We start from the raw sequence: 228944 nt of genomic DNA, 5'->3' as shown, positions 1-228944 counted from the left end.
CGGCCGCCCCGATCAGCAGGCGATCCTCGGCGAGCGAGGCCAGACGCAGCTGCAGGTCCTCCGTCGCGGCCGGCATCGCCTGCGCGCGCACGCGCGCGAGGAGGTCGTCGACGTCCACGTCGGCGATCGTCGCGAGGAACCCGCCGAGCACGACGACGGAGGGGTTCAAGACGTTCACGGCGTTCGCAAGGGCCGTGGACAGGATGCGACGCTGTCGCGCGACCTCCGCCGCGACGGCGGCGCGGGCATCGGGATCGGGCGGGTCGGCGAGGGCTGCGGCGAGGGTGGGCTCATCGGCGGAATCGAGACCCACGGCGGTCAGCAGCCGCGACCTGCTCACCTCGTCCTCGAGCACTCCGCCGTCGGCGAGCCGGTCGGCTCCGTCGGCGATGCCCGGGCGGTTCTGGCCGAACTCGCCGGCGTACCCGCCCGCACCGCCCACAGCGACGCCTTCGACGATGAGGCCGCCACCGATGCCGCTCGCGCCGCCGTTGAGGTACACGACGTCGTTCACGCCGCGCGCCGCGCCGAAGAGGTGCTCGGCCATCGCGCCGAGACTGGCGTCGTTGGCGACGCGGGTGCGGAGCCCGGTCGCCTCGGCGACGAGGTCGCCCAGGGGCACGTCGCGCCAGAAGAGGTGCGGCGCATCGCGCACCAGGCCATCGGAGGCACGAACAAGGCCCGGAACCGCGAGGCCGATGCCGACGATCGCGGCGTCGGCGAGCTCGTCGGCGCGCCAGGCCTCGAGGCGCGCAGCGAGGAGAGAGGCGGTCTCCTCGGGAGTGGGCGGCCGATCGACCTCGTGACGCTCGCGGGTCACGGTGGTCTGGTCGAGGCGGACCGCGGCGAGCGTGATCGCGTCGACCTCGGGGTTCACGGCGATCGCGACGACCCGCGGCGAGACTGCGACGATCGGAGAAGGACGACCCACCCGGCGGGCGGGGTCGGGAGCACGTTCGGTGACGAGTCCGCGTCGCACCAGCTCGCCGACGAGGTCGGCGATGGTCGAGCGATTCAGCCTGGTGGCCTCGGTGAGGCTCGCTCGCGACAGGGGGCCGGTGCGGTGCAGGAGCGTCAGGATCGTCGACAGGTTCCGCTGCCGCCCGCCGGGCCCGACCAGACTCATCGCTCCAGTGTAGAGAGGACGGTGCCCCGCGCCCGGAGGGACGCGGGGCACCGTGGTGCGTCTCAGCCCTGCATCCGCTCCCTTCGCCGCTGCACGAGGATGGCGCCGGCGAGGAGGGCGAGCAGGCCCGCCAGGCCCAGGCCGAACGGCAGGCCGCCACCGGTCGAGGCCAGCGGGTTGCGCGGGTCGCCCGACGCGCCGCCGTCCGAGCCGCCGTTCGCGGGCGGCGTGGTCGGCGTACCCGGCTCACCGGGCGTGCCCGGCTCGGTCGGGGTGGTGGGCCCACCGGGCGCGGTGGGCGTCGTGCCCTCCGCGGCGACCAGCTCTCCCACGCCCCAGCGGGCCGTGGACTGGTAGCCGGCGCCGGTCGGATCGGCCCAGTTGCGGATGCCGGTGCGCGCACCGTCGGAGGCGTCGTTGACCTGGAAGTCCAGACCATGGAACGTCCCCTCACCGCCCGAGTCGAGCAGGCTGATGCGAGCCTCGACGACATAGCCGCCGTCGACGGTGGCGACCTGGGACTCCACACGATTGCGCTGGAACGCCTCGTCGCCGGTTCCGAACGACACCGCACCGGCCGCGCTGATGCGGATCTGGGTGTCGTCGTAGCGGTACGAGCCGTTCTTGACGTTGCCGGCGTCGACGTAGATCTCCACCGAGTCCTGGATCCAGGGGTCCGAACCCGAGACATCCACCACCGGGTCGGCCACCTCGGCCAGGACGAACAGGGCGTTGTCCTGCCAGAGGGTCCGCACCGACGCGGTCGCGCCGCCCGTCCCCTCGACCTGACGGTCGGTGGTGACGGCGTTCGCGGCGGCCCACGCGTCATCCACCGCGCCGTCGATCGTCGGCGCATCGACCGCCTCGACGACCTCGACGAACGACAGCGGCTCGACGAGCGTGAGGTTTCCGAGCTCGCCGGCGGTGTTCCACCCGGCGGAGGCGTCGCCGTCGGCGATGCGCGCGTCGAAGCGGACCACGTCGCCGAGCGCCGCGTCACCCAGGGGCAGCGCCGCCACGATCCGGTAGCCGGTGTCGGTCTCGGTGACCGAAGCGCTCACGTCGCCCTCGCCGTCGCGGCCCACGACGTACTCCTGGTCGCCCACGGTGAAGCGGACGCCGTCGGCGTCATCCATCGATCCATCCGTCACCTCGACGAACGCGGTGAGGGTGCCGGGCTCCCAGCGCAGCTGGAAGGCACCGCTCTGCTCGATCGGCAGCAGCGGCAGACGGTCCCACTCGGCCGCGGTCGGTGCCGCGTCGTCGACCGGCACGGAGCCGCCGAACACGAACGCGCTGCGTTGGCGGGCGGGCAGTTCCTCATCGACGGCGCCGAAGAACGCGGGCTTGCCCTGGTAGGCATCGTCGAAGAGCAGTGGTGCGCCGTTCGCCGAGCGCCAGCTGCGGCCGTCGGTGAGACCCCACACGGTCACGCTGTAGAGCTCGTCGATGTTCTCGCGGAACACGCGGAACGCGTCGCGGTAGTAGTAGCCCTGCTCGATCAGGAGCGCTTCGCTGACGGGTGTCCCCGTGGTGACGTCCAGCTCGGTGACCACCTGCGTGACGGGCAGATCGGCGAAGGTGCGGATCGCCTGCTCCAGGGCCGAGACCGGCATCGCCAGGCTCACGTGGAACTGGTGTCCCACACCGTCGATCGGCACGCCGCGCGCGAGGAGCCGCTCGACGAGCGCGAGGTAACGCCCCTGCTTGCCCGACTGCTCGGTGTTGTAGTCGTTGATGAAGAGCGTCACCGGCCGGTCGACGCCGTCGGCGGCGTAGACCTCGTTGAACGCCTCATCGGCGTACTGGAACGACAGGTCGATGAACTCCTCGCCGAGGATGCGGTACCACTCGCTGCGGCGCAGGCCATCGGCGTACTCGGAGCCGTCGGAGACGACCTCGTTCACGACGTCCCATGCGTTCAGCGGGTTGGTGCCGCCGAACTCGCCGTACTCGGTGGCGAGCCACTCGGCGACGTTGAAGATGTGCTCGCGGAGGCGGTCGCGGAGGATCTGCTTGTCCGCGTCACTCGTGGTCAGCGGTGAGCCGTCGGCCGCCTGGAAGAAGAAGGCCGGGGTCTGGCTGTGCCACACCAGCACGTGGCCGTAGACCGCGAGGTCGTTGGCCTCGGCGAAGTCCATCAGCGCGACCGCTTCGGGGTTCGCGCGGAACTGGCCGTTCGCGTCGTACCAGGCCTCGGGCTTCATGTAGTTCTCGCCCGTGATCTGGTCGAAGTGACGCAGAAGCAGCTCCGAGGCGACGCCTGTCGTCTCCCGGCTGTCGATCGCCACGCCCACCGGAACGTCGAGGGTGTCCTGCAGCGGCGTGAGGTCCTGGATCTCGCCCGGCTCGGGCACGCTCACCTGGATGTCATCGAAGTACAGGTCGGAGGTGTTCGTGCCGTTGTAGTCGGTCTCGAAGTAGAGCAGACCCGTGTCGAACGCCTGGAGCGGGAAGGATGCCCGCACCTGGGTCCACCCCGAGTTGGTGACGTTCGCGAACTGCGCCAGCGTCGAGAACGTCGTCGCACCCTGGTAGTCGCGCTGCAGGCTCAGCCAGACCGGACTCGTCGGCTGACCTTCCCCGAAGCGCACCCAGGCGGTCACCTCGTAGGTGGTGTTGGCCTGAAGCTCGGCGATGTCGTGGCCGAAGCCCGATCCCTGCGAGGTGCGACCCGTCAGCGCCGCCGACTGGTTGCCCTGCTGAGCGTCGTCGGTGGTGAGCGTCACGGTCGGAGCGCCGCTGCCGCTGTCGCGCGGAACCCAGCCGCCCAGGCCCTCCTCGAAGTCGTTCGAGAGCGCGGTCGGACCCACCACCGGCGGGGTGCCCGGGTCGGTCGGGTCGGTGGGATCGGTCGGCTCGGTGTCGAGGGCCGTCACGACCAGGTCGTCGAGGTAGTAGGTGAACGTTCCCGAGTCGGCGCCGCCCGTGCCGATGTAGAGCTGGAGGCCGGGCAGATCGGCGTCGTCCGCAACGGTGTACTCGCCGCTGATGGTCGTCCAGTCCTCGGCGGTGGCGGTGGTCGGCCCGATCCACGTGTAGGTCGGCTTCATCACGAAGCGCGCCGACTGGTCGGCTGTGCCTTCGGCCAGTTTGATGCGCGCGGAGACGCTGTAGGTCGTTCCCGCCTCGAAGATCCCGGCGGGGCTCTGGATGCCGGTGAAGTCGTCGGCGCGGTCCGCGACCTGAAGGACCTGCGAGCCGTCGAGCTCGACCACGGAGAGTGTGTTCTCACCTCCTCCGCTGGCGATCCAATCGCCGGTCGTGCCGTCCTCGAAGTCGATCGAGGTGATGACGGTGTCGGCCGCGGAGGCGGCTGACAGGGGGGCGACGATCAGTGCGGCGGCTGCCAGGACGGCGGCCGCAGCGGATCGAGCACGATGTCGTCTCACGAATACGCTCCTTTGCGCGGGGGTTTTGTCGTGCTCGCAAACCTATGTGCGCAACAGAGCGGTGAGGGTCTTCCTCACGAAAACGTTACGAAACTCTCCACTTAAGTTTCGAGCGGTGCCGGAGCCGTGCTTTCGCGCACCACGAGGTGCGTCGCGAGGTCCATTCGGAACGTCTCGGGCTGGCCGCCCTCACCGAGTCGGAGTGCCAGGCGGGTCGCCTCCTCGCCCATGCGGCGAAGCGGCTGGTGAACCGTGGTCAGCTGCGGGCTGAACCACCGGGCGAGCGCGATGTCGTCGTAGCCGACGACCGAGAGGTCGGTCGGCACCTCCAGCCCGGCGCCGCGCGCCGCGGCGATGACGCCGATCGCCTGCAGGTCGCTGCCGGCGAAGATGGCCGTCGGGCGGTCGGGGAGGGCGAGCAGCTGACGCGCCCAGGTCTCACCGCCGGAGGGGTGGAAGTCACCGAAACGGACCCAGTTCGCGTCGACGGGAAGGCCCGCGGCGTTCATGGCCGAGCGGTATCCGTCGAGCCGGGCGTGCGAGCACATCGCGTCCGCGGGCCCGGTGATGGCGGCGATCCGCCGGTGCCCGAGCTCGATGAGGTGCCGGGTGGCGACGAGGCCGCCGGTCCAGTTCGCCGATCCGACGGCGGGCACGTCGGCGGCCGGATCTCCCGACGGATCGACGATGACGAACGGGATGCCGCGGCGCTTGAGCTTGTCGCGGTGGGCGGGTGCGAGGTCGGAGAAGACGAGGATGACGGCGGCGGGGCTCCGACGCAGGACGCCGTCGATCCACTCGTCGCCGGGGGCGTGGCGGTCGCCGCTGAGGGTGAGCACCGTCGACAATCCTGCCTCGGCCGCGACCGTCTCGACGCCGGTGATGAGGTCGGTCGACCAGCTCGGCTCGAGCTCGTGGAGGACGAGCTCGACGTACTCGCCGCGGCGGTTGCCGGTGCGGCGGGTGTAGCCGTGCTCGGCCAGGAGCTGCTCGATCCGCGCCCGGGTCGAAGACGCGACATCCGTCCGGCCGTTGAGGACCTTCGACATCGTCGCGATCGAGACGCCGGCCTCCTCGGCCAACTGGGCCAGCGTTACTCTCGTGGTGTCCGCCATGTCAGGAGTGTATTGCGAAAGTTTCGGAGCTGCGGCGACGTGGTGTTCACGGTGTGGACGTGGCATCCGATCTGGTATAGGTTGTTAACCGCAACATTTCCCCGCAAAGGAGCGCCATGCCCACCCCCACCCGCGCCGACAAGTTCTCGTTCGGCCTCTGGACCATCGGATACAACGGCACCGATCCGTTCGGCGGGCCGACCCGCCCGGCCCTGGACGTCGTCCACGCGGTCGAGAAGCTCGCCGAGCTCGGCGCCTACGGTCTGACCTTCCACGACGACGACCTCTTCGCCTTCGGCTCGAGCGACGCCGAGCGTCAGACGCAGATCGACCGGCTGAAGGGCGCGCTCGCCGACACCGGTCTCATCGTGCCGATGGTGACCACCAACCTCTTCTCCGCGCCGGTGTTCAAGGACGGCGGGTTCACCTCCAACGACCGTCAGGTCCGACGCTTCGCGCTGCGCAAGGTGCTCCGCAACATCGACCTCGCCGCCGAGCTCGGCGCGAAGACGTTCGTGATGTGGGGCGGTCGCGAGGGCGCCGAGTACGACGCGGCCAAGGACATCCGCGCGGCCCTGGAGCGCTACCGCGAAGCGGTCAACCTCCTCGGCGACTACGTCACCGACAAGGGATACGACATCCGCTTCGCGATCGAGCCGAAGCCGAACGAGCCCCGCGGCGACATCCTGCTCCCCACCCTCGGACACGCGCTGGCCTTCATCGACTCGCTCGAGCGCCCCGAACTGGTGGGCCTGAACCCCGAGGTCGGCCACGAGCAGATGGCCGGGCTGAACTTCGCCGCCGGCATTGCGCAGGCGCTGTACCACGGCAAGCTCTACCACATCGACCTCAACGGCCAGCGCGGCATCAAGTACGACCAGGACCTCGTGTTCGGTCACGGCGACCTGCACAACGCCTTCGCCCTGGTCGACCTGCTCGAGAACGGCGGCCCCGGCGGGGTGCCCGCCTACGACGGCCCGCGTCACTTCGACTACAAGCCCTCGCGCACCGAGGACGAGACCGGTGTCTGGGAGTCGGCCGCAGCCAACATGCGCACCTACCTGCTGCTGAAGGAGCGGGCCGCGGCCTTCCGCGCCGACCCCGAGGTGCAGGAGGCGCTCGAAGCGTCCAAGGTCACCGAGCTCGCCCAGCCGACGCTGAACGCGGGGGAGTCGTACGACGACCTGCTCGCCGACCGTTCGGCCTACGAGGACTTCGACGCGCAGGCCTACCTCGGCGGGCACGGCTTCGGCTTCGTCCGCCTGCAGCAGCTGGCCACCGAGCACCTGCTCGGCGCGCGCTGACCCGGTCACCGGACGCGCCCACCCACCGTCCACTCCCGCGAAAGTGCATCTGCGCGCCGAGGATGCGGGGTTACCCCGTATTCTCGGCGCCCAGAAGCACTCTCGCGGGGGTGGTGAAGTGAAGCGAGGAGAGCCATGGCGCTCGTGATGGGGGTCGACTCGTCGACCCAGTCGTGCAAAGTCGTGATCGTCGACACCGCCACCGGCGAGGTCGTCCGGCAGGGGCGCGCCGCGCACCCGGAGGGCACCGAGGTCGACCCGGGCGCCTGGTGGGAGGCGCTGCAGACGGCGATCGAGGACGCCGGGGGCATCGGCGACGTCGCCGCGTGGGCCATCGGCGGGCAGCAGCACGGCATGGTCGTGCTCGACGCCGAAGGACGCGTCATCCGACCGGCCCTGCTGTGGAACGACACCCGCTCGGCCGGCGCCGCGCGCGACCTCATCGCCGAGTTCGGCGCCGACGATCTCGCGCAGCGCACCGGGCTCGTGCCGGTCGCCTCCTTCACCATCACGAAGCTCCGCTGGCTCCGCGACGACGAGCCCGACAACGCCGCGCGCGTGGCCGCTGTGGCGCTCCCCCACGACTGGCTGACGTGGCGGCTGCGGGGCTTCGGCCCGGAGGGCGAGTCGCCGCGGGGTCCGGTTCTCGACGAACTCGTCACCGACCGATCGGATGCCTCCGGCACCGGGTACTGGGATCCCGAGACCGGCGGCTACGACCACGCTCTGCTCGAGGCGGCGCTCGGGCATGCCGCGCACCTGCCGAGGGTGCTCGGCCCGGACGAATACGTCACCGACGCCGACGGCCGCCGTGTCGGGGGCGGCGCGGGCGACAACGCCGGCGCCGCACTGGGGCTCGGGGCCGCACCCGGCGACGTGGTGGTCTCGATCGGCACGAGCGGCACGGTCTTCGCCGTCAGCGAGGAGCGCACGATCGACCCGACCGGCACGGTGGCCGGCTTCGCCGACTGCACGGGGCGTTTCCTGCCGCTCGTCGCGACCCTCAACGCCGCCCGCGTGCTCGATGCGATCGCGCGCCTGCTGGCCGTCGACCATGCCGAGCTGAGCCGCCTCGCGCTCGCCGCTGCGCCGGGGGCGGGCGGCCTCACCCTCGTGCCCTACTTCGAGGGCGAGCGCACCCCGAACCTCCCCGACGCCACCGCGTCGCTGGGCGGCATGACGCTCGCCTCCACGACCCGCGAGAACCTCGCGCGCGCGGCGGTCGAGGGGATGCTCGGAGGGCTTGGCGCCGGTCTCGACGCCCTGCGGGGCCTCGGCGTGCCGCTCCGGCGGGCACTGCTCATCGGCGGCGGCGCCCAGTCCGAGGCGGTCCGCGAGATCGCGCCCCTCGTCCTCGGCATGCCCGTCGAGGTTCCGGCGCCCGGTGAGTACGTCGCGCTCGGCGCGGCGCGGCAGGCTGCCGGCATCCGCTGATCGGGAGGGTTCCTCCCAGCCCGCTCAGAGCCGGCGTCCCTAGCGTCGCACCATGGACCCAGACCTCGGTGACGACGACCGCATCTCGGTGAGCCCGGCGGAGATGAGGGCGCTCCGCGACGAGATGCAGCGGTTCCTGCTGGAGTACCGCTTCGGCATGCAGGAGATCGAGACGAAGATCGCCATCCTCCGCGATGAGTTCCTCTACCTGCACGACTACAACCCGATCGAGCATGTCTCGAGCCGGGTGAAGTCGCCCGACAGCATCGTCGACAAGGTGGCGCGCAAGGGCATCGAACCCGAGTTCGCCGCCGTGCGCGAGCACATCACCGACATCGCGGGCGTCCGCATCACCTGCAGTTTCGTCACCGACGCCTACCGGCTGTTCGACCTGCTGACCCAGCAGGACGATGTGACCGTCCGCACGGTGAAGGACTACATCTCCGACCCGAAGCCGAACGGCTACAAGAGCCTGCACGCCATCGTCGAGGTGCCGGTCTTCCTCTCCACCGGTCGCGTGGTCGTTCCGGTCGAGGTGCAGTTCCGCACCATCGCGATGGACTTCTGGGCGAGCCTGGAGCACAAGATCTACTACAAGTACGACCGCCAGGTGCCCGAGGGGCTGATTGAGAGTCTGAAGGATGCCGCGGACACCGCGGCGGAGCTCGACGCACGCATGGAACGGCTGCACCGCGAGCTGCACGCGTCGCCCCAGCCCGCCGAGCCGACGCCTGCCCCGCACCGTGGCGCGCTCGCGGTGTGACAGCCGCGCCGCCCGACCCGGTCGCCGGGGGCGGGGCAGAATGGGGCGATGGCCGGTGACGACGCAGGCGGCGCGAGGCGCGGCGACGCCGACGAGCGCGACCCCGATGCCGATGAGCGCGACCCCGATGCCGACGAGCCGAAGACCGTCGCCGACGAGCTGGATGCCATCGCGGTCGAACTCTACGCCCTCCGTCCCGAGGAGTTCACGGCGGCGCGGAACGCCCGCGCCCAGGCGGCGCCGCGCGCCCTCGGTGCCCGGATCCGCACTCTCCGCAAGCCCGCGGCCTCGGCCTGGGCTGTCGATCTCCTCGCCAGGGAGGGTCTGCTGACCGACGTGCTGGAGCTCGCCGCCGCGCTCCGCGAGGCGCAGGACGACCTCGACGCGAAGGAATTGCAGCGTCTCGGTCGCGAACGTCGAGCCCTCGTGCAGGCGCTCGCCCGCCGGTCGGTGGCCCTTGCCGCCGAGCGCGGGGTCACCCTCAGCGGGGCGGCACGCGACGACGTCGCCGCGACGATCACCGCGGCGCTCCTCGACCCGCGGGCGGGAGCTGCCGTCGCCACCGCCAGGCTGATCCGACCCCTCGAGGCGACCGGGGTGGACCCGGTCGACCTCAGCGAGGCGGTGGGCGGCAGCATCCCGGGGGTCCCCGACGCTCCCGCCCGTCCGGCGCGGACGACCGACGACCTCGCCGCGCGGCGGGCGCGGAAAGCCGCCGAGCAGGCGGTGCGGGCTGCCGAACGCGGTGCGAGCGAGGCCGAGCGGGAACTGACGCGGGCGGAGGCACTGCTCGCCGCGGCGACCGAGCGCGAGGCACACCTGGCGGAACGGCTCGACGAGCTGCGCGCACAGCTCGCCCGCCTCGAGAAGGATGCCCGTGTTGCCGCCGACGCGCGCGAGGCGGCGGTCGACGCGCGCGTCGCCGCCGCCGAGCGCGCCGGCGACGCGCGTCGCGCGCTCGAGACGGCCCGCGACGCCCTTCCCCGGGACTGATCCGCGCTCTCCGCTGACGGACGACCCGTCGCTCGCTACGCTGAGCGACGTGAACGGGTTGGACATCGCCGCGGTGGTGATCGCGCTGGTGGCCGTGGGGGCGCCGCTGCTGGTGCGCGGCCTCAGCCGCTGGGTTGCGGTGCCCATCGTGGTGTTCGAGCTCCTCCTCGGGATCCTCGTCGGGCCGCAGGTGCTCGGCTGGGTCGGCGAGTCGGCCTTCATCGACTTCCTCAGCGAGTTCGGGCTCGTGGCGCTGTTCTTCATCGCCGGCTCCGAGATCGAGGCCAGCGCCCTCAGGGGACGCAGCGGCCGACTGGCCTGGCTCGGCTGGGCGATCAGCATCGCCGTGGGCGTCGGGATCGGCTTCGTCCTCTCCCCGGGTGAGGCGGGCGTCATCATCGGTATCGCGCTCGCCTCCACGGCGCTCGGCGCGCTCGTGCCGATCCTCCGCGACAGCGGCGATCTGCGCACCCCGTTCGGCCGATCGGTGATGGCGGTGGGAACCGTCGGCGAGTTCGGGCCCCTGATCGCCATCACGCTGTTCCTCGGCGGCCGCGACATCGGTACGGCGACCGTCGTGCTGCTGATCTTCCTTGTGGTCGCCGCCGGGGCGATGGTGCTGGCGTACCGGATGCCGCAGGGCCCGCTCTACACGGTCGTGACGGCCACGCTCCACACCTCGGGACAGTTCGCCATCCGGGTGATGTTCCTCATCATCGCCGCACTCGTCGTCCTGAGCGTCATCCTCGGCGTCGACGTGCTGCTGGGCGCGTTCGCGGCCGGCGTCATCTGGCAACTCCTCATGCGGGGGGCGGGGGAGAAGCAGCGCAAAGACGTCGAGACCAAGGTCGAGGCGGTGGCGTTCGGCTTCCTCATCCCGGTGTTCTTCATCGACACCGGCATCGAGTTCGACCTGGCGAGCCTCATCGCCGAACCGCTCCTCCTCCTCGCCGTTCCCGTCGCGCTGGTCGGATTGCTGATCGTCCGCGGGGTTCCGTCGATGCTCGCGGCGCCGCCGGGCTCGAGTGCACGCGACCGGGTGGCGACGATGTTCATGGGTGCCACCGCCCTGCCGATCATCGTCGCAGTCACGACCATCGGCGTCGACGAGGGCGTTCTCGAGGGTTCCACCGCCGCGGTGCTCGTCGGGGCCGGGATGCTCTCGGTGCTCCTGTTCCCCCTCCTCGCCGCCATCGCCCGCGGGAAGCGCGCGACCTCGGCCGGCGACAGCCTCGAGTGGGACTCCGCCCCGATGTCCGACACCGCGTGAGCGCCCTCGACGACCTCCTCGCGGGCGCCCGGGCCCGGCTGGCCGGGGTATCCCGCGAAGGGCTGGGGGAACTGCTGCCGCCGCGGCGGCTGCTCGGCGTCCTCCGCGCGCCCCGGATCGTCCGCAGGGGATCGGCCTGGCACCTCGGCACGCTCCTCCTCACCGACGACGACCTTCTCGTGACCGGCGACATCCTCCGCGCCCGCGCCGAGGTGCGCCGCGGCTTCACCGCGGAGTCGCAGCGGGAGCGCGCGCAGCTCGCGGCAGCCGCCCGGCGGGGAGGATTCGCCGAGGGCGAGACCGTTCACATCGGCTGGCAGCGGCTCGACCTCGACGCGATCGGCCGCGGCGCGGCATCCGGTCCGGTCAGGGTCGTGGACGGGGAACCACGCGTCCGGTGGAGCGCCGCCGGGGGGTACGTGCCGCTCGCCGGCTACCTCGACGAGCGGGTCGGGCTGCTCGTCGATCCGCCCGGCGGAGCGACCTGAGCGTCGCAGGGCGAATCAGGCGGCGGCGCCGAATCGGGCACCGAAGGCGGCGAGCAGTCGGGCCGGTTCGCTCACCGGGGTCGCGAGCACCCGGGCGGCGATGACGTCGTAGTCGCGGGCGTCGTAGTACCCGTCGTTGCGGTAGACCTGCATGCGTTCGGTGAACGCCCGGGGTGTCAGCTCGGGGTGGAACTGCGTGGTGTAGAGCCGGTCGCCCACCCGGTAGGCCTGCACGGGGCAGGCCTCGTTCGCGGCGAGGTGCACGGCACCCGGCGGCAGGGCGGCGGTGCCCTCCTTGTGTCCCGTAAGGGCGGCGAACGCGGGGTCGAGCGCGGCGAACAGCGGATCGTCCTGGGCGGCCGCGGTCACCGTCACGGTCGTCGGACCGGCATCCTCGGGGAACGCGCGGCTCACCTCGCCGCCGAGGAGCCGTGTGACCACGCTGATGCCGTAGCAGGTGAACATCGCAGCGAGCCCGTCGCCTCCGGCGGCGGCAGCGGCGACGCGCTCGAGGTCGCGTTCGACGCGGCGCTGCACGTCGGTCTTCGTCGACTCGGGATCGACGACGTTGAAGGGGCTGCCTCCCACCACGACGGCGCGGTAGACGTCCAGCGCGCCGTCGGGCAGGGGGGAGCGGACGAGATCGTGACGGTGCATCCGCTCGGGGCCGACGCCCATCGCCGCGCGGAACGACGCGTATTCGGCCTCCGCCGCCGCCTCCTGGGGCCGCGCGCAGAGGTAGAGCAGATCGGCGGAGGTCACCTGTGAAGTTTAGGTCGGGCTCGGATGTATCACACGCCCGGGTGGTGCCTCTGTTCGGGTGTGGCCACAATGGGCGCTATGACGCATGCTGACGCGGATGCCGGGGTCGACCCTGCCCGCCCCCTGCGTTGGGAGCTCGCCGCCACCCTGTTCCAGCGATGGCGCGGCGGCGACCGCAGCGCGATGGACGACCTCGTCCGACTCATGACCCCCACCCTGTGGCACGTCGTCCGCGCGTACGGCGTCGACGCGGCGCTCGCACAGGACGTCGTGCAGACGACCTGGCTGACCCTGGTGCGGCGCCACGAATCGATCGTGGAGCCGCAGGCGGTATCGGGGTGGCTGACCACCACCGCCCGCCGCGAGGCGTGGCGGGTCGGGCGCCAGCAGCGCCGGGCCGATCCCACCGAGGTCGACGACCTCGAGCCGCACCTGCCGACGCACGAGTCGGCCGAGCAGACCGCGCTCCGCGACGACGCGTCGCGCCGACTCTGGCTCGCCGTGAACCAGCTCAACGAACGGTGTCAGCGCCTGCTGCGGGTGGTCGCCTTCGACGAACGACCCGATTACGCCCGCATCGCGACAGACCTCGCGATGCCGATCGGCTCCATCGGTCCGACGAGGCAGCGGTGTCTCGGCAAACTGCGGGCGATCCTCGCAGAGGAAGGAGAGGACGGCAGAGATGACGACGGATGACTCCGCCGATGCCCGTCTGTTCGCGCGACTGCGCGCGGTGTGGGAGGAGGTCGACCCGATGCCCGCGGGCCTGGTCGACCGGATGGTCGCCGCCGTGGCGGTCGAAGACCTCTCGCGCGAATACGCGCTGCTGACGCTCGTCGAGGGTACGCTCGCGGCGACCCGCGGCGACACCGACACGGCCACGTTGCAGTTCAGCGACGGACGCACGAATGTGCTGCTGCACCTGTCGGTGGCCGAGGACGGCCGACGGCGCGTGGACGGCTGGGTCGACGCCCAACCGCTGTCGATCCGGCTCGTTCAGGACGCGCGGGAGTGGACGACGGATGCCGGCGAGCACGGCCGATTCGCCTTCGTCGACGTCCCCGCGGGCTTGACCCGCCTCCGCCTGTCGCTTCCCGCCGGGGCGGGGGAAGCCGACCCCCGCGAGTTCCAGACCCCGCAGTTCGAAATCTGATCCTGCTGCGCCGAATCGGCGCAGCCTCGCCCCTGATCGAGGAGACGCTTCACCATGGTCCGACCCGACGGAACACCCGACTGGCGCGATCGCGTCGACGCCGCCCGCCCCCGCGGGGTGCCCCTCGATCCCACGAGCGAGCGCGTCGAGGGCGTGCGGCCCTATCCGACCGCCTACGACCCCGATCACCTGCTCGTGACCGACGACGAGCTGCTCGACGAGATCCTCTCGATCCTTCGCGGCGCCGCGGGGGACTTCGGGTGGGGGGTTCGTCTGGAGACCGTGAGGGGTGAGCGCCTCACCGACGAGGCGGCGCGGGAGCGCGCGGGCACCGCTCGCCGCGAGCTCGGTCTTCCCCTCGTGCTCGTCGCCCGCATCTTCCCCGACCCGCAGCCGGATCGCGACGACGAGCCCGTTCCGCCCATCGACGCGTGGCGGCTGCTGCAGCGAGCGCGCGGTCGGTCCGACAAGGCGCTCCCAGGAGTGGGACTGGACCACATCATCTCCATCGATCCCTACGGATCCACCAATCCCTACGGCTCGACGAACCCGTACGGCTCCACGAACCCGTACGGCTCGACGAACCCGTACGGCTCCACCAACCCGTACGGGTCGACGAACCCGTACGGCTCGACGAACCCCTACGGGTCGACGAACGCCCCCGGACCCGGCTCCTACGCCTATCCGGGGTCGGGCGGCCGCGAGGTGGTCTCCTACATCGGCGACCCGCCCCGCCGCGACGACAACTCGATCCGGGGGCGCCGCCCCGTGGTCGCCTTCATGGACACCGGATGCGGGCGGCACGCGTGGCTGCCCGACAGCATCGTCGATCGTCATCTCCACAACGGCAGCGACCCGGTCGGCGTCGTGGGGGCGGCCACCGACCCCGAAGAGGTCGGCGACGTGTCAGGGCCCTTCGACGGATTCCTCGACCAGGCAGCGGGGCACGGCACCTTCGTCGCCGGGGTGATCCGCCAGATCGCCCCCGACGCCGATCTGATCTCCATCCGCGTCGCCGACAGCCAGGGCACCCTCCTCGAGGGGGAGTTCCTCGAGGCGGTGCGCGCGGTCGCCGAGCTCGTCATCCGCTACGCCCGCGGTGAGGGTGGCCGGCCGATCGACGTCCTCAATCTCTCGCTGAGCTACTACCACGAGACGCCCGAGGACGGGCAGTTCGACCAGACCCTGGTGACGTACCTCGTCGCCGCGCGCCGGCACGGCTGCGCGGTGGTCTGCTCGGCCGGCAACGATGCGACCGATCGCCCCGCGTTCCCCGCCGCGCTGTGGAAGTGGCCGGATGCCGATTTCACCGTGGAGGACCCCGATGACGCCGCGCCGCACCTGTCGGTCGGGGCGCTCAACCCCAACGGCAGGAGTGTCGCCCTCTTCAGCAACGTCGGCGACTGGGTCCGCGTGTACGCCCCGGGCGTCGCGGTGGTCAGCTCCGCGCCGCCGCTGAACGGCGGCATCCAGGCAGGCACGCGCAACGACCGCTACGGCCTCCGGCGCGAGACCATCGACCCCGACGACTTCACCGGCGGCTTCGTCATCTGGAGCGGCACCTCCTTCGCCGCCCCGCACATCGCCGGCGCGCTCGCCGAGATGGTCGGGGTGGGGCTCATGGACGGCTCCCTCGATGAGAGGCCCGGCCCCCGGGTGAAGGCGCTCCGCAAGGCCGGGGCGCAGCTGGAGAAGGAGTGGAAGGGCACGACCCGGGCACCCGCCTGAGTTCCTCGGCACGGGGCCGTGCGCAACGGCGGGGACCGGTAGCGACACGCCGCTTCGCGGCATCCGGAGTCGGCGTGCCCGCCCCTCGGTCCCGCCGCCCGGAACCCCTGCCCTGCGCCGAGATCGCGTCTGCGCCAAGATGAAGGGTGGCCACGAGAAGCGCCGAGGATCTGCACCGGCTCGCCGTCGAGCTGTGCATCTCCGGACGGTACGCGCGGGCCCTCTCGGTTCTCGCGCTGGCGACCGGCCGCACGGATGACCCCGATCTCCGTGCGCGCATCGAGGGCACCCGCGCGTTGGCGCTGCAGCGCACCGGATCGCCGTCCGAGGCCGAGGAGGTGCTGCGCGAGGCGCTGGCGGCTCGTGGCTTGACCGCACACACCCGCGCGATCCTCCGTGGCCAGCTCGGGGCTCTGGCGATGTACGGCGGACGACTCGATGAGGCCGAGCGCCTGTTCGGCGAGGCCGTCGAGGCGCTCGACGATACCGATCCGCTCGCCGCCGCCCGGGTGCGCATGAATCGAAGCCTCGGTCGGATGCAGCGGCGAGACCTCGAGGGAGCCGCGGCGGACGCGGAGTGGGCGGCCACCCGTTTCGCCGCCGCCGACCTCGCCACGGATGAGGCGCACGCCCGTCACAACCTCGGGTACATCGCCCTGCTGTCGGGCGACCTCGTCACGGCGCTCGAGGCGATGCTCATCGCCCGGCCCGCCGCAGCCACCACCCCCGTTGCGGGCGCGGTGGGAGACATGGACAGGGCCGAGGTCCTGCGCGAGGCCGGGCAGACCACCGAAGCGGAGCGACTGCTCGAGCGCGTCGCGGCGGTCTTCGGTGCCCACCGGATGCCCCAGTCGCGGGCGGAGGCGGAGTTCCAGCTGGCGCGATCGCTCCTCGCCCACGACCCGGAGCGTGCGCGGAAGGTCGCGCTCGCGGCATCCCGCAGATTCCAGCGGCTCGGGAACGACACCTGGGCGCACCGGGCCGAGGCCATCGGGCTGCGGGCCGGAATCCAGTCGCCGCGGCGACGCGCACGGGACGGGGTGGTAGAGAGGGTGGACACGCTGGCCACCGCCCTCGCACGGGAGGGCTTCCGAGGCGAGGCGACCGCGCTGCGCCTGACGGCCGCCGCCGCCGACCCGGCGCTCGACCGGCGCCCGGTCCGCCTCCGCGACGACGCCCCGCTGGAAGTGCGACTGATCGGTCACGAGGTCAAGACGACGCGTGCCGCGCGGCGCGGTCGCTATGACGACGTGCGCCGGCACGCCGCCCAGGGGATAGACACGCTCGCCGCCTGGACGGGTTCGTTCGGGAGTCTCGACCTGCAGACCTCGGCGGCGATGCACGGTGCCCGCCTCATGTACGCCGGTCTCGACGCCGCCCTCCGCTCCCGCGATCCGGAGATCGTGTTCGAGTGGGCCGAGCGCGCCCGCCACCTCAGTCAGCAGTCGACACCGCTGCGCCCGCCTCCCGATCCGGAGCTGGCCGCCGAGCTCGCCGAGCTGCGCACCATCCGGGCCGAACGTCCGGGCGCGGATTGGCTGGACGAGCCGCGTGCGGCCGAGCTGCGGGAGCGCGCGCGTCGCCGGCAGTGGGCCCACACGCGCGCCGGGGAGACGGCCGAACGCGCGACGCTGCCGAACGTACGCGACGCGCTCGACGCCGACACCGCCGTGCTCAGCTTCCTCTACACCGGCTCGCGCCTGGCCGTCCTGGTGTCCGACAGCGCACGCGACACCCTCGTCGCGCTGGAGGGTCCGGATCGGATCGGCGCTCTGCTCTCGGGCTTGCGGGCCGATCTCGACATGGCGGCGGCCGTGCGATCGGGGCCGCTGGTCTCGGTGGTCCAGTCCGCGCTGCAGACCAGACTCGCCGAGCTCTCCGCCGGCCTCCTCGACCCCGTGCTCACGCGCACCGATCGGCGTCGACTGGTGCTGACCGTCCCCGGCATGCTCAGCGGGGTGCCATGGGGGATGCTCCCGGCGATGGAGGGCCGCGTGTTCACTGCGGCGACGTCCGCGACCCGGTGGGTGCGGGCGATGTCCGGCACCGCGTCCGCGCCGAGCGCGTCGACCGCATTCGTGGTCGGGCCGGGGGTGCCGCGCGGTGAGGAGGAGGTGGCCCGGGCGCGGGTCGCGTGGCCGTCGGCCGCGACCCTCGTCGGCGCCGATGCCACGGTGCGCGGGGCGGCCCAGCTCGCCGCGTCATCCGGTGTCCTCCACGTCGCCGCGCACGGGCGCCACACGGCCGACAATCCGCTCTTCTCCGGTCTCGAACTCGCCGACGGCGTGCTCTTCGGCTACGACATCGACCTCATCCCCGAGGTCCCCCGCGTGGTGGTGCTCTCGGCGTGCGAGGTGGGGCGCTCCTCCGTGCGATGGGGGGAGGAGGCGCTGGGGATGACGCGGATCTGGCTTCACGGCGGAGCGGAGTCGGTCGTCGCCGCGCCCGTCCGGGTGGCCGACGACGATGCGTGCGAACTGCTGGCCGCGATGCACGAGGGTCTCGCGGCTGGTGAGGCACCCGCCGAAGCGCTCGCAGGAGCGGCCGCCCGGACGGGGATTCGCGCGCCGTTCCAGGTGCACGGCCGAGGATTCTGAAGAAGATCCGTCCGCGGTGTATCAGGGGCTCCGCGTGGGGCTCCAACACTGTGAAGCGGCATGAGTGCGGTCGGCCGAAGCCCGACCGGGGGGCACTCAGGATCTGCCGGGGGGCGCGCTCCCGCGGGGCGTGAGGATCCGTGCTGCTTCCAGGGGTGTCGCGGAGGTTTCGGTCCGCGGCACCCCTGCCTCATGTGCGCGAGGAACGGGCGCTGCGTCCGCGGACGATCCCGATGAATGTCTGGATGTGCGCGCCTGTCTCGTCGTCGACGTCGTCGACCGGCCAGGCCAGCCCGACGGATGACCGCGGGCCGTCGGTCAGCGGACGGAACGTGGCATCGCGGCGGTGATGCAGCCGGGCGAGCGACATCGGGACGATGACGATGCCGGCGCCGCTGGCCGCCGTGGCGATCGCCTCCGCCGTGTCGAGCGAGCCGCTCGAGGATGCCACGACGACGTCGGGGATCGCGATCCCGAGGACGTCGTCGGAGGGGATGTAGACCGTCTCGCCGGCCAGGTCGTCTGAGGTCAGCTCATCCGCCACGCTGAGGTGCGAGTCGGTCGACATGACGACGACCGGGACCTCCTCGTACAACGGGATGAGGTGCAGTCCGTCCCGGTCGAGGGGAAGGCGCACGAGCGCCGCATCGACCTCGCCGGCGGTGAGACTCCGTCGCTGCTCCGAAACGGCGACGGGAATCAGTTCGAGCGGGACCCGTGGCATCCGCTCTCTCCAGATGCCGATCCACTTTCCGGGGGTCGCCCCGGGAACCGCGCCGAGACGGAACGGACGGGCTGCCATGGATTCAGGCTAGCCGTGCCGCCGATGGGCCGCCGATCTCATGCGGCCAGACGGAAGCCTCGCCGGTCTGTCGCGACGCGCTCGCCGTCGGCGATCGTCTCGTCGTCACGGATGAGGGAGTTCACCGCGACCCGCGCGTTCGCGCCGATGTTCGTCCGGACGCCGATGCGGGCGCCGGCGCCGATGACGGCACCGGGACCGACGTGGGCGTGAGGTGCGATGTGGGCTTCGGGGCCGATGAGCGCCTCCGCCTCGATCCACGCACCGCGTCCGACACGAGCGCCGGCCGCGATCTGCGCACCGGGTTCGACGTAGGCGCCGGCTTCGACGATGGCAGTCGGGTGCACCTTCGCGCCGTGGGCGATCAGTCCGCGTCCGTTGACGTGCTTGCGGTAGCGGAGCGTCTCGCCCTGGTCGTTCTCGATGTCGACGTAGTTCTTACCCACGATCTCCTCCTTCAGCGCGGTTGTTGCGCCGAGTACAGATACAACCGATCCCTGCACAGATACATTCCCTCGCATCAGCCCGATTGGATGCAGGGGCTTGCAAAGTCTTCGTCGCAGAGGTACGCAGCGGATGGGAGGGCCGGCGACGGCGTGTCAGGTCTGGCAGACGGGGCACCAGAAGATGATGCGTTCCCGCGTCGGATCCGCCCCGAGTTCTCCGCCGCGGATCTGCGTGCCGCATCGTCTGCAGGGGCGCCCCTCCCGCCGGTAGACCCAGGTGCTCTGCCCCGGGCGGGAGTCTCCGGTGAACGTGCGACCGGAGCGATCGCGGTTGGCCCGGATCATCCGGGTCCCGACCTCGACGAGCGACGCGGTGTCGACCTCGGGCGCGGGAGTGGTGGGGAGGATGCCGCGGACGAAGAGGATCTCGTTGGCGTACTCGTTGCCGAACCCGGCGACGTTGCGCTGATCGAGCAGCGCGACGTGGATCTCGCGAGGGTCGGCGACGAGTCGCCGCGCGGCTTCGGCGGGGTCCCAGTCCTGCGCCAGGGGGTCGGGCCCGAGATGATCGACGAGCTCGCCCTCGCGCTCGGTCGGGACGACCGCGATGTCGGCCAGGTCGAATCCGACGGTGTCCCATTCGGTCGTGCCGACGATGGCGCGGGCCTTGTATCCGGGTTTACGCCAGCGACCACCCCGTCGGTACACATGCCACTCGCCCTCCATCTTGAGGTGGCTGTGCAGGGTCCAGGCGCCGATGCGGTGCAGGATGTGCTTTCCGCGGGGGACCACCGCGTGGACGACCTCGCCGGTGAGGTCGACGGTCGCGACCTGCGGGACCCGCAGATCGAACCGCGCCACGGGGTGGCCGGCGAGGGCTTCGTGCAGTCGACGCGCGGCACGGAAGACGGTGTCGCCCTCAGGCACGGCGCCCCGATCCCGCGGTGGCTGCCGCCGTGGCGCGACGGATCGTCAACCCGCGAGGGCTTTCGACGAAACCGGCCTCGCGGAGCGCGCCGCCCACGGGCGTACCGAGGACGAACGACCCGTTCACCTGCTCGATCGTGACCGTGTCGAGCCTGCGGGCCGTGATCGTCGCCGCGAGGTCACGCGTCGCCGCCTGCAGCGACGCGACATCCTCGGTGAAGGCGAGGGTGGATTTCCCGCCGCGCTCGACGTACAGCACGAGGCGTCCGTCGACGATGACCACGAGCCCCCCGGCTTTGCGTCCCGGGCGGTGGGAGACGCCCTCCACCCGCGGCCAGGGAAGTGCGGCGCCGTAGGGGTTGGCGGGGTCGGTCGCCGCGAGGGTGACCGCGGCCAGCGGCGGCGGATCGGCGACCGCCGCGAAGTGGCGGAGGCGATCCACCGTGCTCGACGCGGCGAACTGCGCGGCGCCGAGCTTCTCGATCACATACCCCCGGCGGCAGTGGCCCGCCTCCTCGAAACCCGCCAGCACCCGGTAAGCCTGCGCGAAACCGCCCGGCATCCCCTCGGACTGCACCGAGCCGCGGGTGACGACCCCGTAGCGGTCCAGGAGCAGGCTCGCCGCCGCGGTCGCGCGAAGCGCGGGGTCGGGCTCAGGGTCGGGGAGCAGAGACCAGCGTCCCCCGATCGCCGGCGGACGGGGCGGAGCCGACGGTGTCACGCGGGGAAGGGATGCGCCGCGGTACATCCGTGCGCGCGGCGCCCGTCGGCTCACGCGGTGCGCCTGCGAGCCGCCGGTGAGGAGGGTGCGGATCGGGGCGAAGGTGTCGTTGGTGACGCGCCCGGTCCAGGTCAGCGCCCAGAGCGCATCGATGACGGACTGCTCGTTCTCCGCGTCAGTCAACGCCCGCAGCTGTGCGGCGAAGTAGGCGCCCCCGGCTTCCAGCACCTCGATGATGCGTGCCTCCAGCGACCCTTCGGCGAGCTCGTCCTCCGCCGGCGCGAGGGTGAGAGCGACGATGTCGGCGGGATGCAGCGCGATCCACCCGTCGCGTCCGGGAAGCGACCCGTGGCCCGACCAGACCACCTCGCCGCTGGTGGTCAGTTCGTCCAGCAGGGCCGGGGTGTAGTCGCTGACGCGGGAAGGAAGGATCAGCGACTCCCAGGCGCTGGCGGGGATCGGCACCCCCGCCAACTGCTCGACCACGGCGGCGACGCCGTCGATGCCCTCCAGCGGGCGGGTGACGTGCTGCCACTCCGGGAGGAACCGCGCGAACGCATCGGGCGGCACGGGTTGGACGCTCCCGCGGATGGCGGCGAGCGAACGCATCCGGAGGCGTCGCAGCACCTCGCTGTCGCACCACTCCGCCTCCTCGGCGCGCCCGGTCCGGTCATCGCCGACGGGGAGGAAGAATCCGCTCGACAGGCGCCCCTGCGCCTCGAGGCGCTGGAGGGTGAGACGTGCCACGGCGGAGCCGATGCCCAGACGGGTCGCCACGTCGTCGGTGCGGAACGGCCCGTGTGTGCGTGCGAACCGCGCCACGAGGTCGCCGAGCGGGTCGGCGAGCGGCTCCAGGAAAGCCACCGGGATGCCGACGGGAAGAGCCACCCCCAGGGCGTCGCGGAGGCGGCCGGCGTCTTCGATGCCCGCGACGCGGGCGACGCCGCCGGTCGTGACCGGGATCGCGCGTCGCGCGTCGACGAGGGCGTCGAGGAGGGCCTGGGCGGTCCGGGCATCGGCGGGCGCGTCGCCGGTGTTTTCGTCCGTTCCGTGGTCCGACTGCAGCCGGGCTGCGACGTCATCCGCGTCGAGGGGGCCGAGGAGACGCAGCAGGTCTGCGACGCCCTCGATCCCCTTGACGCGGCGTTCGGGGTCGAGTCGCTGCACCTCGCGCTCGAACTGGGCGATGACGTGCGGGTCGAGGAGCTCGCGCATCTCGACCTTGCCGAGAAGTTCGCCGAGGAGCGCGGGATCGACCGACAGCGCGGCGGCTCGACGTTCGGCGAGGGGTGAGTCTCCCTCGTACATGAACGCACCGACATATCCGAAGAGCAGGTCGCGTGCGAACGGTGAGGGCTGGCTCGTCGTGGTCTCGATGAGACGGATCCGCCGATCGGCGATGCTCGCGGCGATGCGCAGGAGGGCCGGGAGGTCGTAGACGTCCTGGAGCACCTCGCGAAGGGTTTCGAGGATGATCGGGAAGGTCGGGTACCGACGTGCGACCTCGAGCAGCTGCGCCGCGCGCTGCCGCTGCTGCCAGAGGGGGCTCCGGCGGTTGGGGTTGGTGCGCGGCATCAGCAGCGCCCGCGCGGCGCACTCCCGGAACCGTGAGGCGAACAGCGCCGACCCGCCGACCTCGTCGGTGACGATCTGCTCGAGCTCGTCGGGCTCGAAGACGAAGAGCTCTGCGCCGGGCGGTTCCGCTGTGGCATCCGGAACCCGGGCGATGATGCCGTCATCGCTCGCGACCGCCGCTCCTTCGACACCGAGGCGCTCGCGGATGCGGGCGTTCACCGCGAGAGCCCACGGCGCGTGCACCTGCATGCCGTAAGGAGAATGCAGGATGACGCGCCAGTCTCCGACCTCGTCGCGGGAACGTTCGACGGTGAGGGTGCGATCGGTCGGAAGCGACCCGGTCGCCTCCCGCTGCTCGGCGAGGTAGGTGAGGAGATTCTGCTGCGCATGCGGGTCGAGGCCCGCGGCATCGAGGCGTGCGGCCGCCTTCTCGGGTCCTGCCGAGGTCACTTCGCGGGAGAACTTCCCCAGGGCCTCGCCGAGCTCGGCCGGGCGCCCGATCCCGTCGCCGTGCCAGAACGGCAGCTTGCCCGGCTGCCCGAATGCGGGCACGACGTTGACGCGGTCGTGGGTGATCTCGACGATGCGCCAGCTCGTCGTGCCCAGGGTGAAGACGTCGTTGACGCGAGACTCGTAGACCATCTCCTCGTCGAGTTCACCCACGCGGGCGTTACTGCTCTCGCCGGCGACGAACACTCCGAACAGGCCCCGGTCGGGGATCGTTCCACCGCTGGTGACCGCGATCCGCTGGGATCCAGGGCGACCGGTGAGCGTGCCCTGGTCACGATCCCAGACCACCCGCGGCCGGAGTTCGGCGAACTCGTCGGACGGGAATCGCCCTGCCAGGAGGTCGAGCGTAGCCTCGTAGGCGGAGCGGGGAAGGGTGCGGAACGGGGCGCTGCGCTTGACCGTCTCGAACCAGCCCTCCACGTCGATCGGCCCGAGTGCGCACGCGGCGACGGTCTGCTGCGCGAGGATGTCGAGCGGATTCTGGGGCACGGCGATCGCCTCGATCTGGCCGGCGAGCATCCGCTCGGTGACGATCGCGGTGTGCAGCACGTCGCCGCGGTGCTTCGGGAACAGCGCGGCCCGGCTCACCTCGCCCACCTGGTGACCCGCACGCCCGATCCGCTGCAGGCCGGATGCCGCCGACGGGGGAGCCTCGACCTGGATCACCAGGTCGACCGCGCCCATGTCGATGCCGAGCTCCAGGCTCGAGGTCGCGACCACGCACCGCAGCACGCCCGACTTCAGCTCCTCCTCGACCTGGGCGCGCTGCTCCTTCGACACCGAGCCGTGATGGGCCTTGGCGAGGACGGCGGGCGCGCCGGCCGACGACCCGGCCTGCGCCATCATCGCGGCGGGCACCGTCGGGTCGGGCACATCGACTCCGATGCGCTCGGCGTAGATCTCGTTCAGTCGTCCCGTCAGCCGCTCCGCCAGGCGGCGGGAATTGGAGAAGACGATCGTCGAGCGGTGGGAGAGGATACGGTCGACGATGGCCTCCTCCACGTGCGGCCACAGCGACCCCGTCCGCTCCTCCGGAGCGGAGTCGGGCGCATACCAATCGCCGGACGCGTCGCCGCCGTCATCCTGCTCCGGCGGTGCGCCCGGGGGTGGCGGCGGATTGAGCATGTCTTCGACCGGCACCACGACGCGAAGGTCGAACGCCTTCGTGGATCGTGGCGCGACGATCTCGACCGGCTGCGAACCGCCGAGGAAGCGCGCGACTTCGTCGATGGGGCGCACGGTGGCCGACAGGCCGATCCGCTGCGCGGGCGCGGCGTCGGCATCGTGGGAGCGTCGCAGCGCATCGAGGCGCTCCAGGCTGACCGCGAGATGCGCGCCGCGCTTCGTGGCGGCGACGGCGTGCACCTCGTCGATGATCACCGTGTGCACTTCGCGCAGGGTCTCGCCCGCCTGGCTGGTGAGCATCAGATACAGCGACTCGGGAGTGGTGATGAGGATGTCGGGGGGATCGGTCACCAGCTTCCGCCGGTCGCTCGAGGAGGTGTCGCCCGACCGCACACCGACGGTGACGTTCGGCACGGGATGACCGAGGCGCCGCCCCGACTGGCCGATGCCGACCAGGGGTGAGCGGAGATTCCGCTCGACGTCGACCCCGAGGGCTTTCAGCGGAGAGATGTAGAGCACGCGCGTCTGCGCCGGCGGGGCCGCACGGCCGCCGCGGCGGCGACCGCGAGCGTCAGCGGCGGTCTTCGTCGGCGCATCCTTCTCTCGGAAGATACGATCGATGGCCCACAGGAACGCCGACAGCGTCTTGCCCGACCCGGTCGGCGCCACCACGAGGGCGTGCTTGCCGCGGGAGATCGCGTCCCACGCACCGGCTTGGGCCGCCGTCGGTTCGGCGAAGGCGCCACGGAACCAGTCCTGGGTCGCAGGACCGAAGCGGCCGAGCACCTCGGGTGCTGCGACCGTCGAGGCGTCTCTCATCCCCCCATCTTCCCGCGCCCCTCCGACATCGGGGCGGGCTCGGCTCGTATCCGTCTCACGTGCCGTCGTCGGGATGCTCCACGGCCAGCTCCGTCTCCCGCACCGCCCCCTCGCGAAGCTCGAGCACGAGATCGACCCCGAGGCGGCGGAGGAAGTCGTCGTCGTGACTGACGATGAGCACCGCTCCGCGGTACGACGACAGTGCCGTGACGAGCTGGTCGACGGTGTCGAGGTCGAGGTTGTTCGTCGGCTCGTCGAGCACGAGGAGGTGCGGCGGCGGATCGGCGAGGAGCAGTCGGGCCAGCGCCACCCGGAACCGCTCGCCGCCGGACAGCGCGGAGACCGGCCTGTCGACCGCCGCACCCCGGATGAGGAAGCGGGCCAGACGGTTGCGCAGCTCCACCGTGCCCGTGTGCGGCGCCGACGCGGCGACGTTCGCGAGCACGGAACCGTCGTCGTCCAGCCCATCGACCCGCTGCGGAAGATAGCCGATCCGGTCGGTGTGAGGCTCGAGCCGGATGTCGCCGACGAGACCGCCTCCGCCCACCAGGCGCTCGAGCGCGGTGGTCTTCCCCGCACCGTTCGGGCCGATGAGGGCCACCCGCTCGGGCCCTTGAATGACCCACGAGCGCTCGGCGCCGGTGATCGTGGCGATCCGGCGTCCGGCTGCGACTCCCGGGTCGGGGAGGTCGATGCGCACCGCGTCGTCGTCGCGCACGCGCCGCCCCGCGGCATCCAGAGCGTCGCGTGCCGCCGCCTCGCGTTCGGCCTTCTCTCCGCGGAGTTTCCCGGCGGACACCTGCGCTGCGCGCTTGCGGGCACCCATGACGATCTTCGGCTCACGCTTCTCGGCGTACGCCTTCTGACCCATCTGCCTGCGCCGCGCGATCGTCGTCTCGGCCTCGATGCGCTGCCGCTTCTCGAGGCGCAGCGACTGACGGGCCGCGCGCTCGGCCTGGCGCGCCGCGCCCTGCTCCGCATCGAGCCAGTCCCGCCACTGCGAGTAGGGGCCGCCGAACACCGACAGGGTGTGCTCGTACAGCTCGGCGGTGTCGTCCATGCGCTCGAGCAGCGCGGTGTCGTGGCTGACGACGATGAGCGTTCCCCGCCAGTGTTCGACCAGGTCGTACAGGCGATGTCGCGCATCACGATCGAGGTTGTTCGTCGGTTCATCGAGCAGTGTGATGCCCGCGCCGCCGACGCGGAGGCCGGCGATCGCCGCCAGCACCGCCTCGCCGCCCGAGAGTTCACCGACCCGTCGGTCGAGCATGTCGGGCCGAAGGCCCGCCTCGGCGAGGGCGGCGTGACAGCGTGCCTCGATGTCCCAGTCGTCGCCGACGACGTCGAAGTGGCGCGGATCGACGTCGCCGGACTCGATGGCGCGGACGGCCGACAGCGTCGGGGCGGCCCCCAGCAGCGCGGCGATCGGCGTGTCGACGTCGAGCGTCACGCGCTGCGCGAGTGTCGCCACCTCTCCGTTGCGCTGGATGCGTCCGGCGGACGGGGTGAGGTCACCGCCGATCAGGCGAAGGAGCGTGGTCTTCCCCGTGCCGTTGCGCCCGACGAGGCCCGTGCGGCCTGAGGGGAAGGCGCCTGAGAGGTCGCGGAGCGCGACCGTGCCATCGGGCCAGTGGAAGGAGACGTCGTCGAGGACGACAGAGGGGTGAATGGATGACTGCGGCACGAGGCCTCCCGAGTGTCTGAGGGATGCACAGACACCGGGCGCCGGGATGCGGCAGAGAAGACCTGACGGATGCGGCGGGTCGACGGTGTCAGCGCGTGAACGCGGAGCCGTCGGATACCTTCACCGGTTTTCCTCACGTCGGGAACAGGACCTGAACACTGTAGCGGGTGGGGGCCGGGTGATCGCAAGGGCCACTTTCGATCGGGCACGACCCGTCGCAGAACGCTGCCTCGCGGCCGCCCGGGCCGCCGTTTTCTGACGGGTCGCGCGGCGCGCGGCGTCGCGCGTGGGCGTGGGAGCCAGGCCGCCCACGCGACGCACCGGAGGACAGCGACGCACCGGAGGAGATCGACGCACCGGAGGAGTCGACCAGTTTGTCGCATCCTCCCGTCCGCCGATCTCCTCCGGTGTGCGGAGCGGAATCCGTCCGCGGGGGGACGCGACGGCCCACGCGTCGCCGTACCGTGGCGCCATGACGCAGCACGGCAGCCACGAGAGTGGTCGACGCCCCGATCGGCGGGCGCTCGGGTGGTTCGGGGGCATCCTCATCGGGCTCGGCGTGGGTCTGGCCATCGGCCTGTCGCTCGGCAATGTCGGCGTGGGTGTCGCCGTCGGCGCCGGCATCGCGGTGGCGATGGGTTCGGCCTTCTCCGCCGTCCGTTCGCCCAGATCGGGTCGCCCCGATCGCTCGGACCGCCGCGACCGCTCGGGCGGAGGCGAGGCGGCGGGTGCCGGCGCCGCGGGTGCCGCGGGCGCGGATGACCGGCACTCCCGTGACGGGGTCTTCGACGGAGGCGGAGGGTTCGACGGAGGCGGCGGCTTCGACGGAGGCGGGGGCGGAGGCGGCGGGGACTGAGTCGCCTAGGTCGCCGGGTCGAGACGCTTCTCGAGGAACACCCGCACGTCCCGCAGCTCCTCCTCGGACACGCTGTGCGTGAGCCCCGGATAGAGCCGGCCACTCAGGTCGACGTGGTCGGGGAGCCACTGCGCGGTGTGCTCGACCAGCGCCGCGGGGATGACGTCGTCGCGTGACCCGCGGCCCCAGAACACGGGCGGCCGGCGCGCTGCGAGGGACGCATCGCCGGGCAGTGTCCCGGGTGCGACGTACCCCGATAGGTTCACGGCGAATGCGAAGCGCTCGTGATCGAGCCGCAGCGCCTGCAGCGCGACCGCGGCACCCTGGGAGAACCCGAGCAGGCCGATGCTCGTGGCCGGTGCGGCCGCAGCATCCAGCCATCGCAGGAGTGCCTGCGCGGCCACGGTGACCGATGCCGGGTCTCGCCCCTGGAGCCCTTCGATCGGGTACCAGGAGTATCCGGGCGAGGGCCACGGCGGAGTCAGCGGCGCGCGTACCGCGGCGACGACGAAGTCGGGCGGCAGGTGGGGCACGAGTCCGAACAGGTCGCGCTCGTCGGCGCCGTAGCCGTGCAGCAGCACCAGCAGAGGTCGCCCCTCTCGGTCGCTGGGCTCCGCTGACCACAGGGCCAGGTCGTCGGCGAGGGCGAGGGCGGCAGCGTGCTCGTCGGACATGCCGACATCCTTCCAGAGGCTCCCGACAGGCCGCCCCCCGGGCCCCCGCTCCTCGGCGATCGCGACGCCTCGGGGTATACATGACCTATGCCGGTGCGTACCCCAGATCCCGACCCGAGCGAGAACGACGACGCCCGCGGCGTCCGCCGCGATCCGCTCGACGGGCTGGGCGGGGGCTCGACGGGTTCGTCCGCCAACCCCGGATGGCTCAGCGACATCGAACTGGCCGAGGCCCGCCGACGGCTGCCGATGCTCTACGTCGAAGCCATTCCCGTCCGCACCGACGGGATGGGGCAGGTGATCCAGGTCGGCATCCTGCTGCGGGCGACCCCCGTCGGCGAGATCACCCGCTCGATCGTGTCGGGGCGGGTGCGGTACGGCGAAACGGTGCGCGACGCGCTGTTCCGCCACCTCGAGAACGACCTCGGTCCGATGGCCTTCCCGTTGCTGCCGCCGCAGCCCGTGCCCTTCACCGTGGCCGAGTACTTCCCCCTCCCCGGCGTCAGCGCGTTCCACGACGACCGGCAGCACGCGGTGTCGCTGGCGTTCGTCGTGCCGGTCACGGGCACCTGCGAACCGCGTCAGGATGCCCTCGAAGTCACCTGGCTCTCGCCCGACGAGGCGTCGTCAGACGCCGTCGCGGCCGAGATGGAGGGGGGCCGGGGAACCCTCATCCGCCTCGCGCTGGCGAGCGTGGGCGCGCTGCGCTGAGAGGGACGGATGCCGCAGAGCCCCCTCCTGGTCGACTTCGCCGTCGCGCTGCCGATCTCCGTCGGCATCGCGTATCTGCTCGCCCGCCTGATCCTGGCGATCTTCGGGCGCCGCCTGTCGCTGAGCATCACGGCGATGACGCTAATCTCGCTGCTCGGATTCAGCGTGGGGATCTTCCTGGCCGGAATGTTCCTCTACGGTCAGCGGCTCTGGATGCCCACCACCCTCCTCCTCACCTTCGGAACGAGCCTCGGGCTGTCGTTCCTCGTCGCGGCGATCGTCGCCCTCACGCAACGCGGGGTCGGCGACACCGATGTCTCGGCGGTGCTGCGCGCGGGGGAGTCGGAGCGCTCGGAGTTCAAGGAGACGGCGCGCTGGAACGTGCGCGAGAGCAAGAAGGATGCGCGGATGGAGCTCGCGATCGCCAAGACGATCGCGGCGTTCCTCAACAGTCGAGGCGGCGTCCTGGTCATCGGCGCGAACGACGCCGGTGAGGCGGTGGGACTCGATCGCGACCTCGCGACCCTCCGCACGCCCGACCACGATCGCTTCGAGCTGTGGCTTCGCGACATGCTCTCCACGACGCTCGGTCGGAACGCCGCGGCGCTCCCGCGCATCCGGTTCGTCAGCGTGCCCTCCGGCGGCCCCGTCGTCTGCGCGGTGGAGTGTCCGCCGTCGCCGAAGCCCGTGTTCCTCGCAGGAAGTGGGGGTGGTGCGACGACGGAGCTCTGGATCCGCGTGGGCAACTCCACCCGTGCGCTGCCGGTCGATGAGGCGCTGGAGTACGTTCAGCGCCACTGGCGCCCGACGCTCGCGTCGGTCTTGACGGGACGCCCCGCGGGCTGAGCGGAGGCCGCGCGCAATCTCCGCCTAACGGCGGAGGAACCCGCCGACACGCACACCTAGCCTCGAGAGATGACCGACACGAACCATCCTGAATCGCCCACCCAGATCGCGGTGTGGTACTTCGTCGGCGCGACGTTCGCCTTCTCGCTTCCGAACCTGTTCTTCCCCGACGCGGAGCTGTGGACCCGCATCCTGCTCTTCGTCGCGGGCATGGCGCTGATGATCGCCGGCGGATTCCGCCTCGCGCAGGAAGTCGGCGCGCGCCGCGGCGGGTCGAGGGGCGACGTGCCGCCGCCGCCCGCGACGGGGCCGTCCGGCGACTGAGGGCGACCCACCCCTGCGCGTCGTCCGGGTGCACCCGCTTGCGCCCAAAGCATGAACTATGCTTCACTATTCCCCGAAGGGGAGTAATCCTCGCGACGCATCGACAGTACGGTCACCCATGTGACCCGGTGCGCGGGCAACGGACGCCGATGAGACCTTCACGACACTCGTGGAGGTTCTCTCATGTCCGTCCCCCTCTGGGCGTGGTTCGTCGTCCTCGGCGTCATCGTCGCGATGCTCGCCGTCGATCTCGTCGCCCACCGCAAAGCCCACGTCATCGGCGTCCGCGAGGCCGCGGCCTGGTCGGTCGTCTGGGTGCTCTCGGGCATCACGTTCGGCATCGTCGTCTGGAACTCGTGGGGCGCGGAGTTCGGCCAGCAGTACTTCGCCGGCTACGTGATCGAGAAATCCCTCGCCGTCGACAACGTCTTCGTCTGGGCGATCATCTTCGCCGCGTTCGCCGTGCCCCGCGAGTATCAGCACCGCGTGCTCTTCCTCGGTGTCCTCGGCGCCCTCGTCTTCCGCGGGATCTTCATCGCCGCCGGCGCCGCGCTCATCGAGAACTTCTCGTGGATCCTCTACGTCTTCGCCGCGTTCCTCATCCTCACCGGCATCCAGATGATCCGCACCCGCAACGAGCACGTCCACCCCGAGAAGTCGCGGACCCTGAAACTCTTCCGCCGCTTCGTGCCCATGACCGACGCGTATCACGGGCAGCGCTTCCTGGTCCGCAAGGCCGGCGTGCTGCTGGCGACTCCGCTGCTGGCGGTGCTCGTGCTCGTCGAGGTGACCGACATCATCTTCGCCGTCGACTCGATCCCTGCGATCTTCGCCGTCACCAGTGAGCCGTTCCTCGTCTTCACCGCCAACGCGTTCGCGATCCTGGGGCTTCGGGCGATGTACTTCCTCCTCGCCGACCTCATCCACCGCTTCCGCTACCTCAAGATCGGGCTCGCGTTCGTGCTGGTCTGGGTCGGCGTGAAGATGGCCCTGCTCGACGTCGTGAAGATCCCGACCCTCGTGTCGCTCGCGGTCGTCGCCGCGATCATCGCGATCGCCATCACCGCGTCGCTCGTCGCGACCCGGGGACAGGGTCGCCGAGAGATCGAGGTCGAGTCGGCGGGAGCCTTCCGTCTCGCGACCGAGGAGGAGATGGCCGAACTCGAGCCGGTCTTCCGCTCGCGTCGCGCCCTGGCCGGGAGCCGGCGATGAGCGAGACCACCCGAACGCGCCGGCCCCGCGCGGCTCTCCTCATCGCCCTCCCGGCCCTCGGGCTCCTCGCCCTCCTGACCCTCGCATTCGTGAGCGGACCGGAGAGCAGGTGCGGCAATCCGTTCGGATGCGGCAGCGTGAGAAACGCGGGGGACTCCGACCTCACCGTGGTCGCCTTCGAAGCGGATGGCACGGAGCGGGGCACCTACGCCGTCGCGCCGGATTCGCGCGATCTGCTGCTGGGGGTCACGAATGAGGTCGCCGTGCCCGAGGCGTCCTGCCTCACCGTCCACGGCGGGCCCTTCTGGCTGGACCGTGTGCAGGTGCAGACCGCCGCCGACACGGCGCGAGTGCCGATCGACCACTGGGGCGCGCGCGTCGATCTCCAGGCCGGCGCCTGCGCCGACTGACGGCGCGGCGCGCCCCCGCCCCCCTCCCTCCCGCTCCCTTCCCGCGAGAGTGCATCTGCGCGCCGAGAACGCGGGGTCCACCCGCATCCTCGGCGCCCAGATGAATTCTCGCCGGGGGAGCGGGGAGGCGCGGAGGTGGGGGAGGCGGGGACGCGGGGAGGCGGGGGAGCGGGGAGGCGCGGAGGTGGGGAGGCGGAGGGAGGGGAGCGCGGAGGCGGGGAGGCGGCGCAGGGCGAGGGGGCCGGGGAGGCGGGGTTGGCGGGGGCGGGCGGCGCGCGACACAATCGAAGGATGGCAAGCGGCGGCTCGTGGACGTTCCTCACCCACCACGCGCACGTCCTCGTGGCCGTCGCCGACAACAACGACGTCACTCTCGCCGAGATCGCCCGCATCGTGGGGATCTCCGAGCGCTCGGCGGTGACGATCCTGAACGACCTCGTCGCCGAGGGCTACGTCGAACGCGAGCGCCGCGGGCGCCGCAATCACTACACCGTGCGCGGGACGCGGCCCCTGCGGCATCCGTCCAATGCCGACCACACGATCGGCGACCTGATCGGCGCTCTCAGCCGAGTCTCGATCAGCAGCGCATAGCCTGAAAGGGTGTTCGACAGTCCGTTGTCCGCCTCGGCCTACGAGGTGCTGCAGGTCGACCCGACCGCCGATGACGAGACCCTGCGCCGCGCCTACCGGCTGCGGCTGCGCCAGACCCACCCCGACACCGGCGGCGATGCCGCGGTGTTCGTTCAGGTGCAGCGGGCGTGGGAACTCGTCGGGACCGCCGAAGCCCGCGCCGCGTACGACCGCGGGCACGGATTCGGTGCCGAGCAGGCGCCGGAGTGGTCAGGATGGCGCCCGCCGGCGCCCCGCGCCGACACGCGTCCGCGCGCCCGCTCCTACGGGCACCCCGGCGGGTGGCGTCGCGAGCGGTACCTCACCCTCATCCGCGAATGGGTCGGACGAGGCGTCACCGTCGACGACCCCTACGACCCCGCGCTCGTCCGCTCCGCGCCGCACCACCTGCGCCGGCTGCTGGCCGACGCCCTCGCCGAGGAGGAGACCGCTCGCACCGTCGCCGACCTCGGCATGGGCTACACCGTGTGGCATGACGTCGCCGCCTCGGGTCGCGACGGCGACCCCGACGTCAAGCTCGATCACATCGTGCTGGGGCCCAGCGGACTGTTCGGCATCCTCTCGGAGGACTTCGGCGGCCCGGTCGGGGTGCGCCGGGGCGAGATCGTCGGCGAGGGGATCCCCGAGGGATCGGTCGCGGGGCTGCTCGCGCGCATGCGGGTGGTCTCCCGCGCGGCGAGGGTGAAGTTCACCGGGGCCATCGTGGTGCTCCCCGACGAGGACGTCACCGAGATGATCCAGGAGCTCGGCAAGGTCAAGGGCGTCCCCGTGGCGCTCGTCTCGCGCAGCGCCCTGGCCACGGTGCTCCGGCGCGGCCTGCCCGGTGCCCGCGCCATCGGCGGCACCGAGCTGTTCGAGATCCGCACCCGGCTCCAGCACACGGCGCAGTTCGTCTGAGCCCCGACGCCCCGGCGGGCCGACGGACCCGCCGCGCTCAGCCGGTCAGGCCGAACAGCTCCAGCGGATGCGTGAGCCGCCACCAGAACGACGGCTCCTCCACGTCCTGCGCGAGCTCGAGCCCGACGACGCTGTCATCGAGCGCCCCGGTCGCGGTGAGCGCGCCGACCGTGTCGCCTTCGGCGCGGAGATCGTCGAGGTCGAAGGTCGACTCGACGGTCGCCGTGCCGCCGTTCCACGCGATCACCGCGGCATCCGCGCTCGTCACGATCGGGACGTCCTCGCCCCAGGCGGTGCGGACGTACCCGGCCGTCGTGCCCGCCGGCGCCGCGACCGTCGGCTGCAGCTCGGCCTCGAGCTGGGCGTAGAGGGCGCGGGATGCTGCAAGGCGCGCCTCATCATCGGGCTGACCGAGGACGGCGGCGTAGAGGGTCACCGGCGTCTCGGCGACCGTGATGTTCTTCGCCGAGAGCAGGCTCCACCGGTCGAGGGTGCCGGTCTTGATGCCGACGACGCCCGGGTCGGCGAGGAGGCCGTTGGTGTTGGTCACCAGTCCCGCGCCGGGGATCTCGACGGCCTGCTTGGCGACGATCTCGGCGACCACGGGGTTGGCCAGGGCGCGCTGGGCGAGCGGGATGAGCGCATCGGGGCTGGCGCTGTTGCGCGCGTCGATGCCGGTGGGCTCGACGATCGTGATCCCGTCGATGCCGTGCCGGTCGAGCCAGCTCGCCGCCGCGTTGGCGAAGACCGCGTCGGTGGGATAGAGGTATGACGCGAGGCGGTCTGCGTAGTTGTTCGCGGATCCGATCAGGATCCCTTCGAGCATCTGGTACATCGACAGGGTGCCCCCGACGGGGACGTCGAGGGCGGATTCGCCGCCGGCGAGGTAGTCCCAGTACTCGTCGCTGTCGCGCCCGGTGAAGCGGAACTCCGGACCCGGCTCGCCCGGGGCCAACGGCAGCTCGTCGAGCACGACGAGGGCGGTGACGACTTTGGTGATGCTCGCGATGGCGTCGCGGTCTGCGCTGGAGGCCAGCGGTCCGCCGATCCCCTCGACGGCGACGGCGGCGCTCCCCTCGGCGGGCCACACCGGAGCCGCGGCGGGAGCTGCCGCCGGCAGCACCTGCACCGCCTCGACCTCGGGGGTCACGGCGTACAGCGGCCAGAGCCCGGTGGTCGCGGCGTAGCCGCCGAGGAGGCCGAGGATCACCGCGGCCGGGATGACGACGCCGGGGCGGAGGATCGAGCGGCGCGCGGCGCCGGCGAGCAGATCGGCGCCCACCGGCACATACGGCACACCCCCGCCGGAGAGGTCGGTGAACCCGGGCGGGCGGGCGAGGATCGCAGACTCGTCGACCCAGGTGAGGGCGGTGGGATGCCGCGACGCGGTGACGATCGCCGGTTCGGCCAGGCTCGATCTGGTGGGCGACGGCGCCGCGTCGCCCTCGGGGGCGGTCAGGACTCCGGCGTGAGACGGCGAGTCCGCAGCATCCGTCTCCCCCTGGTGCCGGCGCAATGCGCGACGCGTGAGGGGGCTCCGGTCGTCCTCCGCCATTCGCCTACGCTACAACGCCGACGGCGATATGATGATCGCCGAAACCACGGGAGTCCGGCGAGCCGGGCTGAGAGGGAGCGATTCGCGCTCCGACCGTCGAACCTGATCTGGGTCATGCCAGCGCAGGAAGGGAGTACTGATGCACACGCATACGTCCACGTCCGCGTCGTCGACCACCGGCACCGGGGGCGCTCACCGCTTCCGGTGGCGCGTCATCGACATCGTTATTGCCAGCGTCCTCGGCGTGGCCGCGGGTCTGGTGTTCCTGCTGTGGAACATCGCCTACCTCGGGCCGAGCAACTTCCTGAGCCCGCTCCTGCCGGGTCTGCAGGGCCTCCTCGACGGGCCGTGGCTGTTCGCCGGCGTGCTCGGAGCCCTCATCATCCGCAAGCCCGGCGCGGCGCTGTACACCGAGACGCTCGCCGCCGTGGTCTCGGCCCTCGTCGGCAACACGTGGGGCGGGTTCCTCACGATCGAGGCCGGACTCGTCCAGGGCCTGGGCGCCGAGCTGATCCTCCTGATCTTCTTCTACAAGCGCTGGAGCCTCCCCGTCGCGGTGCTGGCGGGCATGGGCGCCGCGCTCGCGGGCGGCATCAACAACCTCATCCTCTGGTACCCCGGCTCGGGGGGCCTGTTCATCACGGTGTACCTCGCCAGCACCCTCGTCTCAGGGGCGCTCATCGCCGGGGCGCTGTCATGGGTTCTCGCGCGGGGCCTTGCCGCGACCGGCGCTCTCGACCGCTTCGCGATCGGGCGCGAGGCGCGCGCGCGCGTCTAAACCGGTGGACTCGACCGGAACACGTCCGGGCGCGCTCGAGGCGCGGGGCTGGGGATGGCGACACGCCTCGCGCCGGGCGTGGGCGGTCACCGACGTGTCGCTGCGCATCGACCCCGGGGAGCGCGTGCTCCTGCTCGGTGCGTCGGGCTCGGGCAAGTCGACCCTCCTCCACGGGTTCGCCGGCGTCCTCGGCGAGGGGGAGGACGGCGAGCGCGCCGGCGACCTCTTCATCGACGGGATGCCGGCGGCCGAGGCCCGAGGGAGGGCCGGCCTCGTTCTCCAAGACCCCGACGCGCAGGTCATCCTCGCCCGCGTCGGCGACGACGTCGCCTTCGGCTGCGAGAACCTCGGCGTGCCCCGCGCCGAGATCTGGCCGCGGGTGCGGACGGCCCTCGACGCCGTCGGCCTGGAGGTGCCGCTCGACCACCCGACCAAGGCGCTCTCGGGCGGGCAGAAGCAGCGATTGGCGCTCGCCGGAGCGCTGGCGATGCGCCCCGGCATCCTGCTTCTGGACGAACCGACCGCCAATCTCGACCCCGCGGGCGTGGTCGAGGTGCGCGACGCGGTGGCGCGCGTGGCGGCCGAGACAGCGATGACGCTGGTGGTCGTCGAGCACCGGGTCGACGCATGGCTGCCGGTCGTCGACCGGGTCGTCGTCCTCGGGGGCGGGGGCGGGAGCGCCGGCGGGGGGATCGTGGCCGACGGTGCGCCCGATGAGGTGCTCCGGCGAGACGGGGAGGCTCTCGCCGCGCAGGGTGTCTGGGTGCCCGGGCGTCCGCCGCGGCATCCGGCACCGGCGCCCCTCCCGCCCGGCGACGTGCTCCTCGAGGCGGACGACCTCGAAGTCGCGCGCGTGCGCGACACGCCGGTCGCCCGTGTCCGCCGTGCGGTGGTCCGCGAGCGCGAGGTGCTGGCGATCACGGGGCCCAATGGGGTCGGCAAATCCACGCTGGGGCTGACCCTGGCGGGACTGGTGCCCGCGGCATCCGGTTCTCTCTCGGCGACCGAGACGCTCGCCGGCGGCGCGGGCACGACGCCCATCCGGTGGAGTTCGCGGGCACTTCTCACCCGGATCGGGACGGTGTTCCAGGAGCCCGAGCACCAGCTCCTCACCCGCACTGTGCGTGACGAGCTCGCCGTCGGGCCGCGTGCGCTCGGCATGGCCGCGCCCGATGTCGAAGCCCGCGTCGACGAGCTGCTGCGGCGGCTGCGGCTCGATCACCTCGCGGCGGCGAACCCGTACACGCTCTCGGGCGGCGAGAAGCGTCGGCTGACGGTGGCGGCGGCGATCGCGACCCGGCCGCGGGTGCTGATCCTCGACGAACCCACCTTCGGGCAGGACGCGCGCACGTGGAGCGAGCTCGTCGCTCTCCTCGCAGAGCTGCGCGATGCGGGGACGGCGATCGTGGCGATCACCCACGACCGCGAGGTGGTGCGGGCCCTCGGTGCCCGGGAGCTGGCGATGGGAGCGGGCGGATGACGCTTGAGCGCACCCGTGCGCGCACCGGCCCGGTCGCGGCGATCAGCCCCGTCGCGAAGCTCGGGGCCGCGGCCCTGCTGACCGTGCCGCTCGTCCTGACCCTCGACCCGGTGTCGGCAGGGGTGGCGCTGCTGCTGGAGTTCGCGCTCTTCCCGTTCGCGGGGCTCGGCTGGCGGGAGTTCTGGCGTCGCACGTGGCCGGTGTGGCTCGCCGCGCCTCTCACGGCCTTGACGATCGCGCTGTACGGCGAGACGTCGGGGAGGGTGCTGCTGGAGTTCTTCGTCGTGCGCGTCAGCGAGGGGTCGCTCGAACTGGCGTTCTCGACGATGCTGCGCGTGCTCGCCATCGCGCTGCCGTCGGTCGTGCTGTTCGTCACCGTCGACCCCACCGACCTCGCCGACGGGCTCGGTCAGGTGCTGCGGCTCCCGTCGCGCTTCGTGCTCGGGGCGCTGGCGGGGCTGCGCATGGTGGGGCTCTTCCTCGACGATTGGCGTGCGCTCGAGCTCGCGCGCCGCGCGCGCGGAGTCGCCGACCGCGGGCGGGTGCGGCGCTTCCTCGGCATGGCGTTCGCCCTGCTCGTGCTGTCGCTCCGCCGCGGGGCGACCCTCGCCACCGCGATGGAGGCGCGCGGATTCGGCGCGCCCGGCCGCCGCACCTGGGCCCGGGAATCGACGTTCGGGCGCCGCGAGTGGGCGCTGCTCGCCGTCGGCGCGGCGATCGGCGCGACCGCCGTCGGCGCGGCGGTCGTCGCCGGCACGTGGAACCTCATCCTCGGGCCGGGCTGAGGGCCGTGTTATTGGCGCGCTGCGGATCGGGTCGCCCGGAGCCGAGGCGCGTCCCTGCGCGGCAACGCCGTGGCGCCGGCTCATCGAGGTGGCGCAGATTGTCGGGTTGAGCGGCCAAGGTGACCATAGGCGCCACTTCCTTGGGGCGTCGCGGATCGAGGTGGCGCAAATTGTCGGGTTGGGCGGGCCAAGGCGACCATATGCGCCACTTCCTTGAGGCGTCGCGGATCGAGGTGGCGCAAATTGTCGGGTTGAGCGTCGCACGGCGACCATATGCGCCACTTCCTTGAGGCGTCGCGGATCGAGGTGGCGCAGATTGTCGGGTTGAGCGTCGCACGGCGACCATATGCGCCACTTATCTGCGGGCCACTGCACGCGGCATCGCTCCGCCGCGGCACCGCTCCGCCGCGCCGCCGCGCGACCGCTGCCCCCGCGCCACGCGCCCCGCGCTCAGCCCGCGTCGACCCTCAGGTACTCCTCGCGCAGCGCCGGGTAGTACGCGCTCCAGTCGACCTCCGCCACGTCACGCCCCTCGCGCGCCGCGACGAGCCGGTCGAGGTAGTACTCCCAGCCGGGGCCGATCGACCCGACGTCCTCGCCGGCGCCGAGCCGCTGACCGAACGAGAGCACGGTTTCGCCCTCGTCCTCCTTCAGCTCGAACCACAGGTGCCAGGTCCCCTCGCCGACAGCGGTGTCGGCGACGAGCCGCCGGGGCTTGTCGCACTCGCGGATCGTGAATGTCTCGGCCGGGACGTTCTCACCCTCGGCCGTCATGCGGAACATCACGTGTCCGTCGGCGGGGTCGCCCTCCCACGTGCCGATCCACCGCTCCAGCCGGTCGGCGTCGGTGAGATCGCGCCACACCTTCTTCGCCGGAGCGCGGAACGTGCGCCGCAGCACCAGGTGGCGCTCGCCGTCGATGGTCTCGACCGTTCCGGTCACCTGCGGGGTTTCAGTCATGTCGCGTTCCACAGCTCTCGGTAGTACGTCATCCGCTGCACGTCCGCGTCGATCCCATAGGCGGCGAGCAGCGTCCGGGTCCATCCTGGCCCATAGTTCCACTCCAGGCTCATCGCGGCGACCGCGAGATCCGCCCAGCGATCGGCGACGCCGAGCGCGCCGAGATCCACATGCCCCGACACGCTCCCATCGTCGGCGAGCACCGTGTTCGGGGCGCACGCATCGCCGTGGCAGACCGCGAGGTCATCTTCCGAAGGCGCGTTCCGCAATCCCTCGGGCAGCCGGATGCCGCGCCGCGCCGCCCTCTCGAAGCGATCGGCGATCCGCCACGAGAACGGACACTCCGCCACGGGCAGCCGATCATGCAGCGATCGGAGTCCCACCCCGATCGCCGTCACCGCCGTCGCGGCGCCGGCGATCCATCGCGGCGCGACGGCGCTCTCGCCGGGGAGCGCCGACGTGACGAGCCACTCCTCGACGTCGTCGCCGCCTGCGGCGATCACCCGAGGCACCGTGACGAAGCGGCCCGCCCACGCCAGCCGCTCGGCTTCCCCCTCGACGGTGGTCTCGTCGTTTCTCGGACCCCACTTCAGATACCGGATGCCACCGGGCCCCGTCGCACGGAAGGTGAGGCCGCCGATCCCATTCCGCCACACGGGTACGAGGGCGTCGCCTGCGGCGAGGGCCCGCACCCGCGCGGGCACGACCACCCCGTCCGTCGGAATCGACATGCAAGCCACCCTAGGCCCGCGGAGCTTTGGTACCCTGGTAGCCGCAACAAGGGGAGTACTCCCGTTTGCGGCGTGCCCGTCAATACGAATCCGATGCAGCGTTCCGGGCCGCCGACCCTTCTGGGCGGAGGAGACCTTGGGCGGTACGACGCCTACCCACCCAATCCCCTTGGAGCCCCTTCGTGGACGTTTCCCCCCTGATCTGGATCATCACGATCGCGGTCACCGTCGCCTTCTTCGTCTTCGAGTTCTTCGCTCATGTGCGAAAGCCCCATGAGCCGAGCATCGGCGAGTCGGCCCGCTGGTCGGCGTTCTACATCGGCCTGGCCCTCCTCTTCGGCATCGTCATCGGCGTCGTGTGGGGCTGGGACTTCGGCGGCGAGTACTACGCCGGGTACCTCACCGAGAAGGCGCTGTCGATTGACAACCTCTTCGTCTTCCTCATCGTGATGACCGGTTTCGCGGTGCCGAAGATCTACCAGCAGAAGGTGCTGATGATCGGCATCGTGATCGCGCTCATCATGCGCGGCGCGTTCATCGCCGTGGGTGCGGCCCTCATCGAGAACTTCTCCTGGATCTTCTACATCTTCGGAGCGCTGCTGCTGTTCCTCGCCTACCGCCAGGCGTTCTCGCACGGCGAGTCCGATCCCGCCAACGGCAAGTTCATGACGTTCGTGCGCCGCCACCTCCCGGTGAGCGACGAGTACAACGGCGACAAGCTCACCGTGAAGAAGGACGGCCGCCGCTTCGTCACCCCGATGCTGCTCGTGATCGTCGCGATCGGCTTCGTCGACCTCATCTTCGCCGTCGACTCCATTCCCGCGATCTACGGCCTGACCGAGCAGGCGTACATCGTCTTCGTCGCCAACGCGTTCGCGCTGATGGGCCTGCGTCAGCTGTACTTCCTCATCGGTGGCCTGCTCGAGCGCCTCGTCTACCTGGCACAGGGACTCGCGGTCATCCTCGCCTTCATCGGCGTGAAGCTGGTGTTCCACGCCCTGCACGTCAACGAGCTGCCCTTCATCAACGGCGGCGAGCCGCTGCTGTGGGTGCCCGAGATCCCCATCTGGCTCTCGCTGCTGTTCATCGCGGCCACCATCACCGTGGCCACCATCGCGAGCCTGATGAAGACGCGCAACGACCGCGAGGCGAAGGACCGCGACCGCATCGAGGGCGAGCCGGTCATCGCCGCCAAGGACGAGTCGCGCGGCTCGTGACCGCTCCTCGAACCCGTTAGCCTGGTGTCAGCGATACGGCGGTGACACTCAGTTTCACTCGAACTGACACGCCGTATCGCTGACCAGCTGGACGGTTCGAAGGAGAACGGCATGGAGATCTCGGGCGCAGCAGCCCTCGTGACCGGCGGCGCGAGCGGCCTCGGCCTCGCCACCGCGGAGCGCCTGGCACGAGCGGGCGCGGTCGTGACCATCGTCGACCTGCCCTCCTCGCCCGGTGCCGAGGTCGCGGCCCGCTTGGGCGGCGCTTTCGCCCCGGCCGACGTGACCGACCCGGAGCAGATCGCCGCCGCCGTCGCGACCGCGGCGAGCATCGGGCCCCTGCGGATCGTGGTCAACTGCGCAGGGATCGCCCCACCGGCCAAGGTGCTCGACCGCGACGGCCGGCCCACCCCGCTCGCCGATTTCGAGCGGCTCGTCCGGGTGAACCTCATCGGCACCTACAACGTCATCGCGCAGGGTTCAGCCGCCATGGCCCGCACCGAGCCCACCGCCTCGGGTGACCGGGGGGTCATCGTCAACACCGCCAGCGTCGCGGCATTCGACGGCCAGATCGGCCAGCCGGCGTATTCGGCGAGCAAGGGCGGGGTGCACGCGATGACCCTCCCGATCGCCCGTGAGCTGGCCCGTCACGCCATCCGGGTGGTCACGATCGCCCCCGGCATCATGGAGACCCCGATGCTCAAGGGCTTGCCGCAGGCGGCGCAGGACTCCCTCGGTGAGCAGGTGCCCTACCCGGCTCGGCTCGGCAGGCCCGACGAGTACGCCTCCCTCGTGCAGCAGATCGTCGAGAACGGCTACCTCAACGGCGAAACGATCCGCCTCGACGGCGCGATCCGGATGGCCCCGCGATGACCGCCCCCCAGGACAGCACCGCCGCCGAGGACAGCATCCTCTTCGCCGTCTCGGACGACGGCCTCGCGCGCATGAGGTTCAACCGGCCGGCGCGGCTGAACGCGATGGACTTCGCGATGGCCGAGCGCTGGCGCGAGATCGCCCACCGGGTGGCCGATGACCCGGGGATCACCGCGGTGATCCTGGATGCCGCGGGCCCGGCCTTCTGCGCCGGCGGCGACGTGGTGGCGATGTCGACCAGTGGGGCGACTGGCGACGACGTCACCGCCAGCGCCCACGTCATCCACGACGGCATCCGCACCCTCGCCCTGTCGGACACGCCGATCGTCGCCGCCGTGCAGGGCGCCGTGGCCGGCGGGGGGCTCGGACTGATGCTCACCGCCGACTACATCGTCGCCACCGATGCCACGCGCTTCGTCAGCCGCTATGCCAACATCGGCCTCACCCCCGACCTCGGCGTGACGACCCTGCTGCCCGCCGCGATCGGCCAGCGCCGCGCCCTGCAGCTGCTTCTGCAGGACCGCACGCTCACCGCCGAGGAGGCGCTCGAGTGGGGCCTCATCGCCGAGATCGTTCCGGCCCCCGATCTCGCGGCCCGTGCCGAGGCGATCGCGCGCACCTGGATCGGCGGCGCCACCGCGGCGTTCGGGCAGGCCAAGCGCCTGGTGCGCCACGGCGCTGATCGCCCGTTCGAGGTCAACCTCGACGACGAGGCCGCCACGATCGGCGCCCGGTTCGGCACCGAGGAGGCGCGCACCCGCGTCGCGGCGTTCGCCGCGGCATCCCGCTCACGATCCCGCTCGGAGGAGACCCGATGACCCTCGCCGGAAAGACCATCCTGATCTCGGGCGGCAGCCGCGGGATCGGCCTCGCGATCGCGCTGCGCGCCGCCCGCGACGGCGCGAACATCGCCCTGCTCGCCAAGACCGACACCCCGCACCCGAAGCTCGAAGGCACCGTGCACACGGCGGCGGTCGCGATCGAAGAAGCCGGCGGACGGGCCCTCCCGATCGTCGGCGACGTGCGCAACGACGACGACATCACCGAGGCGGTGCTGAAGACCCAGGGCGAGTTCGACGGCATCGACATCGTCATCAACAACGCCAGCGTCATCGACCTGTCGCCCTCCCTCGACCTCGCGGCGAAGAAGTACGACCTCATGCAGGACGTCAACGTCCGGGGCACCTTCATGCTCTCGCGGGCAGCGGCGCCGATCCTTCGCGAGGCGGCGAACCCCCACATCCTGTCGCTCTCGCCGCCCCTGAACCTCAGTCCCCGCTGGCTGGGCGCGCACACCGGGTACACGCTGGCGAAGTACGGCATGACCATGGCGACCCTCGGCTTCGCCGCGGAGTTCGCCGAGGCGGGGATCGCCGCGAACACCCTCTGGCCGCGCACGACCATCGCCACGGCCGCCGTGCAGTTCGCCCTCGGGGGAGAGCGGATGATGCGGGCCAGCCGCACCCCGGAGATCTACGCCGACGCGGCGTACGAGGTGCTGACGAAGCCATCCCGCGAGTACACGGGACAGACGCTCATCGTCGAGGACGTACTCGAAGCCGCCGGCGTCACCGACTTCTCGCGGTACGCGGCGGTGCCGGGCACCCCCGACTCGGAGCTGTTCCCCGACATCTTCCTCGACTGAGCGTCAGCGGAGGGGTTTGCGCAGGAACACCTGTTCGCTGCCGTCGCCGGGGACCCGCTGGGACTCGCGGTAGCCCTGCCGCTCGTACAGGCGGAGGTTCGCCTCGCTGAGCGAGCCGGTGAACAACTCGGCCTCGGTCGCGCCGGCGTCGCGGCCGCGCTCCTCGAGCGCGTCGAGGAGCCGTGAGCCCACCCCCTCGCCCTGCACATCGGGGGCGATGGAAATGCGGCCGATCAGCAGGAGCCGGTCATCGACCCGCGCCCGCGCGGCGCCGACCATGCGGGGGCCGAGGAGCGCGACGCAGCCGAGATTCTCGGCCAGCTCGTGCTCGACCTCCGCCAGCGTCTGGGTGAAGGGGGGCATCTCGACGCTGCCGTAGATCAACGCCTCCGACACGAAAGCCGCCCGCTGCAGGGTCAGCACCTCGCCGGCGTCGGTGGGAAGGATGTCGCGGATCGTCAGGTCGCTCACGTTCTCACGGTAGCCCGGGCTCGCTGTCGCGCCGCCCGGGCTTGACGCGGCTCCCGCGAGCGTCGCGGGCCACGACCCGTCAGAAACTGCTGCGTCGTGCGTCGCGACCCGTCAGTGGATGCGGTCCGCCGCGCGAGCAGGCGGCATCCGTCGACGGGTCGGCGCGCGTGGGGAGCGAACGTGCGGCGGCTCGCCGCGGGCGGCACGCGCGGGCGAGGGCGCGGATGACGCGCCGAGGGCGATCAGGCGGTGACGAGGCCGTGACGCACGAATGCGTTCCAGACGCCGTCGGCGTCGACGCCCGAGGTGACCTCGTCGGCGACCTCCTTCACCCGGTCGGGCGCGTTGCCCATCGCGATGCCGAGCCCGCAGACCTGCAGCATCTCGAGGTCGTTGACGCTGTCGCCGATGCCGATCGCGTCGGCGAGGGTGAGCCCCACGCGGCCGACGTGCTCGACGATCGCCGCACCCTTGGTCATGCCCGCGAGGCTCACCTCGCCGCCCGACTCGCCGAGATAGGGGATCGTGCCGGTGATGACGTGGAACCTCTCACCGAGTCCGTCGCGCACCCGCGCGAACGCGCCCGGGTCGCTGCCGAAAAAGGTCGCCTTGGCAACCGGCTCGCCCGCCGGGCGGGGGCGGGGCGCCATCCGCTCGGCGAGCTTCGCCATGTCGGCGGTCGCGGCGGCGTCGCGACCGGCCGCGATGTCGCCCTCGAAGAGCGGCCGCACGCGGGCGAGCAGACCCGGGCTCGCCCAGATGTCGTCATACCCCTGCAGGATGAACTCGATGTCGGCCGCCTCCAAGAACGACCGCACCTCCGCGACATCCGCTTCGGGCATGGTGTAGCTCGCGACAAGCTCGTCGCCCTGCTCGACGAAGCCGCCGCCCGCGGTGATGGCGCCGTCGAAGCCGATCCGCAGCACGCTGTCGGGGATCTCGCGACGCCCGCGCCCCGTGCACACATAGACGAGGTGCCCGGCTGCGCGGGCGCCGCGGACCGCCGCGATCGCCGACTCAGCCAATTGTTGATGGTGATCGACGAGGGTGCCGTCGACGTCGAGGAAGGCGATGCGGCGCGATGTCACCATTTCAGCGTGTCAGATCCGCCGTCGCCGTCGCCGCCGCATCCTCGGTCAGTGCCGCCCCGTTTCGTGCGGATGACCTCGCGATACCAGTCGAACGACTTCTTCCGGTACCGCTCGAGGGTGCCCGACCCGTCGTCGTTGCGGTCGACGTAGATGAACCGGCGGCGCGCCCAAAGCTCATGGATCTCCCTTGATCAGAGGGCGCCGGGGTTCCAAGCAGACCCGGTACCTCCCTCGACGCTAAGCGACCGGTCGGCCGAACGCTACTCGCGCGGCGCGCGCAGGTCGGTCCCCAACGCACGAAGAAGCGGCTAGCTCATGTGGTCGGTCGCGGAGCAGCACTTCGCATCATCTGAATCCTCCGTCCGACGAGATCTGCCGGGCAGTGGCCACATGCGCGCGGTTGCCTCGGATCACGATCTGTCTCGTATCTCTTGCCTTGCGCTACGCCCCCGGCACTCGAGACATGCGTATGCCCCGTGGCGGCCGTCAGAAAAAGGCGGCCAGCGCGTGTCGGAAGCTTTCGCTGTCGGCTCGGGTGCGCTCCGTGACGAGCAGCGTGTTTGGCCCGATCTTGTGAGTGTGCACTTCACGGCACGGGATCGTGACAATTCGCGTCAGCCCTGCGCGCCAGGCGGGGATCAGCGCATCGAGGTCGCGCCGCTCAGGGCTTTCTTCCAGGGCGCGTGGCCGAGAAGAGATGAACTCGTCCATGCCCTTCTGCTCCCACTTGCGGTAAGACGCGTCGGCGAAGGTATCGTGACCGAAATAGTCCCGGACGTCCGGTCCCACGATCTCCCTCAAGAGTGCGGCACGTTCGGGCGATCCGTCGATGGTCTCCTGGACGCGATCGAACAGCCGCGGGTCGGTTTCGCGCCCCACGTGGTCCAGGGCATTATGCCACACCTGCGGCCAGAGACGCTCCCAGTCGGCTCGCGTTGCAGCATCTGATGCGATGGATGCGTCGTCGGGGGTATCGGACAACAGCGGTGGCAGATTCGCGCCTTGAGGTTCCAGATGGTGCGCTTCCCTCAGCCACAGCAACTCGACCAGTGCATGAGGCCGCTCGTCCACGGTCAGCGTCATGTCATGCGGCCAAGGGTTGCCCGGGTCTGGATTGAGTGATCTCATCGCTCTAGCCCAACCCACGGACCCCGCGTGCGCAAGACGGTTGTTCAGGTGTCGTCGATGTCGACCAGCCACCCGGCGAGTAATCGAGCCCTCCGTTCGCCGGAGGCGCCGCTTATGCTGTCGCTTTCTGGTTGTGGCGTGGCTTCAACTGCCTGCGAAGTCAGCCCCACGCCGCGGGCGGGCTCCAGCGTGGCGGTGCCGGGTCGAGGCACGATCTCGACAACGTAACGCGACGGGCGCGAGCCAGCGAACACCCCGCCGCCAAGCTCACGGCGGACCATCGGCCAATCCTCACCCTCGGGGGGCATGACGGCGTCAGGTGGAGCGCCGTGGCCAGGACGACGCAACGACTGACGCTCTTCGACCTCGTGCGTGACTGCGTGTACGGCGGTCACGCGGCCGTGCACTCGATCGGTGAGTTCTTCTTCGTGGTGCGACTCGACCGCGTCCACCGTGGCGATTAGTGCCGAACCGAGCAGTTCGGCCAATGATGGATCCGGGGTTCGTGTGGCGACGCGTAGGTCGACCTCGTCGCCGACCGCAAATGCATCACCGCAGCACGCCCACTCCCACTCCGAGAGCCACACGCGGGTCATGCAGCCCAGGGTAGCGAGTGATGCCGCTTCCAATCTGTGCCGGACCGAACATTGGTCCCCAATCGCACGGCGAGGCCGATAGCTCGCGTGGTTGTCGCGGAGCAGCGCTTCGCATCATCTGACTCTTTGCAGGACCCGACCCGTGAGATCTGCAAGGCAGGAGCCACATGCGCGCGGATGACTCGGATCACGATGTGTCTCGTATCCCTTGCCTTGCGCTACATGCGACGTTTGCCGACTGGATCCTGAAGCAAGTCCAACAGCTACAAGGCGAATTGGCTGACCCGCCAGCCCGGTAGCGGATCGCGGGGCGGGACGACAGCGCCGAACGCCGACTGGTGGCAAATGCCCGGGGCCTTGGACGGAGCAGTTGGAATCAGCTCTGACCAGTTGCCGCCGTAGGTGCAAGACCTCCGATGGGTGACCCGGTTGGCCCGTTGATGTAGAGAAAGTTCCCCAGGATCCTGGCGGATCGTCCTTTGCTCAGCCAGGTGTCGATCCCGTCGCAGTCGGCCGTCGTTACTGACAAGAGTGTCAAAGTGATCTCACCCTCCGGGTCTTGAATCCACTCACCGCTTAGGTCGTTGCATCCGTCGGTGCCGACGAGCGTGCCATCCGGGAGGAATTCCAGGCGCGGGGCCTCGTCGGCGTCCGTTCCCCATTGGCCGACGGGGCTTAGTGGTGGTGGTGCCGCGGGAAGGTCACCCTGCGCGATTCGATCGTTTCGTTCGTACATCGGTGCAAGCCCGGACTGGACCAGGACACTCGTGACCGTCGCTGACGCCACAACCAGCACCACGGCAATGAGCCCAGCCCAGAACGTGGGCTTGCCGAGAAGTCGGAGCGCGATCGCGGCGCCTGCGGCGACGGCGAGGGAGACGGCCACTTCCCACGGGTACGCGGCACGCGCGGCGAAGATGAGATCCAGATCGCAGACGCCCTCGCAGCCGACCGTGCCGAACAGCTCAAAGATCTGCAGAAAGTGCACAAGCGCCAGAATGACCGGGACCGACAGCCACAGGCTGACCTCGAGCCCGCGTCGCTGCTGAACCGCCCCACGTGGGGGAAGTGCAGCCGGCTGCTGATACCCCGCAAAGCGCATGGGGCCGACGCTAACACCGCAGCAGCGGACCACCTTGCAAAGGCCAGTGCACCCACGCTGAGGGATCCGCATGCGTTCTTGAACGGGTGAAGTGGAAGGCGCGTGCAGGCTTCCGCACGAGATCGAATCTGCCTGGTACAGTCGCCGCGAGGTCAGGCCGCGGAGGAGTCGGGGTGACACGGTGGATGAGGATTGGCGCTTTGTCTTCAGTGATCCTCGGCCTGCCGGGAACGACGAAGAGGCAGGGGTTGCATCCGCTCTCGCGCAACTCAATCTCAAGCTGCATGCGATTCTCGCGACAACATCCCCATGTGAGCTCCCGACGCTCGCCGACGACATCGACCGGCTTGTGCGCGGCCTTTCTGACGCTGGGCTAACTGCCGACGAGATCGCTAACCAAACTACGATCCGCCCGGCCGCCGCCGCACACATCGCCGCAAAAGGAAGCATGCGCGACTTCCTGACCGCTCTTCCGGGCCCGGTGACTTGACCTCCGCTGCATGAGTGAGTCCATCGCGTGTACTCGTGACTGAATGGAGCATGGAATGACTTGGCAGACATTTTCCGGGGAGCCGAGTGATCAGGCCGCCGCGGCGCAGAGTGAGGGACCCGATCCTCAGCTTGAGTTGATTGTGAGAGTTCACCGGACGTCGGAAGGCGGCTCTGTGCTCACATGGTCGTACGCGGACGCCGCCACCGACTCAAAGGAGGATCTTCTCAACGCGGCACTGAACGCCGTGAGATCTGAGGCTTCGCGCATCGTAGGGCAGTGATCTGGCTCAACAACGCGACAAGCTCACTCGATTCCTCTCTCGGAGCAACTCAAACGGGTGAAGACGCACAACCCGCCCGGTGAGGATCGCACGGTGGGAGCGACGCGCGTGCGGACATCCTGTCCCGTATCCTTCGCCTTGCGCTACCTAGGGGGCCGTCCGGACATCAGTCCGATCAGTACATTCGGCAGAGGCAACGGGCAGCGCAGCGTCGACCACTCCGCCGAGCGCTTCGAGGACTGCAGCGAAGTCCAGGCCTCCGGTGCGAGCGATCGCAACTTCGACGGCGGGGTCGCGCCCGAAAGTCACCACACGCTGGAGATTGGTCTCTTGGGGCAGGGCAAGCCAGTCCGTGCCGCCCAGGTAGAAGCATGGGAGCTCGGATGGCCCAGGTGGCTTGACACCACAGGTGAGAATGATGGATACCGGATTACCCCATGCTCCGGTGGACTGTGCATCGGTCCACCGACGGTCTTCGTTCTCGACGCTGTCTGGCAGTGAAACGGTAACGCGGGCACAGTCAGGGCTGTTCGCGTTCTCCGCTGGCGTCAAGGAGACCGTGTTCGAACAACTGAGTAGCGGGGCCGACAGGGCAACCACAGCTAACGAGGTGACTGCACGAAGTCGATTTCGCCTGTTGCGAGCCCGCGTCATGGGACCGACCCTATCCAGCGGGGGTTCCCGGCCGCGACGACTGGTCCAGTCGTGGGTGCCGCATGTCGGCGAGGGGCTCGCAGCGAAGGCGACGTGTGTTGTTACACCTTGTTCTGCCACCTGTCTCGTATCCCTTACCTTGCGAGACGTCTCGTAGGTCCAATGCGGCATCCTCGTGACCCCGCGGAATTGACCGCAGGGCATCTCTCGGAACTATGTGTCGCAACTCAGCGAGACCTCTTCGGGTGGGCAAGTCCGATACGAGACACCGAAAGCATGAGGGTCGACCCCCTGTTCGAAGAAATGAGCCTTCCGTGAACCCGCGCCGCGCGCAGAATCCGGATGCCTCTCACAGGCCCACACCGTCCCACCACCGACGCCCCCGGGCGCTTCCCATGATGCCCCCGCTACCCTGGGACGGTGACCGAGAATCCTCCTGCCCGCGGCACCGCCGGGCCCGTCCGCCAGGTGCGGCCGCGTACCGAAGGGTGGAAGCAGCAGAAGGATGCCGACGGCCGCCCCCTCCTGCAGTTCGCCAGCCCCAAGCGGGGGAAGCCGCCGGTGCACCTGGCCGACCTCACCGCCGACGAGCGGGCCGCGAAGGTGACCGAGCACGGCCTTCCGGCGTTCCGCGCGAAGCAGATCGAGACGCACTACTTCCGCCACTACACCAGCGACCCAGGCGAGATGACCGACCTCCCGGCATCCGTCCGCGACGACCTCGTCGCCGGTCTCCTGCCGCCCCTTCTCACCGAGGTGCGGCGGCTGCAGACCGACCGCGGCGACACGATCAAGTTCCTCTGGAAGCTCCACGACGGCGCGCTCGTGGAGTCGGTGCTGATGCGCTACCCGGGTCGGATCACGCTGTGCGTGTCGAGCCAGGCCGGATGCGGCATGAACTGCCCGTTCTGCGCCACCGGCCAGGCCGGACTCACCCGCAACATGTCGGCGGCCGAGATCGTCGATCAGATTGTTCGCGCCAACCGCCTGATCCGCGAGGGCGGGCTCGGGAAGGCCGAGCACCCCGACGAGCGGGTGACCAACATCGTCTTCATGGGAATGGGCGAGCCCCTGGCCAACTACGCCCGGGTGATGCAGGCGGTGCGCGTCATGATCGACCCGCAGCGCGGGCTCGGCATGAGCGCGCGTGGCATCACGGTGTCGACGGTGGGACTCGTGCCGGCGATCCGGAAGCTCTCGGCCGAGGAGATCCCCGTCACCTTCGCGCTGTCGCTCCACGCCCCCGACGACCACCTGCGTGACGAGCTGATCCCGGTGAACTCGAAGTGGAAGGTCGATGAGGCGCTCGACGCCGCACGCGAGTACTTCGACAAGACCGGGCGCCGCGTCTCGATCGAGTACGCCCTGATCAAGGACATGAACGATCACGCCTGGCGGGCCGATCTGCTGGCCGAGAAGCTCAACGCCCGCGGTCGCGGCTGGGTGCACGTGAACCCCATTCCGCTGAACCCCACGCCGGGGTCGGTGTGGACCGCGTCGGAGCGGAGCGTGCAGAACGAATTCGTGCGGCGCCTGAACGCTGCGGGCATCCCGACCACGCTCCGTGACACCCGCGGCAAGGAGATCGACGGCGCCTGCGGGCAGCTGGTGGCCACCGAAGCGGATGTCGCGGCGGCCGCGTCGAACTGAGCGTCATCCACCGAACGGTGGATGACGAACCCACCGTCAGGTTGTCCTGGCAGGGCTCTGGATGCGGCATGGTCGGAGTATGACCAGTGTTGTCGAGGTCGAAGACCTCACCAAGACCTATCGCGGCGGCTTCCAGGCGCTGAAAGGCGTGAGCTTCGACATCCGCCGCGGCGAGACCTTCGCCCTTCTCGGGCCCAACGGCGCCGGCAAGAGCACGACCATCGAGATCCTCGAGGGCTACCGCGACCGCTCCGGCGGCGAGGTGCGGGTGCTGAACGTCGACCCCCGACAGGGTGATCTGCGCTGGCGGTCGCGGCTCGGGATCGTGCTGCAGAGCACCGGCGAAGCGCCGTCGGCGAGTGTGAAGGAGCTCCTGTCGCACTTCGCGTCGTTCTACCCCCGGGCGCGCAGTGTCGACGACGTCATCGAGGCGGTCGGGCTGTCGGAGAAGGCGAAGACACCGGTGCGCAAGCTCTCCGGAGGTCAGCGCCGCCGCGTGGACGTCGCCCTCGGGATCATCGGCTCACCCGAACTGCTCTTCCTCGACGAGCCGACCACGGGTTTCGACCCGGAGGCCCGACGGGTCTTCTGGGAGCTCATCCGCGGGCTCCAGCGCGAAGGGACCACGATCCTGCTGACCACGCACTACCTCGACGAGGCCGCCGAGCTCTCCGAGCGCGCGGCGATCGTCGTCGGCGGCAAGCTCGCCTCGCTCGGTCCCGTCGGAGAGCTCGGCGGCGCCGAGGCCCGCATCCCCATCGTCCGGTGGCGCGAGGGCGGGCAGCTGCGCGAGCAGCGCACCGACCAGCCGGGGCGCGTGGTCGCAGACCTGTGCGCCGCACTCGGCGGCGAGCCCGAGGCCCTCGAGATCGTCCGGCCGAGCCTCGAAGACGTCTACCTGTCCTTCGTGGAGGGCGAGGATGCCGCATCCGATCCCGACACCGAGATCGTCACGGAGGTGACCCGATGACCACCACCCGCGCGTCGCACAAGGTCTCGTTCGGCCCTGCTCGGACCGTTCGCCTCGGCCTCCGCCGCATCGTCTTCGAGGTGCGCGCCTATTTCCGCCAGGGCGACTCGGTGTTCTTCACCTTCCTCTTCCCGGTGCTGTTCCTGTTCATCTTCGCGGTGGCCTTCAGCAGCAGCACCTTCGGGCCGCCCTCCGACGAGGTCACCGCCGCCGGGTACTACCTGCCCGCGATGCTCGCGGCGGGTCTGCTGCTCTCGGGTACCCAGCTGCTGGCGATCGACATCGCGATGGAACGCAGCGACGGCACACTGAAACGCCTGGGCGGCATGCCCCTCTCGCCGGTGTCGTACTTCATCGGCAAGCTCGGGCAGGTGCTCGTCACCGGGGTGTTCCAGGCCGCCCTGCTCCTCGTGATCGCGGCGGTGTTCTTCGGTGTCGCCCTCCCGACCGATCCCGAGCGATGGCTGACGTTCACCTGGGTGTTCCTCCTCGGCGCCATCACCTGCGGTGTCCTCGGCATCGCCCTGAGCGCCCTGCCGCGCAGCGGTCGGAGCGCGACGGCCGTCGTCATCCCCATCGTGCTCGTGCTGCAGTTCATCTCCGGGGTGTTCATCCCGTTCGACACGCTGCCCGAGTGGCTGCAGAACTTCGCCGCCATCTTCCCGTTGAAGTGGATCGCCCAGGGGATGCGCTCGGTCTTCCTCCCCGAGGTCTTCGCCGACGCCGAGCCGGGGGGATCGTGGCAGCACCAGGAGACCCTCATCGCGCTTCTCATCTGGCTCGTGGTGGGACTCATCCTCGCCCGGCTGACCTTCCGCTGGATTCGCAGAGATGCCTGAATGAGCGCACCGGAGCGAACCGACGGGGCGGTCGGCGCGTGGGGCTGGGGGGTCTCTCTCGCCGCCGCCCTCGTCGCGTGCGCGGTCGCGGCCTGGGTGGCCGTCTCGCCCGGTGGCGAGTGGGGACTCTTCGTCGCGACGATCGCGATCGGCGCCGGATACCTGCTGCTCTTCCAGCTCGTGCTGCGCCGCATCCCGGCCGACACCCCGGGCGTGTGGGTCGTCGCGGTGGTCACGATCCTCGTCGCCGGGGGAATGACCGCCCTCGTGCCGAGCAATGCGGCCCTCCAGTTCTGGGCCTTCCCGGCGCTCTGGGCGCTGCAGTCGCGACTCGTGCCGACCCTGGCGCTGACCGCAGCCCTCACCGTGGCGGTGTTCCTGGGCTTCGCCGTCAGCACCGGCGACCAGCCCGGATGGCAGGTCACCGCCCTTCTCACCCAGGGGATCTCCTACGCCTTCAACATCGTCATGGGGCTGTGGCTGCGGCAGGTGTACCTCGTCTCCGAGGCCCGCGAACGCCTGCTCGCCGAACTCACCGCCGCGCAGGACCAGCTCGCCACCCTTCACCGCGAGGCCGGCACCGCAGCCGAGCGGGAGCGCATCTCCCGTGAGCTGCACGACACCATCGCCCAGTCGCTTGCAGGGGTGGTGCTGCTCGTGCAGCGCGCCCGGCGCGAATTCGCCGGGGGGACCCTGACGGACGACACCCTGCAGATCACCGAGGATGCCGCCCGCGCGGCCCTCACCGAGACCCGCACCCTCGTCGCGGGGAGCGCCCCCGTCGAACTACATTCGGGCGGGCTCGCGTCGGCGCTCAACACTCTCGCCGACCGCTTCCGTCGTGAGACCGGGCTCGAGGTCGCGGTCGAGGCCGATTCCGGTGTCGACGACGTGCTCGACCGCGAGCGCGACGTGGGGCTGCTGCGCTGCGCGCAGGAGGCTCTGGCCAACGTCCGCAAGCATTCCGGTGCCCAGCGGGTGCGCATCGCGCTCCGGCAGGATGACGCGGGCGCGGTGCTCGAGGTCGGCAACAACGGTCGCGGCTTCGATCCCCACTCGGCTCCGGCGGGATACGGGCTGCCGGGTCTCCGCGACCGCCTCGCCCTCGTGGGTGGGGCGCTGGAGGTCGACGGCACCGACGGGGCGGTGCGGTTGCGCGCCCGTGTGCCGCGGGGAGGAGACCCTGATCCGCATCCTGGTGGTCGATGACCACCCGATCGTCCGATCGGGGATCGTCGCCCTCATCGACGCCGCCGTCGACCTCGAGGTCGTCGGCACCGCCGACACCGGGGAGCGCGCCGTCGACCTCGCCGCCGCACTCGCGCCCGACATCGTGCTGATGGACCTCCGCCTGCCCGGCATCGACGGCGACGAGGCCACCGCCCGCATCGTCGAGGCGCTCCCCGCCACGCGCGTCGTCGTGCTGACCACCTACGAGAACGACGACGCGATCCTCCGTGCCATCGGCGCAGGCGCGAGCGGGTATCTGCTGAAGGCCGCGCCGGAGGCGGAGCTGCTCGCCGGCATCCGTGCGGTGGCGGGGGGCGAGGTCGCGCTCGCTCCGAGCGTCGCGAGGGTGCTCGTCGCACGAGCGACCCGTCCCGAGCGCCGGGACCCCGACCCGGTCGCCCTGTCCCCGCGCGAACGGGAGGTGCTGCGTCTCGTCGCCGAAGGGCTCAGCAACCGCCAGATCGGCCAGCGACTGCATCTCGGCGAATCGACCGTCAAGACCCATCTGCTGCATGTCTTCGGCAAGCTCGAGGTGAGCGACCGGACCCACGCGGTGATGCGGGCGATGGAGCTCGGTCTGCTCGGTCCGCCTGCCGACCCGCCTGACACCGCCGGTAAGCACTGACACAATCGACCTATGCCGACCTGGGTGAGCGTAGGCCTCCTCGCGATCGTCTTCGCACTCATCGCGACGTGGGTGTCGCGTCGCCTGCTCGACCGGAGGATCGGCGAGATCCGCGCGCTCATCCTCTCCGTGCTCGTCTTCCTCGTCAGCGCCCCGGTGGCGCTGTGGATGCTGCAGCGGTCGGGTGTCTACGACGCCGACTTCACCCTCGCCGTCGAAGGCTTCATCGCTCTGGCGTTCGTGGCTCTGACGCTCGGGTGGATGCTCGCGATCGTCGTCGCGGTCATCATGTCGGTGGAATTCCTGTGGCCCTCCCGCGGCTTCCGCAATCCCGTCACCGCCTTCCGTCAGGCTCTCCGGCGGCGCGACCGCGCTCGCCGCTACGCGCAGATCGTCGCCATCGGCTCGCGGCATGGTCTCGGTCTGTACCAGCGTCACCGGCGCGGCGACGGCGATGATCTACCGACGGCGCTCGTCGCCGCCCTGAACCAGGCGGGCGTGACCTTCGTCAAGCTCGGTCAAGCCCTCTCCACGCGCGAGGACGTCCTTCCGCCCGAGTTCGTCCGTGCCCTCTCGACGCTTCAGATGGACTCGACCGCCATCCCCTGGGCCGAGGCGGAGGCGGCGATCGCCGCAGAGCTCGGACGACCGCTGGCCGAGGTCTTCGCGACGGTGGAGGAGCATCCCCTCGCCGCCGCGTCGGTCGCGCAGGTGCACGCCGCCACGCTGCTGACGGGGGAGTCGGTCGTGGTCAAGATCCAGCGGCCGCGTGCGCGCGCGCAGGTGACGACGGATCTCGACATCCTCGAGCGGCTCGCCACCGACGCCGAGCGCCGGATGGAGTGGGCGCGCGCCTACGGCCTGCGAGCCCTCGTCGTGGAGTTCGCGCGGGCGCTGCGGGAGGAGCTCGACTACCGGGTCGAAGCGGCGAACACCGAGCTGCTGCGGGGCGCCATCGCGCGGTCGAGCGACGCGCAGCTGGTGGTCCCGCGGGTGTATCGACAGTTCACGACCTCGCGCATGCTCGTTCAGGAGCGCGTCGAGGGTACCCCGTTCAGTCGGCTCCTGCCCGGAGATCTCGACCCGGAGCGCGCGGTCGCCATCGCCGACCGCGTCGTGGACAGCGTGTTCGAGCAGATCGCGGTGCGCGGAATTTTCCACGCCGACCTGCACCCGGGGAACCTGGTGCTGCGCGAGGACGACAGCGTCGCCCTCGTCGACTTCGGTGCGATCGGCGTGCTGGAGCGCAGCATGCGCCATCTCCTCGTGCCCTTCCTCATCGCGATCCTCAACGAAGACGACGTCGCCGCCACCGATGTCGTCCTGCTGCTCTGCGCGCCGGATCGGGGGACGTCCGCCGACCGCGCCGCGCTGCAGCACGACATCGGCGTGGTGCTGACGCGGATCCACAACGGCACCGGCGACGAGAACGTCTTCCGCGCCCTCATCGACGTGCTGCGCGGGCACCGGCTGGCCATGCCGCCCTCCCTCCTCCTGGTCTTCCGAACCCTCGCCTCCCTCGAGGGCTCGCTGCGGCGGCTGCAGCCCGAGTACGACATGGTCGGTCACGCCCTCGAGCGAGCCCCCCACACCGCCCGGTTGATGAACACCCCCCGCGACCTCCTGCTGTCGGCGCAGTCCAACGGCGCGCTGCTCATCGAGCAGCTCCGACGCCTGCCCCGGCGCATGGAGAACGTCGGACGCTCCCTCGAAGACGGCACATTCGTCGTTCAACTGCGCCGCTTCTCCAACCCGACGGAGCGCAGCTGGCTCGACGGATTGCTCGGCCAGGTGACGGTGACGACCATCGGGATCGCCCTGCTCCTCATGGGCATTCTGCTCGCGGTCGCCGACGGCGGGCCCGAGCTGACGGCCGAAGTGGCCGTGTCGCCGTTCCTGGGGAGCCTCGTCGCCCTCGGCGGTTTTCTGCTGCTGCTGCGAAGCCTCCGGCGTGCCCTGCGTCTGCGTGGTGATGTGGCCGAGGGCGATGCGTCCGACGGCGAAGCCTGACGCCTCGCCGCGTCTTTGTCCAGGCCGGACGAGCGGAAGGTCCACGGCCTAGGGTGGGGAGCCCGTCCGCCCCCTGGAGAAGGAACGTCCATGAGAAGGATCCCCCTCGGCAGCATCGATGCGCCCAACGTCGTCCTCGGCATGATGCGCATCGCCGACAAGACCGACGATGAGATCAGGGCGCTGGTCGCCGCCGCCCGAGACGCGGGAATCGACTTCTTCGATCACGCCGACGTCTACGGCAACGAGCTGCACGGCTGCGAGGCCCGCGCCGCCGACGCGCTGCGACTCTCGCCGAGCGAGCGCGCGCAGGTCACGATCCAGACCAAGGCGGGCATCGTCCGCGAGGGGCCGTACTTCGACTTCTCCTACGACCACCTCGTCACCTCGGTCGAAGGGTCACTGAAGGCGCTGAAGACGGACTACATCGACATCCTGCTTCTGCACCGCCCCGATGCGCTCGTCGAGCCCGAGGAGGTCGCCCGGGCGTTCGACCACCTCGAGAGCGCGGGCAAGGTCCGCGCCTTCGGGGTCTCCAACCAGACTCCGGCGCAGATCGAGCTGCTGAAGACCGCCGTGACGCAGCCGATCGTGGCGAACCAGCTGCAGCTGTCGATCACCCACGCGCCGATCATCGCGCAGGGAGTCGCGGCGAACATGGCGGGCACCGAGCAGTCGGTCGTGCTCGACGGCGGCGGGATCGTCGACTACTGCCGCCTCCACGGCATCACCGTGCAGGCCTGGTCGCCGTTCCAGGCCGGCTTCTTCACCGGAACCTTCCTCGGTTCCCCCGAGTACGCCGAGCTGAACGCCGTCATCGACCGCCTCGCGAAGGTCTACGACGTGCCGGCCATCGCCATCGCCACCGCCTGGATCACGCGGCATCCCGCGAACATGCAGGTGGTGCTCGGCACCACCACCATCGAGCGCGTGCAGGGTGCCGCGCTCGGCTCCGACATCCCCCTCACGCGGGCCGAGTGGTACGAGCTCTTCCGTGCCGCCGGCTACCGCGTGCCCTGAACCCTCTCGAAGGAGGAACACATCGTGGTCGCATACCGCTATCTCGGAAACAGTGGACTGAAGGTCTCGGAGATCACCTACGGCAACTGGGTGACGCACGCCTCGCAGGTCGAGGACGACGCCGCCGTGAAGACGGTGCACGCCGCTCTCGACGCCGGCATCACCACCTTCGACACCGCCGACACCTACGCCAACACCGCCGCCGAGGTCGTGCTCGGGAAGGCGCTCGAGGGCCAGCGGCGGGAGTCGCTGGAGATCTTCACCAAGGTGTACTTCCCCACCGGACCCGGGGGGCCCAACGACACCGGACTCAGCCGCAAGCACATCATGGAGTCGATCAACGGGTCGCTGAAGCGCCTCGGCACCGACTACGTCGACCTCTACCAGGCGCACCGCTTCGATTACGAGACGCCGCTCGAGGAGACGTTCCAAGCGTTCGCCGACGTCGTCCGCCAGGGTAAGGCCCTGTACATCGGAGTCTCGGAGTGGACCGCCGAGCAGCTGCGCGAGGGTTACGCCCTGGCGAAGAGCCTCGGCATCCAGCTCATCTCGAACCAGCCCCAGTACTCGATGCTCTGGCGGGTCATCGAGGGGAAGGTCGTCCCCGCGTCGGAAGAGCTCGGCATCTCGCAGATCGTGTGGTCGCCGATGGCCCAGGGTGTGCTCAGCGGCAAATACCTGCCCGGCCAGCCGGTGCCCGAGGGATCCCGCGCGACCGACGAGAAGAGCGGTGCGCAGTTCATCAAGGGGTTCCTGCGCGACGAGGTGCTCGAGGCCGTGCAGCGGCTGAAGCCGATCGCCGAACAGGCGGGGCTCACGATGCCGCAACTCGCGATCGCGTGGGTGCTGCAGAACCCGAATGTCGCCGCGGCGCTCGTGGGGGCCTCTCGCCCCGAACAGCTCGCCGACACCGTCAAGGCTTCGGGGGTGACGCTCGACGCCGACACCATGGCGGCGATCGACACCGCGCTCGGCGGGGCCGTCTTCGCCGACCCCGAGCACACCTACGGGGTGTCGCCGAAGAAGCGCCTCACCTGATGCGCAGCGCCGGCATCCTCCTCTTCCGGCTCGGCGAGCACCCCGAGGTGCTCATCGCCCACATGGGCGGGCCGTTCTGGGCGAAGAAGGATGCCGGCGCATGGTCGATCCCGAAGGGCGAGTTCGGCGACGACGAGTCGCCGCTGGATGCCGCGCGGCGCGAGTTCCGCGAGGAACTGGGTGTCGAGGCGCCCGATGCCGACTACGCCGAGCTCGGCACCTACCCGTACTCGTCGGGGAAGCGGGTGACCGTGTTCGTCGGAGACGGCGCGGGGTTCGACGCCCCGACGTCGGGCTTCGGCGAGTTCGAGATGGAGTGGCCCCCGCGGTCGGGCAGACGGGCGATGTTCCCCGAGGTCGACCGGGCCGAGTGGGTGGGATTCGACCTCGCGCGGGAGCGCCTCGTGAAGGGGCAGCGCCCTGCGATCGACGCCCTGGAGGCGCGGCTCGCCGAGGTGTGACGCGCGGGCCGGCGGTCGCGCGCGCCGCGCACACGGCGCGGGGGCGGCGTGAGGACGGGCTACTGGGTGCCGGGCGCCGGGACGGCCGTGCGGGTGGGTTCGGGCTCGGATGCCGACGCGGGATCGACTCCCGGGCGCGCGACGACCTGCCCATCGGGCTCGAGCGTGTACCCGACGTAGGCGACCTCGCCGGGCGAGGCGGCGTCGAACTGCGGTGCGGGGAAGACGAGGGTCTTCGGCAGCGGGGCGAACCCCCAGATCGCCGGATCGAGGCAGACCGTAACCGCCGAGGGGCTGCTCTCCACGATCATGCAGAACCGGTCGTCCGCAGTCGGCCCCGCCCCGACGAGGCGGCCGTAGAGCGTGCCGTAGGGCCGGAACTGGTCGTACACCACGCGGGATGCGACGCCCTCCGCGCCCGGCAGGGTGAGGACCTCGTCCCGTTTTCCGTCGAAATAGAGCTCGTAGGGGTTCCGGTGAGGCGCGTCGTCGTCCCGCGCGAGGCGTTCCGCCGCGGCGTCGGCGGCATCCTGTCGGACGGCTGCGAGGTCGTCGCCCTCCGCCGGGGGCGGTCCGATGGTCGACGCGGCGAGCGCGGTGCCCGCGACCACCAGGGCGACGCCGCCGGCGACGAGCCACAGGGTCGACCGCCCGGTGGCGCGACGGGGGAGAGCGGATGCTGCTGTCGCAGCGTCGGCGCCGGGCTCGGCCTCGACCGGGTCGTCGACCGGGGTGCCGGTCGTGCCTGCGCCACCGGTCGTGCCTCCGCCGCCGGTCATGCCTGCGGCGCGACCATCCCCACCCGGCGGCGGCGCCGGCCGCGCTGCGGCGGCTTCCAACACGCGCAACCGGGCAAGCGCCGCGGGGTCGGTGTGGATGTCGGCGTCGGGGCCGTATGCCCGCCGCTGGAGCGCGCGCAGCTCGGCGCGCTCCTCAGCGCGCAGGCGGTCGGGCTCCTCTGCCACGGTTCCAGGCTAGAACCGCGGGCCCGCGTCGGGGCCGGTCAGCGTCCGTTCTTCGGCGCCGCCGCGACATCCAGCTTCGGATGAGAGCCCAGGGACGACCAGGCGCTCTCCTTCCCCTCGGCGGCGTGCTCGGCGGCGCGCACCGCGCGCTCGTCGGCCCAGGCGTTGAGCACATGACCGGAGTGGCCCCGCACGTGCTGCAGCACGACATCGGGGAGGCCCGCCGCGCGTCGTGCGTCGCGCGCCGCGATCAGCTGCTCGAGCAGGTCGCGGTTCTTCGTCGGCGACCCGGTCGAGGTCTTCCAACCGCGGCGGCGGTGGCCGTCCATCCACTTCGTGTAGGTGTCGATGGCGTACATCGAGTCGGCCTGCACGATGAGGTCGGCGACGTCACGGTGGTCCTCGATCGCGCGCAGGAGGCCGGTGAGCTCGCCGATGTTGTTGGTGCCGAGCGCGATCGACCCGGCGGCCCAGTGGCCGTCCTCGCCGACCCACGCCCAGCCAGTCGGGCCGGGGTTGCCCTTGCAGGCGCCGTCGGTGGCAACGGTGTAGCTGGTCACCCCGATACGCTACCCGGGCTCGCGCGTGCGCCCCACTCAGGGGAAGGCGAGGACCGTGTCGCCCCAGCTCTCCCGCAGTTTCTGATCGAGGTCGGGCACGACCCTGTCGACGGTCTCGATGACGAGGGTCGCCCGCTCAGCGGTGTCGTAGGGCGGCCAGGCTTCGGCGTCCGCGGCATCCGGAGCCATGCCCGCCGCGAAAGTGACCCACCGCTCGCGCATGCGCTCGGAGATCCGCTCGGCGTCGCGTCGCCCGCCGAGGCGGAAGGTGATGTCGGGGGAGTTCACACCGAAGGTGCCCCAGACGTATGCCAGCTCCGACCCGTGGGTCGCCCCGATGCGCAGCAGCTTCAGCATGGGGGTTGCGTGGTCGAAGCGATACAGCCAGGTCGGTGCGCGACGGCTGTGGCCCTCGGCGACCCAGAGCGTCGGCATGCGGAAGCCGATGTCGCGTGCGATGCCCATGCCGATGGCGTGATGGCGCACTCCCTCGTAGGCGGCGTGCACCTCGTCCCGCGTCGGCACCTCGAGCTCGGGGCGTTCGCGAGAGAGGTCGGCGATCATGCGGTCGATCGAGGCGTCGTCGACGGGGAGCAGGGGCGATTTCATCATGCGGAACAGCGACGCCTCGTCGCGGTTCGTGCCGATGAGGAGCGGCACCGGGTGTCCGTCGCCGCGCGCGAGCACGGCGGCGGGCGCCTCGGGCACGAGGTCGCCGTCGACGACGGGGGCGAAGGCGATGGTGCCCGGTTCTGCCTCGGGGGTCGCGGCGAACACCGCCATCTGCGCGGCGACGATCGCGGCGGGGTCTGCCGCCCGGAGCCCCGCGACGTCGGAGACGCCCAGCTGGGTGAGCATGCGATCGGCGACCCCCGCCGCACGTTCGGCGTCGTAGACGCTCGAGGCGGGTGAGGACTCGGCGATCGCCCGCCAGAACAGGCCCTCGGCGGCGGGGCTCGTGAGGAGGGTCGTGACGAGGCCCCCGCCGGCCGACTCGCCGAACACCGTCACGCGCTCGGGGTCGCCGCCGAAGGCGGCGATGTTGCTCTGCACCCACCGCAGGGCGAGAAGGATGTCGCCGAGCGCCGGATTGGCGGTGAACCCCTCGTTCGGGAACACCCGGGTGAGATCGAGGAACCCCAGCGCGCCGATCCGGTAGTTGATCGTCACCACGACCGCCCCGGCGCGCGCGAGCGCGGCGCCGTCGTACATCGCCTGGCTGCTCGCCCCGAAGATGTACGCGCCCCCGTGGAGCCACACCATCACCGGGGCGGGACGCCCGTCCGCGGCATCCGGACTCCAGATGTTCAGCGTCAGGCAGTCCTCGTCGGTGGGGGTGTCGTCGGGAAGCTTCACCGCCGGAGTGTGGCCCTGCGGGGCGGCGGGTCCGAACGACCGCGCCTCGACGGGGTCGGCCGACGGCGGGGCGGGTTCGGAGGGTCGCCACCGCCCGTCACCAGCGGTGGAGAGGGCGTAGCGGATGCCGCGCCAGCGGCGCCCTCCGCTGCTCAGGGCGTCGCCGTGGAAGACGCCCGCGGGCGCGGAGGCGATGGCCGTACCCGTCACGGGTGCTGTCATGGGGTCGGGCTCCTGCCGGTCGATTCCTGCCATTCGACGACGAGCTCCGGCATCCGCTTCTCGAGGTAGCGCAGGAACCCGGCGATGTCGCGTGCGCGTTCCACCGACGCCGGGGCGTCGGCGTTGTCGTCGGCGATCGCGTCGATGTCGTCGGCGAGCCGCCCGTACATGGGCGACTGCGAGATGACCATCGACCGCCAGCCGTCGTCGATGAGATCGAATCGGGCGATCCGTTCGCCGGGCCGCGAGAGGCGGTGCACCATGCGCATCGACTCGAGGTAGCGGACCGCGCCCGAGACGGCGGCGGGCGAGACGCCCAGGCGCTCGGCGAGGTCGGCGGCGGAGTAGCCCTCGTCGGGTGAGCCGACCAGGGCCATCATCACGCGGGCGGGCATGCGCGGCATCCCGGCCGCGGCCAGCATCGCCGCGGCCCGTTCCGCGCGCTCGACCCCCGGGTGGGATCTCTCGGCGTCAGCCACCCGTGGCAACCTCTCTGCGTCGCATGAGCATCACGCTCGACGCTACCCCGACGACGGTGAGGGCGACGAGCCACAGGCCGCCGTTCCACGAGACGCCGTCGGCGGCGGGGACGGGACCGGCGGCGAACGGTGAGAGCGAGATGATGTCGTCGTCGAGCCCGACGAGGGTGCCGAAGAGGGCGAGGGATGCCGCGGCGATGACCAGCACCCAGCCGAGCGTCGTGGTGGCGCGAGGGAGGACGGTGAACACCAGGGCTGTCAGCACCGGGAAGACGGCAGCGCCCGCGACCTGTCCGAGGCCCGCGATCGCGATGTCGCCGAGGAGCGCGGGGTCGCCGCCGCGCGCGAGCAGCGCACCGGCGGCTGTGACGGCGGCGACCGCGACGATGACGACGAGACCTGCGAGCGCCGTGGCGACGAACCCCGCGAGCCACATGGTCCGAGCGACCGGGGTGGCGAGCGTCTGCTCGGCGGTGCCGTGGACCTCCTCCTGCCGTGCGCGCTGCACGGTCTGCACGCCGAAGCAGGCCGCGAGGGTGCCCACCATCACGAAGAAGGTCACGAGCAGTCCCTGGTCCATCGACCCCTCCACCGCCATCCGGTCGAGGATCGCGGTGACGGCCGGATTGTCGGTGGCGAGTTCGTCGATGACGTCGCTGAGAGTGGTGGAGAGGGCCCCGACGGCGGCGGCTCCGATCGCCCAGGCCACCAGAGAGCCGGCGCTCAACCGGATGGCGAGTCCGAGCGGGTGGGAGAGCAGAGCGGATGCCGCGGCGCGGCCTGGCCTTGAGGCGATGACGCCCGCGCCGAGATCGCGCGGCGCCTGCAGCGCGGCGGCGAGACCGACCAGAGTTACCGCGACGACGGCGCCGAGGAGGACGGGGCGGACGTCGTCGTCCGCGAAGGCGCGCACGTTCTCGGCCCAGCCGAACGGAGAGACCCAGCTGAGCGCCGAGCTCTCGACACGGGTGAGGTCGTCGGAGGGTGTGCCGAGGGCGTTGCCGATGCCGGCGAGGAGGAAGGTGGTGAGGATCGTCGCCACCGAGGCGGAGTTGGCGGCCCGCGAGCTGCGGAACAGCTGCGCGCCGAGCAGCCCGACCCCGAGGAACACCGCCGAGGAGGTGGCGACCGCCGCGCCCACCGCGACGCTGCCCCGAAGGGGGAGCCCGGAGGCGAGGAACGCGCCCGTGATGGCGGCTCCGAGGAGGAGGCCGGCGAGCAGGCCGTGCACGACCGTCGCGACGAACGGTGCCCGGCGTGCGGCGGGTGTCGCCGAGACGGTGTCGGCGCGACCCGTCTCCTCCTCGGCGCGCGTGTGACGCACCGCCAGGAAGGCGGCCATCAGGCCACCCAGCAGAACGAGGAACGGCAGGATCGTGAAGACGAGGAACGCACCCTCGTCGGCACCCGAGGGCAGACCGCGGAAGAGCAGCACCACCGGGTTGGCGACCGCAAGAGCGAGGAGCGTCTGACGGTCGGCCTCGGTGCCGAACGCCTCGGCGACGCCCGCCGTGGCGGCGACGCAGAGCGCGGCTGTCGCGAGGATCCAGGCGAGCAGCTGCACGCCGTCGCGCCGGAGCCGTCGTCCGAGGAGGATCACGAGTGTTCCCGGCCGGCGGAGACGTCGTCGCCGTAGTGGCGGAGGAACAGGTCCTCCAGGCTCGGCGGTTCGATGCGGAGCCCTTCCACTCCCAGGCGGGCGAGCTCCGGAAGGGCGTCGGTGACCCGGTCGCTGTCGAGGGAGAAGCGGACGCGGCCGCCGTCGGACTCGAGATCGTGCGCACCGGGGATGGACGGCGGTGATCCGGCGCCCGCGGTGAAGGACACGGACGTGCGGGTGAGGTGGCGGAGCTCGGCGAGCGTGCCGGTCTCGACGATCCGGCCCGCGCGGATGATGGAGACGTGGTCGCAGACCTGTTCGACCTCGGGGAGGATGTGGCTGGAGAGCAGCACGGTCGCCCCGGCCCCGCGCACGCGCTGCAGCTCGGATCGGAACACCAGTTCCATGAGCGGGTCGAGGCCGCTGGTGGGCTCGTCGAAGATGTAGAGGTCGGCGGGGACGGCGAAGGCGGCGATGAGGGCGACCTTCTGCCGATTGCCCTTCGAGTAGGTCCGGCCCTTCTTGCGCGGATCGAACTGGAACACCTCGCACAGCCGGTTCTTCGCGGCGCGGTACCTTTCGTCGCGGCGGCCCGCCCCGCGCAGGCGACTGAGGAAGTCGATGGCCTCACCGCCCGTCAGGTTCGGCCACACGCTGACGTCGCCCGGGACGTAGGCGATGCGACGATGCAGCGCGCTCGCGTCGCGCCACGGGTCGCCAGCGAACACGACGGCCTCACCGGCCGTCCGGCGGGCGAGCCCGAGGAGGATCCGGATCGTCGTGGACTTCCCGGCACCGTTCGGACCCAGGAACCCGTGGACCTGACCGGCGGTCACGGTGAGGTTGAGTCCGTCCAGCGCTGCGACGCGGCCGTACCGCTTGGTGAGGTCCCGGGTCCGCACGATCTCCGTCATGCGCCCGACCGTACACGCGTTTCACGAATTTGTGAAGCATGTGTTTTGGGCGAGCGTGTGTATACCGGCGTCCGCCTTCGCGCGCCTTCAAGTGTGGTCTGCGGTGTGATCTGTATACACTGGCCATGGCCACAGGGAGGTGTTGTGCGAGCAAGCGATCGGGCGTACGCGACCCTCCTCGACGAGATCCAGCAGGGGGTCCTCCCTCCCGGCGCCGTGCTCGGCGAGGTGGAGCAGTCCACCCGTCTCGGCGTCAGTCGCACGCCGCTGCGCGAAGCGCTCGCACGACTCGTCGCCGACGGGCTCGTCGTGCAGCAGTCCCCGCGGATGACGGTCGTGGCGCCGATCGACGGGGACGACATCCGCGCCCTGTTCGAGGTGCGTCGCGCCCTCGAGGAGGCGGCGGTGCGCGCCGCCGCCCGCAGCCACCATCGCCGGCGTTTCGTCGAGCTGGCGCAGCGATTCGCCGACGTCGACGTCAGCAGTGCGGCCGCGCGCGACGAGTACTACGCCCTCATCGCGCGTTTCGACTCCGCCCTCGACGAGGCGCACGGCAACGACTACCTCGCCGCGGCCCTGCGGAACGTGCGCACGCACCTGGTCAGGGTGCGCCGACTGGCACGGGAGCATCCCGGCCGCCTCGCGGCATCCGTCATCGAACACCACCTCATCGCCCAGGCCATCGCGGACGGCGACGCCGATCTCGCCGCGCACGCGACCCACGTCCACCTGCACCACGCGCTCTCGCACGTGATCGCATCCCCCCGCACTCAGCAAGGAGCAGCATGACCGTCACGCACCACCTGCGCGTCCACCGCAGCGATGAGCACCTCGCCCGGGAGGGGCAGCTGGCCTGGCACATCGCCGAGGTCGCCGCCGACCCCGTGGAGGTCGACGCCGAGGCGACCGACATGGTCATCAACCGGATCATCGACAACGCCGCGGTCGCGGCCGCCTCGCTCACGCGGGCTCCCGTCAGCGCGGCGCGCCAGCAGGCTCTCGACCACGCCGTGTCGGTCGGAGGCGAGGGTGCGACGATCTTCGGCTGCGCGCTCGAGCGTCGCACGAGCCCCGAGTGGGCGGCGTGGGCGAACGGGGTCGCCGTGCGCGAGCTCGACTATCACGACACCTTCCTCGCAGCCGACTACTCCCACCCGGGCGACAACATCCCGCCGATCCTCGCCGTCGCCCAGCACGTGGGCGCCGACGGGCGGGCACTGCTGCGCGGCATCGCCACCGGGTACGAGATCCAGATCGACCTGGTGCGGGCGATCTGCCTGCACAAGCACAAGATCGACCACGTCGCCCACCTCGGGCCCTCGGCGGCCGCGGGCATCGGCACGCTTCTGGGCCTTCCCGTCGAGACGATCTATCAGGCCGTCGGCCAGGCGCTGCACACCACGACGGCGACACGGCAGTCGCGGAAGGGCGAGATCTCGACGTGGAAGGCGCACGCGCCCGCCTTCGCCGGGAAGATGGCGGTCGAAGCGGTCGACCGGGCGATGCGCGGCGAGACGTCGCCCTCGCCGATCTACGAGGGCGAGGACGGGGTGATCGCCTGGATGCTCGACGGGCCCGACGCGTCGTACGACGTGCCGCTTCCCGCGGCGGGCGAGCCCAAGCGCGCGATCCTCGACTCGTACACCAAGGAGCACTCGGCCGAGTACCAGGCGCAGGCCTGGATCGACCTGGCGCGCAAGCTCCACGGCGAGCACCCGGTGGTCGCAGACCCCGCGCAGGTGGAGTCGATCGTGCTGCACACCTCGCACCACACCCACTACGTGATCGGCTCGGGCGCGAACGACCCGCAGAAGTTCGACCCCACCGCCTCGCGGGAGACCCTCGACCACTCGATCCCGTACATCTTCGCCGTCGCGCTGCAGGACGGCGGGTGGCATCACGTCGACTCGTACACGCCCGAGCGGGCGGGGCGCGAGGACACCGTCGCGCTGTGGAGGAAGATCACCACGGCCGAGGATGCCGAGTGGACCCGCCGGTACCACTCCGACGACCCGAACGAGAAGGCGTTCGGCGGGCGCGTCGTGATCACGCTCACCGACGGCACGGTGATCGAGGACGAGATCGCGGTCGCCGACGCGCATCCGCTCGGGGCGCGCCCGTTCGTCCGCGAGGACTATGTGCGGAAGTTCCGGCTGCTCGCCGAGCCGGTGCTCCTTCCCGAGGAGATCGAGCGCTTCCTCGGCCTGGTCGAGCGTCTGCCTGAACTCACCGCCGACGAGGTGCGGCAGTTGTCGATCGTCGCCAAGCCGGGGGTGCTCGCCACCGCGCCGGCGCCGAAGGGCCTCTTCTGATGCGACGCTTCGTCGCGTCGCAGCGAGTCGCGGTCGTTGAGCGAGCGCAGCGAGTCGAAACGCCCGCACCCACCGGAGGCCGATGATGCTGTACTCCACCGTGCCGGCGCACGAGAAGCGTCGCGCGTTCCGCGAGCGCCTCGCCTCGGGTGAACTGCTGCGGTTCCCCGGGGCCTTCAACCCGCTGTCGGCACGCCTCATCGAGCGGAAGGGCTTCGAGGGCGTCTACATCTCGGGAGCCGTGCTCTCCGCCGACCTCGGCCTGCCCGACATCGGCTTGACCACCCTCTCCGAGGTGGCCGGCCGCGGCCAGCAGATCGCCCGCATGACCGACCTCCCGGCGCTGATCGACGCCGATACCGGCTTCGGCGAGCCGATGAACGTCGCCCGCACCATCCAGACCCTCGAAGACGCCGGCATCGCCGGCATGCACATCGAGGACCAGGTCAACCCGAAGCGGTGCGGGCACCTCGACGGCAAGTCGGTCGTCGATGAGGACACGGCGATCAAGCGCGTCCGCGCAGCGGTGGATGCGCGGCGCGACCCGGACTTCCTCATCATGGCGCGCACCGACATCCGTGCGGTGGAGGGACGGGATGCCGCGATCGACCGGGCACGCGCGCTCGTCGACGCCGGGGCGGACGCGATCTTCCCCGAGGCGATGCGCGACCTGTCGGAGTTCGAGGCGGTGCGGCGCGCGATCGACGTGCCGATCCTGGCCAACATGACCGAGTTCGGCAAGAGCGACCTCTTCTCCGTGTCCCAGCTGCGCGACGTCGGGGTGAACATCGTCATCTGGCCGGTGTCGCTCCTGCGGATCGCGATGGGTGCAGCGTCGCGGGCTCTCGATACGCTCGTGGACGAGGGGCACCTATCCTCCAGGCTCGGCGAGATGCAGCACCGCGCCGACCTGTACGACCTCATCGACTACGAGCAGTACGCCCATTTCGACCAGGACATCTTCACCTTCCAGATCGACCGATAGGAGATCGCGTGACCGACATCAAGAAGGGCCTCGCCGGCGTCGTCGTGGACTACACGGCGGTCTCCAAGGTCAACCCCGAGACCAACTCGCTGCTGTACCGCGGGTACCCGGTGCAGGAGCTCGCCGCGACCCAGCCGTTCGAGGCGGTGGCGTATCTGCTGTGGAACGGCGAGCTGCCGACCGAGGTCGAGCTCGCCAAGCTGCGGGCGACCGAGCGCTCGTACCGTGCCCTCCCCGCCGACGTGCGGGCCGCGATCGACCTGGTGCCCCTCGATGCGCACCCGATGGATGAGGTGCGAACGGCCCTGAGCCTCATCGGTGCCCGGGATCTGGCCGGAAGCGGCTCGGTTCTCGACGCGAGCGGTTCCGCGGAGGAGAACCTCTCGCGCAGCATCCGTCTGTTCTCCGTCCTCCCGGCCATCGTCGCCTACGGTCAGCGTCGCCGCCGGGGTCAGCAGCCCGTCGCGCCCCGAGATGACCTCGACTACGCGGCGAACTTCCTCTGGATGACCTTCGGCGAGGAGGCCGATCCGGTCGTCGTCGACGCGTTCAACCGGTCGATGATCCTCTACGCCGAGCACTCCTTCAACGCCTCGACCTTCACCGCCCGGGTCATCGCCTCGACGCTCAGCGACCTGTACTCGGCGGTCGTCGGCGCGGTCGGCGCATTGAAGGGCCCCCTTCACGGCGGCGCGAACGAGGCCGTGCTGCACATCTTCGACGAGATCGGCTCGGCCGAGAACGTCGTGCCGTGGCTCGACGCCGCGCTCGCCGAGAAGCGCAAGATCATGGGCTTCGGGCACCGCGTGTACAAGCGCGGCGACTCGCGGGTGCCGACCATGAAGGCGGCGCTCGACACCCTCGTCGCGCACTACGACCGACCCGATGTGCTCGCGCTGTACGAGACGCTCGAATCGGAGTTCGTCTCGCGGAAGGGCATCTACCCGAACCTCGACTACCCCTCCGGTCCCGCCTACAACCTGATGGGCTTCGACACCCTCACCTTCACACCGCTGTTCGTCGCCGCGCGGATCGTCGGGTGGACGGCGCACGTCATCGAGCAGCTGGGCGCCAATGCGCTCATCCGTCCCCTATCGGAGTACAACGGACCAAACGAGCGGCACATCGAGGGGTACGTGCCCGACGAGGCCGTCCTCGCCGCCGCCGACCGCCCGGAGGAGTCCGCCGGGTGAGCATCTGGTTCGGCGACGTCGCCGCGGTCGATCTCGACGCGATGGCGTCCGGCACGATGATCGAGAACCTCGGCATCGAGATCGTCGAGGTGCGAGATGACGCGCTCGTCGGCCGGATGCCGGTGGATCACCGCACCACGCAGCCGGCGGGTGTGCTGCACGGCGGGGCGTCGGTCGCCGTGGCCGAGACGCTGGCGTCGTGGGCGGGGTACCTCGCCGTCGACCGGGAGAAGTTCCACGTTGTGGGGCAGGAGATCAACGCCAATCATGTGCGTCCGGTCTCGTCGGGGTGGGTCACCGCCACCGCGTCGCCGGTGCATCTGGGCCGACGGGCGCACGTGTGGGAGATCCGGATCGTGGACGACGCGGACAGGTTGGTCTGCATCTCGCGGTGCACCCTCGCGGTGATCGAGCAGCGGAGCTCGTACGCCACCCCGGATCGGAGGCTGGCGCTGTGAGGTCGGCGGTGATCGTCGACGCGGTGCGCACGGTCGCGGGCCGCGGGAAGCCGGGCGGTGCGCTGTCCGGGGTGCATCCGGTGGATCTCGCCGCCGGGATGCTGAAGGGCCTGCTCGAGCGGAACGGGCTGGAGTCGGCGCAGGTCGACGATGCGATCCTCGGATGCGTGAGCCAGATCGGCGATCAGGCGATGAACATCGCCCGCCAGGCCGTGCTCGCGGCGGGGTTCGACCAGACGGTGCCGGCGACGACGATCGACCGGCAGTGCGGATCGAGCCAGCAGGCGGCGCATTTCGCCGCACAGGGCGTGATCGCCGGAGCGTACGACATCGTGATCGCCGGGGGAGTGGAATCGATGAGCCGCGTGCCGCTCGGGTCGTCGCGGCAGGGCGGATCCGTGGCATCCGGACTGCGTGCTCGATATCCCGAGGGTCTTGTGAACCAGGGGGTGTCGGCGGAGCTGATCGCGTCGCGCTGGGGGCTGTCGCGCGAGGAGCTGGATGGGTTCGCCGCCGAGTCGCACCGGCGCGCAGCGGAGGCCTGGGCGGACGAGCGGTTCGCATCGCAGGTGGTCCCGGTGGACGGCGTCGAGGCGACGGGCGATGAGACCGTTCGAGCGGGGACGACGCCCGAGAAGCTCGCGGGGCTCGCGTCGGCGTTCCGGACCGAGGAGCTGGCTGAACGCTTCCCGGAGCTGTCGTGGCAGATCACGGCGGGTAACTCCTCGCCCCTGACCGACGCGGCCTCGGCCGTGCTCATCATGAGCGAGGAACGGGCGAGGGCCTTGGGACTCACACCGCGAGCGCGTTTCCACTCGTTCGCGGTGGTCGGCGATGACCCGCTGATGATGCTGACCGGTCCGATTCCTGCGACGCGGCGGATCCTTCAGCGGAGCGGACTGTCGATCGACGACCTGGACGCGTACGAGGTGAACGAGGCGTTCGCGTCGGTGCCGCTGGCGTGGCTGGCCGAGATCGGCGCCGACCCGGCAAAGCTGAACCCGTGGGGCGGCGCGATCGCCCTCGGGCACGCGGTCGGCGCGTCGGGCACGCGGCTGCTGGGAACGATGCTGGCCTACCTCGAGGCAACCGGTGGACGCTACGGTCTGCAGACGATGTGCGAGGGCGGCGGCATGGCGAACGCGACGATCATCGAGCGGCTCGGCTGAGTCGCGCGGGGCGCTGCGGCCCGGTCGTTGAGCGAGGAGCGCAGCGACGAGACGAAACGCGGTGGGGGTGTCGTTTCGTCTCGCTCAACGACCGGCGTGCGCCCGGCGCCTGCGAGCATGGTCTCGTGGCGGCATCCGAGTACATCCGATCCCTCCGTTCGCGGATCGGTCACGATCTGCTCCTCCTACCCGGGGTCACGGCCGTCATCCGAGACGGTGGTCGGATACTGCTCGCCCGACACGCGCACTCCGGAGCGTGGAGTCTCGTCGGCGGAGCCGTCGAGCCGGGGGAGGAACCTCTTGAGGCCGTTCAACGGGAAGTGCGCGAAGAACTCGGCGCCGAGATCACCGTGACCGGCATCATCGGCGTGTACGGCGGTGAGCCGCTGATGGTCACGTACCCGAACGGTGACCGCGTCGGCTACGTGACGACGGCCTACGAGTGCGTGCTGCGGACGCCGCCGACGCCGGACGGCGTCGAGCTGACCGAGATCGGGTGGTTCGAGCGACGCGACATCTTTTCCCTCGATCGCCGCGGCTGGATCGACCGGGTGCTCGCCGACGTCAGGGGTTGAGGCGGTCGGTCTCGGCGATCAGGTCGAGGCGTGTGAGAAGGAGATCGCCCGAGCTCTCGATCGCGCCGAAGGCGTGCGCGGTGACGAGCATCGCGATGAGTGACACCGCGAGGATGGCCGGCAGCGCGTACCGTCGACGGATCGTCAGGCCGACCACGAGGACCGCCGTGAGGATCGCGATCGTCTGCCCCGCGACGGTCGCCGCGTGCATACGGAACGCCGAGTCGACGGTCAATGCCCCGTAGCCGTTGAAGATCGCCGAGATCGCGAACGGGATGACGAGAACGCCGACGACGAAGACGGTTGCGCGGCTGACGGGGCGCCGCGGCGCGGCGACGGCAGTCGGCTCGATCGTCGGCTGCTGCGTCATGGTGCGACCCTAGCCTCCGGGACCGTTCGAGTCACCTGCACAACTCCTCTCGCCCGCGCCGATCGATCGGCCAGGGGGCGTTTCCGCGCGGTCGAACGCGAAATCTGAGGAGTTATGCCGATGCCGCCGTCCCCAACTCCTGCAGAATCGGCACAGAACCCGGGGATTCGGGGCTCGGGGGCCTCAAGGGGCGTGGGTTGCAGGAGTTCGGGACGCCGCCCGTCCCGCGCAGCGACGGATCACACCCCAGGTAGGCCGTGGTGGGGCGTAACAGGGGATGACGATGGCGCGGGCGGGCCATCAGCGCTTGGTAGCGTTCCCGCATGCCCGACGCCGACCTCGACCGCATCGCCGCCGGCTACCGGCGGTTCGCCGACCTCGAAGCCCGCGGCACCTCGGCGATCTATGAGGAATGGGCGCGCGCGATCGCGGATGACCCCGAGATCCTCGCGCTCCTTGCCGAACTGCCACGGCGCAAGCAGCAGCCGCACCTGATCTTCGCGTGTGCGCGACTGCTGGGTGCTCCGGTCGGGCCGTTCGCACCGGTTCGAGACTGGATGATCGCCCACTGGCCGGAGCTCTGCGCGGAGGCGCTCGCGCGCGCGACACAGACGAACGAGGCGGGGCGCTGCGCTGTGCTCCTGCCCGTGCTCTCGCGACTGAACGGGCCGCTCGCACTCATCGAGGCGGGCGCTTCGGCCGGGCTCACCCTGTACCCCGACCGCTACAGCTACCGCTACGACACGGGCGCTCACATCCGTGAGCTTCATCCCGCCGATGGGCCGAGCAGCGCCATCCTCGAATGCACGATCGACGAGCCGAGCGTTCCCGAAAGGCTCCCCGAGATCGTCTGGCGAGCGGGCATCGACCTCAACCCGCTCGACATCACCGACCCCACCACCCTCATGTGGCTCGAGACGCTCATCTGGCCCGAGCACGATCACCGTCGCCGGCGGTTGGATGCCGCAGCGGCGATCGCCGCGGCCGACCCGCCGCACCTCGAGCAGGGCGACATCCTCGAGAGTGTTCCCGATCTCGTCGCCCGCGCGCCGCGCGGCGCCCGTGTGGTCGTCTATCACAGCTCGGTCGTCATGTACCTCGACGCCGAGCGTCGCGCCGCGTTCGCCGAACTCATGCGCAGCCTCGAGGACGTCACGTGGGTGAGCAACGAGGGGTCGGACGTCTTCCCGGAGATCACCACGAAGGCGAGGGTGGATGTCGGTGGACGCAACATCCTCGCAGTGAACGGAGAACCGCTCGCGCTCGCAGGCACGCACGGCCAGAGCTACGAGGCACTCCCCGGAGCAGTACTCAGGGCCTGAACCCCGCTCCCGCGGAGATTCGCGCTCACGAGGATCATCGCCGAGGAATCCATCCGCGCGAAGGCGAAAAATCCGCGCGAGCGCGCGCGCGGGATAGTCGCGAGCGCCGTCAGACCTTCGCGTCGGCCGCCCGCGCGTCTTCTCCGCGCCCGCGCACGAGCGACGGGACCCGGTGGTCGACGAGGGTGAGGATGATCGCGAGCACGATGCCGATCGCGAGCACGACCAGCGAGTTGACGATCGAGGCCGTCAGTCCGATCTCGGTGACGTCGAGGAACGGGTAGGGATACCACCCGGTCACCGCGCCGTGGATGAACGTGTAGACCAGCCACAGCACCGGCCAGATGAAGGCAAGAAGCGTCGTCCGCCACGCGATCCGGGGACGCGGGCCGAAGACCAGCCACCCGATGAGGGTCGCCCAGGGAGCGATGTAGTGGAAGCCGATCGTCGCGGCGAGTGCCCAGCCCTGCGGATCGACCAGTCGTGCGAGCACGGTCTCGTAGACGAGCCCGGTGATGATGATGCCGAGGAGCGCGTCCATGCGGAGTACCCGCCAGACCTTGCCGTCGCGGTGGACGTTCAGCATGAGGGCGATCGACGTCCCGAGCACGAACAGGTTGCTCTGGATCGTGAAGAAGCTGAACAACCGCACGAGCCGGGTCCCGATCGGCCCGGTCGCGTTCGATCCGGAGTTGGCATCCTGGCCCCCGGTGAGGATCAACACGATCTGGATCACCAGCGCGATCGCCACGACGACCGCTATCGCGCCGTACCAGGCCCGCGCGACCCGGACCTTCGTGCTCTGCGCTTGCTCAACCGTCACGGCCACGTCGTCCCCATTCCCGAAGCCATCCCCAGACCCCGGGCCAGCGTATCGACGCGGGCGTGTGAGAGGGGGGAGGTGGGGACGCGTTGTTATGGGGCGGGCCGGGCGTTTCGTCTCGCTGCGCCCGCTCAACGACCGGGGCGGGCGTTCCGTCTCGCTGCGCTCGCTCAACGACCGACCCCGCTGTAAGCGATTGCGGGGATACGGCAACAGACACCCAGCTACGCACGGAGATCCGCAACATTAAGGGATTCTCATGATGTAAGCGCTTGCAACTAGAGCGCTTTCCCAGGTACGGTCGCCCGGAGTCCCCCATCCGCACGTCGCCGTGCCGCCCCCTCAGGAGCCCCGTGTCGAAGCCGACCTCCTCCCGTGTCCGCCGCGTTCTGGCCGCCGTCACCGGCGCCACGCTCGTCCTCACCGGGAGCGTCGCACTGACGCCCGCGGCCACCGCCGCGACACCCCCGGAAGCCGGACGCACCGTCGCCCTCGTCGGGTCGCTGCAGTCCGAGCTGGGCTGCTCCGACGACTGGCAGCCCGACTGCGCCGCCACCGAGCTGACCCTCACCGAGACCGAGGGCGTGTACTCGGCCGAGTTCGAGGTGCCCGCCGGCTCGTACGAGTACAAGGTCGCGCTCGACGACGCGTGGGACGAGGCGTACGGCCTCGACGGCGGCGCCGACAACATCCCGCTCACCGTCGCCGGCCCGGCGACCCTGCGCTTCACCTTCGACGACACGATCGACCGGGTGGGCCTCGAAGCACTCAGCCTCCGAGGCGGCTACGAAGACGCGGATGACGCGCTCGTCGCGTCTCCGGTGCGCCAGCCCGGCAGCGACGAGCAGTTCTACTTCGTCATGACCGACCGGTTCGCCAACGGCGACCCGTCGAACGACACCGGCGGCTTCGAAGGAGACCGCCTCGCGACCGGGTTCGACCCGACCGACAAGGGCTTCTTCCACGGCGGCGACATCGCCGGTCTCCGATCGAACCTCGACTACATCGAGGGGCTCGGCACGAGCGCGATCTGGCTGACGCCGAGCTTCGCCAACCGTCCGGTGCAGGGCGAGGGCGAGAACGCCAGCGCGGGCTACCACGGCTACTGGGTCACCGACTTCACCCGCATCGACCCGCACCTCGGCACGAACGAGGAGCTCGAGGCTCTCATCGCCGAGGCCCACGACCGCGGCATCAAGGTCTACTTCGACATCATCACCAATCACACCGCCGATGTGATCTCGTACGAGGAGGGCCAGTACTCCTACATCGAACAGGCGACCTCGCCCTACCTCGATGCGGCCGGCAACGCCTTCGACCCGGCGGATTTCGCCGGCGGCGACACCTTCCCCGAGCTCGACCCGGCGACATCCTTCCCCTACACCCCGGTCATCGCCGAGGCGGACCAGAACGCCAAGACCCCCGCGTGGCTGAACGACCCGACGCTCTACCACAACCGCGGCGACTCGACCTGGTCGGGCGAGTCGGTCACCTACGGCGACTTCTCGGGGCTCGACGACCTCATGACCGAGCACCCGACCGTTGTGAACGGCTTCGTGCAGGTGTATCAGGACTGGATCGACCTCGGCATCGACGGCTTCCGCATCGACACCGCCAAGCACGTGAACTTCGAATTCTGGGAGACCTGGTCGCAGGAGGTCCTCGACTACGCCCACGCGCAGGGCAAGCCCGATTTCTTCATGTTCGGCGAGGTCTACGACGCCGACCCGGTGAAGCTCTCGCCCTACGTCCGCGACACCGACATGAACAGCGTTCTCGACTTCGCCTTCCAGTCGTCGGCGATCAGTTTCGCGGCGGGCAACAGCGCCAAGGGTCTGCAGAGCCTCTACGCCGGCGATGACCGTTACACCACGCCCGACAGCTCGGCCACCGCGCTTCCCACCTTCCTCGGCAACCACGACATGGGCCGGGTCGGCTACTTCCTGAAGAACACGGATGACGCGCTGGCGCGCGACCTCCTCGCCCACGAGCTGATGTTCTTCGGCCGCGGCCAGCCGGTGGTCTACTACGGCGACGAGCAGGGCTTCGCCGGCGCTGACCCCGGAAACGACAAGAGCGCCCGCCAGAGCCTCTTCGCCAGCCAGGTCGCCGAGTACCAGGAGCAGACGCTCCTCACCGGCGAGACCGCGGGCTCGGTCGACCGCTTCGACACCGACGCCCCGATCTACACCCACATCGCCGCGCTGTCGCAGCTGCGAGAAGACCACCCGGCGCTGTCGACCGGGGCGCAGATCGAGCGCTACGCCGACAACGGCGCGGGTGTCTACGCCTTCTCACGCGTCGACCGCGACGAGAAGACCGAGTACCTCGTGGCGCTGAACAACACCACGGCCGACAAGACCGTCGAGGTGACGACGTTGACGGCGGATGCCTCGTTCACCCCGATCTACGGCACCGACCAGGTCCTCACGACCGATGCCGCCTCGACGGCGTCGGTCACCGTCCCCGCCCTCTCGGCAGTGGTCTATCGCGCCGACGTGACCGTCACCGCCCCCGAGGCCGCACAGGAGATCTCGGTGTCTGCACCCGCCCCGGGCGCGGCGCTGACGGGTCAGGTAGCGATCGGAGCGGATGTCGCCGACGCGACCTGGCAGGAGACGAGCTTCGCCTGGCGGGTCGCCGGATCCGACGAGTGGACCTCGCTCGGCACGGCCGAGGACACCGACCCCCGCGTCTTCCACGACATCCGCGGCCTCGAGACCGGCACGCTGGTGGAGTATCGCGCGGTCAGCGTCGACGCCGCCGGCCAGCGTTCGGCTGCGTCGACCTACGCCTCCGTCGGCAACGCCGTGACGCTCGAGGCCCCCGAGGAGCCGGAGTCGCCGATCGACATGGTGACCGTTCCCGGCAGCCTCAACTCCGAGATGGGTTGCGCGGGCGACTGGGCCCCCGGCTGCGAGGCCGCGAAGCTCACCCTCGGCGCCGACGGCATCTGGAAGGGCACCTTCGACCTTCCGGCAGGGGACTACGAGTACAAGGTCGCCCTCAACGGATCGTGGGACGTCAACTACGGCGCGAACGGTGTGCTCGACGGGACCAACATCGCCATCACGCACGCCGGTGGTCCGATCACGTTCTATTTCGACCCGCGCTCGAACATCGTGCAGTCCACCGCCGAGGGTCCGATCGTGACGGTCCCCGGGTCGATGCAGGACGAGCTCGGCTGCGCCGGTGACTGGGCGCCGGACTGCCTCGCCACCCTCATGGCCGACGGCGACGGCGACGGCGTCTACGAGTTCACGACCGATCAGATCCCCGCCGGCGCCTACGAGGCGAAGGTCGCGCACGGCCTGAGCTGGGATGAGAACTACGGCGTCGGAGGCACGCCCGGGGGCGGCAACTACAGCTTCAGCGCCGCTGACGGCGAACTCATCGTCTTCCGCTACACCCTCGACACCCACCTGCTCGAGATCGAGGTGACGAACCCGCCGCTCGCGGGCACCGGTGAGCTCCGTGCGCACTGGATCGACGAGAACACCCTCGCCTGGCCGAGCGACCTCGGTGCGGACGCTGCTGACGCGACCTGGCAGCTGCACGCCTCGCCCGCGGCATCCCTCGCCCTGGAAGACGACGAGATCGTCGGCGGCGACGCCTTCGATCTGACCGTCATCGACGGCGGACTGACCGAGGGCCAGCGGGCGGCGTTCCCCGCTCTCGCCGACTTCGTCGCACTCGAGCTGTCGGATGTCGACGCCGCGGCGCTGCTGCAGGGGCAGCTGATGGTGTCGCAGCGGGGCGCCGACGGCGCGGTGACCGCCTTCACCGGCGTGCAGATCCCCGGCGTCCTCGACGACCTCTACGCCGGCGCGGTCGCCGACGTCGACCTCGGCGTGAGCTTCGACGACGACGTGCCGACCTTCCGCCTCTGGGCGCCGACCGCCCAGTCCGCGACCCTCCTCACGTGGGAGGCCGGCGGCGATGCGGCGGACGCCGAGCGTCACGAGGCCGAGTGGGACGCGGCATCCGGAGTCTGGAGCGTGAAGGACGGCAGCGACCTCGCCGGTGTCGAATACCTCTGGGAGGTCGTCGTCTACGCACCGTCGACCGGCGCGATCGAGACCAACCGGGTCACCGACCCGTATTCCGTCGCGCTGACCCTCAACTCCACCGCATCGGTCGCTGTCGACCTCGCTGCCGACGACTGGCGCCCCGAGGCGTGGGAGGAGACCCCGGCGCCGATCATCGACCGCCCCGTCGACCGTGCGATCTACGAGCTGCACGTGCGCGACTTCTCGATCGCCGACACATCGGTCCCCGAAGAGGAGCGCGGCACCTACCGGGCCTTCACGCGCGACAGCGCGGGCACCGCGCAGCTGCGCGAGCTCACCGACGCCGGCATCAACACCGTGCACCTGCTGCCGACCTTCGACATCGCCACGATCGAGGAGGACCGTGCCGCCCAGGCCCAGCCCGACTGCGACCTGGCGTCGTACGGACCCGCCGACACCGCCCAGCAGGCCTGCATCGAGGCGATCGCCGACGCGGACGGCTTCAACTGGGGCTACGACCCGTACCACTTCTCCACCCCGGAGGGGTCGTACGCCGTCGACGCCGAGGGCGGGGCGCGCGTGCACGAGTTCCGCGAGATGGTCGGCGCGCTGCACGGCATGGGCCTGCAGGTCGTGCTCGACCAGGTGTTCAACCACACCGCCCAGTCGGGGCAGGGGGAGAAGTCGGTGCTCGACAAGGTGGTGCCGGGCTACTACCACCGCCTGAATCTGGCCGGTGCGGTCGAGACCTCCACCTGCTGCCAGAACGTCGCGACCGAGCACGAGCTCGCCGAGAAGCTGATGGTCGATTCGGTGGTGCTGTGGGCCAAGGAGTACAAGGTCGACGGTTTCCGCTTCGACCTCATGGGTCACCACTCCAAGGCCAACATGCTCGCGGTGCGCGCCGCGCTCGATGAGTTGACCCTCGAGAAGGACGGGGTCGACGGTTCGGCGATCTACCTGTACGGCGAGGGCTGGAACTTCGGCGAGGTGGCGAACAACGCCCTGTTCGAGCAGGCCACGCAGGGCCAGCTCGGCGGCACCGGCATCGGCACCTTCAGCGACCGGCTCCGCGACGCCGTCCACGGGGGCAGCCCGGTGGCGGGCGAGACCGTGCAGCAGCAGGGCTTCGGCACCGGGCTCGGCACCGATCCCAACGGTGTGCCGATCAACGGCACGCCGGAGGAGGCGCTCGCCGACCTCGGGCTGCAGACCGACCTGGTGAAGCTGGGGCTCGCCGGCAACCTCCGCGACTTCACCCTCACCGACCACACCGGTGCGGTGAAGGCCGGCGACGAGCTGGACTACCGCGGGTCGCCCGCCGGCTACGCCGAGCAGCCCGACGAGATCATCACCTACGTCGACGCGCACGACAACGAGACGCTGTACGACCTGTCGGTGCTGAAGCTTCCGGCCGACACCGCCATGGCCGACCGCGTGCGCATGAACACCCTGTCGCTGGCGACCACCGCGTTCGCGCAGACGCCGTCGTTCTGGCACGCCGGCACCGAGCTGCTGCGCTCTAAGTCGCTCGATCGCAACAGCTACAACTCCGGCGACTGGTTCAACCGCATCGACTGGACGGGTCAGGAGTCGACCTTCGGCTCGGGCCTGCCGCGCGCGGCCGACAACGAGGACAAGTGGTCGATCATGACCCCGCTGCTCTCCGACCCGGCGCTGAAGCCCGCCGCTGCCGACATCGCCGCGGCCGAGGCATCCGCTCTGGATCTGCTGCGGACGCGTGAGGATGTCGACCTGCTCCGCCTCGGGTCGGCGGCGCTGATCCAGGAGAAGGTGTCGTTCCCCGGCAGCGGGCCCGAGGCGCCGGCGGGACTGCTGGTGATGCTCATCGACGACCTCCTGGGTGAGGACGTCGACCCCGAGCTGAGCGGGGCGCTGGTCGTCTTCAACGCATCGCCCGAGGCGCTCTCGCAGAACCTGCCCGAACTCGACGGGCGCGAGTTCGCCCTCGCGCCGACGCTCGCGGACGGCACCGACGAGGTCGTCAAGGGGACGAGCTGGGATGCCGCGACTGCGGCCCTGACGGTGCCGGCGCGCTCGGTGGCGGTGCTGGTCGAGGGTCAGTCGGACGACGGCTCGGGTGAGGAGCCCGGTGACGGTGACGGTGACGGTGACGGGTCGGGTGAGCCTGGCGCCGGAGAGGGCTCCGGCGACGGATCGGATGACGGCGGCGCGGCGAGCGGCGGCGAGTCGGCCACCCCGGGTGTGCTGGGAGTGACCGGTTCGGAGCTGCCGTTCGGTCTCGCCATCGCCGCGGTGCTTCTCCTGCTCGGCGGGGCGCTGCTGGTCATCCTCCGTCGTCGGACGACGGCGCGGAGCGACTGACCGCCCGTCACCGCGGACCACGTCGGGGTCGCGCAGGGTCTCACCCGAGATATCCCGCGCGACCCCGACATCGGCTTACGCCGGAAGCGGCGAACCGACCCGAACCAGATTGCCGTCGGGGTCGACGAGCGCGAACTCGACCAGGCCGTACTCGGTGGTGGCGGGCGGCGTGATGCGGTGGCCGGTCGCCGCGTCGGGAACGACATGCGCTCGCCACTGCTCGTACAGCGATTCGGCGTCGTCGACGTAGAGGTAGCACATGCTCGCCGTGGTCAGCGGGTCGAGCTCGGGGTCTTCCGAGAAGTGAAGCGCGATGTCGCCGCGCGCGAGGATCAGGTAGTGCCACTCCTCGGGGGGCCGTGATCCGCGATCTTCGAAGCCGAGCGCCTCGTAGAACCGCAGGGTTCGCCGCAGATCGCGGCTGAGCAGGATGGGGACGGCCGACTCGCGCACGACGCCAGGCTAGCGCCGCCCCGCGTCAGAAGCCGTCGAGCACCGGGCCGCCGAAGATCAACAGCGCCGCCGCGGTCACGGTGGCCAGGGTGGCCAGCAGCAGTCCGATGACGAGGACCGTGCCACCGATGGAGAGCAGGAAGGCCGTCGATTTACTCATACCTCGACGCTAGGAATCGGATGCCGCGACGGCATCGGCCCCGGGGTGTATCCCCGTCCCTCGCGAGGATGACCTTCGCCGGCCGCGCGGCCCGTCGCAGCTCGCTCCCGCCGCGACCCGTCGAAAAGTGCGGCTCGTCGCGGGTCACGCCCGCCGTTTCTGACGGCTCGCGAGAACCGGCGTGGTTCGCGCGGCTCGCTCCCGTCGCGACCCGTCGAAAAGTGCGGCCCGTCGCGCGTCGCCTTGGCGTTCTGGCCGTCATCCTGGGGTCGCGTCGTCGCGGCGCGACCGTCGAGGTCTTTCGGTCTTCGTGAGCCGTCAAGAAGTGCGGCTCGGAGGGCGCCGCACCAGCAGATCGTGACGGCTCGCGGCGGATCTGGTCGTCGAGCGGAGCGCCGAAGGACGAAGGCGCGGCCAGAGCCGGAAGCCGGAAACGCCGGAGGGCCCCCGGACCGTGGTCCGAGGGCCCGCCGCGTTGTGTGGGTTACTCGCCGGCAGGCGTCCGGCGGCGGAGGGCGAAGAGCACGCCGCCCGCGACCAGGAGCAGGGCCGCACCCAGAGCGGCGCCGAGCGGCAGCTCCGCGCCGGTGACGCCGAGCTGACCCGCGGTCGAGCCCGTGCCCGACCCGCTGCCCGTGCCCGATCCGCTGCCCGCGCCGGCGCCGGGGGTCGAGCCGCCGTCACCGGGCGCGGGGGTCTCACCCACGACCGCGCGGCCGAGCGGTGCCGGCTCGACGACCTCGAACTCCTCGAAGTACGCCACGGATGCCGCGAGGTCGACCTGACCGGAGTCGGCGACGTTCGTGCCCTCGGCCAGGGTGGAGAAGTTGTCTCCACCGGCCGCGAGGAACGAGTTCGTCACGATCGTGAACTCGTCGTCGGCGCCGATCGCCTCGCCGTTCAACGTCATCGAGAGGATGCGCGATCCGGAAGCGGCGTTCGGGTCGTACACGTAGGAGAAGCCCTCCGAGACGCCCAGGTGGAGCTTCGGCCGCGACGAGCCCTCGGGCTGCCACTGCTCCTCGAGCACCTGCTCGAGCTGCGCACCCGTGAGGGTGAGCGTGACGAGGGTGTTCGCGAACGGCTGCACGTTGGCGACGTCACGGTAGGTGACCGTGCCGTCCTCGCCGAACAGCAGATCGGCGCGGAGGCCGCCGGGGTTCATCAGCGCGATCTGGGCAGGGGTGCCCGCGTACGACTCGTTCGAGGTCGCCCACAGGTACATGTCGGCCACGAGGTTGCCGAGGGTCGACTCGACACCGCGGTCGTCGCCGGGAGGGGTGCCACCACGGAGGATGTCGGCCGTGATCGATCCGACCTCGACGCTGCCGAGCTCGTCGGCCACCTCGACGGCGTCGGCGACGATCGCCTCGACCTCGGCGTCAGCCGGGAAGAGCGGCGCGTCGTCCTCGCCGACGAGCGGCACGAGCGATCCGCCGATCGAGACGAGCTCGCCGGTGGTGCTGTCGACCGAGATGTCGAGCTTGCCGAGCATGGTGCCGTACTGGTTTGCCTGGATGACCGGGCGCTCCGTGCCGGCGACGCCGTTCACCGGCACCTCGCAGACGTAGGGCTGATGCGTGTGGCCCGACACGATCGCGTCGATCTCGGCGGAGGCACCCGTGATCAGCGCGGCGTAGTCGCTGTCGCCCTGCGCGATGGTCGCGCAGTCCTCGGTCGGCGCTCCGTCGTGAGTGAGGAGCACGATGACATCCGCGGCGTCGGCCGACGTGATCTCGGCGGCCACGCGGTTGGCGGCCTCGAGCTGGTCGCCGAACTCGATCTCGGTGATGCCGGCCGGGCTCACCAGGGTCGCGGTGTCGGCGGTGACGGTGCCGATGAAGGCCACCCGCACCCCGTCGACCTCCTCGACGACGTACTCCTGCAGCGCCGGCTCGTCGGTTCCCGCGAGGTACACGTTCGCGCCGAGCGCGTACGGCGCACCCGCCGCCTCGTCACCCTGCCCGTAGCGGGGGACGACACGGTCGACGAGGTCGGCGAAGCCGGCGTCGAACTCGTGGTTTCCCACGGCTCCGAGGTCGAGCCCCGCCTCGACGAGAGCGTCGATGGTCGGGTTGTCCTGCTGGATGAATGACGTGAACGTCGAGGCGCCGATCATGTCGCCCGAGGAGACGAACAGCGTGTTGGGGTTCTCCGACTCGAACTGCGAGACGGCGCCCGCGATCACCGCTGCCCCGGCCTCACCGCTGCCGAAATTCGGCTCGATACGGCCGTGGAAGTCGTTGATCGTCAGCACCTGCACGTCGGTCGTGGTGTCGAGCGTCGAGTCCACCGCATAGACGGTCGTCGTTCCCGAGACCTCGTTGCCGACCGCGAGGAGCGGAGCGCCGGTGGGGGAGTCCTCGGCGGCGATGAAGGCGATGCCCTCGGGGCCGAGGTCGCCCGCGGCGGCCAGGCCCGCGGCATCCGTCGCGTCTTCACCCGACACCGAGAAGTCGCGGTTGTTGAGGTAGGTGACGAACGAGGCATCCGTGGGGCTGCTCAGATCGAAGACCATGATGCCGCCGACGCGCTCGAGGCCGACGAACGCGTAGGGCACGCCGTCGATCTCGCCGACCGTGACGGCCTCGGGCTCGGGGCCCTTGGCGTCGCTGCGCGTGTCGAACTCGGACGCGCCGTGGTCGGAGTTGACGTTCGCCGGGAGGAGGTCGGCCGCGAGCTGCTCGAAGGCGTCGCCCGAGTCCCAGACGAGCTCGCCCGCGGTGCTCCAGATCGAGAACGACCGGGCGCCGTAGGAGTACAGCTCCTCGTAGCAGCCCTCGTCGGCGTTGAAGCCGTCCTCCCGCGACACCGCCAGGCGACCGAGGTCGGCCGCGCCGGTCAGCGAGGCGAGGGGACTGTCGGCGCAGACCGGACCGTAGCCGTCTTCCCCGAGGTTCCCCACGCGCGCCTCGTCGATGTATTCGCCCCACTCGCGGACGTCACCCTCGTTGGCGGTGACGAGGTAGGTCTGACCGCCGGCGACGTAAGAGTCGATGGCGTCGGGCATGTACATGCCGTTGAGCCCCGGGTAGGTGTCGATGTTGATCGCGGGGCCCTCGGCGGCTCCGTCGCGGTCGCTGGCGTCCAGGCCCGCTCCGTCGGCGCCGTGGTCCTTCGCGCCGAGCGGCACGACCGCCGACACGGTCGCCGAGGCCAGGTCGACGACGGCGAGCGAGTTCGCCTCCTGCAGCGTGACGTAGGCGGTGCCGCCGTCGACGGTGATGTACTCGGGCTCGAGATTGCGGCTCACCGGCAGGTCACCGGCGGGGTTCGGGCCGAACACCCGCACACCCTCGGGGAGGTCCATCGATCCGCCCTCCTCGAAGTCGTTGAAGTCGGCGGTGGCGACAGCGCCCTGCGCGGGTGCCGTCACGGTCCCGGGGAGGCTCACCACGCTGATCGACCCCTCGGGGTCGATCGTGAAGTCGTCGGAGGGCTCTCCCTCGTTGGCCGCGACCGCGTACGCGCCGTCGGCCGAGAGGGTCACCATGTCGGGGAGCGACCCGACGGTCACCGAGCCGAGCACGGCCGAACCGGCGTCGACGGCGTTCGCGTCGAAGAACAGCAGCGAACCGGCGTCGGTCTTCACCGGTGCCTCGAGAGCGATGACGCCCAGGCCGTCCTCGCGCACGGCCACGGAGTTCGCGACACCGGTCCCTGCGATCTCGAACTCCTTCGTGATGGCGGTCGGGTCGGAGTAGTCGAGCACGTCGACGGTCGTCGCCTCGGCGTTGACCACGAACAGGCGCTCGCCGTAGGCGGCGACGATCTCGGCGGCGCCCTCGTCGAAGACGCCGGTCTCGTACGAGCCGAGCGGCGTCAGCGCCAGCGCTGCGTCGTCGGCGGAGGTGGTGATCGGATCGGTGACGATGGCGCCGAACGCCGCGCCCGGCGCGAGCGCCAGGGAGCAGGCGACGGCCGCCGCGGTCAAGCCGGCCGCGGCGCGTCGATGAGATGAAGGCATGAATGTCCTCAGGTCGGGCGTGCCGGGGCGCACGCCTTTCGTGTCTAACCACGGCACGTTTCGAAGGGGTGAACCAGGCGGAAACAGCCAGATACTCAGTAGACCTCGTAAATACATGGATGTCCATCTAAAATGAGCAACGTGCCAAGGACGGCACGGAAGGAGCGGACGGATGTCGCAGACGATCACCTCTCAGGCACGCGAAACGCCGCCGCGGCCGCAGCCGGTCGCCATGACCGAGGACGACCGCGCCGCCATCCTCGAGGCGGTGCGCGACTTCGCCGCCACCGAGATTGCCCCCCACGCACTGGAGTGGGACGAGAAGAAGCACTTCCCCCGTGACGTCCTCGCCCGCGCCGGGGAACTGGGCCTCGGCGGGCTGTACGTCGCCGAGGACGTCGGCGGCACCGCCCTCGCGCGCGTCGACGCGGTGGCCATCGTCGAGGAACTCGCCCAGGCGGACCCGTCGATCGCGGCCTACATCACGATCCACAACATGGTGGCGTGGATGATCGACACCTACGGCACCGACGTGCAGCGCGAAGAGTGGCTCCCGCGGTTGACGGCGATGACCGATTTCGGCGGATACTGCCTCACCGAGCCCGGCGCCGGCTCCGATGCCGCGGCCCTCACCACCAGCGCCGTCCGCCAGGGGGACGAGTACGTGCTCACCGGGGTGAAGCAGTTCATCTCGGGAGCGGGCGAGGCGTCGGTGTACGTCGTGATGGCGCGCACCGGCGACCCCGGCGCGAAGGGCATCACCGCCTTCCTCGTGCCGGGTGACGCCCGCGGCCTGACGTTCGGGGCCAACGAGAAGAAGATGGGCTGGAACGCGCAGCCCACTCGTCAGGTGATCCTCGACGAGGTGCGCGTGCCCGCGGCGAGCGTCCTGGGGGAGGTGGGTCGCGGTTTCCGCATCGCGATGACGGCGCTCAACGGCGGCCGCATCAATATCGCCGCCTGCTCGCTCGGCGGCGCGCAGTGGGCGCTCGACCGCGCGATCCGGTACGTGCACGAGCGATTCACCTTCGGCGAGCCGCTCGCCGAGAAGCAGGCCGTCGTCTTCGCGCTGGCCGACATGGCCACGGAGCTCCGCGCCGCGCGCGCGATGGTGCGGGATGCTGCGCTGGCGCTCGACCGGCACGCGCCGGATGTGGCGATGCAGTGCGCGATGGCCAAGCGCTTCGCCACCGACGTCGGGTTCCGCGTCGCCAACGAGGCCCTTCAGCTGCACGGCGGCTACGGATATCTGCACGACTACGGCATCGAGAAGGTCGTGCGAGACCTGCGGGTGCATCAGATCCTCGAGGGGACCAACGAGATCATGCGGGTCATCATCGGCCGTGAGCTGCTGGAGGGATGACGGTGCGCGTCGCCTTCCTCGGTCTCGGCCACATGGGTGCGCCGATGGCCCGCAATCTCGCCGCCGCCGGGCATGCCGTCGTCGGCTTCGACGTCTCCGCTGCGGCGCGAGAGAGCTCGGCCGCGGCGGGTCTGCCGGTCGTCAACACCGCGAAGGAGGCCGTGGCCGCGGCATCCGTCGTCCTCACCATGTTCCAGACCGGCCGACAGGTCATCGACGCCTACGAGGGCGGACTTCTCGCTGCCGCCCCCGCCGGTGCGCTCTTCATCGACTGCTCGACGATCTCGGTCGAGGATGCCCGCACCGCGCACGGTCTCGCGAAGGCCGCAGGTCACCGGTCGCTGGACGCGCCGGTCTCGGGCGGCGTCGTCGGCGCCGAGAACGCCACCCTCGCCTTCATGGTCGGCGGGAGTGAGGATGACTTCGCCGCGGCCGAACCGCTGCTGTCGGCCACGGGACGCCGAGTGGTGCACTGCGGCGGCGCCGGCCTCGGACAGGCGGCGAAGGTCTGCAACAACATGATCCTGGCCGCCTCGCAGATCGTCGTCGCCGAGGCCTTCGTGCTCGGCGAGCGGCTGGGCCTGAGCCACCAGGCACTCTTCGACGTCGCCTCGAACGCGTCGGGCCAGTGCTGGGCGCTCACCACGAACTGCCCCGTGCCCGGGCCGGTGCCCACGAGCCCGGCCAATCGCGACTATCAGCCCGGGTTCGCCGGGGCGCTGATGGCCAAAGACCTCGGACTGGCCGCCGACGCGATCGCCGAGACGGGGGTCGACGCGCGCGTGGGCCTCCTCGCGCGCGATCTGTATCGCGCATTCGCGGACGGCCCCGGGGCCGGGCAGGATTTCTCCGGGATCATCTCGATGATCCGATCCGGCAGCGACGACCCTGGAGGACGAGGATGACCGAGTACAAGACGATTCTGGCCGAGACGCGCGGCCGCGTCGGGTGGATCACGCTGAACCGGCCGAAGGCCCTGAACGCGCTCAACACCACAGTGATGCGCGAGATCGTCGACGTGACGACCCGCTGGGATGCCGACGACCGCATCGGCGCGATCGTCGTGACGGGCTCGGAGCGCGCCTTCGCCGCCGGCGCCGATATCAAGGAGATGGAGGAGAAGTCGGGCCTGGAGATGCTCATGACCGATCACTTCGGCGGGTGGGGGCGCTTCGCGGCGCTGCGCACCCCCGTGATCGCCGCCGTCTCGGGCTACGCGCTCGGCGGCGGGTGCGAGCTGGCGATGATGTGCGACATCATCCTCGCCGCCGACACCGCGGTGTTCGGCCAGCCCGAGGTGAACCTCGGTGTGATCCCCGGCATGGGCGCGACTCAGCGACTGGTTCGTGCGGTGGGGCCCTACAAGGCCGCCGAGCTGATCCTCTCGGGGCGGAACATGACCGCCGACGAGGCGGAGCGGGCCGGCCTGGTGTCACGCGTCGTCCCGGCATCCGATCTGCTCGCCGAGGCCGCGGCGCTCGCCGAGCAGATCGCGGCGAAGTCGCTGCCGTCGCTGTACGCGGCGAAGGCGGCGCTGGATGCGGCGCAGGAGACCTCGCTCGCCGAGGGCCTCCGTTTCGAGCGGCAGGCCTTCGCCGCGCTCTTCGACACCGCCGACCAGAAGGAGGGCATGCGCGCCTTCCGCGAGAAGCGTCGGCCGGAGTTCGAGAACCGGTGAGCTACAGCGGCTCGGGGGTCGGCCGCGGGTCGTCGAAGTCGCCCGCGGCGCGGCGCATGCGGGCGATGATGGAGACGAGTTCGTCGGTGTCGTCGACGCTGAGCCCCGGCTCGGAGAAGACCTCGGCGTTGAGCGCAGCGGTCGCCCGCTCTGCCAGGTCGCGACCGGCATCGGTGAGGACCACGAGCGTCGCCCGACCGTCGACGGGATGCGGCTCGCGCCTGACGTACCCGTCGGCCTGCAGCCGATCGACCGTGTTCGTCACGCTCGTGGGGTGCACCTGCAGGCGGGCGGACGCCGAGGCCATCGGCATGCGCCCGGCGCGGCTGAAGCTCAGCAGAGTCAGCAGCTCGTATCGGGCGAAGGTCAGGTGGAAGGGCCGGAGCGCCGCATCGACCCGTGCGAGCATGAGTTGCTGGGCCCGCATGATCGAGGTGACGGCGGTCATGCCGGCAGCGGCATCTGTCCAGCCGTGCGCGAGCCACTGGCGCTTGGCTTCGGCGATCGGATCGATCGGCAGACGTCGGGCCACGGCGGCTCCTTCCCCTTACCACGGTACCGGGATCCCCGCCCCGGGCCCCGCTGTCCGCGGCATCCGCGGCAATAGACTCGACCAGACGGACAAGGAGGCTCCATGAAGATCGTGGTGCTGATCAAAGAGGTACCCGACACGTGGGGTGATCGGAAGCTGAGCCTGGAGACCGGGCTCGCCGAACGCGAGGCGAGCGAACGCGTGCTCGACGAGATCTGCGAGCGCGCGCTCGAAGTGGCGCTTTCGTACGCCGACGGGCATGAAGGCACCGAGGTCGTGGTGCTCTCGATGGCATCGGAGGCATCCACCGCGACCGTGCGGAAGGGCCTGGCGATGGGTGCCGCGTCGGCGGTGCAGGTGGTCGACGGTGACCTCCTCGGTGCCGACATGGGACTCACGGCTGAGGTGCTCGCCGCGACGCTGCAGCGTATCGGGTTCGATCTCGTCATCGCCGGCAACCTCTCCACCGACGGCTCGGGCGGAATGGTCCCGGCGATGGTGGCCGAGATCCTCGACGTGCCGAGCGCGACGAATCTGACCTCGGTCGAGATCTCCGATGACGCCGTCGAGGGAGTCCGCTTGAGCGATGCCGGGTCGATGCGGCTGCGGGCGGAGCTCCCGGCGGTGATCTCGATCACCGAGGCGCTCCCGGACGCGCGATTCCCGAACTTCAAGGGCATCATGGCGGCGAAGAAGAAGCCGTTCGAGACGTTGAGTCTCGCCGACCTCGGTCTCGACGCCGCCGAGCCCGAGGCGGCGCGATCGATCGTCATCTCGCTGGCCGAGCGGCCCCCGCGCGAAGCGGGCGTGAAGATCGTCGACGAGGGCGACGCGGGGCGGAAGCTCGCCGACTTCCTCGCAGAGAACCGGCTGGTGTGAGGGCGTGATGGCTGAATACGCGGATGACGCGATCCTGGTGCTGCTGGATGTCATGCCCTCGGGCGAGCTCGCCAAGAGCGCCGCGGGACTCGTCGGGGCGGCGGCCGCGGTGGGCACACCGGTGGCGCTCGTGGTGACGGACGACGGTGAGGCGGCCGCCGCAGCCGCCGCGGCGCTCGGCGCGGGTACGGTCCTCGTCGCCTCGCCCGGGGAGGGGCTCTCGGTCCCGGTCGTCGACGCGCTCGACGCCGCCGTGACAGAGGTGCGACCCGATGCCGTGCTGATCTCACACTCGGTCGAGGGCAGGGAGGTCGCGGCGCGGTTCGCCGCCCGGACGCGTGCGGGCGTGTGCGCCGACGCGGTCGGGGTCTCCCGCGACGCCGAGGGCGTCGTCGCGCACCACTCCGTGTTCGGTGCGACCTACAACGTCGATGCCGCCGTCACCTGGGGCGCGCCGGTGATCACTGTGCGGCAGGGTGCGATCGAAGCGCGCGCCGAGGCGGTGGCGGCCCCGGTCGTCGAGACGCTGACCGTGCCGGGATCAGGTCGGCGCGCAGCATCCGTCCTCTCCGTCGAGGAAGCCGTCGCCGCCTCGAGCCGACCGGAGCTGCGGGGAGCGACGAAGGTCGTCTCGGGCGGCCGGGGACTCGGATCGGCCGAGAAATTCGCGCTCGTGGAGCAGCTGGCCGACGTGCTCGGTGCGGCGGTCGGCGCGTCGCGCGCGGCCGTCGACGCCGGTTACGTACCGCAGTCGTACCAGGTCGGCCAGACGGGTGTGTCGGTCTCGCCGCAGTTGTATGTCGCGCTCGGCATCTCGGGGGCCATTCAGCACAAGGCGGGCATGCAGACGGCGAAGACGATCGTGGCGATCAACAAGGACGCTGACGCCCCGATCTTCGGGATCGCCGATTTCGGCGTCGTGGGCGACTTGTTCACCGTTGTGCCGCAGCTGATCGAGGCGCTCGAGGCGAAGAAGAAGGCGTAGCGCGATGGCGACATTTGCGCGGACCGTGCGCCGCGGCCTGCCTCGGGTTCCGGGCGGCGAGCCGTGGCCTCCTGCGGGGCAGGCGTCTCCGGTCGTCGAGGCGCCGCCGGTCGTCGAGGCAACGCCCGTCGTGCAGGCCACGCCCGCAACCCCTCCCGCACAGCGAATCGAAACGCCCGCCGACCCGTCAGAAAACGTCGCCCCCGCAGCATCCGGGCAGCAGGATGCGACGGCTCGCGAGCCGAGGAGGATGCGCCGCGGTCTGCCCCGGGTTCCGGGCGGCGAGCCCTGGCCGCCGGCGGGGGAGGTGAGTGTCGTCTCGAGCGCTCCGCACCCTCGCGGGGCGACGGATGCCGCCGCACCTTCTCCGGTCGGCCCGCAAGCAGAGCGAGCCGAAACGCCCGCCGACCCGTCAGAAAACGTCGCCCCCGCGGCATCCCCGCCGCATGAATCGACGGCTCGCGAGGGAGTGCGCGTTCGACGCGGGCTCCCTCGGGTCGCGGGCGGCGAGCCGTGGCCGCCGGCGGGGAAGGTGCGTGTCGTCTCGGGCGCCTCGCGCCCTCGCGGGACGACCGCCGACCCCGAGCCGGTCGCCCCGCGAGCGCAGCGAGTCGAAACGCCCGCCGACACGTCAGAGAACGTCGCCCCCGCGGCATCCGCGCCGCAGAAATCGACGGCTCGCGACGGTGACGCTCGCGTCCCCGCTTCGACCGCTCCCTCCGCATCGGCAGACAGTGCGGTCGCGACGGTCCCTGATGAAGCCCGAGCCCCGCTGCCGTTCACCCCGACCGTGTTCCCCGGTGCCGCAGCATCCGTTCGCCCGGCTCCCCCCGCCGAGGCTCGCCGCATCGGTCCGTACACCCCGTTCCAGTGGGCGGGGGTCGCCGCCGTCGGCGGCTTCACGCTGCTCGTCGCGGCGGGGCTCGTCGTCGTGATGGTGCGGTTCCTCCTGAGCGTCCCGCCCCTGCAGGGGTTCGTCGAGCAGTTCCCCGGCGAGTACCACCTGCCCGAGTGGGCGCCGGTCGGCATCCCCGCCTGGCTCGGCTGGCAGCACTTCTTCAACGTCTTCCTGATGGTGCTGATCATCCGCACCGGCCTCCAGGTGCGCACCGAGAAGCGGCCGACGGTGTTCTGGAGTCCGCGGGGCAACAAGCGCCGCAAGATCAGCCTGAACCTGTGGCTTCACCAGGCGCTCGACGTGCTGTGGGTGACCAACGGCCTCATCTACGTCGTCCTGCTCTTCACCACCGGCCAGTGGGTGCGCATCGTGCCGACGAGCTGGGAGGTCATCCCGAACGCGATCAGCGCGGGCCTGCAGTACCTCTCGCTCGACTGGCCGACCGAGAACGGGTGGGTCAACTACAACTCCCTGCAGCAGCTGGCCTACTTCGCCACCGTGTTCCTCGCGGCGCCGCTGGCCATCATCACGGGCGTGCGCATGAGCGGCTTCTGGCCGAAGAACGCCGAGCGCCTGAACCGGCTCTACCCGGTGGAATGGGCGCGGAAGGTGCACTTCCCCGTGATGCTCTCCTTCGTGGTCTTCATCATCTTCCACGTGACGCTCGTCTTCGCCACCGGGGCGCTGCGCAACCTCAACCACATGTACGCCGCGCAGGGATCGGTCGACCCGAACGCCTACGCCGACAACTGGGCGGGGCTCATCATCTTCACCCTGGGGGTCGGCGTCATCGTCGCCGGGTGGGTTGCCGCCCGGCCCCTGGTCGTCGCTCCCATCGCCCGCCTGTTCGGCACGGTGAAGAGCCGGTGAGAACCCCCGGGGGATAACCCCCACCGAAGAGTCCGGATGCCTCGGGCGCGCCGAACAGGCCGCAGTTCTACCGTGGGTGTCATGACCACAGCTCCTCTGACCCCCGCCGCACCGCGCGAGGCTCCCGGCGCCACACCGGCGCGCCCCGCGAAGACGAGATCGCAGATCGCCTCGCCCGCGCGCATCGCGTTCGCGATCGCCCATCTCGCGGCGCTCGGCGTGATCGGCTCCGCCCTCTTCGGCTTCCTCTTCTCGCTGCTCGGACTCGGACTCGGACTCCTCCTCGTCATCGGCATCGGACTGCTCTTCCTCGTCGGACTCGTGTACGTGCTCTTCGCACTGGGCTGGCTCGAAACCGCCCGCGTCGACGGCCTGTACCACTTCGGGCTCAGCCCGCGCCGCCTGCGTCGCAGCGGCAGGCCGGGCTTCGGCGGATGGCTCCGCTCCCTCGGCCAGCAGGCGATCGATCCGGGCATGTGGCGGGCGATCGCGAATCTCGCCGTCGCCACCCTGCTCGGCGGGATCGTGCTCTTCCTGTTCCAAGCGATCTCGAGCGGCATCGTCTTCACCTTCAGTCCGCTGTTCGCCGACGACGGCGTCCTCCGCCTCTTCGGCACGGGTTTCGTCGTCGCCAGCGGATGGGCGGCGCTCGTCGGCATCCTCGTCGTCATCCTCGCCGTCGGCGGCATCGTCGGCCTCGCGATCCTCCACGGGGTGCTCGCCCGGGCGATCATGGTGCCCTCCCGGGAGGCGCAGCTGGCGGAAGAGGCCCGCGCCTCGAACGCCCAGCGGGTCGGCGCTGTACGCGCCGCCGACCTCGAGCGCACGCGCATCGAGCGCGACCTCCACGACGGCGTCCAGCCACGGCTCGTGTCGGTCGGGATGACGCTGGGCCTCGCCCAGCAGAAGCTCGACACCGACCCGGCCGCGGCCAAGGAGCTCATCGCCGAAGCCCACACCTCGACGAAGGCCGCCATCACCGAGCTGCGACAGCTCGCCCGCGGCATCCACACCTCCGTCCTCGATGACCGCGGACTCGACGCCGCCCTCTCCGCGCTCGCGGCGCGCTCGGTCGTGCCGGTGCAGCTGGATGTCCGGATGGACGGGCGCTGCTCGCGCGACACCGAGGCGGCGGCGTACTTCGCGATCGCCGAGGCGCTCACCAACGCCGCCAAGCATGCGCGGGCCTCGGAGTGCCGCGTCGTCGTGCGGCTCCGCGATGAACCGCAGACGGGGTCGCGCACCCTGTGGGCCCGCGTCGAGGACAACGGCGTCGGCGGCGCACAGGTGATCGCCGGCGGCGGCATCGACGGCATCATCAACCGGGTCCTGGCGGCGGGCGGCACGGCGCGGCTCGACAGCCCCATCGGCGGACCCACCTCGGTGGAGGTGAGCATCCCGTGCGCATCCTGATCTGCGAAGACTCCGCGCTGCTGCGCGAGGGCCTCAGCCGGCTCCTCGCCGACGCCGGGCACGAGGTGGTCGCCGCCCTCCCTGACGCGGTGCTCCTCGACGAGACCGTCGACGAGGTCGCCCCCGACCTCTGCATCCTCGACGTCCGGCTCCCACCCACCTGGTCGGACGAGGGTATCCGCGCCGCCCTGTCGCTGCGGGCCCGGCTCCCGCAGCTGCCGGTTCTCGTGCTCTCGCAGTACGTCGAGGAGCGCTATGCCGCCGACCTCATCGCCGCCAGCGGCGGCGCCCTCGGCTACCTGCTGAAGGACCGTGTGGCCGACGTCGGCGAGTTCCTCGACGCGGTCGCCCGGATCGGCGAGGGCGCCACCGTCCTCGACCCCGAGGTGGTCGCGCAGCTGCTGGCCCGGCGGCGTGTGGACGAGCGGATGCAGCGGCTCACCGACCGCGAATCCACCGTCCTCGCGCTCATCGCCGAGGGGCGATCCAACCAGGCGATCGCCCGCACCCTGCACGTCAGCGAGGGGAGCGTCGAGAAGCACATCACGGCGGTCTTCCAGAAGCTCGACCTCGAACCCGACGACTCCGGCAACCGCCGGGTGCTCGCCGCCCTCGCCCACCTCGAACACGGCGGCCCTGCCGCCCCCGCACCCCGTCCGCCGAGCGGACCCTCCCAGACAGGAATGAACCGATGAGCACCGTCCCTCCGCCGCCGCCCGAGGCCGCCTCGCCCGCCCCGGCCGCCTCGCAGCCCACGCCCGACCCGGCCGCGCCCCGGTCGGCCGGGTCCCGGTCAGCCGCCCCCCGGGTGGTCGCGACCATCGTCGGCGCCTTCGGCGCCCTCGTCATCCTCGGCACCCTCGGTTCCGCAGCGGTCGGCACCGCTGCGGCCGCCGTCGGCGGAGGCGGGAGCGGGGTCGGCGGTTCGACGTCGGCCGACACGACCGGCGTCACCGAAGTCGAGACCGAGGTGGGAGCCGGGAGCCTGCGCATCGAGTTCGCCGACGTCGACGAGGCGACGCTCGAGGTGACCCGCGGGTGGGGCGCCGATCAGTGGCGCCTGGAGCGCGTCGAAGACACCATCCGGGTGTCCTCGCCCAACCGCTGGTGGGGCGGGTGGATGTTCGGCGAGCGCTCGGAGGCCGTGCTCACCCTTCCCGACACGCTCGACGGGATCGACGCCGCCCTGACGATGAACGCCGGTGACCTCCGCGTCGTCGACGGCGACTTCGGCGAGCTCGACCTCGAGCTCGGCGCGGGCAGCATCGACATCACCGGATCGGCCCGCGCGCTGGATGCGACGGTGTCCGCCGGGCAGGCCGATCTCGAACTGTCGGATGTCGCCGAGGCGAACGTCAGCGTCAGCGCGGGCGACATGGATCTCGTACTGACCGGCGCGCAGCCGGATGAGATGACATTCGACGTCAGCGCGGGACGGGTGACCGCGACCGTGCCCGAGGGCGAGTACGACATCACCTCGGAGGTGTCGGCGGGCGACTTCGACAACGGCCTCGGTTCGACCCCGGGCGCGCGCAGCACCGTCGAGGTGACCGTCACCGCCGGTCAGGTGGAGCTGCGCGCCGGCTGACGACCGGAGTCGCCCAGGGGTTCGCCACCGGCACGGCCGGCGGCGAACCCCTCGGCGTAGGCCTCGTCGGCCCCCAGCCGGAACATGTCGCGCTCGGACGGACGGACGATCGACCGGGCGCCGGGCAGCTCGAGGTCGCCGACCAGGTCGCCACGGCCGCGGACCACGGCGACGGGACGGCGGCCGACCTTCCCCTTCACGAGGTCCGCCGCGGCGCACAGCTCGTCGGCCACGCACGGCATGGTCACGGCGAGGGGCCGACCCTCGGCATCCGTCGTCCCCCGGAGGTCTTCGAAGACCCTCACCCCTCCGGCCCCGATGGCGTGGTCGGTCTGGCCCTCGCGCCACGCCCGGCCCAGGGTGTCGGACACGAGGACGCCCACGCGCACCCCGAGACGCGCTCGGAGGCCGGACGCGAGCTGCCGGGCAGAACGATCGGGGTCTTCCGGCAGCAGCAGCACCGTGCCCTCGGGGGTGTTGGACGCATCCACTCCCGCGGCCGCGGCGATGATGCCGAGCCGGTTCTCCACGATGCGGGTGACGTGCCCGCTCGGACCCTCCCGCCGCGCGACCACTCGGACCGACTCGGCGGTGATGGCGTCTTCGCGGTCGTCCGCGCGGACGAAGCGACCCTCGGCTTTCGACACGACCTTCGAGGTGACGACCACGATGTCGCCGTCCTCCAGGGTGTCGGCCGCCGCCGTCGCGATGATCTCGACGAGATCGACGCCGGTGGTGATCTCGGGGATGCCCTCCAGCGCCCAGACGCTCAGCACGGCGACGTCAGCGAACGAACCGGACCTCGGTGAGCGTCTCGCCGAGGAAGGGCTCGGTGTGCGAGGCGCCGTCGAGGGTGAACCCGTTGCGCTCGTAGAAGCGGTGCGCGCGCGGGTTGTCCTCACCCACCCAGAGGTAGAGCGGCTCGCCCTCCTCGACCGCGGCATCGAACAGCTTCTGGCCGATCCCCTTGCCGTGGTACGCGTCGAGGAGGTAGATGAAGTAGAGCTCGCGGTTGCGCGGTGCGTCCTTGTCGCGGGCGGGGCCCGAACCGACGAAGCCGACGATCTCCCCGTCGACCAGCGCAGCGCTCATCTTGAACTCCGGGCCCTGAACGGCCCAGTGGGTCCACAGTTCAGCTAGGCGGCGGGGCGAGATCTTCTCCAGCGCCGCTTTGCTGATCACGTGATCGTAGGTCTCATGCCAGCACGTGGCGTGCACCTGGCCGAGAGCGACGGCATCGACGTCTCGTACCGGCCGCACCACGACGTCCGTTCGCAGTTCAGCGTCCATGGCCAGACTCTACGCGCGGGTTCCGACGTCGCGAAATCGAGCGGGACGGCGAGAGAAAACTGTCGATGCCGCACAATCGAATCGGCGCGATCGCCGTTCCTGGCTACCATCCGAGACCGTGAACGTCCTCTGGCGCACCCTGCTCGTCCACCTCCTCGCGCGACTGCGCCTCCGTCGGGAAGGGCCGCTGACCTTCCAGGATGTCGGGCGCATCCGCCTGACCACCCTTCCCACCGACATCGACGTGCTGCGGCACATGAACAACGGCCGCTACCTGTCGCTGTTCGATCTCGGTCGCTGGGACCTCCTCGTGCGCACCGGCATGGTCGACGCCATGCGCCGGCACGGGTGGTATGGGGTCGTCTCGAGCGAGACGATCACGTTCCGGAAGTCGCTCGAACTGTGGCAGCGATTCGACCTCCAGACCCGGATGCTGGGCCACGACGACCGCGCGCTCTACCTCGAGCATCGGGCGCTGGTGGGCGGCGAGATCTACGCCCGGGCGATCATCCGCATCCGCATGCTCAAGCGTGCGGGAGGAACCCTCCCGCACCAGGAGCTATTCGCCGCGGTCGGTCGGCCGGAGGGGATGCCCGACGTCGAGACCTGGGTGCACGACTGGGCCGCGGCATCCGCTCTGCCCTCGACCCGGCAGTCCGCGCCCAGCGACTGGGGATGAGCCGGCCTACGCCTCGGGCTCGGGCACGATCGTGAGCCCCCCGGGCGAGTTCGCCGACTTCGACAGCGCGTCGAGCCATGCGGGGTTGAGCTTGGGCAGGCGGCTGCCGAAGTATTCGAACGCCACCGGGATGTTCGGGCTCAGCCACACCGAGGTGCGACCCATGCCGTTGCGGGTGGGATCGGTCCAGGTGAAGGAGAACTGCTCGCCACGGCGGAGCTTCGACCACACCACGGCCTGCAGGTGCGCGAGGACGCGATCGTCCAGCGCGACGGTGAGTTTGGAGTCGTAGGTCAGAGTTCCCATCCTGACCAGCGTAAACCGCCCGGCGGCGATCCTGGACGATTGCGCCGAAGGCCGGGGCGGAGCGGCATTATAAGCACACGAAACCCGTTTGTCTGGTGTTGCTCGGAAGAGGCGCGCTTGTGACCCTGGGAGACATGGACCCCTGTGCAACCCTCGCCACCGAGTTGCGCGCGGCCGTGCCCGCCGGCGGACTCTCGATAGAGTTCCAGCCGCTGTTCGATCTCGACGAATCCGGCCGACCGGCGCGCCCCGTCGCCGTGGAAGCGCTCTGTCGCTGGCCTCATCCTCGATTCGGCACGATTTCGCCCGTGCACTTCATCCCCCTCGCCGAGTCGCATGGCATCATCGCCGACCTCGGCGCCGCCGTGCTCACCCGGGCGGGCACTCAGGTCGCTGCGTGGCAGCGCGACGGGCACGACATCGGCCTGTCGGTCAACGCCTCACCGTCGGAGTTCTCGGCCGCGTGGGTCGACACGGTGGCCCAGCGCGCCGCCGACCTGGGCCTCGCACCGGGAAGCCTCACCATCGAGATCACCGAGTCGCCCGCGCCGCAGCTCATGCCGAGCGTGCTGGCCGTGCTCGAGCGCGCACGGGCCGCCGGCCTCGGCCTGTCGATCGACGATCTCGGCGCCGGTGACACCACGACCCCCATGCTCGACGCGCTGCCGCTCACCGAGGTGAAGATCGACCGCTCCTTGACCCAGCGGTCCGACGCCGTCGCCGACGAGGTGGTCGCCGCCGTCGTCGAGCAGGCGCGGCGCAACGGCTGGTCGGTCGTCGCCGAGGGGATCGAGACCGTCGACGACCTCGAGCGCTCTCGCCGCCGCGGGTGCCACCGCGGGCAGGGGTTCCTGCTCGGCAAGCCGATGCCGGCTGCCGAGCTCAACGACCTGCTGGGGTGATCAGCCTCGGGTGAGCAGCGGAGAAGGGCGCGCGGTCAGATCCCGCTGTAGTCGTCGATCACCATGTCGTTGTCGTCGTGAGCGTGGCCGTGGTCCGACGGCACGTCGATCTGCGTCCACGTGACGGGCATGCCCGGGGAGAAGAGGATGTCGATGCCCGGACCTCCGCGCAGCGGCGGGATGTTCACGTAACCGCCGCCGGCCTTGATGGCGTCGAGGATCTTGCCCTTCAGCTCGGTGACCGGGTCGGGAAGGAAGTAGTCACGCCCGTCGACGGTGAGTCGGTTCACGATGGCCATCCCACCAGCGTACGCCGAACGCGTCGGGACGAACGTAGGATCGACAACGATGGGTACCTTGCACTATGGCGCGCCTTCGGTCGCCGTTCCGATCGACGACCGCACGCTCGCGCACCTCGAGCTGGTGATCGTCGCCAAGCTCCGCCGTCGTGAGAGCACCTCGCTCGCCGTCATCGACGACAACACCAAACGTCGTCAGGCGCTGTGGCTCTCCCCCGCGATCACGCTGCGCTTCGAGTACGACGGGCCGATGCCCGAGATCAACAAGGCCTGGCTGCAGGAGCTCGTCGACTCGGCGAACTCTCCCGGCGGTCTCCGGCTCCTCCCCGAACCCAGGGCTTGAAGCCCGGCCGCGAGTCCCGCCTCAGCGTGAGACGCGGCCGCGGCCCGCGCGCTTCGCCCGGTACATCGCGGCATCGGCGGCTTCGAGGAGCTCTGCCGAGGTCGGCCGCTCGGTGGCGGCGACCACGCCGGCCGAGGCCGTCACGCGGATCGTCAGATCCTCGACGACGACCGGCTCCGACAGGGCCAGCAGCGCGCGCTCGGCGATCGTGTGGGCATCGGCGACGTCGACGTCTCGGCAGATGAGGATGAACTCGTCGCCGCCGAAGCGCACCACGACGTCCTCGGAACGGGCGCTGTGCGTGAGGCGTTTGCTGACGGCCACGAGGACGGCGTCTCCGACGTCGTGCCCGTGGGTGTCGTTGACGGCCTTGAAGTCGTCGAGGTCGACGAACACCATGGCCACCCCGCCCTCGGTCTCACGCAGGAGCTCCTCGAGCCGGTCGTCGAGGAAGCGACGGTTCTGGAGACCGGTGAGGGGGTCGTGGAATGCAAGCTCGGCGAGCTCCGCCTCGTTCCGCCGCTCGATGGCCGCACGGATGTCGAGGGCCAGGTCCTCGGCATCCTTCACCAGATCGCCCCAGGGAAGGCTGCGCCCGGTGACGCTCTCCTTCCACGCCGAGAACGACCGTCTCGGAGACAGGGGGTGGTCGCGGTTCTCGGCGGTCTGATCGCCCAGCCAGTTCACCTCGCGCGTCACCTCGCCGCGGACGAACACCAGGCAGTCGCCGGGCTCGCCGAGGGAGACGCTGAGGATGCCGGCGACGCCGGGGATCTCGACGGCGAGTTCGGGGTGCTCGATGGGGAGGGCCTCGGACCAGAACGGCGGTGTGCCGAGATCGTCGACGACCGCGCCGAGCAGTTCGGGTTCGGGGACGTCTCCGATGGTGCGGGCGACGCCGCCGAGACGCAGGTAGGCGCCGTCGGCGGGCACCGCGTCGAGCACGGTCTTCTGTCCGTCCAGCAGCGCCGCGTGCACGTCGAGCGCTCCGTACAGTGGCGCGACGACGGCCGATCGACGCTCGCGCGCGGTGAGCTGTCGGCGCAGCTCGGCGATCTGCCGCGCGGCGGTGAGCTGCATGGTCACCTGGCTCGCCAGCACCTCGAGCGATCGGCGGAGGAGGATCGGCACGCGCCGCACGGTGCGGTGGGCGCAGGTGAACATGCCCACGAGTCGATCGTCGGCGACGAGGGCGAACGACACGGTCGCTGCCTGGCCCATGTTGCGCATGAACTGCAGGTGGTGCGGTGATACGGCCCGCAGCTCGGTGGTGGTCAGATCCAGTGGGCCGAGCTCGGGCAGGAGGGTGACGAGCGCCTTGCCGTCGTCGCGGGTGTCGACGATCGCCCGCGACCGCTTTTGCAGGTAGAGAGCACGCGCCTGCGGCGGGATGTCGGATGCCGGGAAGTGCAGGCCCAGGTAGGGCTCCATGTCGGGTTCGCGCTCGTCGGCGACGATCTCGCCGTGCCCGTCGTCGAAGAAGTCGTAGCACATCACCCGGTCGAAGCCCGTGATGGCCTTCATCTCCGCGGCCGCCCGGCGACGAAGCTCGGTGGCGTCCGTGATCCCGGCGAGGCGCTGGATCGCGGTGACGACCCCCGTGCGCACGTACTCGAGGTCGGGGACGGTCGGCTCGAGCTCGATGATCACGGGATCGGCGTCCCGGTGCACGATGACGTCGTGCTCCGCGCCGCGGAAGCCCACCCGGATGGGGTCGATGGCGACGCCGTGCGTGTAGGCGTCGCGGAGCCGGTCGTCGCCGATCTCGGCGATCGTGAGGCCGAGGGTGTCGGCAGCGTCCTCGCTGGCGACCACGACCGTGTCGGTCTGCGCGTCGACGGCGATCAGCGTGCCGAAGGACTGGATGCGACCGGGCGTCGCCAGGGGCTCGGTCGAGCATTCGAGGAGTCTCTGTCGCTCGTCTGGGTCCCACGCGCTGTCTGTCGGGGTGAATGGGGTGGTGTTCACCGGTGCCTTCCCTTGCGAGAAGAGTCCGCCCGAAGCGACGCCACAATCCGCGCAGCGTCCATGGTAGGCATAATTCCTCCTACCGCAGGGCCGCGCGGTTCACAAGCGCCTTCCGTGCAGTGGGAGTGCACGGTTCGGTGGGATCGTGGACACAACTACTCTCATCTGGGTCATCGTCGCCGTCGTCGTCGTTCTCGTCATCGTGGGGATCGTGATCGGGCTCGTCGCGCGCCGGCGCTCGACCGCCCATCGCGAGGCGCAGCACCGCCGCGCCGAGGAAATCCGCGAAAAGGCGCGCGAGTCGGAGATCGCGGCGCAGGAACGCGAGGCCGAGGCGGCCCGGGCGCGCGCCGATGCCGCCGCCGCGGCGGCGGACGCCGAACGCGCGAAAGCCGAGGCGGCGCGCGCGGAGGTGGAAGCGCGCCGCAGGCAGGGTGACATCGCCGAGCATGAAGCGAATGCCGCGAAGCGGCGCGCCGAGTACGAGGAGAGTCTCGCCAAGGCCGACGAGATCGATCCGCTCGTGACCGACCGGGATCGTTCGGCGACGGTGGCCGCGGAGGGAAGGGGCGCGACGCCGGTGACCGAGCGTCGGACGGACCAGCACGACGGGCCGCGCATCGACGCCGGAGACGGTGCTCGCGGCGATCGGGCCGACACGCCTGCCGAGCGCCGTGATCCCGGCGCAGCGGGGGCGTGATCGCGTTCTAGTCTGGTTGCCATGGTGACCGACCCCTTTCGGGGCGACACCGACCTGGCGGCATCCGGCGACGATCTCGCCGAGGGTGCCGTACAACTGGCGCAGCGGTGGATCACCGAGAGCGCCCAGGTCGAGGTCGACCCCTCCGCCGCCCGACTCGCCGGCGTTCTGAAAGACCCCGACGGACTGCCCTTCACGATCGGGTTCGTGGACGGCGTGATGCGTCCGGAGAGCCTCGGTGCCGCGGCATCCCAACTGCATCGGGTCGCCCCCCTCGTGCCGCGCTTCCTGCCGTGGTACCTGCGCGGGGCGGTGCAGGTGGGCGGCGCGGTCGCACCGGTGCTGCCGACGCCGGTGGTTCCCCTCGCGCGGCGCGCGCTCCGCGAAATGGTGCGCCACCTCATCGTGGATGCCCGTCCGAAGAAGCTCGGCCCCGCCATCGCCGAGCTCCGTGCGGCCGGCGCGCGGCTGAACCTCAACCTGCTGGGTGAGGCGGTCCTCGGCGAGGATGAGGCGCTGCGCCGACTCGACGGCATCCATGACCTGATCCGCCGCGCCGATGTCGACTACGTCTCGGTGAAGGTGTCGGCGATCGCCAGCCACATCTCGATGTGGGCGTTCGACGAGGTGGTCGACAAGGTCGTCGATCGGCTCATGCCCCTCTACCTGTCGGCGGCGTCGGACGGCACGTTCATCAACCTCGACATGGAGGAGTACCGCGACCTCGACCTGACCATCGCGGTGTTCACCCGCATCCTCGAGGATCCGCGGCTCGCCGATCTCGAGGCGGGGATCGTGCTGCAGGCGTACCTGCCCGACGCGCTGCCGGCGCTGCGGGAGCTCACCGCGTGGGCTCGCGCGCGGGTGCGCGGGGGCGGCGCGGGGATCAAGGTGCGCCTGGTCAAGGGTGCGAACCTCGCCATGGAGCGCGTCGACGCGGTGATGCACGGCTGGGAGCTTGCGACCTACGGCTCGAAGCTCGACAGCGACGCCAACTACCTGCGCTGCCTCGACGAGGCGATGCGCCCCGAGAACGCCGCGGCGGTGCGGGTGGGTGTTGCCGGGCACAACCTCTTCGACATCGCCTATGCGTGGCTGCTCGCCGGCGAGCGCGGGGTGCGCGACCGCATCGAGTTCGAGATGCTCCTCGGCATGGCGCAGGGTCAGGTGGCGGCGGTGTCCCGCGAGGTCGGCCCGGTTCTTCTCTACGTGCCGGTCGTCGCCCCCGACGAGTTCGACGTCGCCATCAGCTACCTCGTCCGCCGCCTCGAGGAGAACGCCTCCAGTGAGAACTTCCTCTCCGCGGCGTTCGATCTCGCCGACGATCCCGCGCTGTTCGCGCGGGAGCGCGATCGTTTCCTCGCCTCGGTCGCGCGGGCCGCCGACCCTGATCTGCCGACCGGTCCGAACCGGACGCAGGACCGGACGGATGCCGCGGCGGGCGGCGCGACGGGTACCGCCGACCCCGGGGCACCCGGGAACATCCTGCGGAAACAGGCACCCGACGCCGACGACGACGGGCTGACCCGCGAAGTGCTCGGGATCGCCCGCTCGGCCTCGGTCGATCCGGGCGAGACCCTGCCGATCGCCCCGGAGGTCGGCGGCATCCTCTTCGGCGGGCAGGAGATCGTCGAGACCGCGGTCTACGCGGCGCGCGAGTCGGGGCCCACCGCGCTCGGCGCGCCCGGCTTCGCCAATGCGCCCGACTCCGACCCCGCGCTTCCCGCCAACCGTACGTGGGCCCGCGAGATCCTCGGCCGCGTCTCGGGGTCGCGGGCGGGGGTCGACACGATCGCCGCAGCGCGGCTCGACGACGCCACCGAGGTCGACGCCGTGATCGACCGGGTGCGGTCCGCGGCAGAGGCGTGGGGGGCGCGGGCCGCCGCCGATCGTGCCGAGGTGCTCGCCGCCGCCGGCCGGGCGCTCGAGGCTCGGCGTGCCGAACTCATCGAGGTCGCCGCCTCGGAGACCGGCAAGGTCTTCGCTGAGGCCGACGTCGAGGTGAGTGAGGCCGTCGACTTCGCCCACTACTACGCCGCCACCGCCCGCGAGCTCGACCGGGTCAGCGGCGCGGTCTTCGTGCCGGCGCGACTGACCGTCGTGACACCGCCGTGGAACTTCCCCGTCGCGATCCCCGCCGGAGGCGTGCTCGCCGCGCTCGCCGCCGGGTCGGGGGTGGTGTTCAAGCCGGCGCCGCAGGCGCGGCGCTGCGCGGCCGTGGTCGCCGAAGCCCTGTGGGAGGCGGGGGTGCCTCGCGACGTGCTCGCCCTGGTCGACGTCGAAGAGGGTGAGCTCGGGCAGCGCCTCATCGCGCACGAGGGCGTCGACCGCGTCATCCTCACCGGCTCGTGGGACACCGCCGCCCTCTTCCGCTCGTGGCGACCCGATCTGCCGCTCCTGGCCGAGACCAGCGGCAAGAACGCGATGATCGTCATGCCGTCGGCAGACCTCGACCTCGCGGCATCCGATGTGGTCAAGAGCGCCTTCGGCCACGCGGGACAGAAGTGCTCTGCCGCGTCGCTGGTGATCCTCGTCGGACCGGTGGCCCGCTCGCAGCGCTTCCTCCGGCAGCTGGTCGACGCCACGACCTCGCTGCGCGTCGCGCCGCCCACCGACCCGCTCGCCGAGGTCGGGCCCGTGATCGAGACGCCGCGCGGAAAGCTCGACTGGGCTCTCACCACCCTCGATGAGGGCGAGAAGTGGCTCGTCGCGCCGCGCGCCCTCGAGGCAGCAGCCGAGTACGAAGGGCGCCTCTGGCGGCCGGGAATCCGCACCGGGGTCAAGCCCGGGTCGCGCTTCCACCGCGAAGAGTTCTTCGGGCCCGTCCTCGGCGTCATGCACGCGCACTCGCTCACCGAGGCGATCGAGCTGCAGAACGCGGTCGACTACGGCCTGACGGCGGGGCTGTACACGCAGAACCCCGATGACCTCGCGCTGTGGCTCGACCGGGTCGAGGCCGGAAACCTCTACGTCAACCGCGGCATCACCGGGGCCATCGTGCAGCGGCAGCCGTTCGGCGGGTGGAAGCGCTCCTCGGTAGGCGCGGGGTCCAAGGCCGGAGGCCCGAACTACCTGATCGGGCTCGGATCATGGCGACCGTCGACCGGTTCGCCGCCGTCGGCGACCCTCCACCTGCGCGGGCTCGACTCGAGGATCACGACGCTGATCGAAGCGGCGCAGCCGACGCTCGACTATCTGGCGTTCGAGTGGCTCCGCCGCGGGGCACTGTCGGACGCGATCGCGTGGGACCGTGAGTTCGGTCGGGTCAAGGACGTGTCGCAGCTGGGTGTCGAGCGCAATCTCTTCCGCTACCGTCCCGTCGGCGTCGCCGTCCGGGCGACGGGCGATGCGCCGTGGCAGGCGCTGCTGCGGGTGATCGTCGCGGCGCTGCGCGCCGGATCGGAGGTCACCGTCAGCGCACCGGTCGGCATGCCCGCGGGGGTCCGCCGCGTGCTCGGCGAGGAGCAGGTGTCGGTGTTCGTCGAGAGCGACGAGCAGTTCGAATCGCGCATGGTCGAGGCGCGACCGGCGCGGGTGCGGCTGGTCGGGCCGTCGGCTTCGGTCGCCGCCGCGCACGCGGCGCTCTCCGACGCGGTGGCAGGCGACCCCGACATCGCCGTCTACGCCGGCGAGGTCACGACGGCGGGCCGCATCGAACTGCTGCCGTTCCTGCGGGAACAGTCGGTCACCATCACCGCGCACCGGTTCGGCAACCCCGACCCCTGGTCGGCCGAGGTCATCTGATGCCCCTCGAGGCCCGAGAGCCCGCGGGGCAGGGGTTCGTCCGCGCGATGTGGGGCTGCAGCAGCGCGGCGCGTCCGTCCTGGTCGTGGCCTGGAGTGACGGGGTTCCGGTGGGCTCGGCGCAGCTCGATCTTCGGACCGATCCCTTCGAGGTGAAGAACCTCCACGTCGACGAGCGCGCTCGCGGCCAGGGCATCGGGACCGCGCTCATGGCCGAGGTCGAGCGGCTCGCCGCCCCGGCGTCCCGTCTGGCCGTCGGTGTCGGTGTCGACAACCCACGCGCGCGGGCGCTCTACGAGCGACTCGGGTATCGCTCGACCGGGCAGGAGAGCACGACGACCTACGAGTACGTGGACGCGCACGGCGTGCGGCGCACCGCGACCGAGACCGACGTGCTGCTAATGAAGGACTTCCCGGCCGGTTCTCCCCTCTGAGCGCGGGTCGCGCTGTCCTCAACTCCTGCAGATCGGGCGCCGGCGTGGCGCGGAAGTGCCGAATCGCGGGCTTCGCGCCGGATCTGCAGGAGTTGGGGACCACGGCATCAGCACAACTCCTCAGATTCCGCGCTGAACCGGTCGGAAACCGCCGTCGCCAGGGTGCGCGGAGTCGATTCTGAGGAGTTGTGCGGGTCCGCCCACCCCCAGACCTGCCCGATGTAAAAGATTCTTGACACGTCGTGGGCCTCACCGTACCTTTAGTGTCAAGAATCTTTGACATCGGAGGTCGCCGTGGCGTACATGGAGCGCACGATCTGGGCGCAGCTGATCGCGAGCGTGATCGGGCTCGTGGTCTACCTGGCACTGATCGTCCCGCAGCTGATCACCACACCCGTGGGTGAGATCGCGTGGGTGTGGCCCATGGTCGGCACGATCGCAGGGGGGATCGTCCTGTCGATCGTGCTGAGCATCGCGTGGGGGATCGTCGCCCGGATGCGCGATCCGGAACTCGAGCACACCGCCGATCAACGCGACCGCGAGATCGAACGGTTCGGCGAACGCGTGGGGCAGGGCTTCCTCGCCATCGGCGCCATCGGCGCCCTGATCCTCGCCATGGTCGAGGCTCCCTGGTTCTGGATCGGCAACGCGCTGTTCCTGGGCTTCTTCCTCTCGGCCGTGCTCGGCGGCATGGCCCGGCTGGGTGCGTACCGGCGGGGATTCCAATGATGGTCCGCCCCACCAAGGTCACCAACACCATCCGCAGCGTCCGCGAAGCCGCCGGGATGACCCAGGCCGAGGTCGCTCGCCGGGTGGGAGTGACGCGCCAGACCCTCATCGCCATCGAGCAGGGGCGGTACTCGCCGACCCTCGAGCTCGCGTTCCAACTCGCCCGCGCCTTCGACGCGCGCCTCGACGACCTCTTCCACTATCCCGACACGGAGGACTGACATGACCACCCACACGATCCCGCAGACCATGACGGCGTGGCGACAGCACGCCTACGGCCCCGCCGACGTGGTGCAGGCCGAGACCGTTCCCGTCCCGTCGCCGGGCAGGAAGGACGTCCTGCTGAAGGTCGCGGCGGTGTCGCTGAACTCCGGCGACATCCACCTGATGCGCGGTGAGCCGCGTGTCGTCCGGCTGTTCTTCGGTCTCCGCCGCCCACGCACGAGGGGACGGGGGATGGATGTCGCGGGCACGGTCGTCGCGGTCGGTGCCGGTGTCACGGGGTTCGCCGTCGGCGACCTCGTCGTCGGCGCGGGGGAGGAGACCCTGGCCGAGTTCGTGGCGGTGAAGGCTGACCGACTCACCGCCGTGCCGGCCGACCTCGACCCGGTCATCGCGGCGACCCTCCCCGTGGCGGGCAACACCGCGGCGACGATCCTCGACGCCTGCGGGGTGGGCGAAGGCTCCAAGGTGCTGCTCGTGGGCGCCGGAGGCGGGGTGGGCACCCTCACCGCTTCCCTCGCCGTCGCACGCGGCGCTGAGGTGTGGGCGACCTGCGGGGCGCGAGCCGAACCCGTGCTCCGCGACCTGGGCGTCGCGCACACCGTCGACTACCGCACGCACGACGTGGCCTCCCTTCCCGCCGGTGCGTTCGACGCCGTCGTCGACATCGCCGGCGAGCCGCCGCTCGAGGTGCTGCGCGACCGCCTGGGCGAGGGTGGAACGGTGGCTCTCGTCGGCGGCGACGGCCATTCCTTCTGGGGTCCGTTCCCCCGCATCATCCGCTCGCTCGTCCTCAGCCGCCGCGCGCGGCGCTTCCGCTCCGTGACAGCGCTCACCAAGACCCCGGTGACCGCGGAGCTGGTGCGGATGACGGCGGCGGGCGTCATCCGTCCGGTCATCGAGAAGACCTTCGGCCTGAGCGACGCCGGTGCCGCGATCGCGCACGTGGAGTCCGGGCGCACGGTGGGCAAGGTGGTCGTGGTCGCCGAGTGAGCGCGGCGTCCCAGGTGGAGCGGAGGGGCTCGTGGCACAATGGTCGCGGCGTGCCCGGGTCGTCCCCTTCGCCCCGGTTCTAACCGGTCGAAGGGCCGCCGGGCCTCTGGACAGCGTCCGCCGCACCTTCGCAAGGAGACCGATGTCCACTCAGAACACCGCGCCGACCGTCGAGGCCACCGCCGCCACCGCGAGCCCCACGGGGCGCATCGCGCAGCACCGCCGGTACCTCATGTGCCGACCCGAGTTCTTCACCGTCAGCTACACGATCAACCCGTGGATGGAGCCGGCGAACCCCACCGACACCGCCAAGGCGGTCCGGCAGTGGCAGGCGCTGTACGACGCCTACCTCGCGCTCGGACACGAGGTGGAGCTCATCGACCCGATCGACGGTCTTCCCGACATGGTCTACACGGCCAACGGCGGCTTCCTCATCGACGGCATCGCCTACGGTGCGAAGTTCCGCTTCGACGAACGCGTCCCCGAGGGGCCGGCGTTCATGGACTGGTTCCGCGACAACGGGTACGACGTCGTGGTCCCGCGCGAGGTCAACGAGGGCGAGGGCGATTTCCTGCTCGTCGGCGACACCATCCTCGCCGGGACCGGGTTCCGCTCGACCGGTGACAGCCACCGCGAGGTGGGTGAGGTCTTCGGTCGCGAGGTCGTCTCGCTCAACCTCGTCGACCCGCGGTTCTACCACCTCGACACCGCGATCGCGGTGCTCGACCCCGTCGAGGGGCCGGGCGGGGTCGAGCGGGCCAACATCGCCTACCTCGAGCACGCGTTCGACGAGCGCGGCCAGGCCATCCTCGCGGAGCGTTACCCCGACGCGATCCGGGTGTCGGATGACGACGGCGCGGTGTTCGGGCTGAACTCGGCCAGCGACGGCTACAACGTCATCATCTCGCCGCGGGCGACCGGTTTCGAGGCCCAGCTGCGCGAGCGCGGCTACAACCCGATCAAGATCGACCTGTCCGAGCTTCTCCTCGGTGGCGGTGGCATCAAGTGCTGCACGCTCGAGCTCCGTCGCGGGACGGACGCGCCATGAGCATCTCCGAGCTGCCGACCGACACCGCGACCCTGCGGGTGATCGGCGCGGAGGAGCAGCATCTCGCCCACAACTACCACCCGCTCCCGGTCGTGGTCTCGCGGGCGGAGGGGGCGTGGGTCACCGACGTCGAGGGCAAACGCTACCTCGACCTCCTCTCGGCGTACTCGGCGTTGAACTTCGGGCACGGTCATCCCGCCATCGTCGCCGCCGCGCAGGAGCAGCTGGGCCGGGTCACCCTGACCAGCCGCGCCTATCACAGCGACCGCCTTGGCGAGTTCGCCGCGGCGCTCGCCGAGCTCTGCGGCAAAGACCTCGTCCTGCCGATGAACACCGGCGCCGAGGCGGTGGAGACGGGGATCAAGGTCGCGCGCGCGTGGGGCTATCGCGTGAAGGGCATCACCCCGGATGCCGCGACGATCGTCGTCGCTCACGGGAACTTCCACGGGCGCACCACCACGATCGTCGGGTTCAGCGACGACCCCGTCTCGCATGACGACTTCGGCCCCTACGGCGGCGGCTTCGTGCACGTGCCGTACGGCGACGCCGCCGCGATCGAGGCCGTGATCGACGAGAACACCGCGGCGGTGCTCATCGAACCGATCCAGGGCGAGGCGGGGGTCATCATCCCGCCCGAGGGCTACCTTCGCGCCGTGCGAGAAATCTGCACCCGGCGCGGCGTGCTGCTCATCGCCGACGAGATCCAGTCCGGTCTCGGCCGCGTGGGGACGACGTTCGCGTGCGACCGCGAGGGAGTCGTGCCCGACGTCTATCTGCTCGGAAAGGCGCTCGGAGGCGGCATCGTCCCGGTGTCGGCCGTCGTCGCCGACCGCGATGTCCTCGGCGTCATCCGTCCCGGCGAGCACGGCTCGACCTTCGGCGGCAACCCGCTGGCCGCCGCCGTCGGCACGCGCGTCGTCGAGATGCTGCAGACGGGTGAGTTCCAGAAGCGCGCGGCCGCGCTCGGCGAACACCTCGAGGCGAAGCTCGACGAGCTCGTCGGCCACGGTGTCACCCAGGTGCGCATCGCGGGCCTCTGGGCGGGGATCGACATCGACCCCGCCGTCGGCACCGGCCGTGAGGTCGCCGAGCGACTCCTCGCGCGCGGCGTCCTCGCCAAGGACACGCACGGGCAGACGCTCCGGATCGCGCCGCCGCTGGTCATCCGCGCCACCGAGCTGGACTGGGCGGTCGAGCAGCTGAAGCTCGTCCTCGCGGGCTGAGCCGGGCGGCGCAGGTCGCCCGCGCCGGCCGGCGGGTTCCATGCCGATGTGGCGCGCATGGCGACCTTGAGGGCGCCAAGGTCGCCAACTGGGCCACCTCTGCGGCACCGGCCGTCGCCGATGTGGCGCACCTTGCGATCTTCAGCACGTGAAGGTCGCAATCTGCGCCACTTTCGCGCGACAGAGACCCGTCCGCGCGCCCGCGGCTCAGAAGACGTCGACGGGGAACTCGTGCCAGCCCGTCGCGCCGTCGGGGATGACGCCGACGACCTCGGAGGTCTGCGTCTCGCCGAGCGCATTCGTGGCGCGGCAGCGCAGCACGTGGCGCCCCGCCGTCGCCCGCCACGGCAGGCTCCACTGCACCCACGTGTCATCCGAGATGGCCGTGGCGAGGGTCGCGTCCTCCCAGGGGCCGTCGTCGACCTGCACCTCCACGCGTGAGATGCCGACATGCGGCTGCCAGGCGACCCCCGCGATGACGGTGTCGCCCGCGCTCAATCCCTGACCGGGGCGGGGCACGTCGATGCGCGACTGCAGTTTGACCGGACCGCGTTCGGACCATCCACGATCGGTCCAGTACGCGGTGGCACGGTCGAAGCGGGTCACCTCGAGGTCGACGACCCACTTCGTCGCCGAGACATACCCGTAAAGCCCCGGTACCACCATCCGCACCGGGAACCCGTGCTCGAGCGGGAGGGGCTCCCCGTTCATCCCGACGGCGAGGATCGACCAGCGGTCGGGGTCCGTGAGCGCCTCGAGCGGTGTCGACGCGGTGAAGCCGTCGATCGATCGGGACAGCACCATGTCGGCGTCCGCCGTCGGGCGTGCCCGGGCGAGGAGCTCCCGGATCGGGTAGCCGAGCCACAGCGCGTTGCCGATGAGTGTTCCCCCGACCTCGTTCGACACGCACGACATGGTGGCGTACCCCTCCTCGAGAGGGAGGGCGACCAGCTCGTCCCACGTCACGACGACCTCGTTCTCGACCATTCCGTGAATGCGGAGCGACCAGTCGGCGGGGTCGATCTGCGGCACGACCAACGCGGTGTCGATGCGGTAGAACGAGTCGTTCGGGGTGATGACGTCGGCCAGTCCCGAGATGTTCAGCTCGGCACCGGCCGGAACGGGGGGCGCGGCCACGGCCGGGTCGGGGAGCCGCAGCGCCGCCCGGATCGCCGCGACGGCGCGGCTGCCGCCGCTCACGAGTGTCGCCCCGAGAACCATGACGAGACCGACGGCGGCGGCGCCGCCGGTCCACACGAGGAAGCGGCGTCGGTCGATCTCCGAGGGTCGGTCGGGGGTCGTCGGGGGCGCATCGTCCGAACGCTCCGCCGTCGCGGGAAGGAGGCGCAGCAGCATCCGCAGACTCACCGCCATCGTCGCGCCGGCGATCGACGACGGCAGCCATGACAGCGCGCCGGCGTCGGCCCGCGTGAGAGCGACGGCGGCGCCGACGACCCCGAGGGCGACGGCGATCGCCACCCCGATCGGGGGGCGGCGACGCTCGAGGAGGCCCGCGACCGCCGCGACCGCGAGAAGCACGAGTGCGATTCCGGTGAGGAGGGCGGCCTTGTCGGCGGTGCCGAACCACGCGATCGCCGTGTCTTTCGCCCAGGAGGGCGCGACGTCGATGAGCGCGCCGCCGATGGCGGCGAAGGGGCTGGATGCCGGGGCGATGAGCGCCGCGGACAACTCGCCGAGGCCCGCGCCCAACACCGCGGCTACGGCACCGGCCGCCGCGGCGAGCCAGCCGTCCTGGACCCTCGCGCGTTCTGCTCCTCGGCCTCGAGCATCCGCCACGTCTCGAGCCTATGCCGCTCCACGCGGGTGCGGGTTGCGTGGTCGCATGGCGCGGGTGGGGGCGATGCGACAGAGTAGCCGCATGGCACGGGCTCGCGGCGAACGCATCCAGGCCGTTCGCCGCCCGGAGGGCGCCGACGCGCCCGCCTTCGACCTGTCGTACGTGCGCTCGGGGCCGCGCGGTGCGACACCGGTCGTCATCCTCCCGGGCGGCCCTGGCCTCGCCTCGGTCCGCCCCTACCGCAGCGTGCGGCGCATCGCCGCGAGCGGAGGCCTCGACGTCATCATGGTCGAGCACCGGGGGGTCGGGCTCTCCCGAACGGACCTCGCCGGGGCGCCTCTGCCCCCCTCGGCGATGCGCATCACCGCCGTCCTCGATGACATCGCCGCGGTGCTCGACCGCGAACGCATCGCACGCGCGGTCGTCGTCGGGTCGTCGTACGGCAGCTATCTCGCATCCGCATTCGGTGTCCGTCACCAAGACCGTGTCGAACGGATGCTGCTGGACTCGCCTCTGCAGTCCACGGCTGATCTGGCGATCGAGCGGGAGCGCGTGCGCGGCCTGTTCTGGAACGCGGGCGATCGGCTGTCCGCCGACGTGCGCGCCCTCGTGGATCGCGGGGAGGACGCGCGTTCCGTGCTGGATGTCGTCCGCGCCGCGTACGAGCTGGTGGGACCGGAACTGGCCGAGGCGCTCGCTCGACGCCGCCTGCGTCGGGGGCTGGGACTGACGTGGCGGGTGCTGTCCGGCTACGCCACGCGCGACGACGACATCGCTCACATCCCGGGGGTGTACGAGTTCGACACCGCCGGGGTGATCGCCTTCCGGGAGCTCGCGTACGGGGCGCCCCTCGACGGTCTGCCGCTGGACCCCGCCGCGACCTACGCGCCGCTCGCGGCGCGGTTCCCCCCGTTCGCGGGGGAGCCCTACGACCTCCCCGCCCTCACGCCCGCGTTCGCGTGGCCGCTGGTCGTCGTCAGCGGAACGAGAGACCTCCGCACTCCTCCCGCGATCGCCGAGCGGACGGTGCGGACCGCGCAGGACGGGGTGATCGTGACCCTTGAGAACGGGCACAGCGCGCTGGACACGCACCCGGTCGCGCTCCTGAACGCCGTCCGGCGCTTGGTGCGCGGGAGCCAGCACCGTCTCCCGGGCGAAGCGGCCCTGCTCGACCGGTTGCCGCGGCGCGGCGCGGGGGCGCGCTTGCCCGATCTCCTCCGCGCGCTCTCCCGCGCGGAAGGGCTCCTCGGACGCTGAGCGGGATCAGACCCGCCCGGCGTGCACCGCGTCGAGGGCGGCGGCGTCGGCGGAACTCATCCCGTCGATCGGCTCACCGTTCCAGACGATGTCGTCGCCGAGGGCGGCGAGGATCTCCTTGCGGTCGCCGTGCTGGATCTTCGCGCCGTGCACGATGGTCGCCGGGCTCCACATCATCGCCAGACTGTCGTGCCAGCCGCTTCCGACGTCCTTCACGTGGAGCAGGTCGTGCAGCGACGTCGGCAGATGCGAGAGCGGTTCGGCGAAGCAGTCGGCGACCACCGCGAGGGTGATCTCGCGCTCCGCGCCGGGCTCGGCGACGACGGGTTCGTCGACGTCGCCGGTGAGCGCCCGGCCGACATCGGCGGCATCCAGCAGGATGATCCCGTTCGTGGGGCGCGGGTTGCATTCGATGATCCGCAGCCCGTCGCCGTGGTCGACGAAGTCGAAGGACAGCTGGCCGGTGAAGCCGGGGTCCAGCGCGTCGACGATGCGCTGCGCGTAGGCGAGGGTGTCGGTGCTGTCGACGGCGAGGAACGCGATCGCCGTGCTGTGCGCCCACTGCTCCGCGGCGACGTAGGTCGTGTGGGCGGTCACCCGGCCCTCGACGATGATGCTGTACGAGCACACCATCGGCCCGTCCACGAAGGGCTGCACGAGCCAGGGCTGCTCGGGGGTGGGGTGGCACTGGTCGACCGGCGTCTTGCCCGCGAGCGGCCCGGTGTTGGTCAAGAGGCCCACCCCGCCGCGTGAGAACGCCGCACGGGCGAAGTAGCGGGGGAAGCGGGCGATGGTCTCGATCAGCTCCTCGTCGCTGGTGACCACGACCGTCTCGGGGATCGGCACACCCGCGTCCTCGGCGAGCCGCTGGAAGCTCGCCTTGTCGTGCAGCCGCGCGAGGTCGCCGAACGTCCCCGTGAGCACACGCACGCCCTCGGGCAGGTCGCTGCGGCGTGCGGCGAGGTAGAAGACCTCCTCGAAGGTCGGGATGATCACGTCGATCTCGTGCGCGGTCACGAAGGCCGAGACCTCGGCGATGAAGGCATCGGTCGCGAACCGCGGCGACGAGGTGACGAGGTGCCCGGCGGCGAACCGCGAATGGCTGCCCACCGCGCCCCCGTAGGTGTCGCTGGCGTAGACGGTGTGCCCGATGCTCCCGAGCTTGCGGATGAGATCCAGCGCGAAGGTGTTGCGGGAGCTGGTGACGAGGATGCGCATGGCGTCGTTCCGATCGAGGTGCCGCTCAGCCTAGCGAGGTCGGCGTCAGCCGGGTCGAAACACTGCGGCAACACGCCCCGGACTAGGCTCGGGGCATGGGTGACCTGTTCGACGGCTACGGCGCCACGCTGACGCCCCGTCGGTCGCCCGCGGGTGTCGCCCCGTTCGACGAGATGTTCGCGGTGTCGCGCAACGGGTCGGCGGGGGCGGAGTCGCGGGAGGCCTATCGCGAGCTCTATCAGGCTCTGGCGCAGATGACCCAGGAGGAGCTGCGCGGGCGCACCGAGTCGCTCGCGAGCTCCTACCTCGCACAGGGCGTGACCTTCGACTTCGCCGGCGAGGAGCGGCCGTTCCCGCTCGATGCTGTGCCGCGGATCATCGCCTTCGACGAGTGGTCGCGCATCGAGGCGGGCGTGAAGCAGCGGGTGCGTGCCCTCGAAGCGTTCCTCGACGATGCGTACGGGCATCAGCACTGTGTGCGCGACGGGGTGCTGCCGGCACGCCTCATCGCGTCATCCCAGTACTTCTACCGGCAGGCGGCCGGCATCCACAGCGCCAACGGAGTCCGCATCCAGGTGTCGGGAATCGATCTCATCCGCGACGAGAACGGCGAGATGCGGGTGCTCGAAGACAACGTGCGGGTGCCCTCGGGTGTCTCGTACGTCATCTCCAACCGCCGCGTGATGGCCCAGACCCTCCCCGAGCTCTTCGTCTCGATGCGGGTGCGACCCGTCGGCGAGTACCCCAACAAGCTCCTCGCGGCGCTGCGCGCCTCGGCCCCGCCCGGGGTCGAGGAGCCGAATGTCGTCGTGCTGACACCCGGTGTGTACAACTCGGCGTACTTCGAGCACACGCTCCTCGCGCGCCTCATGGGCGTCGAGCTCGTCGAGGGCCGCGACCTGCTGTGCATCGGCGGCAAGGTGTTCATGCGCACCACCCGCGGACCCAAGCGCGTCGACGTCATCTACCGCCGCGTGGACGACGACTTCCTCGACCCGCTGCAGTTCCGCGCCGACTCGATGCTCGGGGCTCCCGGCCTGATGCTCGCCGCGCGGCTCGGCAACGTCACGATCGCCAACGCCGTGGGCAACGGGGTCGCCGACGACAAGCTGATCTACACCTACGTTCCCGACCTCATCCGGTACTACCTCGCCGAGGAGCCGATCCTCAAGAACGTCGACACGTGGCGGCTGGAAGACCCGGGCGCCCTCGAGGAGGTGCTCGACCGGCTCGACGAGCTCGTCGTCAAGCCCGTCGACGGGTCGGGCGGCAAGGGCCTCGTGGTCGGACCGGACGCCTCGCCGGCCGAGCTCGACGCGCTCCGCCATCGCCTCCTCGCCGACCCGCGCGGGTGGATCGCGCAGCCGGTGGTCATGCTGTCGACGATCCCGACGCTCGTGGAGGACGGGATGCGTCCTCGACACGCCGACCTCAGGCCGTTCGCGGTCAACGACGGCGAGGACGTGTGGGTGCTTCCGGGCGGACTCACCCGCGTGGCGCTGCCGGAAGGACAGCTCGTGGTCAACTCCAGCCAGGGCGGCGGGTCGAAGGACACCTGGATCGTGGGCGGCTCGGCGCCGTCGCACGTCGAGTACGGGCAGGGCGCGGGGCTGGCCGGATTGGTCGCCGATCAGGCCGCGACGATCACCGCCGCCATCCCGATCATCTACGACGAGCAGGACGAGGTGACCCACTCGCCGCAGGACCGCCCGCGCACGCGCACCGAGCAGCAGGAGCAGCAGCAGCAGGCCGGCCCCGTCGTTTCGTCTCCCCCTCTTCCGCCGAGAATCCATCTGGGCGCCGAGGATGCGGGTGCACCCCATGCTCTCGGCGCGCAGATGCACTCTCGCGGGATCGTCGTGGGAGGGGATGACGCGTGCTGAGCCGAATTGCAGAGTCGCTGTTCTGGATCGGGCGGTACATCGAGCGCTCCGACGGCACCGCGCGGATCCTCGACGTGCACCTCCAGCTGCTCCTCGAAGACCCGTGGATCGACGAGGACACCGCGTGCCGCTCGCTCCTGAGCGTCATGGGATCGTTCGGGCCCGAGGGCACCGACCGCGTCGGCCGCGACGACGTGCTGCAGCGCCTCGCCGTCGACCGGATGAACCCCGCGAGCATCGCCTACTCGATCTCCGCGGCGCGCGAGAACGCCCGACGCGCCCGCGAGATCGTCTCCACCGAGCTGTGGGAGACCCTGAACACCACCAGCGCCCGGATGCCCCGGCGGCTCCAGCGCGACAAGGTGCACGAGTTCTTCCAGTGGGTGCGCGAGCGCGCCGCGCTCGCCGTCGGCGTCGTGGACTCCTCGACCAGCCGAGACGAGGCCTGGCAGTTCTTCACGCTCGGCCGCAGCATCGAGCGCACCGACATGACCGCGCGCCTCCTCGCGACGAGGTCGCTGACCGAGGCATCCGGCCCCTCCTGGACGACCATCCTGCGCTCGTGCGGTGCCTACGAGGCGTACCTGCGCACCTACCGGGGCATGCCGAGCGCGCGCAACGCCGCCGAGTTCCTGCTGCTGGACCGGCTCTTCCCCCGCTCGATCATCTACTCCATCCAGCTCGCAGAGGAATGCATGAGCGCCATCGACCCCCGCGCCGACCGTGTGGGGCACTCCAACACCGTGCTTCGTGCGCTCGGTCGAATCCGCAACGACCTCGAGTACCGGCCGGTCAGCGAGATCCTGAACGAGCTCCCGCATCACATGCAGCGGGTGCAGAAGGTGACCCGCGAGGCGTCGGAGGCGATCAAGTCGCGCTTCTTCCCCACGCAGGCGGAGCCGAGCTGGATCGGGGAGATCTCGTGACCCCTCGACAGGCTCACGGACCGGTGCGGGACTCCCGCGAGCGGGAGCCCATCTCATGAAACGACTCCGCATCGAGCACTCAACCGGCTTCTCCTACCAGGGGAACGTCTCGGCGTCGTACAACGAGGCACGGATGCTGCCGGGATCGACCGACAGCCAGTTCGTCCTCAATTCGTCGCTGGACATCGAGCCCTCGACATCCGTCAATCACTACGTCGACTACTTCGGCACCCGTGTCGCCTCGTTCGACGTGCTCTCGCCGCACGCCGCGCTGCAGATCACCGCGCGGTCGCTGGTGGAGGTGCGGGCGCAGCCGATCGTGCACACGCCGCTGACCTGGCACGAACTGGGCGACGCCGCGGCCGGCTCGGTGACGACCATCGAGCAGCTCAGTCAGACCGCGCGCACCCGGCCTCACCCCGAGGTGGCCGAGCTCGCCCGCACGATCGCCGCCGAGCACACCCACCCCGGGGAGGCGGCGCACGCCATCTCGATCGCCGTGGGCGACGCGGTGGAGTACATGCACGGGGTGACCGGGGTGCATTCCACGGCCAGCGACGCGTGGATCGCGCGCAAGGGCGTGTGCCAGGACATCACGCACATCACCCTCGGCGCCCTCCGCGAGGTGGGGATCCCGGCGCGGTACGTGTCGGGCTACCTGCACCCGCGCCCCGACGCCGAGGTCGGCGTCGCCGTCACGGGCGAGTCGCACGCCTGGGTGGAGTGGTTCGCGGGTGACTGGCACGGGTTCGATCCCACGAACAACATCGAGATCGGCGATCGGCACGTGCTCGTCGGTCGTGGACGCGACTACAACGACGTGCCGCCGCTGCGCGGCGTGTACGCGGGGCCGTTCAAGAGCCAGCTCAACGTGAAGGTCACCATCACCCGCGAGATGTGAGCGGCGCGTCGGCATCCGGCGGCGACTCCGGGCGCCTCGGCCCGGCAGGCGTCACCCCATCTGCGTCAGCCCGTCGGCGCGTCGGGGTCGAGGGCGCGGATCTGATCCTCCTCGACGGCGTTGTCGGCCTCGAGTCGGTCTTCGGTCTTCTCGTCGCCGCCGGCAGGCCTGTCGTCAGCCTGCCCCTGGCCGGGGGTGCCTTCGCCGACGAGTTCGTCGGGGTCGGCGTGCTCGTCGGGACGGTCGTGGTGCTCGCTCATGTCTCCACGGTAGGCCCGGGGGCCCGCTCGTCCGCGGGGGTTGCGCGGGGTACCTCTTCGCTGCGCGAACCGCTGCGCGAACGTGAACCCGCGCTGCCCACGCTGCCGGCGCCGCCCGCGACCGCGCCCCCGGCGCTGCCAGCGGCGCTCCCGCCACTCCCCAGCGACGCGGTGGCGGCCAGGCCGATCACGAGGAAGCCGGCGGCAGCCCACGTGGCGTAGCGGGTGCCGTCCGAGAACGCCTGCGCCGCGGCATCCGCGATCTGCACGGTGTCGGGGTTCTGGCGGAGGCCCGCGATCGCACCGCCGGCGCTGTCGACGACCGAGGTCACGACCTGATCGCGCTGGGCCGCCGGCACGCCCTGGTCATCGAGCGACGCGGTGAGGGCGGCGGAGGTGCTGGTGAAGAGGATGGTGCCGAGCACCGCGATGCCGAGGGCGGCGCCCACCTGGCGCGCCGTGGACTGCGTGCCCGAGGCCTGGCCGCCCTCGGCGACCGGCACGTCCGCGAGCACGACCCCGGTCAGCTGGGCGGTGGCCAGACCGACGCCCAGGCCGTAGACGAACAGGAAGGGCAGGAGCAGCACCCAGTTCGCGTCGGGGGTGATGACGAATCCCAGGCCGCCGATGCCGATGATCTCGGCGATGAGGCCCGCACGCACCACCCAGACGGGCGCGATCTTCCCACTCGCCGCGCCGGCGACACCACTGGCGACGAACGACCCGATCGCGAGGGCGAGCAGCACGAACCCCGTCTGCAGCGCGTCGAAGCCCAGCACGAACTGCAGCCAGAGCGGAAGGGCGAGGATGACGCCGAACTCGCCGAGCGAGACGATCGTCGCGGCGATGTTGCCGTTGCGGAACGACGGGATGCGGAACAGGTCGAAGCTCAGGAGCGTCGAGTGCCCGAGCCGCCGGCGCCGCAGACCCCAGGCGATGAAGGCGATGAGGCCGAGGACCGCGATCGCGAGGGCGATCGGCACGGGGGAGAGCTCCCATGGCCAGGTGACGCCCGCGAGCTCGAGGGGTCCGTCGGTCGTCCACCAGCCGTAGTTGCGGCCCTCGATGAGACCGAAGACGAGCGCCGCCATGGTGATCACCGAGAGGACGGCGCCGACGGCGTCGGTGCGGCCGGTGTCGGTGCCCCGCGACTCCGCGACGGTGAGCATCACGCCGGCGAAGATGAGGATGCCGAGGGGGATGTTGATCCCGAACGCCCAGTGCCACGAGAAGGCGGTGGTGAGCCAGCCGCCGAGGAGCGGGCCGACGGCGGCCATGCCGCCGATCGTCGAGCCCCAGACCGCGAAGGCGATGCCCCGCTCGCGACCGCGGAAGGTGGCGTTGATCAGCGACAGCGTCGTCGGGAGGATCATCGCGCCACCCACGCCCTGCACGAAGCGGGCGGCGATCAGCATGCCGCCCGAGGTCGACAGGGCCGCCAGGATCGAGGATGCCGCGAAGATGACCACGCCGATCAGCAGCATCCGCTTCCGGCCGATGCGATCGGCGACGCTGCCGAAGACGAGGAGCAGCGCGGCGAAGACGAGCGTGTAGGCCTCCTGGACCCACTGCACCTCGGTGGAGGAGATGCCGAGGTCGTCGACGATCGCGGGGATGGCGACGTTGACGATGGTGGAGTCGACGATGATCAGCGATACCGCGATGCTGATGAACACCAGGCCCGCCCACCGGCGGCGCGACGGATCTGCCACATCGCTAGATTATCTAGTTATTGCGTCGAGTCAAGCGTCTGGGGCCAGCGGCGGTGCCGCACCGCCCGCCTAGGGTGGAGGGATGTCTGACGCACTTGCGATCACCGGTGGTTACGTCGTCCCCGTCGCCGGGGACCCGATCGAGGGCGGAACGGTCATCGTCACCGACGGGGTGATCACCGCCGTCGGCGGAGCGGCCACCGAGATTCCCGAGGGCGCTCGCCTCGTCGACGCCGCCGGCAGATGGGTGCTTCCCGGCTTCGTCGAGGCGCACGGGCACCTCGGCGTCCACGAGGACGGCGAGGGATGGTCGGGGAACGACACCAATGAGATGACCGACCCCAACGGCGCACGCTTCCGCGCCCTCGACGGCATCGACATCGAAGAGGTCGGCTTCCGCGACGCGCTCCGCGGCGGGGTGACCACCGCCGTCATCAAGCCGGGATCGGGCAATCCGATCGGCGGTCGCACCGTGGCGGTGAAGACCTGGGGCGGTCGCACGGTCGACGAGCAGGTGCTCGCGCACGACGTGTCGGTCAAGTCCGCCCTCGGTGAGAACCCCAAGCGCGTGTACGGCGAGAAGAAGCAGACCCCCGCCACGCGGCTCGGGGTCGCCGCGGTGCTGCGCCAGGCGTTCGTCGAGGCGCGCACCTACGCCGAGAAGCGCGCCGCCGCCGCCACGAAGGGCGAGCCCTTCGAGCGCGACCTCGGCAAGGAGACCCTCGCGGCCGTGCTCGACGGCGACCTGCTGTGGGACCAGCACTGCCACCGCCACGACGACATCGCCACGGCCATCCGTCTCGCAGAGGAGTTCGGGTACCGCCTCGTCGTGAACCACGGCACCGAGGGTCACAAGATCGCCGATGTGCTGGCCGAGAAGGACATCCCCGTGGTCTTCGGCCCCATGCTCACCTCGCGCTCGAAGGTGGAGCTGCGCGACCGCGCGATCGGCAACCTCGCCCTCATCGCGGCTGCCGGCGTGCGGGTCGCCATCACCACCGACCACCCCGTGGTGCCGATCGAGCAGATCCGGCTGCAGGCGATCCTCGCCGTGCGCGAGGGCCTCCCCGCCCGGACCGCGCTCGAGGCGCTCACCGTCAACCCGGCCGCCATCCTGCGCCTCGACGACCGGGTGGGCGCGCTCGCCGAGGGCCTCGACGGCGACGTCGTCGTCTGGTCGGGCGATCCCCTGGATGTCGACTCGGCCGTCGAGCGGGTCTTCATCGGCGGGAAGCCGGTACTCGAGCCCGCGGATGACGCCTCGTCGCCGCGGGTCGTGGAGCGCTGGGAGCGCTTCGGGCGGCGCTCCTGGGTGGGCTGAGACGTGGATGACGCGCCGGCGCCGGCCGATCCGCCGCCGACCACGCGTCGGGTCCAGCTCACGCTGCGCAAGCCCGGTGTGAGGCTCTGGGGCGGCATCCGTCCGACCCTGGTGATCGGGGGCCGCGGGCAGCCGGTGCAGTGGGGCGTCGGAACCTGGCAGGTCGCCGCCGACGAACCCGCCGAGCTGGAGGTGTTCCTCTACGCGCGGGGATGGCGCTTCGGAGGCGCCCGGGTGGTGCTCGCTCCGGCCGATCCACCCGCCCTGGCCTATCGCGCGCCGGCGCTGCCGTTCGGTCGCGGGCGGTTCACCTCAGTCTGAGCGCTTCGCGTCGTCATCCGTCCGCGTCAGTCCCACGGGGACCCCCGCCGCGCGACGGGCGGCGCGGTCGACCCGCTGCGTGCGGACGATGAAGACCACGAGGCCGATCCCGACGGGGATGAGCACGAGACCGACGACCCAGGCCGCGTCTGCGAGGTACCACCCCGGGTCGGTGAAGAACAGCAGCGCGTTCTGCGCCCGTTCGGTGAACGAGCCTCCGCGCGCTTCGTTCCCACCCCAGACGATGAGCGTCGGGATGAGGAACACCAGCACCAGCACCCACGCCAGCGCGATGTTCGCGCGACGCACCTGCGCGGCGTAGCGGGGAGCCATGTCGTTCATGTTCGCCGCGGCGAAATCCCGCGGGCGTCGGTAGGCGAAGATCAGCACGACGAGGAGGGATGCCACAAGCCCGGCGAGCATGCCGAGGAACCACCCGGCGAGGAACGGCAGGACGAACGGGTGGGGCTCTTCGAACCAGTAGTGGAATCCGCTCGGGTGGCGGGAAGCGGCCATGGTCTCGGCGACGGCGGGCACCCAGGTGGTGAGGTATCCCGCGACAGCGGTGAGCAGGGCGACGAGGGGGCTGTAGATCATCGTGCGGCGGAACGCGTCGAGCAGATTGCCGCCGCGACGCCAGACCACCTGGAGCACGACGGCGAATGTGGCGAGCGCGGGTCCTGCGAACATCCCGTTCCCGATCAGTGCATCGCCGTCGACGTCGGCCGCGGCGAACACGGTGGACATGACGGTGAGGATGACCGCGAGCACCGTCACGGTCAGGACGAACGGGTTCGTCAGAAGCTCGCGGAGCGGGGGGAAGGGCTTCGCCTCGTCGTTCTCGGAGCGCATCCCGACATCCTCTCAGGCCACACGCGGCGCCGTGTCAGCCGGCGCGGCGGCGGGATGCGGCGGCGTCGCGACGATCGGCCGTCGGGAGCGCGATCGGCGTGGTCTCGGCGACTTCGTCGCTGAACTCCTCGGGCGACGCCTGGACGACGGAGAGCGGTCGGGTCTCGTCGATCGTGAGACGGAAGCGGGCGTTCTCGCGCCGGTGGAGGCGCCCCGAGACGATGAGCCACGTCGCGCCGATCGCGAAGGCGACGAAGCCGGCCGCCGCGCCGAGGAGGATCGCCGCACGCGGGCCGAGCTCTGCCGCCACCCACCCGACGATGGGAGCACCGACGGGCGTTCCGCCCATGAGGATCGCCATGTAGAGCGCGAGCACGCGGCCGCGCAGGGCCGGGTCGGTCGTGGTCTGCACGTACCCGTTCGCCGTGGTCAGCATCGTCACGACGGCGAAGCCGGTGAGCATGAGGGTGATGGCGTACATCCAGTAGAACGGCATGAACGCCGACACCACCGCGGCGACCACGAAGAGCAGCGAACCGCCGATGACGACGCGGATGCGGGCACGATCCCGCCGCGCCGCGAGGAGCGCGCCGAGAAGGGATCCGACCGCGAGGATGGAGCTCAGGAGCCCGTATCCGTCGGCGTCGCGTCCGAATTCCAGCGCCATGGTCGAGGCGAAGATCGGGAAGTTCATGCCGAAGGCCCCAAGGAGGAACACCATCGAGAACGTCACGATGAGGTCGGGGCGGCGCGCGACGTAGCGGAAGCCGTCGGCCAGGCGTGCGGCGCCGTTCGCCCGGGCGCGGGGAACGAGTTCGTGCGGGCGGATGAGGGCGAGAGCCACGATCATCCCGAGGAAAGTGGCGCCGTTGAGGAGGAACACCCAGCCGGTGCCGACCGCCACGATGACGATGCCCGCCACCGCGGGACCGATCATGCGGGCGCCGTTGAACGAGGCGGCGTTCAGGGCGACGGCGTTCGAGGCGTTCTCGCGGGCGACGAGGTCGGAGACGAACGCCTGCCGCGCGGGGTTGTCGAACGCGGCGACGATTCCGAGGACGAGGGCGAAGGCGTACATCATCCACAGCGTCATCACGCCGATGAGGAGCAGGATGCCGATGATGATGCCGAGCACCATGAGGAGGCTCTGCGTCACCACGAGGAGCCTTCGCCGATCGAATCGGTCGGCGACCCAGCCGGTGACGCCGACGAGGAGCAGCGGCGGTGCGAACTGCAGCGCCATCGTCACGCCCATCGCGGCGGCGTCGTTGGCGGTCAGCTCGGTGAGGACCACCCAGCTGAGCGCGGTCGCCTGCATCCACTGCCCGATGTTCGACACCAGCGCCCCGATGAACCACACGCGGTAGTTGAAGATCGAGAACGAACGGAACATCGCGCTCACCGGTCGGCCACCTTCCGCATCAGGGCGGCAGCGTCAGCGAGGAGGTGACGCTCGGCCGGAGTCAGGTCGGACAGCGCCTGCTCGAGCCAGGCGTCGCGGCGGCGCACCGTCTCCTCCACGACCTCGAGGCCGGCGGGGGTGAGGGTGATGTTGACCTTTCGCCGGTCCGCGTCATCCGGAGTCCTGGTGAGGTACCCCGCCTCTTCGAGGCAATTGACCGTGCGGTTCATCGACGGTGCGGTGACGCGCTCGCGCTCGGCGAGCTCGCCGAGTGTGTGCGAGCCGTGCATCTTCAACACGGCGAGCACGGCGAACTGCCCGTCGCTCATGCTGTCGATCGCGCGTTCGGCGCGGAGCCTGCGGGCGAGGCGGAAGGTCGCCATGCGGAAGTCGGATGCCTCGTCGGACAGGTTCTCGGACGCGCTCATGTGTTTACTTAGCATAGCTCATTAGTTCTGCTAAAGGTTCGGAGCGTGCGGGTGCGGGGTCGGCGTGCGGGGTCGGCGTGCGGCCGCGTCGTGCGGGGTCGGCGTGCGGCCGCGTCGTGCGGGGTCGGCTCGGCCCTGCGGCCTGCGGCCTGCGGCCTGCGGTCTGCGGCCTGCCGTCGCGTCCGTGCCGGGTCGCGCGCCCGCCCCTCGGTCCTCCCGTCCGTTCGTTCGTTCGTCGCATATGTACGCCATAGCGACCCTTTCGCGTGCATTCTCGACGAACGAACGGATCGGGTGGGTGTGCGGGGAGGGTAGGCGAGTGGGGTGGGGCGGCGTGCGGCCGGGAGGGTCGGCGGGTGGGGTGGGGTGGGGTGGCGTGCGGCCGGGAGGGTCGGCGGGTGGGGTGGGGTGCCGGGAGGCCTTGCAGGGTGGCGCCGAGGGCGCGCGGTGGCCCGGCGACGCGCTGCCGGCTCCCCTCCGCCCCCACCCCGCCGCGGTTCGTTCGTCGCAGATGTACGTCCTGGCGGCGCAAGGCGGGCATTTCCGACGGATGAAGGGAAAGGGCGGGAGGGCGTGGACCGCAGAGCGGGGCGATGCGGGGCGGTGCGGGGGAGGGCGGGGCGCGAACGAGCGGATGCGGGGGCGCCGGCGGATGCGGGGGAGGAGCAGCGGATGCGGGGCGCGAGCGGATGCGGGGGCGCGGGCGGATGCGCGGACGCGAGCGGATGCGGGACCGCCGGCCTGGCCACCGGCACGGGAACGGGCGCGGCCGCCGGCCTGACCACGAGCGCAGGCCCCGGTTAGGCTCTTCACATGCCCGAGTTCATCGATGCACACGGCATCGCGATCGTTTACGACGTCTACCCGGCCGAGACGACCGATCCTCGGGGAGTCGTGCAGCTGCTGCACGGCGTCGGCGAGCACGCCGGCCGCTACGCGCGTCTGGCGGGGGCGCTCGCCGAAGCGGGGTACATCGTCTACGCCGACGACCATCGCGGTCACGGTCGCACCGGCCTGAAGCAGCACGGCGGCGACCATTCGCAACTCGGTCGACTCGGCCCGGGGGGCATGCCGGCGACGCGCGACGCGGTCTGGCAGTTCACCGAGCTCATCCGCGACGCCCACCCCGATCTGCCGCTGATCCTCCTCGGCCATTCCTGGGGCTCGTTCCTCGCGCAGATGCTGCTGAACAGGCATCCCGACGCCTATGACGCGGTCGTCCTCAGCGGTTCAGCGCTGCTGTGGCCCGGGTCGCTGAATCCCGGAGACCTCAACGCGCCCTGGGCGGGGAAAGGCGCGACGGGCGCGGAGTGGCTGTCATCCGATCCCGACGTCGGGCGCGACTTCCTCGAAGACCCGCTGACGACGCTGACCCCGCTGCGGAAGCTGTTCGGACTCGTCGACTCGGCACGGTTGTTCGAGCGCCCCTCTCGAGGACTTGCTGAGACGGCGGGCCGCGACATCCCGATGCTTCTCATGGTCGGACGCGACGACACCGTCGGCGGACCCCGCAGCGTGCATCGCCTTGCCGCCGCGTACCGCGAGCGGTCGGGGCTCGCCGATGTGACCACGCTGGTGTATCCCGACGCGCGGCACGAGATCTTCAACGAGGTCATGCAGGCCGAAGTGCGCGCCGATCTCCTGGCATGGCTCGATGCGCGATTCGCCGCGCGGGACTGAGCGGACAGAGACTCGCACCGTCGGAGATCCGCGCCGACGTCGGAGGATCTGGCGGGAATGCTCCGACGTACGCGCGAATCTCCGACGGCGGGGAGAGAACGGGCGAAGGGATGCCGCGGCGCGGCCGCTGCGCCGGACTCAGCCGCGCGCGCGGCGCGGCCGGCGGGTGCCCCGCTGGATGTCGGCGACGGTGCTGCCCGTGGTGAAGCGGGGAGTGGTCTGCGTGCGGGCGGCGCTGCCGCCGGCCTGACCGGATCGCGCGGCGGACTGACCCGACCGCGCGCCACCGGTCGGCGCTGCGGCGCGCTCGCCCGTCGAGGCCGAGCGCTCGCCGGCGGGCCGGCGTGCGCGGGAACGGCCCCGGCCGCCGCCTGCACCGTCGGCGCTGCGCGCCTGGCCACCGCCGGAGCGACCGCGGCCACCCCCGCCGCCACCGTTGCCGCCGCTGCGACCCGCGGTCGCGACGACGGGGGCCGGGGTCACGTGGTCGGCCACTGCACCCACGAGGGCGGACACTGTGGCGTCATCCGCGGTCACCTGCTCGAGGGGTGCCGCGACGTGCGCCTTGCGCAGCAGGTCGCCGACCTCGCGACGCTGATCGGGGGTCGCGACCGTCACGACGACGCCCTCGGCGCCGGCGCGGGCGGTGCGGCCCGACCGGTGGAGGTACGCCTTGTGCTCGACCGGCGGGTCGACGTGCACGACGAGCTCGACCTCGTCGACGTGCACGCCGCGCGCGGCGACATCGGTTGCGACGAGCACGCGAACGCCGCCCTGGTCGGCCGGAGCGCCGAAGGCGGCGAGGTTGCGCTCGCGGGCGTTCTGGCCCAGGTTGCCGTGCAGGTCGACCGCCGGGATCCCGGCCGCGGTGAGCTGCTTGGCGAGCTTCTTCGCCTGGTGCTTGGTGCGGGTGAAGAGGATGCGACGCCCCCGGCCCGAGGCGAGGTGGCGCACGAGCGCGGCCTTGCCGTCGGAGGGCACCACGAACACCCGGTGGGTCATGACGCCGACCGGAACGCTCTCCTCGTCGACCTCGTGGCGCACCTCGTTCTGCAGAAAGCGGCGGACGAGCGCGTCCACGCCGCGGTCGAGGGTCGCGCTGAACAGCAGCCGCTGCCCGCCCTGCGGGGTGGCGGCGAGGATGCGCGTGACACCGGGGAGGAAACCGAGGTCGGCCATGTGGTCGGCCTCGTCGAGAACGGCGATCTGCACCGCGTCCAGACGGATGACGCCCTGCTTCATCAGATCTTCGAGGCGTCCGGGGCACGCCACGACGATGTCGACGCCGCGGTTCAGCGCCTGCTCCTGCGGCTTCTGGCTGACTCCGCCGAAGACGGTGGTGACGGTGAGGTTCGCTGCGGCGGCGAGGGGTGCGATCGTCGCGGCGATCTGGGTTGCGAGCTCGCGGGTCGGCGCGAGAACCAGGCCGCGGGGGCGGCGGGGCTCGCGGCGTCCGCCGGCGAGGCGCGCGACGAGCGGCAGCGCGAAGGCGATGGTCTTGCCGCTGCCGGTGCGGCCGCGGCCGAGCACGTCACGGCCGGCGAGGGAGTCGGGGAGCGTGTCGCGCTGGATGGCGAACGGCTCGGTCTTACCGTCCGCGTGAAGGACGGCAGCGAGGTTCTCGGGCACGCCGAGGGAGGTGAAGGAAGACATGGATGCTTTCGATGAGGCTCGGCGCTGCGCAGTGAGCGGCGAGCGGGGGAGGCGACGGCGCGGGATCGCGCATCGATTCGCCGTTCGTCGTGTGGCGGATCGGGAAATCAGCCGGTGGCCTCGTGGGAGGCGGGAGCGTGACGACGACGCAGCAGCGGTGATCGCTGCAGGTCGACGCTACCACGCGTCACCGGGAACCTGCTGACGCGACGATTCCGACCTGCCGGTCCTCAGCGATATATCCCTTGGCCAGCGAGAAAAGCCTTGCCCGCGCGGCATCGCGTGCGCGACGCTTCTCCCAGTGGCGCGCCAGAACCCGCTGTTCGCGCTCGTCCCGGTTCGACGCCGGGGCGGTCATCGGTGACCGAGGAGAACAGCGATGCGCGACTCATCCCCCCGACGGCGCATCGTGCGCGCCGCGACGACGGTCATCGCCGCTGTCGTGGCTGCCGCGATGATGATCCCGTCCTCGGCTGCGACGGCCAACGACCGGCCGCCCGCAGCCGCTGTCCATGTGAATCCCTACAGCACGACCCTCAAGGCCGCGCAGGGGCTCACCGGACAGGCGCGCACCGATGCGCAGCTGCTGGGGAGCATCCCGTCCGCGGAATGGTTCACGGGCGGGACCCCGGACGAGGTCCGCACGAGGGCTGCGGCGTACGTCGATGCCGCCACGGCGGCGGGCGAGACGCCCGTGCTCGTCGCCTACAACCTGCCGTTCCGCGATTGCGAGCAGTACTCCGCCGGCGGCGCCGCGAATTCGGCTGCCTACGCCGCGTGGATCGCGGGGTTGGCCGCAGGCATCGGCAGCCGGCCCGCGATCGTGATCCTCGAACCCGACGGGACCGGCGTCATCCCGTACTACACCACCATCGGCGGCGTGCTCGAGTGGTGCCGACCCGTCGCCCTCGATCCGCAGACCGCCGCCGCCGAGCGCTTCGCGCAGCTGGGCAACGCCGTGGACACCCTGGGCGGCCTCGCCGCGACATCCGTCTATCTCGACGGCACGCACAGTGATTGGTTGAGCGTCGCCGACGTCACCGATCGCCTGCTGAAGGCGGGTGTCCAGCGGGCGACCGGGTTCTTCCTCAACGCCTCGAACTTCCAGTTCACGTCGAACCTCGAGGCCTTCGGGAGGTGGATCTCCTCCTGCCTCACCTACGTCACGAAGGTGAAGCCCGGCGGGTACGGCGAGTGCGGCGATCAGAAGTGGAACGGCGGTCCCGCCACCGGGTGGACGGGCGTGGCCATGACGAACACCGGGCAATGGAGCGCCGGTGCCACAAACCTTGCTCTGAATACGTCCGGGGTCGACTCGCGGTACACGAGCATCTTGGCCGGCGCTCAGCCCACCACGCCGTTCGTCATCGACACCAGCCGCAACGGCAAAGGACCGTGGCAACCGCCGGCGGGCACCTATCGCGATCCAGAGGTGTGGTGCAACCCGCCCGGGCGAGGTGTCGGTGTGCGCCCGACGATGCAGACCGGCAAGCCCCTCGTGGACGGATACCTGTGGATCAAGGTTCCGGGTGAATCGGATGGCGAGTGTTTTCGGGGCACCGGGGGTCCGGTCGACCCGTCGCGCGGAACGGCCGGTCCGGCCGCCGGAGCATGGTTCCCCGCGCAGGCCCGCGAGCTGGTCTCGCTCGCCCAGCCGGCGCTGGCACCCCTCGCCTGCACGGTCACCGTCGACGTCGCGCGCTCCGGCTCCGGCTTCTCCGCGTCGATGGTCGTCCGCAACGACAGCAAACAGACCCTCCGCGCGTGGACGCTTCAGTGGCACGCCGATCCCGCCCAGCAGGTGCGGCGGGTCATTCCGGGCGCCTTCGTCCAACAGGGCACCAGGGTCACCGTCACTCCGCCGGGGTCCCTCGCGTCCCTCGCGGCGGGGAAGACGGCGAAGTTCACCGTCACGGGTGTCGGCCCCGCCACCGAGCCATGGCTCACGCGGGTGAAGGGCGCGGCCTGCTACACCCTGTGACCGCGCCGGTCAGCGACAGCCGCGCCAGGGGTCGGGGCCTTCCCCGCTCGACGCTCCCATCAGTTATCGTCACCCCGATGCTCTCAGACGATTCCGCACGATCCAGGTTCGATTCCGCACGATCCGGGCTCTCTCCGGCCTTCGCCCTCGTGCGCCGAGGCATCGTGCTGTACGCGGTGATCACCCTGAGCGCGGGGGCGGGATTCGTCCTTCTCTCGGCGACCGACCCGGCAGAGGAGCCGTCGCGCAATCCCGCCCTTGTGGTCTCCGCGACGATTCTCGCCGTCGCGGGTGTGGTGTCGTCGTTCCGCCTCGCCGCCGTCCCCATCGGCTCGTCGGCTGGGCTCGCCCGGTCGGTGACGATCGAGAACGCCGATCACGCGGGAACGGCGGCGTTGCGGGTGGTGGGGCCGCTGCTCGGCGCGGACGCCGCCTGGTCCGGAGTTCTCTTCGTCGCAGCCGCCGTCGGGCGCTCCCTCACGCGCATCGCCACCGGGGTCTCAGATGCCGGTGAATTGCTCTTCATCCTGCTCGGCGTGGGGTTGTGGATCATCGCCTACGGCGCGGGGTGGTGCCTGAGCGGCATCGTCGTCACCGCCGTCGCGACCGCTGTCCGACTGGGAGTGGCGCACCGCGCCGGCCGGAAGATCTCCTGGTCGTGGTGGGTCGTGCCACCGATCCTGCTCCTCGCCGTGGCCGCCCCGTTGCTCATGGGTGCCTACGCGCTGCTGACCGGCGCGTCGTACTCCGGCCGCGGCCTCGGCCCGTTGCTCGAATTCCTTGGGGACGACGGGCGCGACGCGGACGGTGCCGAGGGGGTCGTCCTCTGGCTCGGAAAGGTGGCCTTCGCCGCGCTCGGGGCGGGCATCGTCGCTCTCGCCGTGGACCGCGTCCGGCACACGCGGGCACGCCGGGGGAGAGTCGACAGCGAATAGGCTGAGGCCATGCACGGCGAGTACAAGGTCCCCGGCGGAAAGCTCGTTGTCGTCGACCTCGAGGTGCAGGGCGGCCGTATCGCCGATTTCCGCCTCGCCGGCGACTTCTTCCTCGAGCCCGACGACGCGCTGCCCCTCATCGACGCCGCGGTCACGGGGCTGCCGGTGGAGACGGATGTCGCGGGGATCGCCGCCGCCGTGCGCTCGGCCCTCCCCGAGGGGGCCCAGCTGCTGGGCTTCACGCCGGAGGCCGTCGGCACCGCGGTGCGCCGAGCCCTCGTCACCGCGCCCGGGTGGCGCGACTTCGACTGGGAGGTCATCCACGACGCTCCCGTCTCACCGCGGATGAACCTCGCCCTCGACGAGGTGCTGACAGAGCGGGTCGGCGACGGCCGTCGCCGACCGACCCTCCGGTTGTGGGAGTGGAACGAGTCGGCCGTGGTGATCGGGTCGTTCCAGTCCTATCGCAACGAGGTCGACCCCGAGGGGGCGCGGCGCCACGGGTTCGACGTCGTCCGTCGCATCTCGGGCGGCGGTGCGATGCTCATGGCGGCGAACTCGATCGTCACGTACTCGCTCTACGTCCCGGCAACCCTCGTCGCGGGGATGACCTTCGCCGATTCGTACGCGTTCCTCGACGACTGGGTACTCCAGGCCCTGCGGTCGCTCGGCGTCGAGGCGGTCTACCAGCCGCTGAACGACATCGCCTCGTCCGAGGGGAAGATCGGCGGAGCCGCGCAGAAGCGGCTCGCCAACGGCGGGGTGCTCCACCACGCCACCCTCAGTTACGACATGGACGGCCAGGTGATGACCGAGGTGCTCCGCATCGGCCGCGAGAAGCTCAGCGACAAGGGCACGGCCTCGGCGGCGAAGCGGGTCGATCCGCTCCGTCGGCAGACGGGCCTGCCGCGCGAGGCGATCATCGAGCGGTTCATCGAGACCTTCACCACGCTCTACGGCGCCGAGCCCGGCACTGTGACCGACGAGGAGTACGCCGCGGCCCAGGCGCTCGTGGACACCAAGTTCGCCACCTCGGCCTGGCTGCACCGCGTGCCGTGACCGCGCCTTCTCCGCCCGCAGCGCCGCGGGGCTCGGTCGCCGTCCATCATGGCGACAACCTCGAGGTGACCCGCACGTTCCCCGACGCATCGTTCACCCTGATCTACCTCGATCCGCCCTTCAACACCGGACGGATGCGGGAGCGCAGCGTCGAGCGCGCCCGCGCGTTCCTCCCCGAGTCCGCCCCCTCCGCCGTCCCCTCCGCCGCGAGAGTGCAACGGGGCGCCGAGGATGCGGGGTCCACCCACGTTCTCGGCGCGCAGATGCACTCTCGCGGGGAGGGCGGGGCGGGGGTCGTCCGGCGCGGGTTCCACGGGCGGGAGTACGAGCGGCTGCGGGGTGACCTGCGGACGTACGACGATCGTTTCGACGACTACTGGGGGTTCCTCGAACCGCGCCTGGAGGAGGCGTGGCGCCTCCTCGCGCCCGACGGCACGCTCTACCTGCACCTCGACTTCCGCGAAGCGCACTACGCCAAAGTGCTGATGGACGCCCTGTTCGGCCGCGAGAACTTCCTCAACGAGCTCATCTGGGCCTACGACTACGGGGCGAAGACCCGGCGCCGCTGGCCCACCAAGCACGACACGATCCTCGTCTACGTCAAAGATCCCGACCGCTACTGGTTCGACTCCGACGGCGTCGACCGCGAGCCGTACATGGCGCCGGGCCTCGTCACCCCCGAGAAGGCGGAGCGGGGGAAGCTCCCGACCGATGTCTGGTGGCACACCATCGTCCCGACGACCGGACGCGAGAAGACCGGCTACCCGACCCAGAAGCCGGAGGGGATTCTCCGCCGCATCATCCAGGCATCCAGCCGCCCGGGCGACCGGGTGCTGGACTTCTTTGCCGGAAGCGGCACGACCGGCGCGGTCGCGGCTTCCCTCGGTCGGCACGCCGTTCTCGTCGACGACAATCCGGCGGCCATCGACGTGATCCGCTGCCGCATCCCCGACGCCGAGTTCGCGGCATCCGCGCCCCTTGTTCCGGGCGCTCGATCGGATGCCGCGCTGGAGCCGCTCCCGTAGGCTGAGCCCCGTGCGATACGGACTCTTCATCCCCCAGGGCTGGCGCCACGACCTCGTCGACATCGATCCCGCCGATCAGTGGCGGGTGATGCGCGAGCTCGCGCAGCATGCCGACCGGGGTCCCTGGGAGTCGCTGTGGGTCTACGACCACTTCCACACCGTTCCGGTGCCGAGCGAGGAGGCGACGCACGAGGCGTGGACGCTGATGGCGTCCTTCGCGGCCGTCACCGACCGGATCCGCCTCGGTCAGATGTGCACCTGCATGGGCTACCGCAACCCCGCCTACCTGGCGAAGGTCGCCGCCACCGTCGACATCGTCTCGGGCGGACGCACCGAGATGGGGATCGGGGGCGGGTGGTACGAGCACGAGTGGCGCGCCTACGGGTACGGCTTCCCCAAGATCGGCGACCGTCTCGGCATGCTCGAGGAGGGCGTGGAGATCATGCGCCAGGCCTGGACCACCGGAACCGCGACGCTGCACGGGCGTCACTACGACGTCGACGGGGCCCTCGTGCGCCCGCTGCCGCTACAGGAGGGCGGCATCCCGCTGTGGATCGCCGGGGGCGGGGAGAAGGTCACCCTGAAGATCGCCGCGAAGTACGCGCAGTACACCAACTGGTCGAGCGACCCCGAGGAGTTCACCCGGAAGGACGAGATCCTCCGCGCGCACGCCGACGACCTCGGTCGGGACCAGTCCGAGATCGTCCGATCGGCGAACTTCAACACCGTCATCGGCGAGGACGAGAAGGATGTCGCGGTGCGCCTGGACCGCATTGAGCAGCGCGTCGCGCCGTACTTAGGCGACCGCACCGCGGCCTTCATGGCCGAGTACCACTCCGGCCGCGGGCTCGTCGGCACGGCGGAGCAGGTCGCCGAGCGCCTCGCCGAGCTGCGGGAACGGGGCCTCGGCTACGCCATCCACTACTTCCCCGAGCACGCCTACGACCGCTCCGGCGTGAGCGAGTTCGAGCGGCAGGTGATCCCGGCCCTGCGCTGAGTCCCGGGCCCCCGCGCGCCGCGGGTTTTCGCGCTCACGCGGACTTTCGCGCTCCTGCGGATCAGATGCCGCCGGAATCTCCGCGCGAACGCGGATCTCCGCGTGAGGGAGGGATCACACGCGTGCCCCTTCCCGTCTGGGTTTCCGCGCCCACGCGGAGTTTCGCGTCCTGGAGGATCGGACGGCGCCGGAATCTCCGCGCGAACGCGGATATCCGCGCGGCGGAGGAATTCCTTCCGAGGCCGGTCGCGTCGCGCCGGTCAGTCCTTCCGGAGGAGCGTCACACGAGCGCGGCGACGCTCGCGAACGCGTCTCGGACGACGTCGGGCGCCGACGCGGGGCCGCCGAAGACGCGCGCCGTGCCCGGGGCGCTCGCCCAGGTCGGCCATCCCGGATCGCCGTCGCGGATGAGCGCCACCGCGGATCCGTGGACGGCGTCGGCGAGCGCGCGCGGCGGGTTGTCTCCCGCGATCGCGGCGACGCCGTCGAGGTCGAGGGCGTCGAACCAGAACGGCACGTCGAGGCAGTGCAGCGACCACCTGCGCGTCGGGGAGGGCCACGAGAAGGCGTACACCCAGGTGGCGGCGTCGCCGCGTGCGTCGGCGGCGCGCACCACGGTGGAGCGGAAGACGGTGTCGCTGATGAACCGGCCGATCACGGCCGCCCCGCCCTTGCGGCGCTGCGGTCCGTTCGCGGCGAGGTAGGGGCCGACGACCTCTCGATCGGCGCCGATGCGCCGAAGCAGCAGGCCCGGGGGAACGAGGCGGAGCGGCACGCGGAGTCCGTCCGTGATCATGGTGAACTCGTCGTCGGTCGCCCCGACCACGAGGGCCTTGTCGGCGCCCACGCCCGCGCGGAGAGACTCCATGGTCGGCTGCGGGATCAGATCGCCGTCGATGACCGGTCCCCACGGGAGGCCCGTGCGAAGGATGCTGCGCACCGGCGCGAGGGGATCTTTCGACTCCTCCTTCGTCGCGTCCTGCTGCAGCGCGAGGAGGCGACCCTCGGGGACGGATCGGAAGCCGTCGAGCGTGGCGGGCACACCGGCGAGTTCGGCCAGGCGCTGCGCGCGCGTGCGAGCGAGTTCTGCGGGGACGTCGCCGAGAGCCGGCGACATCGCCCACGCCGAGTGGAAGAGATGCTGGGCGGCCGGCATGCCGAGGAGGGTGAGCACCGCGCCGCCGCCGGCGGACTGCCCTGCGATCGTCACGCGAGTGGGGTCGCCGCCGAAGTCGCGGATGTGCCGCTGCACCCACTCCAGAGCCGCGAGCCAGTCGCGCACACCGCGGTTGGTGGGCGCGCCGGGGACCTCGCCGAACCCGTCGAAGCCGAGGCGGTAGGAGATCGAAACGGTGACGACGCCGTCGCGGTTGAACGCCCGCCCGTCGTACCACGGGCTCGCCGGCGACCCCGAGGTGAACCCGCCGCCGTGGATGTAGACCAGCACCGGCAGCGCCGCGTCGGTGTCGCCCGGCCGCGGTGTGAAGACGTTGACGTTCAGGGTCGAATCGCCCTCGACCGAGGGTTCGGGGATGAGGGTGATGCCGGTGTCGCCGCGCTGCGCGGTCGCGCCGTACGCTGTCGCGTCGCGCACGCCGTCCCAGGGTGGGACGGGAACGGGGGCGGCGAAGCGCCGATCGCCGATGGGCGGCTCGGCGAACGGGATGCCGAGGAAGGCCGCGGATGCGCCGGGGTCGCCCGGCTCGCCCCGCCACCGTCCGCGCACCGCGCCGAAGGAGAGGGTGATGACCGGATCGCTCACGCTGGTCATCGTACGGCGTGCGGTTCTCCGTCGGATCACAGAAAAACCTCCACCTGGAGGTTTTTCTGCTAGCCTCACCGTGACTCCAGACGAAAGAGGTCGCGATGACGCATCCCGAAGCATCGGTGCAGCTGTACACCCTGGCCGAGCAGTTCACCGCCGAACCGGCGCGATCCCTCGACCGTCTCGCCGAGATGGGCCTCCGCCACGTCGAGGCCTTCGCGTTCGTCGACCGGCCCGCCGAGATCCGCGCTGCGCTCGACGCGAGCGGCCTGGATGCCCCCACCGGACACGCGCCGCTTCTCAGCGACGAGCTTTGGACCCCCGACGGCGCGATTCCGACCCCGGCGCCCGAGGTCGTGCTCGAGGCCGCGGCCCGCATCGGTGTGCAGACCGTGATCGACCCGTTCGTCCCGGTCGACCGCTGGCTCACCGAGGACTCCGTCGCCGAGCTCGCCGATCGCCTCAATCGGGCGGCCGACCTCGCCGCGACCTTCGGTCTCACCGTGGGCTACCACAACCATTCGCAGGAATTCGTCGCGAGCTTCGACGGCGTGACGGCGTACGAGCGGTTCGTCTCGCTCACCGACGCCCGCGTCGCGCTCGAACTCGACCTGTACTGGGCTGCCGCCGGCGGTCAGGACGTTCCCGCGCTCGTCACCCGCCTGGGCGAGCGCCTGCAGGCGGTGCACGTGAAGGACGGTGCCGTCCCGGCATCCAACCCCTTCGCTCCCGACGCGCCCGCCTTCGGATCGGGCACCCTCGATCAGCGCCATGCCGGCACGGGCGACGTGCCGCTGGCCGCCGCGCTGCGAGCGGGGGAGGGCGCCATCCGCTATGCGGTCATCGAGTACGACAACCCACCGGGCGACGTCTTCGACGACATCGCCGCCAGTCTCGCCTTCCTGCGTGACGGGGGATTCGTCCGATGAGCGGTGCAGTCGGAGTCGGCGTCATCGGCGCCGGGGTCATCAGCGACACCTACCTCGAGAATCTGCAGTCCTTCCCCGACGTGGACGTCGTCATCGTCGGCGACCTCCTCGTCGGCCGTGCCGAGGCGCAGGCCCGGAAGCACGGCGTCGCGGCCTGGGGCACCGTCGATGACGTGCTGGCGAACCCCGACGTGCACGTCGTGGTGAACCTCACGATCCCCGCCGCGCACATCGAGGTGTCGATGCGCGCGATCACGGCCGGCAAGCACGTCTGGACCGAGAAGCCGATCGGACTCGACCGCGAGGGTGCGGCCGAACTGCTCGCCGCGGCAAGGGCAGCGGGTCTGCGCGTCGGCTCGGCGCCCGACACCATTCTCGGACCCGGCTTCCAGACCGCCAAGCGCGCCATCGCCGCGGGCGTGATCGGCGAACCGCTCTTCGCGCAGACGGTGTTCCAGACGCAGGGGCCCGACCTCTGGCATCCGGCACCGCAGTTCCTCTTCGCCCAGGGCGCGGGCCCGCTGCTCGACATGGGGCCGTACTACTTCTCGGGCCTGGTCAGCCTTTTCGGCGCGGTCGACCGGGTGTCCGCCGTCGGGCGGAAGGCGCGCGAGGAACGCATGATCCACACCGGCCCGCAGGCGGGAACGGCATTCCCCGTCGAGGTGCCCACCACGGTGCAGGTCGTCACCGCCTTCGACAGCGGCCAGCAGGCGCAGAGCCTGCTGAGCTTCGACTCCGCGCTCGAGCGCGCGGGCGTCTTCGAGGTGCACGGCACCGGGGGCTCGATCGTCCTCCCCGACCCGAACCAGTTCGCGGGTCGGATCGCGTACGTGAAGCCGCTCGGCGTGCTGCGCGACGGGATGAGCGTCGACCAGGAGTGGATCGACATCCCGCGGGAGGGGGTTGTCGTCGGGCGCGGCCTCGGACTGCTCGACATGGTGCGTGCGATCGCCGAGGGCCGGCCGCACATCGCGAGTGGCGACCTGGCGCTGCACGTGCTCGACATCATGCTCTCGGCGGAGCAGTCGATCGCGACGGGCGACACCGTCCGCGTGTCGAGCACCGTCGACCCGGTGCCCGCCGTGGACGGCGGCTTCGACCCCTTCGCCCGGACCCTCTGAGCGGATGACCGCTGAGCCGGCGTCGCCGGGGAGTCGAGGCGTCTCACCCAAGGGCATCGCCCGGCGCCAGGAGATCATCGATCGCGCGATCGAGGTCTTCGCGCGGCGGGGAGCCGACCGGACGAGCCTGCGCGCGATCGCCAGCGAGGTGGGAGTCACCCACGCCGCTCTCCGGCACTACTTCGGGTCGCTCGAGGAGCTGCTCGTGGAGGTGTACCGGCAGTCGCAGCGCGACCATGCGGTGCCGCTCGCCCCCGAAACGACGCCGGCCGAGATGATGCGGTACTCGGCCGAGCGCAATCGCGAAATACCGGGGCTCGTGCAGCTGTACTCGACCCTCGTCGCCGCCGCCCTCGAGGAGGACCGCCCTGTCGCCCGGGCGTTCGTCACGACCCGCTTCGCGCGGCTCCGGGAGGGCCTGGCGGCGCGTGTCCGCGAGAGTCAGGCCGCGGGCCGCATGCGTGACGACGTCGACCCCGACGAGGTGGCGGCCCTCGTGATCGCGGCCTCGGACGGTCTGCAGTCACAGTGGCTGCTGGACCCGGGCCTGGATCACGCGCGCATCCTCGCGCTTCTGGATCGACTCCTCTCCCCCTGAGATCGACGGCGCCCTCCTGCTGACGCGCCGCGCGAGCGCCGTCAGGACGCGAGGAATCGGAGCAGTGCCTCGTTGACCTCTTCACCGTGGGTCCACAGCATGCCGTGCGGAGCGCCCTCGATCTCGACATAGGTCGCGTCGGGGAGCATCTCGCGGAAGCGACGTCCCGTGGCGTCGATCGGCAGGATGTTGTCGGCGGTGCCGTGCACGATGAGGGTCGGGACGTCGATCTTGGCGATGTCGGCGCGGAAGTCTGTCGGCCAGCTGAGGGGCGCCGCCGCGATCGCGGTGTTGCCGGCGCGGTTGGCGGTCTGGATGCTGGCGTCGACGGCCTCCTGCGAGATGCGGGAGCCGAGGTTCTCATCGAGGTTGTAGAAGTCGCGGAAGAACCCGGTGAGGAAGGCGTAGCGATCCTTCTTCACCGCGGCCGCGGTCTCGTCGAAGAAGTCCTGCGGCGCGGCACCGTCGGGGTTGTCGTCGGTCTTCAGGAGGTACGGCTCGAGCGAGCCGAGGAACGCGGCCTTCGCGACCTGTCCGCTGCCGTAGGTGGCGAGGTAACGCGCGATCTCCCCGGTGCCCATCGAGAAGCCGACGAGGACGGCGTCGGCGAGGTCGAGGCGCTTCATCAGGGCGTCGAGGTCCGAGGCGAAGGTGTCGTAGTCGTACCCGTTCCCGACCTTGCTCGACCCGCCGAACCCGCGCCGATCGTAGGCGATCACGCGATACCCGGCGTCGAGCACCGCAGCCTGCTGCTTGTTCCACGATTCGCCGTCCAGCGGGAAGCCGTGGATCAGGACGACCGCCTGACCAGACCCCTGGTCGGTGTAGTAGAGCTGGATATCAGCAGAGTTGTCGGTTCCGACGGTGACGAAGGCCATGCGAGTTCCCTCTTTCCGGTGACGGCGCCCGATGGCACCGTCCGCCAGCGTAGGAGCCGGGATGCTGCGGCGGCAGGTCTTGCGCCGGACGGGGTGGGGGAGTAGGCCTCAGGCTTCGCGCCGAGCGCCCTCGGCGGCGGTGACCGGGAAGATCGTGGGTGCGGCGAAGCCGCGCTCGGCGAACGCCGCGGTCACGGCGTCGGTCACCCCGGCGACACGCTCGCGGTCGACCAGGGCGATCGCGGCTCCGCCGAAGCCGCCGCCGGTCATCCGGGCGCCGACCGCTCCGGCTGCGATGGCCGTGTCCACCGCGGTGTCGAGCTCGGGGACGGAGATCTCGAAGTCGTCGCGCATCGAGGCGTGGGAGGCGACGAGGAGGCCGCCGATCGATCGCGGGCCGTCGGTCCGCAGCATCCGTACCGTGTCGAGCACCCGCTGGTTCTCGGTGACGACATGACGTACGCGCCGGAATGTGACGTCGTCGAGCTCGCGCTCGGCTCGGGCGAGGTCTCCGACACCGAGGTCGCGCAGGGAGGCCACCCCGAGTGCCGCCGCACCCGCTTCGCAGGACGCGCGACGCTCGCCGTACCCGCCCGAGGCGTGCGAATGCTGCACCCGAGTGTCCATCACAAGCAGGTTGAGGCCGGCGGCATCGAACCCGAGATCGACAACCTCGACCTCGAGGCTGCGGCAGTCGAGCAGGATCGCCGCGTCGGCGGCGCCGAGGATCGACGCCATCTGGTCCATGATCCCCGTCGGGGCGCCGACGGCCTCGTTCTCGGCGCGCCGGCCCGCACGCGCGAGGGCAGGTCGGTCGAGGCCGAGGTGCCAGAGGTCGTTGAGCGCGACGGCGACCGCCCCCTCGATAGCCGCCGACGACGACAGGCCCGCGCCGACGGGCACGTTCGAGGCGATCGCGACATCGAGCCCGGTCGCGTGCGCGGCCGCAGCACTAGGCGCGGCCTCATGCAGCGCCCAGGCGACGCCGAGCGGGTAACGCGCCCACTCGGGGATGGAGTCGCGGCGGGCGGGGAAGAAGGTCGGAAGATCGTCGAGCGCGACGACCACCGGCTCGTCGGCGAAGGTCGAGGCGACCCGCAGGACGTTCTCGTCGTTCGGGGCGACGGCGGCTGCGGTGCGATGGGGGATCGCCAGCGGCAGCACGAAACCGTCGTTGTAGTCGGTGTGCTCGCCGATGAGGTTGACGCGGCCAGGTGAGGACCACACGCCGGCCGGCGCCGCGTCGGTCAGGCGTGCGAGGGAGGCCAGAGCCGCGTCGCGGGGCGCCGCGGGCGTGGCAGGGGAGGGGTGGGTCACAGGGTCACCTCGGGAACGGATGCCACGGCCGCGCGCAGGCGCTCGGCGGCGGACTCGGGCGGGATGTCGCCGATCCAGGCGCCCATCGCCGCCTCGGATCCGGCGAGGAACTTCAGCTTGTCGGCGGCGCGGCGGGGCGAGGTCAGCTGCAGGTGCAGGCGAGCGCTGTCGCGCGCCACATGGACGGGCGCCTGGTGCCAGGCGGCGATGTACGGGGTGGGCGAGTCATACATCGCGTCGACGCCGCGGAGCAGCCGCAGGTACAGCGGCGCGAGCTCGTCGCGTTCGGCAGCGGTGGTCTCGGCGAAGTCGGCGACGTGCCGATGCGGCACGAGGTGCACCTCGATCGGCCAGCGTGCGGCGAAGGGCACGAAAGCCGTCCAGTGCTCGCCGCTGAGGATCACCCGTGTCGAGGCGCGCTCGCTGTCGAGGATGCGCGAGAAGAGGTCGGGACCGGCCTTGTCCAGCGAGCGCAGCAACTGCTGCGTGCGCGGGGTGACGTAGGGATAGGCGTAGATCTGGCCGTGCGGATGGGCGAGGGTGACGCCGATGGCCTCGCCGCGATTCTCGAACGGGAAGACCTGCTCGATGCCGGGAAGGGCCGAGAGGGCGGCGGTGCGATCGGCCCAGGCTTCGATGACCGTGCGCGCGCGGGTCGGGGTCTGGGTGCCGAACGAGCCCTCGTGCGCGGGGCTGAAACAGACCACCTCGCAGCGCCCGACCGAGGTGCGGGTGCGACCGAGCGCGAGTTCGGCGAGATCGTCGAGGCCCTGCGGCGGGTCGGCGGCCTCCGGCGCGTCGCCGTGCGCCGTGCGCAGCGCCGGTCCGAACGACGGCGACCTGTTCTCGAAGACGGCGACGTCGTAGCGCGACGGGATCTCGGACGGGTTGGTGGGCGTCTGCGGTGCGAGGGGATCGAGCTCGGCCGGCGGGAGGAAGGCGCGATTCTGCCGCGCCGCGGCGACGGAGATCCAGTCGCCGGTGAGCACGTCGAGGCGCATCGTGGCGGTCTGCGGCCGGGGGTCGAGAGTGCGGGCGTCGACGGATCGCTCGGGGCCGAGTGTGGTGTCGGGGTCGTCGAAGTAGATCAACTCCCGCCCGTCGGCGAGGCGGGTCGAACGCTTGGTGACGCCACCGGTGAGGAGCTCGGCGTGCGGGGTGGTCGATGCGGCATCCGTGGCGCCGAACTCCTGCATGTTCACGTCAACACGATAGCTCGGCCTCGTGGTAACGTCAACATGGCGCGGATCGCCGGAGTTACGTCGGGGGGGAGGGGGACGTGCGCCGAGTCTCCATGGCCGATGTCGCCGCCGCGGCCGGGGTGTCGGGTCAGACGGTGTCGAGGGTCGTCAACGCCAGCCCCCGCGTCGACCCCGCGACGCGTGCGCGCGTGGAAGCGGCCATGTCGCGGCTCGGCTATCGCCCGCACCGCGCGGCACGTGCGCTGCGCACGGGGCGCACCCAGACGATCGGGCTCGTGGTCGCGACGCTCGACACGGTGGGGAACTCCCGCATGCTCCAGGCCGTGGCGGCGGCGGCCGCAGGCCGCGGGTACGGTGTGGCCCTGGTGACGGCGGTCGGACCGGAATCGGCCGACGATGCCTTCAAGCGGCTCGCCGATCAGGGCGTCGACGGCGTCGTCGTCCTGAACGAGGCGTCACCCTTCGCCGCGACGGTCCCCGCCGCTGCCGGCTTCCGCCTCCTCCTCGTCGACGCGCCGGGTGCCCCCGCGTCACCCGATGCGGCACCGGGGTTCCACGTCGTGCAGACCGACCACGCCGCGGGAGCGCACCAGGCGGTCGCGCACCTTCTCGAGCTCGGGCATCGCCACATCGCCCATATTGCCGGACCCGCGGATTCCTTCGCGGCGCGACAGCGCGAGGAGGGCTGGCGCAGCGCGCTCACCGCGGCCGGGCTTGAGGTGCCGGTACCGGTGCGGGGCGACTGGAGCGCGGCATCCGGGTATGCGGCCGGCGGTCGCCTCGACGACGCGACCGCCGTCTTCGTCGCCAACGACCAGATGGCGTTGGGCGCCCTCCGCGCGCTCGCCGACGCGGGGAAGACGGTGCCCGCGGATGTCAGCGTCGTCGGCTTCGACGACATCGCCGACGCCGCGGAGTACCGTCCGCCGCTGACGACCGTGCGTCAGGACTTCGACGCCCTCGGTGCGCGCGCTGTCGAGGTGCTGCTGGAGGATGTCGAGTCGGAGGCCGACACGGCGCCGGTGGTCGAGACGTTCACCCCGGCCCTCGTTCTGCGGGCCAGCACCGCTCCCCGCCGCTGATCCGCACGCCGTCGGGGTTCGCGCCGCACGGAGCGGTCAGGCCGCGGCGCGCCGCGCCTCCCACCCCGTGCGGACCATCTCGTCGACGCTGTAACGCATCTTCCAGTCGAGGTCGCGGGCCGCGAGCTCGCCGGTCGCGACGATCCGGTCGGGGTCGCCGGCGCGGCGCGGCCCGATTTCGGGGGTGAAGTCGATGCCGGTGACCCGCACCATGGCGTCCATGATCTGGCGCACCGACAGGCCGTCGCCCGAGCCGAGGTTGTACGCGGCCTCGACGGGCTCGCCGGCCGCCAGCCGCTGCGCGGCGACCGCGTGCGCCGCGGCGATGTCGGCGACGTGGACGTAGTCGCGCACGTTCGTGCCGTCGGGGGTGTCGTAGTCGTCCCCGTTGATCCGGGGGGTGCGTCCCTCGATGAGCGCCTCGAAGACGAGCGGGAAGAGGTTGTGCGGCGAGGTGTCGTAGACCGAGCGGTCACCCGAGCCCACGACGTTGAAGTAGCGCAGCGAGGTGTGGCGAAGCGGCACGGCCGTCTCGGCGGTGGCGACAGCCTGATCGCGGATCAGCCACTCGCCGATGAGCTTCGACTCGCCGTAGGGGCTCGCGGGGCGCTTGGGGAGATCCTCGGTGACGAGCGGGACGTCGGGGGTGCCGTATACCGCGGCGGAGGACGAGAACACGAGGTTCGCCACGCCGGCGGCCTCCATCGCCTCGAGGACGATGCGTGTGCCCTCGACGTTCTGCGCGTAGGTGTGCAGGGGGCGCTTCACCGAGACGCCGGCGTATTTGAATCCCGCGAGATGGATGACGCCGGTCACGGCGTGCTCGCGGAGCGTCTGCTCCATGAGCGCCCGATCGAGAATGCTGCCTCGCACGAACGGGACGCCGTCGGGGACGAACCCCGGGTGACCACTGGAGAGGTCATCGATGACGACGGGGGGCAGCCCCGCGGCATCCAGAGCTCTGACGATGTGCGCACCGATGTAGCCGGCCCCGCCGGTGACAAGCCAAGACATGGCTCCCATCCTGCCGCACCCCGCGGCAGGGCCCGATTCAGTCCTCCGGAAGGTTGCGGATGACGCGGATGGCGCGGGCCGCCGCATCCGCGTCGTCGGCGGCGTCCTCGGGCGCGAAGGTGACGAGCCGTGTTCCCATGGCCTGCAACGCCGAGATCTCGGCCGCGACAGGACCCTCGACGCCGGCGACCCCCGCGCCGAGGATGAGCCCCTGCGGTCGCTGGCCGCGGAGGGTCTGGAGGATCTTCCGCTCGCGCTCGGCGTCGCCGCCGGTCTCGGCGACCGTGAGGATCAGCCCCGCGGCCTCGGTCTCGCGCGAGAGCGCGCGGGTCAGGGCGCCGAATCGCGCATCGGTCATGTCGGTGACGATGAAGGCTGTGATGGCCGAGGCGCCTCGCGCGATCGCCTGCGCGGCGACGTTGGCGGTGTAGCCGAGTTTGGTCGCCGCCGCCTCCACACGGACGCGATAACTGTCAGCGACCTTGCGGTTCGACCCGTTCAGAACGCGCGATGCAGTCGCCAACGACACGCCCGCCTCGCGGGCTACGTCGTGGAGAGTGGGTGCACCTCGGGTAAGCGCGACGCTCTCGGTCACAGGCTCAGTGTATGCCCCACGGGGTCGACGCGGGCGGATGAATTCGGTACGCTCCGCCCGCGCGCTTCCCGGCGGCAGAACGGCCGGTCGGCTCAGCTTTCGAGCGCCGCAGAGACGACCGCCCTCGCCTCCTCCTGCACCTGCCGGAGGTGCTCCTCGCCGCGCAGCGACTCGGCGTACAGCTTGTAGACGTCCTCTGTGCCCGAGGGCCGGGCGGCGAACCACGCGTCGGCCGTCTGCACCTTCAGGCCTCCGATGGCTGCATCGTTCCCCGGCGCATGCGACAGCTTCGCGGTGATGGGGTCGCCTGCGAGCTCGGTGGCGGCGACCGCGTCGGGCGACAGCTTCGACAGCTTCGCCTTCTGCTCGGGGGTCGCCGGGGCATCGACACGCTGATAGGCGGATGACCCGAACTCGGCCTCGAGCTCGGCATAGCGCTGGGACGGGGTCTTGCCGGTCACCGCGAGGATCTCCGCGGCGAGGAGGCAGAGCAGGATGCCGTCCTTGTCGGTCGTCCATACCGTGCCGTCCTTGCGGAGGAACGAGGCGCCGGCCGACTCCTCGCCCCCGAAGGCGACCGAGCCGTCGAGCAGTCCGGGCACGAACCACTTGAACCCCACCGGCACCTCGTACAGGGTGCGCCCGAGCCCGGCGACGACCTTGTCGATGATCATCGACGACACCAGGGTCTTGCCGACCGCCGCCCCGGCGGGCCAGTTCTCGCGGTGCGAGAAGAGATAGTCGATGGCGACGGCGAGGTAGTGGTTGGGGTTCATCAGGCCCGCGTCGGGGGTGACGATGCCGTGTCGGTCGGCGTCGGCGTCGTTTCCCGTGAGGATGTCATAGTCGTTGCGCTTCGCCACGAGGGAGGCCATCGCCGAGGGCGACGACGGATCCATGCGGATCTTCTCGTCCCAGTCGAGGGTCATGAACCGCCACGTCGGATCGACGTCGGGGTTCACGACAGTGAGATCGAGCTCGTACATCTCGGCGATGCGCGCCCAGTACTCCACCGAGGCGCCCCCGAGCGGGTCGGCGCCGATGCGGACGCCTGCCGAGCGGATGACGTCGATGTCGATGATCGTGGCGAGGTCGCGCACGTACGCCTCGCGGAAGTCGTAGGTGCCTAGGGTGTCGGCGTCGATGTCGCTGTACTTCGTGCGGGCCACACCCGCGAGACCCGCGGTGATGAGCTCGTTCGCCCGGTTCGCGATCCACCCGGTCGCGTCGGTGTCGGCCGGCCCGCCGTGCGGGGGGTTGTACTTGAACCCGCCGTCGGCGGGAGGGTTGTGGCTCGGGGTGACGACGATGCCGTCGGCCCGGCCCGGGTCATCCGCGCTCTTCCCCCGGTTGTAGGTGAGGATCGCGTGGCTGAGTGCGGGTGTGGGAACCCAGGAGTCGCGGGAGTCGACGCGGACGTCGATGCCCGAGGCGACGAGGACTTCGATGGCGCTCCGCTCGGCGGGGAGGGAGAGGCCGTGGGTGTCGCGTCCCAGGAACAGGGGGCCTTCGATGCCCGCCATCTGCCGGTAGTCGACGATCGCCTGGGTGGTCGCGAGGATGTGGTCCTCGTTGAAGCTTGTCGTCAGTGACGATCCGCGGTGCCCGCTGGTGCCGAAGGCCACGCGCTGCGCGGGGATCGAGACGTCGGGTTTGCGGTCGTAGTAGGCGGAGATGAGGGCGTCGATGTCGATGAGATCGGAGGCCTCGGCGGGCTGTCCTGCGCGCGTCATGCCCCCAGTCTGCCCCGACCGGGGTACCCGCCGCACGGGTTGACATGCCGGGTGGCTCGGTTGCGCTACCGGATGGCTAGGCTGAACGCCGTGACTTCCGACGCCGCCGGGCCCGTGGCATCCGCTCCCACCCGCCGGACCTACAGCTTCCTCGGCCCGGCCGGCACCTTCACCGAAGCGGCGCTGGCACAGGTTCCCGAGGCGCGCGGTCAGATCTGGCGGCCCGTGCACAACGTCGGCGAGGCCCTCTCCGACGTCATCGACGGTCGCGCTCATGCGGCGATGATCGCCATCGAGAACTCCGTCGACGGCGGCGTGTCCACCGCCCAGGACGCGCTCGCCACCGTCGCGGGGCTGCGCATCATCGGCGAGTACCTGGTGCCGGTCGATTTCGTGCTCGTCGGGCGCCGGGGGATGCGGCTGGAGGACGTCTCGCTCGTCGCCGCGCACCCCGTCGCCTACGCGCAGTGCCTGCAGTGGCTGACGCGCACCCTCCCCGCGCACGCGCACATCCCGGCATCCAGCAATGTCGCCAGCGCCCTCGGGCTCCTCGACGGCACCAGCGATGCGGATGCCGCGATCGCGCCGCCGGGGATCCTCGAGCACCACGACCTGGAGCTGCTGGCCGAGAAGATCGGCGACAACCTCAATGCGGTGACCCGATTCGTGCTGGTGGGGAAGACCGTCGCGCCGCCCGAGCCCACGGGCGCGGACAAGACCTCGCTCATCGTCGAGCTGCCCGACGACCGACCGGGTGCGCTGCTGGAGATGCTGGAGCAGTTCGCCACCCGAGGCATCAACCTCTCGTTGCTCGCCTCGCGCCCGATCGGCGACGAGCTCGGCCGCTACCGTTTCGTCATCGACGCCGACGGGCACGTCCACGACGAGCGGATGGCCGATGCGCTCATGGGTCTTCGCCGCTTCAGCCCGAAGGTGATCTTCCTCGGTTCCTACCCGCGCGCCGATCGCGCCGTGGTGCGCTACCCCGACCGATACTCCGATGACGTGTTCGTCGAGGCGCGGGACTGGCTGCGGGGGCTCCTCAGCGGCGAGCCCGAGACCTGATCCGCGGGCGGATCAGTCCGCTGCGGCGGCGTGAGCCCGGTAGGTCGCGATCACCCGTGAGAGATAGCGGGCGATGACCTCCTGCTCCTCAGCGGTGAACTCGTCGAGCTCCCGGTCGACGTCCTGGATCATCGGCATCAGCATGCCCAGGGCCCGGGCGCGGGATGCCGGTGTGGGAACCACCATCACACCTCGGCGATCTGTGGGGTGCGGCTCGCGGGTGACGTGACCCAGTGCCACCAGTCGGTCGACGGCGGTCGTCGTGGAGGCCGTCGAGATCCCGAGGCGCTTGGCCAGCTCGCTGGGCGTGAGCGGGCCGGCCATGAGCAGGTGCTCCATCGCCTCCAGGTCGGTGGGGTTCACCGTGAGCTCGCGGCGCATGCGCTCTTCGAACAGCTCGGTGACGTCGAGCACCTCGCGCAGCAGCGTGGTGGGCGCGCGGAACGCAGGCCCGCCGGGGGGAGCCGGCGTCGACGGGACATCCGCTGCGTGCACATGCCCACTATAACTGCGCTAGTCTTCCTCATATCTAGGCTTTCTAATTAAATCCGTTTCATTCTCACAGGAGTCGACCGATGACCGGGTATGTGCGCTTCATCACGGCCGCCAAGACCTCATGGATCGTGCTGGTGCTCGCCGCGGCGGCGGCCGCCGCGCTGTTCGCCTTCGGCAGCGGCGGCGAATCCGACAACGCGCCCGCCGTCGGGCTGCCCGACTCCGCCGAGTCGGTCCAGGTCGACGAACTGCTCGAGGAGTTCCCGAGCGCCGACACCACCTCGGCCTTCCTCGTATTCGAGGCCGAGGGCGACGAGCTGAGCGCTGAGGCGCTCGAGACCATCAACGGCAAGGTCTTCGGCGACCTCGTCGACGTCACGCCCGACGGTTTCGTCCCGCCGGCGCAGGTGTCGGACGACGGTCGCGTCGCGCTGGTCATCGTGCCGCTGGATCCCGAGACCGGCATCGAGGCGCAGTCCGAGCGCGCCCAGGAGATCCGCGACATCGCCGCCGCCGACCTCGACGACGACGTGCGGGTGTACTTCACCGGCCCGGAAGGGTTCGAGGTCGACCTCGCCGCGGTATTCGCCGGGGCCGACATCACGCTGCTCCTGACCACGGTGATCGTCGTCGCGATCCTGCTCCTCATCACCTACCGCAGCCCCTGGCTGTGGCTCGTGCCGCTGACGGTGATCGGCGTCGCCGACGCGCTCGCGGGCATCGTGGCACGCAACGTCGCCGCCGCTGTCGGTGTCGAACTCGACCCGTCGATCACCGGCATCCTCTCGGTGCTCGTCTTCGGCGCCGGCACGAACTACGCCCTCCTTCTCATCGCCCGCTACCGCGACGAGCTGCGACTGCACGAAGACCGTCGCGAGGCCATGCGGCGGGCGGTGCGGGGTGCCGGCCCCGCCATCATCGCGAGCGGCTCCACCGTTGCGTTGGCCCTCGCGACGCTCCTCTTCGCCGAGCTCGCGGGCAACCGCGCCCTCGGGCTCGCCTGTGCGGTGGGCATCGTCGTGGCGATGATCTTCGCCCTCGCCGTGCTTCCGGCAGCCCTCGTGCTGTTCGGCCGAGGCCTGTTCTGGCCCTACATCCCCCGCTTCGGATCGCGCGACGCGATCTCGCGGAGCCCATGGGGCAAGCTCGGACGCGCCGTCTCGCGCCGACCGGCGATCGTCGCGATCAGCGGGTTCGTCGTTCTGGGCGCCCTCGCCTCGGGTGTCTTCTTCGTGCAGACCGGCCTGTCGCAGAACGACCGGTTCCTCGACAAGCCCGAGGCGGTCGTGGGCCAGGAGATCATCGCCGACGCGTTCTCGGCCGGTGCCACCTCGCCCGCGACCGTCGTGGTGGGACGGGATGACGCCGACGCCGCCGTCGCCGAACTCGAGACCATCGACGGGGTCGACGCGGCGGTGATCGCCGAGGAGACCGACGACCTCGCACGCATCGACGTCACCCTCGACGCCAGCGCCGAGACGCCTGAGGCCTATGCGGCCATCACCGCGATGCGCGCCGCGCTTGACGACGTCGGCGCCGGCGACGGGCTCGTGGGCGGACTCGACGCACGTTCGCTCGACGTCGCCGACGCGCAAGCGCGCGACCAGGCGCTGGTGATCCCGCTCATCCTGGTACTCGTCTTCATCGTGCTGGTCGTGCTGCTGCGGGCTCTCGTCGCGCCGCTGCTGCTGCTCGTCGCGGTGGTGGTGAGCTTCTTCTCGGCGGTCGGGGCGAGCTGGTGGCTGTTCCAGACGCCGCTGTTCGGTTTCCCGGCGATCGACACGAACGTGCTGCTGTTCAGCTTCCTGTTCCTCGTGGCCCTCGGCGTGGACTACAGCATCTTCCTCGTCACCCGCGCGAAGGAGGAGGCCGACCGGCTCGGCATCACCCAGGGGATGATCCGCGCGCTCGCCGCGACGGGTGCGGTCATCACCAGCGCCGGGATCCTGCTCGCCGCGGTCTTCGCGGTGCTCGGGGTGCTGCCGCTCATCACCCTCACGCAGATCGGCATCATCGTCTGCATCGGCGTGCTCATCGACACCTTGCTCGTGCGGACGGTCATCGTGCCGGCGCTGACGTTCCTGCTGCGCGACCGGGTGTGGTGGCCACGTCGCCCGAAGCTCAGCGACGCCGACGCGGCTGCGCAGGGCGCGGACGCGTTCGCCGACCCGCTGGAGGTGGAGCGTCGCAGGGCGGCGGCCGCCGCGGCTGCCGACGGGGTCGCAACGGGCGACCTCTCGAAGGAGCCTGTCGTCGCAGAACGCTGACGCCGCGCGCCCCCGAGGGTCGTTGGGCCGGTGCGCGGGTCGTGCGGACTCGACGGAGCCTCGGGGATCCGCGCAGCCTCGGCCCAGATCCCCCGGATGGGCCGAGGTTGTGCTGATCTCCGAGGCTAGGTCGGAGCGGGGGCGTGGAGCTCAGCGTCTTCCCCCGCGGGCCTCGCTTCCCGCGTCGGCCCCGCGTTGTGCCGTGTTGCCCGCGTTGCTGAGGACTTTCACGCTCCCGCGGATCGGAAGCCCCTTTCCCATCCGCGTGAGCGCGGAAATCCGCGCGACCGACGGACCGGGCGAGCGCGACCCCACCGTCGGTCGCTAAGCGAGCGCAGCCGTCAGCCGGCGACGAGCGCCGGCGCCGTCCCGGCGCGCGACGCCATGGCCTCGGCGAGGAGGGTGAGCGACTGGGTGCGACCCGCGGCGGCATCCGTCTGCTCGGAAGCGAACGCGCCCGCGATCGGCGAGACCATCACCTCGTCCACCCCGGCGCGCGCAGCCAGGTCCGCAAGACCCGCAGCCACGTCGTCGCCCGTCCCGACGAACCAGGTCGCCCGGGCGGCGGCCATGATCTCGTCGGCCATGGGCGCGAGCGGCGCCGCGCTTCGCGCGTCGTCGACGGTCTCGAGCGGCGTGAGGGGCTGATTCGTGCGCAGTCGCACCATCATCCGCAGCTGCGGCAGCGCCCGCGCCTCGGCCTCTTCGACGGTCCGGGCCGCCACGATGTTCGCCGTGACGAAGGTGCGAGGGGCGGGGTGCGCCTCCGAGGGGCGGTACTGGTCGCGGTACAGCTGCAGGGCGCGCTCCAGTCCCGACCCGGAGAAGTGATTCGCGAAGACGTACGGGAGGCCGAGCGAGGCGGCCAGCTGGGCGGAGTAGTCGCTCGATCCGAGCAGCCACACCTCGGGGGCGCCCTGCGCAGCCGGCGTCGCCCGCACCTCGTACGTGCTGCCCGACGTCAGCCGGATCGCTGCACCGTCAGCGGAGGTGAGGGCGAGGATGTCACCGATGTGGTCCGGGAAGCGCTCGACGTCGCTCGTGGTCCCCGACATCCGCAGCAGCTGCGTGATGACCGGGTCGCTGCCCGGTGCCCGCCCGATCCCGAGATCGATGCGGCCGGGGGCGATCGCCTCGAGCGCGGCGAACTGCTCGGCGACCACGAGCGGGGAGTGGTTGGGGAGCATCACCCCGCCGGACCCGACCCGGATCCGCAAGGTGCGTGCCGCCGCCGCCGCGATCAACACCGGCGGCGCGGTCGAGGCCACGGCCGGCATGTTGTGGTGCTCGGCGAACCAGTACCGCTCGTAACCGAGACGTTCGGCGGTCTCGACGAGGGCGAGGGATGCCGCGACCGCCTCGGCGCTGCTCTGGCCGGCGCGCACCGGCACGAGGTCGAGGACCGACAGGGTGATGCTCATACCGAAGGATGCTCCGATCAGGGAAGACGGTTCGCGCGGGCGAGATTCTCGCGCATCTCATCGGCGGTCTGCCGCTGCCCGTACCCGGGGCGGTCGCGCTCGAGACGCCACGACTCGCTCAGCGGTCCGGCGCTGACGGTGTCGAAGCCGAGCTCGTCGTAGAGGCGGGTCATCACCTCGACCGCCTCAGGGAAGTCGCTCGCGGTGCCCAGCGCGCGGCGGCCCGGCGTCCCGGCCGGAGAGCCGTCGGTGGTGATCTGCGTGGACATGATGTTGTTGAACGCCTTCACGACCTTCGAGGTCGGGAGGTGGTCCTGCAGCAGCTGCGAGGTCGTGGTCTCGCCGCGGTCGAGCGCCTCGATGTGGCCGTCGCGCTCGAAGTAGTAGTTGTTGGTGTCGAGCACGATCTTGCCGGCCAGGGGCTCGACGGGGATGGCGCCGATGGCCTTGAGCGGCACAGTCACGACGGCGATATCGGCCGCTTCGGCGGCCTCCTGTGCGGTGGCGGCGCGGAGCTTCGGGCCCACCTCGTCCACGAGATCCTTCAGGGTCTCCGGTCCACGGGAGTTCGCGATGGCGACGTCATAGCCGACTCCGGTGAAGGCGCGGGCGAGCTGGCTGCCGATGTGTCCGGCACCGATGATTCCGATGGTGGTCATGTGTGGGGCCAACCGAGGGCGTTGCTCGGACATTCCCTTCTGCACAACTCCTCAACTCCCGTGCGCGCGACGCCCGACCGGGGCTTCGAGGGCAGGCTCGGCGCATTAACTGAGGAGTTGTGCAGGCAGGGCGCTCAGCGCGGCGCGCGCTTGACCTCCTCGTACGCCTCCAGGGCCGCCTTGCGCGACTCCTTCAGATCCACGATCGGCGCGGGCGCGTCGCCCGAGACGTGCTCGGGTGCCCATTCGCGGATGTACTCCCGCTTCGGGTCGAACTTCTCGGCCTGAAGCTCGGGGTTGAACACCCGGAAGTACGGGGCGGCGTCGGCGCCCGACCCGGCGACCCACTGCCAGCTGAAGGGGTTGTTCGCGGCATCGGCGTCGACGAGGCAGTCCCAGAACCACTCCTCGCCCCGCCGCCAGTCGATGAGGAGGTTCTTGATCAGGAACGAGGCCGTCACCATGCGCACCCGGTTGTGCATCCAGCCCGAGACCCACAACTCCTTCATGCCGGCGTCGACGAGCGCGACTCCGGTCTCGCCCCGCTGCCACGCCCGCAGGTGCGACGGCTTCAGCCGAGGCCACGGGAAGGCGTCGAACTCGCGTCGCAGATTCACCGTGGCGAGGTCGGGGTGGTGGAAGAGCGTGTGCCACGCGAACTCCCGCCATCCGAGCTCCGAGAGGAACCGTCGCGGGTTCCCCTCGTCCACCGCGGCGTCCCAGATCTGGTACGGACTCAGCTCGCCCCAGCGGAGGCGCGGCGACAGCATCGACGTCGACCCCGACGCCGGTTCGTCGCGGCTGCGGTCGTAGCCGCCGAGGTCGCCGGCGATGAACTCCTTCAGGCGTCGCTTGGCCGCCGCCTCGCCCGGTGTCCACCGGTCGCGCAGGCCGCCCGCCCAGTCGGGGTCGGTGGGCAGCAGCCCCCAGGACTCGAGATCGTCGGAGTCGATCCGTCCCGAGAACCCCGGCACCTCGCGGGGCTCGGGCAGCGGTGCCCGCGGCGCCGGCAACGACAGGCAGGCGCGCCAGAACGGGCTGTAGACCGAGAACGGCTTCCCCGCCCCGGTCCTCACCGTCCAGGGCTCGAACAGCAGCGAGGCGGCGAACGACTGCACGGTCACGCCGTCTTCGCGCAGGCTCGCCTTCAGGTCGGCGTCGATGTCGCGCTCGGGCAGGCTGTAGCGCCGGTTCCAGAAGACGGCGCCGGCGCCGGTGTCGGCGACGAGCGAGGGAAGGACATCGGATGCCGCGCCCCGGCGCAGCACGAGGCGCGCCCCTTTCTCGGCGAGGTCTTCGCCGAGCGAGGTCAGAGAGTGGTGGAGCCACCACTTGGCCGCGCCGCCGAGCGGGCGCATGCCGGGGGAGTCCTCATCGAGGATGTACAGACCGATGACGGGTTCGTCGCGGTCGAGCGCCGCGCGCAGCGCGGGGTTGTCGGCGAGGCGGAGGTCGTCGCGGAACCAGACGATCGAGGGCGCAGCCATGCACCCATCCTGGCCTCCGCGCGGTACCTCGGGGTCGTCAGAGCCCTTCGACCTTATGCCCGCGCGGCAGGGCGAGCAGGAGCGAGGCGGGCTCCAGTCGCACGCGCACCTGGGCGGCCTCGCCGAACTCGTCGCCGTCGAGCTGAACGGGGTGCGGCTCGGAGGTCGCGAGATCCACGCCGAGGCCCCGCGAGTATCGCACCGCGTTGTCCTTCGTCCGCAGCGCCATCACCCGGCGGCCGCTGCGGAACCGGCGGAGGAAGCTGTTGTCCCACGCCACCCGGCGCCAGACGAAGATCCATCCGAGGAGCCCCTTGGGCTGGATGAAGACGATGTCGAGGTTGCCGTCGGCCACAGACGCCTCGGGAATCAGTTCGAGCCCCGCCGGAAGCGACCCGCAGTTGGCGAAGAGCACGCTCTGGACGCGCGCGGCGTGGATGCGGCGCTGCGGCAGCTGGTACATCAGGCGGAAGGGCTTGGCGGCCGGAAGCGACCTGGCCACGCCGTCGACGTACGCCACCCAGCCGACCTGCTTCTTCAGCTTCGGGTTGGTGTTGGCGATCATCGCGGCATCCAGGCCCATGCCGCCCATGACCACGAACGCGTGCTCGTCAACGGTGCCGTCCTGGCGTCGAAGGCTCGCGAAGCCGACATCCATCGCGAGGGAGTCCCCGTCGAAGGTCGCCCGGATCATCGCGTCGGGGTCGTCGAGGGGGAGGAGCAGATTGCGGGCGAGGAGGTTGCCGGTTCCGCTCGGGACGATGGTCAGCGGAACGTCGCTGCCGGTCATCGCCTCGGCCACCGCGCGCACGGTGCCGTCGCCGCCGGCGACGAGCACCGCGCTCACCCCCTCTTTGAGGGCCTGGCGGGTGACGTCGTCGCCGAGGTCGTCGACGGTGGTCTCGTAGAAGAGCGGCTCCGACCAGCCCGCGTCCTTCGCGGCCCGCTCGACCCGCGCCCGCAGGTCGTCGGCGTCAACCTTGGTCGGGTTGTACACCAGGGCCGCCTTGGGACTCGGGCGTCCTTCGGTGTCGGCCATCGGCTCGGGTTCGCCCTCCGCCGACACCCGGCGGGCTTCGCCGGTCTCCCCGTCGGTGGTATCGGGCTCGACGTCGTCGGGCTCGCGGATCACGTCGTCGGGTGCGGCGGCCTCGGTCGGGTCAGGTTCCTTCTCGCCGCCGGTCGAGCCGGAGGTCGTGGGAGACGCCTCACCGGCGTCCATCACCTCGTCGTCCAGCAGGTCGCCGTCGACGGCCTCGCCCGGCTCGATCTCGTCTGCCTGCTCGGCGAGCTCTTCGTCGGCGGCCTCGATGTCGTCCTCATCCGGTCCGTCGGCATAGACCGCGTCCGACGGATGCGGCGGATCGGCGCGGTCGGGCGCCTCGTCGTTGTCGTTCTGTCCCCCTGGCATGCACTCAGACTAGGACCCGAGAGGCCGGTGATTAGACTCGTCCCGTGATCGATCCCGTGCTTCTTCGTGACAATCCCGAGCTGGTCAAGCGCTCGCAGGAGGCACGGGGGGAGTCGGCGGACACCGTCGACGCCGCCCTCGAGGCCGACCGCGCCCGCCGCGCCGCCATCACCGCCTTCGAAGAGCTGCGCGCGGCGCAGAACGCGCACGGCAAGCGGGTGGCGCAGGCGCCGAAGGACGAGAAGGCCGCCCTCGTGGCAGAAGCGAAGGAGCTCAGCGAGCGCGTCAAAGCCGCTCAGCACGCGGTGACCGCCGCCGAGGAGTCTGCCGACGCGGCCTTCGCACGGATCGAGAACATCGTCATCGACGGGGTGCCCGCCGGCGGCGAGGACGATTTCATGACACTCCGCACCCACGGCGAGACCCCGACGTTCGACTTCGAACCGCGAGACCACCTCGAGCTCGGCGAGCTGCTCGGCGCCATCGACATGGAGCGCGGCACGAAGGTGTCGGGGAGCCGGTTCTACTTCCTCACCGGCATCGGCGCGCGTCTGGAGCTCGCGCTCATGACCCTCGCGCTCGACCGCGCGCTGCAGGCCGGGTTCACCCCCCTCGTGCCGCCGACCCTCGTGCGTCCCGAGGTCATGCGCGGGACCGGGTTCCTCGGCCAGCACGCCGACGAGGTCTACCACCTCGAGGAGGACGACCTCTACCTCGTGGGCACCAGTGAGGTCCCCCTCGCGGGGTATCACATGGACGAGATCCTCGATCTCTCCCGCGGCGCCAAGCGCTACGCCGGCTGGTCGACCTGCTACCGCCGCGAGGCGGGTTCGTACGGCAAAGACACCCGAGGCATCATCCGCGTCCACCAGTTCAACAAGCTGGAGATGTTCGTCTACACCACCGTTGACGAGGCCGAGGCCGAGCACCAGCGCCTCGCCGACATGCAGGAGGGGATGCTCCAGGACCTCGGTCTGTCGTACCGCGTGATCGACGTCGCCGCGGGCGACCTCGGCTCGAGCGCGGCCCGCAAGTACGACATCGAAGCGTGGGTGCCCACGCAGAACGCGTACCGCGAGCTGACCTCGACCTCGAACTGCACGACCTATCAGGCGCGGCGCCTGAACATCCGACACCGACTCTCGGCCGACGAGGGCGGCAAGACCCAGTTCGTCGCGACCCTCAACGGCACGCTCGCCACCACCCGGTGGATCGTGGCAATGCTCGAGACCCACCAGCGGGCCGACGGCTCGGTGGTGGTACCCGAGGTGCTTCGTCCCTACCTGGGTGGCCTCGAGGTCATCGAGCCGGTCTCATGACCCCCGATTCCTCCGAGACCGGGCTCCCCGACACGGGCGAGATCGAGCGCACCGAGCAGGAGGACGCCGCCGAGCTCGTCGAGGAACTCGCGACGGGATCCGAACGACCGGATGCCGCGGGGGAGCGCCTCCTCATCGTGCTCGACATCGACGGCACCGTCCTGCTGGAAGACGAGACCCTCAGCCCCGGCGTCGTCGACGCCGTCGCGCACGCCGGCTCCGCCGGCCACGAGGTGATGCTGGCCACCGGGCGCAGCTGGGAGTCGACCCGCGGCATCCTCCGTGTCCTGGGCATCGCGCCCGAGTACGTGGTCTGCTCCAACGGCGCGATGGTGATGAAGCGGGTCGAGGCCGACGAGGTGCGTTACGAGCGGTGGCACACCGAGACCTTCGACGCCACCGAGGTGCTGCGCCTGCTGCGCGAGCACCTTCCCGACGCGCGGTACATGGTCGAGCTGCCCGACGGCAGCCGCCTGTACACCGAGTACCTCGATGACTGGAATCTGGTGGGCGCTCGCCGGGTGTCGTTCGACGAGCTGGTCGAACAGCCGGTCTGCCGCGTGGTGGTCGTCTCGCCGGGGGACAGCGAGGCCGACTTCATCGAGCTCGTCGAGCGGGTGGGGCTCAACGAGGTCTCGTACGCGGTCGGGTGGACCGCGTGGCTCGACGTCGCCCCGCAGGGCGTCGATAAGGGAACCGCGCTGGAGCTGGTTCGCAAGGAGCTCGGGGTCGACCCGTCCCGCGTTCTGGTGATCGGCGACGGACGCAACGACGTCGGCATGTTCGAGTGGGCGCTCCAGCACGGCGGGCGCGCCGTGGCGATGGAGCAGGGGCCCGACGAGGTGCGGGCGGCCGCCGGTGAGGTCACCACCACCGTGCAGGCCGGCGGCGTGGCCGCCATCCTCCGCGCACTGTAGTCACGCGACGGGTCGTCAGCGGAACATCATCTTCTCGTACAGGGTGCGTCCGGTGACGTGGTCGGTGAGGTCGTCGAGGCGGATGTCGAGATCGACGTCGGCGTTGAAGTCGTAGTACATCGGGTGCTCGCCGGCGTGCAACAGGGCGCCGACGCCGTGCCGGGGCACCTTCATGTCGAGCGACTCGATCAGCGTCGGGTTGGTGACCGTCATCGCGATCGACCCGCGGTCGCTTCTCCAGGTCCACTCCAGGCGCGTCGGATAGGACTGGTGCCCCGGGCCGGGCACGTCGCCGCTCGTGGTCAGCCGAAGCGGCACGAGGTCGTCGGTGACGAGGGTGTCGCCCTTGGCGAGGAAGAAGGTGGGGATGTTGACCTCACCGAATCCGAAGAGGCCCTTCGTCGTCATCCGCACGTACACGACCGTGTAGCCGCCGACGTGCGCACGGCCCCAGTACCAGTGGTCGAGGAAGGAGCCCATCAGGTGATTGCCCCAGTTGTGGTCGTGGTAGGCGCTTCCGGTCAGCTGCCGTGTCGTGCCGTCCTCGGTGATCGTCGCCGTCGCCGTGCCATAGGGAACGGGCACCACCCAGGCCAGATAGCGGTCCTTGTCCTGTCCGAAGTAGGTGATGCCGGCCCCGGGACGCCAGGACGGCGCCGCGCGATCGATGTGGACGTCCGCGACGATGTCGTCGGCCTCGATGTGCAGGTCGTAGGTGCGCAGGTCTCCCGTCACGCGGCTCGGACCGATGCGCACATCGCACCCGTCGGTTGCTGCGGCGAACTCGTCGGCGGGGAAGGTCGGCTCGAGGTGCCGGCGCGTGCCGTCGGCCAGTTGGCGGATGACGAGGACGGTCGGCGTCAGCGGACCGGACGGATCGGTGTGCGGCTTGTTCGAGAACGTGACGACGAGGGTCGATCCGTCGTCGAACTGGCAGTCGAAATACCACCACTCGAACGTCGAATCGGCGGCTGCGGCGGCGCGGTAGCCGTCCTCCCACGGCTCGACGGTGTCGGACGTCAGGCCGAGGGCGGCGAGTCCCTCCTCCTGCGAGCGCTGGAGCGTCGCACGGATCTCGGGGGTGTCGGGGATGTCGTGCGCGGCCATCGTCGGTCCTTTCGCGTCGGGTCGCGGATGAGGTCATCATGACAGGGCGCACCGGCGGTGGTCGAGGGCCCCTCGGGGCGGGTTGCGCGCGCCTCCCAGGGCTCTGCCAGGCGCTATGGGAAGAATGAGGGGTTGGCGCTGTCGACTAGACTCGACGCCGATTCGAGCGGATGCCGCAGGGCGTGCGTCTCGGGAGGGTTGTCCGAGCGGCCGATGGAGCTGGTCTTGAAAACCAGTGGGCAGAGATGTCCCGTGGGTTCGAATCCCACACCCTCCGCTTCCTATCCGTGAGGACCCGAGTGAGTCAGACGAGCAGAACCGGTGCGCGTGGGCGCAAGACGGTCGCCCGACACGGCCGGCTGCGGTCGCCGCATCCGTTCGCATCGCTGATGAAGATGCTCGGCATCGTCGCGGCCGTCGTCCTGGTATCGGGGCTCGGCGTCAGCGCGTACGCCTACTACGACCTGACCACGAGCTTCGCCTCGGAGGCCGTCGAGCTCGATGGACAGGGCTCGGTGCCCCCCGACATCGGGGCGATCGAGGGCGGCGTGAACCTGCTCCTCGTCGGCACCGACGAGTGCGAGCCTGAGTACGCCCAGTACTTCGGCGCGCGGTGCACGGGGCCGGAGGCATCGGGACAGCTCAATGACGTCAACATGCTGCTCCACATCTCCGACAACCCGCGGCGCGTCACGGTGATCTCGTTCCCCCGCGACCTGATGGTCGAGATTCCGTCGTGCACCCGCGAGGACGGGACGGAGACGGGCGGATCGAGCTACGAGCAGATCAACGCCGCGTGGAGCTACGGCGGCCTGAACTGCGTGGTGAAGACGGTTTCGCAGCTGAGCGGCATGAACATCCCCTTCGCGGCGAAGGTCAGTTTCGGCAACGTGATCAACATCACCGACGCGATCGGTGGCGTCGACGTCTGCATCGGCAATGGCGGCATGCGTGATCGGAACACCGGAATTGACTGGGCCGCGGGTCCGCGCAACGTCCAGGGCCTGGAGGCCCTGCAGTTCCTGCGCACGCGCTACGGACTGGAGAACGGCAGCGACCTGGCGCGCATCAGCAATCAGCAGCAGTACATGTCCTCCCTCGCACGCAAGCTCGTGAGCGAAGAAGTGCTGTCGAACCCGTCCACGTTGCTCCGACTCGCCACCACCGTCGTCGACAACGTCACTCCCTCGCAGAGCCTCACGAACCCCGTGACGCTCGTGCAGATCGCGCGGGCCGTCCAGGGCGTGCCGTTCGAAGAGATGGTGTTCGTCCGCTATCCGGTCGTCGCCGACCCCTACGACGCGAACCGTGTGGCACCGGACGATGACGCGGCCGAGCAGCTGTGGGCCGCCCTCGAGGCCAATCAGTCGCTCCAGCTGACGAGCGATCCGAATACGAGCGGCGGCGTGATCACCGCCGATCCCGCCCCCACGGAGACGCCGGTCGAGGGTGAACCCACGGAGCCGGTGGAGCCGACGGAGGGCGCGGCGCCGGTCGAGCCCGATCCGACGGAGACCGCTGCCGTGCTCCCCGAGTCGATTCAGGGTCAGACGGCCGCGCAGGAGACCTGCTCGGCGGGTAACCTCGCCGGCTGAGCCTGGTTTCGGTGTCGCGCGCGGCACCCGTTATGATGGCTGAGCGCGTCCGGGTTTCTGCTCGGATGCCTGGAGACGTCGCATAGTCAGGCCTAGTGCACCACCCTGCTAAGGTGGAGTCCCCTTATGGGGACCGAGGGTTCAAATCCCTCCGTCTCCGCCGAAAAATCCCCGGTCAGGGGTTTTTTACTCTGCTCTGCCACGAAATCCGCCACTTCTGCCACGTTTGCGGAGCGTCTCACGCTGGGCGATCTGAACTCGATCGGGAGCTCTTGTTCATCAACCTGCTCGGTTGCGGCCGGACCGGTCGAAGGTTCAGTGCCGCTGCCCGCGAGACCGCGAGCGCATATCCCTCGGTCTCCAGGGGCGGGGCCATGCGAAGGCCTCCGTTCCTCCACAGCGGCGGATTCGGGCGCGTTCTCCCCACGGCGTCGGATGCGGTGATCGTGGCTGCGCCTGCGTCGGGATGCTGGCCGCATGGGAATCCGCTACTACGCCTATGCCTTCGATGCCGACCTTGCTCAGCAGGCGGTCGATGACCCGCACAGCATCCTCTCCAGCGACCCGCTCGCTGACGCGTGGGGCCTGGAGCCGCACGCGAGCGTGAGTGTCGCGACGTTCGAGCAGGTCTCACCGAAGCGCGACATGCTCTATCTCGACAAGGCATGGTCCGCTTTGCAGTCCCTCACGCGCTCGGGGCCCGGAAGTCCCGCCGCCGGCTCGTGCTACCGGATGTTCGAGGGGAACGTGACGATGCACGACATGGGCTGGGACCCGTGGGTGAGGACGATCCTCCCGGAGGAGGTGCCAGCGATTCGGGACGACCTCTGTGCGATCGACGAGGACCAGGCGCGAACGTGGGCGCGCACTTGGCGAAGCCGGCACGGAGTCGACGATGACGACGAGCTCCGCTACGTCCTCGACTACCTCACGCGGGCACAGGAATTCGTCGAGGCGCTCGCGACAGACGGTCGCGGGATGGTCTACCTCATCGGGTGACTCAGCCCGAACTATCCGCCGCCGCCGCGTCAACGGATGTCGGTGTGTTCCTTCAGAATGGACGCGTGCCCGCCGTCGCCCAGGTTCTCGAGCTCGCCCAGCTTGCGGAGCGCGATGCGGCGTGGAAGCTGCTTCGAGCCGACAGTGCACCCGTGGTCGCCGGTCTTCTCGGCACCCACCTGGGCGGAGACGAGCGCCGAGTCGACGCTGAGGAGCTGTACGAGCGGATCGATGCCGACCTCGAGCGGCTCCGTGCGCAGGGGCTGATCTTGCCGCTGACTGCGAAGGGGTACTGCGGGGAGTGGCGATCGGCCGGCTTCCTGGTGCGTCGGCCGTCATCGGAAGCTCGGGGTGAGACGCTCGAGCTTTCCCCGGATGCGATCGCCGGGATCCGCTTCTTACAGGGGCGTGCCGCCCCGCGTTCGAGTGTGACCGAGTCTCGGCTTGCGAGTCTTGCGGCGCAGGTCCGTCGCCTCGCGATCGACACCGATCCTGACGTGTCAGCGCGCATCGCGCTACTCGAGGAAGAGATCGAGTCGATTGAGCGGCGGATCGAGAGCCTGCGTTCCGGTGACGAGTCCGCGATCGATGAAGACCGGGCGCTCGAGCGCGTTCGCGACGTGCTGGCGCAGGCGGCGGACGTGCCGGACGACTTTGCTCGGGTGCGTGCCGAGTTCGAGACGCTGAATGCGTCGCTGAGGGCGAAGATCGTCGAGTCCGATGTTTCTCAGGCGTCAGTCGTCGACGAAGTCTTCCGCGGAATCGACCACATCTCCGACTCGGATGCAGGCCGCAGTTTCGCTGCCTTCTCCCAGCTCGTGCTCGACCCTGCACTCGGTGCCGCATTCGAGGCCGACATCCGTCGCATCCTCGACCGCAGATTCGCTCGTGATCTCACCTCGGATGAGCGCCGGGCACTGCGCGCCTTCCTCGCAACGCTCAAGGGACGAAGCGCGGAGATCCACGATGTCATCACATTGTTCGCCCGGGCGCTCCGCCGCTACGTGCAGTCGCAGGACTACCAGCGCGACCGGGTCCTGCGGACTCTTCTGCGGGAGGCTCAGCACGCGGGGGTGGAAGCCGCCGCACACACGCGTCCGTGGCATCCGACGTCTCTCACGCTGGATCTCTCGGCCGTTGCGCTGTCGAGCGTCGGGGCGATCGACCTTCACGACCCCGCCGAATTCGCCGCCACCGAAGAGATCGTCACGCAGGCGACATCCCTCGCGAGCCTCGAGGAGCTGCGGGCGATCGCTCGCGAAACCGAGATCGACTTCGACGAACTCACCCGGAACGTCAACGACCTGCTCGCCGAGGTGCCCTCGTGCACCGTCGCAGATGTCCTTGCTCGATACCCCGCGACGCAGGGGGTCGGCAGCGTGATCGGACTTCTCTCGATCGCCGCCGAGCAGGGCACCGTTGACGATGAGCCCGAGGTACTCGCTTGGCAGGGCGCCGACGGAGTTCCGCGTGCGGCGATTGTGGCCGCGCACCGATTCACAGGAGCGGTGGCATGACCGAGTCGACCACGGCGGATGTCGCCCCCGACGAGCACGGAGGCCTCTGGCGTGGCGACGCCGGCGAACTCCCTGATCGCACGAGGCGCGTCTTGCTGCGTCTGGTGCGTGGCCCGTATCTTTCCGGAGCGCGCGAGGCGCAGCTGTGGGCGGTGCTGCTCACCGACGAGGCTGTCCTCCGCTCCCGGCTCGCCGATTTGTTCCTCGAATTGGTCATCGATCGGGACAACGAGTTCGCCTTCGTCCGCAACGCTCCGTCCGAGGACGCCCCGAAGGCAGTGCGGTCTGAGGCGTTGACGTTCCTCGACACCGCAATGCTGCTTGTCTTGCGCCAGACGCTGCTGAGCGAGGAGGGTCGCGGTCGGGTGATCGTCGGGCAGGCGGAGGTGTTCGAGCAGCTCGCCGTGTTCCGCACCCCGGACCGTGATGAGAAGGACTTCGCGAGCCGCGTCAACTCGTCGTGGAACAAGATGCAGAACAAGCTCCGCGTGTTGCACGCCGTTGGCGATGACCGTGCCGAGATTTCGCCCGTGCTCCGACTGCTCGTCGATGCCGACCAGATCCGCGCGATCACATCGGAGTACCACCGGATCGCCCGAGAGGGCGGAGGAGAATCCGCTGCCCCGTCGACGGATGCCGAGGATGACACAGAATGACGATGCTGAGCTTCCCCACCGACGAGCCGGAGGTCGATCCGACCAGGCCCGGCCAGTGGCGACTCTCCCAAATCGAACTCGTCAACTGGGGCACGTTCGCCGGCCACGTCTCCGTGGATGTCGCGCGCGCCGGCCACCTGTTCACCGGCGCATCCGGATCGGGCAAGTCGTCGCTACTCGACGCGATTGCCGCCGTCCTCACCCCCGACAGGTGGCTGCGCCTCAACGCGGCGGCTCAGGATGGCGCTTCCCGGCAGAGCGATCGGACGCTGATGAGCTATGTGCGTGGCGCCTGGAGCAAGGAAGCTGACGAGACTGCCGATCGGGCCACCACGACCTACCTGCGCTCGAAGGCAACCTGGAGCGGCATCCTGCTGCGCTACGAGAATCTCCGCGATGAACCGGTCGTCCTGCTGCGGGTGTTCCACGCACCGGGCACGCGCACCGAACCGACCGCGTTGAAGGACGCACGGATCTTCACCCGCGGTCACGTGAAGCTTCTCGACGTGAAGCCGCACGTCGAAGGCGGAATTGACGCGCGTCGCATGTCGAAGGCCTTCCCCGACGCGCTGATCACCACCGGTGGGAGACACGGACGCTTTCACGAGCGGATCATCCGTCAGTTCGGCTTCCGCGGAGATGCGACGCTTCAGCTTCTCCACAAGACACAATCAGCGAAGAACCTCGGCACCCTCGACGCGTTGTTCCGCGGGTTCATGCTCGACCAGCCGGGGACCTTCGCGCGGGCCGAGACCGCCGTTGAGCAGTTCACGGAGCTCGATGCCGCGCACAAGCACGTGGTCGACCTGAGGAAGCAGGCTGATGCGCTCCGCAAGGTCGACGAGGCGATCACCGCGTTCGACTTGGCCGGCGCTGAGATGGCAGCGATCTCCGATCTGCACGACGGGGTCGAGCCCTTCACAGCGGGACTCAAGTTGCGGCTCGCGAAGGAAGCCGCGGGCCCCGCACGCGCCGCGCTGGCGCGCGCCGAGAGCGACCTGAGCGACGCCGCGCGAGAGCAGCGGTTGGCGGCAGAGGCGCTGGAAACCGCGAAGGCGCGGGTCCGGGACGAGGGCGGCGCGCGCGTCGAGCTTCTGCAGGAGCGGATCGACAGTGCGCAGCGTGCCGAGGACGTCACTAGGCAATATCGAGCTCAGTTGACCGCAGAGCTGATGCGCATCGGCGCACCAATGCCCGAAGACCCAGAGCAGTTTGCGGAGCTCCTTGCCGCGGCCGTCACCGAGGTTGCGCGCGACATCCCCGCTGTGTCGTATGAGGTGCGTGACGCCGCGAGTCAGGCGCGTAAGGCGCTGGACGAAGTCACCAGGCAGATTCAGGCGCTGAGAGATCACCGGAGCAACCTCGACGAGAAGCTTCTGAGCGCACGACGATTCCTCGCGGACGCTGTTGGTGTGCCGGCATCGACATTCCCCTTTGCGGGCGAGCTGATCTCGGTCGCCGAGCAGCACTCCGCCTGGCGCGGCGCGGCAGAGCGAGTGCTCGCTCCGTTTGCGTCGACGCTCCTCGTGCGGGACGAACATCTTGTCGCCGCACGTCGGGCAGCCGACTCGCGGACACTCGGTGTCCGGCTCGTCATCGAAGCGGTCCCGCACGCCGTCGACGAGCCGCGTCGCCCCAAGGATGCCCGCTCGCTCGTTCATCGCCTCGCGGTGAGCGATGGGCCCTTCGCGTCCTACGTCCGCAAGCGCATGGCCTCCGAGTTCGACTACGCCTGCGTTTCGCACCCCGACGAGCTTGATGACGTCGAGCGTGGCGTCACGATCGGCGGCCTGGTCAAGCGCAACTCACGCAGGTATGAGAAGGACGACCGTCACGAGGTCGGTGATGCCACTCGATGGGTGCTGGGCGGCGACACCCACGCGCGGCTCGAGGCATTGCTTGAGCGTCGGCGGGACGCGATGGCGGCGATGGAGGAAGCATCCGCCCGCGACGCCGAGGCCGACTCGTTTCGTCAGGATGCGGTCAGTCGGCGCGACGTCTTCACACGCGTATCGACGTTCAGCTGGGACCAAGTGGACCTCGCAACTGCGATGGCGGTCACCGCGGCCCAGCGCGACGATCTCCGGGTGCTCACCAGCGAGTCGGGGACTCTCCGCGAAGCACAGGAGGCCGCGGAGCGAGCGACCCAGCGACTGGACGAAACGAACGCGAAGCACGCACGGGCGCTCGGAGCCCACGCTGTCGCCCGCAATCACGTCGAAAGCATCGCGGCACACGTCGCCGAACTCGAGGCCACCCCATATGCACCGGTCGAGGAGCGGATCGCCGACGCCCTCGAAGGCCGGTTCCGAGCCGAGCGACGCTCCGTGAGCCTGGAGACGGTGGACGAAGTCGCGCGAAAGGTGCAGTCGGCACTCTCGAAGGAGAAGGACGCCTCGGCCAGCCGCGCAGCGGATGCTGAGGCCAGCTTCGCCGGGCGCGCCGCCGAGTTTCGGCTCGGGTGGCCCGCTGCATCCGCAGAGCTGACTGCTGACATCCGCGACCGCTACGGCTACCGGGAACTGCGCGAAGGCATCATCGCCCGCGGCCTGCCCGAGAAGGAGTCCGAGTTCCGCAAGCTGTTGCGGGAACGATCGCAGGACGTCGTCGCACACTTGCTCAGCGACCTCCGCGACGCCCCGGGTCTCATCCGTGAGCGAATCCTCCCCGTCAACGCATCCCTGGGGCGGTCCCCGTTCGAGGGAGCGGACCGCTTCCTCGAGATCGATGTGAAGACGACGCGGACCCCGGAGGTCGACGAGTTCCTCACCGACCTCCGTCGCATCGTTGAAGGCAACTGGGCCGACGAGTCGGCCGCCGGTGCCGAGCAACGATTCGCCGTGCTGCAGCACGTAATCGGTCGACTCGGATCCAAGGACCGCGTCGACATCGATTGGCGCAACCGGGTGCTCGACACGAGGCTTCACGTGAGCTTCCTCGCGCGGGAGAAGGACGTCGCCGGCCGCGTTGTGCGGGTGTATGACTCCGCAGAGGGCTTGTCGGGTGGTCAGCGGCAGAAGCTCGTCATCTTCTGCCTCGCGGCAGCGCTGCGGTACCAGCTGACTGAAGAAGAGGACGAGGTTCCGAGGTTCGGGTCGATCGTGCTCGATGAGGCGTTCGACAAGGCTGACAGCCGATACACGCGCAACGCGATGGAGGTGTTCCGCGAGTTCGGATTCCACATGATCCTCGCGACACCGCAGAAGCTGCTGCAGACGCTCGAGCCGTACGTGGGTGCGATCACGTCGGTATCGAACCCCGACCGCGACGCCTCACGGCTGGCGAACGTGGTGTTCTCGGTCGGGGAACCTGAGGTCGCCACCCCGCCGCACGCGGAGTCGCGCGCGTGACCACGCTTGTCACACCGTCTGACCTGCGCGCGCGGGCGAAGAAGCTCTTCGACCGCGATGCACGCACCTGGGCCGCCGAGCAGCAGACCGATGTCGTGCTCGACGTTCCGCTACGCCCGCCAACGGAGCGGGAGGCGCTGGACGATCTCAATCTGGTTCGACGGTGGGTCGACGCCTGGCGCGGTGTGAGCGAGGACTCGGGTATCGAGCTCGAGTGGGTCGTCCGCCATTGGTCACGCATCGGGTCGCAGGAAGTCCCCGTTCGCGCGGTGCTGCACGGTTCGGATTCGATCGCTCGAGCGGCGGGCGAGGCGGAGGGTTGGCGACGTCTGATGGCGCGACTTGACGAGTTGAGGGGCCTGGCCGGTTCCGACGCCAGCGGTGTGCTCCGCGCCCATGGCCGCGCGATCAGCGATCTCGATGGCGCCGATTTCGACAGGCTCGTCCATGTGCTGGCCTGGTTGCGCGAGAACCCGGAATCGGGCCACCTGGTGCGGGAACTGCCGATCCGCGGCATCCACACCAAATGGATCGAATCTCGCCGCGGACTCGTCGAGGCGTTGCATCGGGCGGGAACCGGAGCGCCCGGACTGGGCCTTCGCGAGCCGTCACCGCTCATACGGATCCGTGCTCTCGATCCGTCGCTCTCGTTCCAGGGGCTCACCGATGTGTCGGCGCCCGTCGACGACCTTGCGGCAAGCACGATCCGACCCGAGCGCGTGTTCGTGTTCGAGAACCTCGCCACCCTGCTCGCGATGCCGGATGTGCCCCGAGCTGTAGCAGTGCACGGTGGTGGTCACCGCGTCGATCTCGTCGCCCGCCTCCCGTGGGCGCAGACGGTCACCTACTGGGGCGATCTCGATTCGCACGGATTCGCCATACTCAACCGACTTCGAGCCAGGGGTGTGGACGCAACGTCGGCGTTGATGGATATGGATACTCTGTTCGCTCACCGTGATCTGTGGGGGACCGATCCGGATCCGAACGTCGGCGTGTTCGATCTGCTCACGCCTGATGAGCGCGCGACTCTTCAGTCGCTGAGCGCGGAGGGCAACATACGCCTCGAGCAGGAGCGCCTCCCGTGGAGTTACGCGCTCGAACGGCTCGGGGTGTCCTGACGAGGCATCTGATCGTTGCCCCAGCGCGCTCCTATTGACCTGTCAGCGACGCGTGCTACCGTAATCGTAACAAACGCAACCTCCTGCGTTTACGTGTATTGAGGTGATTTCCGTGTCTCGCGCTGCCGTCGTTGAAGAGACGTACCTTCCCAGCAGGGAAGTCGAGCTTGCCCCTGTGCTGGACTTCCTCACCGCCCATGAGGCCGCCGGCCGGGCTCTTCCCGAGCCAAGGTACTTCCTTGCGGGGGCGCGTCCAGGCGACCAGGTCGAGCTTCCGGAAGAGGTCTACCTCGCTCTCCGCAAGATCGTGGACGCGATGCAGAGCGGGCTTGCCGTGTCAGTTGTACCCCAGGCAACACGGCTCACCACCCAGCAGGCAGCGGATCTCCTGAACGTGAGCCGCCCGACCATTGTGAAGCTCCTCGACGAGGGTGAGATCCCATTCGAGAAGGCGGGAACGCACCGACGCGTTCTCCTCGCGGATCTGCTCGAGTACCGAGAGCGCCGGCGGGAGCGTCAGTACGACATGCTCGCCGCCACGCGCGACGCCGTCGACGAAGACAACATCGAGCAGACGCTCGAGGACCTCAGAGCGGCGAGGAAGGCGGTCGCCGCAAGGCAGGCAGCCCGACTCTGACCTCGCAGACTGACAGGATGGGGTCGTGTTCACGGCGACCCTCGACACCAGCGTGCTGTGGCCGAGCCTGCAACGCGACTTCCTCCTTTCGCTCGCGATCGAGGGCGCGTATCGACCGACCTGGAGCTCGGCGATCCTCGACGAACTCGAGTTCCACGAGGAAGTCAAGCTCGTGAAGCGGGGGATACCCGTAGCGGGGGCTGCCAGCCGCGCAGCAACCCTCATCGCCGCGATGCGGAGAGAGTTCGCCGACGCGGAGGTCGAAGGCTGGGAACCGCTGGAAGGTACCTTCGGGCTTCCCGATCCGGATGACGAGCATGTGGTCGCTGCGGCCGTCATCGCGGGAGCCGGAGCGATCGTCACCGAGAACCTGAAGGACTTCCCTGCAGCCAAGATTCCGCCGGGCATCCAGGTGCTCAGCGCCAGGGAGTTCGCGAAGAACACTGTCGCGCTCAACCCCAGGCATGCGCTCGCCGCGGTGCGGGAGATCGCGAGTCGTTCCGGCCGCTACGGTGCAGCGCTCACCGTCGAGGAGATCCTGGACACGTTGCGCGACCGATACGGCATGATCGAAGCCGTCGAGATGATGGTCGAAGCTGCGTCCGCGTAGCCTCCAGTTCGCATGACTGAAGAGCGGGGTGCAGCCACCTGATTTCGCGCCGAACACCCGCCACGTTTCTGCCACGAATCGAACCGCGCTGACCTGATCGAGGAGAACGTCTGTGGCCTCAGAACACGCGGAATCATGCGGTTTCCGCTGGGTCCAGTTGCCATCGGCGCGATTTCAAATCCCTCCGTCTCCGCCACATGCCGTGTCAGCTCCTGTTGCGCGCGCGCCATTCAGACAGGGCCTCGTCCACGCGATCGGCGAGGATGAAGAACGCGTCCGCTTCCCGCTGTTCCTGCGTGCGTCTGTTCGGTGTGGCCCCGGGGAGAAAGCTGCGCATGTCGTCGGCACGCAACCTGGCCGTGATGCGTCCGAGTGCGTGAAGAAGTGCCGCGCCGCTGTCGCCTCCGATCTTTCCCGAAAGACTCGACATCCCGTCGGTTTCATCCCTGAGCTGCAAACCACGCAGGGCTTCGAGTATCAGGACGGCGGGTTCGTCTTCTACGAGGACATCGTTGATGGTCATCACCGCACGCTAGGCCCCACCTCCGACATGCACTCCGGCCGGCTGCGACGCCGCATCCGGTCGCTCGGGTCGAGACGGGGTGTGCGAGGCGGGAGTTGACGCCATGATGGCCCCATGGCCGACCCTCGCAGACCCTCGGACATCGCCGACCTCGAGGAGCGCGTCCGCGCGCTGGAGAAGGAGAACGCCGAGCTCTCCTCGGCGGTCGAAGGGAGGGCGCGTGTCCACGGCTCGCGCTGGCGTGCGGTCGCCAGCGCGTTCGTCATCCTCGTCGCATCCCTCCTACTTCCTGTCACGATCGTCGCGGCGTGGGCGCGGATCCAGCTCGTGGACGAGGACGCGTTCGTGCAGACCCTCGCACCGCTCGTCGACGACCCCGCTGTGCAGCAGCTCATCATCGATGAGACCCTCGACGCGATCGGCGAGCAGGTCGACTTCGAGCAGTTGACCGCGGATGTCTTCGCCGGAATCTCCGACCTCGGCCTGCCGCCTCGCGCCGCGGCGGCACTCCAGCTCCTCCAAGCTCCGGCGGCAAGCGGACTCGAGGGCCTGGTCTCGGAAGCGGTGACCACCGTGGTCGAGTCCGACGCCTTCTCCGACGTCTGGGCGACGGCGACCCGTGCCGCGCACCGCGCGTTGACGGTGTCCGCGACCTCCGACGGTGGAGGACTCGTCGTGCGCACCGAGGACGGCGTCGGGATCCAACTCGGCGCGATCGTGGAGCGCGTCCAGCAGACGCTGCTCGACCGGGATGTCGCGATCGCGCAGCTGATCCCGGAGGTCGACCGGGTGATCGTCGTCGGCGAGGGGCAGGGATTGGACGCCGTCCGTCTCGGCTACGCCGTCGCTGTGACCGTCGGAGCATGGCTGCCGCTCGTGACACTGGCGCTGGCCGCGCTGGGGATCGCTCTCGCGCGGCGGCGAAGCGTCGCCGTGATGGGTGTCGGGTTCGGCTTCGTGTTCGGGGCGGGGAGTCTCGCCGTGTCGTTCCTCGTCGGACGAGGGGTCGTGGGCATAGCCGCAGAGCGGCTCGATCTGGCACCCGCCGCGCTCGATGTGATCTACCGCCGCCTGGTCGACGTCATGACCGAGACCGCCGTCGTCTTCACCGTCATCGGCGCGATCCTCGTGGTCATCGGCTGGCTGTCGGGCCGCTCCGCGGCGGCGCGGAAGATACGGTCTGCCGTCGGAGCGATCAACGCGTCGGCTCGGCGGGGACTCCGCGCCCGTGGGCTCGACAGCGGTCGTCTCGGCACATGGCTCGCCGTCAGGCGGGTGCTCGTCCGCGTCATCCTCGCGGTCCTCGCCGTCCTCTGGCTGATCCTTCTGCGCCCCATCGGATTCGGCGACGTCCTCCTCGTCCTCCTCACGACGCTGCTGATCATGTGGGTTCTGGAACTCCTGCAGCGGCGGGAAGAGGACATCGAGCCGGATGCCACCGGCGCGGCCGTCGCGGTCGATGAACCTCCGGCGGTCCCGAACTGACCGCGGTGCCGGCCCGGGACGGACGTCAGTAGCGCGGTCCGCGCCGCGGCCTGTCGTCCTCCCGGCGGGTCCGGCGTGCCGGGCCACCGGTGTCCAGCCGGAGGTCGATGAGCCGGCCCGAGATGCGGGTGCTCTCGAGCCTCGCGCGTGTCTCCCGCGAAAGGTCGGCGGGGAGCTCGACGAGGGAGAAGTCCGGTCGGATCTGAATCGCCCCGAAGTCGTCGCGCTTGAGGCCGCCCTCGTTCGCGAGCGCCCCGACGATCTGGCGCGGCTCGACGCGGTGACGTTTGCCGACGGCGATGCGATAGGTCGCCATCCCTTCGCGCGCCGGGCGAGGCCGGCGTTCGGCGGCGTCGCGATCACGGTCCACGCGCTCCGGCCGTTCGCCGCGCTCGCGGCGCTGCGGCTCGGGGTCGGGTTCGAGCAGCAGCGGCGATTCGCCCTGCGCGACCACGGCGAGGGCGGCGGCGACATCGACCTCGGGAACATCGTGGTGCCGGACGTAGTGGGCGATGATGTCGCGGAAGCGGTCGATGCGCTCGGTCTCGGCGAGGGCGGCGGTGATCCGGTCGTCGAACCGGGCCAGGCGCGTCACATTGACCTCGTCGACGCTCGGCAGGGGGATCTCGGTCAGGGACTGGCGCGTGGCGCGCTCGATGGCGCGCACGAGGCCGCGCTCGCGGGGTGTGACGAAGCTGATCGCGTCGCCCGACCGTCCGGCCCGGCCCGTGCGACCGATGCGGTGCACGTACGACTCGGTGTCGGTGGGGATGTCGAAGTTGACCACGTGCGAGATGCGCTCGACATCGAGTCCTCGCGCGGCGACATCGGTGGCGACGAGGATGTCGAGCTTGCCGGCCTTGAGCTGGTTGATGGTCTTCTCGCGGACGGGCTGGGCGACGTCGCCGTTGATCGCGGCCGCCGAGTAGCCGCGCGCGCGGAGCTTCTCGGCGATCTCCTCGGTCACGCTCTTGGTGCGGCCGAAGACGATGAGGCCGTCGAAGTTCTCGGTCTCGAGGATGCGGGTGAGCGCGTCCATCTTCTGAGAGAACGACACGATGAGGTACCGCTGGGTGATCGTCGACGAGGTCGTGGTCTTCGTCTTGATCGTGATCTCTTCGGGATCGTGCAGGTACTGCTGCGAGATGCGCCGGATGGCAGCGGGCATCGTCGCCGAGAAGAGCGCCACCTGCTTGGTGTCGGGAGTGTCGGCGAGGATCGTTTCGACGTCCTCCGCGAAGCCCATCTTCAGCATCTCGTCGGCCTCGTCGAGCACCAGGTACTTCAGCTCCGTCAGGTCGAGCGTTCCCTTGTCGAGGTGGTCCATGATGCGCCCGGGGGTTCCGACGACGATGTGCACCCCTCGGCGGAGGGCCGACAGCTGGACGCCATAGCCTTGACCGCCGTAGACGGGCAGGACGTGCACACCGCGGCGACGGGAAGCGTACTTCTCGAACGCCTCGCACACCTGCAGCGCGAGTTCGCGGGTGGGCGCGAGGACAAGCGCCTGGGGTGTCTTCTGCGACACGTCCAGCCGGTCGAGGATCGGCAGGGCGAAGGCGGCGGTCTTGCCCGTGCCGGTCTGCGCGAGACCGACGACATCGCGTCCTGCGAGGAGGGTCGGAATGGTTGCGGCCTGGATCGCCGACGGCGTTTCGTACCCAACATCGCGCAGCGCCGCGAGCACGGGCTCACTGAGCCCCAGGTCGGAGAAGGTCATCGTGGCAGGCTCCTCGGGAGCCGCTTCCTCGATCGGTCTGTCAGACGTGGTCACCCTTCAGAGTATTGCGGACTCCCTCGGCTGCGGCAGGGTCACACCGTTCACCCGGAGGATCTCCTCCTGGTACGGCGCGATGACATGGCCCGAGATCCGGCAGTCGAGCACGAGGAACGGGCGGTCATCGGCGGGTGCGGCAGCCCAGGAGGCGAGACGGTCGATGTCGTCGAGCGTCTCGACGACGACGCCCTCCGCCCCCACCCCGGAAGCGAGAGCGGCGAAGTCGACCTGCGGGATGAGCATGGGTCCGCGGGCAAGGCCCTTCAGGCCGTAGAGGTTGACCTCCGCGCCGTAGGCGGCGTCGTTCCAGACGACCGCGAGTCCCCGCCCGCCGGCGACGCGTACCGCGGACTCGAGATCGGCGAGGGCCATCAGCCCGCCCCCGTCGCCCGTGGTGAGGACGACGGTCGACTCCGGGTGCGCCAGTGCGGCGCCCGGCACCGACGGCCACCCGAACCCGATCGACTGGTACGCCGTGCCGACCATCATCATCCGGTCGGGGGAGGCGACCGGCCAGTACATGTTGGCCCACCCGATGAAGTGCCCGCCGTCGGAGACGACGACCCGGTCCTCCGGGAGAAGCCGTCCGATGCGCGCGGCGACGGACCGTGGGTCGAGGCGGCCATCGGGGGCGACACCGTCTCCCTCGTCGTAGCGGCGGAGCGGGGCGAGGTTGATGGACTCCCGCCATCCGCTCGGAGAGGCGTCGAGGCGGGCGAGCTCCGCCACGATCTCCTGCGCCACGAGCGCCGCGTCCGCGCGGACGTACCCGCCGACGTGCGGGTGGGTGGCGGTCGGCGCGAGGTCGACCTGGAAGACCCGGGTGGTCGGGGCGAACAGCTCGCCGAATCGCATCGTGAACTGGTTGAGCGAGGCGCCGAAGACGACCGCCACGTCAGCCTCGCGCACGAGATCCATCGCGCCCTCGGCACCGAACCCCCCGGTCACCCCGAGGTCGAACTCGCCACGGGGGAAGATGCCGCGGGCCAGCGATGAGCTCGCGGTGATCGCGCCGGTGGCGTCGGCCAGAGCCCCGAGTGCGTCGCCGGCGCCGGAGATCCACGCGCCACGACCGGCGAGCAGGAAGGGGCGACGTGCTGTGCGCAGCGCCGCAGCGATCTCGCGCACCGCAGCGCGTGCGAAGGCCGTCGCGGGGGCCTGCGGCTCGGGAAGGCGCGGTGCGGGCGCGTCGGGCACAGGTCCCGCCTCGATGGTGACGACGTCGTAGGGGATCGCGAGCACGACGGGGACGCGGTATGTCAGTGCGTGCTCGATGGCGATGACGGTGGTCGCCGCGGCATCCGCGCGGCCGACCGTGTAGGTGCGGACGCCCACGCCGGCCGCCAGCGCGATCTGGTCGACATCCCATGGGCGCGGCCCCGACGTCGGGGCATCGCCCACGATGAGCACGAGCGGCACGCGCGCCTGGGCGGCCTCGGCCAGGGGGGTGAGGGTGTTGGTGAAGCCGGCGCCGTAGGTGGCGGTGGCGGCTGCCAAACGGCCGGATGCGCGATGGTAGGCATCCGCGGCGACGACGGCCCCTGCTTCGTGCCGCACCGCGGTGAAGGTCGCCTCCGTCTCGCGCTCGAGTGCGTCGAGGACGTAGGCGTTGCCGTTGCCCATCACGCCGAAGACGTGAGCGATGTAGCGGGCGAGGGTGGAAGCGACGTGCGCGGAAACGGTGGGCATGACGGAGCCTTTCGGCCCTCACGGGAGGTGAGGACGACGTACGGATGCGGGAACCGTATGTGTCTCACACGTGCTGCGCACGGCTGTGTGCCCCTTTTTCGAGCACCGGCGGGGTCGTTCCTGCCGGACGGTGAAATGATATACGAAGTGGATGCCACCGACCAGGCGGAGTGCTCCGATGTCAGTAGCTCGCGCGCGGTGCCGGCAGGTCGTCGGTGCGTGACCATCGTGCGGCGAGGGCTTCGGAACCGCGCGCCAGGATCGACACGTCCGCGGCCACGAGGATGAAGCTCGCCCCGGCGTCGAGGTAGGACTGTGCCGCCACGGGGTCGAAGGCGTTCACCCCGACGGGTTTCCCCGCCGCGCGGACTCCGGCGAAGGCTCGGTGAACGGCGTCGACCACGAACGGATGCGTCTGTTGCCCGAGCACACCGAGGGAGGCGGCGAGGTCGCTCGGTCCGACGAAGACGCCGTCGACGCCGTCGACGGCGGCGATCTCCGCGGCCGCATCCACGCCCGCCGCCGTCTCGATCTGGACGAACAGCGAGACGTGCTGATCCGCGTCGGCGAGGTACCCGTCGACGCGATTCCATCGGGCCGAGCGGCCCAGGGCCGACCCGACGCCGCGTTGCCCGCGCGGGGGATAGCGCACCGCCGACACGGCAGCCTCCGCATCCGACGTCGACGACACCATCGGGACGAGGATGTTCTGCGCGCCGAGATCGAGCACCTGCTTGATGACGACCGGGTCGTTGCCCGGTACGCGCACGACCGGCGTGATCGGATACGCGGCGACGGCCTGCAGCTGAGCGAGCACCGATTCCAGACTGTGGGGCGCGTGCTCCATGTCGATGAGCGTCCAGTCGAGCCCCGAGCCCGCGCAGATCTCGGCCACGAGCGGCGAGCCGGAGCACACCCAGATGCCCGCGAGCGGTCTGTCGGAGGCGGAGAGGGCGGCGCGGAGGGTCTGGCTCAGACGAAGCGGCATGTGATCTGTCCCATCGGCCCGTAATCGCACAGCACCTCGTCGCCGGCGCTCACCCACATCGGGCGGGTGAACGAGCCGGCGAGGATGATCTCGCCGGCCTCCAGGCGAGCACCGTGCTGCGCGAGCTTGCCTGCGAGCCACGCTACTCCGGTGGCCGGATGCCCGAGCACCCCGGCGGCGACGCCGGTCTCGACTATCTCGCCGTTGCGGGAGAGGACCCCGGGAACCCAGCGCAGGTCGATCTCGTCGGGGCGCTTGTGCACGTCGCCGAGCACCATCGCGCCGTACGCGGCGTTGTCGGAGATGGTGTCGACGATCGTCCGTCCCTCCAGTTCGATGTGCGAGTTCAGCACCTCGAGGGCGGGCACGGCGTAGTCGATCGCGGCCAGGGCATCGTCGAGCGTGCAGCCGGGGCCTTCGAGAGCTCGGCCGAGCACGAAGGCGAGCTCGACCTCGATGCGCACATTCGAGAAGCGGGATGCGTCGATCTCGTCGCCGGAGCGGTAGACGGTGTCGTCGAACATCACCCCGTAGTCGGGTTCGGTGATACCGGTCGACTCCTGCATCGCCTTGGACGTCAGACCGATCTTCCGGCCCACCAGACGCCGGCCCGCGGCGATGTTGCGGTCGCGCCACACCCCCTGGATCGCATAGGAGTCTTCGACCGTCGCGTCGGGGTACCGCGCGGTGATCCGGGGGATCACACCGTTCGTGCGGTCGGCCTCGGCGAGCTCCTCGGCGATCTTCGCGATCGTGTCAGCGGGCAGCATCCGGTGTCCTCCCCACGCTCAGAGCTGGTTGCCGAGTTTGAATTCACCGTCGGACTGCTCCGGAGCCCGGGTGTACGAGAACCCGTCGGCGCCGATCGTGACCGCCATCTCGGAGGAGTCGGTGCGCGCCACCACCGGCTGCGGGTTGCCGTCGAGGTCGAGCACGAGCGAGGCCTCGGTGTACCAGGACGGTACGACGGGGTTCCCCCACCAGTCGCGGCGCTGGTTGTCGTGGACATCCCAGGTGACGACCGGGTTGTCCGGGTCGCCGGTGTAGTAGTCCTGCGTGTAGATCTCGACCCGGTGGCCGTCGGGGTCGCGCAGATACAGGTAGAAGGCGTTCGAGACGCCGTGGCGGCCGGGTCCGCGCTCGATCGCATCGGAGCGGCGGAGTGCCCCGAGCTTGTCGCAGATGGCGAGGATGTTGTGCTTCTCGTGGGTGGCGAAGCAGACGTGGTGCATGCGCGGGCCGTCGCCACCGGTCATCGCGGTGTCGTGGACGGTGGGCTTGCGGCGCATCCAGGCGGCGTAGACCGCTCCCTCCTCGTCCTGGATGTCTTCCGTGACGCGGAAACCAAGCGACTGCATGAAGTTCACCGCCCGCGGCACGTCGGGGGTCACCTGGTTGAAGTGATCCAGCCGCACCAGCTCGCCGGGGCTGTAGAGGTCGTACCGCCACGACAGTCGCTCGACGTGCTCGGTGGCGAAGAAGAACTCGTAGGGGAAGCCCAGGGGGTCGACCACCCGGACGGAATCGCCGATGCCCTTGGTGAAGCCGTTCGGCTCGCGCCGCACCTCGCAGCCGAGCTCGGTGTAGAAGGCCACGGCCTTATCGAGGTCCTCGGCCGAGCGGACGCGGTACGAGAAGGCGGCGACGGCGGCGATCGGCCCCTGTCGGAGCACGAGGTTGTGATGGATGAACTCCTCGGTCGAGCGGAGGTAGATCGCGGTGTCGTCCTCCTCCGTGACGTGCAGACCCAGCACGTCGACGTAGAACTCCCTCGAGGCGGCGAGGTCGGTGACGATGAGTTCCATGTAGGCGCACCGGAGGATGTCGGGCGCCGGTGACGTCGGGGTGGGGATCGGGTTCGCCGACCGGATCGGCGCCTCCTGGCTCACCCAGAAGCCGGAGGAGGTGAGGGTCATGGTGTCGCGGTGGCTCATCTCAGGCCTCCTTGCGTGAGGGAAGTGGTGGTGGGTGTCGTTTCGTCTCGCTGCGCTCGCTCAACGACCGAGGCGGGTCAGCCCTTGCCGAAGGTGGGGTTGTGCACCTTGCCGAGCGTGATGTGCACGGCCTGCTGATCGGTGTAGAAGTCGATCGACCGGTACCCGCCCTCGTGGCCGAGGCCGGAGGCCTTGACCCCGCCGAAGGGGGTGCGGAGGTCGCGGACATTGTTGGAGTTCAGCCACACCATGCCCGCCTCGACCGCCTGCGAGAAGTTGTGGGCGCGCTTCAGATCGTTCGTCCAGATGTAGGCCGCGAGCCCGTACTTCACGCCGTTGGCGAGCTCGAGCGCCTCTTCGTCGGTGTCGAACGGGGTGATGGCGACGACCGGACCGAAGATCTCCTCCTGGAAGATCCGCGCGTCCGGCGCGACGTCGGCGAACACGGTCGGCTCGACGAAGTTGCCGGTCTCGAACCCCTCGGGGCGGCCCCCGCCGGCGACCAGGCGCCCCTCGGACTTGCCGATTTCGATGTACGAGACGACCTTGTCGTAGTGCTCGGGATGCACCAGCGCGCCGACCTCGGTGGCGGGGTCGTGCGGGTAGCCGACGCGCACGCGCTTGGCCTGGGCCGCATAGCGCTCGACGAACTCGTCGTAGATCTCGCGCTCGACGAGGATGCGCGAGCCGGCGGTGCAGCGCTCGCCGTTGAGCGAGAACACACCGAAGATGGTCGCGTCGATCGCGGCGTCGAGGTCGGCGTCGGCGAAGACGACCGCCGGCGACTTGCCGCCGAGCTCCATCGAGAGACCCTTCAGGTAGGGGGCGGCGTTGCCGAAGATGATCTGCCCGGTACGGCTTTCGCCGGTGAAGGAGATGAGCGGCACGTCGGGGTGCTTCACCAGGGCGTCGCCGGCGTCTTCGCCGAGACCGTTGACGAGATTGAACACCCCGGTCGGCAGCCCCGCCTCTTCGAAGATGCCCGCCCACAGTGACGCCGAGAGCGGGGTGAACTCGGCGGGCTTCAGCACGACGGTGTTGCCGGTCGCCAGGGCGGGTCCGAGCTTCCACGACTCGAGCATGAAGGGCGTATTCCACGGCGTGATGAGGCCGGCGACGCCGATGGGCTTGCGGTTGACGTAGTTGATCTGGCGCCCCGGCACCTTGTAGGTGTCATCGGCCTGCGCGACGATCAGGTCGGCGAAGAAGCGGAAGTTCTCCGCCGCGCGCCGGGCCTGGCCGAGCGCCTGCGTGATCGGCAGCCCCGAGTCGAACGACTCCAGCTCGGCGAGGCGCGCGTCGCGCGACTCGACGATGTCGGCGATGCGGTGGAGGATGCGCGATCGCTCGCGCGGCAGCATCCTCGGCCACGGCCCCTCGGTGAAGGCGACTCGGGCGGCGGCGACGGCGCGGTCGATGTCGGCCTTCTTCCCGGCCGCCGCGGTCAGGTAGGTCTCGTTCGAGACAGGGTCGAGCACGTCGAAGGTCGCGCCGTCGACGGAGTCGACGAATTCACCCCCGATGTAGTGCTGGATGTGGTCGGGAAGGTCGGCGGGCACATGGCGCTCGGTGGTGCGCGCAGCGGTGTCGGTCATCGTGCTCCTTGGGGAGGGTCAGAAGGCTGGGAGGCCGAGGGTCTCGTCGGGGTGTTCGTGGATCATGTAGGCGTCGAGGGTGGCCGAGCGGTGGCGCCGGGCGGCCTTCTCGATCTCGCCGAGCGGCGCGCTCGTCTCGATGAGCCGGAGGATGTTCTCGTGCTCCTGCACCGACTCCTGCGCACGCCCGGGCACGAAGCTGAAGGTCGAGTCGCGGAGGTGCCCGAGACGCCCCCACTCGGATTCGACCAGCTCGAGCATCCGGGGGTTCGCGCATTTGCCGTAGAGCGTGGCGTGGAATTCCTGGTTCAGCCGGGTGAACGAGCGCGGATCGAAATCGGCGAGCGAGGCGATCATCCGCTCATTGATGTCTCGGGCGTGACGGATGTCGTCGACGGTGAGGCGGCGTGCGGCGAGAGCTGTCGCCGTCCCTTCCAGGATGGACAGGGCCTGCATGCTGTAGCGGTACTGCGTGTCATCGACCATCGAGACCCGGGCGCCGACGTTGCGCTCGAAGGTCACCAGGCCCTCCGCCTCGAGCTGGCGGATCGCCTCGCGCACGGGCACGACGCTCATGTCGAGCTCGGCGGCGATGGTGCCGAGCACCAATCGGTAGCCGGGGGTGAACTCCTGCGAGGCGATGCGCTCCTTCACCCAGTGATAGGCGCGCTGCGATTTGCTCAGGCTCGCCGCCGGCGCGGTCACTTCTCCGCTCGCCATGCGCGGTACCGTTCCTTCCCCTCGCCGGTGAGGGGGAAAAGCCCTTCGACCGGATGCCCCTGGGCGACCTGATCGGCGATCCAGCCGTCTTCGATCTCCTGCTCCAGGGCCGCGTCGACGACCTCGTCGGCCAGCGCCGGCGGGATCACGATGACACCGTCCGCGTCGCCGACGAGGATGTCGCCGGGCTGGACGGTGGTTCCACCGCAGGCGATGGTGAGGTCGGCGTCCCAGGGCACGTGGCGGCGTCCGAGTACGGCGGGGTGAGCCCCCGCCGTGTACACCGGGATGCCGACGGCGGTGACGGCGTCGATGTCGCGCACGCCGCCGTCGGTGACGATGCCGGCCGCGCCGCGTGCATGGGCCCTAATCGCCAGGATGTCACCGAGCGTTCCCGACCCGGCCTCGCCTCGTGCCTCGATGACGAGCACCTCGCCGTCGCCGACGGCGTCGAACGCCCGCTTCTGGGCGTTGTACCCGCCGCCGTGGCTGTCGAAGAGGTCTTCCCGGTTCGGGACGAAGCGCAGGGTGCGGGCGAGCCCGACGAGCTTCTTCCCGGGGTGGAGGGGACGGACACCGTCGATCGTGACGTTGTTCAGGCCTCGCTTGCGCAGCTGCTGAGAAAGGCCGGCGACCGGGGCGCGCTCGAGCTTGGCGCGCAGCTCAGGTGCCAGTCCGAGCGGCGTGTCAGCGGGAAGTCCCGCAGCCTCGCGCGAGCCCCAGGCCTCGGCTCGCTGCAGGTCGTCGACGGCGGGGAGGGAGCCGATACCGGCGTCGAACCCGTCCTTGCCTTGGACGACCGTCGTGCGCAGTCGGCCGGACGACGGGGCGCCGAGCGCGTTCGGGACATCTACCTCGACCTCGACGACGTCTCCGGGAACGACGACCGATGACCCCGCCGGCGTGCCGGTGAGGATGACGTCGCCGCGCTCGAGGGTCATGTGTTGAGACAGGTCGGCGACGAGCTGGGTGAGGGGGAAGATCATCCCGGCCGTGGTGTCGGTCTGCGCCGGTTCGCCGTTCACCCAGGCGCGCACGCGGATGCCGGCCGGATCGACGTCGCGCGCGTCGATGAGCCGGGGACCGAGCGGGGTGTACCCGTCGCGGCCCTTGGAGCGGACGTTCGAACCCTTGTCGTTCGCGCGGAGGTCGTAGAGGCCGAAATCGTTGGAGGCGGTGACCCAGCCGACGTGCGACCAGGCCTCATCGACGCCGACGCGGCGGCAATCGCTGCCGATGACGAGCGCGACTTCGGCCTCGAAGGCCAGCAGTTCGGTGCCGGCGGGGCGCTCGATGGTGTCGCCCGACACCGAGACGGAGCTCGAGGGCTTCAGGAAATAGGACGGAGCGGCGGGGCGGCGACCGCGCTGGTCGGCACGCGAGGCGTAGCTGAGGTGGATCGCCACGATCTTCCCCGGGCGCTGGGGGAGCGCGGCGAATCGCCGATCAGCGGCATCCGTCACTGCGGTGTGTACAGTCATGAGCTCCCTTGCCTCCGCACTTGCGGCATATTCTAAATCGTATATTATCGACACCGCGCCGGCAAGCAAAGAGAACTGCATCGCCGGAGACAACGTCGTCACGAGGAGTCAGAGAAGATGAGCGAGACATCGCAACGGGGATTCACTCCCACCGGCACCATCAGCAGCCCGAAGGATCGCCGTCGCGTGGTGTTCGCCACGGTCGTCGGCACCACCGTCGAGTGGTACGACTTCTTCATCTACGCCTCGGCTGCCGGGCTCGTCTTCGGTCAGCTCTTCTTCGCGCCGGCGGGCGAGGGCTTCGCGCAGATCCTGGCGTTCCTGACGGTCGGAATCAGCTTCCTCTTCCGCCCGCTGGGCGCCTTCCTCGCCGGCCACCTGGGCGACAAGTACGGCCGCCGGCTCGTCCTCATGCTGACCCTGATCCTCATGGGCGTCGCGACGACCCTGGTGGGACTCCTCCCGACGTACGCGGCGATCGGGATCGCCGCGCCGATCCTGCTTCTGTTCCTTCGGATCCTGCAGGGCATCTCGGCGGGCGGCGAGTGGGGCGGGGCGGTTCTCATGGCCGTCGAGCACGCGCCCAGGTCCAAGCGCGGCCTGTTCGGGGCGTCGCCGCAGATCGGTGTTCCGCTCGGCCTCCTCCTGGCCTCCGGGATCATGGGCCTCATGGCCGTGCTCGCCCCGGGCGAGGCGTTCCTGGAGTGGGGCTGGCGGGTGCCGTTCCTCCTCTCGGTGGTGCTGATCCTCGTCGGCTACTACATCCGACGCCGCGTCGAGGAGAGCCCGGTCTTCACCGAGCTCGCCGAGCGCAAAGAGCAGACCCGCATGCCGATCGTGCAGCTCTTCCGCCGTCACGCGCTCCTCGTCATCATCGCGGCGCTCGTCTTCGCCGGCAACAACGCCGTCGGCTACATGACGACCGGCGGCTACATCCAGCGGTACGCCACAGACCCGGAGGGTGCCGTGGGTCTCTCGACCGCCGACGTGCTCGGCGCGGTCACCCTGTCGGCCGTATCGTGGCTCGTCTTCACCTGGATCGCGGGGTGGCTGTCGGACCGCATCGGGCGGCGGACCACCTACCTCGCCGGTTGGATCCTGCAGCTCGTAGGCGTCTTCCTCCTCTTCCCGCTCGTCAACACCGCGAACATCGTGCTCCTCACGGTCGGGCTCGTCGTCCTCACGATTGGCCTCGGCTTCACCTACGGGCCGCAGGCGGCGCTGTACTCCGAGCTCTTCCCCGCGTCGATCCGATTCTCAGGCGTCTCGATCTCCTACGCGATCGGCGCGATCCTCGGTGGCGCTTTCGCCCCGACGATCGCCCAGGCCATCGTGCAGTCCACGGGGTCGACCGCCGGGGTGACCTGGTATCTCGCGGGGATGACCGTCCTCGGACTCGTGGCGACGCTGCTCCTGCGCGACCGCAGCGGCATCCCGCTCGGACCCGACCACGAGGACGAGCAGGCGAAGAGCCCGATCTACGGGCTGTCGAAGGCCTGAGTCCCGCTCGAGAGAAGGGCTCGTCGGCGACGCCTCCGACGAGCCCTTCTCCCGTCGACGGACCGGCTCAGATCACGCCGAGCGCCAGCATCGCGTCGGCGACGCGGATGAAACCGGCGATGTTGGCCCCCGCGACGTAGTCGCCCGGCGTGCCGTAGCGGTCGGCGGTCTCGAGGCAGCGGTCGTGGATCGAGCTCATGATCACGGCCAGCCGTTCCTCCGTGTGCTCGAAGGTCCATGAGTCGCGCGAGGCGTTCTGCTGCATCTCGAGGGCGCTGGTGGCGACCCCTCCGGCGTTGACGGCCTTCCCCGGGGCGAAGCTCACGCCGGCTTCGCGCAGGGCTCGGATCGCCCCCGGGGTGGTGGGCATGTTGGCGCCCTCGGCGACGATCCGGCATCCGCTGCGGATGAGTGCGGTCGCGCCCGGCTCATCGAGCTCGTTCTGCGTCGCGCAGGGGAGGGCGATGTCGCTCGGCACATCCCAGATCGATCCGCCGGCGACGAACCGCGCGGATGTCCGCACGGTGGCGTACTCCTCGATGCGACCGCGCCGATCGTTCTTGATCTCCTTCACGAGCGAGAGGTCGACGCCGTCCTCGTCGACGATGTAGCCGCCGGAGTCGGAGCAGGCGATCACCCGCCCGCCGAGCTGGTGGATCTTCTCGATCGCGTAGATCGCGACGTTTCCCGAGCCCGAGACGATGACCCGCTTCCCCTCGAACGAGTCGCCGGCCGCGCGGAGCATCTCGTCGACGAAGAAGACCGTCCCGTATCCGGTGGCCTCGGTGCGCACCCTCGAACCGCCCCAGGTGAGTCCCTTGCCGGTAAAGGTGCCCGACTCGTAGCGATTCGTGATGCGCTTGTACTGGCCGAACATGTAGCCGATCTCACGACCGCCGACGCCGATGTCGCCGGCCGGAACGTCGGTGTACTCGCCGAGGTGGCGATAGAGCTCCAGCATGAACGACTGGCAGAACCTCATCACCTCCGCCTCGCTGCGGCCCTTCGGGTCGAAGTCGCTGCCGCCCTTGGCGCCACCAATCGGCAGGCCCGTCAGGGAGTTCTTGAAGATCTGCTCGAACCCGAGGAACTTCACGATCCCGAGGTACACCGATGGGTGGAAGCGCAGGCCCCCCTTGTAGGGGCCGAGCGCTGAGTTGAACTCGACGCGGAACCCACGGTTCAGCTGCACGCGTCCGGAGTCATCGGTCCAGGGAACCCGGAAGATGATCTGTCGCTCCGGCTCGCACAGACGGCGGATGATCTCCGCGTCGGCGTATTCGGGGTGCTGCTCGACGACGGGGCTCAGACTCTCGAGCACCTCGCGCACAGCCTGGTGGAACTCCGTCTCGCCGGGATTGCGGTTCATGACCTCGTCGAAGACGGGCGTCAGTTGCTCGTGCAGCAGGGGCATCATTTGACGTTACTGCCTGGGCGGGGGTGGCTGAGCACGGATGACGCCCGCACGTCAACCGCTAGGCCGGCGGACAAGGGTGACCACCACGGCCACGACGCGCCGACGGCACGCGCGCCTCCTCGTCGGTGTCGTACCTGCACCCGATCCTGGAGCAGGAAAACCTCACCGTCCTCACCGACGTTCACGTCCCTGAGCTCGAGTTCGACGGCGACCGTTGCGTCGGCGTCCAGTACGTCGGCAATGCCTTCGGGCGGCCTGACCGCATCGCCGCCACGCGAGGATAATCGTCTCGGCGGGGGCGATCAACACCCCGCAGCCGCTGCTGCTGTAGGCATCGGCCCGCGCGAGCACCTCGAAGCGCACGGCATCCCCGTCCGCGTGGACGCCCCCGGTGTCGGAGCGAACCTCCAGGACCACCCCGAGGGCATCGTCGAGTGAGGTCTCCTGCCTCACCCCGAACGTCACGCACGCCCGCTCCCGCGGCACGGTGCGGTTGCGCTCGCGCGACTATCGCGACAAGCCGATGGTCGACCCGCGCTACTTCACCGACCCCGAGGGGCACGACATGCGCGTCATCGCCGACCGGCTAGCATTCGAGGATGCCGGATGCGACCCCGATCACCGACGTCTCGATCGGCGGCGACAGCATCCGCCTCGGGCAGTTCCTGAAGTTCGCCGGCGTTCTCGACTCCGGCGGTGACGTCAAAGAGGCGATCATCGACGGATTCGTCACCGTCAACGGCGAGGTGGATCGTCGTCGCGGCCGCCAGCTCCAGCTCGGCGATGTCGTGGCCTTTGAGGGACGGCGGGTGCGCGTCTGCGCCTGACGCAGGTGAGCCCCCGGCATCCGTCCGGCGACCCGCACCCCCTCCGCCGCGACCCATAATTGCGGCATGTTCCCTCCGACCCGCGCGGCGGGTCTCGAAGCCCTGGCGGACTTCGTGCCCCGCGCCGGAGCCGCCTACGCACGACAGCGCAATGTCGACACCGGTCCTCCGCGCACCAACGTGTCGTCGCTGTCACCGTACATCCGGCACCGGCTCGTGACCGAGCGCGAGGTCGTGGCGGCGGTACTCGGGCAGCACAGCCTGCCGGCGGCCGAGAAGTTCGTGCAGGAGGTCATGTGGCGCACCTACTGGAAGGGGTGGCTCGAGCAGAACCCCGAGGTGTGGCGGCGGTACCGGCGTGACGTCGCCGAGCTCATCGACGCCGGCGGCGCCGACACCCCGGAGTACCGCGATGCGATAGCCGGGCGCACGGGGATCGACGCGATGGACGCCTGGGCCCGTGAGCTCGTCGAGACCGGGTATCTCCACAATCACGCGCGCATGTGGTTCGCGAGCATCTGGATCTTCACGCTGCGCCTGCCCTGGCAGCTCGGGGCCGACTTCTTCTACCGACACCTGCTCGACGGGGATGCCGCATCGAACACGCTGTCCTGGCGGTGGGTCGCCGGGCTCCAGACGAAGGGGAAGACCTATCTCGCCACCGCGTCGAACATCGTCCGGTACACCGACGGCCGCTTCCACCCGCGGGGCCTTGCGACCGAGGCGTCGGCTCGGACCGAAGAGCCGCTGCCCGCGCCGTCGCCGATTCCCGATGCCGAGCCCGGTCCCTCGGGCGTGCGACGAGGTCTTCTCCTCCACGAGGAAGACCTGGCCTTGGCGAGTCTTCGCCGCGAGCACCGCTGGCTCGACGACGGCCGCGTCGTCGCGGTGGCGGGAGGGGCTGACCCCGACAGTCGGTCGCCGAGGGGTGTCTCCGAGGAGGTTCGGCGGTTCACCGCCGGCGCCGTCTCCGATGGTCTTGAACGAGCTCGAGAGGCGGGCGACGCTCAGGCGCTCGACGCCGTATCGCCCGCGTCTGTCGTCGAGTGGGCGGCAACCCGCAATCTCGATACGGTCGTCGTCCCGTACGCCCCCGTCGGTCCGGTGGCCGATCGGATGACCGCGCTTCGCACGGCCCTCCACGACCGGGGCATCGCCCTCTCGACGACCCGCCGGGAGTGGGACAGCGTCGCCTGGCCGCACGCTCGCCGGGGATTCTTCCCCTTCCGCACGCAGATCCTGCGGCTGCTGTCGCAGCAGAGGATTCCGGGATCACCGTGAGGACATCTCGCGCGCTCCTCGGTGCGGTGACGGCTGCCGTGGCGATCGCGCTCCTGATCGGCAGTCCGGCCTCGGCGGCGATCTCGATCGATGGTGACGACGTGATCATCGACAGCTTGACGGCCGACTATACGCTCGGTCGCGGGGCGGGCGTGGTGAGCGCGCTCACGGCGGCCGAGACCTACGTCGTCCGTTTTGCCGAGCCTGTTCAGACCGGCGGCGTGGGGCGACAGGTCGTCGAGTCCGCGAACGGGACGCCGCGGCATCCGCGCCTCATCTCGATCACCGAACCCGACGGAGCCGAGTGGCCGAGCGAGGTCGAGAGCGCCGACGGTGTCTACACGATGACGGCTGTTGCGCCCGACGGACTGCGGGGCAGGCAGTCCTTCGTCTTCACCTACACCGTCGACGGCGTCGTGTCCGTCGGTGACGACCGCGGCCCGCAGGAGTTCGTCTGGGCGGTCAACGGCAGTGATGGCTCACCGACGATCGGAGAGGTGCGTGCGACGCTCCGAGTGCCGGCCGACCTCGTCCCGACGCTCACCGGCGCGTCGCGCTGCCTCATCGGCCCCGAGGGAGCGGCGGGTCCCTGCGACCTCGAGCTGACCCCGGGTCAGCTCGGGGCGGTGATGGTGGAGGCGTCGGCGCGCGATCTGTCCGCAGACGAGACGATGACGCTGGTGGTGGAGTTCGCACCCGGCACCTTCGCCGCGACCGAGGAAGACGGCGGAACCTGGCTCTGGTGGGTGGCCGCGTCCACGGGAGCGGGGGCACTGGCTGTCGCATACGCTGTGCTCCGCCGACGGAGGAACCACGTCGACGACCCGCACCATCGATCGGTCTCGCCGACGATGCCCTCGAAACCGGTCGGGCGCGACTCGTAACATAGGCGTGTGTCTGGTTCTGGCGATGGGGCTGCGGGCATCGATCGAGTCGAGGTGCACGACCCGACGGTGCCGCTCAATGACGGGCACTGGATGCCGCGGGTCGGCCTGGGCGTCTACAAGATGACCGACGACGAGGCCGCCGCCGCCGTCGAGGTCGCCCTGGCGGCCGGTTACCGCGGCATCGACACCGCCGCGATGTACGAGAACGAGGCGGGTGTGGCCGCCGGGCTCGCCGCCAGCGGCCTGCCGCGCAGCGAGGTGTTCCTCGCCACGAAGGTGCGCTTCGAGGACAACGGGTACGACTCCACTCTGCGAGCGTTCGACGAGAGTCTCGATCAGCTCGGGACCGACTACGTCGACCTCTACCTCATCCACTGGCCGGCTCCCCTGCGCGACCGGTACGTGGATGCGTGGCGCGCGCTGATCCGTCTGCGTGAGGAGGGGCGGGCCCGCTCGATCGGGGTGTGCAACTTCCACCCCGAGCACCTCGACCGCATCATCGCCGAGACGGGGGTCATCCCCGCGGTGCATCAGGTCGAGCTGCACCCCCGGTTCCCCCAGCATCGCGTCCGCGCCTACGACGCGAACCTCGGCATCATCACGCAGGCGTGGTCGCCCCTCGCGCGGGGGCGACTGCTCGACGAACCGGCGCTCGGGAGGATTGCGGGCAAGTACGGGGTGACCCCGGCCCAGGTCGTGCTGCGGTGGCACCTGGAGAACGACGTCACCGTCATCCCGAAGTCGGTTCATCCCGAGCGCATCCGTCAGAACCACGATCTGTTCGGTTTCTCCCTCACGGCCTCGGATCACCGCGTGATCGCCGACCTCGAAACCGGTGAGCGCACCGGCGTCGACCCGAACGACCGCAACTGATCGGGTCGACACCGTGCTGCCGGTCACACCACGCGTGACGTCAGTGCACCGGCATCCCGCCCGTCACGGCGATGGTCTCGCCGACGACGTAGCTGGACTCCTGCGAGGCGAGGAAGACGAACGCCGGAGCGAGTTCGACGGGCTGGCCCGCCCGACCCATCGGGGTCTGCGAGCCGAACTCCTCGATCTTCTCGTTGGGTACGAACGCCGGCTGCAGCGGCGTCCAGATGGGCCCGGGCGCCACGCCGTTCACCCGGATGCCGCGCTCGATCAGCTGCTGCGACAGGGCGCGCGTCCAGTTCGCGATTCCGGCCTTGGACACAGCGTACTCGGCGAGCGACGGCGAGGGCTGGAAGCCCTGGACGCTCGAGGTCGTGATGATCGACGCGCCCGGCTTCAGGTGCGGCGAGGCGGCCTTGGTGAGCCAGAACAGGGGGTAGATGTTGGCCTTGACGACGTGATCGAGCGTCTTGGTCTCGAAGTCGTCGATGCTGTCGACGGTCGGCATCGTCCCGGCGTTGATGACAAGGATGTCGAGTCCGCCGAGCCCCTCGACGGCCTTCTCGACGACCTCGACGTTGGTCTGCTCCTCCTGCAGATCACCCGGCAGCAGCACCGCGACCCGGCCCTCCTTCTCGATGAGGGCGGCCACCTCCTCGGCCTGCGCCTGCTCCTCGGCGAGGTAGCTGAGGGCGACGTCGGCGCCCTCGCGGGCGAAGGCGATCGCGACGGCGCGGCCGATGCCCGAGTCGGCGCCGGTGACGAGGGCCTTCCGGCCGGGCAGCCGCCCGAAGCCGACGTAGGTCGTCTCGCCGTGGTCGGGCGCGGGGTCCATCTTGTGGATGTCGCCGGGCGCGCTCTGCTGCTGCGGCGGGAAGGGCGGGCGCGGGAACTGGGTCGTGGGGTCCTGAGGGGTGTACATGTTCGCCATGCCCGCCACGCTAGGCCGGACGACGGATGCCGCGGCCCGGGGTTGCGCCGACGGCGAGAGCGCGATACGGCGCTACCCTTCGGCGCCGGTTGGCGCAACCCTGCGCCGAAGTGCGGCACGCTTCGTAGCCTGAACGCGTGACCCCGGCATCCCCCTCGCACAGCGACCTGCGCGATTACGCGCCCATCGGCGACGGACGCACGATCGCGCTCGTGGGCCTGCGGGGGCAGATCGACTGGCTGCCGCTGCCCAACCTCGACTCGCCGCCCGTGTTCGCGCGGATCCTCGACGACGCGACCGGCGGGTGCATCGAGCTCGAACCGGTCGGCGAATACACCGTCCGCCGTCGCTACATCGCCCGCACCAACGTGCTGCAGACGACCTTTACGACGCCGACGGGCCGCGCCCGCATCACCGACGCGCTGGTGACCGGCGTGGCGGGGCGTCTGCCGTGGGCCGAACTCGCTCGTCGCGTCGAGGGCGTGGAGGGCGAGGTCGAATTCCAGTGGGCGGTGCAGCCCGGGTCGCGACTGCAGACGGCGGCGCCGTGGATCGAACAGCACGAGGGTGCCGCGGTGCTCCGCGTCGGGGGGACCTCACTCGCCGTGGTCGGCAGCGCGCACGGTCCCGACGATCCCGACCCCGATGGGGTCAGCGGTCCGCTCCTGCGCGGAACGTTCACCACGGCGGGCGATTCGCGGCATCTTCTCGTCATCGTCGCCACCGGCGGCGAACCCCTCCACCTCCCGGTTCCCGAGAACGTCGACCGCAGCGTCGATCGCACCATCGACGGCTGGCGGGTGTGGTCGCGGGAGTTCTCCTACGAGGGCCCCTGGCAGGACGCCGTGCAGCGCAGCGCCCTGGCACTGAAGCTCCTCGTCTACTCGCCCACCGGTGCCATCGCCGCGGCGGCGACCACCTCGCTCCCCGAGAACCCGCGGGGCGGGAAGAACTGGGACTACCGCTTCGCCTGGGTGCGCGACCTCGCCTACACCGCCCACGCCCTGGTGCGCTTCGGCCTGCGGGAGGAGACGCACGCGGCGATCTCGTGGCTGCTGCGCACCATCCGCGAGAACGGACCCGACCTGCACGTGCTGTACTCCCTGCAGGGTGAGGTCACCGCAGGGGTGGAGGAGTTCGACGTCGACGGCTGGAAGGGCATCGGCCCCGTGGTCTCGGGCAACCCCGCCCGCGATCAGCTTCAGCTGGGGGTCTACGGGGACCTCTTCGCGATCTGCCGGACCTACGTCGATGCGGGCAACATCCTGGATGTCGCGACCGGGCGCATGCTCGCCGACATGGCCGATCGCACCTGCGACCTGTGGCGGAACCCCGACTCGGGGATGTGGGAGCTCCCGGAGATCCGGCACTACACCTCGTCGAAGATGGGGTGCTGGCAGGCGCTGAACGACGCCGCGTGGCTCGCCGAGCGCGGCTCGATACCCGGCAACGCCGATCGGTGGCGCGCCGAGCGCGAGCGCATCCGGCAGTGGGTGGCCGAGTTCGGCTGGTCGGACGACGCCGGCAGCTACGTGATGTACCCGGGGTCGACCGATCTTGACACCTCCGTGCTCCTGCACGCCGAGAGCGGCTTCGACCGGGGCGATCGGATGTCGGCGACGATCGACGCGCTCACCGCGGCGCTCGGCGCCGGCGACGGTCTGCTCTACCGGTACACCGGGATGGCGGCCGAGGAGCACACCTTCGTCGCGTCGGCCTTCTGGCGGGCGGGCGCCCTGGCGTGCGTCGGACGGCACGATGAGGCGCTGGCCGCGATGGATGCGCTGGTCGACGCGGCCAACGACGTGGGGATCTACGCCGAGATGATCTCCGCCGACGACGGCGCGTTCTGGGGCAACCTGCCCCAGGCGCTCAGCCACCTCGCGCTCGTGAGCGCCGCGCTGACCATCCGCCAGCTCGTGCCGGACGACGAGCTCGAGGGGCACTGACCGCGCGTTCGCGCTCAGGCGGCGCGGGAGCGCAGCATCCGGTCGGCGGTCCGCAGCGACAGCGCCATCTGCGCCAGGCACGGATTGGCCGCCAGGGCGCTGGGGTAGGTGGAGTTGTCGCACACCCAGAGATTCGGGATGTCATGGCTGCGGCCCTCGGCATCCACGACGCCGTCCGCGGGATTGTCGCTCATCCGGCAGGTGCCGAGCGTGTGCGCTGAGCGTGCGAGCACCCGGATGTCGCGGGCCCCGATCGCCTCGAGGATGCCAGTGAGCGTCCGCGTCGCGTGATCGTCGATGGCTTTCTCGTTGCGGCCCGGGGTGAAGGTGACCTCGGCGCGGGGCACGCCGAACTCGTCCTTCTCATCCGAGAGCACCAGTCGGTTCTGGTCGGCGGGCAGGCACTCGGCGTTGATGCCGATCCCGACGGAGTATCGCCAGACATCGAGGGCGTCCATGAGCTCCCGGCCCCACAGGTCGCCGCCGCGCACGAGCATCGTGGCGTGGGTGACCGGCATCACCGCGAGGCTCTGGATGAGGTAGCCGCCGGCGAAGTCGGCGTCGGCGGGGCGCACGAAGTCCTCGCTGATGAGCGCCGACGGGTAGCCGCGGTAGCCGCGGACCTGGGCGTCGACGCGACCCCATGCCTGCAGGGCGCCGTGCGCCAGGAAGTTGCGCCCGACCATGCCGCTGGAGTTGGCAAGCCCCGTGTGCAGGAGCAGGCGCGGGGTCTCGATCCCGCCTGCGGCGAGGACGAGGGCGGCGCAGCGCTGACGTACCTCGCGCCCGTCCCGGGTGTAGACGACGGCACGGACCCGCCCGGCCTCGTCGAGCTCGATGCCGTGCACGAGGCTGTCCGGACGGATCTCGGCCCCGGCGGCGACCGCCGCGGGGAGGTAGGTGTTCGCCGTCGTCGCCTTGGCGTCGCTGCGATCCCCCTGGTGGATGCTGCCGAGGTTGAGGTTCCTCGACCGACGGCCGTAGTGCGGCTGATCGTGGTCGCGGGTGAGGATGGCCGCGGGAGCGGTGGCGGTGCGGATCCCCGTCTTCTCCGCGCCGACGGCGACGAGATCGGCCGGGGCGTTCCGTTCGACGGCGGGCCAGTGGTACGTCCGCCCCGGGTCCCACGGGTACGGCGTCGGACCCGAGACGCCGACGGTGCGCTCGACCTCCTCGATGTAGGCGGTGAGCTCGTCGGGATCGATCGGCCAGTCCGCACCCACGCCGAACTCGGTGCGAAGGGCGAGGTCTCGCGCATCGGGCCGCGGACTGAACGCCCCCCAGTGCAGGGTCCCGCCCCCGACACCGCGGCCGCTGTTGTTCGGCCCGAACGCGGTGGGGGCCTCGCCGCCGCTGATCCGCTCCGCCATCCAGTTGACTCGCCGCCCCTCGACCTCGTCGGGGATCAGCTGCTCGGGGTCGAGGTTCGGACCCGCCTCGAGGGCGACGACGCGCAGGCCGTTGCCCGCCAGGCGGGCGAGGAGAGGGCCGCCCCCGGCGCCGGTGCCCACGACGACGACGTCGACGATCTCGTCGGTGGGGTAGGTGCGCATGTCGGTGAGGTTCATTCGTCTTCTTCCGCTGCAACGGTGCCGAGGGTGTCGGGCTCCCAGGCGGCGCGGCGGTCGGCGCGGAGCTCGGAGAAGCCGGGGTCTGGGGAGTCGATCGCGGTGATGAAGCCGTCGAATCCGAGCCGGGCGGAGGTCGCGGGATGCGACACCCACGCCTGTGCGAGGTCGGCGCGGACGTCCTCGAACCACCGCTGCGTCGTCTCGTCGTCCCACGGCGAGCCCGCGAAGCCCGCCCCGGCGATGATGTCGGCGATGAGGTGATCCTGGCTCGTGGTGTCGCCGGGCCAGGCGCCGGCGAGGGCATCGAGTCCGAGCCGGTAGGCCTCGGCGTCGTGGGGGAGGCCCGGTGGCCGCCAGCCGTCGCCCCGGCCGGCGGCGAGTTCGCGGTCGACGACCCGCGCGAGGTCGAACCGGTCATCGGGGCCGCGCGGCATGAGACGCGCCGCGACCGCCGCGAGGAGGACGAGCTGGGCGCGGGAGAGTGCCTGCGGTTCGGCGTCGGGGTCGTCGGCGAGATGGCGGCGGGCGAGGATGCCGCGGGTCTCGGCATCGGTCCGCTCGGAGGCGATGACACGGCCCCAGCTGTCGGGAACGCGGGTCGATCCCGTCGAGATGGCGGCCCACAGTCCTTCGATCGCCGCGGCGACCTCGGCGGGGCGCTCGAACAGGAGCAGATGGCCGGCGCCGGGCAACGACATGATCGTCGCGTTCGGCAGGGTGCGGGCGACGAGGCCTTGCTGAGCGTCGGCGCCGAGGTCGGCATCCTCCTCGCCCGCGACGACGACCGCGGGGACGGCGGCGATGTCGAGGCCGCCGCTGACGTCTTCGCGGCTGCCCGTGTGGAGCCAGCGACGCCAGGCGCGCGGCGACATCGCCTGCACCTGGGCGATCGCCGCCCCCTCATCGGACGGATCCAGCGATGCCCCGACGTTGTCGGCGACGAATCGGCGCGCGTGAGCCTCGGAGATCGGCCCGGCGGCCGCCCACGACAGCATCTCCTCGCGCTTGTCGTCGGACATCGGCTCCGGTGTGGCAGGAGAGGGCGCGAGCAGCACCAGGCCCGCCAGGCCGAACAGGGGCGCATCCCCACGGAGGACGCGGTCGGCGACGACGGCGGCGACCTTGCCTCCCATGCTGTGGCCGCACAGGAGCCACGGCCCCCCGGTCGCACTCTGCGCGATCGCCGCGATCACGGCATCGGCGAGGGCGGAGACGCCGTCGCCGTCGGCATCCGGAGCCCCGCCGTGGCCGGGAAGGTCGACACCGACGACCGCGAGGGCGGGGGAAAGATGTGCGGCGAGGGGTGCGACGGCCTCGGCCGAGAGCCCGAGCCCGGGCAGCACGTAGACCGTGCCCTCGACTTTCACGGGGTGATCATCCCGCCGTTGACGTTGAGCGTGGCACCGGAGACGTAGCTCGACTCCGATGAGGCGAGGAAGACGTACGCCGGGGCGAGCTCGGCCGGCTGGCCGGAGCGCTGGTAGGTGTTCTCGTCGTCGAAGGCCTTCATCTGCTCGTCCGACACGCCGTCCGAGACCTGCAGGGCCGTCCAGACCGGGCCGGGCGCGACGACGTTCACGCGGATGCCGCGCTCGGCGAGCTGGACGGCGAGGCCCTTGGACAGGTTGTTGATCGCCGCCTTCGTCGAGGCGTAGTCGAGCCGGTCGGGTGCGGGCTTGTACGCCTCGAGGGAGGCGGTGTTGATGATGCTCGAGCCCGCGGGAAGGTGGGCGAGGGCGGCCTTGGTCAGCCAGAAGGGTGCGAACACGTTGGTGCGGAAGGTGAGCTCGAACTGTTCGTCGCTGAGGTCCTCCACCCTCTCCACAGCGATCTGGCGTCCGGCGTTGTTGACGAGGATGTCGAGGCCGCCGAGCGCCTCGACCGCCTCGTCGATGACGGCGCGGCAGCGGGCGGCGTCGGAGATGTCGGCGACGATCGCGTGGCCTCGCGTCCCGGCATCCGCGATCTGGTCCAGGATGTGCGCGGCATCCTCGGCCTCGCCCGGGAGGTGCACGATCGCGACATCCGCGCCCTCACGCGCGAACGCGATGGCCACGGCGCCGCCGATGCCCGAATCGCCGCCGGTGATGAGCGCCTTCCGGCCGGCGAGGCGCCCGGTGCCGCGGTAGGTCTTCTCCCCGAGGTCGGGGACCGGCTGCATCCGTGCCTGCACACCCGGTTCGGGCTGGTGCTGCAGCGGCGGCTCGACGCGGGCATAGCGCGTCACGGGGTTGTCGAACGTGTACTGGTCCCGAGTGCTCATGCGGTCACGATAGGTGGCGGATCTGCCGGAAAGTCGGGGTTGCGTGAACGCCGCTTTTGGGTCACTGGAAGGAGCCCGGGCCGCCCCAGCCGCCGACCCACGCCTCGATCCGCGGTTCATCGCCCACCGCCGACACGCCGGAGGCGACGACGGATGCCACGCGGAACCCGGCCTCGGTGCCCCACCGGTGCGCGCGTCTTGTCGCGCGGCGGGAGCGCAGCACCCCGAGGGGGGATCCCGCCGGGTCGGTCAGGTGCACGGTGCCGACCTCGCCCGCAGCGAGCCGGTCGACGACGTCGACGATCCACGCGGGGTCGGTGATGACGACGGCGCGCTCGAGGTGCAGCACGACCCTCGCATCGGGCACGTCGCCCGAGATCACGCGGGGGTCTGCGAGCGGGGGATCGACGCCATCCCCGAGCACCACGCGCGCCTGGGGGAACGCGGCCAGCACCGAGTCGACGGTGAGGAAGAGCGCCGCCGCCGACGGGGAGGCGGACAGGTGGACCGCGATGTCGGGTGCGGTCGGCAGCAGGCCGCGCGGGGCTGACCCGCGCACCGGGATGTCGCGTGCGAGTCGCAGGGACTGCGCGTTGGCGCGCGCGGTGTCCGACCCGTCGCGGGCCGACCATTCCGGACCGTCGTGCCAGGCGACCGCGTCGGGCACATGGGCGAAGACCGCCCCGGCCTGCCAGGCGCGGTGGGCGAACTCCCAGTCCTCGCCGCCGTAGGCGGTGAACGACTCGTCGAAGCCGCCGACCTCGTCGTAGAGCCGCCGCGAGCACGCCAGGACGGCTCCGATGACGAAGCGGTACGACCGATCGTCCGCGTCGCGGAGGTTGCCGCTGTGCGCGTAGGCATCTCGCAGCCACGCGGGGTCGGTGAGCTCCCGGCCCGCGGTCGCCGCCGGCAGGGGCGCATCGGGCGGGAGTCCGGCGAAGTCGGCGTGGCGGCGCCGGCCGACGGTCACCGCCTCGGCGAGGAGGGCCGGCAACCGGGTGAGCGCCCGCAGGTACCCCGGCTCGGGCGCGGTGTCGGCGTCGAGGAAGCACAGCACGTCGCCCGTGCTCGCGCGCACCCCGAGGTTGCGGACGGCGGAGAGCCGGAACCCGCGGTCATCCTGCCTCACCAGACCCACCCCCGGCGGGGTCCGGACCTCGCTGGGGCTGCCGTCGTCGGCGACGATGACCTCGACGAGCTCGGTCGGGTAGTCCTGTGCCGCGAGGGCGTGGAGGGTGCGGGCGAGTTCAGCGGGCTGGTCGAAGTGGGCGACGATCACCGAGACCCGGGGGAGCGGGTCGGGAACGACGCCGTCCAGGGTGTCCCAGGCGTTTCCGACGACCCACGGCTCGCGAGCGGTCATCCGATCTCCTCCCACCACGACAGGTAGGCCTCGGCCACGTCGCGGATCGAGAACGGCACACGGTCCAGGCCGTGCCAGGTCGAGGCCGGCGTCGCGGCTGCGCGGCGGATCTCAGCCGCGAGATCGGCGGGCTCGACCGGGCTCAGCGTGCCGGGGCGCAGCCGCGCCATCTCGTCGACGTAGCGGTTGCGTTCGGTGACGGGGCGACGGCCCCACCCGATCCACGTCGCGAGCGATCCCGACGCCGACACGTGCCGGTGCGCCACCACCGGCACCGCGACGCTCCGCCCGCGCGCGGCGAGATCGTCGTCGTCGAGCCACCCCGTCACCTCGACGTCGAGGCCGAGCGCCTCGGCGCGACCGACGAAGGCCTCGAGGTCGGCGGCATGGCCGTCGGACGCCCGGCCGAGCACGGTCATCCGCGCGAGCCCGGCTGCGGCCGCCGCCCGGGCGACCTCGTCGTGTCCCTTCCCGGGGTAGAAGAAGCCGAGCACCCCGACCGCGCCGTCCGACGCGTGCGGCGTGACGTCCGCATCGATGTCGACGGGGAGCGGGATGCTGCGCACCGACCGCGGGGCGATGTCGGCCTCCTGCAGCAGGGCGAGCTCGTGGTCGCTGTTGACCGCGACCGCGCGCGCCGTGGCGGCGACGGCGGCATACGCGGCCCGGCGCCGGGGGAGGTTCCGCGGGCCGTCCGACGGTTGGGGCACGTCGTGCAGGGTGACCGTGACGGGGCGCCGCGCGGCGAGCGCGACGAAGCGCTCGGCGGCCGCCTCGGGGGTGTCGGCCCACAGCCGGTCGGTGAACTGCACGTGCACGGGGCTTCCCGCGAGAAGGTCGGGCTCATCGGCCGCGTCGACGGTGAGGATGCCGGTTCGCCGCGCGGCGACGGCCTCGGCGACCTGGCGCCCGTACGCGGCCACCCCGTGGTCGCCCGGGTGCACGACGAGGACCGGCGCGCCGCTCACGCGCACCCCCCTGCCCGCCCGCCCGGCTGCCCGCCTGTCCGCCCGGCTGCCCGCGAGAGTGCGACGGCGCGCCGAGAATGCGGCGAGACCCCGCACCCTCGGCGCCCAGATGCACTCTCGCGGTTCATCGGTGCTGCCAGCGCGAGAGGAGGGGAGCCAGGCGCGTGAGGGCGGCGTCAACGAAGGCGGGGTGGGCGGCGTACCAGCGGCGGTGGGCGTCGCGCACCTCCGCATCGTCGACCGCGCGACCCTCGACCAGCCAGTGCGCGCGCGGCTCCTCCGGCAGCGACCACGCCTCGATGACCTCGGGGGCCAGGGGACTTCGCACCGAGGCCAGGAGCGGGCGCTCCGGGTCGGTCACCTCGCCCGCCAGGCCGAGGGCGTCGATCACCCGGGCGCCGAGCGGCATCCAGATGGCGTTGCCCGGGTGATTGACCGTCCGGGCGTGGTCGGTGGTGGGGGCTGCGTAGAGGTCGGACACCGGCACGTCGATGTGCTGCTCGCGGGTACGGAGCTCGTCGAGCGAGTCGCGGGCGATGTCGCGGACGTCCTCGGGTCGAAGAGCGGACCGAGCGGGAACTCCGGCTGCCTCCGCAAGCGTGCGGACATCGTGGTACGCCACGATCGGGGGGTCCTCCTCCGCGCCCGGCACGCGGATCGCGGCCTGGAAGGGCTGCAGCCCCGAGAAGCGGACGGAGGGCACGGTCAGCACGGCGCCCGACGTCGCCGACGAGAGCTGAGCGGTGCCGAGCGGGAGGCCGCGGTAGTCGGCGCGGATGGGCTGGGTGACGACCACGGCCGCGCCGGCGACGAGGACCTGCAGCCGCCCCGCCTCCTCGGCGGTTATCTCGTGCACCGGCGGCACCCGGACGAATCGCCGATCCGGGGCATCCAGCACGATCCGCAGGGATTCCGCCTGGCAGTTGCCGACCACGACCCCGTAGCGGTCGGGCAGCGGGGTGAGGCCGAAGAACTCCCCGTAGTGCTCACGGCGCTGTACCACCGAAGCGTCTTCCAGCGCAACGGCGGCGAGCACATTCGGAGCACCGTTCATGATGTGAACGTATCTCGTCGATCACGTCGCGCTCCTCTCGCCCCCTTGCATTGCGACGTCTTCGTAAGTCTGGTATCGCGAAGCGTTCCACGGGCAGAGGGAGAGTAGACATAACCACCGACACCCCGCGCATCCGCGTCGCATCCGTGCCGTCTGCACATCCCTACGTCCAAGCCGTCATCGATCGGCGGCTGGTCGACCTGGCGCCCGATCCCCCCGTGCCCGGTGCCACGGACGGCCGCTGGTGGCCTCCCGTCGCGCTCACGCCGCCGTGGATCGATGACAACGCGGCCCGGCTCGACGTGCTGCACGTGCATTTCGGGTTGGAGTCGTCCGCCCCCGACGATCTCGCCGCCGCGCTCGCCGTCGCGCGCGAGCGCGGACTCGCGGTCGTGTACACGGTGCACGACCTCGACAATCCCCAGCTCACCGATCAGGCCCCCTACCTGGCGCTGCTGGACGTGATCATCCCCGCAGCCGACCGGCTGGTCACCCTCACCGCCGACGCGGCCTCCGAGGTCGAGCGCCGGTGGGGCCGCACCTGCGAGGTGCTGCCGCACCCCCTCCTCACGGCCGACTCGGGCGAGAGCGGTGTCTCCGCTCCGATCGACCCCACCCCGCGTCGCGTCGGTCTGCACCTCCGCGACCTCCGCCCCAACATCGACGCCGCCGCTGCCGTGGCGGTGGCGGTCGCGGCCGCGGAACTGCTGACGACCGCGGGAACCCCCGTCCTCTTCGACATCCTGTTGAATGAGCGGGTGCGCGACGCCGACCTCGCCGCGCGACTCCAGACGATCGCGGCGTCGCACCCGTCGGTGCAACTGCGGCGCACACCCCGGATGACGGATGCCGCGGTCGAGGCGTGGCTCGCCGGGCTCGACCTCTTCGTCCTGCCCTACCGGCACGGTACCCATTCGGGCTGGGTCGAACTCTGCTTCGATCTGGGTGTCCCCGTGGCCGGCACCCCGGTGGGTCACGTCGCGGCGCAGCATCCGTCGTCTTTCGCCACCCTCGATCTCGACGATCCGTCGACGCTCGTCGATGCCGTGCAGCGGGCCAGGGCCGCCCGACAGGCGGCCGACCGACCCCCGGTCCGACGGGAGCGGCGCCGCGCCCGGATGAGGGAACGAGATGAGGTGCGGGCCGCCCACGCGGCGCTGTATCGCGAGGCGATGGAGGACGCGCGCGCCCGGCGGGCAGGGGAACTCCTGCGGGTGGGGGAGGGACGCCGATGAGCGCGGTCGAACGGCTCCGGGTGCTCGTGGTCGCCCCCGAGCGGCACGCGCTCCGCCAGCCCCACGCGGGCGGGCTCGAGGCGGTGGTGTGGAATCGGGTGCGATGGCTCCGCCGGCAGGGCCACACGGTCTTCCTGTGCGCGGCGGACGGATCGGACTTCCTCGGACCGCGGCCCGAGCTGCGACTTCCCCGTCCGCGGTGGGGCCGGCCCCAGGACGCCTCCGACAGCACCAGTCCCGACGGCCACGACCGCCGGATGGCAGGGGCTTTCGAGCGGCTGCGCGATCTCCTGGACGCCCGGATGCTGCCGGTCGACGTCGTCGACAACCACAGCCTCCACGGCGATCCGATCCTGTGGAGCCGGGACCTCGGACTGCCGGTGGTGACGACGCTTCACACGCCGCCGCTTCCCGGAATGGTGCGCGCGGCGCGCATGCTCCCGGGGCGCGCGCCGCACCGGTTCCTCGCGGTGAGCCAGTTCACGGCGCGGGCGTGGTCGGATGCCGGGGTCGACTCGTTCGTCTTCCCCAACGGCGTCGATGCCGACCAGTGGCACCTGGGCGCGGGGGGACCGGGGTGGGTGTGGTTCGGGCGGATCGTTCCCGAGAAGGCTCCGCACCTCGCGATCCGCGCGGCGCAGCGGGCCGGGGCGCGCCTGCGCATCGCGGGCAGGATCGGCGACGCCGCGTACTTCGCGCGGGAGGTCGAGCCCCTGCTCGGCGGGCGGATCGAGTACCTCGGGCCGCTCGGCCTCCCCGCGCTGAGCGATGTGATCGGTGCGTCGGCCGTGGCGCTGGTGACCCCGGTGTGGGACGAGCCGTTCGGCCTCGTCGCCGCCGAGGCGCTCATGACCGGCACGCCCGTCGCGGCGTTCGACGCGGGCGGCATCGGCGAGGTGCTCGCGGGCATGCCCGCCACGACGGTGGTGCCAACAGGTGACGTCGGCGCGCTTGGTCGCGCCGCCGCGGGTCTCGCCGCGCTCTCGCGCTGGGGTCTTCCGCGCGGTCGGATCCGGGATGCCGCCGAGGCGCGCTACTCGCTCGAGCAGCGTCACCGCGAGATCGAACGGGTGCTGTCGGTCGCCGCGAACGGGGCTGCCCTTCCCGCGCTGGTGACGGCGGATGCCGTGGGCTCGGCGGTCGGGGCGTGATCGGCTGGTACGTCCACCATCACGGATGGGGGCACGCCACGCGCGTCCGCGCGATCCTTCCCCACCTCGACGACGAGGTCACCGTGTTCTCCTCGCTGCCCGCGCCACCGGGGCTGCCCTCCCACGCGCGGTGGGAGACGCTTCCCCTCGACGCGGACGACATCGTCGACCCCCGTGGCGCGCGGCACTCCCCGCGCCACTTCGGCGACGAGACCGCCCGCGGCGCACTCCACTGGGCGCCCATCGCGCACCCCGGGCACCGAGCCCGCCTCGCCCTCATCGCCGACTGGGCCGCGACCACCGCGGTGTCGGCGTTCGTCGTCGACGTGAGCGCGGAGGTCACGGCGTTCGTGCGGCTGCTGGGGGTGCCGGTGGTGGTGGTCGCCCAGCCGGGCCTCCGGACCGACCGGCCGCACCGCATGGCCTACGAGATGGCCGACCGCATTCTCGCTCCGTGGGCGGAGGGCACCATCCCGGCTGCGGGACTCGACCACTTCCGCGATCGCGTCCGCCGCGTCGGTGGCGTGTCGCGCTACGACGGGAGTGATGCGGGTGACGGGCGCGGCGCGGGCGATGCAGCGGGGCGGCGGGTGCTGTTCCTCGGAAGGACACTGCCGGAATCCGTGCGACACCGCACGGCGACGCTGCTCGGCGAGGCGGGGTGGACGGTCGAGACGGCCGGAACCGGGGACGGTGACCGCATCGACGACGTGTGGCCGATGATCACCCGGGCGCGGGTCGTCGTCAGCGCGGCCGGACAGAACAGCGTCGCCGATCTCGCCGCAGCCAACGCGCGCGCCGTCGTCGTCCCGCAGGAGCGGCCCTTCGACGAACAGGAGGAGACGGCCCGCGTGCTCGCCGCCGGGAGATGGGCGGAGGTCGCGCCCTCGTCGGCCGAGGCCGACGAGGTCGCGGCCCTCGTCGAGCGTGCAGCGATGCGGACGCCGGACTGGCGCGGCTGGCAGGTGCGGGGAGCCGCGGAGCGTGCGGCGGCCGTCATCGAGGAGGTGCGGGTGTGACGGGGCGCGTCGCGGTCATCACCGCGTGGTCGCGGAACCGCGAGGATCACCTGCGCCGTCAGCGTGCGTTCCTCGAAGGCGTTCGCGCCCCGGGCGCCGAGGTGGTCCGGGTCGAGGTGGGACTCGACGCCGAAGTGGCGCCGGTTTCGCCGGGCATCGTCGGCGCGCACGTTCCGCCGGGGCACCACGGAGTCCGGGTCGGGGCGGCGCGGAACGAGGGGGCGCGCATCGCCCTCGCCGAGGGTGCCGACGCGCTGGTGTTCCTCGACGTCGACTGTCTGCCCGGACCGACGCTGCTCACCCGGTACCTCGAGGCTCTCCGCCGTCATCCGTCCGAGATCGCCTGCGGGCCGGTCACGTATCTCGCGAGTGCGCAGCGTCCGAGGAGCGTCGGCGAGCTCGACGCGATGACGCGGCCGCACCCCGCGCGGCCGAATCCGGCCGCGGGCGACACCCGATCCGCGGCGAGCGACGAATACGACCTCTTCTGGTCGCTCTCCTTCGCCGTCACCATAGAGACGTGGCGCCGACTCGACGGGTTCGACGAGGCCTACGAGGGCTACGGGGCGGAGGACACCGATTTCGCGCGCCGCGCCCGCGCTGCGGGGGTGGGGCTGCAGTGGGTCGGCGGCGCGCACGCGTACCACCAGTGGCATCCGGCGGGCGCGCCGCCCTGGCGTCACCTGGACGACATCCTGCGGAACGGCGCGCGGTTCGCCCGCACGTGGGGGGAATGGCCGATGCGGGGCTGGATCGACGCCTTCGTCGCCGCCGGCGCGGTCGAGCCGCACGGCGACGGCTTCCGCCGGGTCGCCGCCTGACGACTCAGCGTCGGTCGCAGGTCACCAGATGGTGCCGCCGCCGATCGAGATGCCGCCCCACGTGAGCAGGACGAAGATCGCCGCGAACACCACGGGGGCGATGCCCTTGCCGCTGCGCGCGAGGCCCTTCAGCAGGGCGATGACGACGAGGACCGCGGCGACGAGCGAAAGGCCTCCGCCGAGGATCAGCCCGATGAAGAGGGGGATCGGCATGAGGACGAGGCCGGCGAGCCCCACCCAGAAGGCGGCCCAGGCGGTGGGATTGCGGGTGCGTGCGGCGGCGTTGGACATGCCTCGATACTGTCAGAGCGGGACCGCCGATGCGCCGGGGTCCGTGACTCGAGGGGGAACGATGAGCGAAGAGCGGTGGCTGCCGGAGGACTTCGAGCACCCGGGTTCGGTGCCGCTCGTAGACGGCGTGCACCTGCGCCCGATCCGCGCGAGCGACGTCGACATCGACATGGTCACGGTGATGGCCAATCGCGACATGCTGTGGCGGATGTACGGCGACGCGTGGGGGTGGCCGCCCGCGTCGATGACGCACGAGGAGGACGAGGAGGATCTCGCCCACCACGCCGCCGACATGGAGGCCCACGCGTCGTTCAACTACGCGGTGCTCACCGATGACGAGACGAGGCTGCTCGGGTGCGTCTACATCGACCCGCTCCCCGCGGGGCCCGACGGGGCTGCCGCGGAGGTGTCGTGGTGGATCGCCGAGGACGCGCCCGACGCCTGGCGCGAGGCGCTCGACGCCTTCGTTCCCCGATGGATCTCGGAGGCGTGGCCGTTCGCCCACGTGAGCACCCCGTTCCAGTTGCCGCGTCCGTAACTCCTGCATTTCGGGCGGGGCAGGGCCTCCCCACCCGCCAGGGCGGGCCCGCGCCGGCGGCTTCTGCAGGAGTTCGGGACAGCGGCCCGCCCCGTCGAGTGTCGGAGGGCCATCGCCGCTAGCGTGTCACCGACGACTCCTCCCCGGGGTCGCGGATGGGGGCGGCGTGGCACTTCAGGCAGGAACGACGCCGGAAGGCGTGTACACCGTCGGCGACTACCTGCTCGATCGGCTCGCGGGCGCCGGTGTGCGGCACCTCTTCGGTGTCCCCGGCGATTTCACCCTCGCCTTCCTCGACCATGTCCAGTCCCACCCCGACATCGAGTGGGTCGGTTGCGCGAACGAACTGGGCGCCGGCTACGCCGCGGCCTCGGCGCCCGACCGGAGACGATGAGAGGGCGCCGAGTCAGGGGGTCGGCGTCTGCACCACCGACAGACGCCGCAGAGCAGCGATCGCGTCCCGGGTGACCTGCGCGGGGTCGCCCTCGACCGATACCGCGGCGCCGAGCTCATCGGCCTCGAGCGGCTCCAGCGTCTGCAGCTGCGACTCCAGGAGCGCGGGGGGCATGAAATGCCCCGCCCGGTGACGGAGGCGCTCCGCCACCCGGCCGCGCGTGCCCGTGAGATGGATGAAGGCGATGTCGGGGCGCTCGGCGCGCAGCGCGTCGCGGTACACGCGCTTCAGCGCCGAGCAGGCGATGACCGTGGCCGGATGGGCGGGGTCGGCCAGGCGTGCGGCGACGCGCGCGAGCCACGGCCACCGGTCGTCGTCGGTGAGGGGCTCACCCCGCGCCATCTTTTCGCGCGCCTCGTCCGAGTGCAGGTCGTCGGCGTCGACGAAGGGGACGTCGAGCGCTGCGGCGAGGGCGATTCCGACGGTCGTCTTCCCGGCGCCCGAAACGCCCATGACGACGATCGGGGAGTGAAGGGCGTAGGCACTCGACGACAGATCCATAGACTCGCCACCCTAGCGCGGCGGACCGCCTCACCGACTGAGGGTCGCGAATCGGCGGATCGACAGCGGCACGAACACGACGAGCATCACGACGGCGAACACGAGGACGTAGACGACGGGATGCTGCAGGGGCCACGCGTCGGCGACCGGCGCGTCGGCCGGCACGTTGCCGAAGAGCACTCGGGCGGCCTGCACGAGAGCCGACACGGGATTCCACTCGGCGAACACCCGCAGCGGGCCGGGGAGGTTCTCGCTGGGAACGAAGGCGTTGGAGATGAACGTGAGGGGGAAGAGGATCAGGAACGACGCGTTGTTGATCACCTCGGGGCTGCGCACCACGAGCCCGAGGAACGCCATCACCCATGAGAAGGCGTAGGAGAAGAGCATGAGCAGCCCAACGCCGGCGAAGAAGCTCGGCACCGACGACTCCACGCGCCAGCCCACGATGAAGCCGGTCGCCATCATCACCACGAGCGAGAGCACGTTGATGACGAGGTCGCCCACGGTGCGGCCGACCAGCACCGCCGACCCGTTCATCGGCAGCGTGCGGAACCGGTCGATGATGCCGTCCTTCAGGTCCTGCGCCATGGCCGATCCCGAGTAGGTGGAACCGAAGACGATCGTCTGCGCGAAGATCCCCGCCATCAGGAACGAGGTGTAGTTCTCGCCCGGCACCGCGATCGACGAACCGAAGACGAAAGTGAACAGCAGCACGAACATGATCGGCTGGATGAGGGTGAACACCAGGATGTCGGGGACGCGGACGATCTTCTTGATGTTCCGCCAGGTCGCGACGTAGCCGTCGGAGACGAAACGGCTGAGGGCGGTGCCGGGCTCGGGCTCCAGGGTGGTCGAGAGCGCGGCCGTGGAGCCGCTGCTCGCGCGCGCGGTGGCGCTCATGCCGCGGCCTCCTCATCGGTCGCGCTCTCGGCGGCATGGCCGGTGAGCTGCAGGAACACATCGTCGAGGGTCGGCCGGCGCATGCCGGCGTCGTGGAGTTCGATGCCGGCGGCGGCCACGTCGGCCATCACGCCGCTCAGCGCGGCCGAGCCGTCGGCCACCGGAGCGACGAGCGTGCGCTCGCCGTCGGCGACGACCGCTCCGGTGCCGCGGCGCCGCAGGATGTCGGTGACCGCGTCGGCGTCGCCCCCATCGACGAGGGTCACCGCGACGCGCTGCCCGCCGACCGATGCCTTCAGCTCATCCGCGGTGCCCTCGGCGATCACCTTGCCGGTGTCGATGATCGAGATCGAATCGGCCAGCCGATCAGCCTCCTCGAGGTACTGCGTCGTGAGGAGGAGCGTCGTCCCGCCCGCGACGAGCGACTCGATGACGTCCCACAGGGCCAGTCGACTGCGCGGATCGAGACCGGTCGTGGGTTCGTCGAGGAAGAGCACCGGCGGGTTGATGACCAGCGCGCCCGCGAGGTCGATGCGTCGGCGCATCCCGCCGGAGAAGCCCTTCACCGGGCGATTCTGGGCGTCGACGAGGTCGAACAGCTCAATCAGTTCGCGAGCCCGCTGCGTCGCCCGGCGCCTGCCGAGGTGGTAGAGCAGGCCCACCATCAGCAGATTCTCGAAGCCCGTGAGGTTCTTATCGACCGCGGCGTACTGGCCGCTCGCGCCGCTCATCCGCCGGATCGCCTGAGGGTCGGCCAGAACGTCGACGCCGTTGATGCTCGCCTGACCGGAATCAGGGCGGATGAGGGTCGTCAGCACCTTGACGGTGGTGGTCTTGCCCGCGCCGTTGGGGCCGAGGAGGGCGGTGACCGTTCCCTCCGGCACCTGCAGCGTGAGGCCGTCCAGCGCGCGGACCTCGGGCGCGCCCTTGGGCTTATAGGTCTTGACGAGGTCTCGGGCCTCGATGAATGCCATGGGCGGATGGTACTCCTCCCGTGTGACATCTCGAGGGCCTGAAACATGACGCCGTGCGACGTCGTATGACGCTCCCTTGCGAAGCGTGACGACACACTTTGCGACCCGCCGCGGGCGGCCCGTTTACTGACTCCCCACAGGCCACGTCCGCAGCATCCAGGAGACCGATCATGTCCGCAGAGAACCCCACCCCGTCCGGCGAGAGCGACCTTCGCACCGCCCTCACCGCGCAGAAGAAGAAGCGCCGCACCGTCGCCATCGCGGTCGGAGCCGTCGCCGTCGTCGGCCTCGTCGCCGGCACCGTCGCGATCGTCGCGAACCTCGGGAGCACCGAGCCCGCCGCGAACGCCGCCGAAGCCTCGGCCGCGCCCGCCGACCTGAGCGTCACCATCGCCACCGCCGAAGACAGCGTGTTCCAGGACACGATCGCCGAGGTCGCCGCCGAGAAAGGTCTCGAGGTCGAGTGGCTGAACGTGGACGACTGGGTGCTTCCCAACACCGAGCTCGTCGCCGGGACCGTGGACGCCAACGCGTTCCAGCACATCCTGTACCTCAGCGCCTTCAACACTGAGAACGACGCCGACATCACGCCGGTCTTCTCCACCGTGATCACGCAGTGGGGCCTCTTCTCGGCCACCCTCGACGACGTCGACGCCCTCGCCGACGGGGCGCGGATCGGCATTCCGGATGATCCGTCCAACGGCGGCCGTGCCCTGAACATCCTCGAGTCGGCCGGGCTCATCGAGCTCTCCGACGACGCCGGTGACTTCCCGACCGTGGACGACATCGAGTCGAACGAGCGGAACCTGCAGTTCGTGCCGCTCCCCGCCCGTGACATCCCGCTCCAGTTCGAAGACCCGAGTCTCGCCGCCGTGATCGTCGGCACCTCGTACTTCGACCCGTCGCAGGGGATCGGAGCGGACGACGCGCTCTTCCTCGACGACTCGCTCGACGAGAAGAACCTGCCCTACGTCAACGTCGTCGCCACCCGTGCCGACGACGTCGACAACCCGGCGTGGGACATCCTGCAGGAGGCGTACGCCGACCCGCGCGTGGCCGAGGCCCTGGAAGAGGAGTACTTCGGCAACACCGTCCTCGTCGACGTCGACATCGACGACCTCCGCGCCAAGCTCGCCGACCTGGAAGCCGCGGCCGCGCAGGGCTGAGCCCGGCGGTGCGCAGAGAGGACAGCGACATGACGACCGCCATCTCCTTTGAGGATGTGTCGAAGACCTTCACGGTCAGGGGACGCCGCATCGACGCCCTCCGCTCGGTCGACCTGACCGTCGACAGCGGCGAGATCTTCGGGATCGTCGGGTACTCCGGAGCCGGCAAGTCGACCCTCCTGCGCACCGTCAACGCCCTGGAGCGTCCCACCTCCGGACGCGTGGTCGTCGACGGTGTGGAGATCTCCTCCCTCACGGGCCGCGAGCTCTACGCCGCTCGCCAGAACATCGGGATGATCTTCCAGCAGTTCAACCTGCTGCGCTCGCGCACGGTGTTCAAGAACATCGCGTACCCGCTGAAGCTCGCGGGGTACACGGCCGAGCAGATCGTCGACAGGGTCGAGGAGCTTCTCGAATTCGTCGGCCTCTCCGACAAGGCGCTCGCCTACCCGTCGCAGCTCTCCGGTGGGCAGAAGCAGCGGGTGGGCATTGCCCGGGCGCTGGCGACGCGTCCCGACATCCTCATCTCCGACGAGTCGACCAGTGCCCTCGACCCCCAGACGACGGGCGAGGTGCTCGAGCTTCTCACTCGGATCAACCGGGAACGGGGCGTGACCATCGTGCTCGTCACCCACGAGGTCGACGTGGTGCGCGAGATCGCCCATCGCGTCGCGGTCATGGACAGCGGCCGGGTCGTCGAGACGGGAAGCGTCTACGACGTCTTCTCGAACCCCCGGAATCCGACCTCGCGACGATTCGTGTCGTCGGTGCTCCGCCACGTCCCTTCCGCCGAGACGCTCGACCGGCTGCGTGCGCGCCACCCGGGTCGGCTGGTGCAGGTGCGGATCGCCGACGACGACGGTGCGGGGACGGTGCTCTCCCGGGTCGCGCGTGACCATGGCGTCGACGCGAACGTGATCTACGGCGGTGTGGACGAACTGCAGGGCCGCACCTTCGGCACGCTGACGGTCGAGCTCGTGGGCCTCCCGTCCGATGTCGACGACGCCATCGACGGCCTCCGCGCCGTGACCACCGTGTCGGAGCTGACCGGCACCCGAGTCCTGGAGGCCGCGCATGCGTGAATTCGACCTCGAGGCGTTCCTCCCCCGCTTCTTCCAGGCGCTCGCCGAGACCGGGCTGATGGTCTCCGTCGCGTTCCTCGGCGCCGCGGTCATCGGGATCCTGCTCGGCCTCCTGCTCTACGCCTCGCGGCCGGGGAATCTGCTGGAGAACCGGGTGATCTTCGGGGTGTTGAACGTCGTGATCAACGTCATCCGGCCGATCCCGTTCCTCATCGTCGCGATCGCGCTGATCCCCCTCACCCGGCTGGTCTTCGGCACCGGTATCGGACCGCTGCCCGCCACGCTGCCGCTCGTGCTGGTCGCGAGCGTCGCGATCGCCCGCGTCGCCGAGTCGAACCTCGTCGCCGTCGATCCGGGAGCGATCGAGGCGGGAGCGGCGATGGGGGCGAGCCCCGCGCGCGTGCTCTTCACGATCGTGGTCCCCGAGGCGCTCGGGCCGCTGACGCTCGGACTCACCTACATCCTCGTCGCGCTCGTCGACGCCACGGCCGTCGCGGGCGTCGTCGGGGGCGGGGGGCTCGGCGACCTGGCGCTGAAGTTCGGCTACGCGCGGTTCGACTGGATCACGGTGCTGATCGTCGTCGTCACCCTCATCGTGCTGGTGCAGCTCGCGCAGCTGATCGGCAACGCCGTTGCGAAGCGGGTGCTGCATTGAGCGCCGTGGACGCCGGTGCGACTCCGAGCGCCCGAGCACAGGAGGAGAAGAAGCCGCGGGATGACCGCTTCGCGGCCTTCCTCGAGCGGGTCGCCGCGGGCGCGGTCGACCGGGAGCGCGACCGCCGGCTGCTCTTCGACGAGGTCGCCGAGCTCCGCGCCCTCGGGTTCGGCGCGCTCCGGGTGCCGGCGGCGCACGGGGGAGAAGACCTCGCTTTCCCGGAGGTCATCGAGCGCGTCATCCGCCTGTCCGCGGCCGACGCGAGCCTCGGGCACCTGTGGCGCGGCCACATCGCCTTCGTCGAGGACCTCCGCGCGCAGGGCGGGAGAGCGGATGACCGGTGGTGGCGTCGCATCCTCGCCGGCGACCTGATCGGCAACGCCCAGTCCGAGCGGCAGAGCACCGCGCGCCTCGACACCCGCATCGACCGGGTCGGGGGCACGCTGCTGCTCGCCGGCACGAAGTACTACACCACCGGCAGCATCTACGCCGACTGGATCCACCTCGCCGCGCTCGACGGCGACGAGCGCGTCGCGGTCACCGTGGCAGCGTCGCACCCGGGCGTCCGTCCTGTCGACGACTGGGATGGCTTCGGCCAGCTCCTCACCGGCAGCGGCACCACGACCTTCGATCGGGTGCCGGTCGATCCGCGCGATGTCATCGCGTCGGTCGACGACGCGCGGCGATGGGCGGCGCTCGGGAGCGTCTTCCAGCTCACCCTCCTGGCCGTCGTCGCCGGCATCGCCCAGCGCGCGCTCGACGACACCGTCGCGTTCGTGCGGCCGAGGCGACGGACCTTCGGCTTCGCGGGCGAGACACTCCCCGCCGACGACCCCCTCGTCCAGCTCGTCGTCGGCGAGGTGAGTGCCGCAGCCGCAGCGGCGCGGCGCCTCGTGCTGTCGGTCGCCGCCGAGCTCGGCGACGCGCTCGATGACCACGTCGGCGCCGATGCCGATCGGTTCCGCGCGCTGCAGCTGGAGGTCTACCGGCTGCAGGAGGTCGTTCCCCGGCTGATCCTGGATGCCGCGACACGGCTCTTCGAGGTCGGCGGGGCCTCGGCGGTGAGCGCGAACGCCGCGCTCGACCGCCACTGGCGGAACGTGCGGACGATCGCCTCGCACAACCCGACCGTCCAGCGCACCCGCGCGATCGGTCAGTGGGAGCTGCGCGGGACGCTCCCCGAGTGGAAGGCCCCCGGGCGATGACGCCGCCGTCACGTGTGGTCGAGGATGCTGCGCCGCCGCGGGCGAGCACTGCCGACCTCGTCGAGCGCTACCGGGCGGTGTTCGACGAGATCGGTGCTGGGGCCGTGGCGCGCGAGCGCGAACGGCGTCTGCCGTTCGCGGAGGTGGAGCTGCTGCGCGCATCCGGCTTCACCCGGGTCACCCTGCCCCATCATCTCGGCGGGGACGGAGCCGACCACGCCGCGCTGTTCGAGCTGCTCGCCGAGCTCGCCCGCCGCGACCCGAACCTCTCCCAGCTTCTCCGCTCGCACTTCTCGTTCATCGATCGCACGCTCCACGGTGCGGATCCCGCGACCGCTCGCGCACGCCTCGCGCGTGTGGCGAACGGCGCGATCCACGGCAACGCGACCTTCGAGCGCGGACCGGCGGGCGTCGGCTCGTACGTCACGACGCTGTCCCGCGACGAGCGCGGCCTGCGCCTGGACGGGCGCAAGTTCTACAGCACCGGGACCCTCTTCGCCGACGTGGTGGGCGTTCTCGCCACCCCCGATCCCTCGACCGGACTCGGCGCCGATCCGGTCAGCGTGCTCGTCGCGACGGACGCTGCCGGCCTCACCCGGGTGGACGACTGGGACGGCTTCGGACAGCGGATGACCGGCAGCGGCACGACGATCTTCGACGGCGTCCGGGTGGAAATCGACGACGTCCTCGCGCGCCCCGCGGCGCCCGGTCACGCCGGCGCGTTCGTCCAGCTGGTGCTGCTCGCCGCGCTCACCGGCATCGGACGCGCCGTCGTCGACGACGCCGCGCGGTACGTCAGGGAACGCACCCGCTCCTTCTCCCACGCGAGCGCCGACCTGCCGCGTCACGACCCTCTCGTGCAGGAGGTCGTCGGCGATCTGTCCGCCGCCTCCTTCGCCGCGGACGCTGCGCTCGGCCGCGCGGTCGCGGCGCTGCAGCGGGCGGCCGAGGCGCAGCATCCGGATTCCACCGCCGATCTCGCGACCGCGCAGGCCCAGCTCGTCATCATCCCGACCGTGCTGCGGGCAGCGACCGAACTGTTCGAGGTCGGCGGAGCGACCGCCCTGGGCGAGTCGCTCGCGCTCGACCGGCACTGGCGGAACGCCCGCGCCCTGTCTTCCCACAACCCCGCGCGCTACAAGGCCCGCATCGTCGGCGACCACGTCGTCAACGGCACCCCGATCGTCGCCTGGTGGACCAGCGGCGAAGCCTGACCCGGAAGAATCCCCTCATGACCTCTCCGTCCCGCGAGAAGAAGCCGCTCATCCTGAACCTGTTCGAGATGAACACCGTCAGCCACATCACCCACGGGCTGTGGGCGCTCCCCGACAACAACCGTCACCGTCACGGTGAGATCGGCTACTGGACCGAGCTCGCCCAGATCCTCGAGGAGGGCGGCTTCGACGGGGTGTTCCTCGCCGACGTCGTCGGCGCATACGACACCTTCCGCGGCAGTCCCGACACCGCCGTGAAGGAGGGGCTGCAGATCCCGTCGCACGACCCGCTGCTCGTGATCCCGCTCATGGCGGCCGTCACCCGGCACCTGGGCTTCGGGGTGACGTTCTCCACCAGCTACGAGCCGCCGTTCTCGTTCGCGCGCCGCATGTCGACGCTCGACCACCTCACGGGCGGCCGAGTGGGGTGGAACATCGTCACCTCCTACCTCCCCAACGCCGCCCGCAACTTCGGCCTGGCCGAGGAGATCCCGCACGACGAGCGCTACGAGATCGCCGACGAGTTCCTCGAGGTCGTCTACAAGCTGTGGGAAGGGTCGTGGGATGACGACGCCGTCGTCGCCGACCGGGAGAACGGCGTGTTCGCCAGGCCCGAGATGGTGCGCTACGTCGATCACGTCGGCGAGCACTTCCGGGTGGCGGGACCGCACCTGGTCGAACCGTCTCCGCAGCGGACGCCGGTCCTGTATCAGGCGACCCAGTCTCCCGCGGGGATCGCGTTCGCGGGGCGGCACGCCGAACTCGTCTTCACCGGCGGCCGCACCGCCGAGGACTTCCGCCGCCACGCCGCCGACATGCGGGCGGCAGCCGAGGCGAGCGGTCGGTCGGTCGACGACGTGAAGTTCATCGTGCAGGCGGGAGTGGTGGTCGGGCGCACCGAGGAGGAGGCGGCCGACAAATGGCGCCGCTATCGGCAGCGTCAGAGCCTCGAAGGGATCCTCGCGCACGCGAGCCTGCCCCTGGATCTTCCTCGCCTGCCGCGGGAGCAGACGATTGCTGCGGCACTCGCCGAGGCGGGGCTGGCGCCCGGGGCGATGGGGCCGATCGACGGGTCGTCGACCGTCGGCGCGGTGCTCGATCGCTTCGCCGCACAGCGGGAGGGACGCTTCTTCGTCGCCGGCACCCCCGCCGTGGTGGCCGACGAGATCGAGCGCTGGCTCGACGAGGACGGCGTGGACGGCATCAACCTGCGTCAGTACCACTCCTTCGACACCGCGCGAGATTTCGTCGAGCTGGTGGTGCCGGAGCTTCGGCGCCGTGGGCGCATCCGGGAGCGGCCGGCCGAGCCGCAGACGCTCCGGGAGCGACTGTTCGGGAAGGGGCCGCGGCTCGCGGCCCCGCATCCAGCGGTCGCCTACCGCGGAGCCGCCGGGGTGCGGTCGAGCCGCGAGCCGCTGCGGTTCTCGGTGTAGCCCGCGCTGCGGTTCTCGGTGTCGCCCGCACACCGGTTCTCGGTGTCGCCCGCACGCCGGTTCTCGGTGTCGCCCGCACACGGGAGGAGATCGACACACCGGAGGGTCGCCGCGGACTGCGCGTCCTCCCGTGCGCCGATCTCCTCCCGTGTGCCGCTCACGAACCCTAGAATCGCCGGGTGACCCTCGAAACCCCCGCCCGGGGCGGCCTCTCCGAAGGCACGCCCGGCAGCGACGCCGCGCGGATGCACGCCATCACCCCGCAGACCACCGCCGCCGTCGACCAGGTGCTCGAGTACGCCCGTCGCCGGGCGCTGTACCCCGACGTGCCGCTCGACCGCGCGATGCGTCTTGCCGATCTCCGCCGGCTCGCCGGCGACTCGATCCGCCCCGACGGCATGGGGTCCGAGCGCGCGCTCGCCCTTTTCGAGCACGTGCTCGCTCCGGCGTGCCTCTCCATCGATCACCCCGGCTATCTCTCGTTCATCCCGTCGGCGCCGTCGAAGGCCGCCCTCGCGTTCGACGTCGTCGTGTCGGCATCCGCGATCTACGGGGGCTCGTGGATGGAGGGGTCCGGCGCCGTCTTCGCTGAGAACGAAGTGCTGCGCTGGCTCGCCGGCGAGTTCGGCCTTCCCGCGTCAGCGGGCGGGGTCTTCGTGCAGGGCGGAACGATCGGAAACCTCTCCGCTCTCGTCACGGCTCGCGACCACGCGCGCCGCCGGGTCGCCGACGCCGAGCGCCCGGCACCGGCCCGCTGGGCCGTCGTCTGCAGCGCCGAAGCGCATTCGTCGATCGCCTCGGCCGCGGCGGTCATGGATGTCGATGTGCTCACCGCGGAGGTGGGAGATGACGGCAGGCTGCGCGGCGACGCGGTGCGCGCGGTGCTCGACGCACACGGTGACCGGGTCTTCGCCGTGGTCGCGACGGCCGGTACGACGAACTTCGGCATCGTTGACGACATCGCCTCGATCGCCGAGGCGGCGCACGAAGCCGGCGTGTGGTTCCACGTCGACGGCGCCTACGGACTCGCGGCGATGCTCTCCCCCGAGTCGCGAGCGCTCTTCACCGGAGTCGAGCGGGCCGATTCGGTCATCGTCGACCCGCACAAGTGGCTGTTCGCCCCTTTCGACGCGTGCGCGCTGATCTACCGCGACCCGGTGCCGGCCATCCACTCCCACACTCAGAAGGCCGAGTACCTCGACACCCTCACCGATTCCCTCGACTGGAACCCGTCCGACCTCGCCATCCAGCTGACCCGCCGTGCGCGGGGTCTGCCGCTGTGGTTCTCGCTGGCAGTCCACGGCACCGAGCAGTACCGGGTGACCATCGCCGATGCGGTCTCCCGCGCGAAGCGCCTCGCCGACGAGATCCGCCGACGTCCAGGTCTCTCCCTCGTGCGCGAGCCCGACCTGTCGGTGGTGGTGTTCCGCCGAGAGGGATGGTCGCTCGCCGAGTACGAGGCGTGGTCCGACCGGCTGCTCGATGAGCAGCGCGCGTTCGTCGTGCCCAGCTCGCACCGCGGTGAACCGGTGCTGCGCATCGCGCTCATCTCGCCGCTCACGACCGACGAGCTGCTCGGCGAGATCCTCGACTCGCTGGCCTGACCGCGACGCGCGCGAGCCCCGAAACCGACCTTCCCCGCCGACACCGGCCGCGGCGCGACGCGTCTCGACGGCGCAGGTGGGTCTCGGCGCGGCGCCCGTCAGTTGCCCGACGCCCGCGGGCCGGGTCTGGTGAGGGTCGCCAGCAGCTCGCCGATCAGATGGTCGCTTTCGATCGGATGCCGCAGCGGCAGGTCTTCCACGCACTCGTAGCGATTGCGCCGCCCCGACTTCTCGCGCCGCAGGTAGCCGGCATCGACGAGATCGCTGAGGATCCCCTGCGCCGTCCGCTCGGTGATGCCGACGGCGTCGGCGATGTCGCGCACCCGCGCGCCGGGATCGCGGGCGACGTAGATCAGCACGTGAGCGTGATTGGTCATGAAAGTCCATCCGCTCATGACCTGATCCTACCGGCGGGCCTCCGCACGGCGGCGGTTTAATACGCGTTCTTTGACACCGGTAATCAAATACAGGTATTGTGCGACGCATGACTTGGCCGACCCTCCGCTCCCTCGCGCCGACTCTGGTGCTGGTCATCACCCTCCTCGCCGGGCTCGGCGTCACCGTGGCCCGTGGCGACGTCGTCGGGGCCGTGCTCACCGTGCTGGTCGTCGGCCTGACGGGGGTGGTGCAGTCCTTCAGCAGACGTCACCTGCGCGGCGACCCGCGCGCCGGCCGGTTCCTCGCCCTGTCCACGGCGTTCGCCGGGGCGAGCGTCGTGACCGTCACCGCATCGACGCTGGTCGTCCTCGCCGCGGGATGGAGCGCGGCGAGCATCCTCATGGCCCTCCTCCTCGCCACCGGCGGCGCGCCACAGACCGCCGTGGCTGTCCGCCGGGCCGGGGTCGCCTTCGCCGTCGGCGACCTGGCGCTCTGGGCCGCCGTCGCCCTCGTCGCGGCGTCCCTCGGTACAACCGGGTTCGCCGATCTCGCCGACCTCGGCCCCACCGCCGGCACCGCCGTGGGTGCACTGATCGGGCTCGCCGCCGTGGCCCGTGCCGCGGCGATGCCCTTCCACGGCTGGCTTCCCGCGACGGTCTCGAGCACGACGCCGGTCTCCGCCCTCCTCCACGCCGGCTTCGTCAACGCCGGGGCGGTGCTGCTCCTGCGCGCCGACGCCATCCCCTCGCTCGGGGCACCGCTCGTCGTCGGTGTGGCCGGGGCCCTCACCGTCGTCCTCGCCGGCGCGGCGATGCTCACGCGCGCCGACGTCAAGGGCCGCCTGGTGCAGTCCACCGCCGCGCAGATGGGCTTCATGCTCCTCGCCTGCAGCCTGGGGGCCTTCGCCGTCGCCCTGGTGCACGTGGTCGGACACGCGCTGTTCAAGGCGAGCCTCTTCCTCGGGGCCGGGTCGGCCGTGGAACGGGCGGCGTCCGGGCGCGCCGCCCCGCGCGCGAACCGTGACCCTCGGATGCCGCTGCTCGCCGCCCTCGCGGTGATCGCCGTCGCGGTCACAGCGGTGATCGGCACCGCGGCGTGGACGAGCCCGTCCGCGGTGCTCCTGCTGTTCGTCGTCACCACCGCCGCGGTCGCGGCCGCCCACCTCGCCGGGGGCGCGCTCTCCGCCGGAGGACGACTGGCCGGTGTCGCACTCGTCGGGGCCGCCGTGGTGACCTACGTCTTCGCGGTCGCCGACCTCGGCGACATCCTGGGTCTTGCGCCCGCCGCCGCGGCGATGCCGCCCGCGCTCGCGATCGCGACCTTCGTCGTCGGTCTCGGGGTCGCGTTCCTGCCGCGCGCTCGGGGAGCGCTCGCGGATCGCGCGTACGTCTTCGCCCTCGGCTGGGGGCGTCCGCCCCTGCCGACCCCCTCGCCCGTCCCCGCCGGATCGACCGGCCCTCGCGAATACCGGAGTGCGTCATGACCGTCCCCTCCCTGCACGACAGCGTCCTCGAGCAGCGCGCCGCGATCCGCGGCATGGTCGCCGCCGCGGCGCGCGCGATCTCGCCGCACTACCCGCTGGAGACCTTCATCGCCCGGAACCCCGTCGCCGACTACGAGCGTCTGAGCTTCGAAGACGCGATCCAAGCCGTGGCGAGCGACCACGGGACGGGTCTGACACACCCCGAGCCGGTGTTCCGCCGGCTTCTGGCCGAGGGACGGATCTCCGCCGACGATCTGGCGCGCGCGATCGCCTTCCACATCGCCGAGGCCCGGAGTCGCCGGATCCTCTGCTGCGGGGAGAAGGAGATGGCGGTCGGGGAACTCCTGCTCCTCGACCTGCTGCACGCGCCGGACGAGGAATCTCCCATGCCGAGGCTGCAGACACCGACCGCCCTCCGGGCGCCGAAGACGCACGCGCGCGTGGACGAACACATCAGCAGGTGGCTGACGACCGTTCTCGGCGACACCGCATGGTCGCGACAGAGCGAGGGTGAAGGGCTCTGGGACATCTGGCGCCGGCTCGCCCCCTTCGACCTGCACCTCCCCAGACGGGTGCGCTCCGGCATCCGCTGGTCGGCGACGCACGCCGAGGACGCCATCGCCGACGTCCTCGCCGACTGGCAGTGGGACGACGCCGCCGCCACGCAGTACCTCAGGGCTCACGTGCTCGCGCAACCGGGATGGGCGGCAGCCGTGCGCCATGCGGCGGCGCACGGAGACGAGCGGATGTCGGTGACCGCCCTCGTCGCGATCAGGGTCACCCTCGAGTCGCTCCTGTTCGCCGATCGCGACGTCAGCGCAGAGGAGCTCGGGTACGCGGGCGGTCTCGAGGAGACGGCGACGCCCGGGGACGACAGGATCGACGCCGTCGGGCGTGCCGCCGGGGTGGACACCACCGATCCCGCAGTGCGCCAGGGGCTCTCGCGCGTCCTCAGCCTGGTCGATCCTGCCGCGCGGCGGGTCATCTGGCAGGAGGCCTACGAGCGAGGGGTCGCCCGGCGACTCGCGCCCGCTGTCGCCCCGGTGCTCCGACCGGTCGGCCCCGGCGGGGGGCGCCCGCTTGCGCAGACGGTGTTCTGCATCGACCCGCGGTCGGAGGGCATCCGCCGTCACCTCGAAGCGGTCGGGCACGTCGAGACGCTCGGCTTCGCCGGTTTCTTCGCGGTGCCGATGACGTTCCGAAGCGCCGGGGGTGGTCCGGCCGTCGCGTCCTGCCCGGTGCTCCTCACGCCGCGGCGGGCGGTCGCGGAATCGTCCTCCGACCGCGAACCGCTCGCGCGCTGGCAGCAGCGGCTCGCCGCCGGACACGCGCTCCGCACCACGTTCGGGAAGGTCAAGGAGTCGCCCCTCACCCCCTTCGCTCTGGCAGAGACCGCCGGGTGGCTCATGGGGCCGGCGATGGCCGCACGGACCGCCAGCCCGACAGGGTGGCGCGCCCTCGGCGAACGGCTCGGTCGCGTGCTGCCCGCGAAGCCCGCGACGAGGCTGGACGCCGATGTCGCGATGGACCTCGACGAACGGGTGCTCTACGCCGAGGCGGCGCTTCGCATGATGGGCCTCGTCGACGGCTTCGCGCGCCTCGTCGTGCTCGCCGGCCACGGTGCGGAGGTCACGAACAACCCCTACGCGTCGGCGCTGCAGTGCGGCGCCTGCGGCGGTCACGAGGGCGCACCCAACGCCCGCGCCGCCGCCCTGGTCTTCAACGACCCGGCCACCCGCGCGCGCCTGACCCTGCGCGGCATCCACATCCCCGACGACACGCTTTTCCTCGCGGCCCAGCACGACACCGTCACCGACGTCGTACGGCTGCTCGAACCCTGGGCGATCCCGGCCACGCACGCCGCCGATGTCGAACGTCTCGAGCGCCTTCTCGAGCTCGCCCGCGCGGGGAATGCGGCCGACCGGCTCGCCACGCTGCCCGGCGCCGACGCGGCGGCCGAGCCCGGCCGTGAGACCGCGCGTCGCGCGGCGGACTGGGCGGAGGCCTACCCCGAGTGGGGTCTGGTGGGCAATGCGGCCTTCATCGTCGGTCCGCGAAGCATCACCGCCGGGCACGACCTCGGTCGCAGGGCGTTCCTTCACAGCTACGGCCCCGAGGCCGACCCCGACGGCTCAGGGCTCGAGACGATCCTCACCGCCCCGATGATCGTCGCGCAGTGGATCAACGCGCAGTACGCGGCATCCGCTCTCGCGCCCGACCGCTTCGGCGCCGGCCCCAAGCCACTGCACAACGTCGTCGGATTCGTCGGCGTGCTCTCCGGATACGGCGGCGACCTGCGCCTCGGCCTGCCGTGGCAGTCGGTGGGCGTCGGTCGGTCCCTCGTGCACGAGCCCGTGCGCCTGCAGGTCTTCGTCCAGGCGCCGTTCGCCCGCCTCAACCAGATCCTCGACACCGCGGAGGTCGTCCGCGACCTCGTCGACAAGGGGTGGATCACCCTTCGCGCCCGCGAGCACGACACCGACCGCTGGGTGCGCTTCGGCCCCTACGGCTGGGTGGAGGAGCCCGAGCTCAGCCCCATCCCCGCCGACACCCCCGCTCCCGCCCTCGAGAACCTGGAGGCTTCACGATGACCACGCCCACTCTCACCCCCATGACCAAGATCGAGATCGTCGTCCCCGGCGACGACGCCGCCGATGTCGCCGAGCTCATCCGATCCGTCGGCGCGCGCGGGTACACCTCCGTCTCCGGCGTCTCGGGTTTCGGCCACCACGGCGCGCGCGGCGGGCGGATGCTGTTCAACGACCACGACGCCCTCACTCTCCTCATCACCGTCGTGCCCGACGACCGCGCAGAGGCGATCGTCGCCGGCATCCGACCGATCCTCGACCGCACGTCGGGGGTGATGTTCGTCTCAGCGACCGCGGTGAGCCGCCCCGACTACTTCGGGTGAGCGGTGCGGGTGCGCGGTCAGCGTCGAGACGCGCGGTGTCGCGCCGAAACCGCAGGAGGCTGTCGAGACCGACCGCGTCACCGTCGGTCTCGACGGCGAAGGTCGGTTTCGAGCTCGGCCGGGAGCCGTCGCCGTTTCGACAAACGCCCGAGAAGGACCAGTGCACGGGTAGTGTGTGCCGGGTTGCGGAAAGGGGACCATGAACGATCGAGCAGGAGACCATCCCGGGCGCCGAGCGCTCGTCGTCCGCGGGGGGTGGGAGGGGCACCAGCCGGTGGCCGCAACCGACCTCTTCGTGCCGTTCCTCCAGTCGCAGGGGTTCACGGTGCGCACCGAAGAGTCCAATGACGTGTACGCCGACGCCGGGGTGATGGCCGAGACCGACCTCATCGTGCAGAGCGTCACGATGTCGGAGATCTCCGCCGACGCGCTCTCGGGTCTCCGCGACGCCGTCGCGGCGGGTACCGGACTCGCCGGCTGGCACGGCGGGATCGCCGACTCGTACCGCAACAGCGCGGACTACCTGCAGCTCATCGGGGGCCAGTTCGCGACGCACCCTGCAAAGGCCCCCGGCGATCGCGCCGGCGACGAGAGCGACAACTTCCTGCCGCACACGATCGAGATGACGCCCCTCGGGCGCGATCACGAGATCACCCGCGGCATCGGCGACATCGAGCTCGTCACCGAGCAGTACTGGGTGCTCCACGACGACCTCAACGACGTCCTGGCGACCACCACCCACCCGGTTCAGCCCTATCACCCGTGGCACCGGCCGATCACGTCGCCCGCGGTGTGGACCAGAGCGTGGGGGAGCGGCCGGATCTTCGTGGCCACACCGGGCCACAGCGTCGACGTGCTGCAGGACGAGCGGGTGCGCACCGTCATCGAACGCGGCATGCTGTGGGCAGCGCGCGAGCAGGTGTGATCAGGAGGATGTCGCTGCGCGCGAGCGCACCCGGAACCACAGGCTGAGTTCTCGCGCCGCCCGGATCGTCGGTGCGGCGCCCTCCACATCGTCGAGGTCGTCGAAGGTGCTCCGGAAACCCTCGGGCGCGGCTTCGTCGTGATCGGGGACGCGCTCGAACCCCATCGTCCACTCCCCGAAGTGGCGAGCTTCCACGCGATCCTCGACGAGAGTGCGAACGGAGTGGTGGCGCGGGTCGGCGGCGATCCTGTCGTACAGCGCGCGAACAGCTGCGGTCGGCCCCTCGATGACCTGGAAGAACCGCCCCGCCCGGTAGACGAGGAGCCCGGTGATGCTGTCCGCGGCATTCCGGCTGCGGCTGACGGTGAGCAGCTCGGTGAGCTGGTCATCGTCCATCTGCTCGCGGGACGTGCTGGTGTAGAGAACCGACAGGAGGTCGTCGGACAGGTCCTGCGGACCCGTGGCTGCGCTTTCGTTCACGCGGTCTTCCTCATCTGCGTTGGTGGCCGATCCCGAGCGTCACCGCCACGAGCCCGTGCATCGCCTCGGTCAGGTCGGGATACTTCCCGACCGGTCGCGATCGCATGTCGTAGGCGGTGAACCGTCGATCGCGCTCCCGGATGATGTACCCGAGCAGCGCGCCGTTGCGACTTCCGACATGGAATCCGTCTTCCACACGCGACCAGACCACGCCGGCGCCAGGACTCCTGCCTCGATGGTTCACGAGCTGGCCCACTCATCCTGTTGCGCGCCGGTGAATCCACGCGTGACCCTCAGCGTCCCACACGCGGACGCGGTCCGGTAGTCGCAGACCGTGGCGACGCCGGGTGTCGGGTGGGCATGGCAGGGTGGTGGGGGCTCTATTCGCAGGCGAAGGGATGCACCGATGACGACGGCGGCCGACAGTGACGCACGCACGGTGGAGCGCGCCCACGGCGTGGGCATCGTGGGACTCGGGGTGATCTCGGGTCAGTACCTGACGACGTTCCGGGGGCGCGACGATGTGGCCGTCGTGGCGGTCGCCGATCTCGATGTCGCGCGGGCGCAGGCGGTGGCCCGCGACATCCCGGGGTGCCGGGCGCTGTCCGTGGCCGAGCTCGTCTCGGATCCGCAGGTCGACACGGTGCTGAACCTCACGATCCCCGCTGCCCACGCCGAGATCGCCCTTCAGGCGTTCGCCGCGGGCAAGAACGTCTACGGCGAGAAGCCCCCTGCCGCCACCATGACCGAGGCGCGACAGGTCGTCGCTGCGGTCCCCGTCGGCGCGTGGCTCGGCGGGGCGCCCGACACGGTCCTGGGAACCGGCATCCAGACAGCGCGCGCCGCGGTCGACGCCGGGCTGATCGGGCGGCCGGTGTCGGCGATCGCGACCTGGATCTCCGGCGGCCACGAGTCGTGGCATCCCCATCCCGACTTCTACTACCGTCCCGGCGGAGGGCCGCTGCTGGACATGGGGCCCTACTACCTCACGTCGCTCGTGCAGCTTCTCGGCCCGGTCGTCCGGGTGAGCGGGGCCTCGTCGCGCTCGCGCGACATCCGGCGCATCGCGACGGGCCCGCGCGCCGGCGAGGAGATCCCCGTCGAGGTCGACACCCACGTCACCGGCACCCTCGTGCACGAGGGCGGGGCGATCTCGACCGTGACGTTCAGCTTCGACGGCGGTGAGACCGGCGCGCCGCCCATCGAGGTGCACGGCGAGGCGGGCAGTCTGCAGGCGCCCGACCCCAATCACTTCGACGGACAGGTGCGGATGCGACGGCACGGCGCCCAGGAGTGGGCAGACGTACCCACGGGTGCCGGCTATGTCGGCGCAGGTCGCGGCGTCGGGCTCGTCGACTTCCTTCGGCGCGACGGCGGGCGCGCCAGCGGCGCGATGGCGCTGCACGTGCTCGAGATCATGTCGTCGCTGCTCGACGCCGCCGCCGCACGGCGGTGGGTCGACATCACCACGACGGTCGAGCGCCCCGCTCCCGTTCCGCTCACGCGATTCGGCGCGGTGTCGCGCTGATCCCGCGATCCGGTCACGGATCGTTCCCTACCGAGGAGTCACCATGAAGCACCGTTCACTCGCCGGCCGCAGCGTCTCGGCGATCGGTCTGGGGGCCATGCCCCTGTCGATGAACAACGATCGCGTCTTCCCGTCCCGGGAAGATGCCGTCTCGACCATCCACGCGGCGCTCGAGGCGGGTGTGACGCTCATCGACACCGCCGACATCTATGCCCCGCAGTGGGACCTGATGGGGCACAACGAGGAGATCGTCGCCGAGGCGCTGCGCACCTGGGCCGGCGACGCGTCGTCGTTGTTCGTCACCACCAAGGGCGGTATCACCCGTGGCGCGGGTGAGGTGTGGGGTCGCGACGGATCGCTGAACTACCTGCGCGGCGCGGTCGAGCGATCGCGGAAGATCCTCGGGGTCGACGCGATCGAGCTCTATCAGTACCACCGGCCGGACCGTGGGATGGTGTACGGCGACATCATGCGCAACCTGAAGGTGCTGCAGGAGGAGGGGGTGATCCGCCACATCGGCATCTCGAACGCGAGCGTGGAGGAGATCGACATCGCCGTCGAGGTGCTGGGGGAGGGTAATCTGGCGAGCGTCCAGAACCAGTTCTCGCCGAAGCACCCGGGCTCGATCGACGAGTTGCGCCATTGCGCCCGCCTGGGTGTCGCGTTCCTCCCCTGGAGCCCGCTCGGCGGCACCGGCGGGGGTGCCCGCACCGTCGGGGACCGCTACTCGACGTTCGCCGAGGTGGCATCGGCGCACGGGGTCAGCCCGCAGCGGGTGGTCCTCGCGTGGGAACTGGCGCTCGCCGACAACGTCATCCCGATTCCCGGTGCCCGACGTGCGGCGTCCATCGTGGATTCGGCGGCCGCGGCCGATCTCGAGCTCACCGCCGACGAGGTCGAACGGCTGTCGTACTCGGTGGGCATCGACCCGGAGTGACGCGGCCGGGAGGGGCTGACGTTCCGGTCGAAGCTTCTATGTTTGTCAACCGGCTTCGAGGAGTCGGTAGATGTGGCGGGCGATGATGCGTTTGAGGCAGCGTCGGATGTCGCGGTCGGTGAGTCCTTCGGTGCGGCGGCGGGCCGTGTAGGCGAGGGTGGCGGGGTGTGACCGCCAGCGGGTGATCACGATGCGGTGGAGCGCGGCGTTAAGGCGTCGGTCGCCGCCGCGGTCGAGGCGGTGGCGGAGACGGTCTCCGCTGGAGGCGGGTTTCGGGGCGACGCCGGCGAGTCGGGCGAACGCGGCTTCGGAGCGGATGCGGCCGGGGTGGGACCAGGACGCGTAAATCTGCGCCGCGCTGACCGGCCCGATGCCGGGCTCGGCGAGAAGCTGCGGCACCAGCTCGGCAGCGAAGGTGCCGAGGGTGGTCTTGTTCCCGGCGAGCTCGGTCGTGAGGGCACGGGCTCGGGTGGCGAGGCGAACAGCTTCGGCGCGGGCGGTGGCGGTATCGACGGGCTCGGTGGGGCGGGTGCGCCAGGCCGTGATGGTCTTCAGCCGGGCGGAGGTGAGGGCGTTGCGGGCGTCGATGCCGAGGTCGAACCGGCGCAGTATCGCGGTGAGCGCGTTGAGGGTGCGGGTACGGTCGCGGGTCATCTCCGCCCGCGCGGTGAGCAACACCTGGATCGCGTCGCGTTCGGCGCCGGCCTTGCGGTCGCTGAGCCGGTCGGTGTCCAAAGGGAGAACCGTGATGGCAGCGGTGCGCGCATCAAGGCGATCATCCTTGCCCGCGGGACGGTAACGGATCTGGGGGGCTTCGACGACACGGACGCCAGCACCGGTGAACGCTTCCGCCAACTGTCGACCGTAAGAGCCAGCACCGTCGATCGCGGCGAGCATCGGCTGCCCACCGGTGGCGGCGGTCAGCCAGTGGGTTGCGCGAGCGATACCCGCCGCGCTGGTCGGGAACGCGCGTTCGTCGACGAGCCGGCCGGTGCGGTCCACGAGGGCGTACTGATGCTTCTTGGAATGGGTATCGACACCGGTGACGAACCAGTACGAGTCTGCGACGATGGTCACTGCGATCTCCTGACTTTGAGCGGAACGGACGGTCGTAGCCGACGCCCGGGCTCTGAAAGGAGTCGTCGCGGGACAGAACCGTCATGAGCCATCACGGCCGTGCTTCTATCAAGTCACCACGACGGGCAGAGACCCGGCGTCGGCGCTCACCCCCGGGCGGACGATTCGAGTGAAGGACACACGCGAACGCGGCCAGTTGAGCGATGAGTCACACCCAGAAGCAAGCACCAAGCCGACCCTGCCAGCAGACACCGTCAGCCGCCACCCACACTGACAGTTGAGCGAGCGCAGCGAGACGAAACGACAGGTCACCGCGTTTCGTCTCGTCGCTGCGCTCCTCGCTCAATGACCGGACGAGCCCGCTGTTGCGGTCGTTGAGCGAGCGCAGCGAGACGAAACGCGGGGTGTCCGTTGTTCGGTCGTTGAGCAAGCGGAGCGAGACGAAACGCGAGGTGCGCAGGTGGGCCGCAACGTCCGCTCGAGGCAATGTCGGAGGTGTCTCGTACATTTGTTCTATGACCGATCCAGACCTTTCCCCGGCCCAGCGGATGCTGGATGCCGCGGCGCGGGTCGCCGGTCGCGTGACCGGGGCTCTGCCAGAGGTCGTCGGTGGGCTCGACGACGAGGATCTCCTGGCGGTGCTGGCGGACGCGGCGGAGGTCCGGGCGGCGGTGGACGTGATCGTCGCGGCTGCCGCGGTCGAGGCGAACAGGCGGTCGGCGCGGGAGCTGGGGTATGACGGGCTGGCGCAGCGGAAAGGGCACCGCAACGGGGCGTCGCTGGTGCAGACGATCACGGGGCAGACGCGGGCGGATGTGAACCAGGCGGTCAAGACGGGTGAAGACCTCACTCCGAGTGTCCCGCCGCCGGCGGTATCGGGCACGGAACCCGCGCCAGCGGTTCCGGCTACCCCGGAGTGGTTGCGGTTGCTGCGGGAGGCGTTGACGGGCGGGGTGGTCACGCAGGCGCAGTTCCGGGCGATCCGCGACGGCCTCGGCGGCCCGCCGATCGAGCGTTATCCGGACCTGGATCCGGGGTTTCTGCCCGCGGCGTGGGCGACGGCGGTGGAGATGCTGCTGGAGGAGGCGGGGGTGTTCCCCGTCGAGGAGCTGCGGAACGCCGCCCGGATCGCCAGGCACCGGCTGGACCCGGTCGGGGTCACCATCCGGTTCGAGGAACGGTTCGCGGAGCGGTCGTTTCGGACGTGGACGGATGAGCGAGGGCAGCATCACGCGAAGATCGCGTTCGATGACGACGGGGCCGCGTGGGTGCAGTCGATCCTGTCCGCGGCCCTGCGCCCCCGCCGCGGCCCCCGGTTCGTGGAATCCTCCGCGGCCGAGCGAGCTGAGTCTGCGCGGGATGACCGCTCGAACGAGCAGGTGCAGTACGACACGGTGCTGGCGATCCTGCGCACCGGTGCCGCCGCGGATCCTGCCCAGTCATTCGGGGACCGGCAACCGGGGGTGCGGATCCTCGTCACTGCCGACACCCTGACCCCGACAACCGACCCCGACGGCGTCACCCGGATCCGGGCCACCGGAGTCGGACACCTCGAAGACGGTGGCGCCGCACTCCCGGGTGGAGTCGTCGAGTCGTATCTGTGCGACGCGGGGAGTATTCCGGTGATTCGCGACGGGGCAGGAAGGCCCCTCGATGTCGGGCGGGAACAGCGCCTCTTCACACGAAAACAACGTCTCGCGATCGCTGCCCGCCACGGCGGGTGCATCGGAGAACACTGCACCGCACCGATGAGCTGGACCGAGATCCATCACCTCAGCCACTGGTCGCACGGTGGACGCACCGACGTCGATGACGGTGTGCCACTGTGCCGTAGTTGCCACCTCGGCCTCCATAACCGCGGCCAATGGATCACTCGTGAACGCGCCCCCGACGGCACCGACACGTACTGGCTGCACACGCCGACCGACCCCGTGACCGGGAAGAAGCCGCCACCCGTGCGGTTGCGATCACGCAGCCCCCTCCGCTTCACCGTGGCCTGACCGCGTTCCTCCCGCCGCGTTTCGTCTCGTCGCTGCGCTCCTCGCTCAACGACCCGACCCGGGCCGCTGTTCCGGTCGTTGAGCGAGCTGTACTGGCCAGGGAGGTTGGTTGAGTGGGCTGGAAGGGTGAGGGCCTCCGGGTCGAGAGTGGAGCTGTCTAGGTTCCGTCTCGAAGGGGAGGCCCTCGTGGTCCACGCTAATGCTGCTCTGACGCCCGCGCATCGGTTGCGGGTGGCTCGATTGATTGTTGAGGAGAAGTGGCCTGTCGCTCGTGCGGCGGAACATTTCAATGTGTCGTGGCCGACCGCGAAGCGGTGGGCGACGCGACTGGTCGTCGAGGGCACTGCGGGGATGCAGGATCGATCCTCGCGGTGTCGGCGACGCTTGAGAACTGGTCACTTTCGACGCTTGAAAAGTGAACGGTTGCGGGCAGTCTAGCCAGGGGTTTCGTCGGTGGTGGTGCGGATGCTGGGGAGGCTGTCGATGCCTCGCCCGCGGAGCCGGTAACTCGCGCCCTTCAACGTGAGGACGTCGGCGTGGTGGACGATCCTGTCGATCATCGCGGCGGCGACGGCTTGGTCTCCGAACACGCCTCCCCAGCCGGAGAACGGCAGGTTGGAGGTGAGGATGAGTGAGGCGTGTTCATAGCGGGATGAGACGAGTTGGAAGAAGAGGTTCGCGGCGTCTTGCTCGAACGGGAGGTAGCCGACTTCGTCGACGATGATCAGCCCGTAGCGGCGCAGCCGGGCGAGTTCTTGCGGGAGCCGGCCTTGCCGGTGGGCGTCGGTGAGGCGGGTGACCCAGTCCGTCGCGGTCGCGAACAGCACCCGGTGCCCGTGCTTGGCGGCGACGATCCCGAGCGCGGTCGCGAGATGGGTCTTCCCGGTTCCGGGCGGCCCGAGGAGCACGACGTTCTGCGCCTCCAGGAGGAACCCTCCGGAGGCGAGGGCGGCGATCTGCTGACGCGCCGTCGGCTGGGCGTCCCAGTCGAAGTCCTCGAGAGTCTTCCTCGCGGGGAACCCGGCGGCCTTGATCCGCAGCTCCGCGCCGGACGCGTTGCGGGCGCTCACTTCGCGTTCGAGGACGGCGGCGAGGTAGTCCTCGAACGACCACCCCGCATCCCTGGCCTGATCGGCCATCCGACCGGCGGCTTCAGTGATCCTCGGTGCTTTCAGCGCCCCGGCGAGATAGGTGATCTGCTTGACGGTGTCCGTCGTCTTGCCCGTGGCCATCAGCTGTTCCCCTGATCGGGGACCAGCCCGAAGGCCCGGTCGTAGTCCGCGAGGTCCCGGGTCAGGTCATCACCGACCGCCGCGGCGCGAGGCGTCTGGAACTGCTTGCGGAGCCGGGCGGCGGTCTCCACGTGGACCGGGTCGGTCACCGTGGTCCCACGCGCCCAAACCCGGGTATGGTCGGCGACGATCCGCCCGTCCGCGCGCACCTTCACCCGCTCCAGGTCGGCCGTGACGTCGACCATCCGGCCGATCACGGTCGGATCCACGGAGTAGTCGTTGGTGTCGAGGCGGACGTAGTAGTCCCGGCCCAACCGGATGCTGTTGCGCCAGCCCAGATGGATCGGGATCGGCGGCAACGGCAGCATCGCAGCCCGGTCCGCGTCCAGTCGAGAAGTCGGAGCAGCCCGGATCGTGCGGACCACCCGCGTGTTCGCCGTGGACAGCCAGTCGGTGAACTGGGTGTTGAAGTCCGCCGGGGACGTGAACGACCGGCCGGGCATGAACGAGGTCTCGAACCAGCCGTTGCGGCGCTCGACAACACCCTTCGACTCCGGATCACGCGGCGGCAGCAACACCAGCTTCGTGGCGAGAGTCCCCATGAACGTGGCAACCCCGGCGGCGGGTCGATGCGCTCTCCCGATGCCGGTCTCGTTGTCCCAGATCAGTCTCCGCGGCACCCGACCGAGCTGCTGGATCAGCTCCCACGTCGCCTGCAGCAGATCCTCGGTCGTGCGGGTCGGGATCATCCGACCGAGAACGAACCGCGAATGCGCGGGCGTGATCACCAGCACCGGCAGCAGCTTGGCCGTGCCGTCCTCGAGCGGGATCTTCTTCGGCGGGAACCAGAGATCACACTGCGCCGCATCACCCGGATCCCACGTTAACCGGTCCGCCGGATCGATCGGCCGGAACTCCGGCCGCAGCCGTTTCACCCCCGCCCGGAACCACGTGATCGAGCCCGTCCAGCCGACCCGCTCCGCGAGCACCGTCGCCGGCATATCCGGCGTCTCCGCCAGCAACGCCCGCACCCGCGGTTCGAACGCGACGAACGAAGACTCCGTCGGCGTCCGCACATACTCCGGCGGCGAATCCGACCGGACCGCCTTCAACACCGTCGTCCTAGAGATCCCCAACCGCTCCGCGATACGCGCCTTCGGCGCGCCCTCCGCAGCCAACCTCCGGATCAACGCCCAGTCCTCCAAAGTGATCACTCTCCAATCGTCGAGTGTTCACTTTTCACCGCCGAAACTGACCAGTTTTCGAGCGTCGTCGACACGCGGCCTCGTCGATCCCCGAATCGGACGCCGCTTCGTCGTGAGCGGCGGATCATTGTCGCCCGGCTGCATCGACGGTTGGGACCGGTGCAGCTGTCGACGCTGCTCGGAGTGCCGGCCTCGACACTGCACGCGGTGTTGGTCCGCTATCGGCTGCACCGGCTCTCGCATGTTGACCGGCGGACGGGGCAGCCGGCACGCAGGTACGAGCACCCGTATCCGGGGTCACTGATCCACGTCGATGTGAAAAAGCTCGGCAACATCCCTGACGGGGGCGGGTGGAGGTCGGTAGGTAGGCCGCAGGGCAACCGCAACCGGCAAGCGATGCGGGACCCCAAACCCCGCGGAGCCTGGTAGCCGAGCTCGGCGTCACCGTCGAACGTGTCCTTTCCGACAATGGCTCGGCCTACCGATCACACGCCTGGCAAGACGCCTGTCGAGACTTGGGTATCAGCCCGAAGAAGACCCGACCCTACCGCCCGCAGACGAACGGGAAGATCTGTGAAGACTTGTCGTGGTGCTGCGCTGGGTTCGGTCTGACCCCGGCCAAGGTATGACCACGGTGTCCTTCGTTCGATTTGTCGACCGGTCCCGGGCGCAGCATCGTGGGGCGTGCCGGCC

The 228944-nt window shown here is 70.7% G+C and carries 204 protein-coding genes, 2 tRNA genes, 3 pseudogenes and 1 riboswitch (1 of these 210 running past the window's edge); of the genes and pseudogenes, 125 read left to right on the top strand and 84 right to left on the bottom strand.

Annotation, left to right across the window (positions count from 1 at the left end):
• The 3 genes from MA875_RS07970 to MA875_RS07960 all read right to left on the bottom strand — a co-directional run.
• Positions 1-1126 carry the 5' portion of an ROK family transcriptional regulator gene (locus tag MA875_RS07970; RefSeq protein ID WP_248241596.1) on the bottom strand. The gene continues 98 nt to the left of window position 1, outside the view, so only the first 1126 of its 1224 coding nucleotides appear in the window; it begins with the start codon at positions 1124-1126; its stop codon lies off the left edge, out of view.
• A 62-nt stretch (positions 1127-1188) separates the two neighbouring features.
• On the bottom strand, positions 1189-4518 hold the full coding sequence (locus tag MA875_RS07965) for an endo-1,4-beta-xylanase (protein ID WP_248241595.1): 3330 nt from the start codon (positions 4516-4518) through the stop codon (positions 1189-1191).
• Between the two features lie 101 nt (positions 4519-4619).
• Complete coding sequence (locus MA875_RS07960; RefSeq protein ID WP_248241594.1) at positions 4620-5633, bottom strand: LacI family DNA-binding transcriptional regulator; 1014 nt, start codon at positions 5631-5633, stop codon at positions 4620-4622.
• A 116-nt stretch (positions 5634-5749) separates the two neighbouring features.
• Here MA875_RS07960 and xylA point away from each other — a divergent pair, with 116 nt between their 5' ends.
• From xylA to MA875_RS07930, 6 genes are all read left to right on the top strand, one after another.
• Complete coding sequence (gene xylA / locus MA875_RS07955; protein ID WP_248241593.1) at positions 5750-6937, top strand: xylose isomerase; 1188 nt, start codon at positions 5750-5752, stop codon at positions 6935-6937.
• Between the two features lie 135 nt (positions 6938-7072).
• A complete protein-coding gene (gene xylB / locus MA875_RS07950) occupies positions 7073-8371 on the top strand; it encodes a xylulokinase (RefSeq protein ID WP_248241592.1) in 1299 nt (432 codons plus the stop codon).
• 52 nt (positions 8372-8423) lie between these two features.
• Positions 8424-9134, top strand: a complete 711-nt coding sequence (locus MA875_RS07945) for a GTP pyrophosphokinase (protein WP_248241591.1) — start codon at positions 8424-8426, stop codon at positions 9132-9134.
• A gap of 48 nt (positions 9135-9182) precedes the next feature.
• Entirely contained in the window at positions 9183-10127 is a 945-nt protein-coding gene (locus MA875_RS07940) for a serine/threonine-protein kinase (RefSeq protein ID WP_248241590.1), read from the top strand.
• Between the two features lie 49 nt (positions 10128-10176).
• Positions 10177-11397, top strand: a complete 1221-nt coding sequence (locus MA875_RS07935) for a cation:proton antiporter (protein WP_248241589.1) — start codon at positions 10177-10179, stop codon at positions 11395-11397.
• On the top strand, positions 11394-11885 hold the full coding sequence (locus tag MA875_RS07930) for a glutaminase (protein WP_248241588.1): 492 nt from the start codon (positions 11394-11396) through the stop codon (positions 11883-11885). Before MA875_RS07935 ends, MA875_RS07930 begins: the two co-directional genes overlap by 4 nt.
• Positions 11886-11900: 15 nt before the next feature.
• Here MA875_RS07930 and MA875_RS07925 read toward each other — a convergent pair whose 3' ends face one another.
• Positions 11901-12647 (bottom strand): glutamine amidotransferase-related protein, encoded by a 747-nt coding sequence (locus tag MA875_RS07925; protein ID WP_248241587.1) that lies wholly within the window; start codon positions 12645-12647, stop codon positions 11901-11903.
• 78 nt (positions 12648-12725) lie between these two features.
• Between MA875_RS07925 and MA875_RS07920 the strand changes: the two genes are divergently transcribed.
• The 4 genes from MA875_RS07920 to MA875_RS17770 all read left to right on the top strand — a co-directional run bounded on the left by MA875_RS07920 (position 12726) and on the right by MA875_RS17770 (position 18125).
• Complete coding sequence (locus tag MA875_RS07920; protein ID WP_248241586.1) at positions 12726-13343, top strand: RNA polymerase sigma factor; 618 nt, start codon at positions 12726-12728, stop codon at positions 13341-13343.
• Positions 13330-13800, top strand: coding sequence for a hypothetical protein (locus MA875_RS07915; RefSeq protein ID WP_248241585.1), 471 nt, complete (start codon positions 13330-13332; stop codon positions 13798-13800). Before MA875_RS07920 ends, MA875_RS07915 begins: the two co-directional genes overlap by 14 nt.
• Before the next feature lie 54 nt (positions 13801-13854).
• Positions 13855-15528, top strand: a complete 1674-nt coding sequence (locus MA875_RS07910; RefSeq protein WP_248241584.1) for a S8 family peptidase — start codon at positions 13855-13857, stop codon at positions 15526-15528.
• 146 nt (positions 15529-15674) lie between these two features.
• Positions 15675-18125: a CHAT domain-containing protein gene (locus MA875_RS17770; protein WP_248241583.1), complete on the top strand. Its 2451-nt coding sequence runs from the start codon at positions 15675-15677 to the stop codon at positions 18123-18125.
• A 190-nt stretch (positions 18126-18315) separates the two neighbouring features.
• Here the strand turns inward: MA875_RS17770 and MA875_RS07900 are convergent, their stop codons facing one another.
• From MA875_RS07900 to MA875_RS07880, 5 genes are all read right to left on the bottom strand, one after another.
• On the bottom strand, positions 18316-18927 hold the full coding sequence (locus tag MA875_RS07900) for a LysR substrate-binding domain-containing protein (protein WP_248241582.1): 612 nt from the start codon (positions 18925-18927) through the stop codon (positions 18316-18318).
• Positions 18928-18965: 38 nt separating this feature from the next.
• On the bottom strand, positions 18966-19373 hold the full coding sequence (locus MA875_RS07895) for a transferase (protein WP_179559830.1): 408 nt from the start codon (positions 19371-19373) through the stop codon (positions 18966-18968).
• 153 nt (positions 19374-19526) lie between these two features.
• Positions 19527-20300 (bottom strand): DNA-formamidopyrimidine glycosylase family protein, encoded by a 774-nt coding sequence (locus MA875_RS07890; RefSeq protein WP_248241581.1) that lies wholly within the window; start codon positions 20298-20300, stop codon positions 19527-19529.
• Positions 20293-25050 carry an ATP-dependent helicase gene (locus tag MA875_RS07885; protein ID WP_248241580.1) on the bottom strand — a complete coding sequence of 1586 codons (4758 nt, stop codon included), beginning with the start codon at positions 25048-25050 and terminating at the stop codon, positions 20293-20295. Before MA875_RS07885 ends, MA875_RS07890 begins: the two co-directional genes overlap by 8 nt.
• A gap of 55 nt (positions 25051-25105) precedes the next feature.
• Positions 25106-26734, bottom strand: a complete 1629-nt coding sequence (locus MA875_RS07880; protein ID WP_248241579.1) for an ABC-F family ATP-binding cassette domain-containing protein — start codon at positions 26732-26734, stop codon at positions 25106-25108.
• A 472-nt stretch (positions 26735-27206) separates the two neighbouring features.
• On the opposite strand from MA875_RS07880, the gene MA875_RS07875 reads away from it, so the two are divergent.
• A complete protein-coding gene (locus tag MA875_RS07875; RefSeq protein ID WP_248241578.1) occupies positions 27207-27590 on the top strand; it encodes a hypothetical protein in 384 nt (127 codons plus the stop codon).
• A gap of 5 nt (positions 27591-27595) precedes the next feature.
• Here MA875_RS07875 and MA875_RS07870 read toward each other — a convergent pair whose 3' ends face one another.
• Complete coding sequence (locus tag MA875_RS07870) at positions 27596-28264, bottom strand: alpha/beta hydrolase (RefSeq protein WP_248241577.1); 669 nt, start codon at positions 28262-28264, stop codon at positions 27596-27598.
• Between the two features lie 87 nt (positions 28265-28351).
• On the opposite strand from MA875_RS07870, the gene MA875_RS07865 reads away from it, so the two are divergent.
• The 7 genes from MA875_RS07865 (at position 28352) to MA875_RS07835 (ending at position 33294) form a co-directional block, all read left to right on the top strand.
• The gene (locus tag MA875_RS07865; protein ID WP_248241576.1) at positions 28352-28975 is read left to right on the top strand and encodes an NUDIX hydrolase family protein; all 624 of its coding nucleotides are present in this window, start codon (positions 28352-28354) and stop codon (positions 28973-28975) included.
• Between the two features lie 9 nt (positions 28976-28984).
• Positions 28985-29821 (top strand): AlbA family DNA-binding domain-containing protein, encoded by an 837-nt coding sequence (locus tag MA875_RS07860; RefSeq protein WP_248241575.1) that lies wholly within the window; start codon positions 28985-28987, stop codon positions 29819-29821.
• 69 nt (positions 29822-29890) lie between these two features.
• Positions 29891-30145, top strand: coding sequence for a hypothetical protein (locus MA875_RS07855; protein WP_248241574.1), 255 nt, complete (start codon positions 29891-29893; stop codon positions 30143-30145).
• 183 nt (positions 30146-30328) lie between these two features.
• A complete protein-coding gene (locus MA875_RS07850) occupies positions 30329-31357 on the top strand; it encodes a TerC family protein (protein WP_248241573.1) in 1029 nt (342 codons plus the stop codon).
• Entirely contained in the window at positions 31354-31767 is a 414-nt protein-coding gene (locus MA875_RS07845) for a hypothetical protein (RefSeq protein WP_248241572.1), read from the top strand. The genes MA875_RS07850 and MA875_RS07845 overlap by 4 nt, the downstream gene beginning before the upstream one ends.
• A gap of 291 nt (positions 31768-32058) precedes the next feature.
• On the top strand, positions 32059-32358 hold the full coding sequence (locus tag MA875_RS07840) for a helix-turn-helix transcriptional regulator (protein WP_248241571.1): 300 nt from the start codon (positions 32059-32061) through the stop codon (positions 32356-32358).
• A gap of 9 nt (positions 32359-32367) precedes the next feature.
• Positions 32368-33294 (top strand): DnaJ domain-containing protein, encoded by a 927-nt coding sequence (locus tag MA875_RS07835; RefSeq protein ID WP_248241570.1) that lies wholly within the window; start codon positions 32368-32370, stop codon positions 33292-33294.
• A gap of 37 nt (positions 33295-33331) precedes the next feature.
• Here MA875_RS07835 and MA875_RS07830 read toward each other — a convergent pair whose 3' ends face one another.
• A complete protein-coding gene (locus MA875_RS07830; RefSeq protein WP_248241569.1) occupies positions 33332-34849 on the bottom strand; it encodes a D-alanyl-D-alanine carboxypeptidase family protein in 1518 nt (505 codons plus the stop codon).
• A 36-nt stretch (positions 34850-34885) separates the two neighbouring features.
• Positions 34886-34995: riboswitch (TPP riboswitch) on the top strand.
• On the opposite strand from MA875_RS07830, the gene MA875_RS07825 reads away from it, so the two are divergent.
• The 3 genes from MA875_RS07825 to MA875_RS07815 all read left to right on the top strand — a co-directional run bounded on the left by MA875_RS07825 (position 34989) and on the right by MA875_RS07815 (position 37892).
• Positions 34989-35627, top strand: coding sequence for an ECF transporter S component (locus MA875_RS07825; RefSeq protein ID WP_248241568.1), 639 nt, complete (start codon positions 34989-34991; stop codon positions 35625-35627). Its footprint overlaps the riboswitch before it by 7 nt.
• Before the next feature lie 4 nt (positions 35628-35631).
• Complete coding sequence (locus MA875_RS07820) at positions 35632-37107, top strand: ABC transporter ATP-binding protein (RefSeq protein WP_248241567.1); 1476 nt, start codon at positions 35632-35634, stop codon at positions 37105-37107.
• Positions 37104-37892 carry an energy-coupling factor transporter transmembrane component T family protein gene (locus MA875_RS07815; RefSeq protein ID WP_248241566.1) on the top strand — a complete coding sequence of 263 codons (789 nt, stop codon included), beginning with the start codon at positions 37104-37106 and terminating at the stop codon, positions 37890-37892. The genes MA875_RS07820 and MA875_RS07815 overlap by 4 nt, the downstream gene beginning before the upstream one ends.
• Before the next feature lie 450 nt (positions 37893-38342).
• On the opposite strand, the gene MA875_RS07810 is transcribed toward MA875_RS07815, so the two are convergent.
• Positions 38343-38852: an SRPBCC domain-containing protein gene (locus MA875_RS07810; RefSeq protein WP_248241565.1), complete on the bottom strand. Its 510-nt coding sequence runs from the start codon at positions 38850-38852 to the stop codon at positions 38343-38345.
• Entirely contained in the window at positions 38849-39583 is a 735-nt protein-coding gene (locus MA875_RS07805) for an aminoglycoside 3'-phosphotransferase (RefSeq protein ID WP_248241564.1), read from the bottom strand. The genes MA875_RS07810 and MA875_RS07805 overlap by 4 nt, the downstream gene beginning before the upstream one ends.
• Positions 39584-39765: 182 nt before the next feature.
• On the opposite strand from MA875_RS07805, the gene MA875_RS07800 reads away from it, so the two are divergent.
• The 4 genes from MA875_RS07800 (at position 39766) to MA875_RS07785 (ending at position 43318) form a co-directional block, all read left to right on the top strand.
• Positions 39766-40800 (top strand): TerC family protein, encoded by a 1035-nt coding sequence (locus MA875_RS07800; RefSeq protein ID WP_248241563.1) that lies wholly within the window; start codon positions 39766-39768, stop codon positions 40798-40800.
• A gap of 111 nt (positions 40801-40911) precedes the next feature.
• A complete protein-coding gene (locus tag MA875_RS07795) occupies positions 40912-41673 on the top strand; it encodes an SDR family NAD(P)-dependent oxidoreductase (RefSeq protein ID WP_248241562.1) in 762 nt (253 codons plus the stop codon).
• Positions 41670-42491 (top strand): enoyl-CoA hydratase/isomerase family protein, encoded by an 822-nt coding sequence (locus MA875_RS07790; RefSeq protein ID WP_282448804.1) that lies wholly within the window; start codon positions 41670-41672, stop codon positions 42489-42491. Before MA875_RS07795 ends, MA875_RS07790 begins: the two co-directional genes overlap by 4 nt.
• Positions 42488-43318: an SDR family oxidoreductase gene (locus MA875_RS07785; protein ID WP_248241561.1), complete on the top strand. Its 831-nt coding sequence runs from the start codon at positions 42488-42490 to the stop codon at positions 43316-43318. The genes MA875_RS07790 and MA875_RS07785 overlap by 4 nt, the downstream gene beginning before the upstream one ends.
• Before the next feature lie 3 nt (positions 43319-43321).
• Here the strand turns inward: MA875_RS07785 and MA875_RS07780 are convergent, their stop codons facing one another.
• The 5 genes from MA875_RS07780 to MA875_RS07760 all read right to left on the bottom strand — a co-directional run bounded on the left by MA875_RS07780 (position 43322) and on the right by MA875_RS07760 (position 47706).
• Positions 43322-43789, bottom strand: coding sequence for a GNAT family N-acetyltransferase (locus MA875_RS07780; RefSeq protein ID WP_248241560.1), 468 nt, complete (start codon positions 43787-43789; stop codon positions 43322-43324).
• A gap of 242 nt (positions 43790-44031) precedes the next feature.
• Positions 44032-44877 carry an HAD-IIB family hydrolase gene (locus tag MA875_RS07775; protein WP_248241559.1) on the bottom strand — a complete coding sequence of 282 codons (846 nt, stop codon included), beginning with the start codon at positions 44875-44877 and terminating at the stop codon, positions 44032-44034.
• A 489-nt stretch (positions 44878-45366) separates the two neighbouring features.
• The gene (locus MA875_RS07770) at positions 45367-45963 is read right to left on the bottom strand and encodes a hypothetical protein (protein ID WP_248241558.1); all 597 of its coding nucleotides are present in this window, start codon (positions 45961-45963) and stop codon (positions 45367-45369) included.
• A gap of 89 nt (positions 45964-46052) precedes the next feature.
• Positions 46053-46604 carry a DUF6578 domain-containing protein gene (locus tag MA875_RS07765; protein WP_248241557.1) on the bottom strand — a complete coding sequence of 184 codons (552 nt, stop codon included), beginning with the start codon at positions 46602-46604 and terminating at the stop codon, positions 46053-46055.
• A gap of 376 nt (positions 46605-46980) precedes the next feature.
• A complete protein-coding gene (locus MA875_RS07760; RefSeq protein WP_248241556.1) occupies positions 46981-47706 on the bottom strand; it encodes an META domain-containing protein in 726 nt (241 codons plus the stop codon).
• Between the two features lie 181 nt (positions 47707-47887).
• On the opposite strand from MA875_RS07760, the gene MA875_RS07755 reads away from it, so the two are divergent.
• Entirely contained in the window at positions 47888-48196 is a 309-nt protein-coding gene (locus MA875_RS07755; RefSeq protein WP_248241555.1) for a hypothetical protein, read from the top strand.
• A gap of 55 nt (positions 48197-48251) precedes the next feature.
• On the top strand, positions 48252-48479 hold the full coding sequence (locus tag MA875_RS07750; RefSeq protein WP_248241554.1) for a hypothetical protein: 228 nt from the start codon (positions 48252-48254) through the stop codon (positions 48477-48479).
• 147 nt (positions 48480-48626) lie between these two features.
• On the opposite strand, the gene MA875_RS07745 is transcribed toward MA875_RS07750, so the two are convergent.
• Positions 48627-49133, bottom strand: a complete 507-nt coding sequence (locus MA875_RS07745; RefSeq protein ID WP_248241553.1) for a DUF3515 family protein — start codon at positions 49131-49133, stop codon at positions 48627-48629.
• 420 nt (positions 49134-49553) lie between these two features.
• Here MA875_RS07745 and rlmN point away from each other — a divergent pair, with 420 nt between their 5' ends.
• The 9 genes from rlmN (at position 49554) to MA875_RS07700 (ending at position 58976) form a co-directional block, all read left to right on the top strand.
• On the top strand, positions 49554-50783 hold the full coding sequence (rlmN, locus tag MA875_RS07740) for a dual-specificity RNA methyltransferase RlmN (protein ID WP_248241552.1): 1230 nt from the start codon (positions 49554-49556) through the stop codon (positions 50781-50783).
• 79 nt (positions 50784-50862) lie between these two features.
• Positions 50863-51753, top strand: a complete 891-nt coding sequence (locus tag MA875_RS07735; RefSeq protein WP_248241551.1) for an ABC transporter ATP-binding protein — start codon at positions 50863-50865, stop codon at positions 51751-51753.
• Positions 51750-52592 carry an ABC transporter permease gene (locus MA875_RS07730; protein ID WP_248241550.1) on the top strand — a complete coding sequence of 281 codons (843 nt, stop codon included), beginning with the start codon at positions 51750-51752 and terminating at the stop codon, positions 52590-52592. The genes MA875_RS07735 and MA875_RS07730 overlap by 4 nt, the downstream gene beginning before the upstream one ends.
• A complete protein-coding gene (locus tag MA875_RS07725) occupies positions 52593-53801 on the top strand; it encodes a sensor histidine kinase (protein WP_248241549.1) in 1209 nt (402 codons plus the stop codon).
• The gene (locus tag MA875_RS07720) at positions 53788-54447 is read left to right on the top strand and encodes a response regulator (protein WP_282448837.1); all 660 of its coding nucleotides are present in this window, start codon (positions 53788-53790) and stop codon (positions 54445-54447) included. Before MA875_RS07725 ends, MA875_RS07720 begins: the two co-directional genes overlap by 14 nt.
• Positions 54448-54459: 12 nt before the next feature.
• The gene (locus MA875_RS07715) at positions 54460-56457 is read left to right on the top strand and encodes an ABC1 kinase family protein (RefSeq protein WP_248241548.1); all 1998 of its coding nucleotides are present in this window, start codon (positions 54460-54462) and stop codon (positions 56455-56457) included.
• A 90-nt stretch (positions 56458-56547) separates the two neighbouring features.
• Positions 56548-57477: an aldo/keto reductase gene (locus tag MA875_RS07710; RefSeq protein ID WP_248241547.1), complete on the top strand. Its 930-nt coding sequence runs from the start codon at positions 56548-56550 to the stop codon at positions 57475-57477.
• A gap of 24 nt (positions 57478-57501) precedes the next feature.
• Positions 57502-58515, top strand: coding sequence for an aldo/keto reductase family protein (locus tag MA875_RS07705; RefSeq protein ID WP_248241546.1), 1014 nt, complete (start codon positions 57502-57504; stop codon positions 58513-58515).
• Positions 58515-58976, top strand: a complete 462-nt coding sequence (locus tag MA875_RS07700; protein ID WP_248241545.1) for an NUDIX hydrolase — start codon at positions 58515-58517, stop codon at positions 58974-58976. The genes MA875_RS07705 and MA875_RS07700 overlap by 1 nt, the downstream gene beginning before the upstream one ends.
• A 59-nt stretch (positions 58977-59035) precedes the next feature.
• On the opposite strand, the gene MA875_RS07695 is transcribed toward MA875_RS07700, so the two are convergent.
• The 6 genes from MA875_RS07695 to MA875_RS07670 are packed head-to-tail and all read right to left on the bottom strand — an operon-like array spanning position 59036 to position 65072.
• Positions 59036-59941 carry a hypothetical protein gene (locus tag MA875_RS07695; protein WP_248241544.1) on the bottom strand — a complete coding sequence of 302 codons (906 nt, stop codon included), beginning with the start codon at positions 59939-59941 and terminating at the stop codon, positions 59036-59038.
• A 38-nt stretch (positions 59942-59979) separates the two neighbouring features.
• Positions 59980-60501 (bottom strand): ribonuclease H family protein, encoded by a 522-nt coding sequence (locus tag MA875_RS07690; protein ID WP_248241543.1) that lies wholly within the window; start codon positions 60499-60501, stop codon positions 59980-59982.
• 36 nt (positions 60502-60537) lie between these two features.
• Positions 60538-62079 (bottom strand): carboxylesterase/lipase family protein, encoded by a 1542-nt coding sequence (locus tag MA875_RS07685; protein WP_248241542.1) that lies wholly within the window; start codon positions 62077-62079, stop codon positions 60538-60540.
• On the bottom strand, positions 62076-62558 hold the full coding sequence (locus tag MA875_RS07680) for a GbsR/MarR family transcriptional regulator (protein WP_248241541.1): 483 nt from the start codon (positions 62556-62558) through the stop codon (positions 62076-62078). The genes MA875_RS07685 and MA875_RS07680 overlap by 4 nt, the downstream gene beginning before the upstream one ends.
• A complete protein-coding gene (locus tag MA875_RS07675) occupies positions 62551-64158 on the bottom strand; it encodes an ABC transporter permease (RefSeq protein ID WP_248241540.1) in 1608 nt (535 codons plus the stop codon). Before MA875_RS07675 ends, MA875_RS07680 begins: the two co-directional genes overlap by 8 nt.
• Positions 64155-65072, bottom strand: coding sequence for an ABC transporter ATP-binding protein (locus MA875_RS07670; protein ID WP_248241539.1), 918 nt, complete (start codon positions 65070-65072; stop codon positions 64155-64157). Before MA875_RS07670 ends, MA875_RS07675 begins: the two co-directional genes overlap by 4 nt.
• A 144-nt stretch (positions 65073-65216) precedes the next feature.
• On the opposite strand from MA875_RS07670, the gene MA875_RS07665 reads away from it, so the two are divergent.
• The 7 genes from MA875_RS07665 to MA875_RS07635 all read left to right on the top strand — a co-directional run bounded on the left by MA875_RS07665 (position 65217) and on the right by MA875_RS07635 (position 71764).
• Positions 65217-65861: a GntR family transcriptional regulator gene (locus MA875_RS07665; protein WP_248241538.1), complete on the top strand. Its 645-nt coding sequence runs from the start codon at positions 65217-65219 to the stop codon at positions 65859-65861.
• Positions 65858-67384, top strand: coding sequence for an MmgE/PrpD family protein (locus MA875_RS07660; RefSeq protein ID WP_248241537.1), 1527 nt, complete (start codon positions 65858-65860; stop codon positions 67382-67384). The genes MA875_RS07665 and MA875_RS07660 overlap by 4 nt, the downstream gene beginning before the upstream one ends.
• Before the next feature lie 85 nt (positions 67385-67469).
• A complete protein-coding gene (prpB, locus tag MA875_RS07655; protein WP_248241536.1) occupies positions 67470-68369 on the top strand; it encodes a methylisocitrate lyase in 900 nt (299 codons plus the stop codon).
• Positions 68370-68377: 8 nt separating this feature from the next.
• Positions 68378-69562 carry a bifunctional 2-methylcitrate synthase/citrate synthase gene (locus MA875_RS07650; protein WP_248241535.1) on the top strand — a complete coding sequence of 395 codons (1185 nt, stop codon included), beginning with the start codon at positions 68378-68380 and terminating at the stop codon, positions 69560-69562.
• Positions 69559-70020: a hotdog fold thioesterase gene (locus tag MA875_RS07645; RefSeq protein WP_248241534.1), complete on the top strand. Its 462-nt coding sequence runs from the start codon at positions 69559-69561 to the stop codon at positions 70018-70020. Before MA875_RS07650 ends, MA875_RS07645 begins: the two co-directional genes overlap by 4 nt.
• Entirely contained in the window at positions 70017-71189 is a 1173-nt protein-coding gene (locus tag MA875_RS07640) for a thiolase family protein (RefSeq protein ID WP_248241533.1), read from the top strand. Before MA875_RS07645 ends, MA875_RS07640 begins: the two co-directional genes overlap by 4 nt.
• 125 nt (positions 71190-71314) lie before the next feature.
• Positions 71315-71764, top strand: a complete 450-nt coding sequence (locus MA875_RS07635) for an NUDIX domain-containing protein (protein ID WP_248241532.1) — start codon at positions 71315-71317, stop codon at positions 71762-71764.
• Here the strand turns inward: MA875_RS07635 and MA875_RS07630 are convergent.
• A complete protein-coding gene (locus MA875_RS07630; RefSeq protein ID WP_248241531.1) occupies positions 71754-72134 on the bottom strand; it encodes a hypothetical protein in 381 nt (126 codons plus the stop codon). The genes MA875_RS07635 and MA875_RS07630 overlap by 11 nt on opposite strands.
• A 323-nt stretch (positions 72135-72457) precedes the next feature.
• On the opposite strand from MA875_RS07630, the gene MA875_RS07625 reads away from it, so the two are divergent.
• Positions 72458-73456, top strand: a complete 999-nt coding sequence (locus tag MA875_RS07625) for a DUF2332 domain-containing protein (protein WP_248241530.1) — start codon at positions 72458-72460, stop codon at positions 73454-73456.
• A gap of 109 nt (positions 73457-73565) precedes the next feature.
• Here the strand turns inward: MA875_RS07625 and MA875_RS07620 are convergent, their stop codons facing one another.
• Complete coding sequence (locus tag MA875_RS07620; RefSeq protein ID WP_248241529.1) at positions 73566-74279, bottom strand: Pr6Pr family membrane protein; 714 nt, start codon at positions 74277-74279, stop codon at positions 73566-73568.
• Positions 74280-74632: 353 nt separating this feature from the next.
• On the opposite strand from MA875_RS07620, the gene pulA reads away from it, so the two are divergent.
• Entirely contained in the window at positions 74633-80635 is a 6003-nt protein-coding gene (gene pulA, locus MA875_RS07615) for a pullulanase-type alpha-1,6-glucosidase (RefSeq protein ID WP_248241528.1), read from the top strand.
• A 75-nt stretch (positions 80636-80710) separates the two neighbouring features.
• On the opposite strand, the gene MA875_RS07610 is transcribed toward pulA, so the two are convergent.
• The 3 genes from MA875_RS07610 to MA875_RS07605 all read right to left on the bottom strand — a co-directional run bounded on the left by MA875_RS07610 (position 80711) and on the right by MA875_RS07605 (position 85215).
• Positions 80711-81088 carry a bleomycin resistance protein gene (locus MA875_RS07610; RefSeq protein ID WP_141939861.1) on the bottom strand — a complete coding sequence of 126 codons (378 nt, stop codon included), beginning with the start codon at positions 81086-81088 and terminating at the stop codon, positions 80711-80713.
• Between the two features lie 25 nt (positions 81089-81113).
• Positions 81114-81248, bottom strand: coding sequence for a hypothetical protein (locus tag MA875_RS17480; protein ID WP_282448802.1), 135 nt, complete (start codon positions 81246-81248; stop codon positions 81114-81116).
• Between the two features lie 484 nt (positions 81249-81732).
• Entirely contained in the window at positions 81733-85215 is a 3483-nt protein-coding gene (locus MA875_RS07605; protein WP_248241527.1) for a choice-of-anchor I family protein, read from the bottom strand.
• A 232-nt stretch (positions 85216-85447) separates the two neighbouring features.
• Between MA875_RS07605 and MA875_RS07600 the strand changes: the two genes are divergently transcribed.
• Genes MA875_RS07600 through MA875_RS07590 form a run of 3 tightly spaced genes read left to right on the top strand, consistent with a single transcriptional unit; the run spans position 85448 to position 88256 of the window.
• On the top strand, positions 85448-86578 hold the full coding sequence (locus MA875_RS07600) for an acyl-CoA dehydrogenase family protein (protein WP_248241684.1): 1131 nt from the start codon (positions 85448-85450) through the stop codon (positions 86576-86578).
• Positions 86575-87483 (top strand): 3-hydroxyisobutyrate dehydrogenase, encoded by a 909-nt coding sequence (gene mmsB, locus MA875_RS07595; RefSeq protein ID WP_248241526.1) that lies wholly within the window; start codon positions 86575-86577, stop codon positions 87481-87483. The genes MA875_RS07600 and mmsB overlap by 4 nt, the downstream gene beginning before the upstream one ends.
• Positions 87480-88256, top strand: a complete 777-nt coding sequence (locus tag MA875_RS07590; RefSeq protein ID WP_248241525.1) for an enoyl-CoA hydratase-related protein — start codon at positions 87480-87482, stop codon at positions 88254-88256. The genes mmsB and MA875_RS07590 overlap by 4 nt, the downstream gene beginning before the upstream one ends.
• A 1-nt stretch (position 88257) precedes the next feature.
• Here MA875_RS07590 and MA875_RS07585 read toward each other — a convergent pair whose 3' ends face one another.
• On the bottom strand, positions 88258-88788 hold the full coding sequence (locus MA875_RS07585; protein ID WP_248241524.1) for a MarR family winged helix-turn-helix transcriptional regulator: 531 nt from the start codon (positions 88786-88788) through the stop codon (positions 88258-88260).
• Positions 88789-88890: 102 nt separating this feature from the next.
• Between MA875_RS07585 and MA875_RS07580 the strand changes: the two genes are divergently transcribed.
• The 6 genes from MA875_RS07580 (at position 88891) to MA875_RS07555 (ending at position 95421) form a co-directional block, all read left to right on the top strand.
• On the top strand, positions 88891-89667 hold the full coding sequence (locus MA875_RS07580) for an electron transfer flavoprotein subunit beta/FixA family protein (protein ID WP_248241523.1): 777 nt from the start codon (positions 88891-88893) through the stop codon (positions 89665-89667).
• Between the two features lie 7 nt (positions 89668-89674).
• Positions 89675-90652 carry an electron transfer flavoprotein subunit alpha/FixB family protein gene (locus MA875_RS07575; protein ID WP_248241522.1) on the top strand — a complete coding sequence of 326 codons (978 nt, stop codon included), beginning with the start codon at positions 89675-89677 and terminating at the stop codon, positions 90650-90652.
• 790 nt (positions 90653-91442) lie between these two features.
• The gene (locus MA875_RS07570; RefSeq protein WP_248241521.1) at positions 91443-92420 is read left to right on the top strand and encodes a cytochrome b/b6 domain-containing protein; all 978 of its coding nucleotides are present in this window, start codon (positions 91443-91445) and stop codon (positions 92418-92420) included.
• Positions 92421-92501: 81 nt separating this feature from the next.
• Positions 92502-93833 (top strand): histidine kinase, encoded by a 1332-nt coding sequence (locus tag MA875_RS07565; RefSeq protein WP_248241520.1) that lies wholly within the window; start codon positions 92502-92504, stop codon positions 93831-93833.
• Positions 93821-94528, top strand: coding sequence for a response regulator (locus MA875_RS07560; RefSeq protein ID WP_248241519.1), 708 nt, complete (start codon positions 93821-93823; stop codon positions 94526-94528). Before MA875_RS07565 ends, MA875_RS07560 begins: the two co-directional genes overlap by 13 nt.
• A complete protein-coding gene (locus MA875_RS07555; RefSeq protein ID WP_248241518.1) occupies positions 94525-95421 on the top strand; it encodes a DUF4097 family beta strand repeat-containing protein in 897 nt (298 codons plus the stop codon). Before MA875_RS07560 ends, MA875_RS07555 begins: the two co-directional genes overlap by 4 nt.
• Here the strand turns inward: MA875_RS07555 and cofE are convergent.
• Positions 95397-96197, bottom strand: coding sequence for a coenzyme F420-0:L-glutamate ligase (gene cofE, locus MA875_RS07550; protein WP_248241517.1), 801 nt, complete (start codon positions 96195-96197; stop codon positions 95397-95399). The two genes, MA875_RS07555 and cofE, sit on opposite strands and share 25 nt — an antisense overlap.
• Positions 96198-96204: 7 nt before the next feature.
• A complete protein-coding gene (locus MA875_RS07545) occupies positions 96205-96711 on the bottom strand; it encodes a GNAT family N-acetyltransferase (RefSeq protein ID WP_248241516.1) in 507 nt (168 codons plus the stop codon).
• Positions 96712-96829: 118 nt separating this feature from the next.
• Here MA875_RS07545 and MA875_RS07540 point away from each other — a divergent pair, with 118 nt between their 5' ends.
• Positions 96830-97390: an acyl-CoA thioesterase gene (locus MA875_RS07540; protein ID WP_248241515.1), complete on the top strand. Its 561-nt coding sequence runs from the start codon at positions 96830-96832 to the stop codon at positions 97388-97390.
• 6 nt (positions 97391-97396) lie between these two features.
• On the opposite strand, the gene MA875_RS07535 is transcribed toward MA875_RS07540, so the two are convergent.
• Positions 97397-97696 carry a DUF7882 family protein gene (locus MA875_RS07535; protein ID WP_248241514.1) on the bottom strand — a complete coding sequence of 100 codons (300 nt, stop codon included), beginning with the start codon at positions 97694-97696 and terminating at the stop codon, positions 97397-97399.
• A 134-nt stretch (positions 97697-97830) separates the two neighbouring features.
• Between MA875_RS07535 and MA875_RS07530 the strand changes: the two genes are divergently transcribed.
• Positions 97831-98598: an EAL domain-containing protein gene (locus tag MA875_RS07530; protein WP_248241513.1), complete on the top strand. Its 768-nt coding sequence runs from the start codon at positions 97831-97833 to the stop codon at positions 98596-98598.
• A 35-nt stretch (positions 98599-98633) separates the two neighbouring features.
• Here the strand turns inward: MA875_RS07530 and MA875_RS07525 are convergent, their stop codons facing one another.
• Entirely contained in the window at positions 98634-98897 is a 264-nt protein-coding gene (locus tag MA875_RS07525; protein WP_248241512.1) for a hypothetical protein, read from the bottom strand.
• A 49-nt stretch (positions 98898-98946) separates the two neighbouring features.
• On the opposite strand from MA875_RS07525, the gene MA875_RS07520 reads away from it, so the two are divergent.
• Positions 98947-99240, top strand: a complete 294-nt coding sequence (locus MA875_RS07520) for a DUF7882 family protein (protein WP_248241511.1) — start codon at positions 98947-98949, stop codon at positions 99238-99240.
• A 21-nt stretch (positions 99241-99261) separates the two neighbouring features.
• On the opposite strand, the gene MA875_RS17765 is transcribed toward MA875_RS07520, so the two are convergent.
• A complete protein-coding gene (locus MA875_RS17765; RefSeq protein WP_248241510.1) occupies positions 99262-101208 on the bottom strand; it encodes a diguanylate cyclase in 1947 nt (648 codons plus the stop codon).
• Positions 101209-101419: 211 nt separating this feature from the next.
• Between MA875_RS17765 and MA875_RS07510 the strand changes: the two genes are divergently transcribed.
• From MA875_RS07510 to rocD, 8 genes are all read left to right on the top strand, one after another.
• Positions 101420-101908: a hypothetical protein gene (locus tag MA875_RS07510; RefSeq protein WP_248241509.1), complete on the top strand. Its 489-nt coding sequence runs from the start codon at positions 101420-101422 to the stop codon at positions 101906-101908.
• A 21-nt stretch (positions 101909-101929) separates the two neighbouring features.
• Positions 101930-105652 (top strand): proline dehydrogenase family protein, encoded by a 3723-nt coding sequence (locus tag MA875_RS07505; RefSeq protein WP_248241508.1) that lies wholly within the window; start codon positions 101930-101932, stop codon positions 105650-105652.
• 85 nt (positions 105653-105737) lie between these two features.
• Positions 105738-106085 (top strand): GNAT family N-acetyltransferase, encoded by a 348-nt coding sequence (locus MA875_RS07500; RefSeq protein WP_248241507.1) that lies wholly within the window; start codon positions 105738-105740, stop codon positions 106083-106085.
• Positions 106086-106361: 276 nt separating this feature from the next.
• Positions 106362-106814, top strand: coding sequence for a hypothetical protein (locus MA875_RS07495; protein WP_248241506.1), 453 nt, complete (start codon positions 106362-106364; stop codon positions 106812-106814).
• Positions 106814-107035: a helix-turn-helix transcriptional regulator gene (locus MA875_RS07490; RefSeq protein WP_248241505.1), complete on the top strand. Its 222-nt coding sequence runs from the start codon at positions 106814-106816 to the stop codon at positions 107033-107035. The genes MA875_RS07495 and MA875_RS07490 overlap by 1 nt, the downstream gene beginning before the upstream one ends.
• Position 107036: 1 nt before the next feature.
• Complete coding sequence (locus tag MA875_RS07485; RefSeq protein WP_248241504.1) at positions 107037-108029, top strand: NAD(P)-dependent alcohol dehydrogenase; 993 nt, start codon at positions 107037-107039, stop codon at positions 108027-108029.
• A 142-nt stretch (positions 108030-108171) separates the two neighbouring features.
• Entirely contained in the window at positions 108172-109077 is a 906-nt protein-coding gene (gene ddaH / locus MA875_RS07480) for a dimethylargininase (RefSeq protein ID WP_372492543.1), read from the top strand.
• The gene (rocD, locus tag MA875_RS07475; protein ID WP_248241503.1) at positions 109074-110300 is read left to right on the top strand and encodes an ornithine--oxo-acid transaminase; all 1227 of its coding nucleotides are present in this window, start codon (positions 109074-109076) and stop codon (positions 110298-110300) included. The genes ddaH and rocD overlap by 4 nt, the downstream gene beginning before the upstream one ends.
• Before the next feature lie 207 nt (positions 110301-110507).
• Here rocD and MA875_RS07470 read toward each other — a convergent pair whose 3' ends face one another.
• Entirely contained in the window at positions 110508-112097 is a 1590-nt protein-coding gene (locus tag MA875_RS07470) for a molybdopterin-dependent oxidoreductase (protein ID WP_248241502.1), read from the bottom strand.
• Between the two features lie 82 nt (positions 112098-112179).
• Between MA875_RS07470 and MA875_RS07465 the strand changes: the two genes are divergently transcribed.
• Complete coding sequence (locus tag MA875_RS07465; protein ID WP_248241501.1) at positions 112180-113355, top strand: alpha/beta fold hydrolase; 1176 nt, start codon at positions 112180-112182, stop codon at positions 113353-113355.
• Positions 113356-113361: 6 nt separating this feature from the next.
• On the opposite strand, the gene MA875_RS07460 is transcribed toward MA875_RS07465, so the two are convergent.
• Positions 113362-114573 carry an ATP-grasp domain-containing protein gene (locus MA875_RS07460; RefSeq protein ID WP_248241500.1) on the bottom strand — a complete coding sequence of 404 codons (1212 nt, stop codon included), beginning with the start codon at positions 114571-114573 and terminating at the stop codon, positions 113362-113364.
• Between the two features lie 95 nt (positions 114574-114668).
• Here MA875_RS07460 and MA875_RS07455 point away from each other — a divergent pair, with 95 nt between their 5' ends.
• From MA875_RS07455 to MA875_RS07445, 3 genes are read left to right on the top strand one after another with little or no spacing between them, the layout of a single operon-like run.
• Positions 114669-116456: a circularly permuted type 2 ATP-grasp protein gene (locus MA875_RS07455; protein ID WP_248241499.1), complete on the top strand. Its 1788-nt coding sequence runs from the start codon at positions 114669-114671 to the stop codon at positions 116454-116456.
• Complete coding sequence (locus tag MA875_RS07450) at positions 116450-117382, top strand: alpha-E domain-containing protein (RefSeq protein WP_248241498.1); 933 nt, start codon at positions 116450-116452, stop codon at positions 117380-117382. Before MA875_RS07455 ends, MA875_RS07450 begins: the two co-directional genes overlap by 7 nt.
• A 55-nt stretch (positions 117383-117437) precedes the next feature.
• Positions 117438-118283, top strand: coding sequence for a transglutaminase family protein (locus tag MA875_RS07445; protein ID WP_248241497.1), 846 nt, complete (start codon positions 117438-117440; stop codon positions 118281-118283).
• A gap of 65 nt (positions 118284-118348) precedes the next feature.
• Here MA875_RS07445 and MA875_RS07440 read toward each other — a convergent pair whose 3' ends face one another.
• Together MA875_RS07440 and MA875_RS07435 are read right to left on the bottom strand one after the other, a co-directional pair.
• Complete coding sequence (locus MA875_RS07440) at positions 118349-118543, bottom strand: hypothetical protein (protein WP_248241496.1); 195 nt, start codon at positions 118541-118543, stop codon at positions 118349-118351.
• Complete coding sequence (locus tag MA875_RS07435; protein ID WP_248241495.1) at positions 118540-120255, bottom strand: MFS transporter; 1716 nt, start codon at positions 120253-120255, stop codon at positions 118540-118542. The genes MA875_RS07440 and MA875_RS07435 overlap by 4 nt, the downstream gene beginning before the upstream one ends.
• A gap of 82 nt (positions 120256-120337) precedes the next feature.
• Here MA875_RS07435 and MA875_RS07430 point away from each other — a divergent pair, with 82 nt between their 5' ends.
• Positions 120338-121576: an amidohydrolase gene (locus tag MA875_RS07430; protein ID WP_248241494.1), complete on the top strand. Its 1239-nt coding sequence runs from the start codon at positions 120338-120340 to the stop codon at positions 121574-121576.
• A gap of 3 nt (positions 121577-121579) precedes the next feature.
• Entirely contained in the window at positions 121580-121897 is a 318-nt protein-coding gene (locus MA875_RS07425; RefSeq protein ID WP_248241493.1) for a hypothetical protein, read from the top strand.
• Here the strand turns inward: MA875_RS07425 and MA875_RS07420 are convergent.
• From MA875_RS07420 to MA875_RS07410, 3 genes are read right to left on the bottom strand one after another with little or no spacing between them, the layout of a single operon-like run.
• Positions 121889-122749 (bottom strand): hypothetical protein, encoded by an 861-nt coding sequence (locus MA875_RS07420; protein ID WP_248241492.1) that lies wholly within the window; start codon positions 122747-122749, stop codon positions 121889-121891. The genes MA875_RS07425 and MA875_RS07420 overlap by 9 nt on opposite strands.
• 34 nt (positions 122750-122783) lie before the next feature.
• The gene (locus MA875_RS07415) at positions 122784-124142 is read right to left on the bottom strand and encodes an MFS transporter (protein WP_248241682.1); all 1359 of its coding nucleotides are present in this window, start codon (positions 124140-124142) and stop codon (positions 122784-122786) included.
• Positions 124143-124147: 5 nt separating this feature from the next.
• The gene (locus tag MA875_RS07410; protein WP_248241491.1) at positions 124148-124579 is read right to left on the bottom strand and encodes a MarR family winged helix-turn-helix transcriptional regulator; all 432 of its coding nucleotides are present in this window, start codon (positions 124577-124579) and stop codon (positions 124148-124150) included.
• A gap of 813 nt (positions 124580-125392) precedes the next feature.
• On the opposite strand from MA875_RS07410, the gene MA875_RS07405 reads away from it, so the two are divergent.
• Positions 125393-126259: an alpha/beta fold hydrolase gene (locus MA875_RS07405; RefSeq protein WP_248241490.1), complete on the top strand. Its 867-nt coding sequence runs from the start codon at positions 125393-125395 to the stop codon at positions 126257-126259.
• 138 nt (positions 126260-126397) lie between these two features.
• On the opposite strand, the gene MA875_RS07400 is transcribed toward MA875_RS07405, so the two are convergent.
• Positions 126398-127912 (bottom strand): DEAD/DEAH box helicase, encoded by a 1515-nt coding sequence (locus tag MA875_RS07400; protein WP_248241489.1) that lies wholly within the window; start codon positions 127910-127912, stop codon positions 126398-126400.
• Positions 127913-128291: 379 nt separating this feature from the next.
• Here MA875_RS07400 and MA875_RS07395 point away from each other — a divergent pair, with 379 nt between their 5' ends.
• The 5 genes from MA875_RS07395 to MA875_RS07375 all read left to right on the top strand — a co-directional run bounded on the left by MA875_RS07395 (position 128292) and on the right by MA875_RS07375 (position 133909).
• Positions 128292-129893 (top strand): glycoside hydrolase family 6 protein, encoded by a 1602-nt coding sequence (locus tag MA875_RS07395; protein WP_248241488.1) that lies wholly within the window; start codon positions 128292-128294, stop codon positions 129891-129893.
• Between the two features lie 77 nt (positions 129894-129970).
• Complete coding sequence (locus MA875_RS07390) at positions 129971-130828, top strand: hypothetical protein (RefSeq protein ID WP_248241487.1); 858 nt, start codon at positions 129971-129973, stop codon at positions 130826-130828.
• Between the two features lie 9 nt (positions 130829-130837).
• Positions 130838-131887, top strand: a complete 1050-nt coding sequence (gene lplAB / locus MA875_RS07385) for a lipoate-protein ligase LplAB (RefSeq protein ID WP_248241486.1) — start codon at positions 130838-130840, stop codon at positions 131885-131887.
• On the top strand, positions 131884-132912 hold the full coding sequence (locus MA875_RS07380) for a DNA-methyltransferase (RefSeq protein ID WP_248241485.1): 1029 nt from the start codon (positions 131884-131886) through the stop codon (positions 132910-132912). Before lplAB ends, MA875_RS07380 begins: the two co-directional genes overlap by 4 nt.
• 10 nt (positions 132913-132922) lie before the next feature.
• Entirely contained in the window at positions 132923-133909 is a 987-nt protein-coding gene (locus MA875_RS07375) for an LLM class F420-dependent oxidoreductase (protein WP_248241484.1), read from the top strand.
• A gap of 280 nt (positions 133910-134189) precedes the next feature.
• Here the strand turns inward: MA875_RS07375 and MA875_RS07370 are convergent, their stop codons facing one another.
• On the bottom strand, positions 134190-135680 hold the full coding sequence (locus MA875_RS07370; protein ID WP_372492542.1) for a carboxylesterase/lipase family protein: 1491 nt from the start codon (positions 135678-135680) through the stop codon (positions 134190-134192).
• Positions 135681-135775: 95 nt separating this feature from the next.
• On the opposite strand from MA875_RS07370, the gene MA875_RS07365 reads away from it, so the two are divergent.
• The 3 genes from MA875_RS07365 to MA875_RS07355 are packed head-to-tail and all read left to right on the top strand — an operon-like array spanning position 135776 to position 138325.
• Complete coding sequence (locus MA875_RS07365) at positions 135776-136603, top strand: sugar phosphate isomerase/epimerase family protein (protein WP_248241482.1); 828 nt, start codon at positions 135776-135778, stop codon at positions 136601-136603.
• Positions 136600-137727: a Gfo/Idh/MocA family protein gene (locus MA875_RS07360; RefSeq protein WP_248241481.1), complete on the top strand. Its 1128-nt coding sequence runs from the start codon at positions 136600-136602 to the stop codon at positions 137725-137727. Before MA875_RS07365 ends, MA875_RS07360 begins: the two co-directional genes overlap by 4 nt.
• A 4-nt stretch (positions 137728-137731) precedes the next feature.
• A complete protein-coding gene (locus MA875_RS07355) occupies positions 137732-138325 on the top strand; it encodes a TetR/AcrR family transcriptional regulator (RefSeq protein WP_248241480.1) in 594 nt (197 codons plus the stop codon).
• A gap of 41 nt (positions 138326-138366) precedes the next feature.
• On the opposite strand, the gene MA875_RS07350 is transcribed toward MA875_RS07355, so the two are convergent.
• The 3 genes from MA875_RS07350 to galT all read right to left on the bottom strand — a co-directional run bounded on the left by MA875_RS07350 (position 138367) and on the right by galT (position 141716).
• Positions 138367-139203, bottom strand: coding sequence for an alpha/beta fold hydrolase (locus MA875_RS07350; protein ID WP_248241479.1), 837 nt, complete (start codon positions 139201-139203; stop codon positions 138367-138369).
• 108 nt (positions 139204-139311) lie between these two features.
• A complete protein-coding gene (gene galK / locus MA875_RS07345) occupies positions 139312-140520 on the bottom strand; it encodes a galactokinase (protein ID WP_372492541.1) in 1209 nt (402 codons plus the stop codon).
• On the bottom strand, positions 140517-141716 hold the full coding sequence (galT, locus tag MA875_RS07340; protein ID WP_248241680.1) for a galactose-1-phosphate uridylyltransferase: 1200 nt from the start codon (positions 141714-141716) through the stop codon (positions 140517-140519). The genes galK and galT overlap by 4 nt, the downstream gene beginning before the upstream one ends.
• 98 nt (positions 141717-141814) lie before the next feature.
• Between galT and MA875_RS07335 the strand changes: the two genes are divergently transcribed.
• On the top strand, positions 141815-142804 hold the full coding sequence (locus MA875_RS07335; RefSeq protein ID WP_248241679.1) for a LacI family DNA-binding transcriptional regulator: 990 nt from the start codon (positions 141815-141817) through the stop codon (positions 142802-142804).
• 36 nt (positions 142805-142840) lie between these two features.
• Here MA875_RS07335 and galE read toward each other — a convergent pair whose 3' ends face one another.
• From galE to pgm, 3 genes are all read right to left on the bottom strand, one after another.
• Positions 142841-143818, bottom strand: a complete 978-nt coding sequence (gene galE / locus MA875_RS07330) for a UDP-glucose 4-epimerase GalE (protein WP_248241478.1) — start codon at positions 143816-143818, stop codon at positions 142841-142843.
• A gap of 37 nt (positions 143819-143855) precedes the next feature.
• Complete coding sequence (locus MA875_RS07325) at positions 143856-144413, bottom strand: LacI family DNA-binding transcriptional regulator (protein ID WP_248241477.1); 558 nt, start codon at positions 144411-144413, stop codon at positions 143856-143858.
• Positions 144414-144505: 92 nt separating this feature from the next.
• Entirely contained in the window at positions 144506-146146 is a 1641-nt protein-coding gene (pgm, locus tag MA875_RS07320) for a phosphoglucomutase (alpha-D-glucose-1,6-bisphosphate-dependent) (protein ID WP_248241476.1), read from the bottom strand.
• 90 nt (positions 146147-146236) lie between these two features.
• Here pgm and pheA point away from each other — a divergent pair, with 90 nt between their 5' ends.
• Positions 146237-147211 (top strand): prephenate dehydratase, encoded by a 975-nt coding sequence (gene pheA, locus MA875_RS07315; protein ID WP_248241475.1) that lies wholly within the window; start codon positions 146237-146239, stop codon positions 147209-147211.
• A gap of 12 nt (positions 147212-147223) precedes the next feature.
• Here the strand turns inward: pheA and MA875_RS07310 are convergent, their stop codons facing one another.
• Positions 147224-147706, bottom strand: coding sequence for a MarR family winged helix-turn-helix transcriptional regulator (locus MA875_RS07310; protein ID WP_248241474.1), 483 nt, complete (start codon positions 147704-147706; stop codon positions 147224-147226).
• An 80-nt stretch (positions 147707-147786) separates the two neighbouring features.
• On the opposite strand from MA875_RS07310, the gene MA875_RS07305 reads away from it, so the two are divergent.
• Positions 147787-149973, top strand: a complete 2187-nt coding sequence (locus MA875_RS07305) for an MMPL family transporter (RefSeq protein ID WP_248241473.1) — start codon at positions 147787-147789, stop codon at positions 149971-149973.
• Between the two features lie 341 nt (positions 149974-150314).
• On the opposite strand, the gene MA875_RS07300 is transcribed toward MA875_RS07305, so the two are convergent.
• The 4 genes from MA875_RS07300 to MA875_RS07285 form a co-directional block, all read right to left on the bottom strand.
• Positions 150315-151394 (bottom strand): LLM class flavin-dependent oxidoreductase, encoded by a 1080-nt coding sequence (locus MA875_RS07300; protein WP_248241472.1) that lies wholly within the window; start codon positions 151392-151394, stop codon positions 150315-150317.
• A gap of 17 nt (positions 151395-151411) precedes the next feature.
• Positions 151412-152053, bottom strand: coding sequence for an NADPH-dependent F420 reductase (locus MA875_RS07295; protein WP_248241471.1), 642 nt, complete (start codon positions 152051-152053; stop codon positions 151412-151414).
• Between the two features lie 134 nt (positions 152054-152187).
• Entirely contained in the window at positions 152188-153540 is a 1353-nt protein-coding gene (locus MA875_RS07290; protein ID WP_248241470.1) for a cryptochrome/photolyase family protein, read from the bottom strand.
• A 37-nt stretch (positions 153541-153577) separates the two neighbouring features.
• Complete coding sequence (locus MA875_RS07285; RefSeq protein ID WP_248241469.1) at positions 153578-154951, bottom strand: diacylglycerol kinase family protein; 1374 nt, start codon at positions 154949-154951, stop codon at positions 153578-153580.
• Between the two features lie 44 nt (positions 154952-154995).
• Here MA875_RS07285 and serS point away from each other — a divergent pair, with 44 nt between their 5' ends.
• Together serS and MA875_RS07275 are read left to right on the top strand one after the other, a co-directional pair.
• The gene (gene serS / locus MA875_RS07280; RefSeq protein ID WP_248241468.1) at positions 154996-156270 is read left to right on the top strand and encodes a serine--tRNA ligase; all 1275 of its coding nucleotides are present in this window, start codon (positions 154996-154998) and stop codon (positions 156268-156270) included.
• Positions 156267-157187 carry an HAD family hydrolase gene (locus tag MA875_RS07275; RefSeq protein WP_248241467.1) on the top strand — a complete coding sequence of 307 codons (921 nt, stop codon included), beginning with the start codon at positions 156267-156269 and terminating at the stop codon, positions 157185-157187. Before serS ends, MA875_RS07275 begins: the two co-directional genes overlap by 4 nt.
• A gap of 15 nt (positions 157188-157202) precedes the next feature.
• Here MA875_RS07275 and MA875_RS07270 read toward each other — a convergent pair whose 3' ends face one another.
• Positions 157203-158294 carry a hypothetical protein gene (locus MA875_RS07270; protein ID WP_248241466.1) on the bottom strand — a complete coding sequence of 364 codons (1092 nt, stop codon included), beginning with the start codon at positions 158292-158294 and terminating at the stop codon, positions 157203-157205.
• A 192-nt stretch (positions 158295-158486) separates the two neighbouring features.
• On the opposite strand from MA875_RS07270, the gene MA875_RS07265 reads away from it, so the two are divergent.
• From MA875_RS07265 to MA875_RS07220, 10 genes are all read left to right on the top strand, one after another.
• A tRNA-Ser gene (locus MA875_RS07265) sits at positions 158487-158571 on the top strand.
• 112 nt (positions 158572-158683) lie between these two features.
• A complete protein-coding gene (locus tag MA875_RS07260) occupies positions 158684-159889 on the top strand; it encodes an LCP family protein (protein ID WP_248241465.1) in 1206 nt (401 codons plus the stop codon).
• Positions 159890-159960: 71 nt separating this feature from the next.
• Positions 159961-160049: transfer RNA gene (locus MA875_RS07255), tRNA-Ser, on the top strand.
• 317 nt (positions 160050-160366) lie between these two features.
• The gene (locus MA875_RS07250; protein ID WP_053547121.1) at positions 160367-160888 is read left to right on the top strand and encodes a DUF1877 family protein; all 522 of its coding nucleotides are present in this window, start codon (positions 160367-160369) and stop codon (positions 160886-160888) included.
• 65 nt (positions 160889-160953) lie between these two features.
• On the top strand, positions 160954-162405 hold the full coding sequence (locus MA875_RS07245; protein ID WP_053547122.1) for a DUF3375 domain-containing protein: 1452 nt from the start codon (positions 160954-160956) through the stop codon (positions 162403-162405).
• Entirely contained in the window at positions 162402-163061 is a 660-nt protein-coding gene (locus MA875_RS07240) for a DUF4194 domain-containing protein (protein WP_053547123.1), read from the top strand. The genes MA875_RS07245 and MA875_RS07240 overlap by 4 nt, the downstream gene beginning before the upstream one ends.
• Entirely contained in the window at positions 163058-166411 is a 3354-nt protein-coding gene (locus tag MA875_RS07235; protein ID WP_248241464.1) for an ATP-binding protein, read from the top strand. The genes MA875_RS07240 and MA875_RS07235 overlap by 4 nt, the downstream gene beginning before the upstream one ends.
• Positions 166408-167529 carry a DUF3322 domain-containing protein gene (locus MA875_RS07230; RefSeq protein ID WP_248241463.1) on the top strand — a complete coding sequence of 374 codons (1122 nt, stop codon included), beginning with the start codon at positions 166408-166410 and terminating at the stop codon, positions 167527-167529. Before MA875_RS07235 ends, MA875_RS07230 begins: the two co-directional genes overlap by 4 nt.
• 112 nt (positions 167530-167641) lie before the next feature.
• Positions 167642-168166 (top strand): helix-turn-helix domain-containing protein, encoded by a 525-nt coding sequence (locus MA875_RS17760; protein WP_248241462.1) that lies wholly within the window; start codon positions 167642-167644, stop codon positions 168164-168166.
• A gap of 25 nt (positions 168167-168191) precedes the next feature.
• On the top strand, positions 168192-168776 hold the full coding sequence (locus MA875_RS07220; protein WP_248241461.1) for a PIN domain-containing protein: 585 nt from the start codon (positions 168192-168194) through the stop codon (positions 168774-168776).
• Between the two features lie 205 nt (positions 168777-168981).
• On the opposite strand, the gene MA875_RS07215 is transcribed toward MA875_RS07220, so the two are convergent.
• On the bottom strand, positions 168982-169299 hold the full coding sequence (locus MA875_RS07215; protein WP_248241460.1) for a DUF222 domain-containing protein: 318 nt from the start codon (positions 169297-169299) through the stop codon (positions 168982-168984).
• Positions 169300-169413: 114 nt separating this feature from the next.
• On the opposite strand from MA875_RS07215, the gene MA875_RS07210 reads away from it, so the two are divergent.
• On the top strand, positions 169414-170784 hold the full coding sequence (locus MA875_RS07210) for a hypothetical protein (RefSeq protein WP_248241459.1): 1371 nt from the start codon (positions 169414-169416) through the stop codon (positions 170782-170784).
• A 25-nt stretch (positions 170785-170809) separates the two neighbouring features.
• On the opposite strand, the gene MA875_RS07205 is transcribed toward MA875_RS07210, so the two are convergent.
• The 8 genes from MA875_RS07205 to MA875_RS07170 all read right to left on the bottom strand — a co-directional run bounded on the left by MA875_RS07205 (position 170810) and on the right by MA875_RS07170 (position 180968).
• On the bottom strand, positions 170810-172504 hold the full coding sequence (locus MA875_RS07205; RefSeq protein WP_248241678.1) for a DEAD/DEAH box helicase: 1695 nt from the start codon (positions 172502-172504) through the stop codon (positions 170810-170812).
• Between the two features lie 57 nt (positions 172505-172561).
• On the bottom strand, positions 172562-174250 hold the full coding sequence (locus tag MA875_RS07200) for a thiamine pyrophosphate-binding protein (protein ID WP_248241458.1): 1689 nt from the start codon (positions 174248-174250) through the stop codon (positions 172562-172564).
• 181 nt (positions 174251-174431) lie between these two features.
• Positions 174432-175238, bottom strand: a complete 807-nt coding sequence (locus MA875_RS07195) for an HpcH/HpaI aldolase family protein (RefSeq protein WP_248241457.1) — start codon at positions 175236-175238, stop codon at positions 174432-174434.
• Positions 175223-176008: a 2-keto-4-pentenoate hydratase gene (locus MA875_RS07190; protein ID WP_248241456.1), complete on the bottom strand. Its 786-nt coding sequence runs from the start codon at positions 176006-176008 to the stop codon at positions 175223-175225. Before MA875_RS07190 ends, MA875_RS07195 begins: the two co-directional genes overlap by 16 nt.
• Before the next feature lie 18 nt (positions 176009-176026).
• On the bottom strand, positions 176027-177172 hold the full coding sequence (gene hpaD, locus MA875_RS07185) for a 3,4-dihydroxyphenylacetate 2,3-dioxygenase (RefSeq protein ID WP_248241455.1): 1146 nt from the start codon (positions 177170-177172) through the stop codon (positions 176027-176029).
• A 77-nt stretch (positions 177173-177249) separates the two neighbouring features.
• Complete coding sequence (gene hpaE, locus MA875_RS07180; protein ID WP_248241454.1) at positions 177250-178767, bottom strand: 5-carboxymethyl-2-hydroxymuconate semialdehyde dehydrogenase; 1518 nt, start codon at positions 178765-178767, stop codon at positions 177250-177252.
• 18 nt (positions 178768-178785) lie between these two features.
• Positions 178786-179487: a GntR family transcriptional regulator gene (locus MA875_RS07175; RefSeq protein ID WP_248241453.1), complete on the bottom strand. Its 702-nt coding sequence runs from the start codon at positions 179485-179487 to the stop codon at positions 178786-178788.
• The gene (locus tag MA875_RS07170; protein WP_248241452.1) at positions 179469-180968 is read right to left on the bottom strand and encodes a fumarylacetoacetate hydrolase family protein; all 1500 of its coding nucleotides are present in this window, start codon (positions 180966-180968) and stop codon (positions 179469-179471) included. Before MA875_RS07170 ends, MA875_RS07175 begins: the two co-directional genes overlap by 19 nt.
• Before the next feature lie 117 nt (positions 180969-181085).
• On the opposite strand from MA875_RS07170, the gene MA875_RS07165 reads away from it, so the two are divergent.
• A complete protein-coding gene (locus MA875_RS07165) occupies positions 181086-182468 on the top strand; it encodes an MFS transporter (protein WP_248241451.1) in 1383 nt (460 codons plus the stop codon).
• 67 nt (positions 182469-182535) lie between these two features.
• On the opposite strand, the gene gdhA is transcribed toward MA875_RS07165, so the two are convergent.
• On the bottom strand, positions 182536-183882 hold the full coding sequence (gene gdhA, locus MA875_RS07160; RefSeq protein WP_248241450.1) for an NADP-specific glutamate dehydrogenase: 1347 nt from the start codon (positions 183880-183882) through the stop codon (positions 182536-182538).
• 95 nt (positions 183883-183977) lie between these two features.
• Here gdhA and MA875_RS07155 point away from each other — a divergent pair.
• The 5 genes and pseudogenes from MA875_RS07155 to MA875_RS07135 form a co-directional block, all read left to right on the top strand.
• Positions 183978-184462: pseudogene (locus tag MA875_RS07155) on the top strand (GMC family oxidoreductase N-terminal domain-containing protein); the annotation flags it as partial.
• 22 nt (positions 184463-184484) lie between these two features.
• Positions 184485-184712 carry an RNA-binding S4 domain-containing protein gene (locus MA875_RS07150; protein WP_248241449.1) on the top strand — a complete coding sequence of 76 codons (228 nt, stop codon included), beginning with the start codon at positions 184485-184487 and terminating at the stop codon, positions 184710-184712.
• 66 nt (positions 184713-184778) lie between these two features.
• Positions 184779-185993: an FAD-binding domain-containing protein gene (locus MA875_RS07145; protein ID WP_248241448.1), complete on the top strand. Its 1215-nt coding sequence runs from the start codon at positions 184779-184781 to the stop codon at positions 185991-185993.
• The gene (locus tag MA875_RS07140) at positions 185990-186877 is read left to right on the top strand and encodes a DUF2207 domain-containing protein (RefSeq protein WP_248241447.1); all 888 of its coding nucleotides are present in this window, start codon (positions 185990-185992) and stop codon (positions 186875-186877) included. Before MA875_RS07145 ends, MA875_RS07140 begins: the two co-directional genes overlap by 4 nt.
• A gap of 9 nt (positions 186878-186886) precedes the next feature.
• On the top strand, positions 186887-187753 hold the full coding sequence (locus tag MA875_RS07135; protein WP_308221509.1) for an aldo/keto reductase: 867 nt from the start codon (positions 186887-186889) through the stop codon (positions 187751-187753).
• 40 nt (positions 187754-187793) lie between these two features.
• On the opposite strand, the gene MA875_RS07130 is transcribed toward MA875_RS07135, so the two are convergent.
• Entirely contained in the window at positions 187794-188684 is an 891-nt protein-coding gene (locus MA875_RS07130) for an SDR family oxidoreductase (protein ID WP_282448800.1), read from the bottom strand.
• Positions 188685-188821: 137 nt separating this feature from the next.
• Between MA875_RS07130 and MA875_RS07125 the strand changes: the two genes are divergently transcribed.
• Positions 188822-190633, top strand: coding sequence for a glycoside hydrolase family 15 protein (locus MA875_RS07125; RefSeq protein WP_248241446.1), 1812 nt, complete (start codon positions 188822-188824; stop codon positions 190631-190633).
• A 14-nt stretch (positions 190634-190647) separates the two neighbouring features.
• Here MA875_RS07125 and MA875_RS07120 read toward each other — a convergent pair whose 3' ends face one another.
• The 6 genes from MA875_RS07120 to MA875_RS07095 form a co-directional block, all read right to left on the bottom strand.
• Complete coding sequence (locus MA875_RS07120) at positions 190648-192201, bottom strand: GMC oxidoreductase (RefSeq protein ID WP_248241444.1); 1554 nt, start codon at positions 192199-192201, stop codon at positions 190648-190650.
• Positions 192198-193571: an alpha/beta fold hydrolase gene (locus tag MA875_RS07115; protein ID WP_248241443.1), complete on the bottom strand. Its 1374-nt coding sequence runs from the start codon at positions 193569-193571 to the stop codon at positions 192198-192200. The genes MA875_RS07120 and MA875_RS07115 overlap by 4 nt, the downstream gene beginning before the upstream one ends.
• Positions 193568-194467 (bottom strand): SDR family oxidoreductase, encoded by a 900-nt coding sequence (locus MA875_RS07110; RefSeq protein WP_248241442.1) that lies wholly within the window; start codon positions 194465-194467, stop codon positions 193568-193570. The genes MA875_RS07115 and MA875_RS07110 overlap by 4 nt, the downstream gene beginning before the upstream one ends.
• Positions 194468-194528: 61 nt before the next feature.
• Positions 194529-195830, bottom strand: a complete 1302-nt coding sequence (locus tag MA875_RS07105; RefSeq protein WP_248241441.1) for a glycosyltransferase family 2 protein — start codon at positions 195828-195830, stop codon at positions 194529-194531.
• On the bottom strand, positions 195827-196798 hold the full coding sequence (locus MA875_RS07100) for a hypothetical protein (RefSeq protein WP_248241439.1): 972 nt from the start codon (positions 196796-196798) through the stop codon (positions 195827-195829). The genes MA875_RS07105 and MA875_RS07100 overlap by 4 nt, the downstream gene beginning before the upstream one ends.
• Positions 196799-196922: 124 nt before the next feature.
• A complete protein-coding gene (locus MA875_RS07095) occupies positions 196923-197852 on the bottom strand; it encodes a WcbI family polysaccharide biosynthesis putative acetyltransferase (protein WP_248241437.1) in 930 nt (309 codons plus the stop codon).
• Between the two features lie 146 nt (positions 197853-197998).
• On the opposite strand from MA875_RS07095, the gene MA875_RS07090 reads away from it, so the two are divergent.
• From MA875_RS07090 to MA875_RS07075, 4 genes are read left to right on the top strand one after another with little or no spacing between them, the layout of a single operon-like run.
• A complete protein-coding gene (locus MA875_RS07090) occupies positions 197999-199087 on the top strand; it encodes a glycosyltransferase (RefSeq protein ID WP_248241436.1) in 1089 nt (362 codons plus the stop codon).
• A complete protein-coding gene (locus MA875_RS07085) occupies positions 199084-200238 on the top strand; it encodes a glycosyltransferase (RefSeq protein ID WP_248241434.1) in 1155 nt (384 codons plus the stop codon). The genes MA875_RS07090 and MA875_RS07085 overlap by 4 nt, the downstream gene beginning before the upstream one ends.
• On the top strand, positions 200235-201257 hold the full coding sequence (locus tag MA875_RS17755; RefSeq protein ID WP_248241433.1) for a glycosyltransferase: 1023 nt from the start codon (positions 200235-200237) through the stop codon (positions 201255-201257). Before MA875_RS07085 ends, MA875_RS17755 begins: the two co-directional genes overlap by 4 nt.
• Complete coding sequence (locus tag MA875_RS07075) at positions 201254-202078, top strand: glycosyltransferase family 2 protein (RefSeq protein WP_248241431.1); 825 nt, start codon at positions 201254-201256, stop codon at positions 202076-202078. The genes MA875_RS17755 and MA875_RS07075 overlap by 4 nt, the downstream gene beginning before the upstream one ends.
• 21 nt (positions 202079-202099) lie before the next feature.
• Here the strand turns inward: MA875_RS07075 and MA875_RS07070 are convergent, their stop codons facing one another.
• Positions 202100-202369 carry a hypothetical protein gene (locus MA875_RS07070; protein WP_124292477.1) on the bottom strand — a complete coding sequence of 90 codons (270 nt, stop codon included), beginning with the start codon at positions 202367-202369 and terminating at the stop codon, positions 202100-202102.
• A gap of 61 nt (positions 202370-202430) precedes the next feature.
• Here MA875_RS07070 and MA875_RS07065 point away from each other — a divergent pair, with 61 nt between their 5' ends.
• Both MA875_RS07065 and MA875_RS07060 read left to right on the top strand, forming a co-directional pair.
• Positions 202431-202907 (top strand): GNAT family N-acetyltransferase, encoded by a 477-nt coding sequence (locus MA875_RS07065; protein WP_248241429.1) that lies wholly within the window; start codon positions 202431-202433, stop codon positions 202905-202907.
• Between the two features lie 166 nt (positions 202908-203073).
• Positions 203074-203301, top strand: a complete 228-nt coding sequence (locus tag MA875_RS07060; protein ID WP_308221508.1) for a thiamine pyrophosphate-binding protein — start codon at positions 203074-203076, stop codon at positions 203299-203301.
• A 12-nt stretch (positions 203302-203313) separates the two neighbouring features.
• Here MA875_RS07060 and MA875_RS07055 read toward each other — a convergent pair whose 3' ends face one another.
• Genes MA875_RS07055 through MA875_RS07045 form a run of 3 tightly spaced genes read right to left on the bottom strand, consistent with a single transcriptional unit; the run spans position 203314 to position 205736 of the window.
• On the bottom strand, positions 203314-203862 hold the full coding sequence (locus MA875_RS07055) for a gluconokinase (protein WP_248241427.1): 549 nt from the start codon (positions 203860-203862) through the stop codon (positions 203314-203316).
• A gap of 30 nt (positions 203863-203892) precedes the next feature.
• Positions 203893-204762, bottom strand: a complete 870-nt coding sequence (locus tag MA875_RS07050; protein ID WP_248241426.1) for an ABC transporter permease — start codon at positions 204760-204762, stop codon at positions 203893-203895.
• Positions 204759-205736 carry an ATP-binding cassette domain-containing protein gene (locus MA875_RS07045; RefSeq protein WP_248241424.1) on the bottom strand — a complete coding sequence of 326 codons (978 nt, stop codon included), beginning with the start codon at positions 205734-205736 and terminating at the stop codon, positions 204759-204761. The genes MA875_RS07050 and MA875_RS07045 overlap by 4 nt, the downstream gene beginning before the upstream one ends.
• Before the next feature lie 170 nt (positions 205737-205906).
• Here MA875_RS07045 and MA875_RS07040 point away from each other — a divergent pair, with 170 nt between their 5' ends.
• The 7 genes from MA875_RS07040 (at position 205907) to MA875_RS07010 (ending at position 214095) form a co-directional block, all read left to right on the top strand.
• The gene (locus tag MA875_RS07040; RefSeq protein ID WP_248241422.1) at positions 205907-206902 is read left to right on the top strand and encodes a MetQ/NlpA family ABC transporter substrate-binding protein; all 996 of its coding nucleotides are present in this window, start codon (positions 205907-205909) and stop codon (positions 206900-206902) included.
• 29 nt (positions 206903-206931) lie between these two features.
• Complete coding sequence (locus MA875_RS07035; protein ID WP_248241420.1) at positions 206932-207984, top strand: methionine ABC transporter ATP-binding protein; 1053 nt, start codon at positions 206932-206934, stop codon at positions 207982-207984.
• Positions 207977-208639, top strand: coding sequence for a methionine ABC transporter permease (locus MA875_RS07030; protein WP_248241419.1), 663 nt, complete (start codon positions 207977-207979; stop codon positions 208637-208639). The genes MA875_RS07035 and MA875_RS07030 overlap by 8 nt, the downstream gene beginning before the upstream one ends.
• Positions 208640-208644: 5 nt before the next feature.
• On the top strand, positions 208645-209844 hold the full coding sequence (locus MA875_RS07025) for an acyl-CoA dehydrogenase family protein (RefSeq protein ID WP_248241675.1): 1200 nt from the start codon (positions 208645-208647) through the stop codon (positions 209842-209844).
• The gene (locus MA875_RS07020; protein WP_248241418.1) at positions 209841-211058 is read left to right on the top strand and encodes an acyl-CoA dehydrogenase family protein; all 1218 of its coding nucleotides are present in this window, start codon (positions 209841-209843) and stop codon (positions 211056-211058) included. The genes MA875_RS07025 and MA875_RS07020 overlap by 4 nt, the downstream gene beginning before the upstream one ends.
• Before the next feature lie 17 nt (positions 211059-211075).
• Complete coding sequence (locus tag MA875_RS07015; RefSeq protein ID WP_248241416.1) at positions 211076-212491, top strand: NtaA/DmoA family FMN-dependent monooxygenase; 1416 nt, start codon at positions 211076-211078, stop codon at positions 212489-212491.
• A gap of 245 nt (positions 212492-212736) precedes the next feature.
• The gene (locus MA875_RS07010) at positions 212737-214095 is read left to right on the top strand and encodes a pyridoxal phosphate-dependent decarboxylase family protein (protein ID WP_248241674.1); all 1359 of its coding nucleotides are present in this window, start codon (positions 212737-212739) and stop codon (positions 214093-214095) included.
• 98 nt (positions 214096-214193) lie between these two features.
• Here MA875_RS07010 and MA875_RS07005 read toward each other — a convergent pair whose 3' ends face one another.
• Positions 214194-214490 carry a helix-turn-helix transcriptional regulator gene (locus tag MA875_RS07005; RefSeq protein ID WP_248241414.1) on the bottom strand — a complete coding sequence of 99 codons (297 nt, stop codon included), beginning with the start codon at positions 214488-214490 and terminating at the stop codon, positions 214194-214196.
• Between the two features lie 89 nt (positions 214491-214579).
• Here MA875_RS07005 and MA875_RS07000 point away from each other — a divergent pair, with 89 nt between their 5' ends.
• The 4 genes from MA875_RS07000 (at position 214580) to MA875_RS06985 (ending at position 219792) form a co-directional block, all read left to right on the top strand.
• A complete protein-coding gene (locus MA875_RS07000; RefSeq protein ID WP_248241413.1) occupies positions 214580-215956 on the top strand; it encodes a proton-conducting transporter transmembrane domain-containing protein in 1377 nt (458 codons plus the stop codon).
• The gene (locus MA875_RS06995; protein WP_248241410.1) at positions 215953-218547 is read left to right on the top strand and encodes a DUF2309 domain-containing protein; all 2595 of its coding nucleotides are present in this window, start codon (positions 215953-215955) and stop codon (positions 218545-218547) included. Before MA875_RS07000 ends, MA875_RS06995 begins: the two co-directional genes overlap by 4 nt.
• The gene (locus MA875_RS06990) at positions 218544-218867 is read left to right on the top strand and encodes a P-II family nitrogen regulator (protein WP_248241408.1); all 324 of its coding nucleotides are present in this window, start codon (positions 218544-218546) and stop codon (positions 218865-218867) included. Before MA875_RS06995 ends, MA875_RS06990 begins: the two co-directional genes overlap by 4 nt.
• Before the next feature lie 199 nt (positions 218868-219066).
• The gene (locus MA875_RS06985) at positions 219067-219792 is read left to right on the top strand and encodes a ThuA domain-containing protein (protein ID WP_248241407.1); all 726 of its coding nucleotides are present in this window, start codon (positions 219067-219069) and stop codon (positions 219790-219792) included.
• Here MA875_RS06985 and MA875_RS06980 read toward each other — a convergent pair whose 3' ends face one another.
• Together MA875_RS06980 and MA875_RS06975 are read right to left on the bottom strand one after the other, a co-directional pair.
• On the bottom strand, positions 219793-220272 hold the full coding sequence (locus tag MA875_RS06980) for a BLUF domain-containing protein (RefSeq protein ID WP_248241406.1): 480 nt from the start codon (positions 220270-220272) through the stop codon (positions 219793-219795).
• A gap of 10 nt (positions 220273-220282) precedes the next feature.
• Positions 220283-220483 carry a hypothetical protein gene (locus MA875_RS06975; protein WP_248241404.1) on the bottom strand — a complete coding sequence of 67 codons (201 nt, stop codon included), beginning with the start codon at positions 220481-220483 and terminating at the stop codon, positions 220283-220285.
• Positions 220484-220678: 195 nt separating this feature from the next.
• Between MA875_RS06975 and MA875_RS06970 the strand changes: the two genes are divergently transcribed.
• Together MA875_RS06970 and MA875_RS06965 are read left to right on the top strand one after the other, a co-directional pair.
• On the top strand, positions 220679-221800 hold the full coding sequence (locus MA875_RS06970) for a Gfo/Idh/MocA family protein (protein WP_248241402.1): 1122 nt from the start codon (positions 220679-220681) through the stop codon (positions 221798-221800).
• A 43-nt stretch (positions 221801-221843) separates the two neighbouring features.
• A complete protein-coding gene (locus MA875_RS06965) occupies positions 221844-222737 on the top strand; it encodes an aldo/keto reductase (protein ID WP_248241400.1) in 894 nt (297 codons plus the stop codon).
• Between the two features lie 45 nt (positions 222738-222782).
• On the opposite strand, the gene MA875_RS06960 is transcribed toward MA875_RS06965, so the two are convergent.
• A complete protein-coding gene (locus MA875_RS06960; protein ID WP_248241398.1) occupies positions 222783-223814 on the bottom strand; it encodes an IS110 family RNA-guided transposase in 1032 nt (343 codons plus the stop codon).
• 515 nt (positions 223815-224329) lie between these two features.
• Here MA875_RS06960 and MA875_RS06955 point away from each other — a divergent pair.
• Both MA875_RS06955 and MA875_RS06950 read left to right on the top strand, forming a co-directional pair.
• Positions 224330-225814 (top strand): HNH endonuclease signature motif containing protein, encoded by a 1485-nt coding sequence (locus MA875_RS06955; protein WP_248241397.1) that lies wholly within the window; start codon positions 224330-224332, stop codon positions 225812-225814.
• Positions 225815-226000: 186 nt separating this feature from the next.
• Positions 226001-226192, top strand: a pseudogene (locus MA875_RS06950) (helix-turn-helix domain-containing protein); the annotation flags it as partial.
• 56 nt (positions 226193-226248) lie between these two features.
• Here the strand turns inward: MA875_RS06950 and istB are convergent.
• On the bottom strand, positions 226249-227046 hold the full coding sequence (istB, locus tag MA875_RS06945) for an IS21-like element helper ATPase IstB (RefSeq protein ID WP_248241395.1): 798 nt from the start codon (positions 227044-227046) through the stop codon (positions 226249-226251).
• Positions 227046-228260: an IS21 family transposase gene (istA, locus tag MA875_RS06940; protein WP_248241393.1), complete on the bottom strand. Its 1215-nt coding sequence runs from the start codon at positions 228258-228260 to the stop codon at positions 227046-227048. Before istA ends, istB begins: the two co-directional genes overlap by 1 nt.
• A gap of 63 nt (positions 228261-228323) precedes the next feature.
• On the opposite strand from istA, the pseudogene MA875_RS06935 reads away from it, so the two are divergent.
• A pseudogene (locus MA875_RS06935) lies at positions 228324-228823 on the top strand (transposase family protein); the annotation flags it as partial.
• Positions 228824-228944 lie beyond the last annotated feature (121 nt).

Origin of the sequence: Microbacterium kunmingense (genome assembly GCF_023155745.1) — a bacterium.
In the GTDB taxonomy this organism is placed as follows: Bacteria; Actinomycetota; Actinomycetes; order Actinomycetales; family Microbacteriaceae; genus Microbacterium; species Microbacterium kunmingense.
Note: the sequence above shows the minus strand (reverse complement) of the source record. Positions and strands in the feature narration are given on the sequence as shown.

Excerpts from the sequence above, each read along its gene's own strand:
- MA875_RS07960 (WP_248241594.1), bottom strand. The coding sequence starts at position 5,633 with ATGGCGGACACCACGAGAGTAACGCTGGCCCAGTTGGCCGAGGAGGCC.
- xylA (WP_248241593.1), top strand. The coding sequence starts at position 5,750 with ATGCCCACCCCCACCCGCGCCGACAAGTTCTCGTTCGGCCTCTGGACC.
- xylB (WP_248241592.1), top strand. The coding sequence starts at position 7,073 with ATGGCGCTCGTGATGGGGGTCGACTCGTCGACCCAGTCGTGCAAAGTC.
- MA875_RS07945 (WP_248241591.1), top strand. The coding sequence starts at position 8,424 with ATGGACCCAGACCTCGGTGACGACGACCGCATCTCGGTGAGCCCGGCG.
- MA875_RS07940 (WP_248241590.1), top strand. The coding sequence starts at position 9,183 with ATGGCCGGTGACGACGCAGGCGGCGCGAGGCGCGGCGACGCCGACGAG.
- MA875_RS07920 (WP_248241586.1), top strand. The coding sequence starts at position 12,726 with ATGACGCATGCTGACGCGGATGCCGGGGTCGACCCTGCCCGCCCCCTG.
- MA875_RS07915 (WP_248241585.1), top strand. The coding sequence starts at position 13,330 with ATGACGACGGATGACTCCGCCGATGCCCGTCTGTTCGCGCGACTGCGC.
- MA875_RS07910 (WP_248241584.1), top strand. The coding sequence starts at position 13,855 with ATGGTCCGACCCGACGGAACACCCGACTGGCGCGATCGCGTCGACGCC.
- MA875_RS07900 (WP_248241582.1), bottom strand. The coding sequence starts at position 18,927 with ATGGCAGCCCGTCCGTTCCGTCTCGGCGCGGTTCCCGGGGCGACCCCC.
- MA875_RS07885 (WP_248241580.1), bottom strand. The coding sequence starts at position 25,050 with ATGAGAGACGCCTCGACGGTCGCAGCACCCGAGGTGCTCGGCCGCTTC.
- MA875_RS07875 (WP_248241578.1), top strand. The coding sequence starts at position 27,207 with ATGACGCAGCACGGCAGCCACGAGAGTGGTCGACGCCCCGATCGGCGG.
- MA875_RS07870 (WP_248241577.1), bottom strand. The coding sequence starts at position 28,264 with ATGTCCGACGAGCACGCTGCCGCCCTCGCCCTCGCCGACGACCTGGCC.
- MA875_RS07865 (WP_248241576.1), top strand. The coding sequence starts at position 28,352 with ATGCCGGTGCGTACCCCAGATCCCGACCCGAGCGAGAACGACGACGCC.
- MA875_RS07860 (WP_248241575.1), top strand. The coding sequence starts at position 28,985 with ATGCCGCAGAGCCCCCTCCTGGTCGACTTCGCCGTCGCGCTGCCGATC.
- MA875_RS07855 (WP_248241574.1), top strand. The coding sequence starts at position 29,891 with ATGACCGACACGAACCATCCTGAATCGCCCACCCAGATCGCGGTGTGG.
- MA875_RS07850 (WP_248241573.1), top strand. The coding sequence starts at position 30,329 with ATGTCCGTCCCCCTCTGGGCGTGGTTCGTCGTCCTCGGCGTCATCGTC.
- MA875_RS07845 (WP_248241572.1), top strand. The coding sequence starts at position 31,354 with ATGAGCGAGACCACCCGAACGCGCCGGCCCCGCGCGGCTCTCCTCATC.
- MA875_RS07840 (WP_248241571.1), top strand. The coding sequence starts at position 32,059 with ATGGCAAGCGGCGGCTCGTGGACGTTCCTCACCCACCACGCGCACGTC.
- MA875_RS07830 (WP_248241569.1), bottom strand. The coding sequence starts at position 34,849 with ATGGCGGAGGACGACCGGAGCCCCCTCACGCGTCGCGCATTGCGCCGG.
- MA875_RS07825 (WP_248241568.1), top strand. The coding sequence starts at position 34,989 with ATGCACACGCATACGTCCACGTCCGCGTCGTCGACCACCGGCACCGGG.
- MA875_RS07815 (WP_248241566.1), top strand. The coding sequence starts at position 37,104 with ATGACGCTTGAGCGCACCCGTGCGCGCACCGGCCCGGTCGCGGCGATC.
- MA875_RS07810 (WP_248241565.1), bottom strand. The coding sequence starts at position 38,852 with ATGACTGAAACCCCGCAGGTGACCGGAACGGTCGAGACCATCGACGGC.
- MA875_RS07805 (WP_248241564.1), bottom strand. The coding sequence starts at position 39,583 with ATGTCGATTCCGACGGACGGGGTGGTCGTGCCCGCGCGGGTGCGGGCC.
- MA875_RS07795 (WP_248241562.1), top strand. The coding sequence starts at position 40,912 with ATGGAGATCTCGGGCGCAGCAGCCCTCGTGACCGGCGGCGCGAGCGGC.
- MA875_RS07790 (WP_282448804.1), top strand. The coding sequence starts at position 41,670 with ATGACCGCCCCCCAGGACAGCACCGCCGCCGAGGACAGCATCCTCTTC.
- MA875_RS07785 (WP_248241561.1), top strand. The coding sequence starts at position 42,488 with ATGACCCTCGCCGGAAAGACCATCCTGATCTCGGGCGGCAGCCGCGGG.
- MA875_RS07770 (WP_248241558.1), bottom strand. The coding sequence starts at position 45,963 with ATGACGCTGACCGTGGACGAGCGGCCTCATGCACTGGTCGAGTTGCTG.
- MA875_RS07765 (WP_248241557.1), bottom strand. The coding sequence starts at position 46,604 with ATGACCCGCGTGTGGCTCTCGGAGTGGGAGTGGGCGTGCTGCGGTGAT.
- MA875_RS07760 (WP_248241556.1), bottom strand. The coding sequence starts at position 47,706 with ATGCGCTTTGCGGGGTATCAGCAGCCGGCTGCACTTCCCCCACGTGGG.
- MA875_RS07750 (WP_248241554.1), top strand. The coding sequence starts at position 48,252 with ATGACTTGGCAGACATTTTCCGGGGAGCCGAGTGATCAGGCCGCCGCG.
- MA875_RS07745 (WP_248241553.1), bottom strand. The coding sequence starts at position 49,133 with ATGACGCGGGCTCGCAACAGGCGAAATCGACTTCGTGCAGTCACCTCG.
- MA875_RS07735 (WP_248241551.1), top strand. The coding sequence starts at position 50,863 with ATGACCAGTGTTGTCGAGGTCGAAGACCTCACCAAGACCTATCGCGGC.
- MA875_RS07730 (WP_248241550.1), top strand. The coding sequence starts at position 51,750 with ATGACCACCACCCGCGCGTCGCACAAGGTCTCGTTCGGCCCTGCTCGG.
- MA875_RS07725 (WP_248241549.1), top strand. The coding sequence starts at position 52,593 with ATGAGCGCACCGGAGCGAACCGACGGGGCGGTCGGCGCGTGGGGCTGG.
- MA875_RS07715 (WP_248241548.1), top strand. The coding sequence starts at position 54,460 with ATGCCGACCTGGGTGAGCGTAGGCCTCCTCGCGATCGTCTTCGCACTC.
- MA875_RS07710 (WP_248241547.1), top strand. The coding sequence starts at position 56,548 with ATGAGAAGGATCCCCCTCGGCAGCATCGATGCGCCCAACGTCGTCCTC.
- MA875_RS07700 (WP_248241545.1), top strand. The coding sequence starts at position 58,515 with ATGCGCAGCGCCGGCATCCTCCTCTTCCGGCTCGGCGAGCACCCCGAG.
- MA875_RS07685 (WP_248241542.1), bottom strand. The coding sequence starts at position 62,079 with ATGACAGCACCCGTGACGGGTACGGCCATCGCCTCCGCGCCCGCGGGC.
- MA875_RS07670 (WP_248241539.1), bottom strand. The coding sequence starts at position 65,072 with ATGACGGAGATCGTGCGGACCCGGGACCTCACCAAGCGGTACGGCCGC.
- MA875_RS07660 (WP_248241537.1), top strand. The coding sequence starts at position 65,858 with ATGACCGTCACGCACCACCTGCGCGTCCACCGCAGCGATGAGCACCTC.
- prpB (WP_248241536.1), top strand. The coding sequence starts at position 67,470 with ATGCTGTACTCCACCGTGCCGGCGCACGAGAAGCGTCGCGCGTTCCGC.
- MA875_RS07630 (WP_248241531.1), bottom strand. The coding sequence starts at position 72,134 with ATGACGCAGCAGCCGACGATCGAGCCGACTGCCGTCGCCGCGCCGCGG.
- MA875_RS07625 (WP_248241530.1), top strand. The coding sequence starts at position 72,458 with ATGCCCGACGCCGACCTCGACCGCATCGCCGCCGGCTACCGGCGGTTC.
- MA875_RS17480 (WP_282448802.1), bottom strand. The coding sequence starts at position 81,248 with ATGAGTAAATCGACGGCCTTCCTGCTCTCCATCGGTGGCACGGTCCTC.
- MA875_RS07605 (WP_248241527.1), bottom strand. The coding sequence starts at position 85,215 with ATGCCTTCATCTCATCGACGCGCCGCGGCCGGCTTGACCGCGGCGGCC.
- MA875_RS07600 (WP_248241684.1), top strand. The coding sequence starts at position 85,448 with ATGACCGAGGACGACCGCGCCGCCATCCTCGAGGCGGTGCGCGACTTC.
- mmsB (WP_248241526.1), top strand. The coding sequence starts at position 86,575 with ATGACGGTGCGCGTCGCCTTCCTCGGTCTCGGCCACATGGGTGCGCCG.
- MA875_RS07590 (WP_248241525.1), top strand. The coding sequence starts at position 87,480 with ATGACCGAGTACAAGACGATTCTGGCCGAGACGCGCGGCCGCGTCGGG.
- MA875_RS07580 (WP_248241523.1), top strand. The coding sequence starts at position 88,891 with ATGAAGATCGTGGTGCTGATCAAAGAGGTACCCGACACGTGGGGTGAT.
- MA875_RS07575 (WP_248241522.1), top strand. The coding sequence starts at position 89,675 with ATGGCTGAATACGCGGATGACGCGATCCTGGTGCTGCTGGATGTCATG.
- MA875_RS07565 (WP_248241520.1), top strand. The coding sequence starts at position 92,502 with ATGACCACAGCTCCTCTGACCCCCGCCGCACCGCGCGAGGCTCCCGGC.
- MA875_RS07555 (WP_248241518.1), top strand. The coding sequence starts at position 94,525 with ATGAGCACCGTCCCTCCGCCGCCGCCCGAGGCCGCCTCGCCCGCCCCG.
- MA875_RS07545 (WP_248241516.1), bottom strand. The coding sequence starts at position 96,711 with ATGGACGCTGAACTGCGAACGGACGTCGTGGTGCGGCCGGTACGAGAC.
- MA875_RS07535 (WP_248241514.1), bottom strand. The coding sequence starts at position 97,696 with ATGGGAACTCTGACCTACGACTCCAAACTCACCGTCGCGCTGGACGAT.
- MA875_RS07530 (WP_248241513.1), top strand. The coding sequence starts at position 97,831 with ATGGACCCCTGTGCAACCCTCGCCACCGAGTTGCGCGCGGCCGTGCCC.
- MA875_RS07525 (WP_248241512.1), bottom strand. The coding sequence starts at position 98,897 with ATGGCCATCGTGAACCGACTCACCGTCGACGGGCGTGACTACTTCCTT.
- MA875_RS07520 (WP_248241511.1), top strand. The coding sequence starts at position 98,947 with ATGGGTACCTTGCACTATGGCGCGCCTTCGGTCGCCGTTCCGATCGAC.
- MA875_RS07505 (WP_248241508.1), top strand. The coding sequence starts at position 101,930 with ATGGTGACCGACCCCTTTCGGGGCGACACCGACCTGGCGGCATCCGGC.
- MA875_RS07490 (WP_248241505.1), top strand. The coding sequence starts at position 106,814 with ATGGTCCGCCCCACCAAGGTCACCAACACCATCCGCAGCGTCCGCGAA.
- MA875_RS07485 (WP_248241504.1), top strand. The coding sequence starts at position 107,037 with ATGACCACCCACACGATCCCGCAGACCATGACGGCGTGGCGACAGCAC.
- ddaH (WP_372492543.1), top strand. The coding sequence starts at position 108,172 with ATGTCCACTCAGAACACCGCGCCGACCGTCGAGGCCACCGCCGCCACC.
- rocD (WP_248241503.1), top strand. The coding sequence starts at position 109,074 with ATGAGCATCTCCGAGCTGCCGACCGACACCGCGACCCTGCGGGTGATC.
- MA875_RS07465 (WP_248241501.1), top strand. The coding sequence starts at position 112,180 with ATGGCACGGGCTCGCGGCGAACGCATCCAGGCCGTTCGCCGCCCGGAG.
- MA875_RS07460 (WP_248241500.1), bottom strand. The coding sequence starts at position 114,573 with ATGCGCATCCTCGTCACCAGCTCCCGCAACACCTTCGCGCTGGATCTC.
- MA875_RS07455 (WP_248241499.1), top strand. The coding sequence starts at position 114,669 with ATGGGTGACCTGTTCGACGGCTACGGCGCCACGCTGACGCCCCGTCGG.
- MA875_RS07445 (WP_248241497.1), top strand. The coding sequence starts at position 117,438 with ATGAAACGACTCCGCATCGAGCACTCAACCGGCTTCTCCTACCAGGGG.
- MA875_RS07440 (WP_248241496.1), bottom strand. The coding sequence starts at position 118,543 with ATGAGCGAGCACCACGACCGTCCCGACGAGCACGCCGACCCCGACGAA.
- MA875_RS07430 (WP_248241494.1), top strand. The coding sequence starts at position 120,338 with ATGTCTGACGCACTTGCGATCACCGGTGGTTACGTCGTCCCCGTCGCC.
- MA875_RS07420 (WP_248241492.1), bottom strand. The coding sequence starts at position 122,749 with ATGCGCTCCGAGAACGACGAGGCGAAGCCCTTCCCCCCGCTCCGCGAG.
- MA875_RS07415 (WP_248241682.1), bottom strand. The coding sequence starts at position 124,142 with ATGTTCCGTTCGTTCTCGATCTTCAACTACCGCGTGTGGTTCATCGGG.
- MA875_RS07410 (WP_248241491.1), bottom strand. The coding sequence starts at position 124,579 with ATGAGCGCGTCCGAGAACCTGTCCGACGAGGCATCCGACTTCCGCATG.
- MA875_RS07405 (WP_248241490.1), top strand. The coding sequence starts at position 125,393 with ATGCCCGAGTTCATCGATGCACACGGCATCGCGATCGTTTACGACGTC.
- MA875_RS07400 (WP_248241489.1), bottom strand. The coding sequence starts at position 127,912 with ATGTCTTCCTTCACCTCCCTCGGCGTGCCCGAGAACCTCGCTGCCGTC.
- MA875_RS07395 (WP_248241488.1), top strand. The coding sequence starts at position 128,292 with ATGCGCGACTCATCCCCCCGACGGCGCATCGTGCGCGCCGCGACGACG.
- MA875_RS07390 (WP_248241487.1), top strand. The coding sequence starts at position 129,971 with ATGCTCTCAGACGATTCCGCACGATCCAGGTTCGATTCCGCACGATCC.
- lplAB (WP_248241486.1), top strand. The coding sequence starts at position 130,838 with ATGCACGGCGAGTACAAGGTCCCCGGCGGAAAGCTCGTTGTCGTCGAC.
- MA875_RS07370 (WP_372492542.1), bottom strand. The coding sequence starts at position 135,680 with ATGACCAGCGTGAGCGATCCGGTCATCACCCTCTCCTTCGGCGCGGTG.
- MA875_RS07365 (WP_248241482.1), top strand. The coding sequence starts at position 135,776 with ATGACGCATCCCGAAGCATCGGTGCAGCTGTACACCCTGGCCGAGCAG.
- MA875_RS07360 (WP_248241481.1), top strand. The coding sequence starts at position 136,600 with ATGAGCGGTGCAGTCGGAGTCGGCGTCATCGGCGCCGGGGTCATCAGC.
- MA875_RS07355 (WP_248241480.1), top strand. The coding sequence starts at position 137,732 with ATGACCGCTGAGCCGGCGTCGCCGGGGAGTCGAGGCGTCTCACCCAAG.
- MA875_RS07350 (WP_248241479.1), bottom strand. The coding sequence starts at position 139,203 with ATGGCCTTCGTCACCGTCGGAACCGACAACTCTGCTGATATCCAGCTC.
- galT (WP_248241680.1), bottom strand. The coding sequence starts at position 141,716 with ATGCAGGAGTTCGGCGCCACGGATGCCGCATCGACCACCCCGCACGCC.
- MA875_RS07335 (WP_248241679.1), top strand. The coding sequence starts at position 141,815 with ATGGCCGATGTCGCCGCCGCGGCCGGGGTGTCGGGTCAGACGGTGTCG.
- galE (WP_248241478.1), bottom strand. The coding sequence starts at position 143,818 with ATGTCTTGGCTTGTCACCGGCGGGGCCGGCTACATCGGTGCGCACATC.
- pgm (WP_248241476.1), bottom strand. The coding sequence starts at position 146,146 with ATGACGCGCGCAGGACAGCCCGCCGAGGCCTCCGATCTCATCGACATC.
- MA875_RS07305 (WP_248241473.1), top strand. The coding sequence starts at position 147,787 with ATGACCGGGTATGTGCGCTTCATCACGGCCGCCAAGACCTCATGGATC.
- MA875_RS07300 (WP_248241472.1), bottom strand. The coding sequence starts at position 151,394 with ATGAGCATCACCCTGTCGGTCCTCGACCTCGTGCCGGTGCGCGCCGGC.
- MA875_RS07295 (WP_248241471.1), bottom strand. The coding sequence starts at position 152,053 with ATGACCACCATCGGAATCATCGGTGCCGGACACATCGGCAGCCAGCTC.
- MA875_RS07290 (WP_248241470.1), bottom strand. The coding sequence starts at position 153,540 with ATGGCTGCGCCCTCGATCGTCTGGTTCCGCGACGACCTCCGCCTCGCC.
- MA875_RS07285 (WP_248241469.1), bottom strand. The coding sequence starts at position 154,951 with ATGCCAGGGGGACAGAACGACAACGACGAGGCGCCCGACCGCGCCGAT.
- MA875_RS07275 (WP_248241467.1), top strand. The coding sequence starts at position 156,267 with ATGACCCCCGATTCCTCCGAGACCGGGCTCCCCGACACGGGCGAGATC.
- MA875_RS07270 (WP_248241466.1), bottom strand. The coding sequence starts at position 158,294 with ATGGCCGCGCACGACATCCCCGACACCCCCGAGATCCGTGCGACGCTC.
- MA875_RS07260 (WP_248241465.1), top strand. The coding sequence starts at position 158,684 with ATGAAGATGCTCGGCATCGTCGCGGCCGTCGTCCTGGTATCGGGGCTC.
- MA875_RS07250 (WP_053547121.1), top strand. The coding sequence starts at position 160,367 with ATGGGAATCCGCTACTACGCCTATGCCTTCGATGCCGACCTTGCTCAG.
- MA875_RS07240 (WP_053547123.1), top strand. The coding sequence starts at position 162,402 with ATGACCGAGTCGACCACGGCGGATGTCGCCCCCGACGAGCACGGAGGC.
- MA875_RS07235 (WP_248241464.1), top strand. The coding sequence starts at position 163,058 with ATGACGATGCTGAGCTTCCCCACCGACGAGCCGGAGGTCGATCCGACC.
- MA875_RS07215 (WP_248241460.1), bottom strand. The coding sequence starts at position 169,299 with ATGACCATCAACGATGTCCTCGTAGAAGACGAACCCGCCGTCCTGATA.
- MA875_RS07210 (WP_248241459.1), top strand. The coding sequence starts at position 169,414 with ATGGCCGACCCTCGCAGACCCTCGGACATCGCCGACCTCGAGGAGCGC.
- MA875_RS07205 (WP_248241678.1), bottom strand. The coding sequence starts at position 172,504 with ATGACCTTCTCCGACCTGGGGCTCAGTGAGCCCGTGCTCGCGGCGCTG.
- MA875_RS07200 (WP_248241458.1), bottom strand. The coding sequence starts at position 174,250 with ATGCCCACCGTTTCCGCGCACGTCGCTTCCACCCTCGCCCGCTACATC.
- MA875_RS07195 (WP_248241457.1), bottom strand. The coding sequence starts at position 175,238 with ATGCCGCTTCGTCTGAGCCAGACCCTCCGCGCCGCCCTCTCCGCCTCC.
- MA875_RS07190 (WP_248241456.1), bottom strand. The coding sequence starts at position 176,008 with ATGCTGCCCGCTGACACGATCGCGAAGATCGCCGAGGAGCTCGCCGAG.
- hpaD (WP_248241455.1), bottom strand. The coding sequence starts at position 177,172 with ATGAGCCACCGCGACACCATGACCCTCACCTCCTCCGGCTTCTGGGTG.
- hpaE (WP_248241454.1), bottom strand. The coding sequence starts at position 178,767 with ATGACCGACACCGCTGCGCGCACCACCGAGCGCCATGTGCCCGCCGAC.
- MA875_RS07175 (WP_248241453.1), bottom strand. The coding sequence starts at position 179,487 with ATGGCGAGCGGAGAAGTGACCGCGCCGGCGGCGAGCCTGAGCAAATCG.
- MA875_RS07170 (WP_248241452.1), bottom strand. The coding sequence starts at position 180,968 with ATGACTGTACACACCGCAGTGACGGATGCCGCTGATCGGCGATTCGCC.
- MA875_RS07165 (WP_248241451.1), top strand. The coding sequence starts at position 181,086 with ATGAGCGAGACATCGCAACGGGGATTCACTCCCACCGGCACCATCAGC.
- gdhA (WP_248241450.1), bottom strand. The coding sequence starts at position 183,882 with ATGCCCCTGCTGCACGAGCAACTGACGCCCGTCTTCGACGAGGTCATG.
- MA875_RS07150 (WP_248241449.1), top strand. The coding sequence starts at position 184,485 with ATGCCGGATGCGACCCCGATCACCGACGTCTCGATCGGCGGCGACAGC.
- MA875_RS07145 (WP_248241448.1), top strand. The coding sequence starts at position 184,779 with ATGTTCCCTCCGACCCGCGCGGCGGGTCTCGAAGCCCTGGCGGACTTC.
- MA875_RS07130 (WP_282448800.1), bottom strand. The coding sequence starts at position 188,684 with ATGGCGAACATGTACACCCCTCAGGACCCCACGACCCAGTTCCCGCGC.
- MA875_RS07120 (WP_248241444.1), bottom strand. The coding sequence starts at position 192,201 with ATGAACCTCACCGACATGCGCACCTACCCCACCGACGAGATCGTCGAC.
- MA875_RS07110 (WP_248241442.1), bottom strand. The coding sequence starts at position 194,467 with ATGAGCACTCGGGACCAGTACACGTTCGACAACCCCGTGACGCGCTAT.
- MA875_RS07105 (WP_248241441.1), bottom strand. The coding sequence starts at position 195,830 with ATGACCGCTCGCGAGCCGTGGGTCGTCGGAAACGCCTGGGACACCCTG.
- MA875_RS07095 (WP_248241437.1), bottom strand. The coding sequence starts at position 197,852 with ATGAACGGTGCTCCGAATGTGCTCGCCGCCGTTGCGCTGGAAGACGCT.
- MA875_RS07085 (WP_248241434.1), top strand. The coding sequence starts at position 199,084 with ATGAGCGCGGTCGAACGGCTCCGGGTGCTCGTGGTCGCCCCCGAGCGG.
- MA875_RS07070 (WP_124292477.1), bottom strand. The coding sequence starts at position 202,369 with ATGTCCAACGCCGCCGCACGCACCCGCAATCCCACCGCCTGGGCCGCC.
- MA875_RS07065 (WP_248241429.1), top strand. The coding sequence starts at position 202,431 with ATGAGCGAAGAGCGGTGGCTGCCGGAGGACTTCGAGCACCCGGGTTCG.
- MA875_RS07055 (WP_248241427.1), bottom strand. The coding sequence starts at position 203,862 with ATGGATCTGTCGTCGAGTGCCTACGCCCTTCACTCCCCGATCGTCGTC.
- MA875_RS07050 (WP_248241426.1), bottom strand. The coding sequence starts at position 204,762 with ATGAGCGCCACCGCGCGCGCGAGCAGCGGCTCCACGGCCGCGCTCTCG.
- MA875_RS07045 (WP_248241424.1), bottom strand. The coding sequence starts at position 205,736 with ATGGCATTCATCGAGGCCCGAGACCTCGTCAAGACCTATAAGCCCAAG.
- MA875_RS07040 (WP_248241422.1), top strand. The coding sequence starts at position 205,907 with ATGTCCGCAGAGAACCCCACCCCGTCCGGCGAGAGCGACCTTCGCACC.
- MA875_RS07035 (WP_248241420.1), top strand. The coding sequence starts at position 206,932 with ATGACGACCGCCATCTCCTTTGAGGATGTGTCGAAGACCTTCACGGTC.
- MA875_RS07030 (WP_248241419.1), top strand. The coding sequence starts at position 207,977 with ATGCGTGAATTCGACCTCGAGGCGTTCCTCCCCCGCTTCTTCCAGGCG.
- MA875_RS07020 (WP_248241418.1), top strand. The coding sequence starts at position 209,841 with ATGACGCCGCCGTCACGTGTGGTCGAGGATGCTGCGCCGCCGCGGGCG.
- MA875_RS07015 (WP_248241416.1), top strand. The coding sequence starts at position 211,076 with ATGACCTCTCCGTCCCGCGAGAAGAAGCCGCTCATCCTGAACCTGTTC.
- MA875_RS07010 (WP_248241674.1), top strand. The coding sequence starts at position 212,737 with ATGCACGCCATCACCCCGCAGACCACCGCCGCCGTCGACCAGGTGCTC.
- MA875_RS07005 (WP_248241414.1), bottom strand. The coding sequence starts at position 214,490 with ATGAGCGGATGGACTTTCATGACCAATCACGCTCACGTGCTGATCTAC.
- MA875_RS07000 (WP_248241413.1), top strand. The coding sequence starts at position 214,580 with ATGACTTGGCCGACCCTCCGCTCCCTCGCGCCGACTCTGGTGCTGGTC.
- MA875_RS06995 (WP_248241410.1), top strand. The coding sequence starts at position 215,953 with ATGACCGTCCCCTCCCTGCACGACAGCGTCCTCGAGCAGCGCGCCGCG.
- MA875_RS06990 (WP_248241408.1), top strand. The coding sequence starts at position 218,544 with ATGACCACGCCCACTCTCACCCCCATGACCAAGATCGAGATCGTCGTC.
- MA875_RS06985 (WP_248241407.1), top strand. The coding sequence starts at position 219,067 with ATGAACGATCGAGCAGGAGACCATCCCGGGCGCCGAGCGCTCGTCGTC.
- MA875_RS06970 (WP_248241402.1), top strand. The coding sequence starts at position 220,679 with ATGACGACGGCGGCCGACAGTGACGCACGCACGGTGGAGCGCGCCCAC.
- MA875_RS06965 (WP_248241400.1), top strand. The coding sequence starts at position 221,844 with ATGAAGCACCGTTCACTCGCCGGCCGCAGCGTCTCGGCGATCGGTCTG.
- MA875_RS06955 (WP_248241397.1), top strand. The coding sequence starts at position 224,330 with ATGACCGATCCAGACCTTTCCCCGGCCCAGCGGATGCTGGATGCCGCG.
- istB (WP_248241395.1), bottom strand. The coding sequence starts at position 227,046 with ATGGCCACGGGCAAGACGACGGACACCGTCAAGCAGATCACCTATCTC.